Source organism: Gordonia sp. CPCC 205333, assembly GCF_048537885.1.
Lineage (GTDB): Bacteria > Actinomycetota > Actinomycetes > Mycobacteriales > Mycobacteriaceae > Gordonia.
The window spans coordinates 400,202-627,042 of record NZ_JBCLVI010000001.1; the positions used below are offsets into that span (position 1 = coordinate 400,202).

225 protein-coding genes and 3 riboswitches (2 of these 228 running past the window's edge) are annotated in these 226,841 nt (G+C 62.4%); of the genes, 133 read left to right on the forward strand and 92 right to left on the reverse strand.

Going from position 1 to position 226,841, the window contains the following annotated elements; genetic code table 11:
* A protein-coding gene (locus AAFP29_RS01865; protein WP_419215601.1) for an SDR family oxidoreductase crosses the window boundary here: on the forward strand, nt 1-758 show its 3' portion. 259 nt of this gene lie to the left of the window's left edge; the window shows 758 of its 1,017 coding nt (coding positions 260-1,017); its start codon lies beyond the left edge, outside the window; its stop codon occupies nt 756-758.
* On the opposite strand, the gene AAFP29_RS01870 is transcribed toward AAFP29_RS01865, so the two are convergent.
* Genes AAFP29_RS01870 through AAFP29_RS01880 form a run of 3 tightly spaced genes read right to left on the reverse strand, consistent with a single transcriptional unit; the run spans nt 755 to nt 2,013 of the window.
* Nucleotides 755-1,291 (reverse strand): SRPBCC family protein, encoded by a 537-nt coding sequence (locus tag AAFP29_RS01870; RefSeq protein WP_419215602.1) that lies wholly within the window; start codon nt 1,289-1,291, stop codon nt 755-757. The two genes, AAFP29_RS01865 and AAFP29_RS01870, sit on opposite strands and share 4 nt — an antisense overlap.
* Nucleotides 1,288-1,647: an ArsR/SmtB family transcription factor gene (locus tag AAFP29_RS01875; RefSeq protein WP_419215603.1), complete on the reverse strand. Its 360-nt coding sequence runs from the start codon at nt 1,645-1,647 to the stop codon at nt 1,288-1,290. The genes AAFP29_RS01870 and AAFP29_RS01875 overlap by 4 nt, the downstream gene beginning before the upstream one ends.
* A 51-nt stretch (nt 1,648-1,698) precedes the next feature.
* A complete protein-coding gene (locus tag AAFP29_RS01880; RefSeq protein WP_419215604.1) occupies nt 1,699-2,013 on the reverse strand; it encodes an EthD family reductase in 315 nt (104 codons plus the stop codon).
* 419 nt (nt 2,014-2,432) lie between these two features.
* Between AAFP29_RS01880 and dnaK the strand changes: the two genes are divergently transcribed.
* The 4 genes from dnaK to AAFP29_RS01900 are packed head-to-tail and all read left to right on the forward strand — an operon-like array spanning nt 2,433 to nt 6,507.
* Nucleotides 2,433-4,280, forward strand: a complete 1,848-nt coding sequence (gene dnaK, locus AAFP29_RS01885; protein WP_419215605.1) for a molecular chaperone DnaK — start codon at nt 2,433-2,435, stop codon at nt 4,278-4,280.
* The gene (gene grpE / locus AAFP29_RS01890) at nt 4,277-4,873 is read left to right on the forward strand and encodes a nucleotide exchange factor GrpE (RefSeq protein ID WP_419215606.1); all 597 of its coding nucleotides are present in this window, start codon (nt 4,277-4,279) and stop codon (nt 4,871-4,873) included. The genes dnaK and grpE overlap by 4 nt, the downstream gene beginning before the upstream one ends.
* Nucleotides 4,874-4,920: 47 nt before the next feature.
* Nucleotides 4,921-6,114 carry a molecular chaperone DnaJ gene (dnaJ, locus tag AAFP29_RS01895; RefSeq protein ID WP_419215607.1) on the forward strand — a complete coding sequence of 398 codons (1,194 nt, stop codon included), beginning with the start codon at nt 4,921-4,923 and terminating at the stop codon, nt 6,112-6,114.
* A 3-nt stretch (nt 6,115-6,117) separates the two neighbouring features.
* Entirely contained in the window at nt 6,118-6,507 is a 390-nt protein-coding gene (locus AAFP29_RS01900) for a heat shock protein transcriptional repressor HspR (RefSeq protein ID WP_419215608.1), read from the forward strand.
* Nucleotides 6,508-6,545: 38 nt separating this feature from the next.
* On the opposite strand, the gene AAFP29_RS01905 is transcribed toward AAFP29_RS01900, so the two are convergent.
* Complete coding sequence (locus AAFP29_RS01905) at nt 6,546-7,091, reverse strand: hypothetical protein (RefSeq protein WP_419215609.1); 546 nt, start codon at nt 7,089-7,091, stop codon at nt 6,546-6,548.
* Between the two features lie 241 nt (nt 7,092-7,332).
* Here AAFP29_RS01905 and AAFP29_RS01910 point away from each other — a divergent pair, with 241 nt between their 5' ends.
* On the forward strand, nt 7,333-8,061 hold the full coding sequence (locus AAFP29_RS01910) for a TetR/AcrR family transcriptional regulator (protein WP_419215610.1): 729 nt from the start codon (nt 7,333-7,335) through the stop codon (nt 8,059-8,061).
* 32 nt (nt 8,062-8,093) lie between these two features.
* Nucleotides 8,094-9,149: a hypothetical protein gene (locus tag AAFP29_RS01915; protein WP_419215611.1), complete on the forward strand. Its 1,056-nt coding sequence runs from the start codon at nt 8,094-8,096 to the stop codon at nt 9,147-9,149.
* Between the two features lie 2 nt (nt 9,150-9,151).
* Here the strand turns inward: AAFP29_RS01915 and AAFP29_RS01920 are convergent, their stop codons facing one another.
* Nucleotides 9,152-10,303 (reverse strand): FAD-binding oxidoreductase, encoded by a 1,152-nt coding sequence (locus AAFP29_RS01920; RefSeq protein ID WP_419215612.1) that lies wholly within the window; start codon nt 10,301-10,303, stop codon nt 9,152-9,154.
* A 131-nt stretch (nt 10,304-10,434) separates the two neighbouring features.
* Here AAFP29_RS01920 and AAFP29_RS01925 point away from each other — a divergent pair, with 131 nt between their 5' ends.
* A complete protein-coding gene (locus AAFP29_RS01925; protein WP_419215613.1) occupies nt 10,435-11,538 on the forward strand; it encodes an amidohydrolase family protein in 1,104 nt (367 codons plus the stop codon).
* Here AAFP29_RS01925 and AAFP29_RS01930 read toward each other — a convergent pair.
* Nucleotides 11,435-12,895, reverse strand: a complete 1,461-nt coding sequence (locus AAFP29_RS01930; protein WP_419215614.1) for a DHA2 family efflux MFS transporter permease subunit — start codon at nt 12,893-12,895, stop codon at nt 11,435-11,437. The two genes, AAFP29_RS01925 and AAFP29_RS01930, sit on opposite strands and share 104 nt — an antisense overlap.
* Before the next feature lie 65 nt (nt 12,896-12,960).
* On the opposite strand from AAFP29_RS01930, the gene soxR reads away from it, so the two are divergent.
* Entirely contained in the window at nt 12,961-13,413 is a 453-nt protein-coding gene (gene soxR, locus AAFP29_RS01935; protein ID WP_419215615.1) for a redox-sensitive transcriptional activator SoxR, read from the forward strand.
* Nucleotides 13,414-13,417: 4 nt separating this feature from the next.
* Here soxR and AAFP29_RS01940 read toward each other — a convergent pair whose 3' ends face one another.
* A complete protein-coding gene (locus AAFP29_RS01940) occupies nt 13,418-14,779 on the reverse strand; it encodes an aspartate aminotransferase family protein (RefSeq protein ID WP_419215616.1) in 1,362 nt (453 codons plus the stop codon).
* A gap of 126 nt (nt 14,780-14,905) precedes the next feature.
* Here AAFP29_RS01940 and AAFP29_RS01945 point away from each other — a divergent pair, with 126 nt between their 5' ends.
* Nucleotides 14,906-15,790 carry an SPFH domain-containing protein gene (locus AAFP29_RS01945; RefSeq protein WP_419215617.1) on the forward strand — a complete coding sequence of 295 codons (885 nt, stop codon included), beginning with the start codon at nt 14,906-14,908 and terminating at the stop codon, nt 15,788-15,790.
* Nucleotides 15,790-15,987, forward strand: coding sequence for a toxin-antitoxin system HicB family antitoxin (locus AAFP29_RS01950; RefSeq protein ID WP_419215618.1), 198 nt, complete (start codon nt 15,790-15,792; stop codon nt 15,985-15,987). The genes AAFP29_RS01945 and AAFP29_RS01950 overlap by 1 nt, the downstream gene beginning before the upstream one ends.
* Here the strand turns inward: AAFP29_RS01950 and AAFP29_RS01955 are convergent.
* From AAFP29_RS01955 to AAFP29_RS01965, 3 genes are read right to left on the reverse strand one after another with little or no spacing between them, the layout of a single operon-like run.
* The gene (locus AAFP29_RS01955; protein ID WP_419215619.1) at nt 15,977-16,792 is read right to left on the reverse strand and encodes a nuclear transport factor 2 family protein; all 816 of its coding nucleotides are present in this window, start codon (nt 16,790-16,792) and stop codon (nt 15,977-15,979) included. The two genes, AAFP29_RS01950 and AAFP29_RS01955, sit on opposite strands and share 11 nt — an antisense overlap.
* Before the next feature lie 21 nt (nt 16,793-16,813).
* Entirely contained in the window at nt 16,814-17,221 is a 408-nt protein-coding gene (locus AAFP29_RS01960) for a hypothetical protein (RefSeq protein WP_419215620.1), read from the reverse strand.
* The gene (locus AAFP29_RS01965; protein WP_419215621.1) at nt 17,218-18,828 is read right to left on the reverse strand and encodes a cytochrome b; all 1,611 of its coding nucleotides are present in this window, start codon (nt 18,826-18,828) and stop codon (nt 17,218-17,220) included. The genes AAFP29_RS01960 and AAFP29_RS01965 overlap by 4 nt, the downstream gene beginning before the upstream one ends.
* 133 nt (nt 18,829-18,961) lie before the next feature.
* Between AAFP29_RS01965 and AAFP29_RS01970 the strand changes: the two genes are divergently transcribed.
* Nucleotides 18,962-20,359, forward strand: a complete 1,398-nt coding sequence (locus AAFP29_RS01970) for a glycosyltransferase family 39 protein (protein ID WP_419215622.1) — start codon at nt 18,962-18,964, stop codon at nt 20,357-20,359.
* On the opposite strand, the gene AAFP29_RS01975 is transcribed toward AAFP29_RS01970, so the two are convergent.
* From AAFP29_RS01975 to AAFP29_RS01995, 5 genes are all read right to left on the reverse strand, one after another.
* A complete protein-coding gene (locus tag AAFP29_RS01975) occupies nt 20,351-20,731 on the reverse strand; it encodes a hypothetical protein (protein ID WP_419215623.1) in 381 nt (126 codons plus the stop codon). The genes AAFP29_RS01970 and AAFP29_RS01975 overlap by 9 nt on opposite strands.
* Before the next feature lie 5 nt (nt 20,732-20,736).
* Nucleotides 20,737-20,916, reverse strand: a complete 180-nt coding sequence (locus tag AAFP29_RS01980) for a sigma factor (RefSeq protein WP_419215624.1) — start codon at nt 20,914-20,916, stop codon at nt 20,737-20,739.
* Between the two features lie 23 nt (nt 20,917-20,939).
* Nucleotides 20,940-21,821 (reverse strand): oxygenase MpaB family protein, encoded by an 882-nt coding sequence (locus tag AAFP29_RS01985; protein WP_419215625.1) that lies wholly within the window; start codon nt 21,819-21,821, stop codon nt 20,940-20,942.
* A gap of 109 nt (nt 21,822-21,930) precedes the next feature.
* On the reverse strand, nt 21,931-22,182 hold the full coding sequence (locus AAFP29_RS01990; protein ID WP_419215626.1) for a hypothetical protein: 252 nt from the start codon (nt 22,180-22,182) through the stop codon (nt 21,931-21,933).
* A 174-nt stretch (nt 22,183-22,356) separates the two neighbouring features.
* The gene (locus tag AAFP29_RS01995) at nt 22,357-22,482 is read right to left on the reverse strand and encodes a hypothetical protein (RefSeq protein ID WP_419215627.1); all 126 of its coding nucleotides are present in this window, start codon (nt 22,480-22,482) and stop codon (nt 22,357-22,359) included.
* A 319-nt stretch (nt 22,483-22,801) separates the two neighbouring features.
* Between AAFP29_RS01995 and AAFP29_RS02000 the strand changes: the two genes are divergently transcribed.
* Nucleotides 22,802-23,215: a hypothetical protein gene (locus tag AAFP29_RS02000; protein WP_419215628.1), complete on the forward strand. Its 414-nt coding sequence runs from the start codon at nt 22,802-22,804 to the stop codon at nt 23,213-23,215.
* A 7-nt stretch (nt 23,216-23,222) separates the two neighbouring features.
* Here the strand turns inward: AAFP29_RS02000 and AAFP29_RS02005 are convergent, their stop codons facing one another.
* The 7 genes from AAFP29_RS02005 to AAFP29_RS02035 all read right to left on the reverse strand — a co-directional run bounded on the left by AAFP29_RS02005 (nt 23,223) and on the right by AAFP29_RS02035 (nt 31,722).
* A complete protein-coding gene (locus tag AAFP29_RS02005) occupies nt 23,223-24,092 on the reverse strand; it encodes an RNA polymerase sigma-70 factor (protein WP_419215629.1) in 870 nt (289 codons plus the stop codon).
* Nucleotides 24,089-24,694 carry a carboxymuconolactone decarboxylase family protein gene (locus tag AAFP29_RS02010; protein ID WP_419215630.1) on the reverse strand — a complete coding sequence of 202 codons (606 nt, stop codon included), beginning with the start codon at nt 24,692-24,694 and terminating at the stop codon, nt 24,089-24,091. Before AAFP29_RS02010 ends, AAFP29_RS02005 begins: the two co-directional genes overlap by 4 nt.
* A gap of 70 nt (nt 24,695-24,764) precedes the next feature.
* Nucleotides 24,765-26,081: a PucR family transcriptional regulator gene (locus tag AAFP29_RS02015; RefSeq protein ID WP_419215631.1), complete on the reverse strand. Its 1,317-nt coding sequence runs from the start codon at nt 26,079-26,081 to the stop codon at nt 24,765-24,767.
* The gene (locus AAFP29_RS02020; protein ID WP_419215632.1) at nt 26,078-27,505 is read right to left on the reverse strand and encodes a phytoene desaturase family protein; all 1,428 of its coding nucleotides are present in this window, start codon (nt 27,503-27,505) and stop codon (nt 26,078-26,080) included. Before AAFP29_RS02020 ends, AAFP29_RS02015 begins: the two co-directional genes overlap by 4 nt.
* Nucleotides 27,502-29,346 carry a DUF3556 domain-containing protein gene (locus tag AAFP29_RS02025; protein WP_419215633.1) on the reverse strand — a complete coding sequence of 615 codons (1,845 nt, stop codon included), beginning with the start codon at nt 29,344-29,346 and terminating at the stop codon, nt 27,502-27,504. The genes AAFP29_RS02020 and AAFP29_RS02025 overlap by 4 nt, the downstream gene beginning before the upstream one ends.
* A 114-nt stretch (nt 29,347-29,460) precedes the next feature.
* Complete coding sequence (locus AAFP29_RS02030; protein WP_419215634.1) at nt 29,461-30,930, reverse strand: class I adenylate-forming enzyme family protein; 1,470 nt, start codon at nt 30,928-30,930, stop codon at nt 29,461-29,463.
* Nucleotides 30,931-31,065: 135 nt separating this feature from the next.
* Nucleotides 31,066-31,722, reverse strand: coding sequence for a YoaK family protein (locus tag AAFP29_RS02035; RefSeq protein ID WP_419215635.1), 657 nt, complete (start codon nt 31,720-31,722; stop codon nt 31,066-31,068).
* 155 nt (nt 31,723-31,877) lie between these two features.
* On the opposite strand from AAFP29_RS02035, the gene AAFP29_RS02040 reads away from it, so the two are divergent.
* The 5 genes from AAFP29_RS02040 (at nt 31,878) to AAFP29_RS02060 (ending at nt 36,720) form a co-directional block, all read left to right on the forward strand.
* Nucleotides 31,878-32,894: a phosphotransferase family protein gene (locus AAFP29_RS02040; RefSeq protein WP_419215636.1), complete on the forward strand. Its 1,017-nt coding sequence runs from the start codon at nt 31,878-31,880 to the stop codon at nt 32,892-32,894.
* 73 nt (nt 32,895-32,967) lie between these two features.
* On the forward strand, nt 32,968-33,744 hold the full coding sequence (locus tag AAFP29_RS02045; RefSeq protein WP_419216321.1) for an acyl-CoA thioesterase: 777 nt from the start codon (nt 32,968-32,970) through the stop codon (nt 33,742-33,744).
* A gap of 286 nt (nt 33,745-34,030) precedes the next feature.
* Nucleotides 34,031-34,249 carry a hypothetical protein gene (locus AAFP29_RS02050; protein ID WP_419215637.1) on the forward strand — a complete coding sequence of 73 codons (219 nt, stop codon included), beginning with the start codon at nt 34,031-34,033 and terminating at the stop codon, nt 34,247-34,249.
* Between the two features lie 87 nt (nt 34,250-34,336).
* A complete protein-coding gene (locus AAFP29_RS02055) occupies nt 34,337-35,116 on the forward strand; it encodes an acyl-ACP thioesterase domain-containing protein (protein WP_419215638.1) in 780 nt (259 codons plus the stop codon).
* A 129-nt stretch (nt 35,117-35,245) separates the two neighbouring features.
* Nucleotides 35,246-35,359, forward strand: a riboswitch (SAM riboswitch).
* 41 nt (nt 35,360-35,400) lie between these two features.
* Entirely contained in the window at nt 35,401-36,720 is a 1,320-nt protein-coding gene (locus AAFP29_RS02060; protein WP_419215639.1) for an aminotransferase class V-fold PLP-dependent enzyme, read from the forward strand.
* A 6-nt stretch (nt 36,721-36,726) separates the two neighbouring features.
* Here the strand turns inward: AAFP29_RS02060 and AAFP29_RS02065 are convergent, their stop codons facing one another.
* Both AAFP29_RS02065 and AAFP29_RS02070 read right to left on the reverse strand, forming a co-directional pair.
* The gene (locus tag AAFP29_RS02065; protein WP_419215640.1) at nt 36,727-37,011 is read right to left on the reverse strand and encodes a GlsB/YeaQ/YmgE family stress response membrane protein; all 285 of its coding nucleotides are present in this window, start codon (nt 37,009-37,011) and stop codon (nt 36,727-36,729) included.
* Nucleotides 37,012-37,115: 104 nt separating this feature from the next.
* On the reverse strand, nt 37,116-37,877 hold the full coding sequence (locus tag AAFP29_RS02070) for a DUF2382 domain-containing protein (protein ID WP_419215641.1): 762 nt from the start codon (nt 37,875-37,877) through the stop codon (nt 37,116-37,118).
* Nucleotides 37,878-38,275: 398 nt separating this feature from the next.
* Here AAFP29_RS02070 and AAFP29_RS02075 point away from each other — a divergent pair, with 398 nt between their 5' ends.
* A complete protein-coding gene (locus AAFP29_RS02075; RefSeq protein ID WP_419215642.1) occupies nt 38,276-38,734 on the forward strand; it encodes a winged helix-turn-helix transcriptional regulator in 459 nt (152 codons plus the stop codon).
* 14 nt (nt 38,735-38,748) lie between these two features.
* Here AAFP29_RS02075 and AAFP29_RS02080 read toward each other — a convergent pair whose 3' ends face one another.
* From AAFP29_RS02080 to AAFP29_RS02125, 10 genes are read right to left on the reverse strand one after another with little or no spacing between them, the layout of a single operon-like run.
* A complete protein-coding gene (locus tag AAFP29_RS02080) occupies nt 38,749-39,996 on the reverse strand; it encodes an MCE family protein (RefSeq protein WP_419215643.1) in 1,248 nt (415 codons plus the stop codon).
* 44 nt (nt 39,997-40,040) lie between these two features.
* Nucleotides 40,041-40,811 (reverse strand): hypothetical protein, encoded by a 771-nt coding sequence (locus AAFP29_RS02085; protein WP_419215644.1) that lies wholly within the window; start codon nt 40,809-40,811, stop codon nt 40,041-40,043.
* Between the two features lie 23 nt (nt 40,812-40,834).
* Nucleotides 40,835-41,983 (reverse strand): MlaD family protein, encoded by a 1,149-nt coding sequence (locus AAFP29_RS02090; RefSeq protein WP_419215645.1) that lies wholly within the window; start codon nt 41,981-41,983, stop codon nt 40,835-40,837.
* Entirely contained in the window at nt 41,980-43,086 is a 1,107-nt protein-coding gene (locus AAFP29_RS02095) for an MCE family protein (RefSeq protein WP_419215646.1), read from the reverse strand. Before AAFP29_RS02095 ends, AAFP29_RS02090 begins: the two co-directional genes overlap by 4 nt.
* Nucleotides 43,083-44,183: an MCE family protein gene (locus AAFP29_RS02100; RefSeq protein WP_419215647.1), complete on the reverse strand. Its 1,101-nt coding sequence runs from the start codon at nt 44,181-44,183 to the stop codon at nt 43,083-43,085. The genes AAFP29_RS02095 and AAFP29_RS02100 overlap by 4 nt, the downstream gene beginning before the upstream one ends.
* The gene (locus tag AAFP29_RS02105; protein ID WP_419215648.1) at nt 44,180-45,187 is read right to left on the reverse strand and encodes an MCE family protein; all 1,008 of its coding nucleotides are present in this window, start codon (nt 45,185-45,187) and stop codon (nt 44,180-44,182) included. Before AAFP29_RS02105 ends, AAFP29_RS02100 begins: the two co-directional genes overlap by 4 nt.
* Nucleotides 45,184-46,230, reverse strand: coding sequence for an MCE family protein (locus AAFP29_RS02110; RefSeq protein ID WP_419215649.1), 1,047 nt, complete (start codon nt 46,228-46,230; stop codon nt 45,184-45,186). The genes AAFP29_RS02105 and AAFP29_RS02110 overlap by 4 nt, the downstream gene beginning before the upstream one ends.
* Nucleotides 46,227-47,465 (reverse strand): MlaD family protein, encoded by a 1,239-nt coding sequence (locus tag AAFP29_RS02115; RefSeq protein ID WP_419215650.1) that lies wholly within the window; start codon nt 47,463-47,465, stop codon nt 46,227-46,229. Before AAFP29_RS02115 ends, AAFP29_RS02110 begins: the two co-directional genes overlap by 4 nt.
* A 12-nt stretch (nt 47,466-47,477) precedes the next feature.
* Nucleotides 47,478-48,347, reverse strand: coding sequence for an ABC transporter permease (locus AAFP29_RS02120; RefSeq protein ID WP_419215651.1), 870 nt, complete (start codon nt 48,345-48,347; stop codon nt 47,478-47,480).
* On the reverse strand, nt 48,344-49,174 hold the full coding sequence (locus AAFP29_RS02125) for an MlaE family ABC transporter permease (protein WP_419215652.1): 831 nt from the start codon (nt 49,172-49,174) through the stop codon (nt 48,344-48,346). The genes AAFP29_RS02120 and AAFP29_RS02125 overlap by 4 nt, the downstream gene beginning before the upstream one ends.
* A 308-nt stretch (nt 49,175-49,482) precedes the next feature.
* Here AAFP29_RS02125 and AAFP29_RS02130 point away from each other — a divergent pair, with 308 nt between their 5' ends.
* Together AAFP29_RS02130 and AAFP29_RS02135 are read left to right on the forward strand one after the other, a co-directional pair.
* Nucleotides 49,483-49,995: an MmpS family transport accessory protein gene (locus AAFP29_RS02130; protein ID WP_419215653.1), complete on the forward strand. Its 513-nt coding sequence runs from the start codon at nt 49,483-49,485 to the stop codon at nt 49,993-49,995.
* A 69-nt stretch (nt 49,996-50,064) separates the two neighbouring features.
* A complete protein-coding gene (locus AAFP29_RS02135) occupies nt 50,065-52,941 on the forward strand; it encodes an RND family transporter (RefSeq protein WP_419216322.1) in 2,877 nt (958 codons plus the stop codon).
* Here the strand turns inward: AAFP29_RS02135 and AAFP29_RS02140 are convergent.
* Nucleotides 52,938-53,558, reverse strand: coding sequence for a TetR/AcrR family transcriptional regulator (locus AAFP29_RS02140; RefSeq protein ID WP_419215654.1), 621 nt, complete (start codon nt 53,556-53,558; stop codon nt 52,938-52,940). The two genes, AAFP29_RS02135 and AAFP29_RS02140, sit on opposite strands and share 4 nt — an antisense overlap.
* 248 nt (nt 53,559-53,806) lie before the next feature.
* Here AAFP29_RS02140 and clpB point away from each other — a divergent pair, with 248 nt between their 5' ends.
* Nucleotides 53,807-56,359, forward strand: coding sequence for an ATP-dependent chaperone ClpB (gene clpB, locus AAFP29_RS02145; protein WP_419215655.1), 2,553 nt, complete (start codon nt 53,807-53,809; stop codon nt 56,357-56,359).
* Nucleotides 56,360-56,429: 70 nt separating this feature from the next.
* On the opposite strand, the gene AAFP29_RS02150 is transcribed toward clpB, so the two are convergent.
* Complete coding sequence (locus AAFP29_RS02150) at nt 56,430-57,875, reverse strand: acyltransferase (protein ID WP_419216323.1); 1,446 nt, start codon at nt 57,873-57,875, stop codon at nt 56,430-56,432.
* Between the two features lie 315 nt (nt 57,876-58,190).
* Here AAFP29_RS02150 and AAFP29_RS02155 point away from each other — a divergent pair, with 315 nt between their 5' ends.
* The 4 genes from AAFP29_RS02155 to AAFP29_RS02170 all read left to right on the forward strand — a co-directional run bounded on the left by AAFP29_RS02155 (nt 58,191) and on the right by AAFP29_RS02170 (nt 62,276).
* A complete protein-coding gene (locus AAFP29_RS02155; RefSeq protein WP_419215656.1) occupies nt 58,191-59,540 on the forward strand; it encodes an MFS transporter in 1,350 nt (449 codons plus the stop codon).
* Between the two features lie 222 nt (nt 59,541-59,762).
* Entirely contained in the window at nt 59,763-61,166 is a 1,404-nt protein-coding gene (locus AAFP29_RS02160; protein ID WP_419215657.1) for an oxygenase MpaB family protein, read from the forward strand.
* Between the two features lie 80 nt (nt 61,167-61,246).
* Nucleotides 61,247-61,930 carry a TetR/AcrR family transcriptional regulator gene (locus AAFP29_RS02165; protein WP_419215658.1) on the forward strand — a complete coding sequence of 228 codons (684 nt, stop codon included), beginning with the start codon at nt 61,247-61,249 and terminating at the stop codon, nt 61,928-61,930.
* Nucleotides 61,931-62,036: 106 nt separating this feature from the next.
* On the forward strand, nt 62,037-62,276 hold the full coding sequence (locus AAFP29_RS02170) for a GMC oxidoreductase (RefSeq protein WP_419216324.1): 240 nt from the start codon (nt 62,037-62,039) through the stop codon (nt 62,274-62,276).
* Nucleotides 62,277-62,364: 88 nt separating this feature from the next.
* Here AAFP29_RS02170 and AAFP29_RS02175 read toward each other — a convergent pair whose 3' ends face one another.
* Nucleotides 62,365-63,660 (reverse strand): oxygenase MpaB family protein, encoded by a 1,296-nt coding sequence (locus AAFP29_RS02175; protein ID WP_419215659.1) that lies wholly within the window; start codon nt 63,658-63,660, stop codon nt 62,365-62,367.
* A 132-nt stretch (nt 63,661-63,792) separates the two neighbouring features.
* On the opposite strand from AAFP29_RS02175, the gene AAFP29_RS02180 reads away from it, so the two are divergent.
* From AAFP29_RS02180 to AAFP29_RS02190, 3 genes are all read left to right on the forward strand, one after another.
* Nucleotides 63,793-64,662, forward strand: a complete 870-nt coding sequence (locus AAFP29_RS02180) for an SDR family NAD(P)-dependent oxidoreductase (RefSeq protein WP_419215660.1) — start codon at nt 63,793-63,795, stop codon at nt 64,660-64,662.
* 122 nt (nt 64,663-64,784) lie between these two features.
* Nucleotides 64,785-66,416: an AMP-binding protein gene (locus AAFP29_RS02185; RefSeq protein ID WP_419215661.1), complete on the forward strand. Its 1,632-nt coding sequence runs from the start codon at nt 64,785-64,787 to the stop codon at nt 66,414-66,416.
* A gap of 21 nt (nt 66,417-66,437) precedes the next feature.
* Entirely contained in the window at nt 66,438-68,093 is a 1,656-nt protein-coding gene (locus AAFP29_RS02190) for an FAD-dependent oxidoreductase (protein ID WP_419215662.1), read from the forward strand.
* 61 nt (nt 68,094-68,154) lie between these two features.
* Here the strand turns inward: AAFP29_RS02190 and AAFP29_RS02195 are convergent, their stop codons facing one another.
* Nucleotides 68,155-71,163, reverse strand: a complete 3,009-nt coding sequence (locus tag AAFP29_RS02195; protein WP_419215663.1) for an MMPL family transporter — start codon at nt 71,161-71,163, stop codon at nt 68,155-68,157.
* Between the two features lie 36 nt (nt 71,164-71,199).
* Entirely contained in the window at nt 71,200-71,685 is a 486-nt protein-coding gene (locus AAFP29_RS02200; protein WP_419215664.1) for a hypothetical protein, read from the reverse strand.
* Nucleotides 71,686-71,816: 131 nt separating this feature from the next.
* On the opposite strand from AAFP29_RS02200, the gene AAFP29_RS02205 reads away from it, so the two are divergent.
* From AAFP29_RS02205 to AAFP29_RS02250, 10 genes are all read left to right on the forward strand, one after another.
* The gene (locus AAFP29_RS02205) at nt 71,817-73,286 is read left to right on the forward strand and encodes a cytochrome P450 (protein ID WP_419215665.1); all 1,470 of its coding nucleotides are present in this window, start codon (nt 71,817-71,819) and stop codon (nt 73,284-73,286) included.
* 108 nt (nt 73,287-73,394) lie between these two features.
* On the forward strand, nt 73,395-74,180 hold the full coding sequence (locus tag AAFP29_RS02210) for an MlaE family ABC transporter permease (RefSeq protein ID WP_419215666.1): 786 nt from the start codon (nt 73,395-73,397) through the stop codon (nt 74,178-74,180).
* A complete protein-coding gene (locus tag AAFP29_RS02215) occupies nt 74,180-75,058 on the forward strand; it encodes an ABC transporter permease (RefSeq protein ID WP_419215667.1) in 879 nt (292 codons plus the stop codon). The genes AAFP29_RS02210 and AAFP29_RS02215 overlap by 1 nt, the downstream gene beginning before the upstream one ends.
* Nucleotides 75,059-75,089: 31 nt before the next feature.
* Complete coding sequence (locus AAFP29_RS02220) at nt 75,090-76,100, forward strand: MlaD family protein (RefSeq protein ID WP_419215668.1); 1,011 nt, start codon at nt 75,090-75,092, stop codon at nt 76,098-76,100.
* Entirely contained in the window at nt 76,097-77,098 is a 1,002-nt protein-coding gene (locus AAFP29_RS02225; RefSeq protein ID WP_419215669.1) for an MlaD family protein, read from the forward strand. Before AAFP29_RS02220 ends, AAFP29_RS02225 begins: the two co-directional genes overlap by 4 nt.
* On the forward strand, nt 77,086-78,138 hold the full coding sequence (locus AAFP29_RS02230) for an MlaD family protein (protein WP_419215670.1): 1,053 nt from the start codon (nt 77,086-77,088) through the stop codon (nt 78,136-78,138). The genes AAFP29_RS02225 and AAFP29_RS02230 overlap by 13 nt, the downstream gene beginning before the upstream one ends.
* Nucleotides 78,108-79,238 carry an MlaD family protein gene (locus AAFP29_RS02235; RefSeq protein WP_419215671.1) on the forward strand — a complete coding sequence of 377 codons (1,131 nt, stop codon included), beginning with the start codon at nt 78,108-78,110 and terminating at the stop codon, nt 79,236-79,238. Before AAFP29_RS02230 ends, AAFP29_RS02235 begins: the two co-directional genes overlap by 31 nt.
* Complete coding sequence (locus tag AAFP29_RS02240) at nt 79,235-80,266, forward strand: MlaD family protein (protein ID WP_419215672.1); 1,032 nt, start codon at nt 79,235-79,237, stop codon at nt 80,264-80,266. Before AAFP29_RS02235 ends, AAFP29_RS02240 begins: the two co-directional genes overlap by 4 nt.
* The gene (locus tag AAFP29_RS02245; protein ID WP_419215673.1) at nt 80,263-81,216 is read left to right on the forward strand and encodes an MlaD family protein; all 954 of its coding nucleotides are present in this window, start codon (nt 80,263-80,265) and stop codon (nt 81,214-81,216) included. The genes AAFP29_RS02240 and AAFP29_RS02245 overlap by 4 nt, the downstream gene beginning before the upstream one ends.
* A 66-nt stretch (nt 81,217-81,282) precedes the next feature.
* Nucleotides 81,283-81,984 carry a hypothetical protein gene (locus tag AAFP29_RS02250; RefSeq protein ID WP_419215674.1) on the forward strand — a complete coding sequence of 234 codons (702 nt, stop codon included), beginning with the start codon at nt 81,283-81,285 and terminating at the stop codon, nt 81,982-81,984.
* A gap of 5 nt (nt 81,985-81,989) precedes the next feature.
* Here AAFP29_RS02250 and AAFP29_RS02255 read toward each other — a convergent pair whose 3' ends face one another.
* Both AAFP29_RS02255 and AAFP29_RS02260 read right to left on the reverse strand, forming a co-directional pair.
* Nucleotides 81,990-82,577: a TetR/AcrR family transcriptional regulator gene (locus AAFP29_RS02255; RefSeq protein ID WP_419215675.1), complete on the reverse strand. Its 588-nt coding sequence runs from the start codon at nt 82,575-82,577 to the stop codon at nt 81,990-81,992.
* Between the two features lie 72 nt (nt 82,578-82,649).
* Nucleotides 82,650-84,116: an aldehyde dehydrogenase family protein gene (locus AAFP29_RS02260; protein WP_419215676.1), complete on the reverse strand. Its 1,467-nt coding sequence runs from the start codon at nt 84,114-84,116 to the stop codon at nt 82,650-82,652.
* Between the two features lie 99 nt (nt 84,117-84,215).
* Between AAFP29_RS02260 and AAFP29_RS02265 the strand changes: the two genes are divergently transcribed.
* From AAFP29_RS02265 to AAFP29_RS02285, 5 genes are all read left to right on the forward strand, one after another.
* Nucleotides 84,216-85,058 carry an SDR family NAD(P)-dependent oxidoreductase gene (locus AAFP29_RS02265; protein WP_419215677.1) on the forward strand — a complete coding sequence of 281 codons (843 nt, stop codon included), beginning with the start codon at nt 84,216-84,218 and terminating at the stop codon, nt 85,056-85,058.
* A 2-nt stretch (nt 85,059-85,060) separates the two neighbouring features.
* Complete coding sequence (locus tag AAFP29_RS02270; protein WP_419215678.1) at nt 85,061-85,906, forward strand: alpha/beta fold hydrolase; 846 nt, start codon at nt 85,061-85,063, stop codon at nt 85,904-85,906.
* Between the two features lie 43 nt (nt 85,907-85,949).
* Nucleotides 85,950-86,513, forward strand: coding sequence for a TetR/AcrR family transcriptional regulator (locus AAFP29_RS02275; protein ID WP_419215679.1), 564 nt, complete (start codon nt 85,950-85,952; stop codon nt 86,511-86,513).
* A gap of 214 nt (nt 86,514-86,727) precedes the next feature.
* Entirely contained in the window at nt 86,728-88,023 is a 1,296-nt protein-coding gene (locus AAFP29_RS02280; RefSeq protein WP_419215680.1) for an oxygenase MpaB family protein, read from the forward strand.
* A gap of 169 nt (nt 88,024-88,192) precedes the next feature.
* Nucleotides 88,193-89,467, forward strand: coding sequence for a geranylgeranyl reductase family protein (locus tag AAFP29_RS02285; protein WP_419215681.1), 1,275 nt, complete (start codon nt 88,193-88,195; stop codon nt 89,465-89,467).
* Between the two features lie 7 nt (nt 89,468-89,474).
* On the opposite strand, the gene AAFP29_RS02290 is transcribed toward AAFP29_RS02285, so the two are convergent.
* Both AAFP29_RS02290 and AAFP29_RS02295 read right to left on the reverse strand, forming a co-directional pair.
* The gene (locus tag AAFP29_RS02290; RefSeq protein WP_419215682.1) at nt 89,475-90,635 is read right to left on the reverse strand and encodes a M20 family metallopeptidase; all 1,161 of its coding nucleotides are present in this window, start codon (nt 90,633-90,635) and stop codon (nt 89,475-89,477) included.
* A 238-nt stretch (nt 90,636-90,873) separates the two neighbouring features.
* Nucleotides 90,874-91,515, reverse strand: coding sequence for a TetR/AcrR family transcriptional regulator (locus AAFP29_RS02295; protein ID WP_419215683.1), 642 nt, complete (start codon nt 91,513-91,515; stop codon nt 90,874-90,876).
* Nucleotides 91,516-91,669: 154 nt separating this feature from the next.
* Here AAFP29_RS02295 and AAFP29_RS02300 point away from each other — a divergent pair, with 154 nt between their 5' ends.
* The 4 genes from AAFP29_RS02300 to AAFP29_RS02315 all read left to right on the forward strand — a co-directional run bounded on the left by AAFP29_RS02300 (nt 91,670) and on the right by AAFP29_RS02315 (nt 95,521).
* A complete protein-coding gene (locus tag AAFP29_RS02300) occupies nt 91,670-93,277 on the forward strand; it encodes a GMC oxidoreductase (RefSeq protein WP_419215684.1) in 1,608 nt (535 codons plus the stop codon).
* Nucleotides 93,278-93,343: 66 nt separating this feature from the next.
* Nucleotides 93,344-94,306 (forward strand): hypothetical protein, encoded by a 963-nt coding sequence (locus tag AAFP29_RS02305; RefSeq protein ID WP_419215685.1) that lies wholly within the window; start codon nt 93,344-93,346, stop codon nt 94,304-94,306.
* The gene (gene pyrE / locus AAFP29_RS02310) at nt 94,303-94,851 is read left to right on the forward strand and encodes an orotate phosphoribosyltransferase (protein ID WP_419215686.1); all 549 of its coding nucleotides are present in this window, start codon (nt 94,303-94,305) and stop codon (nt 94,849-94,851) included. The genes AAFP29_RS02305 and pyrE overlap by 4 nt, the downstream gene beginning before the upstream one ends.
* On the forward strand, nt 94,832-95,521 hold the full coding sequence (locus tag AAFP29_RS02315; protein WP_419215687.1) for a TrmH family RNA methyltransferase: 690 nt from the start codon (nt 94,832-94,834) through the stop codon (nt 95,519-95,521). Before pyrE ends, AAFP29_RS02315 begins: the two co-directional genes overlap by 20 nt.
* A 45-nt stretch (nt 95,522-95,566) precedes the next feature.
* On the opposite strand, the gene AAFP29_RS02320 is transcribed toward AAFP29_RS02315, so the two are convergent.
* Entirely contained in the window at nt 95,567-96,301 is a 735-nt protein-coding gene (locus AAFP29_RS02320; protein ID WP_419216325.1) for a DedA family protein, read from the reverse strand.
* A 273-nt stretch (nt 96,302-96,574) separates the two neighbouring features.
* Between AAFP29_RS02320 and fbaA the strand changes: the two genes are divergently transcribed.
* Entirely contained in the window at nt 96,575-97,609 is a 1,035-nt protein-coding gene (gene fbaA, locus AAFP29_RS02325) for a class II fructose-bisphosphate aldolase (RefSeq protein WP_419215688.1), read from the forward strand.
* A 59-nt stretch (nt 97,610-97,668) separates the two neighbouring features.
* On the opposite strand, the gene AAFP29_RS02330 is transcribed toward fbaA, so the two are convergent.
* Nucleotides 97,669-99,483, reverse strand: a complete 1,815-nt coding sequence (locus tag AAFP29_RS02330) for a hypothetical protein (protein ID WP_419215689.1) — start codon at nt 99,481-99,483, stop codon at nt 97,669-97,671.
* A gap of 161 nt (nt 99,484-99,644) precedes the next feature.
* On the opposite strand from AAFP29_RS02330, the gene AAFP29_RS02335 reads away from it, so the two are divergent.
* The 4 genes from AAFP29_RS02335 to AAFP29_RS02350 all read left to right on the forward strand — a co-directional run bounded on the left by AAFP29_RS02335 (nt 99,645) and on the right by AAFP29_RS02350 (nt 103,085).
* Nucleotides 99,645-100,094, forward strand: a complete 450-nt coding sequence (locus tag AAFP29_RS02335) for a DUF3151 domain-containing protein (RefSeq protein WP_419215690.1) — start codon at nt 99,645-99,647, stop codon at nt 100,092-100,094.
* Complete coding sequence (locus tag AAFP29_RS02340; protein ID WP_419215691.1) at nt 100,087-101,208, forward strand: FUSC family protein; 1,122 nt, start codon at nt 100,087-100,089, stop codon at nt 101,206-101,208. Before AAFP29_RS02335 ends, AAFP29_RS02340 begins: the two co-directional genes overlap by 8 nt.
* Nucleotides 101,209-101,273: 65 nt before the next feature.
* The gene (locus AAFP29_RS02345; RefSeq protein WP_419215692.1) at nt 101,274-102,098 is read left to right on the forward strand and encodes a GTP pyrophosphokinase; all 825 of its coding nucleotides are present in this window, start codon (nt 101,274-101,276) and stop codon (nt 102,096-102,098) included.
* A gap of 57 nt (nt 102,099-102,155) precedes the next feature.
* Nucleotides 102,156-103,085 (forward strand): cation diffusion facilitator family transporter, encoded by a 930-nt coding sequence (locus tag AAFP29_RS02350; RefSeq protein ID WP_419215693.1) that lies wholly within the window; start codon nt 102,156-102,158, stop codon nt 103,083-103,085.
* A gap of 8 nt (nt 103,086-103,093) precedes the next feature.
* Here the strand turns inward: AAFP29_RS02350 and AAFP29_RS02355 are convergent, their stop codons facing one another.
* From AAFP29_RS02355 to AAFP29_RS02380, 6 genes are all read right to left on the reverse strand, one after another.
* Complete coding sequence (locus tag AAFP29_RS02355; protein ID WP_419215694.1) at nt 103,094-103,696, reverse strand: energy-coupling factor transporter transmembrane component T family protein; 603 nt, start codon at nt 103,694-103,696, stop codon at nt 103,094-103,096.
* Entirely contained in the window at nt 103,693-104,394 is a 702-nt protein-coding gene (locus tag AAFP29_RS02360; RefSeq protein WP_419215695.1) for an energy-coupling factor ABC transporter ATP-binding protein, read from the reverse strand. The genes AAFP29_RS02355 and AAFP29_RS02360 overlap by 4 nt, the downstream gene beginning before the upstream one ends.
* A complete protein-coding gene (locus AAFP29_RS02365; protein ID WP_419215696.1) occupies nt 104,391-105,014 on the reverse strand; it encodes a biotin transporter BioY in 624 nt (207 codons plus the stop codon). Before AAFP29_RS02365 ends, AAFP29_RS02360 begins: the two co-directional genes overlap by 4 nt.
* A 32-nt stretch (nt 105,015-105,046) precedes the next feature.
* Nucleotides 105,047-105,733 carry a cation transporter gene (locus AAFP29_RS02370; RefSeq protein WP_419215697.1) on the reverse strand — a complete coding sequence of 229 codons (687 nt, stop codon included), beginning with the start codon at nt 105,731-105,733 and terminating at the stop codon, nt 105,047-105,049.
* Nucleotides 105,733-106,062 (reverse strand): ArsR/SmtB family transcription factor, encoded by a 330-nt coding sequence (locus tag AAFP29_RS02375; RefSeq protein ID WP_419215698.1) that lies wholly within the window; start codon nt 106,060-106,062, stop codon nt 105,733-105,735. Before AAFP29_RS02375 ends, AAFP29_RS02370 begins: the two co-directional genes overlap by 1 nt.
* A gap of 156 nt (nt 106,063-106,218) precedes the next feature.
* Entirely contained in the window at nt 106,219-106,860 is a 642-nt protein-coding gene (locus AAFP29_RS02380; RefSeq protein WP_419215699.1) for a hypothetical protein, read from the reverse strand.
* 109 nt (nt 106,861-106,969) lie between these two features.
* Between AAFP29_RS02380 and AAFP29_RS02385 the strand changes: the two genes are divergently transcribed.
* Nucleotides 106,970-108,256, forward strand: a complete 1,287-nt coding sequence (locus tag AAFP29_RS02385; RefSeq protein WP_419215700.1) for an adenylosuccinate synthase — start codon at nt 106,970-106,972, stop codon at nt 108,254-108,256.
* A gap of 2 nt (nt 108,257-108,258) precedes the next feature.
* Nucleotides 108,259-109,809, forward strand: a complete 1,551-nt coding sequence (locus tag AAFP29_RS02390; RefSeq protein WP_419215701.1) for an adenylate/guanylate cyclase domain-containing protein — start codon at nt 108,259-108,261, stop codon at nt 109,807-109,809.
* A gap of 73 nt (nt 109,810-109,882) precedes the next feature.
* On the opposite strand, the gene AAFP29_RS02395 is transcribed toward AAFP29_RS02390, so the two are convergent.
* Nucleotides 109,883-111,475, reverse strand: a complete 1,593-nt coding sequence (locus AAFP29_RS02395) for a Na+/H+ antiporter (protein ID WP_419215702.1) — start codon at nt 111,473-111,475, stop codon at nt 109,883-109,885.
* Between the two features lie 70 nt (nt 111,476-111,545).
* Between AAFP29_RS02395 and AAFP29_RS02400 the strand changes: the two genes are divergently transcribed.
* The 3 genes from AAFP29_RS02400 to AAFP29_RS02410 are packed head-to-tail and all read left to right on the forward strand — an operon-like array spanning nt 111,546 to nt 113,983.
* Nucleotides 111,546-111,872: a UBP-type zinc finger domain-containing protein gene (locus AAFP29_RS02400; RefSeq protein ID WP_419215703.1), complete on the forward strand. Its 327-nt coding sequence runs from the start codon at nt 111,546-111,548 to the stop codon at nt 111,870-111,872.
* A 56-nt stretch (nt 111,873-111,928) separates the two neighbouring features.
* Nucleotides 111,929-113,485 carry a formate-dependent phosphoribosylglycinamide formyltransferase gene (gene purT / locus AAFP29_RS02405; protein ID WP_419215704.1) on the forward strand — a complete coding sequence of 519 codons (1,557 nt, stop codon included), beginning with the start codon at nt 111,929-111,931 and terminating at the stop codon, nt 113,483-113,485.
* 18 nt (nt 113,486-113,503) lie between these two features.
* Nucleotides 113,504-113,983, forward strand: coding sequence for a DUF456 domain-containing protein (locus AAFP29_RS02410; RefSeq protein WP_419215705.1), 480 nt, complete (start codon nt 113,504-113,506; stop codon nt 113,981-113,983).
* On the opposite strand, the gene AAFP29_RS02415 is transcribed toward AAFP29_RS02410, so the two are convergent.
* The 3 genes from AAFP29_RS02415 to AAFP29_RS02425 are packed head-to-tail and all read right to left on the reverse strand — an operon-like array spanning nt 113,980 to nt 116,959.
* Nucleotides 113,980-114,822 (reverse strand): ABC transporter ATP-binding protein, encoded by an 843-nt coding sequence (locus AAFP29_RS02415; RefSeq protein WP_419215706.1) that lies wholly within the window; start codon nt 114,820-114,822, stop codon nt 113,980-113,982. The genes AAFP29_RS02410 and AAFP29_RS02415 overlap by 4 nt on opposite strands.
* Nucleotides 114,819-115,919, reverse strand: coding sequence for a FecCD family ABC transporter permease (locus AAFP29_RS02420; protein ID WP_419215707.1), 1,101 nt, complete (start codon nt 115,917-115,919; stop codon nt 114,819-114,821). The genes AAFP29_RS02415 and AAFP29_RS02420 overlap by 4 nt, the downstream gene beginning before the upstream one ends.
* Nucleotides 115,916-116,959 carry a FecCD family ABC transporter permease gene (locus AAFP29_RS02425; RefSeq protein WP_419215708.1) on the reverse strand — a complete coding sequence of 348 codons (1,044 nt, stop codon included), beginning with the start codon at nt 116,957-116,959 and terminating at the stop codon, nt 115,916-115,918. Before AAFP29_RS02425 ends, AAFP29_RS02420 begins: the two co-directional genes overlap by 4 nt.
* A 199-nt stretch (nt 116,960-117,158) precedes the next feature.
* On the opposite strand from AAFP29_RS02425, the gene AAFP29_RS02430 reads away from it, so the two are divergent.
* Nucleotides 117,159-117,617, forward strand: a complete 459-nt coding sequence (locus tag AAFP29_RS02430) for a hypothetical protein (RefSeq protein ID WP_419215709.1) — start codon at nt 117,159-117,161, stop codon at nt 117,615-117,617.
* A gap of 82 nt (nt 117,618-117,699) precedes the next feature.
* Here AAFP29_RS02430 and AAFP29_RS02435 read toward each other — a convergent pair whose 3' ends face one another.
* The gene (locus AAFP29_RS02435) at nt 117,700-119,091 is read right to left on the reverse strand and encodes an FAD-dependent oxidoreductase (RefSeq protein ID WP_419215710.1); all 1,392 of its coding nucleotides are present in this window, start codon (nt 119,089-119,091) and stop codon (nt 117,700-117,702) included.
* 169 nt (nt 119,092-119,260) lie between these two features.
* On the opposite strand from AAFP29_RS02435, the gene AAFP29_RS02440 reads away from it, so the two are divergent.
* From AAFP29_RS02440 to AAFP29_RS02450, 3 genes are read left to right on the forward strand one after another with little or no spacing between them, the layout of a single operon-like run.
* Complete coding sequence (locus AAFP29_RS02440; protein WP_419215711.1) at nt 119,261-119,722, forward strand: hypothetical protein; 462 nt, start codon at nt 119,261-119,263, stop codon at nt 119,720-119,722.
* Nucleotides 119,719-120,132, forward strand: a complete 414-nt coding sequence (locus AAFP29_RS02445; RefSeq protein WP_419215712.1) for a rhodanese-like domain-containing protein — start codon at nt 119,719-119,721, stop codon at nt 120,130-120,132. Before AAFP29_RS02440 ends, AAFP29_RS02445 begins: the two co-directional genes overlap by 4 nt.
* Before the next feature lie 43 nt (nt 120,133-120,175).
* The gene (locus AAFP29_RS02450; protein WP_419215713.1) at nt 120,176-121,381 is read left to right on the forward strand and encodes an O-succinylhomoserine sulfhydrylase; all 1,206 of its coding nucleotides are present in this window, start codon (nt 120,176-120,178) and stop codon (nt 121,379-121,381) included.
* On the opposite strand, the gene AAFP29_RS02455 is transcribed toward AAFP29_RS02450, so the two are convergent.
* A complete protein-coding gene (locus AAFP29_RS02455) occupies nt 121,366-122,481 on the reverse strand; it encodes an isochorismate synthase (protein WP_419215714.1) in 1,116 nt (371 codons plus the stop codon). The genes AAFP29_RS02450 and AAFP29_RS02455 overlap by 16 nt on opposite strands.
* A 94-nt stretch (nt 122,482-122,575) precedes the next feature.
* A riboswitch (SAM riboswitch) is annotated at nt 122,576-122,715 on the forward strand.
* A 46-nt stretch (nt 122,716-122,761) separates the two neighbouring features.
* Between AAFP29_RS02455 and AAFP29_RS02460 the strand changes: the two genes are divergently transcribed.
* Nucleotides 122,762-123,289, forward strand: a complete 528-nt coding sequence (locus tag AAFP29_RS02460) for a hypothetical protein (RefSeq protein WP_419215715.1) — start codon at nt 122,762-122,764, stop codon at nt 123,287-123,289.
* Nucleotides 123,286-123,723, forward strand: a complete 438-nt coding sequence (locus tag AAFP29_RS02465) for a hypothetical protein (RefSeq protein ID WP_419215716.1) — start codon at nt 123,286-123,288, stop codon at nt 123,721-123,723. Before AAFP29_RS02460 ends, AAFP29_RS02465 begins: the two co-directional genes overlap by 4 nt.
* A gap of 136 nt (nt 123,724-123,859) precedes the next feature.
* On the opposite strand, the gene AAFP29_RS02470 is transcribed toward AAFP29_RS02465, so the two are convergent.
* On the reverse strand, nt 123,860-124,510 hold the full coding sequence (locus AAFP29_RS02470; protein WP_419215717.1) for a hypothetical protein: 651 nt from the start codon (nt 124,508-124,510) through the stop codon (nt 123,860-123,862).
* A gap of 250 nt (nt 124,511-124,760) precedes the next feature.
* On the opposite strand from AAFP29_RS02470, the gene AAFP29_RS02475 reads away from it, so the two are divergent.
* Both AAFP29_RS02475 and AAFP29_RS02480 read left to right on the forward strand, forming a co-directional pair.
* Complete coding sequence (locus tag AAFP29_RS02475) at nt 124,761-125,234, forward strand: MarR family winged helix-turn-helix transcriptional regulator (RefSeq protein ID WP_419215718.1); 474 nt, start codon at nt 124,761-124,763, stop codon at nt 125,232-125,234.
* Entirely contained in the window at nt 125,231-126,916 is a 1,686-nt protein-coding gene (locus tag AAFP29_RS02480; RefSeq protein ID WP_419215719.1) for an MDR family MFS transporter, read from the forward strand. The genes AAFP29_RS02475 and AAFP29_RS02480 overlap by 4 nt, the downstream gene beginning before the upstream one ends.
* Before the next feature lie 15 nt (nt 126,917-126,931).
* Here AAFP29_RS02480 and AAFP29_RS02485 read toward each other — a convergent pair whose 3' ends face one another.
* Complete coding sequence (locus AAFP29_RS02485; protein ID WP_419215720.1) at nt 126,932-127,420, reverse strand: inorganic diphosphatase; 489 nt, start codon at nt 127,418-127,420, stop codon at nt 126,932-126,934.
* A gap of 95 nt (nt 127,421-127,515) precedes the next feature.
* Between AAFP29_RS02485 and dacB the strand changes: the two genes are divergently transcribed.
* Genes dacB through tilS form a run of 3 tightly spaced genes read left to right on the forward strand, consistent with a single transcriptional unit; the run spans nt 127,516 to nt 130,942 of the window.
* Nucleotides 127,516-128,919: a D-alanyl-D-alanine carboxypeptidase/D-alanyl-D-alanine-endopeptidase gene (gene dacB / locus AAFP29_RS02490; protein ID WP_419215721.1), complete on the forward strand. Its 1,404-nt coding sequence runs from the start codon at nt 127,516-127,518 to the stop codon at nt 128,917-128,919.
* Nucleotides 128,916-130,016 carry a zinc-dependent metalloprotease gene (locus tag AAFP29_RS02495; RefSeq protein WP_419215722.1) on the forward strand — a complete coding sequence of 367 codons (1,101 nt, stop codon included), beginning with the start codon at nt 128,916-128,918 and terminating at the stop codon, nt 130,014-130,016. The genes dacB and AAFP29_RS02495 overlap by 4 nt, the downstream gene beginning before the upstream one ends.
* Nucleotides 129,995-130,942, forward strand: a complete 948-nt coding sequence (gene tilS, locus AAFP29_RS02500; RefSeq protein ID WP_419215723.1) for a tRNA lysidine(34) synthetase TilS — start codon at nt 129,995-129,997, stop codon at nt 130,940-130,942. The genes AAFP29_RS02495 and tilS overlap by 22 nt, the downstream gene beginning before the upstream one ends.
* A 27-nt stretch (nt 130,943-130,969) precedes the next feature.
* On the opposite strand, the gene AAFP29_RS02505 is transcribed toward tilS, so the two are convergent.
* Nucleotides 130,970-131,623 (reverse strand): glycine zipper family protein, encoded by a 654-nt coding sequence (locus AAFP29_RS02505; protein ID WP_419215724.1) that lies wholly within the window; start codon nt 131,621-131,623, stop codon nt 130,970-130,972.
* A 163-nt stretch (nt 131,624-131,786) separates the two neighbouring features.
* Here AAFP29_RS02505 and hpt point away from each other — a divergent pair, with 163 nt between their 5' ends.
* From hpt to lysS, 14 genes are all read left to right on the forward strand, one after another.
* The gene (hpt, locus tag AAFP29_RS02510) at nt 131,787-132,353 is read left to right on the forward strand and encodes a hypoxanthine phosphoribosyltransferase (protein ID WP_419215725.1); all 567 of its coding nucleotides are present in this window, start codon (nt 131,787-131,789) and stop codon (nt 132,351-132,353) included.
* A gap of 184 nt (nt 132,354-132,537) precedes the next feature.
* Nucleotides 132,538-135,021 (forward strand): ATP-dependent zinc metalloprotease FtsH, encoded by a 2,484-nt coding sequence (gene ftsH / locus AAFP29_RS02515; protein WP_419215726.1) that lies wholly within the window; start codon nt 132,538-132,540, stop codon nt 135,019-135,021.
* Nucleotides 135,008-135,625, forward strand: coding sequence for a GTP cyclohydrolase I FolE (gene folE / locus AAFP29_RS02520; protein WP_419215727.1), 618 nt, complete (start codon nt 135,008-135,010; stop codon nt 135,623-135,625). The genes ftsH and folE overlap by 14 nt, the downstream gene beginning before the upstream one ends.
* A 2-nt stretch (nt 135,626-135,627) precedes the next feature.
* Nucleotides 135,628-136,485: a dihydropteroate synthase gene (folP, locus tag AAFP29_RS02525; protein WP_419215728.1), complete on the forward strand. Its 858-nt coding sequence runs from the start codon at nt 135,628-135,630 to the stop codon at nt 136,483-136,485.
* 12 nt (nt 136,486-136,497) lie between these two features.
* A complete protein-coding gene (folB, locus tag AAFP29_RS02530) occupies nt 136,498-136,884 on the forward strand; it encodes a dihydroneopterin aldolase (RefSeq protein ID WP_419215729.1) in 387 nt (128 codons plus the stop codon).
* On the forward strand, nt 136,881-137,399 hold the full coding sequence (gene folK / locus AAFP29_RS02535) for a 2-amino-4-hydroxy-6-hydroxymethyldihydropteridine diphosphokinase (protein WP_419215730.1): 519 nt from the start codon (nt 136,881-136,883) through the stop codon (nt 137,397-137,399). The genes folB and folK overlap by 4 nt, the downstream gene beginning before the upstream one ends.
* 38 nt (nt 137,400-137,437) lie before the next feature.
* Nucleotides 137,438-137,920, forward strand: a complete 483-nt coding sequence (locus AAFP29_RS02540) for a DUF3180 domain-containing protein (protein WP_419216326.1) — start codon at nt 137,438-137,440, stop codon at nt 137,918-137,920.
* A 64-nt stretch (nt 137,921-137,984) separates the two neighbouring features.
* The gene (locus tag AAFP29_RS02545; RefSeq protein ID WP_419215731.1) at nt 137,985-138,950 is read left to right on the forward strand and encodes a DUF6779 domain-containing protein; all 966 of its coding nucleotides are present in this window, start codon (nt 137,985-137,987) and stop codon (nt 138,948-138,950) included.
* A 686-nt stretch (nt 138,951-139,636) separates the two neighbouring features.
* Nucleotides 139,637-140,554, forward strand: coding sequence for a Rossmann-like and DUF2520 domain-containing protein (locus AAFP29_RS02550; protein WP_419216327.1), 918 nt, complete (start codon nt 139,637-139,639; stop codon nt 140,552-140,554).
* Nucleotides 140,551-141,459, forward strand: a complete 909-nt coding sequence (gene panC, locus AAFP29_RS02555) for a pantoate--beta-alanine ligase (protein WP_419215732.1) — start codon at nt 140,551-140,553, stop codon at nt 141,457-141,459. The genes AAFP29_RS02550 and panC overlap by 4 nt, the downstream gene beginning before the upstream one ends.
* Nucleotides 141,460-141,504: 45 nt before the next feature.
* The gene (gene panD / locus AAFP29_RS02560) at nt 141,505-141,924 is read left to right on the forward strand and encodes an aspartate 1-decarboxylase (protein WP_419215733.1); all 420 of its coding nucleotides are present in this window, start codon (nt 141,505-141,507) and stop codon (nt 141,922-141,924) included.
* Between the two features lie 8 nt (nt 141,925-141,932).
* Nucleotides 141,933-142,727 carry a type III pantothenate kinase gene (locus AAFP29_RS02565; protein WP_419215734.1) on the forward strand — a complete coding sequence of 265 codons (795 nt, stop codon included), beginning with the start codon at nt 141,933-141,935 and terminating at the stop codon, nt 142,725-142,727.
* Between the two features lie 167 nt (nt 142,728-142,894).
* Nucleotides 142,895-143,326, forward strand: a complete 432-nt coding sequence (locus tag AAFP29_RS02570) for a rhodanese-like domain-containing protein (RefSeq protein WP_419215735.1) — start codon at nt 142,895-142,897, stop codon at nt 143,324-143,326.
* 54 nt (nt 143,327-143,380) lie between these two features.
* Nucleotides 143,381-144,898: a lysine--tRNA ligase gene (lysS, locus tag AAFP29_RS02575; protein WP_419215736.1), complete on the forward strand. Its 1,518-nt coding sequence runs from the start codon at nt 143,381-143,383 to the stop codon at nt 144,896-144,898.
* 57 nt (nt 144,899-144,955) lie between these two features.
* Here the strand turns inward: lysS and AAFP29_RS02580 are convergent, their stop codons facing one another.
* From AAFP29_RS02580 to AAFP29_RS02590, 3 genes are all read right to left on the reverse strand, one after another.
* A complete protein-coding gene (locus tag AAFP29_RS02580; RefSeq protein WP_419215737.1) occupies nt 144,956-145,999 on the reverse strand; it encodes a 2Fe-2S iron-sulfur cluster-binding protein in 1,044 nt (347 codons plus the stop codon).
* A 126-nt stretch (nt 146,000-146,125) separates the two neighbouring features.
* Nucleotides 146,126-146,515, reverse strand: a complete 390-nt coding sequence (locus AAFP29_RS02585) for a DUF5313 domain-containing protein (protein ID WP_419215738.1) — start codon at nt 146,513-146,515, stop codon at nt 146,126-146,128.
* Between the two features lie 33 nt (nt 146,516-146,548).
* Nucleotides 146,549-148,087 carry a FadD3 family acyl-CoA ligase gene (locus AAFP29_RS02590; protein ID WP_419215739.1) on the reverse strand — a complete coding sequence of 513 codons (1,539 nt, stop codon included), beginning with the start codon at nt 148,085-148,087 and terminating at the stop codon, nt 146,549-146,551.
* 42 nt (nt 148,088-148,129) lie between these two features.
* On the opposite strand from AAFP29_RS02590, the gene AAFP29_RS02595 reads away from it, so the two are divergent.
* From AAFP29_RS02595 to AAFP29_RS02665, 15 genes are all read left to right on the forward strand, one after another.
* Nucleotides 148,130-149,392 carry an acyl-CoA dehydrogenase family protein gene (locus AAFP29_RS02595; protein ID WP_419215740.1) on the forward strand — a complete coding sequence of 421 codons (1,263 nt, stop codon included), beginning with the start codon at nt 148,130-148,132 and terminating at the stop codon, nt 149,390-149,392.
* Nucleotides 149,389-150,192, forward strand: a complete 804-nt coding sequence (locus tag AAFP29_RS02600) for an SDR family oxidoreductase (protein ID WP_419215741.1) — start codon at nt 149,389-149,391, stop codon at nt 150,190-150,192. The genes AAFP29_RS02595 and AAFP29_RS02600 overlap by 4 nt, the downstream gene beginning before the upstream one ends.
* Before the next feature lie 27 nt (nt 150,193-150,219).
* A complete protein-coding gene (locus AAFP29_RS02605) occupies nt 150,220-151,377 on the forward strand; it encodes an acetyl-CoA C-acetyltransferase (RefSeq protein ID WP_419215742.1) in 1,158 nt (385 codons plus the stop codon).
* Between the two features lie 122 nt (nt 151,378-151,499).
* Nucleotides 151,500-151,587: riboswitch (SAM riboswitch) on the forward strand.
* A 158-nt stretch (nt 151,588-151,745) separates the two neighbouring features.
* Nucleotides 151,746-152,606: a 2OG-Fe(II) oxygenase gene (locus AAFP29_RS02610; RefSeq protein ID WP_419215743.1), complete on the forward strand. Its 861-nt coding sequence runs from the start codon at nt 151,746-151,748 to the stop codon at nt 152,604-152,606.
* Complete coding sequence (locus AAFP29_RS02615; RefSeq protein WP_419215744.1) at nt 152,606-153,292, forward strand: tRNA-dependent cyclodipeptide synthase; 687 nt, start codon at nt 152,606-152,608, stop codon at nt 153,290-153,292. The genes AAFP29_RS02610 and AAFP29_RS02615 overlap by 1 nt, the downstream gene beginning before the upstream one ends.
* Nucleotides 153,289-154,653, forward strand: a complete 1,365-nt coding sequence (locus tag AAFP29_RS02620) for an MFS transporter (RefSeq protein WP_419215745.1) — start codon at nt 153,289-153,291, stop codon at nt 154,651-154,653. Before AAFP29_RS02615 ends, AAFP29_RS02620 begins: the two co-directional genes overlap by 4 nt.
* A complete protein-coding gene (locus AAFP29_RS02625) occupies nt 154,650-155,798 on the forward strand; it encodes an LLM class flavin-dependent oxidoreductase (RefSeq protein ID WP_419215746.1) in 1,149 nt (382 codons plus the stop codon). Before AAFP29_RS02620 ends, AAFP29_RS02625 begins: the two co-directional genes overlap by 4 nt.
* The gene (locus AAFP29_RS02630) at nt 155,795-157,378 is read left to right on the forward strand and encodes an ABC transporter substrate-binding protein (RefSeq protein ID WP_419215747.1); all 1,584 of its coding nucleotides are present in this window, start codon (nt 155,795-155,797) and stop codon (nt 157,376-157,378) included. Before AAFP29_RS02625 ends, AAFP29_RS02630 begins: the two co-directional genes overlap by 4 nt.
* Nucleotides 157,375-158,313, forward strand: coding sequence for an ABC transporter permease (locus AAFP29_RS02635; RefSeq protein ID WP_419215748.1), 939 nt, complete (start codon nt 157,375-157,377; stop codon nt 158,311-158,313). Before AAFP29_RS02630 ends, AAFP29_RS02635 begins: the two co-directional genes overlap by 4 nt.
* Nucleotides 158,310-159,167: an ABC transporter permease gene (locus AAFP29_RS02640; protein ID WP_419215749.1), complete on the forward strand. Its 858-nt coding sequence runs from the start codon at nt 158,310-158,312 to the stop codon at nt 159,165-159,167. Before AAFP29_RS02635 ends, AAFP29_RS02640 begins: the two co-directional genes overlap by 4 nt.
* The gene (locus tag AAFP29_RS02645; protein ID WP_419215750.1) at nt 159,160-160,569 is read left to right on the forward strand and encodes an ABC transporter ATP-binding protein; all 1,410 of its coding nucleotides are present in this window, start codon (nt 159,160-159,162) and stop codon (nt 160,567-160,569) included. Before AAFP29_RS02640 ends, AAFP29_RS02645 begins: the two co-directional genes overlap by 8 nt.
* Before the next feature lie 248 nt (nt 160,570-160,817).
* Nucleotides 160,818-162,326, forward strand: a complete 1,509-nt coding sequence (locus AAFP29_RS02650; protein WP_419215751.1) for an aldehyde dehydrogenase family protein — start codon at nt 160,818-160,820, stop codon at nt 162,324-162,326.
* 49 nt (nt 162,327-162,375) lie between these two features.
* Entirely contained in the window at nt 162,376-162,972 is a 597-nt protein-coding gene (locus AAFP29_RS02655; RefSeq protein ID WP_419215752.1) for a TetR/AcrR family transcriptional regulator, read from the forward strand.
* Nucleotides 162,973-163,292: 320 nt separating this feature from the next.
* Nucleotides 163,293-165,104 (forward strand): ABC transporter ATP-binding protein, encoded by a 1,812-nt coding sequence (locus AAFP29_RS02660; protein ID WP_419215753.1) that lies wholly within the window; start codon nt 163,293-163,295, stop codon nt 165,102-165,104.
* Entirely contained in the window at nt 165,101-166,846 is a 1,746-nt protein-coding gene (locus tag AAFP29_RS02665; protein WP_419215754.1) for an ABC transporter ATP-binding protein, read from the forward strand. Before AAFP29_RS02660 ends, AAFP29_RS02665 begins: the two co-directional genes overlap by 4 nt.
* On the opposite strand, the gene AAFP29_RS02670 is transcribed toward AAFP29_RS02665, so the two are convergent.
* The gene (locus AAFP29_RS02670; RefSeq protein WP_419215755.1) at nt 166,815-167,936 is read right to left on the reverse strand and encodes a class I SAM-dependent methyltransferase; all 1,122 of its coding nucleotides are present in this window, start codon (nt 167,934-167,936) and stop codon (nt 166,815-166,817) included. The two genes, AAFP29_RS02665 and AAFP29_RS02670, sit on opposite strands and share 32 nt — an antisense overlap.
* 44 nt (nt 167,937-167,980) lie before the next feature.
* Here AAFP29_RS02670 and AAFP29_RS02675 point away from each other — a divergent pair, with 44 nt between their 5' ends.
* Both AAFP29_RS02675 and AAFP29_RS02680 read left to right on the forward strand, forming a co-directional pair.
* On the forward strand, nt 167,981-168,514 hold the full coding sequence (locus AAFP29_RS02675; RefSeq protein WP_419215756.1) for a YcxB family protein: 534 nt from the start codon (nt 167,981-167,983) through the stop codon (nt 168,512-168,514).
* A gap of 50 nt (nt 168,515-168,564) precedes the next feature.
* On the forward strand, nt 168,565-169,524 hold the full coding sequence (locus tag AAFP29_RS02680) for an SGNH/GDSL hydrolase family protein (protein WP_419215757.1): 960 nt from the start codon (nt 168,565-168,567) through the stop codon (nt 169,522-169,524).
* On the opposite strand, the gene AAFP29_RS02685 is transcribed toward AAFP29_RS02680, so the two are convergent.
* The 4 genes from AAFP29_RS02685 to AAFP29_RS02700 are packed head-to-tail and all read right to left on the reverse strand — an operon-like array spanning nt 169,525 to nt 173,085.
* Nucleotides 169,525-170,634 (reverse strand): NAD(P)H-dependent flavin oxidoreductase, encoded by a 1,110-nt coding sequence (locus tag AAFP29_RS02685; protein WP_419215758.1) that lies wholly within the window; start codon nt 170,632-170,634, stop codon nt 169,525-169,527.
* A complete protein-coding gene (locus tag AAFP29_RS02690; protein ID WP_419215759.1) occupies nt 170,631-171,389 on the reverse strand; it encodes a CoA-transferase in 759 nt (252 codons plus the stop codon). The genes AAFP29_RS02685 and AAFP29_RS02690 overlap by 4 nt, the downstream gene beginning before the upstream one ends.
* Nucleotides 171,386-172,291, reverse strand: a complete 906-nt coding sequence (locus AAFP29_RS02695; protein ID WP_419215760.1) for a CoA transferase subunit A — start codon at nt 172,289-172,291, stop codon at nt 171,386-171,388. Before AAFP29_RS02695 ends, AAFP29_RS02690 begins: the two co-directional genes overlap by 4 nt.
* A complete protein-coding gene (locus tag AAFP29_RS02700; RefSeq protein ID WP_419215761.1) occupies nt 172,288-173,085 on the reverse strand; it encodes an enoyl-CoA hydratase family protein in 798 nt (265 codons plus the stop codon). Before AAFP29_RS02700 ends, AAFP29_RS02695 begins: the two co-directional genes overlap by 4 nt.
* A gap of 70 nt (nt 173,086-173,155) precedes the next feature.
* Here AAFP29_RS02700 and AAFP29_RS02705 point away from each other — a divergent pair, with 70 nt between their 5' ends.
* Genes AAFP29_RS02705 through AAFP29_RS02715 form a run of 3 tightly spaced genes read left to right on the forward strand, consistent with a single transcriptional unit; the run spans nt 173,156 to nt 175,266 of the window.
* Nucleotides 173,156-173,950 carry an SDR family oxidoreductase gene (locus AAFP29_RS02705; RefSeq protein ID WP_419215762.1) on the forward strand — a complete coding sequence of 265 codons (795 nt, stop codon included), beginning with the start codon at nt 173,156-173,158 and terminating at the stop codon, nt 173,948-173,950.
* A gap of 37 nt (nt 173,951-173,987) precedes the next feature.
* Entirely contained in the window at nt 173,988-174,884 is an 897-nt protein-coding gene (locus AAFP29_RS02710; protein ID WP_419215763.1) for an SDR family oxidoreductase, read from the forward strand.
* Nucleotide 174,885: 1 nt separating this feature from the next.
* Entirely contained in the window at nt 174,886-175,266 is a 381-nt protein-coding gene (locus AAFP29_RS02715) for a hypothetical protein (RefSeq protein WP_419215764.1), read from the forward strand.
* 121 nt (nt 175,267-175,387) lie between these two features.
* On the opposite strand, the gene AAFP29_RS02720 is transcribed toward AAFP29_RS02715, so the two are convergent.
* A complete protein-coding gene (locus AAFP29_RS02720; protein ID WP_419215765.1) occupies nt 175,388-176,044 on the reverse strand; it encodes a GNAT family N-acetyltransferase in 657 nt (218 codons plus the stop codon).
* Between the two features lie 148 nt (nt 176,045-176,192).
* Here AAFP29_RS02720 and fadD8 point away from each other — a divergent pair, with 148 nt between their 5' ends.
* Both fadD8 and AAFP29_RS02730 read left to right on the forward strand, forming a co-directional pair.
* Nucleotides 176,193-177,821, forward strand: a complete 1,629-nt coding sequence (fadD8, locus tag AAFP29_RS02725; RefSeq protein ID WP_419215766.1) for a fatty-acid--CoA ligase FadD8 — start codon at nt 176,193-176,195, stop codon at nt 177,819-177,821.
* Nucleotides 177,822-177,959: 138 nt separating this feature from the next.
* Complete coding sequence (locus tag AAFP29_RS02730; protein ID WP_419215767.1) at nt 177,960-178,907, forward strand: alpha/beta hydrolase; 948 nt, start codon at nt 177,960-177,962, stop codon at nt 178,905-178,907.
* 1 nt (nt 178,908) lies between these two features.
* Here the strand turns inward: AAFP29_RS02730 and AAFP29_RS02735 are convergent, their stop codons facing one another.
* Nucleotides 178,909-180,171: a cytochrome P450 gene (locus AAFP29_RS02735; protein WP_419215768.1), complete on the reverse strand. Its 1,263-nt coding sequence runs from the start codon at nt 180,169-180,171 to the stop codon at nt 178,909-178,911.
* A gap of 90 nt (nt 180,172-180,261) precedes the next feature.
* Here AAFP29_RS02735 and AAFP29_RS02740 point away from each other — a divergent pair, with 90 nt between their 5' ends.
* Nucleotides 180,262-180,864: a TetR/AcrR family transcriptional regulator gene (locus tag AAFP29_RS02740; RefSeq protein ID WP_419215769.1), complete on the forward strand. Its 603-nt coding sequence runs from the start codon at nt 180,262-180,264 to the stop codon at nt 180,862-180,864.
* Nucleotides 180,865-180,869: 5 nt separating this feature from the next.
* Here AAFP29_RS02740 and AAFP29_RS02745 read toward each other — a convergent pair whose 3' ends face one another.
* Together AAFP29_RS02745 and AAFP29_RS02750 are read right to left on the reverse strand one after the other, a co-directional pair.
* Nucleotides 180,870-181,343 carry a nitroreductase family deazaflavin-dependent oxidoreductase gene (locus AAFP29_RS02745; RefSeq protein ID WP_419215770.1) on the reverse strand — a complete coding sequence of 158 codons (474 nt, stop codon included), beginning with the start codon at nt 181,341-181,343 and terminating at the stop codon, nt 180,870-180,872.
* Between the two features lie 3 nt (nt 181,344-181,346).
* Nucleotides 181,347-182,510: a steroid 3-ketoacyl-CoA thiolase gene (locus AAFP29_RS02750; protein WP_419215771.1), complete on the reverse strand. Its 1,164-nt coding sequence runs from the start codon at nt 182,508-182,510 to the stop codon at nt 181,347-181,349.
* Nucleotides 182,511-182,723: 213 nt separating this feature from the next.
* Between AAFP29_RS02750 and AAFP29_RS02755 the strand changes: the two genes are divergently transcribed.
* The 4 genes from AAFP29_RS02755 to AAFP29_RS02770 all read left to right on the forward strand — a co-directional run bounded on the left by AAFP29_RS02755 (nt 182,724) and on the right by AAFP29_RS02770 (nt 186,037).
* Nucleotides 182,724-183,947 carry a cytochrome P450 gene (locus tag AAFP29_RS02755; protein ID WP_419216328.1) on the forward strand — a complete coding sequence of 408 codons (1,224 nt, stop codon included), beginning with the start codon at nt 182,724-182,726 and terminating at the stop codon, nt 183,945-183,947.
* Nucleotides 183,934-184,392: a nuclear transport factor 2 family protein gene (locus AAFP29_RS02760; protein WP_419215772.1), complete on the forward strand. Its 459-nt coding sequence runs from the start codon at nt 183,934-183,936 to the stop codon at nt 184,390-184,392. Before AAFP29_RS02755 ends, AAFP29_RS02760 begins: the two co-directional genes overlap by 14 nt.
* Before the next feature lie 63 nt (nt 184,393-184,455).
* Entirely contained in the window at nt 184,456-185,301 is an 846-nt protein-coding gene (locus AAFP29_RS02765; RefSeq protein ID WP_419215773.1) for a hypothetical protein, read from the forward strand.
* A 187-nt stretch (nt 185,302-185,488) separates the two neighbouring features.
* Nucleotides 185,489-186,037, forward strand: a complete 549-nt coding sequence (locus tag AAFP29_RS02770; protein WP_419215774.1) for a carboxymuconolactone decarboxylase family protein — start codon at nt 185,489-185,491, stop codon at nt 186,035-186,037.
* Between the two features lie 25 nt (nt 186,038-186,062).
* Here the strand turns inward: AAFP29_RS02770 and AAFP29_RS02775 are convergent, their stop codons facing one another.
* Genes AAFP29_RS02775 through AAFP29_RS02785 form a run of 3 tightly spaced genes read right to left on the reverse strand, consistent with a single transcriptional unit; the run spans nt 186,063 to nt 189,303 of the window.
* A complete protein-coding gene (locus AAFP29_RS02775; RefSeq protein WP_419215775.1) occupies nt 186,063-187,241 on the reverse strand; it encodes a thiolase domain-containing protein in 1,179 nt (392 codons plus the stop codon).
* Nucleotides 187,241-188,275, reverse strand: coding sequence for a thiolase domain-containing protein (locus AAFP29_RS02780; RefSeq protein WP_419215776.1), 1,035 nt, complete (start codon nt 188,273-188,275; stop codon nt 187,241-187,243). The genes AAFP29_RS02775 and AAFP29_RS02780 overlap by 1 nt, the downstream gene beginning before the upstream one ends.
* Entirely contained in the window at nt 188,275-189,303 is a 1,029-nt protein-coding gene (locus tag AAFP29_RS02785; protein WP_419215777.1) for a Zn-ribbon domain-containing OB-fold protein, read from the reverse strand. Before AAFP29_RS02785 ends, AAFP29_RS02780 begins: the two co-directional genes overlap by 1 nt.
* Nucleotides 189,304-189,370: 67 nt before the next feature.
* Here AAFP29_RS02785 and AAFP29_RS02790 point away from each other — a divergent pair, with 67 nt between their 5' ends.
* Nucleotides 189,371-190,417: an LLM class F420-dependent oxidoreductase gene (locus tag AAFP29_RS02790; protein WP_419215778.1), complete on the forward strand. Its 1,047-nt coding sequence runs from the start codon at nt 189,371-189,373 to the stop codon at nt 190,415-190,417.
* Between the two features lie 157 nt (nt 190,418-190,574).
* Here the strand turns inward: AAFP29_RS02790 and AAFP29_RS02795 are convergent, their stop codons facing one another.
* Nucleotides 190,575-191,183, reverse strand: coding sequence for an FMN-binding negative transcriptional regulator (locus AAFP29_RS02795; protein ID WP_419215779.1), 609 nt, complete (start codon nt 191,181-191,183; stop codon nt 190,575-190,577).
* Nucleotides 191,184-191,252: 69 nt separating this feature from the next.
* Entirely contained in the window at nt 191,253-192,077 is an 825-nt protein-coding gene (locus tag AAFP29_RS02800) for a crotonase/enoyl-CoA hydratase family protein (RefSeq protein ID WP_419215780.1), read from the reverse strand.
* Between the two features lie 61 nt (nt 192,078-192,138).
* Between AAFP29_RS02800 and AAFP29_RS02805 the strand changes: the two genes are divergently transcribed.
* Nucleotides 192,139-193,767, forward strand: a complete 1,629-nt coding sequence (locus AAFP29_RS02805) for an acyl-CoA synthetase (protein WP_419215781.1) — start codon at nt 192,139-192,141, stop codon at nt 193,765-193,767.
* A gap of 38 nt (nt 193,768-193,805) precedes the next feature.
* The gene (locus AAFP29_RS02810; RefSeq protein ID WP_419215782.1) at nt 193,806-194,933 is read left to right on the forward strand and encodes an NAD(P)H-dependent flavin oxidoreductase; all 1,128 of its coding nucleotides are present in this window, start codon (nt 193,806-193,808) and stop codon (nt 194,931-194,933) included.
* Nucleotides 194,934-195,035: 102 nt separating this feature from the next.
* On the opposite strand, the gene AAFP29_RS02815 is transcribed toward AAFP29_RS02810, so the two are convergent.
* From AAFP29_RS02815 to AAFP29_RS02825, 3 genes are all read right to left on the reverse strand, one after another.
* The gene (locus AAFP29_RS02815; protein WP_419215783.1) at nt 195,036-195,542 is read right to left on the reverse strand and encodes a hypothetical protein; all 507 of its coding nucleotides are present in this window, start codon (nt 195,540-195,542) and stop codon (nt 195,036-195,038) included.
* Nucleotides 195,543-195,649: 107 nt separating this feature from the next.
* Complete coding sequence (locus AAFP29_RS02820; RefSeq protein ID WP_419215784.1) at nt 195,650-196,270, reverse strand: maleylpyruvate isomerase family mycothiol-dependent enzyme; 621 nt, start codon at nt 196,268-196,270, stop codon at nt 195,650-195,652.
* Nucleotides 196,271-196,294: 24 nt separating this feature from the next.
* Nucleotides 196,295-196,843, reverse strand: coding sequence for a DUF4334 domain-containing protein (locus AAFP29_RS02825; RefSeq protein ID WP_419215785.1), 549 nt, complete (start codon nt 196,841-196,843; stop codon nt 196,295-196,297).
* Between the two features lie 128 nt (nt 196,844-196,971).
* On the opposite strand from AAFP29_RS02825, the gene AAFP29_RS02830 reads away from it, so the two are divergent.
* The gene (locus AAFP29_RS02830) at nt 196,972-197,817 is read left to right on the forward strand and encodes a DMT family transporter (protein WP_419215786.1); all 846 of its coding nucleotides are present in this window, start codon (nt 196,972-196,974) and stop codon (nt 197,815-197,817) included.
* A gap of 43 nt (nt 197,818-197,860) precedes the next feature.
* On the opposite strand, the gene AAFP29_RS02835 is transcribed toward AAFP29_RS02830, so the two are convergent.
* From AAFP29_RS02835 to AAFP29_RS02845, 3 genes are read right to left on the reverse strand one after another with little or no spacing between them, the layout of a single operon-like run.
* Nucleotides 197,861-199,417, reverse strand: a complete 1,557-nt coding sequence (locus AAFP29_RS02835; protein ID WP_419215787.1) for an AMP-binding protein — start codon at nt 199,415-199,417, stop codon at nt 197,861-197,863.
* A gap of 1 nt (nt 199,418) precedes the next feature.
* A complete protein-coding gene (locus AAFP29_RS02840) occupies nt 199,419-200,531 on the reverse strand; it encodes an acyl-CoA dehydrogenase family protein (RefSeq protein ID WP_419215788.1) in 1,113 nt (370 codons plus the stop codon).
* Between the two features lie 39 nt (nt 200,532-200,570).
* A complete protein-coding gene (locus AAFP29_RS02845; protein ID WP_419215789.1) occupies nt 200,571-201,773 on the reverse strand; it encodes an acyl-CoA dehydrogenase family protein in 1,203 nt (400 codons plus the stop codon).
* A gap of 105 nt (nt 201,774-201,878) precedes the next feature.
* Here AAFP29_RS02845 and AAFP29_RS02850 point away from each other — a divergent pair, with 105 nt between their 5' ends.
* From AAFP29_RS02850 to AAFP29_RS02905, 12 genes are all read left to right on the forward strand, one after another.
* On the forward strand, nt 201,879-202,070 hold the full coding sequence (locus AAFP29_RS02850; protein WP_419215790.1) for a ferredoxin: 192 nt from the start codon (nt 201,879-201,881) through the stop codon (nt 202,068-202,070).
* A 112-nt stretch (nt 202,071-202,182) separates the two neighbouring features.
* On the forward strand, nt 202,183-203,073 hold the full coding sequence (locus AAFP29_RS02855) for a 3-oxoacyl-ACP reductase (RefSeq protein ID WP_419215791.1): 891 nt from the start codon (nt 202,183-202,185) through the stop codon (nt 203,071-203,073).
* 57 nt (nt 203,074-203,130) lie between these two features.
* Nucleotides 203,131-203,895 carry an MlaE family ABC transporter permease gene (locus AAFP29_RS02860; protein ID WP_419215792.1) on the forward strand — a complete coding sequence of 255 codons (765 nt, stop codon included), beginning with the start codon at nt 203,131-203,133 and terminating at the stop codon, nt 203,893-203,895.
* A 1-nt stretch (nt 203,896) separates the two neighbouring features.
* Nucleotides 203,897-204,748: an MlaE family ABC transporter permease gene (locus AAFP29_RS02865; RefSeq protein WP_419215793.1), complete on the forward strand. Its 852-nt coding sequence runs from the start codon at nt 203,897-203,899 to the stop codon at nt 204,746-204,748.
* Between the two features lie 3 nt (nt 204,749-204,751).
* Nucleotides 204,752-205,930, forward strand: a complete 1,179-nt coding sequence (locus AAFP29_RS02870; RefSeq protein WP_419215794.1) for an MCE family protein — start codon at nt 204,752-204,754, stop codon at nt 205,928-205,930.
* Complete coding sequence (locus AAFP29_RS02875; protein WP_419215795.1) at nt 205,923-206,978, forward strand: MCE family protein; 1,056 nt, start codon at nt 205,923-205,925, stop codon at nt 206,976-206,978. Before AAFP29_RS02870 ends, AAFP29_RS02875 begins: the two co-directional genes overlap by 8 nt.
* The gene (locus tag AAFP29_RS02880) at nt 206,975-208,243 is read left to right on the forward strand and encodes an MCE family protein (protein WP_419215796.1); all 1,269 of its coding nucleotides are present in this window, start codon (nt 206,975-206,977) and stop codon (nt 208,241-208,243) included. The genes AAFP29_RS02875 and AAFP29_RS02880 overlap by 4 nt, the downstream gene beginning before the upstream one ends.
* Nucleotides 208,244-208,245: 2 nt before the next feature.
* A complete protein-coding gene (locus AAFP29_RS02885; RefSeq protein WP_419215797.1) occupies nt 208,246-209,505 on the forward strand; it encodes an MCE family protein in 1,260 nt (419 codons plus the stop codon).
* A complete protein-coding gene (locus AAFP29_RS02890) occupies nt 209,505-210,701 on the forward strand; it encodes an MlaD family protein (RefSeq protein ID WP_419215798.1) in 1,197 nt (398 codons plus the stop codon). Before AAFP29_RS02885 ends, AAFP29_RS02890 begins: the two co-directional genes overlap by 1 nt.
* Before the next feature lie 3 nt (nt 210,702-210,704).
* Nucleotides 210,705-212,198 carry an MCE family protein gene (locus AAFP29_RS02895; RefSeq protein ID WP_419215799.1) on the forward strand — a complete coding sequence of 498 codons (1,494 nt, stop codon included), beginning with the start codon at nt 210,705-210,707 and terminating at the stop codon, nt 212,196-212,198.
* Entirely contained in the window at nt 212,168-212,941 is a 774-nt protein-coding gene (locus AAFP29_RS02900; RefSeq protein WP_419215800.1) for a hypothetical protein, read from the forward strand. The genes AAFP29_RS02895 and AAFP29_RS02900 overlap by 31 nt, the downstream gene beginning before the upstream one ends.
* Nucleotides 212,941-213,561, forward strand: coding sequence for a hypothetical protein (locus AAFP29_RS02905; protein ID WP_419215801.1), 621 nt, complete (start codon nt 212,941-212,943; stop codon nt 213,559-213,561). Before AAFP29_RS02900 ends, AAFP29_RS02905 begins: the two co-directional genes overlap by 1 nt.
* A 4-nt stretch (nt 213,562-213,565) precedes the next feature.
* On the opposite strand, the gene AAFP29_RS02910 is transcribed toward AAFP29_RS02905, so the two are convergent.
* Complete coding sequence (locus AAFP29_RS02910) at nt 213,566-214,111, reverse strand: TetR/AcrR family transcriptional regulator (RefSeq protein WP_419215802.1); 546 nt, start codon at nt 214,109-214,111, stop codon at nt 213,566-213,568.
* 148 nt (nt 214,112-214,259) lie between these two features.
* On the opposite strand from AAFP29_RS02910, the gene AAFP29_RS02915 reads away from it, so the two are divergent.
* Entirely contained in the window at nt 214,260-214,829 is a 570-nt protein-coding gene (locus AAFP29_RS02915) for a hypothetical protein (RefSeq protein WP_419215803.1), read from the forward strand.
* 7 nt (nt 214,830-214,836) lie between these two features.
* Here AAFP29_RS02915 and AAFP29_RS02920 read toward each other — a convergent pair whose 3' ends face one another.
* Together AAFP29_RS02920 and AAFP29_RS02925 are read right to left on the reverse strand one after the other, a co-directional pair.
* Entirely contained in the window at nt 214,837-215,964 is a 1,128-nt protein-coding gene (locus AAFP29_RS02920; protein ID WP_419215804.1) for a hypothetical protein, read from the reverse strand.
* 385 nt (nt 215,965-216,349) lie between these two features.
* Complete coding sequence (locus AAFP29_RS02925) at nt 216,350-217,684, reverse strand: MFS transporter (protein WP_419215805.1); 1,335 nt, start codon at nt 217,682-217,684, stop codon at nt 216,350-216,352.
* Nucleotides 217,685-217,787: 103 nt separating this feature from the next.
* Here AAFP29_RS02925 and AAFP29_RS02930 point away from each other — a divergent pair, with 103 nt between their 5' ends.
* Nucleotides 217,788-218,159, forward strand: coding sequence for a winged helix-turn-helix transcriptional regulator (locus tag AAFP29_RS02930; RefSeq protein ID WP_419215806.1), 372 nt, complete (start codon nt 217,788-217,790; stop codon nt 218,157-218,159).
* A gap of 80 nt (nt 218,160-218,239) precedes the next feature.
* Here the strand turns inward: AAFP29_RS02930 and AAFP29_RS02935 are convergent, their stop codons facing one another.
* Together AAFP29_RS02935 and AAFP29_RS02940 are read right to left on the reverse strand one after the other, a co-directional pair.
* Entirely contained in the window at nt 218,240-219,718 is a 1,479-nt protein-coding gene (locus AAFP29_RS02935; RefSeq protein ID WP_419215807.1) for an aldehyde dehydrogenase, read from the reverse strand.
* Nucleotides 219,719-219,826: 108 nt separating this feature from the next.
* Nucleotides 219,827-220,132 carry an antibiotic biosynthesis monooxygenase family protein gene (locus AAFP29_RS02940; RefSeq protein WP_419215808.1) on the reverse strand — a complete coding sequence of 102 codons (306 nt, stop codon included), beginning with the start codon at nt 220,130-220,132 and terminating at the stop codon, nt 219,827-219,829.
* 54 nt (nt 220,133-220,186) lie between these two features.
* Here AAFP29_RS02940 and AAFP29_RS02945 point away from each other — a divergent pair, with 54 nt between their 5' ends.
* Nucleotides 220,187-220,987: an alpha/beta fold hydrolase gene (locus AAFP29_RS02945; RefSeq protein ID WP_419215809.1), complete on the forward strand. Its 801-nt coding sequence runs from the start codon at nt 220,187-220,189 to the stop codon at nt 220,985-220,987.
* A gap of 57 nt (nt 220,988-221,044) precedes the next feature.
* Here AAFP29_RS02945 and AAFP29_RS02950 read toward each other — a convergent pair whose 3' ends face one another.
* Nucleotides 221,045-221,932: an A/G-specific adenine glycosylase gene (locus tag AAFP29_RS02950; RefSeq protein WP_419215810.1), complete on the reverse strand. Its 888-nt coding sequence runs from the start codon at nt 221,930-221,932 to the stop codon at nt 221,045-221,047.
* Between AAFP29_RS02950 and AAFP29_RS02955 the strand changes: the two genes are divergently transcribed.
* From AAFP29_RS02955 to AAFP29_RS02965, 3 genes are all read left to right on the forward strand, one after another.
* Nucleotides 221,931-222,551, forward strand: coding sequence for a carbonic anhydrase (locus AAFP29_RS02955; protein WP_419215811.1), 621 nt, complete (start codon nt 221,931-221,933; stop codon nt 222,549-222,551). The two genes, AAFP29_RS02950 and AAFP29_RS02955, sit on opposite strands and share 2 nt — an antisense overlap.
* Before the next feature lie 61 nt (nt 222,552-222,612).
* On the forward strand, nt 222,613-223,368 hold the full coding sequence (locus tag AAFP29_RS02960; protein WP_419215812.1) for a hypothetical protein: 756 nt from the start codon (nt 222,613-222,615) through the stop codon (nt 223,366-223,368).
* Nucleotides 223,369-223,372: 4 nt separating this feature from the next.
* A complete protein-coding gene (locus tag AAFP29_RS02965) occupies nt 223,373-223,648 on the forward strand; it encodes a hypothetical protein (protein WP_419215813.1) in 276 nt (91 codons plus the stop codon).
* 15 nt (nt 223,649-223,663) lie between these two features.
* Here AAFP29_RS02965 and AAFP29_RS02970 read toward each other — a convergent pair whose 3' ends face one another.
* The gene (locus AAFP29_RS02970; protein WP_419216329.1) at nt 223,664-223,906 is read right to left on the reverse strand and encodes an excalibur calcium-binding domain-containing protein; all 243 of its coding nucleotides are present in this window, start codon (nt 223,904-223,906) and stop codon (nt 223,664-223,666) included.
* Between the two features lie 135 nt (nt 223,907-224,041).
* Nucleotides 224,042-225,148 carry a DNA integrity scanning diadenylate cyclase DisA gene (gene disA / locus AAFP29_RS02975; protein WP_419215814.1) on the reverse strand — a complete coding sequence of 369 codons (1,107 nt, stop codon included), beginning with the start codon at nt 225,146-225,148 and terminating at the stop codon, nt 224,042-224,044.
* On the opposite strand from disA, the gene AAFP29_RS02980 reads away from it, so the two are divergent.
* Complete coding sequence (locus AAFP29_RS02980) at nt 225,147-225,743, forward strand: PaaI family thioesterase (protein WP_419215815.1); 597 nt, start codon at nt 225,147-225,149, stop codon at nt 225,741-225,743. The two genes, disA and AAFP29_RS02980, sit on opposite strands and share 2 nt — an antisense overlap.
* A gap of 4 nt (nt 225,744-225,747) precedes the next feature.
* Here AAFP29_RS02980 and radA read toward each other — a convergent pair whose 3' ends face one another.
* Nucleotides 225,748-226,841, reverse strand: partial view of a DNA repair protein RadA gene (gene radA / locus AAFP29_RS02985; protein WP_419215816.1) — the 3' portion only. 337 nt of this gene lie beyond the right edge of the window; the window shows 1,094 of its 1,431 coding nt (coding positions 338-1,431); the start codon falls outside the window, past its right edge; the stop codon is at nt 225,748-225,750.

Sequence of the window (226,841 nt, forward strand, 5' to 3'; positions counted from 1 at the left end):
TTGCCACCCGCGACGAGGATGCCGTCATCCGGCCGGCTGTGGATGGAACGCTGCGGGTATTGACAGCGGCCCGCGATGGCGGCGTGCGTCGCGTGGTCTACACATCGAGCTGTGGCGCGGTGTATTACGGCCACCCGCAACGGGATTCGGTATTCGACGAGTCGGATTGGACCGTCGTCGGCGTCGGTCCGATGAGTGCCTACGTGAAGTCGAAGGCGCTGGCCGAGCGAGCCGCCTGGGACTGGCACTCGGCACAGGGCGGCGAACTGGAATTGGCGGTCGTGAATCCCGCGGGCATCTTCGGACCAGCCTTGAGTTCGGACGCGACGTCGTCGCTGGGGCTGATCCGCCAGTTGCTCGGTGGGATGCCCGGTATCCCAGATCTATGGATGGGCATCGTCGATGTCCGCGACGTCGCCGACTTACATATCCGGGCGATGGAGGCGCCAGAGGCGGCCGGGGAGCGGTTTATCGCGTGGTCGCGGGGGCCAGTGTCGATGGTGGATATCGCGGCTCTGTTCCGCGACCGGCTCGGTCCGCTCGCCGCGAATGTCCCGCACCGACGCCTGCCGAACTGGCTCGTTCGCATCGTGGGAAGGTTCAACACCGAAGTGGGAGACCTGGTACCACTGTTGGGTCAGCGTCGTGAAGCTACCGGAGATAAGGCGCGGCGCGTCCTTGGCTGGTCGCCGCGTCCGTGGGAGGACACGATGCTCGACTCAGCGCGGAGCCTTTCCGATCTGGGCCTGGTGGGCTAAGACTCAGCGCCGGTATCGGTGAACTCGGCAACGTAGTACCGGGTCATCGCGGGCGAATAGTCTTCGAACACAATGGCTTTCACATCGTCGCCGCGCTCGGCCGCGACCATCCGATCGAGGTAGTAATCCCAGCCGGGGCCGACGCCCTCGGCCATCTTTAGGTCGGGGACGTTCTGTGCGAACGTCAATGTGGTGATGCCCTCATGTTCTTCAAGGTGCAGGCGGAGTAGCCAATGTTCGGGGTTCTCGCCGTCGTACGGCATCGACGTCGTGATTCTCAGCCGGTGTGGCCGCTCGCATTCATCGATACGGAAATGCTCAGACGGGATGTCGTCACCCTCGAAGAGCATCTGGAATTTCACGTGGCCGTCGGCGGGATCGCCGGTCCACGTCCCGATCCAGCGGGCCAGTCGTTCAGGTTCGGTGACGGCGGACCAGACATCGTCGATCGCCGCCGCGAAAGTGCGCTTCCATTCGCAGTAGGTGCCGTCGGCGTGATCCCGTCGGTGGCCGGTGGGGGTTGGCTTGCTCATGCGGTGTCCTCCTGATGGTCGGTGCGTTCGGTGCGACGTTCCCTCGTGGTGCGTCGCACTTCGAGATCGAGACCGTCGAGCAAGTGCTCGGGAATCGGCGGTCCGCTGACGCGGAGGCCGTCGAGATACTCGTGAACCGGAGCCATGCCATCGCGGGCGAGTTCGTAGTGTCGCTCGCGGCCCCGCGCGGTTGCGATGACCAGGTCGGCTTCGGTGAGCAGCCGAAGATGTTTGCTGATCGCCGGTCGGCTAATCGGATACTCCGCCGCGAGGTCAACGACCCTCGCGGGGCTGGCCGCGAGTCGCCGCAACAAATCGCGGCGAACCGGATCTGCCAGAGCTTCGAACGCATCCATGTCACTATTGGTAACTGATAAGTTACCAATAGTCAAGTGGGGGACTGGGTATCAGGCGAAATTTTCGATGATGACCTCGGCGCCGAGCATCGTCACTCCGCCGGTGGCGAAGTTGGCGACATCGGCTGCCGTCGCCTTGCCCGCTTCCGAGCCCAGACCGGCGCCAAGTGCTTCCTTAGAGTCGAAATCCAACGTCGTGATGAGGTAGATATGCGGCTCCGATCCGTCTAGCGACTCACTTTTCGATATGGACACTCCGCGCAGGCCGGGGATGTCGCGGGCGAGCGGGATGTGGGTGTTGTGGTAGTAGTCGTCGAACGCGGCGGGGTCGGTCGGCTGGTTGTAGAGCACGGTCAGGCGGTACATATCTCTCCAATGTCGATGGGGGAGTGAGACTTTCGGGATGGGGGTCGTTATGGCACCGCGTGTCACGTTACGGCAGCCCGACGTCGGTCGCGGCCGGTTTTGTCGGTGAAAATCGGGAAATGGTTGGCCGAGCAAGGGCAATATGCCCTTGCTGGCACAATTATCGGACGATTTTCCCAAAGGGGCCGGGCGGACCTGAGTGAAGTCGGCTCAACTTTTTCCGGAGACTGGGAACAATCCCCGACGCCCGCTAGTTACACCTATCGAGAGACCTGAGCGTGGGGCACTCAAGTAAGCTTGACGACAGACAAACCGTCCGATAGAACTTGAGTCCGTTGCACTGAGGTTTCAGTCGTACCAAAGACCTACAGACACACCTGGCCGCCGCTTGTCGGTCGGCCACAACAAGGAGGAAACACATGTCACGTGCTGTCGGAATCGACCTCGGCACCACCAACTCGGTGGTCTCCGTTCTCGAAGGCGGCGAGGCCGTCGTCGTAGCGAACGCTGAAGGCTCCCGCACCACCCCATCCGTCGTCGCCTTCGCTCGTAACGGCGAAGTCCTCGTCGGACAGCCCGCCAAGAACCAGGCGGTCACCAACGTCGACCGCACCATCCGGTCCGTCAAGCGCCACATGGGCGACGGCGAATGGACCGTGGAGATCGACGATAAGAAGTACACCCCCCAGGAGATCAGCGCCCGCACGCTGATGAAGCTGAAGCGCGACGCCGAGTCCTACCTGGGCGAGGATGTCAGCGATGCGGTCATCACCGTGCCTGCCTACTTCAACGACTCGCAGCGTCAGGCCACCAAGGAAGCTGGCCAGATTGCCGGCCTCAACGTCCTGCGCATCGTGAACGAGCCAACTGCCGCAGCCCTGGCCTACGGCCTGGACAAGGGTGAGAAGGAACAGACCATTCTGGTCTTCGACCTCGGTGGCGGTACCTTCGACGTTTCGCTCCTGGAAATCGGCGACGGCGTCGTCGAGGTTCGGGCCACCTCGGGTGACAACGAACTCGGTGGCGACGACTGGGACCAGCGGGTCGTCGACTGGCTCGCCGATAAGTTCAAGGCGCAGAACGGCATCGACCTGACCAAGGACAAGATGGCCATGCAGCGTCTGCGTGAGGCGGCCGAGAAGGCCAAGATCGAGCTGTCGGCATCGCAGTCGACGTCGATCAACCTGCCGTACATCACCGTCGACGCCGACAAGAACCCGCTGTTCCTCGACGAGCAGCTCTCGCGCAGCGAATTCCAGAAGATCACCTCTGATCTACTCGAGCGCACTCGCGCACCGTTCCAGGCTGTCATCAAGGATGCGGGTATCGCGGTCGGCGACATCGACCACGTCGTGCTCGTCGGTGGCTCGACCCGTATGCCGGCAGTCACCGAATTGGTGAAGGAACTGACCGGTGGACAGGAGCCCAACAAGGGCGTCAACCCGGACGAGGTCGTGGCCGTCGGCGCCGCATTGCAGGCTGGCGTGTTGCGCGGCGAGGTCAAGGACGTGCTCCTGCTCGACGTCACTCCACTTTCCCTTGGCATCGAGACCAAGGGCGGCGTGATGCACAAGCTGATCGAGCGCAACACCACCATCCCGACCAAGCGGTCGGAGACCTACACCACCGCCGACGACAATCAGCCGTCCGTGCAGATCCAGGTGTTCCAGGGTGAGCGTGAGATCGCGTCGCATAACAAGCTGCTCGGTTCCTTCGAACTCGGTGGCATTGCGCCTGCGCCGCAAGGTGTTCCGCAGATCGAGGTGACCTTCGACATCGACGCCAACGGCATCGTGCATGTCACCGCGAAGGACAAGGGCACCGGCAAGGAGAACAGCATCCGCATCCAGGATGGTTCGGGCCTGAGCAAGGACGAGATCGACCGGATGATCAAGGACGCCGAAGCGCACGCTGAGGAAGACCGCACGCGTCGCGAAGAGGCCGAGACCCGCAACCAGGCCGAGTCGCTGGTGCACCAGACCGAAAAGTTCCTCGCCGACAACGAGGACAAGGTCTCGGCAGAGGTCAAGGGCAAGGTCGAAGCTGCTGTTGCCGACGCAAAGGAAGCGCTGAAGGGCACCGACACCGCTGCCATCAAGACCGCCATCGAGAAGTTGTCAACGGAGTCCCAGGCCCTCGGCCAGGAGATCTACGCCGCCAGCCAGGCTGAGGCCAATGCGGATGGCGCAGCCGACGCGGGAACAGCAGATGGCGCCGACGATGTCGTCGACGCCGAGGTGGTCGACGAGCCCGGAGACAACAAGTGACCTCCGAGGCCGGGAGCACAGCGAACGAGTCGACCCAATCGGTAGATCCGACGACACCTGACGAGACCGTCAGCGTGCCGGCCGATCCGCTGGCGGAGGCTCTGGCCGTCGATGCTGATGTATCGACGGCGGGGCCCGCTCCCGAGGACCAAGCCGACCCGGTCGTCGAACTGACCGCGGATCTGCAGCGGCTCCAGGCGGATTTCGCCAATTTCCGACGCCGTGCGGCGAAGGAGAAGGAAAGTGCGGCGGCGTTCGGCAAGCAGGTCTTGCTGGAGAAGCTGCTCCCGGTACTCGATGATCTCGATCGGGCCCGGGCCCACGGTGATCTCCAAGAAGGGTCCCCACTGCGCGGCGTGGCGGATAAGCTCGTGCAAACGCTTACTGGGCAAGGGCTCTCGTCCTTCGGTGCGCCGGGTGAACCGTTCGACGCCGATCTGCACGAGGCGGTGCAGCATGACGGAGACGGGGCTAACCCGGTGATCGGTGCGGTCTACCGTAACGGATACCGACTGGGCGACAAGGTGATTCGTACCGCGATGGTCACCGTCACCGACCCCGCTCCGGAAACCGGTGCCGGGCAAGGTGATTGATCCAACAAGAGTATGTGACAACAAGAAAGTGAAGGAGGTGACGTCTGATGGCACCACAGCGTGAATGGCTGGAGAAAGACTTCTACAAGGACCTGGGCGTCGCTTCTGACGCTTCGTCCGATGAGATCCGCAAGTCCTATCGCAAACTGGCGCGCGAATTGCATCCCGATGCCAACCCGAATGACAGCGCGGCAGAGGATCGTTTCAAACGCGTATCCGAAGCACACAGCGTGCTGTCCGATCCGGAAAAGCGCAAAGAGTACGACGAGACGCGCGCGGCATTTGCTGGCGGCCGATTCCGCGGAGGGAGCGGATTCGGCGGCGGTGGTACCACGTACACCTCCGGCGGCGGTGGCGATTTCAATATCGGCGACCTATTCGGCAATGCCGGGGCAGGCGACGCCGGTGGTGGCCTCGGCGATCTGTTCGGTGACCTCTTCGGCGGTGGCGGCGGGCGCGGTTCGCGTCCGTCGACGTCGACGAGCAGGCCGCGTCGCGGTAACGACCTGGAGAGCGAAACCACTCTCTCGTTCCGCGACGCCGCGTTGGGCACCACGGTCAGTCTTGCGCTGACAAGTCCGTCGCCGTGTACGAAATGTCATGGCAGTGGCGCGAAACCGGGTACCAGTCCACGGGTATGCCCTACCTGTAACGGCTCCGGATTCGTCAGTCGCAACCAAGGGGCCTTCGGGTTCAGTGAGCCGTGCCAGGACTGCCAGGGCACCGGATCGCGGATCGACGATCCGTGTGATGACTGCTCAGGCAGCGGTGTGCTGGTTCGTACCCGCACCATCAATGTGCGCGTACCCGCAGGCGTCGAGGACGGTCAGCGTATCCGCCTGGCCGGTCAGGGCGAGGCCGGTATGCGTGGCGCACCGTCGGGTGACCTCTATGTGGTCGTGCACGTGCGGCCGGACAAGATCTTCACTCGTACCGGCAATGACCTGAAAGTTCAGCTGCCGCTGACTATTTCAGAGATGGTGTTGGGCGCGACGATCTCAGTTCCGACACTCGACGGGACGGTCGGGGTGAAGATTCCGGCCAACACATCCGACGGTCGTACCCTGCGGGTGCGTGGTCGGGGCGTGCCGAAGAGGTCTGGTGGAGCGGGCGACCTATTGGTCACCGTCAAAGTGGCCGTGCCGCCTAAACTCGATGACGAAGCAGTCGAAGCAATGAAGAAGTATGCCGAGGCCGAGAAGGCCTCCGGCTTTGATCCACGAGCGGGATGGGGTGCGTGATAGATGGACTCGCAATCCCACGAGGCGGCCACCTTTCTGATTTCGGTGGCCGCCGAGCTCGCGGGCATGCACGCTCAGACGCTGCGGACCTATGACCGGCTAGGGTTGGTCACTCCGCAGCGTACGAGCGGAGGTGGCCGTCGCTACTCCTCGCGCGACGTCGAGCTCCTCCGCGAGATCCAGCGACTCTCGCAGGATGAAGGTGTCAACCTGGCGGGGATCAAACGCATTATCGACCTCAGTCATGAAGTCGAGCGACTGCGCATCCAGGTCGCTGAGTTGGCCGATGCGCTCGACACCGCGCGCAGCCGCCCCCGGGGCGATCTGGTCCCTGTGCCACGCACCAATGCGCTGGTGGTGTGGCAACCGCGCACCGGCAAGCGTCGCGGCTAGCACGAGCTGCGGTTCGCATCAGGTATTGACCGGGGTGCTCATCGTGAATCGCCGGGCGCCTTGACGGCGAACCATGCGAGCTGCCGACGACTGCCATCTCGCTTCCGCCAGGTCACCGGTCCGAGGAATACTCCTGGTGAGACTTCGCGCAGCTCGTTGTACAGTTTGCGCCCCAATGCCGAATTGCCGGAGTGGTCGTAGTCGAAAATAATGCTTTCGCGTTGATCGATGATCGATCGCTCAAAGCGAAGGTTGTATGGAAACCACTGTCGCCCGAATTGGACGCGATTTGTTCCGCTCCCGGTCTTCCCGTCGGCGTCCCAGGTAAGTGACTTCCCCACCCAAGGCGAGAATCTGCTCCCCGCGACCGCACGAATCGCGCGTGCGATTCGGCCACGATCCGCGCCGCGAACAGCGAGAGCTCTGCCGGCGGCCTCATTGCCCAGGGCTGCCAGCGAGGCCGGCGCCGAAGAGCTGCGGAATAGGGCGTCGAGCGCCGCATAGTTGAGCTGCGACAGCTGGTCGAGTGTTATGGCGCCAGTTGTCTCGCCTGAAGCTTCCGTTGAAATATCACGATCTGACATGACTGAGTCCTCCTGAGGTTGTTTGCGGTGCGAACGCGTCCGACCTGGGCGCTCGGGATTCGGTCATGCATCCCGGGCTGATACCGCAGTTCCAAGTTGATCGCTGTTCATAATTAGAACACTGTTCAAAAACCAGCAAAAGGGGGACGGTCTATGAGGTCTGCCACGTCGTGACTCAGTCGGCTGTATTCGCGCGGACAGGTAAGGTTAAGCAGCCACTTTCAAGGAGGGGCGGCAACCGATGACGGCCGATGAACAAGTTCCGAGTAGACGCGACGGGCGCCGAGCCGACACGATCGCCGAGATCAAAGAGCATGCGTGGAACCAGCTGGAAATCAAGGGGGCTGGTGGTCTATCGCTACGAGGAATCGCGCGCGACATGAAGATCTCGCCCGGTGCCCTGTTCCACTATTTCGACGGTCAGGCAGCGCTGATTACCGCGTTATGTGTGGATGCCTACGATGCGCAGGCCGACGCGCTGCAGGAAGCTATCGCAACCGCGCCAGGGCCTGTCGCGCAGTGGCGAGCGCTATGCCATGCAGTCCGTCAGTGGGCGTTGGACCAACCGGCCGCATTCACTCTTATTGCCGGAACCCCGATTCCCGGCTACTCAATGGACCCACAAGCTACCGAGACAGTCGGTCGGCGCATCTTGCTGATCGTCAGTTCGGCCTATCTCAACGCGGTGGAGACTGGCGACGCCGACCCCGCGACCACTGACGTTCCCCCGCTTACCGCGGGTCCTTTGCTGACGTATCTCGCCGGTGAATCCATACCGGAGACTGCTGTCACCGGCATCGTGCTCAATGCGTGGGCATCGATTCTGGGTTTCATTTCGGGTGAAGTGTTCGGCAGCCTGAGTCCGCTGGTGGCTGATACGGCCACCCTTTTCGAGGCTCATGTCACTACCGTGATGCGCGGTATGGGATTCCGGCATCCGATGGTCGCGCACTCGAAAGCCGACCAATAGCGCACTGATAACCTGGACAGCCGGAGGTGGGCATGGGCCACGTGTTGGGTATTGCAGTCGTCGATCGACAGATCGCGTCTGTTGTGCACGACGCGGACGGCGCGCTCCTCGCCAGCAATCTGGTAGAACTCGACGTCGAGTCACCGTCGGCGGTTGAGGCCGCCATCAATGATCTGGTGGAGTCGGTCCCTTACGAGGTCGAGTCGATCGGTCTGGCTTGTGCTGATCCACACCTGATGGAGACCCTGTCCCAGCGATTCGTCCTGAGTCCCGGTCGTCCGGGCTGGTACGACCTGGTGACGGTGACTGACGTCGCGCCGGCTCTGGCGCAAGTCGCCGTCGCCGAATCGCATCGCGCGGGGACGGTCGCCATCGTCAATCTCGACGAGAACAGCGCCCCTGCGCCCGGCCTGTCGATCGTGACCGTCGATACCGCTACTGGCGCGATCACCGCCCAGTCTGATTTCGACGCCGCGCATAAGGCGGATCAGCCGTCCGCCGTGATCGACCCGGTCGGAGCCAACACTGTCGCTGACGCCGTCGCATCGCTCCCTGGCGCCGAGGCGGTTACCTCGGTCATCTTCACCGGTCCGGGAGCGGCGCTGCCGGGTGTCGCGCCCGCGTTCGAGTACGCGATGCAGCGTCCTGTCCAGATCGCCAGTCAGCCGCTGTACTCCATCGCGTCGGGGGCGGCGGTGGTTTCCACTCAGTTGCCCGCGCAAACCTCCACTGCGCCAGACGATTACGAGCGCGCCAACCGTCGACGCTGGGTGATGATCATCGCCGCGGTCGCGGGCGCCTTCTTTGTTGCGGCGATCGCAGGAATCGCGGTTCTGTTTGGAACCGGCACCGCTCAGCGCGTTGTGGAGGGGCCGACGCTGTCGGTGACCACCGAGACGGTGACCGATACGCCGCCAGCTCGAACGGTCACGACAACCGAAGTGCAACAAGGGGATACAACGGTTCGCACGCGGACCGTCACGCCACCGCGCACCACAGTCACCCGGACTGTTCAGGGGGAGGCCGAGACGGTCACCGAGACGGAGACGGTCACTGAGACCGCACCGGCGGCTCCGAGCGTGCCCTGACGTTAGACCGGGTCGTGCTGGATGGAACTGGCGCGAACGCCGGCGATCAGCAATTGTCGGCGGGTGTTCTGGACCATATCCGGCGACCCGGCGACCAAGACCTGATGTTCGGTCCATCGACCGTCGGCGAGGGCGACCTCGACGGCTGTGCCGTACCGGTGCTCGATCGTCGAATCTTGTGGCAGCGCAGAAGCATTCAGCCACCACGGGTCGTCTTTCTCCTCCGACGCAACGACGACGCGCAGCCACGGATTGGTAGCGACCATTCGGCGCAGCACCCCGAGTTCGTATAGTTCGCCGGGATATCTAGTGCCGTAGTAGAGGGTAGTTCGCGGCGCGTCGACCCGTCGCGACATATCGGTCAGGATGGCGCGCAACGGCGCGAGGCCAGTGCCACCGGCGATCATCAATACCTCGGGGCCGTTGTACTCCACCTGCAATGTGCCGTGCGCCTGGGCGAGCGCCCAGACGTCGCCGACGCGGGTCTCCAGAATGATGGACTTACTCACCGTGCCACCTTCGACGCTGCGGATATGAAACTCTAACTCGCCCTGTGCATTCGGCGGGATGGCAGGCGAGAAGTTGCGCCAGACGCGTCGCCACTGGGGAATCTGAACCTCGAGGTACTGGCCGGATTTGTGTGGCAGCGGGGAATCGGCGAGCAGCCGGATCACCGCGACGCCCCGAGACACCCGGAATTTCTCCTCGACGCGCGCGGTCCACACCGCGGGGCCGTCGACGTATTCGGCCGCGCCGCGCATCACGCCGGTCGCCAGGTTCACTGCTTCGGTGATCGATGCTGCGGTGTCGGGGGTCCAGGCTTCGCCCAGGATGTCCGCGAATTCATCGACGACGACTTTGGCCGCGAGCGGGTAGTACTCGGGCAGGACGTCGAACTTGCGGTGATCGCGGCCGAGCTGGCCGAGGACCTCAATCAGGTCGGCGTGCCCGGCGGGCTGTGGCACCACCGCGAGAATGTGATTGATCATCTTGTGGAAGGACGCGCGCTGATGTGTCATCGACGCCGGGTAGAGCTCCCGGAGATCTGGACGTATCGCGAAGAGGCGGGCGAAGAAGTGGCGCGTGAAAGTCGCGGGGTCATCAGCAATGCGCTGGCGTAGATATTCAATGGGATTGCCTTCAGGATTCGACATTTCCAAAAGCCCTCCTTCCAGTTCGTGGCGTGCATGCCGTCTCGACTTTAGTCTGCCTTGCCGAGCCACGTCCAAAGCCGCGTAATGACCGATATGAGGCGGTCCGATGGCAGATGTGGCACGCTCAAACAATGCAGGTGTTGGAGGGGGTTGTGTCGGGAGTGGTCGACGCACATGCCCATTTCTGGAATCCGGCGCGCACCCCGTGGGCCGCAAACCGCCTGTCCCGCGCCTATCGGTTCATGCCGAGTGCGGTGGGTGATCTGGTCTTCGCCGCGGCGGTGCCGCAAGCCGATCGAGAGTTCGCGCTCACCCCGCGCAACGTCGCTCGCACGTATGAGCCGACACAATACGAACACGATGCGCATTCGGTGCGGCAAGCTGTCGGAGTGCCGGTGGAGTCGGTGGTGTTCGTGGAATCCCATTGGCGCGCAGGCGATCACAGTGGCGTTGACGAAGCGCGCTATGTCGCGCAATTGCCTTTTGGTCGCGACGGTGCGCCAAAACTGGGAGCCTTTGTCGCTCACGTGGACCCGCGACACCACAACGTCACCGCACAACTGGATCTGATCGGCGCTGCCGTTCCGCAACTGCGCGGAGTGCGGCTGATGGGCGCGCGACATTCCGACCCCAAGGTGCGTGATTGGATCGACGCCGACGCTGTGCTGATCTCACCGGACTTCCTCGACGGTTTTCAGCGGATCGCGGAGCGGGACTTGGTATTTGAGACCTTCGTGTATTCGCATCAGCTCTACGACGTGGTCAGTCTTGCCCGAGAATTTCCGGACACGCCGATCGTGGTTGATCATCTTGGGGTCCCGGTCGGCGTGTTCGGTCCAGTCGGCTCTCGAACTGGAGTGACCGCCGCCGCGCGGGCGGATGTGCTGCGACTGTGGCGGGAGCGGACCGCGACACTGGCACAGAATCGCAACGTGGTGATGAAGTTGTCCGGGTTGGCTTTTCCCCTCCTCGGCTACGGCCGAATGCCGTCGGGGAATATCGGCAGTCAGGCGACATTGCAGGAGATGATCACTCCGATCGTCGACCATCTTCTACTGCATTTTGGTGCCGAGCGGCTCATATTCGGTAGCAACTTTCCGATCGACAAGCCAAACGCGTCACTGGCGAATATCATCGCCGGGCTGGCCGAGATACTTGCTCCACATGGAGATGCTCTGTTGCGCAGGGTTTTTCGGGACAATGCGCGCCGCATTTATCAGATCGATTCGCCCTAGGTTCGCGAGGCAATGTGCTGACCGCGACGACGAGCGCGATGCTCACCAGCGATATCGGCACCAAATAGGCCAGCGCGACCCATTGGCCGGTCGATGCGCCGCCGGTCGTGGTGATCGACAGTGTCGTCGCGAGCGCTGCTGCGCCCACCGCTGAGAAGAGCTGACTGTTGGTATTGAGAAGCGTCGAGCCCGACGGCACGTCGGCGTCGGGAAGCTTCCGGGTGGAAGCCGTCATCAGCGGCATCATCGTTGCTCCGGCGCCGAGGCCGATCAACACGCTCACCGTCGCCAGAACGGGATACGGTGCGTCGGTGGCGATGCACAGGGCAACGGCGACGTACCCGGCGAGTGCTGCCGTTATCCCCAGCAGGGCGATACGGCGCGGATCGATGCGATCGACGAGTCGGGTTGCGATCTGCAGGGTGATGGCTGAGACGAGGGCCTGCGCGATGGTCAACGTGCCAGCAACCGTCGCGGTGTCGCCGCGCACCTGTTGTACGTAAATCGGCAAAGCGATCATCGATCCGAAGTATGCCGCGGTGAACGGAGCCAGCGTCGCCAAAGCGGACCACATCGGCCGACGGCGCAACAGTCGGGTATTCAGCAGTGGAGTTGAGATACGTTGTGCGCGTTGAACAAATCTGAGGATCAGGGCGATGCCGCCGGCGGCTGCGGCCAGCCCGATCGGGTCGGTGATATCACCGGTTTCGCCGAGGCGAGAAACTCCGGCGACGACGAGAACCGCGCCAGGTGGCAGGGTTAGAAGGCCCCGCCAATCGATGACGGTGACCTCGGCGGTTTGTCCGCTGGGAAACAGTCGCGCGGCGCACAGGATGGCGACCAGCCCGATCGGCAGGTTGATCAGGAATAGCGCCCGCCAGCCGACCGAATCGACGATGACGCCACCAAGTGTTGGTCCCAGGACAGGGCCGACGAAGAGCGGTAAGCCGAGGATTGCCATCACTTTGCCACGGTTGGCTATCTCGACCGAGCGGATGACGATGGTCATGCCAACCGGTGCGAGCAGACCGCCGCCGAAGCCCTGCACCGCGCGGAATGCGATGAGACTGCCGATATTCCACGCCAATCCGGCGAGCACCGATCCCCCGACGAAGAACACCAGCGCGGTCAAGTAGGTGCGCTTATCGCCGAACCGGCCGACTAGCCAGGCAGAGGTGGGCATTACCGCGACCAGCGCGAGCGTATAGCCGGTCATCACCCACTGAACCGTGCTCAACGTTGTGCCGAATGTGGTTGTCAGGGTTGGGATGGCAATGGCGGTCACCGTGACGTCGAACATCACCATGAGTGACCCGAGGGCGACGACGAATGCCATTTTGCGTGCGGTGGTGGTCATGGGAACGATCATTCAAGTTAAAGTTCACTTGAAGTCAAGCGTTGATTTGGCGGTACAGTGATCGGGTGACCGCGCAGCATTTGGAACTGACGGTCGGTGAACTCGCCGACCGCTCCGGTGTTGCGACGTCGGCGATCCGCTACTACGACGATTTGGGGCTCATCTTCAGCCGCCGCACGTCGGGCAATCAGCGTCGGTACCACCGCGCGATGCTGCGTCGCGTCGCGTTCATCAAAGCCTCGCAAGCCGCTGGCATCCCACTGTCGGAGATTTCAGAAGTGTTGAGTGCATTGGGATCTCGCGAATCCCCCACGCCAAAGATGTGGGAGCAGGCCTCGCGACGATGGGTAGCCGATCTCAACCGGCGGATCGAATTGCTTGAGCGAATGCGCGACCTGATGGGCTCGTGCGTCGGCTGCGGCTGTCTGTCGATGACCGACTGCCGACTACTCAACCCACATGACGAGATGGCGAAACAGGGCCCCGGGCCGCACCGGCTGATGGATGGGTTGGCGTAGTCGTTCAGACGACGTAGCCATCGGCTACGTCGAGTGCTCGGTCCAGGATTGAAAGTCCTTCGCGCACTTCGTCTTCGGATACGTTGCAGGGTGGCACCGCATGAATCCGATTGTAGTTGGCGAAGGGCAGCAGCCCATTGTCCTTACACGCGCCGACCACGGCAGTCATCGCCGGACTCGATGCCCCGTAGGGTGCGAGCGGCGTTTTGGTTACTCGGTCGGTCACGAGTTCGATCGCCCAGAACACGCCTATCCCGCGGATATCGCCGACGCTGCGATGTCGCTGCGCGAGTTCGCGTAATCCAGGACCGAGTACGTCGCGACCGATACGCGCGGCGTTCTCGACGATGCCTTCGGACGCCATCGCCTCGATGGTGGCCACGGCGGCTGCGGTCGCCAGGGGATGACCGGAGTAGGTCAACCCGCCCGGATATGCGGTATCGGCGAACGTCGCCGCGATGGCGTCGCTGATGGCGACACCGCCGAGCGGAACGTAACCCGAGTTCACTCCCTTGGCGAAGGTGATGAGGTCGGGTATCACCGGGCCGTCTGCCGTATCAAAGTTGTTGATGGCAAACCACTTTCCGGTCCGCCCGAATCCGGCCATTACTTCGTCGGCGATGAAGACGATGCCGTAGCGGTCGCAGATCCGGCGAACGCCGGCCAGATACCCCGGTGGCGGAACCATGATGCCCGCAGTGCCGGGGACCGACTCGAGGATTATCGCCGCGATGGTGTCGGGTCCCTCCATCGCGACTGTTCGCTCGAGGTGCTCAAGTGCTCGCTCGCACTCCTGTGCCTCGTTCTCGGCATGAAAGACGCTGCGGTACAAGAACGGTCCGTCGAAGCGGACCACGCCGCTATTTCCGTAGTCGTTGCGCCAGCGTCGAGGATCGCCGGTCAGATTGATCGCGGTGTCGGTGCCTCCGTGATACGAGCGGTAACGCGCCATCACCTTGTATCGGCCGGTATGCAGCCGGGCCATCCGCACCGCGTGCTCGACGGCATCGGCGCCGGCGTTGGTGAAGAACACCCGATTGAGGTCGCCGGGGGTGCGCTCGCTGATCAAACGCGCGGCCTCCGAACGCGCGTCGTTGACATACTGCGGCGCGATGGTTGCCAACTTCGCGGCCTGGGCGGCGATGGCCGCGGTCACCGTGGGGTGCTGATGTCCGATGTTGGTGTTGACAAGTTGTGAGGAGAAGTCGAGCAGTTTGCGTCCTTCGCCGTCCCACACGTATGAGCCGGCGGCGGCGATGATTGTCATCGGCTCGATCTGCTTCTGCGCGGACCACGAGTGAAAGACGTGCTTGCGGTCCAGCTCATATGCTCGGCGCCCGGCGGCGATGGCGTCATCGAGGTTCATACCCAGCGTCCCTTCAAGTGCGGTGAAGGTGAAATCTACACCGGCCGATCAACTTGGCGTCGAAACTATCAATGTGATATCACTTTGATAGGTCGCCAAACGGCGGCCGAAACTTGGGAGGTACACATGGAACTCCGTCAGGCCGTTCGCTGGAACGGATTCGCGGTGCTGTTGCCAGGGTTTGTGGTGCTGGTGGCAGCGGTTGCCGGATTAGTGCTGGGCATTGTCGACTTCGCCAACAATGACGCGGTCGGTTCGTTGGTCGGCGCCATCGTCGCTGGCATCGTCGCGCTTGTCATCCTCGCCGTGGCGACTGGACTCACGATCGTCAACCCCAACGAAGCCAAAGTGATCCAGTTCTTCGGTCGCTACGTCGGATCGGTAAGCGAGCCAGGCTTCTTCGCGGTTCTCCCGCTAACCGATCGGCGCAGTATCTCGCTGCGTGTGCGCAACTTCGAGACGCAGAAACTCAAAGTTAACGATGCCGACGGGAACCCGGTGGAGATCGCCGCAGTGGTGGTCTACCGCGTGACCGATAGCTTCAAGGCCGCGTTCAGCGTCGACGATTACGAGGAGTTCGTCGAGACCCAGTCCGAGGCTGCGGTGCGGCATCTGGCGACCACCCGTCCCTACGACTCGCATAACGAAGAGCGAATGAGTCTGCGCGACGGCGCTCAGGTTGCCGAGGAAATGACCGACGAACTTCGCGAACGTACCCAATCCGCCGGTATCGAGGTCATTGAAGCGCGTATCACGCATCTCGCGTACGCCCCCGAGATCGCACAGGCAATGCTGGTTCGCCAGCAGGCCGCCCAGGTGGTGGCCGCGCGCGCACAGATTGTCGAGGGCGCGGTCGGAATGGTCGGGTTGGCGCTGGACCGGCTGTCCGAGCAGGGAGTCGTCGAACTCGACGAGGAGCGGCGTGCCGCGATGGTCTCGAACCTACTGGTGGTGCTCTGCGGTGACCGTGCCACTCAACCGGTGGTCAACGCGGGTACGCTCTACGCCTGATGACGCCCGAGCGCACAGCGCAGCCACCGCCGCGCCGTCGAAAACGAGAGCCGAAAAAGGTTTTGCTGCGGCTTGATCCGGCCGTCCATGAAGCACTCGCCAAATGGGCGGCCGACGATCTGCGCAGCGTCAATGCGCAGATCGAATACGCGCTCCGTCGAGCGCTCGATGAGGCTGGCCGGGCGCCTAAGAAGTAGGTGTTCGGCGTGGCTCGGTGACGACCGCCAGCGAGGTTGGCGTTGACCGATTGAATTCGGCGAAGATGAATCCCGTCCACTGGTCGTGGTCGAGTACCGCAGCGACTGTGGTGCCGGCGGCGATGTATTTTCGGCCGCGCGCATTATCAAGGGCGGCAACGAGTTCCGTCGCTGAGTCGAGTAGACGGCCGTTGACTGTGGTGGGGACGGATGACTCGACGGTGCGGCCGGCGATTTGGTGTTCGGACGTTGACGCGCCCTCGATTAGTTCGCGAAGTGTGTCGACGGCGTGATGTCCGGGACGTCGGAACGCGGTGAGGAAGCCTCCGGTGCCAGCGACACCCTGGTTACGCAGCATCGCCGCGGAGAGTGCGACGGCGACCGGAACCGCCGCGAGGCCATTGCGGACAAGTGCTCCGATCATTGGCGACAACTCCCAGTAGGCGCGGAGTTGCGACACTCGCAGGGCATCTTGGTCGACGGCGATGTCGTAGCGCAGGATCGCCGGGACGTCGATCGTCACCGACGTAGCTAGTCGCACCGCGAGCGTGACGTCGCGGTACACCGACTGGCCGGATACGACGTCTGCGTCAGAGGAGAAGGCGATTTCGCGAGGGGCGATGAACGTGTCGTAGAACTTGCCGAGTGCGTCTCGGCCCCGGTGCGGACGCGACCCGACCGGGTCGATCACGGTGCCGTCGTCGGTGAACAGGTTCAGCCATGCGGTGCGATCGTGGGCCGCGGTCGCGTCGGGTGATCGGAGCGCCGTGGCCAATAGAGCGGATCTATCCGCCGGTCTTGTCATGGGTCGATATTAGAACTTGTTCTAGCGTGCGTGGCGATAGAGCTGAGACTGGCTGGCGGCACGCCGGCCGGTGCGAGCCGCGCAGGAGGTGGCTACTACCGCGGACACGAGTGAGATTGCCACCAATTCACAAGCGATCCAACGGATCTCGACGATATCCTTTGCGTAGAAATTGCCGAGAACCAGAAATAATGCGCCGACGGCGGATAGGACGCCGACAATCGCGGCGGGCCACATCGCCCGAGTCTCCAGGTGATGCTTCTCGTCGATCAATTCAGCCTCGGCTATCGACGGCCGGCGGATTCCGGCGTCGAGGTGTGAGACCGCGATGAAGAAATGTGGATCGCGCACGGGCGCGGTGGATCGACGATAGGACACGGCCCACGCCGTTACGGCTATCGCCGCGACGATCCACCCTAGCGTAGTCATGGTGCATCCTGTCGCTCGGAAAGTTCTTGCAGCACAGCCTTTTCAGATCGAGTATGCTCGCGTTGCTGAATTTCTGCCAGCCGTTGTTCGGCTGGTGGGTCGGCCAGCAGCAATGTCCCGGCTCCCGGAGAACCAGCCGATCCGAGTTTGTTCATTCGTTTGGGTAGAGCCGTCCCCTGATAGGGGAGTGGGATCGGGTGGCCGCGGTCGTCGACCGGGCCGAGGGGTTGATGGATCTCGACGTACTCACCTTGCGGCAGACGTTTGATGATGCCGGTCTCGATGCCGTGTTCGAGCACCGCGCGGTCCGCGCGTTGCAGTGCCAGTGCCCAGCGATACGCGACGAAGTAGGCAAGCGGCGGAACAACGATCAGCCCGATCCGGCCGGCCCAGGTAGTCGCGTTCAGGGATACGTGGAACTTCAGTGCGATGACGTCGTTCATACAAGCAAGGGTGAGGATGAGATAGAACGACACCGCCATCGCGCCGATGCCGGTCCGCACCGGCACATCCCGTGGCCGCTGCAACAGATTGTGATGAGCGCGGTCGCCGGATAATCGTTTCTCGATCCACGGGTAGGTCAGCATCGAGGTGAAGATCAGGCCGATCACCAGGACGCCCCAATTCGATGCCGGCACAGTGTAATCGCCCAGGTACACCTCCCATGCGGGCATCAATCTGAGCAGCCCGTCAGTCCACATCATGTAGATATCGGGCTGAGATCCGGCCGAGACGTGAGCCGGGTTGTACGGCCCTAGCACCCAGACCGGATTGATCTGGAAGATGCCGGCCATAATGGCCACCACTCCGAAGGCGATGGCGAACAGAGCGCCGGCCTTGGCGGCGAAGATCGGCATAATCCGCACTCCCACAACGTTTTTCTCGGTGCGGCCCGGCCCGGGGAATTGGGTGTGCTTCTGGTACCAGACCAGGGCGAGGTGCGCGCCGATCAGTGCGAGGATGATGGCGGGGAACAACAGGACGTGGATGACGTACATGCGCGGGATGATGATGTCGCCGGGGAAATCGCCGCCGAATAGTGCCCAGTGAACCCAGGTGCCCACCACCGGCAGTCCTAGCGCGCCTGCGGTGAGGGCGCGAACTCCGGTGCCGGACAACAGATCATCGGGCAGTGAGTATCCGAAGAAGCCCTCGAAAAGGGCGAGGATGAGCAGTATGCAACCGATGACCCAGTTCGCCTCACGCGGTCTACGGAATGCTCCGGTGAAGAAGATGCGAAGCATGTGGGTGACGATCGCCGCCGCGAATAGCAACGCGGCCCAATGATGTACCTGACGTACGAACAGCCCACCGCGTACCTCGAAGGAGATGTTCAAGGTGGTCTCGTATGCCTTGGTCATCATCACGCCGTTGAGCGGCTGGTATGAGCCACGATAAACGACCTCGGCCATCGATGGATCGAAGAACAGGGTCAGATAGACGCCGGAGATCAACAGGATGACGAACGCGTAGAGGGCGATTTCACCGAGTAGGAATGACCAATGGGTCGGAAAGACCTTGTTGATCTGGCGCCGTAGCCCGGCCGCCAGGTGATACCGCGAATCGACTTCGCCAGCCTGTCTGGAAATGTGGGTAGAGATGGCCATGGCCTGCTCCCAACGTGCAGATTGCGGCTTCTACTACAGCCGATAGTAGAACGCCGGGGTGCGTTTGGGAAGGGGCAATGACCCCACAGTCCGCTCCCACTGACTTCACAGTCTCGATCGCCATAGTGGCGTCATGGCCACAATGCTGCTCGACTCCCCAACGGCCGGGGTCGACGAAGACTCGCGCGGATCGGTACCGCATATGCCACCGCGGTGGGTCCGGTGGGGCGCACTGTCCCTGATCGTTCTGGTCGCACTGATGATCCGCTACCAGTTCGTCGACTTCGAGACGATGGACTATCGCGCGTTCCTCAGTCGCTGGTACCAGCAGATCGCCGACGCGGGTGGCTTCTCCGCCTTCAAGGAGAAATTCGCCGACTACAACTATCCCTATCTGTATCTGCTGGCGATCCTGACCTACCTGCACATCCCGGCATTACTTGGCGTGAAGCTGATTTCAGTCATCTTCGAGGTGGTGCTGGCAGTCTTCGCCTATCGGATCGTCGCGCTGAAAACCGAGCGATTCTGGTTGCGCGCCTTAGCCTTCGGACTCATGCTTCTTCTGCCCTCGGTGGTCGCGAACGGCTCGATCTGGGGTCAGGCCGATGCCGTCTACTCCGCCTGCGCGGTCGGCGGAGTCTATTTCCTAATGCGAGCTCACGCGCGTGACGAGTGGCGCCGGAACCCATTCTGGGCGTGCGTATTCTTCGGTCTCGCACTGGCCTTCAAACTTCAGGCAATCTTCGTGCTGCCGGTCCTGGCATTCCTGCTGCTGCGTCGAAAGCTGCCGTGGTACTCATTGCTCGCCATTCCGGCCGTGTATCTGCTGCTCGACGTTCCCGCTCTGGTCGTCGGAGCGCCCTGGCGAACCGTGTTGTCGGTATACCTGGATCAGACCGACTCGTACAAACAGCTCACCCTTGGTGCGGCGAATCTCTACCAACTGATACCGATCAGCGGTGATGCCACCTGGCTCGCTCACGCTGGAATAGCCTGTGCGGCAGCGATGATCGTGGCCTTCCTCGGATGGTCGGTGTGGAGCAAGCCCCCCGTGACAGCCATGACGATTCTGTTGGTGTCCACGGCCAGCGCGGTGATTGTGCCCTTTCTGCTGCCCGCTATGCACGATCGATACTTCTACATCGCCGAGATCCTTACCGTGCTGCTCGCGTTCTTCTTGCCAGTGCGGTACATGATTGTTCCGATCCTGGTGCAGGCCAGCGCGATCGGCGTCTACCACTCGTCGCTGAGTGGCGATCAGGGGCACGCGATGGGAGGGTTCGGTGGCGGGCAAGGCCATCGCGGCGGCCAAACGCCTGGCGGACATCCGGGATCGGGCGGTGGACACGGTCCCGGCAGCCGTCCCGGTGGTGGCCTGGGCGGTCCCGGCGGCGGAAGCGGTGGCTACACCTCGGGTCGCGGTGATACCGCACTGACCGTCTACGGCTCAATGATGGCCCTTGCCGTGATCAGCGTGATTTATGCCGTCGTCGACACCTTCCGTAGCTTGACGAAATCCGAATCACACTGAAGTACTCCATTTTTCGTAGGCAAATTGGCCCAATTCCGCATTCGGTCCGGGCACGAGGCTGTCATCGGTCAGCTCGGTTCCGAAGTAGGTCGCGTGTTCGTCGACGATGATCGGCCGTTGGTCGTCGTGCTGTGCCAGCACCGCCGGGATGAACTCGTGCATCGGTAGCTTCTCCGGCCCGCCGATCTCAATCGTGCCGCCGATCGGGTTCTCGAGAAGTAGTAGAACCGCTTGATCGAGAGCTTCTGTTGTCTCGGCGCCGAGCGTCGGATCCGCGCTAGTGTCAACGGGTTCCGGTAGCCAAGGGCCGAGATACGATTCGCGCGTGAGTCGGGCGGATTCCAGTGCGTTGGTGGCCAGCCGGGTAGTCACCGTGGTCAGAGCGGATTACGAATCCCGGCGCGGTCGGCCTGTTGCCAGCGCAGCCAGGTGTCGGAGACTACATCTTCGGCTTCAACAATGCTGCCGAGCATCCGGTAGGCAATGCCGAACAATCGTGGCCGCTCCTCGGTGAATACCGCGAGGGCATCGGCGAGGTGATCTGACTGGCGATTCATGTTGCCCGAGTTTACAAGTGAACTCAGGCGGCGGGGCGGACCTTAAGTTTGCCGAGCGTCGGCAATCCGAAGGCCTGGCGGACCCGGAGGTCGACGATGTAGACCCGGAGCGATGCCGGACTTAACCAGGGGGCGAGGAAGTCGACGGCCCGGTGTAGCGCGACTATACGCTCGAACTTCCGTTGATCACGTTCGGACCACGTCCATCCCATCATCGCGCGAAACTCTGTTGGCAGCGTTGCTCGTGTCATGAACTTGAGCTGCGGTCCCAGTGCCCGCGATACGATGCGTCCGGCCAGGCCCCATTGCGAGTGCAGGAAGGAAAGATCGGCGAGGGAAGTGAGGTGGCCGCGCACGTCGTCGTCGATAGATAGTTTGGGAAGGGTTGCTGCCCAACGTCGTTCGAACTCTTCGTACGTGGCCGGCCAGTCATGTCCGCGCATCTCCAAGGTGGTGCCGAGTGACTTGCCTTGCGCGAGAAGATGATTGCGCGCGGTTGCGTCGAGGACGCCGTAGGTGAGTTCCCAAGAATCGAGGAAACCCTTGAAAAGGCACATGGCGACCCATTGTTGAAGGGCCGGGTCGTTGGCGCTGTAGCGAACCGGAGAATCGGCCGTCGAATGCACGTGACGGTGCACTTCACGCACCGCGGTGTGATACGCGAGTTTGTCGGAGGTGGAACCGACGATCGCAACGGCGAGATACTGGCCGGTGGTGCGCTGACGCTTGATCACGCGTCGATACGCACTGCCTGAGTCGACGCGGCTTTCGAATACTCCGCGTCCCACGGCAGGCATCGACAACTGCATGATGATGTTGGCCACCCCCATCCCGAAGAACAGCGCTGTGGTTGCTTGCGGAATGGTCGTCGGCGGTACGTCCCGCTGGCGAAACGGTGTCCTCATGAACTGACGGTAAATCTGAAAACGCTTGTTGTCAATTGTCGGTTTGAGTGACTGCAGAACGCAAACAAGCCGCCCCACTCAGGTGGGACGGCCCGTTTTGGTGGAATTTCTACTTGGCGCCCAGTGCGCCCTTGGCGAGTTCGATCGCGGGGGCCAGGCTCGGGTTGTCTTCCGCGAGTTTGTCCAGTGCCAGCCGAATGTTGTCGGTGGTCGGTGAGTTCTGGATGTCGGACTTTGACGGCGGCTTGGTCGGCGCGGCGCTGGCCGGTGCGGCGGCCAAGCCGAGTGCACCGGCGAGGCCGAGGCCCGCGATGCCCGCAACCAGGGCGCGTTTGGTGAAACGTGAGGTTAGCCGGCTCATGTCATCTGCCTTTCCAGCGCCTGCGGCGCGGTGTTGTTTGCTGTCGTCCCGGCCAGTGTAGGGGAATCTGTGCGTCTGGCGACAAATCGGTGAGCGAACTCCGCATGAACTGGGCCGATGCGGCCAGATGTCGGTGATGCTGAATCGCCCATTCAGCACTATGATTGGCCGTCATCAAATCTTCTGGCCCGTCGGTCGCGCGACCGACAGCGCGCCGATCAGGCCACCTAAGAAGGCGGGCGGCAGTATTCGCGCGACCGCCAGCTTCCGCTGTAACGCGCCGCTCAAAATGGTCAGCATCAACGTGATGCTCTACAACGGCTCCGTCCCGATCGGGTACGCCGCGCCGGCCACCCGGCCCGGCCGAGCCTTTCGGTATCGGTGAATCTCGGCGTATGTATTCCGGGCACCTATACGGCGATCTCGGGCCTCTCGGCCAACCCGCCCGCCGGATATCGCCCGCAGTCCTTTACTCGCGGTTTGCGTTCTCGGCCGGTCAATATTCGGTGCTGAGCATTCGGTGATGTGGGGGATTGGCGATCTATCGTGTCCGATCTCGAATTGTGGGTACGCTGAGGCGCGAACAGCTGTTCGTAATTTGGGGGGGAGGACCCACATCATGCGTAAGGCAATCACCGCGACGACGTTGGCGCTCAGCTTGGTTCTCGGCGGAATCATCACGGCGGGACCAGCCGAAGCAGCCAAGACGATCACCTGCAAACACACGGTTACCACGCCGAAGAAGGTTGGCGACAGGGTCTATTCCACTGTCAGCTATCGGTGTAACGCGCCGCTCAAGGCGGCTGCCATCAGTGTGGTGCTCTACAACGGCATCATCCCGCTGGGCTACGCGGCCCCAGTCAACAGCACCGGCCGAAACTTTCGCACGACCGTAAGCGGCATCTGCCTCAAGGGTGACTACCCGGGGATTTATCGGACCTATGTCGCGGTTTCCGCTGATGCGCTCGCTGGATACCGGCCTCGAATTATCGAAGAGCCGCTACGTTCGCGGACTGGCTATATCCGCTGTTGAGACCCGCTCACCGATCGAGTGATACCGCGTCATTGAAGCGAATTAGCTTCTCTGGGTTGCGAATCGCATAGATATGGGTAATCACGCCGCCTTCGATGGTCACGCTGACCACTGTGTCAAGCTGACCGCCGACGATGACTCGTCCGCCCGGTGCTCCGTTGACCGGACCCGCTTCGACGACGGCATCGGGCGCGACGGTGGCCAAACCGCCGAGCAGTTTTGCGACGGCGCCCGCGCCCGTGATTGGGCGTCGCGCGGCGTTGACGACCCCGCCGCCATCGGCGACCAGCACCACGTCCGGCGCCAATACCGCCAGCAACGCTTGCATGTCGCCGCCGGAAACAGCCGCCAGAAATTGCTCGGTGACCTGCCGCTGCTCGGCCGGGTCGACCCGCACTCGAGGTCGTCTGGCTGTCACGTGGTTGCGTGCGCGATGCGCGATCTGCCGTACAGCGGCTGTCGACTTACCAATCGCGGTGGCAATTTCGTCATAGGGGAGGTCGAAGACCTCACGCAGTACGAAGACCGCTCGCTCGGTTGGCGTGAGCGTCTCGAGCACTGTGAGCATCGCGATCGACACGCTTTCGGCGAGTTCCACATCTTCGGCGACGTCGGGTGTGGTCAATAGTGGCTCGGGCAGCCATTCGCCGACGTAGTCTTCGCGGCGTCGCGCCAGGCTGCGTAGTCGATTGAGTGACTGCCGGGTAGCGATGGAGACCAGATAGGCTCTCGGTTCGCTGATAGTCGCCTGATCGACGGCGGACCACCGCAGCCAAGCCTCCTGCACGATGTCTTCAGCGTCGGCCGCCGAGCCAAGCATTTCGTAGGCGACCGTGAAGAGCAGGCTGCGATGGTCCACAAAGGGATCGACACTCACGCTTTCGAGGCTAACGGTTGTGCGCTGGCACCGGGCCGGGACGGCTGGGCGAGCGTGAATTCACAAGCGGCAGAGAACCCTTGGGACTCGATGCCGAGAGCATTGTTTCCCCGCGTGGTCGCGTTTGCGAAGCCGATCGCCGCCGTCAATTCGACGACAGCGGCCGGGCCGAGCTGTGTGGTCAACCCATCGACCATCTGGTCAGTTACCGTTGGGGGCGTCTGCGTCATCGCTTCGGCGTACTCCAATACGTCGCGTTCGAGCGGCGTGAAGACATCGGAGTCGCGCCAACGCGGGACCTGACTCGCCTTGCGCTCGTCGAGTCCTTCGGTGTGGGCCAGAAAGTAGTTTAGGTCGAGACACCACGAGCAGCCAACCAGTGAGGCGACCGCCATGTGCGCAAAGGTCTTCAGGGCTTCGTCACAGTCGTTCCACTTGCGGACCTTGCCGCCAAAAGCATTGAGTGACTTGACAACTCGGGGGCTGTGCCACATGACTTCGGCTGGTTCGGGAACCGCGCCGACCATCTTGGTGCCGATGATTTTCACCAGCTTGCCGTAGACGCCGGTGAGCTCTTTCTTAGGGAGACGAGTGGTGGTCATTGTTCCTCCTAGTTCGGTGGGTCGTACATGAGACACCGCTCGGGGAGAATGTGTGACAGGTCGGCGAGAATTAGTTTCGATCCGAACCGATAACCGTCGATCCCAGAAACTCGCAGACCGCGAGTGCCAACGCCAGATCTAGCCGGTCACCGTTGGCGGACGTTTCGCCCATCGCCTTGTCGACGCGGTATTTCACCGTGTTTCGGTGCAGGTTCAGTTGCTCAGCGGTGCGGAGATGACTGTCACGGTTGGCGAAGAAGACCGACAGGGTCTGACGCAGGTCGCCGGCCGTAGGAGTGTCGTCGGCCAAATCTCCAAGAACTTCGCGAACCCAGGCGCGCGTGGAGTCGAGGTCGCGGGCAAGCAATGAGACCACCGCAATGCCACGGTCGCCGAAGCCGATGACAGCGCCGGTTGGCGAGTTCGGGGCCGTGGCAACCGAGAATGCGGCCTGAGCCTGCGCATGCGATCGCCGAAACCCTCGCGTGCCGTCGGCTGGGAGTCCAAGGGCTATCCGAGTTCTCGCGTCGGTGCTCATCAGCCCGGCGACAGCCGAGGTATCGACGACGCGGTTGCGAGCACCCAGCGGGATCCAGCCCCAGACGGTCCTCCGATCGATCGCGGTGACGATTGGCGGTCCATCGGAATTGAGTTTCGCGGCCAGGGTCCGTACCGAACGATCGAGGTCGGTGAGGTCGGACGCCTCGTCGGCGGACCATGCGATCACAGCCAGGTGAAACTGGTCGACCGGGTAACCGGTCTCACGCTCAAATAGGGCAGTGTCGGCGTCGGCGGCGGAAAGTAGTTGGTGGACAGTGGAAGACAGCACATTTCCCTCCGCCCCGAGCCAACGTCGACGTTCGTCCTCGTAGGCCTGGAACACATAAAGCGTGATCCAGTCGATGTAGGAGAAGATGACGTCGGAGATGTGCAGGGTCACCGCCATCGCGGCGGGCGCGGGCAGCATGAGCTCGTCGACGAGTCGGTAGCAGCGTCGCATCACCACGCTTTGCCCCATATGGTAGGCCCGCACAAGGGAATTCGACGGGACGTCGCGTTGGGCGAGACGCAAAGCGTATTCGACCGCTGCGGTGGTCGGCTGGAGATGGTCTACCGGGATATCGTTGGCTAGCACGTGAATGATCGTCGAGATATTGCCCTGCACACTGGCATCGAGTAATTCGTGGATTATCGGATCGGCATCTAGATAGTCGATTTCGCGGGCCAGGGTGGTGGTCACGTCACTCACAACCTCGGGATAGTCCGTGCGGAGTTGTCGCGCCACGGTGGCGGCACAGGCGAGGACTTCTTGATCGGCCATCGCCGGGACGCGCGCAAGGCGACGTCGGGCGGCATCGCCCTCGTCGCCTACCCGTGCCGATGTCATCGGCGGTCGCGGTGGCTCAGATACCGCAGCGCCGACTGTGCGGCGTTGTAGCCACACAGCCCGTGAATGCCTGCGCCGGGCGGCGCTGATTGTGAGCAAAGGAAGACGCCGTCGACACCGATCGCATAGGGATTTAACGCGATTCGCGGTCGAAGGACAATCTGAAGGCCATCGTTGGAGCCGCCGATGATGTCACCGCCGGCGAAATTCGGGTTATGCGTGTGTAGTTGGCGGGTGCTTGTGGAATGAGTCGCGACTATCCGGTCGCGGAATCCGGGTGCGAACCGTTCGATCTGAGCGGTGACCGCTTCGGTTGCGTCGCCGTCGAAACCGCGCGGTACATGAGCGTAGGCGTATATCGGGTTGATCGATCCGTTGCTCCGAGTTCGATCGGCGAGGTACTGCTGTCCGAGTAGCACGAAGGGACGGTCGGCCATGATCCCTTGGGCGCGTTGTCGTTCGGAAGCTGCGACCTCGGCGAAGTCTCCGCCGAGGTGAACGGTGCCGGCATGGCCGCAGGCGGGATTAGTCCAGGGGATGTCGCCCTCGATCGCGTAATCGACCTTGTAGGCCGACGATCCGATCCGGTAGTTGCGGTAGGAGCGCGAAATGCGAGCGGGCATGTCGCCTTCATAGATCGAAAGTGCCTGTGCTGGCGTGAGATCCAACAGGACCAGATCGGCGGGAGGAATATCGGCCCGGCTGCTGACCCGAATACCCGTTGCTATTTTCACGCCTGCGTCGTCGAGCGCTGCGACCAAAGCCGAAGTGATAGAACCTGATCCGCCCCGAGCGACGGGCCAGCCGAACCGATGCCCGCTCGCGCCGATCATCAATCCAAGTGATGCGGTGAGCGGGCGGTCGAGCCGGGTAAACGCGTGCGCTGCGATGCCGCCGTAGAGTGCGCGAGCTGGTTCGGTTCGAAACCATTTGGCGAGGGCGGTTGCTGGTAGCAGGGCGCGCGGGCCAAATGCCGCCAGCCGCAGGGGATGCGATGGCACGTTGACGATTGGACGAAGTAGGTCGTGCGCGAGGTCGTCGAATCCGCGGGCCAGGTCGCCAAATGCCATCCGCCATCGCTTGGCGTCGGCGCCCAGGCCGTCAGCGGTCCGATCGATCGACTGGTAGAGCAAACCGGCATCACCTGAGTCGAGCGGATGCGCGCAGTCTATTTCCGGCCACTTCCATTCCAGGCCGTAGCGTTCGAGTCCGACGGCGGCCCAGAACGGCGAGCCGACACCGAGCGGATGGAAAGCCGAACAGTAGTCGTGGATGACGCCCGGGACGGTCAGTTCACCTGAGCGGGCACCGCCGCCGACTTCGTCGGAAGCTTCCAGGACTTGCACGTCGACACCGTTTCGGGCGAGGTGCAGTGCGGCGGCGAGCCCGTTGGGCCCGCCGCCGACAACGACGGCAGTGGTCACCGCCTGACCTCATTCTGCTCGCGGTCAGTGGTCCGCAACTGTGGTTCGTGCACCACACCAGGGTCCGTCACGGCGCGGCCAGCGTCAACGGGGAGAGTCCAGTCCACCTCGAACGGAATCGGCCCATTGGGCAACCACGGCTGTTCAGCTACGGCGTCGGCCACCCGATAGGTGCCGGTCTCGATCACCCCCAGCGCGGCGTCGATGACTTTGTATGCCTGGGTTGACTTATGGATCGGCTGGGACTCGATCCAGGCGACGATGAACTCGCCGGGAGCGAAGCCACATCGGCGCTGGAGGGCCGCGATGAACTTCGCGTCGTGGAAGTGGCCGTCACCGAAGTTGAACGCTGCCAACGAGTTGAAGGCGAACTCTGCCTCGCGCAGCGTGTACGTGTTGATGTCATCGCCGAGGTGGCGGCTCATCAGTGAGTACAGCGCACGGCCCTGACTGTGTAGCGAACGCCACGCAAGCATCTGATGCATGACAACGTCGGCGACCTCGGGCGGATACGAAGCCAGCAGTTGAGTTCGAGTATTCGGCGAGGAGCGCACCACGAAATCGTTGAGCTTCTCCTCGGCACCCGGTGCGAAAGCCCAAGTGGCAGAGGCCCAGTTGCCCGCGTACTGACGCATCGACGGCAAGAAGGACACCAGATCCGGACGCAGGTTGCCGAGTATCGGGAAGAAGACGAGCGCTGCGCCGATCGCGCCGATCGCCCACGGCATCGAGGTGTCGGTTAGCGCGTAACCGCCCCACGCGGGGAAACCCCAAAATAGGAAGACAGCGGCCCACGCGAACAGGATGTTCCATTCAAGCGGCACGGCGAGCGGGAAGGTGGAGAAGATGAAGATGTGGAAGGCGACCATCAGTATCACCGCGGCGAGCGTCAGCCATTTGTTGGTGGAGAACAGCAATACCAGCGGGGTGATCACCTCTACGAGGGTGCCGAGCACATGACCAACAGTGCCGGCCAGCTTCGACGGCCGCATGTCGTTGGGGAATGACCGGTAGTGCATTCTCTTGATCGCCTTGTTGGCGAGCCACGGTGTATTCGAGATCATCGGTGGAATAACCATCGAAAAATGCTTGCCCAGCTTGGAGATTCCCGCTCCGACCCACACTGTCACGATGAGCAGCTTGAGCGCGATGATCATGTCGACGAATGGCAGCACACTGAAGAAGAACACCGCTGGAAGATACTGCTCGGAGCGCGCGGCGATGAACATGATTTTGTCGCGCAGGCCGATGACCGCGAATAGCACCAGCAACGGGATCAATAGAAGTGGGTTCACTAGGCCGTGGTTGTCGGCGACGACAGCATTGAGCGATGACGTGTCTTTGCCCGGAAGTGCCAGCGCAACAATGAGATTGGACAAGATTGCCAGATAGACGACAACATCGAAGATAGTGCGCGAGTCACCGGCGGTGAAGGGCACTTTGCCCGGCCACGGTGGGCAGCGAAGCGTTCTGGGGCGAGCCCAGAAGGTAACTCCGCCGGTCATCGGCTTGAAGTGCCCGGCCAGCGGTCCCCAGGATCCGCCAAGTCCGATGGACTCGAGGAGGATCGTCCACAGCACGGCCTTCTGGTAGACAATCGGCTCATTCCACCAGTCGGTCACCTGCAGGACGTTGAGCCCGGAAGTAAAAGTGGCAATGGACAATCCGATGCCGATATAGAGTACGAACACCTTCAGCAAGTATATGACATGCACCATCTTCGGTGTGCCGAAACCATATTCGGCCCAATGCGTGCCAAGGATGCGAATGCGCTCGAAGAACGGCTTCTCAAGGAAGGTTTCCGGCTCCACCGGCGGGAAGTCGGGCTGGGTGAATCCCATGGTTTTCTCCAATCACGGATATGCGGAGGATGGTGCGCCCGCCGGGTGACTGGCGCATGAGGTATCTGCTCGCCGACCGCTTCTCGATCGCGAGGTCGCTCAGCGTGCGAGGGACTAAATCGTTTGGGGGGTAGGTGATTTCAACCGCAAGGTGGGCTTGTCGATTTTGCCGACCGGGTTGCGGGGGAGGTCGGGCCGTAGGTGGATGGCGACCGGACGTTTGATCCGGGCAAGCCGTGCGTCGAGGTGTGCGATCAGTTCGGCAACGGTGACTTCGTGGTTGGGATAGGCCACGGCGTACGCGACAGGAACTTCACCATGAAGGTCATCGGGCACACCGACGACGGCGCATTCGAGGATTGCCGGGTGGGTGGCGAGAGCGTTCTCGATTTCCTTGGGATAAACGTTCTCGCCGCCCCGGATGATCATGTCCTTGATGCGGTCGACGATGGACAGGTAGCCGTCGTCGTCGAGCAGCCCGATATCGCCGGTGTGGAGCCAGCCGTCGATGACAGTATCGGCCGTGGCCTTGGGGCGATTGAGATAGCCGCGCATGACATTTGGGCCCCCGATGATGACTTCGCCGGTCTGCCCGACGGGAACATCGCGCCCCTCGGCGTCGACGATGCGTATCACCTGGCCGGGCAGGGCGGGCCCGACGGTACCCAATTTGCGAACGCCCGCAACAGGATTGCAGGCCGACGCACACGTTCCCTCGGTCAATCCGTATCCCTCGACGATGGGAAAACCGAAGAATGACTCTGCCCTGTCGAGAAGTTCCCGGGAGATCGGGGCGGCACCGCAGATCGCGAAGCGAATTGATTCGAGCGGAGCCGGCGGAGCGTCGTGTTGGGAGGACAGTAGTGCGTAAATGGTTGGGACAGCGGAGAAATACGTAGGTCGAAGGCGGCTCACATCATCGAAGAATCTACTGACCGAGAACTTTCCGGTCACTGACAGTTGGGCGCCGGCGAGCATCGGCGCGAGGAAACTCACGCAGATGGCATTGACGTGAAACAGAGGCAGGATGAGTAGTGCGTGATCCTGTGCGGTGAGGCGGCAATGAGTCACCATCGACGCCGCCATGAAATGCAAGTTCGAATGAGTGAGGCGAACTCCTTTGGGACGTCCGGTGGATCCCGACGTATAGATGAGTAGTGCGTCTTCGTCGGGGTGCGGCGCTCGCGGTGCCCGCCATTTGGCGCTCGGCAGTTGGGAAATGTCGTTGGTCTGCAGAATGATTCGATCTGGGTCGGGTGTTCCGGCGGTATCGCCGACGACGACGCGCACCTGCGCATCGGCCAGTTGATACTCGGCCTCGTCGGCGGTGAACGCCGGATTGACCGGTGTGCCAATCGCCCCCAATCGCCAGGCTGCCATCAGGACGACCAGTAGTTCGACTCTATTGGCGAGGAAGGTGGCAACGACGTCGCCGCGTTCTACGCCCAGTACGCCCAGCTGTTCCGCGCACGCCTCGACGCGGTCGGCGAAGTCGGCGTAGCTCAGAGCTTCGGAATCGTCGCGGACGCAGGGTGCATCGGGATTGTCGACGGCATCCCAGGCGAAGTAAGAAGATCGGGTCACGGTGCGGAGCCTTCCAACAGGAACTGATTGTGAGGAACTGGTTGTGAGCTACGACACTATGGCCCAGAAATGTGATGGGAAACGGTCTGTGAGGCCAGACTTTGTTCGGTCCGTTGTGCTCCGCGCACAATGGAGCTAGTCAGCGTCGCTGATGGCTGATTGTGTGCGGATTCGCCAGGTGACCACCGTGATCAGTCCCAGCGCGGCGAATACGAACCACAGGACGTCGAGTCCGATCTGGGTATATGCCCATGCTCCCAGCAGTGCGCCTAAAGCGAGGGCGAGCCAGAGGCCGAAATAGCGCAGCCATAACCAACGTGGGCCGCCGTAGAAGGCGTCGACGAGGCGCTGACTTGCCTTGACCAGGGTGCCTGTCATGTAGGTGAGGCCGACGGAGACTTCGCCATTCGACAGGAAGGTGGCGTTGAGTATCCCCATTGCGACTGCGACGATCAAAATCGGCGGCACCGGAAACCAGTGCGCCGCAGTTGCGAGCGCGGACAGCCCGACGACGCCGGTCGTGCTGGCCAGAACAGTCACTCGGCCATCGCCGAATCGTGCGAGCACCGAGCCGAGCACGGCGCCGGCGATGAATAGCCCGATGATGCCGAAGGCCTTGCCGACTGAAGTCCACGAACCGTGGACGAACTCGGCAGACATGCGAGTGGTATTGCCGCTCATAAATGAAACGAAATAGCCGCCGAGATTCAAGAATCCCACCGCGTCGAGAAAGCCGGCGGTGCCGGTCAATATGACAGCCAAGACCAGTTCGCGGGGACGGATCGTTTGCATGTGGTTACGGTAGCCGCGTCGGTCATCGAAGCAAACGCAACGATCGCAGTAACGCAGATATCGACCGGCTGATGTGACAGGGTGACCTTTGCGGCAGAGCGCTTTTCGTGACCTCGTCGCCAGGAGAGGCAAAACTAGGATTTGTCGAGGTTTGTATGTCAACGCACTCGCCAGCTGGAATTGACGTCGAGGCGGTCTCGGACTGGTTCGCTGTTAACGTGCCTGATTCGGTTCTGCCGCTGGACTTTACCCAGCTGGCTGGCGGTCGATCGAATCTGACCTACCTTGTCGATGATGCGCGCGGCGGACGCTGGGTGCTGCGGCGGCCGCCCCTCACGTCGACCGCGCCGACAGCACACAACATGACGCGGGAGTGGTCGATTCTGAGCTTGTTGCAGCCATCGGTGGCTCCCACTCCCACACCGATCGCGTTCTGTAGCGAGCCCGCGGTCACCGGCGCGCAGTTCTACGTGATGGAGTACCTGCCCGGCATTGTTGTGGAATGCGACGACGACGCGGAGCAATTCAGCGCCGCGATGCAGCGCAAATTGTCCGAAGGGGCCATCGATGCCCTAGCCGCACTCCACCTCATCCCTTGTGAGACAACCGAGTTCGATGAATTCAGACGCTCGGGTACGTATCTCGAACGTCAATTGCGGCGTTGGTCGGTACAGATCGAAGGCTCCCGCGGCGCCACAGCCGAATGGTCGCAGGCGTACCAGCTACTGGTGGATCGCCGGCCAGCGGAGAGGTATGTGGGCGTGGTGCACGGTGACTATCGACTCGGGAATCTGCTGATCGACGACGCGGGAGCAGTCCGCGGAATCCTCGACTGGGAGCTCTGGTCCGTCGGTGATGTACTCGCCGATGTCGGGTGGATGGTCTCGACGTGGTCGTCGCCGGATGTCGTCGGGTGGGCACCAAGTGCCGGGTCAGGTTTCCTCGCCCCTGATGAGCTGGTTAGCCGATACGAATACGCGACCGGATACGATGCGTCCGATATCGACTACTACCACGCGTTTGCCCTGTGGCGCTTGGCCTGTATTGCGGAGGGGGTGCTGGTTCGGTATCGCGCTGGTGCGATGGGTGAGGCAGTGGACGTCGACTTTGACCTGCTGACCCGTCGGCCGGGTCTGCTGGCCGAGCGGGCGTTGACGATCTTGTCGGGTTGATTCACGGGGAAACATCACCATCTGCCAAGCTCAATTGGTGACCGATAAAGAACCAGTGGCCGAAGACGCCCGAATGGCCGCGCTGCTGAGTTTCACGCGCGACGGAGACACGTTTGTCGGGCGCAGCCCCGGCGGGAGTGAGGACGGCCGACTGTTCGGCGGATTCATCGCCGCACGCGCCCTCGCCGCAGCAGGGGCGACCGTCGATGGCAACAAACTGCCGCACTCACTGCACGCGTATTTCATTCGCGGCGGGCAGTATGGGGTGGATATCGTATTGCGGGTCGAGCGAGTTCGCGATGGCCGATCATTCGCGACCCGTCGGGTAACCGTAGAACAGAATGACGTCGCCATCTTCGAGATGATCACGTCCTTCCATCGTCCTGAGCCGGGAACAGATGGCTACACCCCGCCGGTTCCCGCTCTCGCGCTTGAGGATTCGGTAGAGGTGGGTACCACGATGGCCCTATCGAAGGACTTTGAAATGCGCGGTCGTGCCGGCGACCCGGAACCATTTGTTCTGGCGCCGTTCTGGATCCGGACCCGCCGACCCGTAGCCGACAACCCACTGCTGCGGGCCTGCGTGTTAACGCTGCTATCCGACATCGGGCCGGTACCGGCCGCCCGGCCGCCCGGTGCATCGCTCAAGGCGCTGATGACGCCGAATCTCGCTGCCAGCCTTGATCATTCGATATGGTTTCATCGCACATTCGACCCGCACGAGTGGCATTGCTACGACATCACTCCGGTGACCACCGCCGGTGCGCGGGGGTTGGTACGCGGCGCGATTGTCGCCAATGATGGCGAGTTGATCGCATCGACGAGCCAGGAAGCCTTGTGGCGTGGGTAGTTTCGGTTCGCGGTTGATTGTTGTGGCCCCACCGTCCGGGATCGGGTTATCTGTCAATGGGGGTGGCAGGGCGGTATCTGGGGGAATATCGATCGAAATAGCGGGGTTCGGTCAGTCCTCGCGAGTCCGCGTGGTTGCCATCAGCTAACGGCCGCGTTGCGATAGCGAATTATCAGGTAGCCGTCGACGACGAGGGCCTACGTTGGAGCGGCCGATGTTTGATCGACGCCTAACCGGGGAATACGTATGACATCGATTGGATGTGTACCCGAGACGGAGGCATGAGATGCGGCGTGGTGGCGGAATACTAAGCTTCCTCATTGTGGTCTGGTTGCTGATCGGTCTGCTGGCCGCATTTCAGCGGGACTACTTCAGTAACGCTCAAACCAACTGCGCCACTGCGGGAACGATCGCGCTCACCGTTGTCGCAGGCCCGCTGAACTACTTCGGAGTCAATCCGAAGGTCACCGATTGCGACGTCAAACTGCCCGAACCGAGTCAGTAACGGCGGCGGGCCGACGCGCCCGGCAGGATTGTTCACAGACCAGATTCCGGCGTCGCCGTAGACACATCGGTGTGGAAGACTCTTGACGTGATTGGTGAGCCTTTACCCCGACGCATCAGCGATCCGCAACGACGTCGAGAGTTGCTGGACAGCGGCGCGATCTTTACCGCACAGCGGACCGTGCGAGGGGACGCCGTCAGCCAGGATCATCGGCTCAAATTCGACGGTGTCGCCCGTTATCTGCAAGACGCGGGTCAAGACCACCTGCTTCATATCCGACATGACGAGATCCATCCGCACTGGGTTGTGCGCCGAACGGTGATCGAGATCCTTGCCGGTGGCGAACAGCCGGACGTGCTCGACATCGAGCGGTGGGGGTCGAAGATCGGTTCGCGGTGGTGCAATGTGCGGATCGACCTCGACGGGCATCGCGGGACACGGGTCGAGACCGAGGCGTTCTGGATCAACTTCAACGTCGAGACCGTCACGCCGTCGGCGTTGAGTGACAGTTTCGTCAACACCGTCGGCTCCGCAGCGGAGCCGGGAGTGCTCCGATGGAAGAAGTGGCTCGATCCCGCCCCGCATGTCGATGCGTTCGAGGTGCCGTTCCTGCTGCGCGCTGCCGACCTCGACATCATTCAGCACGTCAACAACGCCGTGTACTGGACCGCGTTGGAAGAGGTGCTCGCGACACAACCCGATCTCCGCGAACGACTTCCGATGCGCGGCGTCGTCGAACATAACTCACCGTTGCAGATCGAAGACGCGCCTCAGTTGCTCGCTTACCGCGCCGGGCAGACGCTCTACGCTTGGCTGGTGGCAGGTGACCGCACGGCCGCCGCGATGAGCGTGGAATCCCTTCCTTGACCAGGTCCGTATAAAAGCGTGCCACTGATCGGGCCGGCTCCGTCCTTCGCATGACATTCGGCGGCGATCTGTTTCGTTCGTCAGACACGGGGTTGACAAGTGGGCACGCGGTCTGCCAACCTCGGCAAAGGTCATGAGTACCAGCGTCAAGCCCCGGCTTGCTGGTCGGCAACCCTCCACCGCGGCGGGGTGCTCCGGGTGACGACCGGGCTGTCGTCCGATTGGGCGCGGCAAGCGCGGACTTCGACTGTCGTACCCGAGGTCCCTGACCGAAGGGTTACTTGATGACCGCTACTCTCGATCGCCCATGTGCCCCCATTGCTCGGGTCTCCGGGTGTGATCTCTCAGTTCCGCTGGTACAAGGCGGATCTCGCGTCTACGCCAATTTCGACTACGCGGCCAGCGCCCCGGCGCTGGCGCAGGTGACCGATCGGGTGGCCGAACTGCTGCCCTTCTACGCGAGTGTGCATCGCGGGGCTGGCTACGCCTCGAGGGTGTCGACTGACTGCTATGAGTCGGCCCGAGGCTCGGTTGCCCGATTCGTGAACTGCGCCGACGATCAGACTGTCGTATTCACCCGGAACACAACCGATTCCCTGAATCTCTTGGCCGCCTGCGTGCCGGGCGACACGGTGGTGCTCGACGTGGAGCACCACGCAAACTTCTTGCCGTGGCGTCACCGAGGGCGGCGCGTGGTAACTACCGCGGAGTCAATCGAGACGACGATAGATCGTCTCGCCGACGAGTTGAGGGCCAAACCTGCTGCGCTGCTAGCCATTACCGGGGCATCGAATGTGACTGGCGAAGTGTTGCCACTGAAAAGGCTGGCAACGCTGGCGCATCGCTTCGGCGCCCGGATCTTGGTCGACGCCGCGCAGCTGGCGCCTCATCGACGAATTGATCTGTGCGCCAGCGGAATCGACTACCTGGCCTTCTCCGGTCACAAGCTCTACGCACCATTCGGTGCGGGGGTGCTGATCGGGCGACGGGACTGGCTCGACGCCGCCGAACCTTACCTCGCCGGCGGCGGTGCCGTACGAGAAGTGACTGTCGCCAACGTCGAATGGGCACCTTCTCCGCAGCGGCACGAGGCCGGCTCGCCGAATGTGCTTGGCGCGGTGGCACTTGCGGCCGCCTGCGATGCAATCGGATCGCTCGACGAGGCCACAGTCCGGGAGCAGGAGTCGTATCTCACCGAGCGACTTCGAGCCGGCCTTGAAGGCATTGCCGGGGTGCGGTTTCTGCGTATCTGGTCAGACAGCGCCGACGGCGTCGGGATCGTGGCGTTCACCCTCGCGGGTTTCGAACCTGGCCACGTCGCGGCATACTTGTCGGCCGAATACGGCATCGGCGTACGGGACGGACGATTCTGTGCACATCCGCTTCTCGCGCGTCTCGGTGTCGACGACGGCGCGCTTCGGGCCAGCGTCGGACTGGGAACTTCGGTGGTCGATGTCGATCGATTGATCGCCGCAGTGGCGGCTCTAGTCGAGTCGGGGCCCGGTTGGGACTATCGATCCGACGAAGGGCAGTGGAATCCGGTTCCGGAGACGCGCGAGCGACTGACGGGCCACGGAGCCGCCGGCTCGCCCTGTGGCTGGTAAGCGGACCTACCGGCCCGCTCGCTTGAGCTGCCGACCACCCGATATGCGCACATAGATGCCGATGAGGATGATCGCGATGACTATCCCGACGATGAACGGGATGACCTCCCAGCCACCGTTCGAGTTCTTATAGCCAAGCTGGTAGGTGAGCCAAGATCCAAGAAATGATCCGGCCGCCCCCAATACGATCGTCATGATGAGCCCGATTTTCTGATCACCTGGCATTATCAACCGGGCTAGCCCGCCGATAATGAGGCCGATAACAATCGCGCTGATTATGGTCCAGATCATGGCTATTCCATTCTATATTAGGTAATAGTTATGGGGATTGGTTGGCATCAACGCGGGGTATGCCCGCGGCATCGATTCTGATACCGCGGGCAATCCAGCGTCGGCTACTTGGTGTCGACGCCTTCGGTTTCGATACGTTCCTTGCGGACCGTGCCGGAAACTGATTCCTTGTCGGTTACCTCGTCGACCGCCAGGCCGACACGTTCGACGGGCACGGTCTTCTTTTCGGCGACGACCTGTTCTTCGTGGAGGGTGACTTCGGTCTCGGCTTCGCCGATCTCACCAACCGGCACGTCGGAGTTGACCGGTTCGCGGACTACGCGAACCTCTTCATGGGTCACCGGCACGGTCACGGACTGTTCCTCGGTAACTACATACTTATGCAGGCGGGCCTTGCCCGTTGCGACCTTCTCGGTGCCCACATTCAACTGTTCTTCGGACCGCACTAGACTTTCACCCGCAGCATCTTCGCTGGTGACGCCCGTTCTGGTAGGTGTCGGCCGCTCGTCTTGCGAGCGGCCGTTGTGCTCGCCGTAGTTATCCCAACCCGACGACTTTTCGGTCAATCCGTAGTGATCGAGCAACTCTTTGCCCTGCTGGGTCGAAATTCCGTCGGCTGCGTCCAGATGTGGGGCGCTCTTGATTTTATCCTTGGTCGTGACGACGTCAACGCGATCACCTTGGTGCTTCGCACCGGCAAGCGGGACCAGCGAGGATGATCCGAACCACCCGGTTTTGACTGCGATCCAGGTGGGAAGGCTATTGCGGTCGTCAATATATACCTGCTCGACCTTGCCGACCTTTTCGCCAGCATTGTCATAAACGGTCGAGTGGGCAACGGCGTCTAGTTCGGGTGTACGAGTCATAATCAGTCTTCACCTTTCGACGCGAATATTTGGCTTCTGGGAAGTGCGGATTCGCTATCCGCACTCATTAGCGAGTAAACGCACGACGTCATGGACATGCAACCCTGCGATATCGGACACAGTGGACATAGCGGACGCCGTATAACGTGCAGGCTAAGCGCCCCAATATGGATCTACCGACGAAATGCGATCTGGTGTCGCGCAGAGATATTCAGACTTATCCGAGTCGATATTGGCCTAATGCTCACGACGATGCGAACGTCTATGGGGGTGAATTATTACGATCGAATAACGATGGGGCCGGAGGTTGTCGACGCCCTGACCTCGCGATGGCCGTCAACGGCGGTTTCATCCGGTTGCGACCGAATGAAGCAGGTCACAGGCGTACGCTCGCGAACGTGCCACGGACCTCATTTACCGAGATGAACTGCTCGGTCGCGCAGTGTGCTCACATCATCGGTGAGCGGTGGAGCGTCCTGCTGATCCGTGACGCCATGATGGGCATCACGCGCTTCGAGGACTTTCGATCCAGGACAGGGATCGCCCGCAATATCCTGAGCAAACGGCTCGATGACCTGGTCGCCAATGGAATTCTCACTCGTGTGCAGTACGCCGACAAGCCCATCCGGCGTGAATATGTGCTGACCGAAAAAGGGATGGACCTGTGGCATGTGCTTGGCGCGATGGCGCAATGGGGCGACAAATGGTCGGCGCCTAATGGTCCGCCAGTCGTGCTGGAGCACAGCGCTTGTGACCATCAAGCGACGATCACGCCGACGTGCAGTCATTGCGGCGAGGTCCTGCACCTTGGCGCACTCGCACTACGTCCGGGTCCGGGCGCCGCGCGTTCGGCCTGAAAGTATGTGACGTTCTATTTGGCGTGTACACCCATCAGTGTGGCGATCTGCTGTGCCAGCGGGTTTAGATTGAGGCGGTCAGGATCTTTCTTGGGTTTGTTGTCCCAGGGTTGTGGGTAGGCGGGATTGGCTAGCGCGGCGCGGTTCGCGCCGCGCACGCTCGTTGGACTCCCTTGCGGCACAGTGCATCTGGCATCTGTGTTGAAAGGGAAGTCATCGTAGTTGATGTCAAAGCGTGGGTTGGTGCGTTTGATCTTCGCGATCATCGCTGTCGTACTCTCGTAGCCTTGCGTACACGCTGCGGGATTATTTGTCTCCAGCACGATGCCGAAGTGAATCTGGCCGTCGTTGTGGGTGTAGCCGTAACCCTTAACAGACAATGCCGAGAGCATCGCCAACGCGGAATTCGTTGCCCAGCCAGCAGGTTCGATGGTTTTCGCGGTGCTGCCCAGGTCGTGGACGACTTTGGTGATGTCGGCACCTTGTTGCTGCAACAGCGTCGACAACTGCGTCGCGGTAGCCGTGCCGGTGGTAAGGAGGCGGCGCACGTCGGGATCGGCCGACGCCAGCGTGGCCGTGATTAGATCGAGATTGCGGGCCCAGTCCATAATGGCATCGGATTGGTCGGCCTGCGTCGCGAGGGCAATATTCGAGTTGCGCAGCAGCGCAATGGTTTCCGGAAGACTCTCGACCCCCGCCTTGGATAGGTTGCCCAATGAGGTGACCAGCCGGGCGAGGTTCTCGCCCTGTCCGTTGAACGCTTTGCCCAGTTCGACGATGACGGTATGTAAGTCCTCGACTGGCACCGACTCGGCCAAGTCGAGCGCACTGTTCACTACGTCGTCGAGTGGCGGCGGCACCGATCCCTTTGTGATGCGCGACCCTTCGACGAGATATGGACCAGCCGGTGACGTCGGCTGCAAATCCAGAAACTGCTCGCCGATAGCTGATCGATTGGCAACTACCGCAACAGCATTCGCTGGAATTCGCCCTTCGCCACCGTCGAGTGTCAATGCGACGTCGACGCCGTCGCGCACCAGACGTACATCCTTGACGCGACCGGCGGGCACGCCCTGATAGGTCACTTCGGCGTTGGTGAATATGCCACCCGAATCGGGCAGATGCGCCGTCACATTGTAGGAATTCGCCCCGAGCATTCGGTCCACGTGTACGTACCGCACGCCAGCGAACACCGTCGCGGCAATACCGAGCACAATCAGCATGACTATCTGCACACGCTTAAGAGCACCAAGTGGTGGCATCGGTTGTCGCCCCTTTCATAGATGACTTCGCTTGTCGCAGAGGCTCAGCGAGGTGCGGGGGAGGTACTGGGCGTCGGATTCGGTGACGAGGTCGAACAACCGGAATTGGTGGTTCCGGGAACGTTGGTCCCAAGACCGGGAGCGAGGGGGGAGGCGATGTCGGCGACCTTCCAGCTATCGCCGACTTTCTGCATCGACAATGTCAGCACATTGGCCGCGTTATTCTCGGTTCCGTTTCCGCCCGGCGCAGCCGCGTCAGTCCACCGAGACGTCTGCTCGATCACGACGAGCACCTTGGCGGCATCACCGGAATTCTCGATGACGCCGCTGCTGACGACTTTGCCGCGGGACGAGAGCTGCAGGGTGGTGATCGCTTGTTTCATCGTGCCGACTGAGCAACTTATTTGACGCTCTGCGTTGCCGGTCGCGGACCGGCGCATGTCGTCGAGATAGTTGTCGACATTGTTCGCGTCGTAGTTGGCGACCATCGCGCCGTAGGCGCCGGCAGCTTCGATGATCGGCGCGGTGTCTGCGCGCGATTGCGGCGCGGTTGATCGACCTATTGCAAACATCGCAGCGCCCAGAGCGATGACGAGAATGACGGCGCCAGCGATCACCACGGCCGGGCGTTGCCGCAACGTCGTGCGGGTCGCTTCCGACGAGTCCTCGTCGGAGGCCTTATCCGCGGCGGCCGCGTCTGTCGAGGTTTCGGGCTCGGTCCCGGCACCTACGTCAGTGACTTCGGCACTTAGTTCGCTCGCCGCGGCGTCGGCGCTGGTGGGTTTTTCGGAGGGGGAAGGTCGAGAATCGGACATCGTTATTCCTTTCGAGCGGGGAGTTAACCGCTGACTCGTTCACGTAGGTTCGCCCCGGGAGGTGGGCCCGCTGTGTCGTCGCCGGGTGGGCGAGGCGCATTCTGAGCGCCACGCTGACCGACGAGCGGGTTGCGGGAAGTGCAGTACATGTACTTCAGGGGCAGCGGGTTGGTCGACGTAGCCGGGGCGGTCGCCGGATTGTCGTATTCGCAGGTGGGTCGAGGTAGAAGATCCGCTGCGACGTTGAATGCTCCGTGATGGGAGACCAGGGCCCAGGCGCCGAGTCCTCGCACCAGATTGGGGGCGAGTAGCCGCAGTGCGGGGGTGCGTAATTGGGCTTGGATCGCGATGATGTCCAGGGTCTTGAGGAGGTCACCGAGTTCGTCGCGATTCTCGCCGATGACTTGTCGCGTGTCGGACAGGCCGGTCGGAGTGATTGCGAACAGCTTCTTCAATTCGGCGTTGGAGCGCGCTAGGCGGGTAAACAGTGCCGTGGCGGCGTCGCTGAAACGGTTGGTCGCCGGCTCAATCGACGAGATGAGCTCCAGGGTTCGACGTCCAGATGTGACGAGGGCGCGGGTTTCGGGCAGGACGTCATAGAGCGCGGCGACCAGGGTGTCGATCGAATCGATGATGGTGGAGATCTCGCGAGCACCGCCGGCGAACGCGCCGTCCAGTTCGGCGAGAACACGGTTGAGTTTGGCGGGGTCGAGTTGTTCCATCGTCTGCGATACCCGCGACAAGACATCGGCGAAGTTTCGCGGTGTGGCCGTTCGTTCGGCACCGATAATGGCACCATCCGGCAACAGGCTCGGCGAACCGTCGGTTGGGATGAGATTCAGGTACTGCTCACCCGCCGCGGATAGGTTCGCCACCTGCGCACGTACCGACGCGGGTGGGCGATTGTCGGCATCAAGGGTGGCTTCGGCGATGACGCCGTCGGCGGAAAGTCGAATCGCATCGACGGTGCCGATGCGTGCTCCCCGGTAGGTCACGTCGCTCGACTCGTGCAAACCACCGGTCAGCGGCAACTCGATGTTCACCCGGAAGGTCCGCTGCAATGGGTTGAGCCCGAGGGACCCGAAAGCCAGATTCGCGATACCGAGACAGAGCAATGCCAGCAGCGCGACCGTGGATAGGGCGTTTCGATGGGCCCGGAGAAAGCTGCTCATCGCGTACCCCTGCGCGGGATGGCCGTGTTGGGTCCGCGCAATCGAGTCCAGACCCGATTCAAGGTGTCGACCAGTGAGGCGCCGATGAGCCCGAGATCGGATAACTGCCACCAGTGGCTGTTCGGATCGTAGGTGGCCGGAATGGCGATCGAGCTGACGCGGATATGGGAGGCGACGTAGTCGCCCCGAATACTGGGCGCGAGCAAGCTGCCGAACCGGGATAGCGCACTCAGAGCGGGTTCGAGTCGAGTGTCGAGTGCACCGATGCGCTTGGTCAGCAGATTCACCCCTGCCAATAGTTGGGTCAGTTCGGCGCGCGAGCCGTTGACCAGTTTGCTGATCTGGTCGGAGGTTCGGCGGGCACTGTCCAGGGTCGTGACGAGTTGATCGGTTGTGTCGGTCAGGACAGTCAATGCCGGTGTCGCCGAAGCGATTACGTCGTTGATGGCATTCGCGCGGACTGCCGAACGCTGCGAGAGTGCGTTGAGCGAACCGAGGACCGAGGTGATCTCGTCAGAATTCGCGGCCAGGCGGCTCGTGACCGCGGTCAGCTGGCTCAGCATCGAGGCCACATCCGAGGGTTGACCGTCGAGCATGGTGTTGAGTTCGCTGAGTATCGAACCCACTCGCGCCAGCCCGCCGCCGTTGATGACCGTCGATGCGGCTGCCATGATCTGCTCGACGCTTGGTGCCGCTGCGGTGTCATCGATTTCGATGACCGAGCCGTCGACCAATCGTTGTGGTGACGGATTGCTCGCCGGTCGCTGGAGGGCGACGAAGACATCGCCAAGGGGCGTTGCCTGGCGCAGTTCCGCTGTGCTGTTGGCCGGAACGTCGATCGCGTCGCTGAGCTCGAATGTCACCCGCGCGCGGTAGTTGGCGGTGGCGATATCGGTCACTTCACCGACCTTGACCCCGTTGAGTTTGACGGGTGCTTTGATCGGCAAGTTCAACGCATCGGCGAATTCGGCCCGCACGCTGATGTGATCGCCGCCGACGCCTTTACGCGGGAGCGGCAATTCTTCGACGGTCACCGCGCAGCCGGCTATGACGCTGGCGCAGAGCAGCACGACCGGTACGGCGATGAATCGACGGCCATTCATAGGTTGCCCAATCCGAGCAGTAGGGTCGCCAAGCCCATATCGGGGCCCATATCCGCGACTTTGCCGGTCCGGCAGCCTTGACTGCGCATCTGCAGACGCTGGCAGACGGTATTAAGCAGATCGGTGTCCACCAACGACTTATCGGTGAGGAAATGCACCCGAAGGCGTCGCGTCTTCCTATCGACTGAGCGATCCAAATTGTCGAACAGCAGCGGCGCGACGTCGACGAATTCCGTGATGTCGCGGCTATGCGCCTTGAGCGTCGACAACGTCTTGTTGAGCTGTGTCGCGGTGTGGTTCAACGGGTTTCGATTGTTCTTCAGCAACTTGCTCAACTCGCTGACCGTGCTGTTGATACCAGCGAGGGAGTCGGTGATCGCCGGACCGTTTGCGGCCAAGATCTGTGACGCGTCTGCGAGCTGATCGCTGAAGGTGGTGATCGCGCTCGAATTCTTCGCGGCAGCACCGGAAAGTGAATTGAGGCTGCTGACCAGAGATTTGAGGTCGGCGGCACTGGTCGATCCGGTTTGGAGGGCGTTGGACAAGGCATGCAGCGTCGTGCTGATCCGATTGCCGTTCCCAGCGAGATTGCGTTCGGCGGTGGTCAGGTAGTCATTGATCGGGGTGTCACCCGGCGCTGTCGCGAACGCGGTGGCCAAATCGTCTATCGAGTTCACCAGACTGTCGATGGACACCGGTGTTCGAGTCCGGGCGATCGGAATGGTGCCGTCATCGTCGAATTGCGGCCCGGTCGTGTAGGCGGGCGTCAGTTCGATATGGCGGTCGGCGATCACCGATGGTGCGAGCGCAACTGCGGAGACGTCGGCGGGCAGGGCAGTGCCAGTTGGCAGCGACAAGGTGACTGTCACGGTGCCGGGACCGGGGGAGATTTCGTCGATCCGGCCGATCGGCGCTCCGAGGATGGTGACCTCGTTCCCGACGTAGAGGCCCGCGGCGTCGGTGAACTGCGCATGGATCGTGAGCCGGTTGTCGGCCTTGGCATTGATCGTCGCCACGACGGCGATCGCGATGATGACCAGCACAAGGGCGGTTACCAACCAGCGCATGGGAATTCGCGGGATCCGCCGGGTAGTCATCGGCAGCCCCCGACGAGTCCGAGCAAGCAGAGGAGATTGTCGCTGACGATTGAAGCACCCAGGAAACCGTCCATATACGGTCCATTGCCGGTCGCGGTGCCCAGATGCCGCGCAAATACCGGTATCGCCTCAAGCGTATTGCCGATATCGCGATCGGAGCGGTTCAAGCCGGCCGAGAGTCGGTCAAGTTGCCTGAGCAGCCGGCCGATGTCGCCGGCGTTGTCGGTGACCACTCCGGTCATTTGTCGGGTCACCGCGCGTATGTCGGCCAGAACCGAAGCGATCAATTGACGTTGTCGTACGACGGTGTTCGCGACGTCGGTTCCGGTCGTCACCAATTGTCGTAGTGAGTGGGTGTTGCGCTGAAATAGTGCCGCAACACCTGCCGACCGCTTCACCAACTCCGTCACCTGGCTATTGCGGGAGTTGACGACGTCGGACAGTCGCGTGATCTGATCGAGAGCCTGCGGCAGCAGTGTGGGTGTCCGCGCGAATTGGCTGTCCAAGGTATCCAAGGACAGTCGCAACTTTTCCTCGTCGATGGCGGCGAGTTTCGGCGTGCCGGTATCGATCAACGCGGCCAGATCAAAGGGCACCGACGTGCGATTTTGCTCGATGACATTGTCGCGGAGTTCGCCGGTTCCCTGCGGCTTCAGGGAGATGTATCGAGTGCCGAGAATGGTAGCCAGTCGGATCGATGCCGTGGTGGTCGCTCCGAGTGGAACGGGGTTGTCGATCCGCAGCGTGACATCGACGTGATCGCCCCGCAGCCGCACGCTATCGACTGAGCCGACCGGAACGCCGGCCACCCGTACCGCGTCGCCGGAACGAACCCCGGCGGCTTGGGCGAATTCGGCGCGAATAGTCTCGGTGCCGATACCTACCCGGGGAATCAGCAGCGCGGCACTTACCATCACCGCAAGACAAATCGTGGCGATCAGGCCAATCTTGAAATGCCGATAGGATTGGGTTACTCGCGCGCGGAAATGTGTGGTTCGAGTCATCGTCGGCATGTCTCCGAATGTTGGCTGCCGCCAATGCTGGATATCACATTGGGCGGAAAAAGAACTCCGTAAAGGCTGATATCAAGGTTGCACGAGTAGATATTCCAATAGCTGCCATTACCCGTCGATTTGCTCCAAATATTCGCCATTCGCCCGATTCCCGGGATCGCCAGCGAGAGTTTCGCGCCGTCGCGATTGAGGAAGCTGGTAATCGCGACGGTGTTTTGGGCGGAACCCGTGACGTCGGAACGCAGTTGGGCCAGCGTGGCGCTGAGATCGCCGGCCATCTTCGATACCGAACGCACCGAGGTGCCGATCTCGCCGCGGTGCCGATTCACCGCGTCGAGGAAGCGGGGCATTTCATCGACGAGGCGGTCGGTGTTCGTGAGTTGTCGATCGACTGTCGCCACCACGGCATTGAGATTGGTGACGATCGAGCCGATGACGGCGTCATCGTCGGCGACGGTTCGCGCGAGTGCGGTGGTCTGGGCGAGGAGCGTCGAGATCGATACGTCATTGCCCTGCAGCGCATCGACGATATTGGCGCTGAGCGTGTTGACCGCCGCCGGGTCCAATTCGCCGAATAGCGGTGCGAAACCGTTGAGCAAGCTGGTGACATCGAAGCTGGGAATGGTGCGTTCGACGCCGATTGTGTTCTGGGACAACGTCTTTTTCCCAGTTGCGACGGCGTGGCTAGCGCCTGGAAGGGAGAGGCCCAGATATCGGCGGCCGGTGAGATCTTGATATCGGACGCTGGCGGTGGTTTCGGGATATACCGCTTGCTCGGACGAGAGGTCGAACTCCACCAATGCCAGTCCGTTGTCCACCTTTAGCTGCGATACCCGGCCGACGCGTACCCCGGCGATTCGCACATCGTCGCCCGCGCGCAACCCAGTGGCATCGACGAAATAGGCGCGCATCGAGATCGTGCGTCCATTGACGGGCTTGGCCAGCGTCGACCAGATTGACATCGTCGCGAGCAATGAAATGACCACGAATATGCCGAATCCCAGCAGTGGCCGGACGAGACTGCCGCCCCTCATCGCCCGACCTCGGCGACGGTGAAGGTATGGCCGCGCAATGCCGGCCCGATCTGTAGACGTTCGATCGGAGTCAGTGGGCGACCGAATAGTGCCTGCAATATCTCAGCTTCCCGGCGGCTCCCCACTCCGCCGAGATTTCCGCCCTGGCCGCTGCTCATTGCCGGCGCGACACCGGCGGGACAGTTGGGCCCCGCCATCGCGCCATATCGAGGGCAGTCGGCTGCGGTATAGGGCGTGTACGGCGTTGCGTTGATGGCGGCGTCGAGCACGACTTTCCCATCTGGTGAGGTGAAAATCCCCGACGTCGCAATGGCGAAACGGCGAATCGTGTCGACCGCTGGTCCGATGGACGAGCCCGTCGACTCCAGCGCTCCGACGGTTGCGTTGAGGTTGGTGATCAGGCGGATCGCGCCGCTCATATTGGGGCGCAACGCCCCGGTGGTGGCGTCGAGCGCACCGCCGGCGGTCGTGTAGAGACTGATTAGGCCAACGCGGTTCGCGCTGATCGTGCGCAGAGTCGGAAGTGCCGCAGCAACGGCGTCGACCAGACGCGGAGCGCTCACCGCGAGACTCTTGGTCGAACGATCGAGTCGGGACAGGTCTGAGCGGAGATCGGGCACCGCCTCGCGCAGCTGCGACAGCATCGTCGTCAACCGCTCGATGGTGGTCGCGGCCTTGCCAGACCGACCGGAAACACCGTCATCGACCGCGGCGAGAACGCGACTGAGCGCGCCGATGTCGATCCTGGCCAGCACCCGATGCAGAGCCGACATCGCCTCTTGGAGTTGGCGCGTCTGCGGCGAGGTGTCGGGACGGATCTGGTCGCCGTCGGACAGTCCTATTCCCGCAGTCGTCGAGCCGCCGCGCAACTCGATGGCGGTGACGCCGAACAGGTTCGTCGGTACGACGCGGGCGACGACGTCGCGGGGTATCCGGGTCGCGACGCTCGGGTCGAGTTTCAAGGTCAACGTCGAGGTTGTGCCGGCCTGCTGGAGCGTGGTCGAGGCGGTGTCAGCGGTCCCGATCAACATTCCGCGATACTTGACGTCGGCGTCGGGACCAAGGCCGTCGCCGAGGCTGGTCACCGTCGCACCGACTTCGGTGGTCGCGGTGTATTCGCCGGTGTAGCGGCCCCAGAGCAGCGTCGCGACCACCGCGACTATGACGACGCTAATGCAACCGCGCACCAATAGGGCGGTCGGACTTGCGCTGCGTCCGGATAGATCGTGAACCATGGCTGTCCCGCCCTATCCCGATATCCGTACACCGGGGTCGGTGCCCCACATCGCCATCGTCAGCAGAGTGTTGACGATGACCACGACGACGATCGATGCGCGTATCGCGCGGCCGGCGGCGACGCCGACGCCCTGAGGTCCGCCGCTGGCGTAGAAGCCGTAATAACACTGGAGCAAGGTGGCGATTATGACGAATACCAGTGCTTTGACCACGCTATACACAACATCCATCGGGGAGAGGAACATGGTGAAGTAATGGTCGAATGTTCCAACGGATACGCCGCCGCCCTGCAATAGATACACGGCGCGGGAGCTGAGATAACACAATCCCAGACCGACGCAATAGAGCGGAATGATCGCCACTATGGCGGCGAATAGTCGAGTCGACACTAGATAGGGAATGGGCGGTACTGCCTGGACTTCCAGGGCGTCGATTTCTTCCGAGACGCGCATCGCGCCGAGCTGGGCGGTGAATCGGCAGCCCGCTTGCGCCGCAAAGGCGATCGCGGCGATCAGCGGCGCCAGTTCACGGGTGGAGCCGAATGCGGAGACGATGCCGGTGAGAGGGCTCATCCCAAGCAGTCGAAGGGCCGAAAGTCCTTCGATACCCAGGGTGATGCCGGCGAACGCGCTGAGCAGCAATACCACCCCGACGGTGCCGCCGCCGGTCACCAGTGACCCGTTTCCCCAGGTCACGTCGCGGACGAGCCGGGCAGTCTCAGCCGGGTACCGCCGCACCGCGCGAGGCATCCAGCGGAGTGCATTGATGACGAAAGTGGCTTGGTGGCCCAGGTTTTGGCCGAGTGCGCCACTCGCTGACAGTCCGAGTCGCATGCGGTAGAGCGCCGTCGAATACGACGGCTGGCTGGTTTTCAACGTCATAACGGCTGAGCCGGTATCAGAACTTGGGCGAGCTGAGTAAACAACACGTTCACGCCGAATAGGAGAATCACTGAACTCACGACGGCCGAATTCACCGAGTTGGCCACACCCGCGGGTCCGCCGCGGGTGTTGAGTCCTTTGTCGCATGCGACGATCGCGACAATGGCTCCGTAGGTGACCGCTTTGATCAACGCCAGGACTAGATCGCTGACCGAAGTGAAGGCCGCGAATGAAGCCAAATAGCTTCCGGCGGTGCCGTTTTGGACGTAGACATTGAAGACATAGCCGGTGAGAAATCCGACGAAGCAGACGAATCCGCAGAGTAATCCGCTGACCACCAATGCCGCGACGAACCGAGGGACGACGAGTCGGTCGACCGGCGAGAGGCCGAGCACTTTAAGTGCGTCGATTTCTTCGCGGACGGTCCGAGTGCCGAGGTCGGCGCAGACCGCAGATCCGACCGCACCGGCGATCAACATCGCCGTAACCAGGGGTGCGCCCTGGCGGACGATGCCGAGACCATTCGCCGCGCCGGTAAAGGCATTGGCGCCAACCTGATTGGCGATTGTTCCGACCTGAATCGACACGATGACGCCGATCGGGATGGCGACGAGAACCGTGGGTATCGCGACCGCGCTCGCCATGAACGCGCATTGCCGGATGAACTCCGACGCCGAGAAATCGCGCCGGATGACACTTCGAACGAGCGCACGCAGCGTTCGGGTCAGCAGCACCAATTGTCGGCCGAAGGTATTGATCGAGACGACCGGATGGTTGAGGGCGTAATCCTCGACGCGGCTGGAGTTGGTGGGTGGAGCTGATGTCATCGCGGGCACCGCCACGCCCTATCTCTGTTGCCTGATCGAATCACTCGCAGCGCCTGTCTTTACGCGCACGCCAAGCGTGCTGTCCGGTCGAGGTCGGGGTGCGCGTGCTGCCGGGGCGGCGGCGGAACCAACAATGCCATTGCGTAGTGGCACAGTTCACATTGTCGTATGCGCGGTAGATATGTTGACATACATAGCGCCCTGAGGTCAAGAGTTGCGTTTCGCAACCCAAGTCCCGTAGATCTTGTCAATGACTGATGTCACGTATAACCTACCTGCCACTGGCAGTTTAGGGAAGTGTTGTTCCGATGGGAAGAGTTGACTCGATGGTTGGTGGTAGCGGGAGCGGCGACACCGGGCGCGCGATTTCTCGGCGCTCGAGCGCGCGATCCGGTCGGGGGCACTCATGGTGGATCGCAGGAGTGGTCATCGTCGTGATGGTCGTTTCGGCGGTATACGTCGGTCGACTGCGGCTCAGTGAAATACCGGATCGCGCCATCGGTCACGCTCCTGCGGCTCCCCAGGCGGGCGTTCCGGGCGAGAAGTCGATCGAGTATGCGGTCACCGGCCCGTCCGGTTCGACGGCACGGGTGTCGTATCTCGTGCCGGGCGGCCGCACGGTAGACGAGACGGTCCGAGTTCCGTGGCGAATGATCCTGCGATCGCGGGAATTGACGACGGCTGCCGGGGTGTTGACGCAGGCGCGAGGTCAGCGTTCGGTGTCATGTTCGGTGCGGGTCAACGGATTTGAGCGGTCTCGTCAGGTTGGGGCAGGCGCCGATGGCAGTTCGGTCGCCAATTGTCTGGTTCCGGTGGCGTAGGAAACGATGGCGATGAGGAAGAGATTCGTGGAAAACGCACGGGCACAGTCGGTTCGGCTGATGCGAGGGATGGCAGACGAGATTCGGCGACCGGTGCGTCTTGGGATCCTGCGTGATCGTAGCGCTGGCCGTCCTCGCCTGGCTCGGTTCCTGTACGCATGCTCGTTGCCCGTCATCGGGCTATGGCTACTCATCGCGGGAGGAATGAATCTTGTTGTCCCGCAATTAGAATCGACGGTCACATCGCACGCTCAATCATTCCTGCCCGACGAGGCCTCCTCGGTGCAGGCGTTGGTGAAGATGGGCAAATACTTCGGCGGTGGCGGCAGTAACAACTTCGTCTACGTGCTATTGGAGGGCGATAAGCCGCTGGGATCCGAGGCGCACGCCTACTACAAACAACTGCTCGGCACGTTGACCGCGGACACCACACATGTCCATTCCGCGATGGATCTGTGGTCGAATCCCGATCTTGCCTCCGCGGCGCAGAGTCACGACGGAAACGTCGCTTACGTGTTGGTGAATCTCGCCGGCAACATGGGCACCGCATTGGCGATGGACTCGACACAGTCCGCTCGTGACACCATCGCCGCGTCGAAGCCTCCCGCCGGCGTCACTGTGCACCTCACCGGTCCGTCAGCGGTGGTCAACGACGAGATGGTGGCGATCAACGATTCGATCGTGTTGCTCGTGGTGATCAGCGCCTTGTTGGTGTCGGTGGTGTTGCTACTGGTCTACCGATCGCTGATCACCGCGCTGGTTCCACTGCTGGGAGTCGGCCTGGCACTCGCGGTGGCTCGCGCGACGATCTCACTGCTGGCCGACAACGGCGTCATCAAGGTGTCGATCTTCGCCGCCGCGCTATCGGCGGTGGTTGTACTCGGCGCCGGTACCAATTACGGGATATTCCTACTAGGGCGATATCAAGAATCGCGGCGCGCGGGTCTGAGCCGTGAGGATGCGTATTACGCCGCACTGGCCGGGGTACAACATATCGTGATCGCGTCCGCGCTGACCGTCGCCGGGGCGATGGCATGTTTGGCGGCCACCCGGTTGGCCATGTTCAGTACATCGGGTCTGCCCTGTACGATCGCCATCTTGATCACATTGGCCGCCGCGCTGACGCTCGGACCGGCCGTGCTCGCGGTCATCACTCGGATGGGGTTCGCCGAACCCCGTGAGTCGTCGTCCCCTCGGCGCTGGCGGCGGATTGGAACCACCGTTGCGCGGTGGCCCGGCCCGGTTCTGGCCGCAGCACTGGCCGTATTGGCCGTGATGATCGCGCCGCTCGCCTTCTACGCGCCCAGCTTCAACGAACGCAAAGCGCAACCGTCGGATTCGCCAGCCAATATCGGGTTCGCGGCTGCTGATCGGCATCTGCCGCCGAACATCATGGCTCCGAGCGTGTTGATCGTCGAATCCGACCACGATATGCGCAACTCGGCTGATCTGATCGCTCTGGCCAAACTTACCGACGCGGTCGCGGGGATCGATGGGGTCAACGCGGTACAAGGCATCACCCGCCCATTGGGGCAGACCTTGAACCAAGGCACCCTTACCAGCCAGGCCGGCTACATAGGCAATCGATTCAGTCAGATGACGACCCTGCTGCAAGATCGAATCGACGACGTCGACTCGGTCTCGAAGACCATCGATGATCTCGATACCGCCATCAACGGAGTTGATGCCGCCCTTCGGCAAGGAGCAGCGGGGGCGAAGTCGCTCGCCGACGCGACGTCGACCTTGGAGGCCACCAGCAATTCCACCCTGAAGAAGGTTCAACAGCTTTCGACGGCGATGGCCCCGGTTCGTGGCTTGGTGAGTTCGATCCCGCAATGTTCGACGGTTAACGCGTGTAAGACTGCCCTGACCGGGTTGTCGGTACTCGATGATCTACCCGGTCTCCAGCAATCGGTTCGTTCGCTCGCCGCGGGAACCACGACACTCGGCACAGCGCTGCCGATGGCGGCGAACCAGATCCCCGCGCTGCGGTCGACGATCACACAGATACGTCAGTTGATCGGCCCGCTAAAAACCACCTTGGGCGCGCTGATACCGCAAACCGGTGAAATCACCGACTTCCTCGACGAAGTCAGCACGGCGTACGCGGCGGGTAATCCCGCTGCCGGCGCGTTCTTCTTGCCCAGCCAGGCTTTGGAGAGTCCGCTGTTTCAGAGCGGGATGCCCTACTATTTCTCGCCCGACGGCAAAGCCACCCGAATGGTCGTGACCCCCGAACGTGAGGGGTTCAGCCGCGACGCCATGGATGTCAGCGCCCACATCATCCCGACCGCGACATCGGCGATGAAGAATACTTCCCTTGCCGGCTCCACCGTGAGTATCGGCGGACCGGGCGGAACATTGCTGAATATCGAGTCCTTCGCACATGAGGACTTCATCGCGATAATCGTCGCGGCTTTCGCTTTCGTGTTCTGCGTTGTACTCGTGTTGCTGCGCAGCCTCGTCGCGGCGATAGCGGTCATCGGCACCGTCGGGTTGTCATATCTGTCCGCGATGGGTGTTGCCGTATTCCTTTGGCAAGACGTCATCGGCAACCCACTGCACTGGTCGGTCGCGCCCATCGCGTTCACCTTCCTCGTCGCAGTCGGTGCCGACTACAACATGCTGCTGGTTAGCAGATTCCGGGAGGAATACGGGGCGGGACCCGGAGTTGGCCTGATCCGCGCGATGGTTGGCACCGGCAGCGTCGTGACCCAGGCCGGCCTTACCTTCGGCATAACGATGTTCGCCATGCTCGCCAGTTATGCGCACAACGTCGCGCAGATCGGTACGACGGTGGCACTCGGCCTTCTCATCGATACCCTCATCGTCCGCACCCTCGTCATGCCCGCGATCGCTCGGCTATCTGGACGGTGGTTCTGGTGGCCGACGGCATTCGTGCGGATGCCCGCCAAGCGTGCCGTCGAATCGGAGAGTGTGTCTTAGCTCCTCGGTGGAGTGACGATCGCGGCGTTGACCAGGTGGATCAGTTCTTCGAACTGCATCTCGGCCGAGAAGACGTCGGGGAGGTCGGCGTCGAGGGTTGCCATGCCGTGGGCCATCGCAAAAGTCGCGACGGCGATTGACTCGGCGGGTACCGTTCCGCCCCAACCGTTCTCGACGTCGGCGGCCACGGTACCCGCGTGCTGATTCCAGCTCCGCGCGCGCGCTTCGGAGAGACCGGGGTCGTCGTTGTCTACCAGCCGGGAGCCGAACATCAACGCGATCTTGGAGCGGTTGGCTCGCGCGAAGCGCACGAAAACCTGGCCAAGCGTCGCAACGGATTCGCCGAGTGCGATGGCGTCGGGCAGTTCGTCGAGGGCGGCCACGGATTCGGCGTAAAGATCATCGAATCCCCGGACCGCGACCGCGGTGAACAGTGCGCGGCGATCGGCGAAATGATGGGCGACCGATTGGTGGGTGATGCCCACGCGGCGAGCGATGGCTCGCAGACTCGCCCTGTCGGGACCGGCGTCGTCGAGTTCGGCTACGGCGGCCGCTAGGAGCTTTTCGCGGACTTCCTGCGCGGAGCGCCGCCTGCGAGGTGTAGTCGATTTAGGCATCCGGGCAATTATCGCTTATCGGGGTCTGGGGGCCGGGGATAACCGGCAGACGGGGTAGGTGCCCGCTGAAATTCACCTCGCCCCAGTTGGCGTGACCTATGAGTCACCTCAAACTTGAGCGGAACAAACTCAACTCTTCTCGCGTTACACCACTCGAAGGTTCAAACATGAGCCTAGAACACTTAACTCTGGCATCCTGGACTCAGACACTTCTGTGCCCAGGCCCAGTTCTACGAGAGGTAGCGAGAGTGGACAGTTTCACCCCAACCACCAAGACGCAGGCTGCGTTGCAGGCTGCCGTACAAAGCGCGGCGTCGAATGGTAACCCCGACGTTCGGCCCGCACATATCCTGGTCGCCCTACTCGACCAGACCGACGGAATCGCATCGCCGCTGCTCAAGGCAGTCGGCACCGATCCCGCCGACATCAGGCGTCAGGCCCACGGTCTGGTCGACCGGATGCCGACGGTGGCTTCCACGAGTGCTCAGCCGCAACTGTCCCGCGAGTCGATCGCCGCGGTCACCGCAGCTCAGCAATTGGCGACCGAACTCGGTGACGACTACGTCTCGACCGAACACCTGACCGTCGGCTTGGCGACCGGAGACACCGACATAGCCAAACTCCTGGGCAACAGCGGTGCGTCGCCGCAGGCACTGCGGGAGGCGTTCGTATCGGTCCGCGGAGCCGCGCGGGTCACCAGCCCGGACCCGGAATCGTCGTATCAGGCCCTGGAGAAGTACTCGACCGATCTGACGGCGCGGGCACGTGAAGGCAAGCTCGATCCGGTCATCGGTCGCGATACCGAGATCCGTCGTGTCGTGCAGGTGCTCAGTCGACGGACCAAGAACAACCCGGTCTTGATCGGCGAGCCCGGCGTCGGCAAGACTGCCATCGTCGAAGGACTCGCTCAGCGTGTCGTCGAAGGCGATGTCCCAGAGTCGTTGCGCGGTAAGACTGTTGTCTCCCTCGACCTCGGTTCGATGGTCGCCGGTGCCAAGTATCGCGGTGAATTCGAAGAGCGGCTCAAGGCCGTACTGGATGAGATAAAGGCCGCCGACGGCCAGATCATTACCTTCATCGACGAGTTGCACACCATCGTCGGTGCCGGTGCGACCGGCGATTCCGCGATGGACGCCGGCAATATGATCAAGCCGCTACTCGCTCGCGGTGAGCTGCGGCTGGTCGGTGCGACGACCCTCGAGGAGTACCGCAAGTACATCGAGAAAGACGCCGCGCTAGAACGTCGCTTCCAGCAGGTCTACGTCGGTGAGCCGTCGGTGGAAGACACCATCGGCATCCTGCGTGGCCTTAAAGATCGCTACGAGGTGCACCACGGCGTCCGCATCACCGACTCCGCATTGGTCGCTGCCGCAACACTTTCCGACCGATACATCACTTCGCGCTTCCTGCCTGACAAGGCAATCGACCTGGTCGACGAGGCAGCTTCACGGCTGCGGATGGAGATCGACTCCCGACCGGTGGAGATCGATGAGGTGGAGCGCATCGTCCGTCGTCTCGAAGTGGAAGAACTTGCGCTGCAAAAGGAAACGGACACGGCTTCGAAGGATCGCCTGGAGAAGTTGCGCGTTGAACTCGCCGACAACAAGGAGAAGCTCAGTGAGCTGTCGGCTCGCTGGCAGTCCGAGAAGTCGGCCATTGATGCTGTCCGCGAACTCAAGGAACAGCTCGAAACACTGCGCGGCGCAGCGGATCGCGCCGAGCGCGACGGTGATCTCGGCAGGGCGGCCGAACTTCGTTACGGCCAGATCCCGACAGTGGAGAAGCAGCTGACCGCGGCCCTGGAAAAGACCGGGGCCGATCCCAGCGAGGATGTCATGCTGCAGGAAGAGGTCGGACCGAACGATGTCGCCGACGTCGTCTCGGCGTGGACTGGAGTTCCCGCCGGCCGGATGCTGGAAGGCGAGACCGCCAAATTGCTGCGGATGGAAGATGAAATCGGTGCACGCGTCATCGGGCAATCCGAAGCGGTGCAAGCTGTTTCCGACGCCGTGCGTCGGGCCCGGGCCGGCGTCGCCGATCCGAACCGTCCGCTTGGCTCGTTCCTATTCCTCGGGCCCACCGGTGTCGGCAAGACCGAGCTGGCGAAAGCGTTGGCAGAGTTCATGTTCGACGACGAACGGGCGATGGTTCGGATCGATATGAGTGAGTACGGCGAAAAGCACAGTGTGGCAAGGCTTGTCGGGGCGCCACCCGGCTATGTCGGTTACGACGCCGGCGGTCAGCTGACTGAAGCCGTTCGACGCCGTCCGTATTCGGTGATCCTGTTCGACGAGGTTGAGAAGGCTCACCCGGATGTCTTCGACGTGCTCCTGCAGGTGCTCGATGAGGGGCGGTTGACCGACGGTCAGGGCCGCACGGTGGACTTTCGCAACACCATCCTGATCCTGACGTCCAATTTGGGCGCGGGCGGCAACGCCGAGCAGGTGATGTCGGCGGTACGGGCGCGGTTCAAGCCCGAGTTCATCAACCGACTCGACGATGTGATCATCTTCCACGTATTGACGCCCGAACAGCTGACGTCGATCGTCGACATTCAGCTCAAGGCGCTGAATAAGCGTCTGGCACAACGACGGTTGACCCTCGACGTCTCGCCGAAGGCTAAACAATGGCTCGGCGAGCGCGGATTCGACCCGCTCTACGGCGCTCGTCCGCTGCGGCGGCTGGTACAGCAGGCTATCGGTGACCAGCTCGCCAAAGCATTGCTCGCCGGGGAGGTCCGCGACGGTGACACGGTGCCGGTCGATGTCGGTGCCGACGGTGAGTCGCTGAGCGTCGGTTAGCGGTAGGCCGCAGAAAGATCGGGGTTCACGTCAACTATTGACGTGAACCCCGATTTCCGTGTGGGGTGAGTCAGCTTTCCGCGACAACTTTCTCGGCGACTGTCAGCTCACTGTCGGCCGCACCGGCGCCGTCTATCGACGCTGCCGTGCGCTGCCGCACCGCGACCCACGCCGCGGTCGCGATCAACACCGCACCGACGAGTGCGGTCAGATCACCGACGCGAAGGTCGAAAACCAGTCGGATGGCCGACCCGACGACCATCCCGGTAAGGCCGACGCCGACCAAGCGCCACGGTCGCTGACCCGCGGCGGGGAGGGCGTCTCGCCCGGTCGTCATCAGGCTGATTGGACTGCGCCGCAACACTTCTACGATGAACACCGTCAGTACCGCGGTACCCAGATAGGTGAGGAGCATAGTTGGCCAGACCGCCCAGGTCGGGTGGGCGTGCACGATATCCATCAGCTCTTCGAGAGCGAGGCCGTGTGCCAGATAGATGCCAAACGAACGGTCGGCTGCGGTCTTCAGGAAGCGATCAGCGACCGACCCCGGATTACGACGCTCCTGCCAGATTGAGCCCAGGCCGTACAGGATCACGATGATCGCGACATAGGCAAATGCGTTGTGCAACACGAACACATTGGTCGCACGGAACATTTCTTCGCCCGAGTCGATCCGGTACAGGTAGTAGCCGAGGGTCGCCGCCATCACCGCGATGCCGATGGCGAAACTCGCGACCCGGTAGCGCTTGAGGAACGCGTGAAATGCCTCGAAGTGAAGTGCCGCAATGCATCCCGACAAGACGAAGAACTGGTAGGGGAGGATCGTCACCAGCAGGTGCGACCAGACTTCGCCCTGCGGTCCGTGCTGTAAGACGCCGAGCGGTGGCCGCAGCATGCCGAACAGTAGTACCGCGTGGAACGCTCCGCTGGCGAGCAGCAAGTAGCGGTGGTATCCCCAGGTTCGCTTGAGGACCCACAGCACCGCCGGGAACACGAGATAGATCTGCATGCTCACGAAAAGGAAATAGAGGTGGTACCAGGCGTTGCCGGTGACCAGATCGTAGGCAAGCGACTTGGCGGTGACCAGTAGGTGTTCGCCGGAATCGATTGTGTTCCAGACGTCGTCCCAGCCGCCGACTCGGTAGCGCGAATAGACCCAGTAGAAGAGCGTCCATGCGACATAGGGGATGCCGATCAATTTGAACCGACGGCGCCAGAAGGCCAGGGTGTCGAGGTCGCGGTTTCGGTACTGGTAGCCAAGCACGAAACCGGTGAGAGCGAAGAACGAGTATCGCGAATACCGTAGGAAGATCTCAATACCGCCGGCCGCCACGTTAGTCAGCGGAATGACGCCGAGCATCACATGGTCGAGAATGACCGCGGCGAAGGTAACCAGCCGCACCAGGTCTAGTTGGTAGAGGTGCCTATCGCGCCTTTTGGGCGGACTGTCGGATTTAGGCGGAGCTGGCGCGGGGGGCGATTCGGTGTCCTTTTCGACTAACCCGGACAAGCGCATCTCCGATCTCACAACAACGTTAGTTGTGCATGCACAACCTTTTGCATCGTAATAGCCATTCGTGGGAATGGCCTAACCGAAACCTGTGGATTGGCTGGCAGTGTCCGTTGCCTCATCGTGACCTATTGATAACACCGCAGGTCAACGGGGTGAGTTGTGGTGTTCCCGCCCGCGTCGCGGCTGGCCTTGCCCGAGTTGATCGGGTAGACACCTAAGAGCAGCTACTTAATTTGCCTAATTGAACGCACATAACTCGAGACGACACGCAACCTGGGCCGATGGAGATTCGCCGAGTCCGGGATTCGGAAGGCGCAGATGACTGACCAGGCAACAAAGACTGTCACGCCCGATCAGCGGGTACTACGCCGCGCGATCGGAGCATCGGCGATCGGCAACGCGACAGAGTGGTACGACTACGGCGTTTACGCCGCGACAACCACCTATCTGACGCACACATTCTTCCCCGGTTCCTGGGGCGGAGTCGGCACCATGATCGGCTTCGCGATCTCTTTCGTGCTTCGACCGTTGGGCGGCATGGTGTGGGGGCCGCTGGGTGATCGACTAGGCCGCAAACGCGTACTGGCGATGACGATTCTTCTCATTTCAGGTGCGACCGCGCTGATCGGTGTATTGCCATCGCACGCCGTCGCCGGTGTCTGGGCGCCGGTCTTACTGATCTTGCTCCGCGTCGTGCAAGGTTTCTCCACCGGCGGTGAATACGGCGGAGCGGCAACGTTCATGGCTGAATATGCCCCGGATAAACAACGAGGTCGGTTCGGAAGCTTCCTGGAATTCGGCACGCTGGCGGGTTTCGCCGGCGGCACCGCTCTCGTACTGCTGTTCAATCTGATGCTCAACGACGATCAAATGAACTCGTGGGGCTGGCGTATCCCGTTCCTGCTTGCCTTGCCGCTCGGCGCGGTCGGTCTGTATCTGCGTAGTCAACTCGAAGACCCGCCGGTGTTCACCGAGTTGGAGCAAGCCGACGTCATCGAAGGCTCCGCGTGGTCGCGGCTGACCGACCTCGTCCGCAATTACTGGCAACCGATTCTCATCATGTTCGGCATGGTGGTCGCGCTGAATGTCGCCAACTACACACTGCTCGCTTATCAGCCCGACTACTTGAAGAACACCATCGGACTCGATGAGGACAGCGGGTCGATCGTCGTATTGATCGGGCAAGTCGTGATGATGTTGCTGATCCCATTCTTCGGTCGCTGGTCCGATTCCACCGGGCGAAAACCGATGTGGTGGTCGTCGCTGATCGGGTTGTTTGTACTAGCGTTGCCGATGTATTGGCTTATGGGACAAGGGTTTGGCTGGGCCATCGTCGGATTCGTCGTCCTGGGCGTGCTCTATATCCCGCAGCTCGCAACCATTTCGGCGACCTTCCCCGCGATGTTCCCGACACAGGTTCGCTACGCGGGTTTCGCCATCTCGTACAACGTCGCGACCGCCGCGTTCGGTGGTACCGCTCCGTTGGTGAACGAGGCCGTTGTCGACAACACCGGCTGGAATCTCTTTCCAGCCGCCTACATGATGGCCGCGTGTGTGGTCGGCATGATCGCGTTGGCATTTTTGAAGGAGACGGTCGGCGCGTCGTTGCGCGGCACCGGAATTCCGGAGCAGGGCGTTGAACCGGAATTGGCGGCACTGCAGAAGTGATGCGGGACTGGGATTCCCAGTCGCTCGGAGTACTCGACGACATCGGGATGCTCGTCGATCGCGCGGTCCACCTCAATCGACGCGCGGAGGCGTTCAGACGCCACTAGCCATATTGGGTCCATGTGGGGCAATAACTTGGATGATTTATTGACCCAGGTGGGTCCATTCCAATACCGTCGGGGATGCCAGGCACGGATCGTCCGTGCGGGCCGGGAGGTTGGAATGACTGCGACGGATTCAGTCGGGACCGAAGTGGCGGCGGCTTCGACCGCCCAGATAGCGGCCGGGGATGCGACGTGCGCAATCGAGGAATCGAGTTCCGTGCATGCGTATGACTACTACTATCGGCCTGGTCAGACGCTGCGTGAAATTCCTTCTGACAAAGATGAATTCGCCGACGAGTGGCTGCAGTGCCGGCGGTTCGTATTCGGTCCGTGGTTCGAGGTCGGCAATGAGGTCGTGGCTACCGCGCAGACGCGAATGTTCGACGACCATATGTGGCAGGGCGACGAATTGGCCGATGCGGTGGTCGATATGTTCGTGCGGGTCGGGGCCGAAAAGGGGCGGGCCCTATTCGAGCAGGCCGTCGCCGAAGGTATCGATTCCGTGTCGGACGCACCCTCGGAACTCGTCGAATTCTTCGTCACTGTCGAAGCCATCCCGCACTGGTACGACCGTGGCCAGGGCACTCGGGGACTCGACCGCATTCAGGCATCGACGATCCCTAGTCTGCTGATCACCGGGACCTTCGCGGTCATCGATACCGTCATGAACGGTGATGTCTCGACGGCGACCGGCGCGACGGGACGTTTCCGTCACGACGGAAACCGGCGCTTGGTGGAGACCGCATTATTCTTCACCGAAATCCTTACGACCTCCCGGCCAGGTCCGGGCTCGCACGCGTACAGTGCCGCGCTGCGAGTAAGACTAATGCATGCACAGGCGCGTCGTGGCCTGCGATTCGCATGGGGGCCAGAGCATTTCGCGACGAATGGCAACCCGATATCCAATGCGTCGCTGTGTGGATTCTTCGAGTCGATCCTGCTGACCCTGCTCGTCGACCATTCCCTTGGCAGACCGTGCTCAACAGGCGATCTCGACGACGCCTGGCATTTTCTGTCCTACTGGTCGTGGTTGATGGGTGTCTCCGACGAGATCCTGCCACGAACAGGTATCGATGCTCTGAAGAATCTGGACTATTTGTTGGCGCGTAACGGCAAACCGTCGAAATGGCGCGCCGAATTGCTCGACGCGCTGATCGGCACGCCAGTTTCTGGTTGCGCCAGTCCCGCAACACTTTTCGTAGCACGCGTCTACGCCGCGTGCGCAGCAGTACTTCTCGGCGACGCACTCGCCGGTCAGATGTTCGCCGATACTTATTGGGAGCGGCGACTCCGAATCAAGGCCGGTGCCGTGACTCTGCGGGTCGCGGCGTGGCCACTCACACGAACAGCGGGCCTCCGCGATCGGATACCTGGTATTGGCTCGGTTCGACAGCGTCGACTGGCTATCGGCGCCATCTTGAGTGCCGCGACTCGAGTACTCCGGCAGCGATTGGCTGCCGGTAACCGAAGCGACTACGTCGCCCACGACGGGAGTCTGTCGGGTGCAGGCATAGCGCGCTGAGACGCGACCGATCGGCGATGTGTCCCGTGACTTCGGTACACGGTGAAAGAGGGGTTTCACCGATGGTGAAGGATGGACCCATGGCTGTTGACGAACCGCGGACCCGGTGGGCCGGATTGTCATTGGAGCAGCGCACTGGCGAACGGCGCCGGTTGATTCTCGATGCGGCTTTCGCTCTGCTGGACGCTGGCGGTGATATCGGTGATGTGACTATCCGGGCGGTGTCTCGTGATGCCGGTGTCCATCGGCGCTACTTCCATGAGAGTTTCTCCTCGCGTGACTCGCTGCTCTCGGCGATGTTCGATGAAGCGGCGGTCGGGTTGGTGTCGGAAGTGCTGGACGCTATCCGAGCCGCCCGGCCCGACTCCACGCAAGCAACTTTGCGCGTGTTCATCAGAGCGGGACTGACCCACCTGCGGCAGCGCAACGCGCATGCCGCATTGATGGTCGGCAGGGATACCGAGCCCGCATTGCAGGAAAAGCGGGTTGACGCATTGGCTGCGTTTCGGAGTCTGGTTTCGGCACCTGAGGATCAGGTCAGTTCAGAAGTGAAGTCGCGCAACGAGGTTCTCGCGACGATGATCGAAGGCGCGGTAGTGGAGTTCGGCCGACGTTGGGCCGACGGTGAGCTGGGCGTCGATGTCGACACCGCGGCCGATGCCGCGGCGGACGCTGTGCTGTCGCTGATGGCGCTCAACGGGTCAGTTGCCGGCGCCGATGAGCGTGCCGGCGCACTGTGGCGGGCCACCATCGATTCCCGTTGATGGCGATGGTTAAGAAGTAGCGCCTAGTACAGACCGGCCGGACGTGAGGCCGCTCGACTCTTCAAACTTTGACGCCAAAACATTGCTGTGCGTCATCATGACAGTGATGATCGAGGTCATAGTGACGGCGCATTGTCTTGGTGGAGTGGCGATTTCAGCCGATCCTGACAGCGGCGTGTTGGACCCCTATCAACGAGTCTGGGGCTATCCCATTCTCCACTTCGCAGATGGCAGTGCAGATAATGCCAACCTCGGCGTCAATCCCTCGCTGACATACGCGCGCAAGCCGAACGTGCGAGGTAATTGTGGCGCAGCGAGGGTGAGTCGATCGCCGGCCCCAGCGTAGGGTGCTCCGTACCAGCATCTCGACGCGGTTCCGCCGCGCGCCGACGGCGAGTGGCGCGCTGCGTCACTCACCGTCGACTCGGCCTTGACTAGATGACAGCGGCTTCGCGCCAGTCGGCATGGTGGACCGGACAGCCTCGCTGGGCGCCGTTGCAGACATCGCAAGGCTCCCCCTCGACGGTTCCGGCCGCATCGCATTCTTCGCAATTCTCAAGTGTACGTTCGCATTTGGCGCAGGACGCGCCAGTGGGCGCCACCTGCGATCCGGTAATCGCGATCTGGTCGGCTGCTATCCCATCGGCGTAGGTCCGGCGCGCTTTCGCGAGCGCGGCACGTGCCGAGTCGAGGGTGATGTCGTCTGGATTGATCCCTTCGCGACGGAATGCCGTGACAGCGAACGGCGCGTAGCGAAGTGAGATGGGGAGGTGTAACCGCGCTGCGGTGGTCCGATAGAACCGGAGCATCGTAAGCAGGCGCCGGTAACGTTTGCGGTCCCTGAGGGTCCAATAGTCGGTCAGTCGAAGTCGTTCCAGCAGTTCGGGTTCGAGATGTCCCATGGTGGTGATTCGAAGTATCGCTGCCAGGGCGGGCGCGGTCAGCTTGGCCGCCCGGCGATATCTTGCGGGGACCGCGCGGAACATGTAGTCCGGTGTCTTGGCGGAACCCGCGGTGTACTGGGCGATCCCCATGTCGATCAGCTGATTCGCTTTGACGTCGGCGAGATAGGTTTCGAACTCCGCGTAGGTCTCCGGTTGTGCTCGGTCGTCCACTCCGTACATGGAGAACCAAAACTTGCTCTCCTCGAAGATCTGTTCCTTCTCGTCGCGTGATAGGTCGTATACACCGAGTTCTGCTGTGCGATAGATCAATTCGAAGAAGGTGACGTGGGCCCAATAGAAGGTTTCGGAATCGATGGCATGGTATTTGCGGCCGTTGGGCATATCGCCCTTGATCGATTTGTGGAAATTGCGGATCTGGACACCGTATTTCGACGCGGCATCCGGTGGGCCGTAGAGCACCCCTCCGATGGTCTTCATGGTGTTCGCCGCCCTCTCGCGCAGAGACTTCAAGTCACCCCGGGAAACTAGGACTGAGTGATCAGAAACGCCTTGGCCGAGTTGCGGCCACATATTCTCGGTTATCGCCGCGCGTTGGCCGGTTGCGCCCAGCGTGCCGAGGTCGCCCATGTACTTCCACAACAATGAGTCCGGCGGGACGGGCCGCTGCTGGCGTTGTTTGGGGCGCAGGCTGTCGTCGTTGGGGCGGTTGGGAATTCGGGTCCCGGCATGGAACTTGTTGTTGCCGATCTTCACCGTGCTGGTGACGAGATCCGGATCGTCAGGGGTGGCGCCCGATGCGGCGTCGTTATCGGCTACTTCAGTCATCGGTTCTCCTCGGCGTGGGGCGGGTCGTGGTTGGCATGCTATTCATTCACTGTGCCATTTGTGGCACAATACAGTCAATGGTGTGCCAATTGATGGACTGGCGGCGCCTGATGTCGTTGCGGAGGAGAAGGTATGCAAGGTGTGGAGCCGATTGCGGATCTGAATGGCCAGACGGTAATCGTCACGGGTGCCAACGGGGGCCTAGGGGCGGAAGTCGCGCGAATGTTGGGAGCGGGTGGAGCGCGGGTGGTACTCGCTTGCCGGAACCTCGTGACTGCGAAAGAAGTTGCGGCGTCTCTTGACTGCGAGACGGTTGTCGAAGAGCTTGACCTGTCGAGTCTCGAATCGGTGCGTGACTTCGCGGCTCGATGGCGTGACCCGGTCGACGTCCTCGTGAATAACGCGGGGATCATGTTCGTGCCGGAGGGGACGACTGAGGATGGATTCGAGCGAGCCTTCGGGACCAACCATCTCGGTCATTTTGCTTTGACGGGTCTGTTACTCGACAAGGTGCGACGCCGCGTCGTCACGGTAAGCAGCGTCGCACATTGGCGGGGTCGGGCGGCGGGTCTGCGTGACCCGAACTTCGAGCACCGACCCTTCAATCGTACTGCGGCATACGGGAATTCAAAACTCGCGAATCTGGTGTTCGCGCGTGAACTGGATCGGCGGCTGCGTACGAGCGGCAGTCCGGTGCGGTCATATGCCGCCCATCCCGGGGTGGTGGCCACGGGGCTGTACGACCACTCTGAGTCGACGACGTTCGGGATCTTTGGGCAGGCCGCGAGACTCGGCGGCTCGGTGTCCGATGGCGCGGCACCGATCACCCACGCGGCGGTGGATCCGCACGCGAAATCGGGGGCGTTCTACGGCCCGGGCCTGATGGTCCGTGGCCGACGAGTGCGTTCGAATCCGTCTAGTGGCCTTTCGCGAAACCGCCAAGTCGCAGAACAGCTTTGGGTGGATTCGGAACAGTTGACCAAATTGCGCTACGCATTCTGATCTTCGTGCGGCCGGATCGGGAAGCCGGTCGCCGCACTGAAATGCGGATCTAGAACGAAATCCGGGGAAGGTGCTCCGGATGAACTATCGGGCCCGACGGCCCTCGAATAGAAAGTAGGCGAATGGACGTAACTCAGTTGAGGGCTGTCTGGAAACAGGAATCGGAGTCGCTGAAGATTTTGCGAGGCGCCGGAGCAATCCCGTCGGTGCGTGCGATTCCCGCGCTCGGCTGGGCCGGAATTCGGGGCGGGGTAGCGGCGGCCGGCGAATTGCTCGGGATACGTCACGGGGACGCGGTCGCGTTGATCGATCCGCGTGGCGCGTTGACCTACCGTCAACTTGGCGCGGCGTCGAATTCTCTGATAAACGGGCTGCGAACACATCTGGCGCCGGCGCCGCGTCCGACCGTCGGCCTGATGTGCCGCAACAGCAGGTATAGCCTGCTGTGTCTGTTCGCGGTCTTGGGAGTCGGCGCGAAACTGGTGCTGCTCAATACCGATATGGGCCCTAAGCAGATGGCCGAGGTCTGTCGCCGGGAGAAGATCGACATCGTCATCTACGATGCCGAGTTCGCTCCAGCCTTCGCTGGTCTGCCGGAAGCTGTGGACAGATTGATCGCGTGGCCCGCCGACGGCGAAACCAGCGACATCGATCGGCTCATCGACAGCAACCCGAGCCGACTGCCGCCGCGTCCGGCGGGCTCACCCAGCATCGTGATGCTGACCAGTGGCAGTTCGGGCACCCCGAAGGGGGCGAGCCGCGACTCGAACAGTGCTTCCGAACGTCCATCGCTGGCGATGGTCGCCGGATTCTTGCAGAAGATCCCGCTACGCGGGGAGGACCGAATCTTCCTGGCGCCGCCGGTCTTCCACGGCTGGGGTGCGATCGTGGCTGGCTCGGCGCTGATGCTCGGCGCGACGATCGTGTTCGATCGCCGATTCGATCCGCAACAAGCCCTGGAACTCATTGTGCGCCATCGATGTTCGGCTGTCATCACGGTGCCGACGATGCTACGTCGACTGATGTCGTTGCCGAGCGAACAGCTTGCGCGGATCGATCGATCCGCGTTGCGGATCGTAGGTTCGGGAGGCGCCAAACTTGATACCGCCTTGGTGCGCAACGTCCTCGATGAGTTCGGCCCGGTGATGTACAACCTCTACGGTGCGACCGAAGCGTCGTTCATTACCATCGCAACACCGCAGGATCTTCTCGCCGAACCGGCCTGTTCGGGAAGTGCGCCGATCGGTGTTCGGGTGAAGATCCTGGCCAACGGTCAGTCGGTCGCCGCGGGCGAACGCGGGGACATTTATGTTGGAAGCGCCGGAACCATTGCGACGTATACGGATTCGACGTCCAAGGAATCAGTTGACGGGATGATCAAGACCGGTGACGTCGGGCGACTGGACGCCGCGGGGCGGCTTTTCATCGAAGGTAGATCCGACGGAATGATCGTCTCCGGTGGCGAGAATGTGTTTCCCGAGGAACTCGAACTCGTGCTCGCCGCGCATCCCGATGTCGCCGATGCGAAGGTGGTAGCCGTGCCCGATGCCGATTTCGGCCAGCGTTTACGCGTATTCGTGGTTGCCGCCAGTGGAGCCACCATCTCGGCGGAGGTCTTGAAAGATTATGTCTCACAGGAGCTTTCTCGGTCCCGCGTGCCGCGAGATGTCATCGAGGTTCCCGAACTTCCACGTACGGCCACCGGCAAGGTCACCAAAGCGACGCTGGAGACTCTGGCCGAGATCTACGCCTGACGTGCGGAAGGAGAACCGTCAATGACTTTCGTCATCACCGCACCATGTTGCAATGACGCGTCGTGTGCCACGGTCTGCCCGGTGAACTGCATTCATCCCACACCGGGCGAACCCGAGTTCGCGACCGCCGACATGCTCTATATCGATCCGGACAGTTGTGTCGACTGCGGATTGTGTCTGGTCGCCTGCCCGGTGTCGGCGATCGTTCCCGAACATCAACTCGCAGAGCGCGATCGACGATTCCTTGAAGTCAGCGTTGACTACTACCGGGATCATCGAGTGGACGGTCCCGCGGCGTTTACCGACGACCTGGTCCCGCTGCCTCCCGATCACCAACTGCGGGTGGCGATCGTCGGTGCCGGGCCCGCGGGTTTCTACGCGGCCGAGGAACTGTTGCGGCACGGACGTATTCGCGTGGACATGTTCGATCGCCTGCCGACGCCGTATGGACTCGTCCGCGGTGGCATCGCGCCGGATCATCCGCAGACAAAAGCGGTGGAACAGACGCTCGCCGAGATCGCTACTCACTCGAACTTCAACTATTTGCTCAACGTCACCGTCGGACGTGACGTGACCCATCAGGAACTCGCCGACAACTACCATGCGGTGATTTACGCGGTTGGAGCCGCTACGGAGAAGAGTCTGGGAATCCCCGGTGAGGAACTGCCCGGATCGGTGTCGGGAGTCAATTTCGTCGGTTGGTACAACGGCCACCCTGACCGCGCGAGTGACAACTATCGTTTCGACCACGAGCGCGCAGTGGTGATCGGCAACGGCAATGTCGCTATCGATATCGCCCGCGTGATGTTGCGATCCCCGGATGACCTGGCGCTGACAGATGCCGCCGACCATGCGGTCGAGGCATTGCGAAACAGTCAGATCCGGGAGGTCGTGTTGTTGGGACGCAGGGGGGTTGCGCAGGCGGCGTACACTTTGCCCGAACTGGTCGCGCTGGCCGCGATGCCGGGAATTGACGTGATTATCGACCCCGCGGAGCTGATTCTCGATGAACAGACGCGGACCGCCCGGGAAGCCGGCACGCTCGATAGTGTTATCGCGGCGAAAATATCTCTGGCGGAAGAACTTTCGGCTCGCCCGCCGGTGGCGGGCAACAAGCGGCTGGTACTGCGATTCATGCGAACACCCACCGAGATCGTCGGAGATGCTGGTGTTCGCGCCGTTCGCACTATTCGCACCGCCTATCTCCCCGACGCTGGGCAGGTCAGAGTAGCGTCGACCGGTGACGCAACGGAATTGCCTGCCGGACTGGTTATTTCGGCGATCGGCTACCGTGGGCAACCGGTGCCCGGGCTGCCATTTGATTCGGTACGGGGAGTGGTGCCCAATGACAGCGGGCGGGTCCAGACGGGCGTCTATGTGACCGGGTGGATAAAGCGAGGCGCAACCGGCGGAGTCGGTGTCAATCGTCGGTGCGGTCAGGAGACGGCGCGTGCGGTGCTCTCCGACTATGCGGCAGGGGATCTGGGCGAACCGCGTCAACGCGGATCCTCGATCAGCTCCCTTCTGCGGTCGCGAAATGTGCAGGTGGTGGACAAGGCGGGCTGGGCTCAAATCGACGCCGGGGAGCAGGCCGCTGGCCGGGCGAGTGGACGGCGTCGTGCAAAGCTCGTGTCGATCCCTGACATGCTCGAGGTCGCCGAGGGAGTTACCCGGTAAGCGGTTCGATCCGAAACATTCAGGGTGCCCGGCCTACCCCGCTACAGGCCGGGCACCTTTCTCATTCGGTGAGCTTCGAGGGCCACCAACTCCTGGTGCCTACGAGTACCGCGATCGCCGGCACGACGAGCGAGCGAACGATCAGCGTGTCGATGAGGACGCCGACGCCGATGATCAGGCCCATCTGGTACATCGTCGACACACCACTGGCGAGCATGCCGAACATCGCCGCCGCGAAGATCATGCCCGCCGAGGTGATGATGGAGCCGGTAGACCGAACCGCGCGCATCACTCCGAGCCGGAAACCGGTATGCGCCTCCTCCCTGAGCCTGGACATGAACAGCATGTTGTAGTCGGCGCCGACCGCGACGACTAACACGAAGGTCATCGCGGGCACCGCCCAGTACAGGTCCTGTCCCAGGATTACTTGGAAGACAAGGACTCCCACCCCGAGCGCGGACAGATAGGTCAGCAGCACCGTTGCGAGGAGGTAGAGCGGCGCCACGAGGGATCTCAGCAGCAGACACATCACGGCCAGGATGATGAGCAGTGTCACGACGATGATCTCGATGAAGTCGAGGCGGAAAACATGCTGCAGGTCGGACAGGATCGCTGGGAGGCCACCGATCCCGACGGTATCGGCGGCCAGCGAAGTATTAGGTGTCGCCTGTTGCGCCACCTCCCTCATCCGGTCGGCGAGTGTCATCGCTTCCTCGCTGTACGGATCCGTCGATGTCTGTACGAGATATCGGACCATCTTTCCGTCTCCGGATACGAATAGCGCAGCGGCAGAGGCGAAGTCGCCCATCGTAAGTAGACCCGAGGGCAGGTAGAAGCCCGACGCCGCGGGGGCACCGGCGTCTTTGCCTACGGTTTGCAGGAAAGCTGATAATTCAGTGACGGTACCCATGGCGTCGGTTGCCTGTTGCCGCAACTGGCGGACGCGGTCCCCCATCGCCGCGGCGTCTGAGGTACTGATGCCCAGAGCACGGACCCGGTCGAGGGTGTCGGTCATCTTGTCGTACTGGGCTTTGAAGGTGTCGAGTTGACTGAGATAGGTCCGAGCTTGCGACAGTTGGGAACGCACCGTGCCGATCAGCGTGGACGGTCTGGTGCCCTCGGCCGATAGCTGATTGATCGTGGCCGCCGCAGCGGTGAGGGTCGCCAGCGCACCATCGTTTTTGGCGGAGACCAGTGTCGCAAGCTGTGTGCGCAGTTCGACGCAAGTAGTGTTGGCGTCGCACGGCTTCCAGTTCAGCAACGCCTGCTGCGCCGGCTCGATCACTCCGATGGCACGGTTGAGGGCATCGACGGTGGTGGTCAAGGTCGGCGCGAGAGTAATAAGCCGGTCCAGCATCGGTCCCGATTGGGCCGCTTGATCCACCAGCTGCTGAAACTGTGCTATTTGCGCGGACGCAGTGCTGGCTTGCCGGAAACCGTCGGCGATGGTGCGTTGCAGTTGAGCCAACTCCGCTGGGCTGACGTCTTTGGCCATCCCCGAGATGAGGTCGGCGAGTTGTTGCATCTTGTCCATCTGCGGCGCGTAGCCGTCCACAATTCCTTTGGTACGGCCCAACTCTCGGCCCATGGCGGCTATCTGCCAGGCCAGAGTCGCCTGGGTCAGTTTTTGTCCGTCGGGCCGGGTGATCCCGACCACGCGGGTGACACCCGGTATCTGGGAGATCCGTTGCGCCATCTGGTCGAGATCGGCAAGTCCCTGCGGGGTTCGCAGATCCCTACTCGAACGAACCGTAAGATATTGCGGCATAAGCGAATCCGGTGGAAAGTGGGCATCGAGCAAGCGATAGCCGGCTGAACTCTCGGTATCCGCGGGCTGTGCGGCCCGGTCGTCGTAGCTGAAACGCATGAACGGAGCCAGAGCGGCGAAGGCGGCGAGTATCGCAACGCTCACCGCTAGTGTCGTCTTCGGTCGCCGGACTACCATTACGGCCATTCGCCGCCAGTGTTTGACGCCGGCCTCCTTGCGCGGCAATCCGATTCCCCGCCGCGCCGCGAGATGCAAGATCGCCGGCAACATGGTTGCGGTGACTAGGAATCCGATCGCGATTGCCACTGCGACCGCTGGCCCGGAGGCGGCTAACGCCTTGAGGCGCAACGTCAGCTGCGCGAGGTTGGCGATGGCGACGGTGGCCGCTGTCGCCAGGATGACGCGCGTCATGGAGCCGCTGGCCTGGGCGATTGCGACGTCGGGTGATGATCCGGCCCGGATGTTCTCGTGATATCGGCTGATGAAGAATACGGTGTAGTTCACGCAGGCACCCGCGACGATGACGACCATCAGGGCAGAGGAACTGCTGGAGATCGGCATGCCGAGCGAACTGAGGCCCGCAACGGTACCGCGAGCCACGACGATACTTATCCCCATTACCAACAAGGGTAAAGCCGCTGTGAACACCGATCGGTAGATCAACAGCAGTAGCACCGTGATGAGGATGAAGGTGATCACGCCGATCACCTTGGTATCCGAGATGGCCTGTAGCGCAAGGTCACCCAGAGTTGCGCTACTGCCGGTCACCAGTGCGGTGGTGGGCGATCCGGCGAACGTCTGCGAGACGACATTCTTGACCACTTTGAGTGCCTGCATCGATTCGGGGGATCCGAGCGAGCCGGTCAGGCCCACCAGCAGGAACCACGCTTTACCGTCGGGGCTCAACGCCTGCTTTTGAATCGCTGGGTTGTCACGGGCTTGCGGGCTGGTCAGGGTGTCCTGCACAAAAGTGACCGCCTCGTTGGATTCGAGCCGCTCAACCAGCGCGGTATAGCGCGCCCGCGCTTCAAGCGTGAATCCGCCGGGGTTGCTCATCGCGATGATGAGCGAATTGTCGGCACCCGCCTGCTTGAAGGCTTTGGCCATTTCGTGCATATCGGTGATCGATGGTGCGTCCTGTGGAAAAGGGGAGACCGAGTGCTCATTGGCCACCGATTCCAATTGCGGCCAGAGGAGGTTGGTCGCCGCCGCGATGCCTACCCAGATGAGTATCGCCAGGACGGAGTGGCGGGTGACCGTTCGGCCGAGACGTTCGAAACCCGGGCTGTATTGATGTGCCACAGAAGGCCTTTCATCCGCGGTGAGGTAGTCGGTAGATCATCCGAAGGTGGGCAGCGTGGTGTTCGGCAGCGATGGCATACCCGCAATGCTGGGCAGTGGGCTCACTCGGTAGATCAGCGTGTAGCCGTAGCCGATGTCGGTGCCGCTCACCGTCACCGTGTGAGCGGCGTTGAAGTACATGTCCTGTCCCAACACCGATTCATGGCGGTATCCGGCGTCCGATAGCGCTTTCCGCGCTCTGGTGAGGTCGGACTCAGTCACCTCCGCGACCTCTAGCCGTGTGGTGTCGGCATTTCGTGAGAGCCGATAACTTCCCGCGACGACCGGTATGTCTGTCGGGAAATCTGCTGGGAGAGTGGATGATCCGATCGCCGGAGTGGGCAGCGCGGCGACCGGCGGGTATGAGCTGGCGCTTACCGCACCACCGGTGAGTGCGTCCACGCTGCACCCCGCTGTCGCGATGGCGACGGCGCCGAGCAACGTCGCCGCTGCGAGGTGTCGTGACAACGATCCAGTGTTCATGTCGTCAGCTCCGTTCTCCTGCGAAAACCCGCAGCTAAGTGGCACTCAAGCAAGCAAGTGTGCCATCTGTCTGCAAAATGCCTGCACAAGAGGGTGGCACAATTGATAGCAAGTGTGCCACACTGTGTTGCATGACACATCCTGCGCAGCAAACTGGCGTCGACACCACCGACCGAGCGTTCGCAATGGAGCGCGGATTAGTGCCTCGGGTAAGCGTGCGTGACATCGCCCAGATGACCGTCGGCATGGTGCGCGGACAGGGGCCCGGCGAGGCGATCGGTGAGATGCAGCGTCGGCGTGGCACCAAGATGGTCCGTGTTCCACTCGTGCTGATGGATATAGTTCTGGCCGCTGACCCGGAGGTCGCCCAGGCGATCGCGCTGAATTCCGGCGAATCGTTCTCCGCGGAACGCGCGTGGGGTTTGACTCTGACTGGAATGTTTCGAAAAGCATTGCTGCAGAAGGAATTCGCCGAACACCGGCATGACCGCCTGATTATCCAGAGATCGCTGACCCCGGAGAAGATCGCGGGCTATATGGACGGTATGGCGGCCACCGTCACCACCCATGTGGATTCACTCGCGGTTGGGCGCGGCGTTCAGCTTCGGAAACTGTTCAAGCGGGTGGCGATGGAGGCCGCGCTGGCGAACTTCGTCGGCCTGGAGTTCACCGAGGATGACATCTACCGCATCGGCAAGGCGTTCGACGACCTCGTCTCGGCGAATCCATTGGCGCAGGCGCGGGCGCGGCGTTATCTGCACCGCACCATCCGCTCGTGGATTCCGACCAGGCGGGCGGCCCTCACCCCCGACCTAATGTCCCAGCTCTGTCATGCGTCCGCGGTGAACGGCGATCGATTCACCGACGACGATGTGATGCGACATATGATGTTCTTTCTCTTCGCCGCACACGACACGACGACCATCACGATGACCAACATGGCCTACTACATCGGGCTCAATCGCAAATGGCAGTCGAAGGCGAGGCGGGAGTCGCTGGCACTCGGCGACACATTGTCGTACGCGGATCTGAAGCGACTGCCCGAACTCGACAAGATTCTGCGCGAGACGTTACGTTTTCGCACGCCGGTACCGATGATGCAGCGTACGGCGGTGCGCAGAACGAGTCTGGTCGGCTATCAGATCAGACGCAACACACTGATCGCCACCCTGACCTGGGGGCACCACACGAACCCCGATGTCTGGGAAAATCCCACTCGGTTCGATCCGGATCGGTTCGCCGTTGAGCGCGCTGAAGACAAGCGCCACCCCGGACTGTGGATGCCATTCGGCGGAGGAGCACATAAATGTGTGGGAATGCATTTCGCGCGGATGGAAGTGTTCTCCCTCTTCCATCAGCTGCTACGGAAATACGAATGGTCGGTCGAGGACGATTTCGTGCTCCCAACGTTGGCCAACTCACTAGTATTCTCGAATGGTTTTCCGGCCGAGGTTAGACGCTATTCGCCAACCGCGAGCGATGGTGATTTATCCGGTCCGAATGTGGATATCCAATGGGGAATCCGGCCAAAACTAGTCAAGCGGCTGAATCTCGGAGTGAATAGGGAACGACCGAGTAGTTCCTGCCCGGTCGACCACTGAGTATATGTACGGGAGCTGATTCCTCGATTCCCGCCGGGATTCTCCGCTCTATTTCGGATATTCGTACCAGTTTAGGATCGTTAGGATAACTGTCTTGGTAGGACCACTATGTCGTCTATAGCTGTAGATGGATTACATACCTTTGGCCGGACCGTGCGACTCGGTTTTCGGACGATAGGGCTCGTCGCAGCGGGAGCGATTAGCGGCCGTTTCCCAGTTCGAGAAGGCCTCACTCAGGGATGGTTTTTCGTCTCAGTCTGCGTATGGCCGGCGATCCTCCTGTCAGTCCCGTTCGGTGTGGTCATCGCGGTGCAGGTCGGCAGTATCACTAAAGATCTCGGCGCGACCTCGCTGGTCGGAGCGGTCGGTGGGATGGGCGTGATGCAACAGGCGGCGCCGATGGCCGCCGCGCTCTTGGTCGGCGGTGCCGGGGCATCGGCGATCGCATCTGATCTCGCAGCGCGCACCGTTCGCGAAGAGATCGACGCGATGCGGATCATGGGCGTCGACCCTGGACTTCGTCTCATCGCGCCTCGAGTGGTCGCGATGACCATAGTCGCGCCGATGCTGGCCGTCGTCGTCATCCTGATGAGTGTATTGGCCAGCTTCCTGGTGGCGATCATGGGACAGGGCGTGGCTTCGGGATCGTATTGGTCGGCGTTCGGCAGTTTCGCGAGCGTGACTGACCTGGCCATCTGCATCGCCAAGGCAGCTCTGTTCGGATTTCTCGTCGCGGTGATAGCGGGACAGCGCGGGCTAGATGCCCGTGGCGGGCCGAAAGGTGTTGCCACCAGCGTTAACGCCGCCGTGGTCATCGGTGTTCTGACCTGCATGATCGCCAATCTGATCATCACCCAACTGATCACGATGTTCATCCCCCCGAGGTTCTTCTGATGACAGTGATCAGAAGTGCGCAACCGGCCGCTTATCGGCCGAAAGGGGTCCGGCTGCCGGCGCGGCTGGCCGTGCGGCTGGATAACTTCCTGCAGAATCTTGGCCGCCAACTCCATTTCACGTTGATGGCAGCAGCGGGCATCGCACGCGCGGTGCGGGCATACCGCTCGCAGACGATGATCGCATTCACCGATCTCACGTGGGGGAATGGACGTGCGGTGATCATCGGAGGTGGTGTTGCTCCGGTGATCGTGATCATGGGAGTCGCGGCCGGCGGCATGATCGGGATCGTCGGCTATTCGACGCTCAGCATGCTGGGCATGGGGCCGCTCACCGGAATGATGTCCGCGCTCGCCAACACCCGAGAACTTGCACCGATGATCGCCGCAATCGGCTTCGCGGCGCAGGCCGGCTGCCGGATCACGGCGGAGATCGGCGCGATGCGGGTTTCCGAGGAAATCGACGCGCTCGAAGCGCAGGCGATCCGTCCTATTCCGTTTGTGGTCTCCACCCGTATTGTCGCGGCGATCATATCGATAGCGCCGGTCTATGTGATCGCCCTCGCGCTAAGCTACCTGACCACCTGGGCGACGGTCACCTTGATTCACGGTGAGGCGTCGGGTGGTTATGAGCACTACTTCGATCAATTCGTCAGTGCGCGCGATGTTGTCTTTTCGTTGATCAAAGTGGTCATATTCGTAGTCGCGGTGACCATTGCGCATTCGTATCAGGGCTTTTACGCGTCGGGCGGACCGGAGGGTGTCGGAGTCGCCTCCGGTCGCGCGGTGCGCGCCAGTCTGGTTCTAGTGATTTTTCTCGACATGCTGCTCACCATCGTGATGTGGGGACTGCGCTCAGAAATCAGCTTCGCGGGGTGACCGTGCGGCGACGAGTCAAGGCGGTATTGCGATGAGGCGTGACGTGACGCCCGCACAATTGCGGGTGTTGGGAATAGGTGTGATCCTGGCGCTGGTCGTCAGCGGGCTCGCATTTTGGGGAGTTCCGAAAGTACGCGGCTGCGGGTGTGCGGAATTCGAATTGGTGGCTACTTCTTTTGGTGACGGTCTCGAGGTGGGTTCGAATGTACGTCTGCGAGGGGTAGCCGTGGGTGAGGTAACCCGACTGGTCAGCGAAGGGCGCGATCGTCAGATCGCTACTCTCAGCGTGGACAGCGATCGAATGCACGAATTGTCTTCTACCATGCGCACCCGGTTCATTTCCGACAATCTTTTCGGCTCTACTGCCATCGAACTGATTCCGCGGGCCGGGGCGGTCGGACTGCGAGCAGGGCAGACCATCCAACTCGACTCGATCGATAATTACACGGTTACCAAACTATTCCGGGATGCGGGGCGAACAGTTCTAGGAGTTGTGACCGACCGGCTGTCGTCGGCTATCGATGATTCCGCCGGCCTGATGTCGGCGATAACGCCATTCGTCACATCCGCGCTGGTGGCGATGGAGTCGGTGCGACGTACTCAGAATATGACGATGGAGCAGATTCTGCCTCGGCTGGGTGAATTGATCGAAGGCGTATCCGTATTAGCGCCGAGCGCACTCAAATCCGTGAACTCATTCGCTCGGGTGGAATTACTCGATTCGGCGGAACTCGCCGTCAAATCGGCGGACCTGCTCACCGAAATCAGTAACTTGGTTTTCGCCTTCGCCGGTAAGGCGATTGGGGAACTCCGTCCTACGGTGCCGATGCTGGAGGGGCTCACAGCGATGCTTTCGCCGATCAATACGAGCCTGGCGAAAGTGTCTCAACATGATGTCCGGCGCTTGATCGCCGGTATGAACGGGGCGCTGCATCGCCGCGGAAATCGGGTCGAACTCGATGTCGACGTGGCAATCAAGACGATGCCGGCGGTGACCGCGGCACTGTCCGTGCTATCGGTGCAGTCGGGAGGTGGCCGATGAAGACGCCGGTCGCCTCTGCTTGGCGGTTAGCCGTGTTTCTGCTGGTGGTATTGATGATCGTGATCCTCATAGTCCAGGCGATCAATCGTCCGGTCGTCGGTGGTACGACCGCGTATCGCGCCGAATTCACCGATGTGTTCGGCTTGCGGGTCAACTCCGATGTCCGGTTGCGCGGTGTCCAGGTGGGAAAAGTCACCGATATTGCGATTGTCGACAGCCGTCGCGCACTGGTGACTTTCGACGTTCAGAATGCCAATCGACCGCGGGTCGACGACGAGATCGCGATCAAATTCCAGAATCTCACTGGGCAGCGATATCTGGCGATCAATCCCGGTAAGGATTCGGCTCCCTATGCCGCACCCGACATTCAGTTCGCGAAGACGGTCGGCTCATTCGATATCACGTCCCTATTCAATGGACTCGCGCCGATAATGAAAGAAGCCGATCCGGCGATCTATAATCGGTTGGCACGCAGCATGATCGATTTCATCGAAGGCGGTGGAAACGACGGCGACTTCAGCGCGGTGCTCAAAGATGTAGATACCCTGGCCGGTTACGCATCCAGTCGGACTGAATTACTCGACGTCATCCTGCGCAATATGCAGGGGGTGGCGAATATCGTACGCGGGCGGGCGTCGAAGCTCTCCGATATGTTGTCGATTTTTCATGCCGCGTTCACTTCGGTATCGGACCGGATAGATCAGGCCACCAAACTCGTCGATCTGGGGCAGCGGGAATTCCGCGAGATCGCGCGGGCGGTGAATGCGTTGTCGCTGGTGACTCTTGGCGGCACCGACAAATTCACCCAACGCGTCTATGAAGTCATTCCGGATACCCAAGAAGCGGTGCGAACCCTGCGGGCACTGCCCGCGGCCTTACATGGTCTCGCCGCGATGATCCCGGAGACCGATGCGAAATGTGCGCGGGGGAGTGCGGCGTTGCCGGCTCCGGTCGCTGTGCTGCTAAGCGGGAGGCATCTGACGATATGCAAGCGATAGGAAGTTTTGCGCCGGCGCAGAGGTGGCGTCGATTACGGTCGCGCGGACTTGGACTGGGTGCTGAACTGCCGACTCGGCGCGGCGAGTTGATCTGGGGCGTCGTCGGCGTCGCGATGGTGATCGTCGTCGCGATTGGAGCCGGTGCGCTCTATATGCGACCACCGGGCGAATCCAGTTTCTCAGCACTGATGACTGAAAGCGGTGGCGTGAAGAGTGGCGATGAGGTGCGAATCGCTGGCGTGCCGGTGGGAAAAGTGTTGCGCGTGGGCATCGCAGGCGATCGAGTACGCCTGGATTTCTCGGTGAAAGATACGTATTCCATTGGCGCGCAGACGAGTATCGCGGTCCGAATGCTGACCCCCGTCGGCGGGCTCTATCTCGCACTACTCCCCGACGGCGCAGCGCCGCTGCGAGAACCGATTCCGGCGCAGCGGGTCGCCCTGCCGTACACGATCGGGGCATTGATCGAGTCCGGTCACCGCGTGTCCTCCGGCTTGGACGCCGCCGCACTGCGTCAGAGCACCACCGAACTGGCGCAGACTATGGCGGGCAGTCCCGGTGCTATCCGTTCCATCTTGACGCATACCCGCGGCGTCATCGATCTATTCGCCGCGCAGAAGAAGTCGATCGAGGACATGGTCTCGCTATCCAACGAGTACGTCACCGAGATCAACGGAAACAAAGAGGTGCTGTTGGAACTGTTGCGCGGATACGCCGCGATGGGGCCGGCCTTGATGAGCCGGCGAGTGATGTCCCAGCAATTCGCCGATGACCTGTTGACCGTTCTGGGAAAGGTCTTCGAATTCCTCGGCGGGCCATGGCAAACCACGCTCGAACCGATGATCCTGCCCCTCGAAGACAGTATCGAGCAACTCAACCTCACCAGGGATAAGTTGACCGCGCTGTTTGGCCAGGTGCGCACCGCGACGCGAGCCCTGGCGGCGATGGTCGGGCCGGAAGGCCAGGCGGTAGTCAACCAGCAGGACGCCCTCGTCGACCTTTCGGCGGTATGTCTGCCGGTGCCGGGAAGGTCGTGCTGATGGTTCGGATGCGTGGCAAAAAGGCCTTTGCGGTGGGTGCGGCGGCCGTCGGGGTCGTCGTCCTCGCCAGCGCGGGGACCGTGGTGCATATGCGCAGTTCAGCGGACGCACACGACGTATGCGCGCTGATGAGCAACACCATCGGTCTGTACGACGGCGCCGACGTGACGGTGCTGGGAGTCAAGGTCGGGTCGGTGTCTTCCATCGTTCCTCAGGGGGGCAACACCCGGGTCGACATGCGTGTCGGGGGGCGTAGGCTTCCCGCGAACACTCAGGCCGCGGTCGTGAGCAATTCAGTGGTGGCCGATCGCCGCGTTGAACTGGTCGACGCGACCAACCCAGGTGGGCCACAGCTCGGCGCCGGTTCCTGCATACCCGAGCAGCGGACCCACGTGCCCGTCAGCGTCGATGAGTCGATCAAATCCTTCACCCAACTTGTCTCGCAGCTGTCGGTTCCCGACGCCGCCGGCAAACGCCCGATCGAAAGCCTGCTCACCAGTGCCTCTGACGAACTTGCCGGGCTCGGTCCAACCGTCCGCGGCGAATTGGAATCCCTGGCGCGACTGATGGCCAATCCCGACAATTTCATGGATCAGTTCGGCAAACTGCTCGACAACACGGCAGAGGTGACCAAGCCGTTCGCCGATGAGTGGGGCATGGTCAAGTCGGTACTTCTATCGATGCCGGGGATGGACTTCATCTCGAATCTGCTGAAAGTGGCCGACATCGTGGGGCTCGTGGTCGGCGCGATCGAACCGCTCGACCGAATCTTCATGAAACATCTGCCGGCGGTGTTACCGCTTCTGGAGAAATCTGTGCCGTTGTTGTCGGTGATCAACAGCGAACTTCGCGACTCCCGCGAACTACTCGCCAAAGTCCCCAGTATCGTTCTCATGCTCGGCAGCACTTTGTCGACGAACACCGGCACTGTGTCGATCCAATACCGCTCGCCCCGAGCCAGGGTGTCCACCGCGAATTCGGCGACGACATGCGCCGCGCTTAACCGGCTGCGACGCGGAAGTTGTATCGCCGATGGCGATCAGCACGCCACCGTTCCGCTCGCCGAGGTGCTGCTCGGCGCGATTGGGGGACGGCCATGAACCCGATCACGCGTATCCTGCGACAGCTGAGCCCGATGGTGTCGATGCTGATCGCAATCGCCGCATTGGGCGGATGTACGTTCAACCCCGCCAATCACGCCATGCCCGGCTCCGGGGTCGATGGCCCGACGTACCGCGTGCATATCGAATTCGAGTCGGTTCTCAACCTGCCGATCGGGGCAGCGGTCATGGTGAACGGCAACAAGGTGGGGACCGTTCAGTCAGTCGAGTTGGGGCGCGATGCGGTGGTCGCGGAAACCGATATCACCGACTCGGTGCGACTGCCCCGCGCAACCCGCGCGGAACTGCGGCAAACGACGATGCTCGGCGATGTATACCTTGCGCTCGTACCCGTTGGTGGTGGCGCCGAACTCGCCGACGGGGCGAAAATCCCACTGGCACAGACCGATCCGGGAGTGCAGGTCGAAGAGATGCTCGAACGGATCGCGACCTTTGCCAGCGGCGGATCCATCCTGCGATTGCAGCGGTCGCTCGATCAGCTTGGCCGCGCGGTGGCGATGAACCCTACGACAACTCGTGCGTTGGCATCCTCGGTCGCGCGGAATCTCGACGGTGCAGCGCGGCGCACTGGAGACATCGGACGCATGCTCGGCGGAATGGATCACCTGACGCAAACCATGCTCGCGATGCGTCCGACCATCGAATTCGTCTTCTCCGACACAGCCGGTCTACGCCTGTCGCGGATGCCGATATTCATCAAATCGGTACTGAATCTGATCATCGACCTCGAGACACTCACCTCGGGCATCGAGTGGCTACTGCCGTCCCTGCCCACAATCAACATGTTTCTGGAGAAGACGTCGTCGGTGCTGCGCAACAAGTCGGCTCACGCCTACCAATACAACGGGCCGGTCAATGACATGATCTCGCTGGTGCGAAACAAGGTCATCCCCTATCTCACCGGAGGCCCGTCGGTGAATATCTCCATGCTTCACATCCAAGGAAATGGTGGTGACTCCACCAAGGATGCGTTGGTGATATTGCGAATGGCGGGGTTGTTGAAATGACGAAGATTCCCACGTGGCTGTCGGTATCCCTGTTTCTGGTGGTAACCGTGTTGGGTGCCTCCTATCTGATCGTCGGAATCCTGCATATTGATCCACGGGTTCGTGAGAACACGATCTCCATTGACCTGAGCGCCTCCGGCGGGTTGCGTAGCGGTTCGGAGGTCAGTTACCGGGGCAAGCGGATCGGACGGGTGACATCGGTCGCCGGGATCGACGGAGCAGTTCGCGTCCAACTGTCCTATGACGCCGGCTACCGGATTCCCCAGGCCACTGGAATCCAAGTGCGGAATGTGTCGGTTCTTGGCGAACCGATCGTCGATTTCGCACCGCGGAATTCGGTGGGGCCCTATCTTGCCGACGGTGCCCACCTGACCACGAAGAATGTGCAGATTCCGACCACGGTGGCGGAGTTATTGCAGGCGACGTCGGGCGCGTTAGATCAACTCGATCCCACAGTGCTCAACCGGCTCGTCGACACGGTGACCGAGGCAGTTACAGGTTTGGATACCGCGACGCCGGTGATTGGACGCGGTGCCGATCTGCTGGCTACCACTTTGATGAATAGACGAGGAGTTCTCGAGGAATCCCTCCGCAATGTGATGACGATGCTCAATGATTCGGACTGGGCCAAGTCTGCGATGGTGACCGGTGCACCCGCGCTGGAGTTAATAGGGGTGCGCGGTGGCGCGGGATTCCGGGCGCTATTCGAAGCTGCCCGAAAGATTGATGGCGGAACGAAACTCAAGCGCTGGCGGCCGATCGAACAGCGACTGGTGAAACTCGTCCAGCAGGTGGGCCCGGAACTCGGGCCCATCGCCACCACAATCAAGCCGTTAATGCTGGCGACCGCCCCCGCTTTGGGGTCGCTCAATATCGGGGATCTCTTGGAACAGGCGTTGCTGGCGTTACCCGGTGACAGTGTTCGGGTTTCTGTGACGGTGCCGCGATGAATGGCCCACCCCCCAGGCTTTCCAATAATCGAATCCGCGACCCCGGCTCGCTGAAGGAGAATAACTATGTCGCTCACCGACAATGAGGAGACCGCCGACGCGGTACCGACCCGCACCGGGCTGCGCGCGCGACGTCGGATCGCGCGGGGCGGTGGTGACAAACCTTCGCGCAAAACGCACCGGGTGGTTTCCGCCGTGGCGATCGTCGCGACGGTAGCGGTGATTGCTCTTGGCGTGGCCTGGGTATTGGTCGCGGGACTGAACGACGACGGCGACCGGTTGGCGCAACTCCGGGCCGAACAGACCGACAGCACGAATGCAGAGCGGGTGGCCCTCGACTACGCGGTAGGTACCGCGCGAGTCAACTACGAAGATATCGACGCGTGGCGAACCGCCCTGAAATCAGGAGTCAGCGATCAACTCAAAACTCGCTTCGACGGTGCGGTGACGGTGGTGCAGCCCCTCTTCGCGCAGCTTCGTTACGTGACGACGGTGAAACCGTTGGCTGCCAAGGTGCGTAGTCGCGAAGGTGATCAGTTCGTCGTCGACGCATTTGTGGAGATGACCTCCAAGAGCACCCAATCACCCAGCGGCACAATCACTACCGGCAGTTTCACGATCACCCTCGACAAAGCCAGCGGCTGGACGATCACCGATGTCGGCGGCACTGGCACGGCGTTGTCGGAAGGGAAGACGCCCGCCGCGCCCGGCCAGACACAACCACCCGGCCAGCCCTCACCGTCGCCGTCAGCAGGCACCGGCGGGTAGCAGCGTCACCACACCAATTGGGTGAGATATCGCTTGGCGTACTCGCGAACTGAGTCCGCATTGCGAATATCCACTTGCGAGGAATCCGGCCGCTCGGCAAAAGACACCACCAGACGGGTCAGGATTTCCGAGACCGCCATGAGATCGGCTTCAGGCATCTTCGCCCCCGACTTGCGCAACGCGGCGGCGACCCACTCGGTGACCTCCGCTTCCATATGCGTGACCATATTTGAGATCACGTGTTGCCGGCGCAGGATCATCTCGGCCTTGATCGGCGAAAGCTCGGCCCACCGCGCCGCGATTGTGAAGGCTTCGACGACTGTCTCCTGCGGATCCAATCCTGCGGTGGCGTGGTCGATCTGCTTCATCGCCTGTTTCGCCACCCGTTCGAAAAGAGCGATCAGCAGGTCATCTTTACTGGGGAACCGACGATAAAAAGTCCGGCGGCTGATGCCAGCGGATTCGGCCACCCGGTCCACATTCAAATTGCTGAAACCGAGCTGTTCGATCATCGATTCCGCAACATCGAGAAGGGACTGTTGCTGATGGTCAGGTGCCGCAGACGTGCGGGTTTTGCGCTTGCGGACGGTCACGATATCGCTTTCCGGGGCATCCAACGGTGATGCGTAATCCTAGCTCAGGAGCTTGGACGAGACGCCGGGGCGTCATCGGAACAGATGTCTACTCGCGTATACGCCGCGCGTTGCCGCGGTGGTTGCCGCCCGCGAATACGGAGGCCCGATCGTCCGCGCGCTCGACAGTGGCATCGCCGAACCAGCGACTGTCCTGGCGTTGCTGAATGTGCGGTAGGAGTACTCGCCGTGATAGCTGCCGTATCCGCTAGCGCCGACACCTCCGAAGGGCGTGCCCGGTGCCATATTCAACAAGAAGTCGTTGACGTTGACCGAACCTGACCGAGTGCGATCCACTGCGTGTACGAAGCGCGTGTTCTTGGGGCCGAACCAATAGAGCGTCAACGCGTGGTCGTGTGCGTTGACATGGTCGACCGCTTCGTCCAATTGGTTGTAGCCGTAGACCGAGAGGACGGGCCCGAAGACCTCCTGTCGTTCGAGCTCCATCGCCGCCGTCAGCCGGGTGACGACTGTCGGCGGGATCTTTCTGCTCGCTGGGTCGGGGAGCAGTTCGCGCGCCGGAATCAGTTGTTCGATATGCGCGCCGTGATCCCGCGCGTCGGATATCAAACCGAGTATGCGCCGATAGGCGTCGTCGTCGATGATCGAGGTGTAATCATCATTCGCGGCGATGGCCGGAAACATCGACCGCCATGTTGCGAGGACGTCGGCGACGAATTCATCCAGATTCTCCTGCGGCACGAATACATAGTCGGGGCACAGACATACTTGCCCACTGTTGGTGAGCCGGGAGCGAGCGATGCGGTCAGCCGCCGTGCGCAGATCGGCGTCGCGATCGACGATCGCGGGGTTCTTTCCGCCGAGCTCCAAGGTCACCGGCGTGAGATTCGCGGCGCAGTCCCTCGCCACCTCACGGCCGATCTCGGGTGAACCGGTGAAGAAGAAGCCATCGAAATCGAGTTTCGAGAATGCAGATCCCGGGCCGTCGGCGCGAGTGGCGATCGTGAATTCCTCCGGCTCAAAGTAGTGCGGAACGTGTCGGGCAAGGACCGCTGAGGTCCGTTGAGTCATCGACGACGGTCGCAGCATCACTCGGTTACCAGCAGCGAGCGCACCGGCCGTCGGTGTCAGCGAGAGCTGGATAGGAAAATTCCACGGCGCTGCGATGCCGATGACCCCGAGTGGGTCGTATCGGACGGACTGGTCCAATCCAACGATCCGCCGCCAGCGGTGCGGGCGTTCGGTTTTCATCCACTTGGGCAACTGCTGGCGGAGTTCTGCGATCTCAAGTAACACGGCCCCGATGTCGCCGGTCATCGTGAGATATCGCGGCCGCGTGCCGAAGTCATGGGCGATGGCGATGGCGAGCTCGTCACAACAGTCGGTGACCATCGCGCCCAACCTGGTGAGGCGATCAAGGCGGGTGTTCACGTCCGGGATGCCGTCGCGGATGAATGCCGCGCGTGCGGATTCCAGTATCTCGTCGAGCGCCGAGGTGCGCGGCGGTACGGCGGCGGATTCTAGAACGGATTGGGCCATGTGGTCAGCTCGCTTGTCTTGAGGTCGGAGGATGACTGGGCACAGTATGGCACATGTGATATATCTATGTGCCAAGTTGCTCCGAGAGAGGTAGACGACGTGGCATTGACGAGAAGATCACGCAGGCAGGCCCGATATCCGCTGGTGGGGCGCGTCATTGCGATAACCGGCGGTGCCCGCGGCCTCGGACTTGCCACGGCGCTCGAGCTCCGTGATGCCGGTGCGCATGTCGCCATCGGCGATATCGACGAGGCCCAAGTCAACGAATCAGCGGCGAGCGCCAAAGTGCTCGGTGCCCAAGTCGACGTGACCAGTCGGGACTCGGTTGGTGACTTCATGGACCTCGTAGAAGCCGAACTGGGGCCGATTGACGTCTACGTGAACAATGCGGGTGTGATGCCGGTCGGGTCGCTGCTGGGTTATCAACCCGGGTTGATTTCCAGGACCGTGGATATCGATTTGCTCGGGGTAATTCACGGTACTCAACTGGCCGCGCAGCGAATGGTTGAACGTGGTGACGGCCATATCGTCAATGTCGCCTCCATAGCCGGTCGTCTTGCCGCTCCGGGGCTGAGTATCTATAACGCGGCCAAGTTCGGCGTCATCGGTTTCAGCGAAGCGGCCAGCGGCGAACTCGGGCCGTTGGGAGTCGCGGTCTCGACGGTTCAGCCGTCCTTCGCCCGCACCGCACTGATCGACGGAATCGACTTCCCCGGACCGACAGTCACGCCGGAGAACGTTGCCCGCGGGGTGCGATATGCGATCGAGACGCGTCGCCTGCACACGGTGGTGCCCGGCTACATCGCCGGTGTGGCTGGCATGGGTCTCATGCCCGGCACTCTGAAACGCCGGCTGCTCTCGCAGCGTAGGTACTACCGGCTGTTTATGAGTCCTGATACCGAACGTCGCGGTGATTACGACGCTCGCGTGGCGCAGAGCTGATCATGGTGAACGATAAGTTGCTGCAGAAGCCCGAATCCGACGCGATCCAGCTTCCCGACGGCACTCAGACGCCGGTCCGGATCTGGCGGGCGGATGCGCGCCGCCCGGTGGTGGCTGTCTGGCCGGGAATCGGTGTCGGCGCGCAGTATTACGATCCATTCGCCCGACGGCTCACCGAGTTCGGACTCAACGTTGTGTGTGCGGAACTGCGCGGACAGGGGGAAAGTCGCCCACAGGCAGGTCCGGAGAGTCGATTCGGTCTGCATCTGCAAGCCGCGCAGGATTACGTTGCGGTGGAAGCGTTGGCGCGCAGGCATTTTCCGATCAGTCCGCAATATGTACTCGGGCACAGTCTTGGCGGGCAGATCGCGGCGCTCTACGCCAGCCGACCGTATACGCTGGCGACGGGGCTAATATTGGTGGCCTCGGGGACAAGTCATTTTCGGCGAACTCGTGGCGGCACTCATCGCGTCATGCGAGTGGCGGCGGCTCGGGTTGCGCCAGAAGTGGTGCAGCGCACGGGTTATGCCCGAGCGCCACGGATCGGCCGCCAGAGTGCGCCGATGGTGACCGATATGTCCCGGGTCATCATGACTGGCCGTTACGAGCCAGTCGGCGCCGATATCGATTATGAGATGGCAATCGCGCGGTGCCACCTACCCGTGCTGGCGATCAGGGTCGCCGGCGACACGGTTCTCAGTCCTGCTGAAAGTGATTGCCTCACAACGAAATTCAAGTCCGCGCCAGTGACTCGGGTGCGTACACAGGGACGACTTGGACATAATCGATGGGCTCGCCAGCCCGACGAGGTCGCGTCGATCGTTGACGGCTGGATCAGTGAGCGATAGGTCGACCGCGGATGTCGTAGCCACGGCCACAGCGGATGTAGCTATGAATGCCGACATCGTGTCAGCCATTCTGACGTCGGCGCAGGCGGTCTTCGAGGCCGACGGAATGCGGCGCGCGAATGTCGACAATGTCGCCACGAGTGCGGGGGTGAGCCGAAGTACCGTTTACCGCAGGTTTCCCACTAAGACCAGCCTGCTCCTGGGCGTCGCCGAGAAGGTGCTGGGGGATATGACCCGCGAACTCGATCGGTCGACGCGTGGCTTCCCGCCCCAGGCCGCCGTCGTCGAAGCGTTCTGCACTACCGCGCGATTGGCCCACGAGGTCCCGTTCTTCACCGCTGTATTGCGATTGAACGAGGCGGGAAAACTGTTCTCGGTCCTGCGGTCGGTACGTGAAGAGGCGATGGCGGTATTCGCCGGCCGGGTCGCGACGACGTTGCGTCGTGCGGGTGCGACTATGCCCGACGCCACGCTGGCCGAGGCCAGTCATCTCCTAGTCCGAATCGCGTGGTCGATGAATGAGGTTCCGATCCCCGGTGTCGCCGTCGACGACGAGCGTGCCGTACGTCGTTTCGCGACAGTTCATTTGGCGCAGCTCGTTCACTAACGTGCTGAAAGGCCGAGAGACCCCAGAGGCATTGTGACACCCGATCGGGGGTTTGTGTCGCACGGGTCTCAGTCGCAAAATAACCCCCTGGCCAGGGGGTTATCTACTGTCCACCGACCAGGTGCAGGCATCTGCGGGGAATGCATGGCACAAATATTGAAATATGTGCCGCGCTCGCTTACATTGAATGGCACACATACACCTAAGGAGTGCCATGACGAGAATCATGCCCGGGCTGGAGAACCCATCCGCTGCCGAAACCTCCGATCCCGACGTGCTGGTCAACGACGAGATAGTCGGAAAGAACGTCTACTACGCGGGTACGCGGGTACCGGAGCGGGCAGGGGACGACAGTCTGCGTCCCAAGGAACGCGCTCAGTATCCGGTGCCGCCGAATTCGCTGTTATGGAAATATATGGGCGATCCCTTCTTGCAGGCGGCGACGGGACAGCGCACCGCCATCGTCGAGAACATGTGGCCCCAACTCGGTCAGGGCGTATCCGACCATTCGGTTGTTGTGTCGTCGAAAGACTTTGATGTGCTCACCCAACGGGCCCGCAGTAGTCAGATGACCATCAATGGGATACTCTTCGCGCCGCCCGACGAGGCCGTGAAATACGGCATTCAGGTGCGCAATTTCCACAAATCCATCAAAGGTGACATGCCGAACGGCCGGAAATATCACGCCATCAACGCCGAGACCTTCTACTGGGCGCATGTGACCTTCTTCGAGGGGATTCTCCGCGCCAGTGATCTCGGAGTTCTGGAGAGACCGTTGACCTGCGCGGAGCGCGAGCAGATTTTCGAGGAATCGAAGGAATGGTTCTCGATGTTCGGTGTCGATGATCGGGCCCAGCCGCAGACCTATGACGAATTTGAAAAGTACCTCGACAATGTCCTGCGTAACGAACTCACCGACTCGAAGCTGGCTCAGTACACGGTTGGATTGGCGCGGCGCGGCGCGGATCCCAGCAAACTCATCCCACCGAAGGCGCGTTCGGCCGCGAAGGTCATCAGACCGGCGCTGAGTGGATTTCTACGGATGATCACTGTCGGGCCGTTGGAGAAGAACCTGCGCGACGAACTGAAGTTGGATTTTAGCCGCGCCGAGGAGGTCAGATTCCGGCTCTACGTTCACTTTCTGCGGCTCACGCGAATCGCACTTCGGCGGTCCGGGGCGCCGTTGAAATATCGGTTGACCCCTGCGGCTGCGGCTGCTTTCGAGCGTGAGGGATTGCGGCCGGAAGACATCACGCTGGAGTCGGCGCGCGAAGCGCTGGCTATCGCTCGGGCATGCCGGGTCGACGCTGCGGTGGGGCCGCTCGGGGAATCGCCAATGCGGGTCGAGGTGGCACCGGTGGGGGAGGCCTGCCGCAAATGCCAGCGCGAGCTGACTGAATGTGCCGAATGCGGTGGTGTCGGGGCTGTCGGTGCCGAGATATGTGATGTGTGCAGCGGCGCCCAGCGAGGCTGCCCAGTGCATCACGCTGACTGGGCTTCGGCGCACTGAGGGCACCTCGTCCGGGGTATGTCGTCTCGGTTGAGTGGCGCCGATTTGAACTGAGTGCCAAGCCTTTTCGGAAGACGTGGCACCGCTTGTCTAAAGGCACAATATGTGCGTTACTGTGTCATAGTCTGGCTGACGACGCGGCCGACTGACGATAGAGGGAGAACCCGACATGCCCGCACCGCTGGCAGATCCGATAACGCCGACTCGCGCAGACGTTCTCGTAGTCGGTGCCGGCCCGGCAGGAGCGTCGGCGGCGACGTGGGCCGCTCGTGCCGGACACGACGTGGTGCTCATCGACATGGCGGAGTTCCCGCGGGATAAGACGTGTGGTGATGGACTGACGCCACGTGCGGTGCTGGAACTTGAGAAGTTGGGCCTGGTCGACTGGCTCGACGAACATCCGCGCACGGTCGGGGTGCATGTGCATGGCTGGGGCCGCGATCACAAAGTTGAGTGGTCGCGCAAAGGGGCGTTTCCGACCTACGGCAGCGCTATTGTGCGAAAGGAGTTCGACGAGAAGATCAGAGGACTCGCGCTGGATGCCGGCGTCGCGATGGTGTGTGGGGCGAAGGCGGTTGATGCAGTGGTCGAAGACGGTCGCGTGATCTCGGTGACGCTGCAACGGGGCGAAACCACCTGGGACGTCGCGGTCGGAGTCCTCATTGTCGCCGACGGAGTGCGGTCGGCTCTGGGAAAGGTGCTTGGACGCGTATGGCATCGCGACACGGTATACGGCACCGCGGTCCGCTCCTATGTCCGAGTTGATGCCCAATGGGATTGGCTCGTAACACATTTCGATATGAAAGACGACGCGGGAGTAACGTTGCCCGGCTACGGCTGGATGTTCCCGCTCGGTCCGGGGACAGATGGCGACGCGCTGATCAATATGGGTGTTGCTGCCTTTTCGACAGCGCGTCGTCCAGCCCGCGTACAACTGCGTTCTCTTCTCGACAAGTATGTGTCGGATATGCGTGACCAATGGGGGCTGATCGGCCAGCCGATGGAAGCGAAGTCTGCGCTCCTTCCATTGGGCGGCGCAGTGTCCAACGTTGCCGGCCGTAACTGGATGCTGGTCGGCGATGCCGCGGGATGCGTCAACCCGATGACCGGTGAAGGTATTGACTACGCACTTGAGACGGGCCGGCTCGCCGTTGATCTGCTCCGATTGCCAGACTTCACCGAGATTTGGCCCGACCTGCTCGATGAGCACTACGGTCAGGCATTCTCGGGACTGCGTCGATTGGCGACGATCTTCTTCTATCCCAGGGCTACCGCAACAGTTGCGAGTCGATTCATGGCCTGGGACAAGGGAATGCGCGGTGGCGTGCGCCTGATGAATAACTTGGTCGGTGAGGATGAGAATGATGATGCGGCGTTTGTCGCGCGCGCCATCGGAAAGGCAAGTTTGTTCGCGGATCGGCGCGGACAACGCCCGTTCCGCTGAGTGAGTCCTAGCCGAGCATTCGCAGCGCGATCCGCGCGTAAGCCCTTGCGGCATCGACTAATTCGCTGATCGCTACCGACTCGTCGGCCTGGTGTGCCTGGCCGTTGATGTCTCCCGGACCCAAAACTATTGCGGGAACACCCAATTCGCGATTGATGAAGCCGCCGTCGCAGGCTGCGCTCCATGTGCTGACCTCCGACGGCAGACTCAGCTCGGCCAATACGGCAGCGCTGTCGGCAACCAAGGGGTCGTCGGGCGCGGTCACGAATGCCGGCGTATCCAAGGTGGGACGTAACGTCACGTCGATCCCATTGCCGGAAATTCCGGCCGCATCGATGCGCGCGCGCAGCCGGTCGACGATGTCAGTCATCTGCTCGCCGGGGATGAGGCGGCGGTCGACCCCGAGGTAGCACATCGGTGCCACCGTCGAAATCGTTTGTCCCCCTTCAATCAATCCGACATTCCAACTGCCCGGACCGAGGATGGGATCAGGGTGCGCGGCCAGATCGTCCATGGTGATCACATCGATGATGGCGGCTGCCGCGTTGATCGCGCTACGGCCGTCGCTTGGTCGGCCGGAGTGAGCCGCGCGACCGGTGATGTCGATGTGGACGTACGCAGCGCCGCGGCAGCCGTGCACGATGCGGAGCTTGGTGGGTTCGGCCACGACGCAGCCTCGGTAAGTCGAATTAAATTGTTGCGCAACATAATCACGCGCACCCAGGCCGGAGTCCTCTTCGTCGACCGTGCACACGAGTTCCACCGGACCGGTGAGTTTAACGCCCGCCGACGCGAGTGCGCCCATCGCGATCACGATGGCGGCCAGACCGCCTTTCATATCTGCCGAACCTCGTCCGACGATGCGTCCGGCGGCAATTCGTGGCCGGAAGGCATCGCCGGTCCAGCCAGGACCGGCTGGTACGACGTCGGAGTGTCCGAGAAACATCAGACCCGGACCGGGGCCGCCGGGTAATGTCGCGGTCAGGTTGGGTCGTCCAGGCTCTACCTCTTGGGTCGATACGGTCAGGCCGACTCGGCGGCAGGCATCAGCCAGTACCGCTACGGCGGCCTCTTCGGTGCCGCCGGGATTCTCGCTGGGTGCCTCGATCAGGGCGATCGTCAGATCGGTGAGCGCCTTGGCAGCTATGAACTGGTCGATATCTGGCATTTCACACCCCTTCGGCTCGCGACATATCCACCATCCTGTCAGTCGCGGGCAGTCGGCGCCTATCCGGACCCCGGCCGGTTCGCGGCCCAGCGAACACCAACTATCGGGTGACATGGATCACAAAATGCGAGACCGCTGATTGGAAATAAGGCAGGTGACTGACTATTGAAGCATTCTCGCCGACCGATAGGTCGGGAAAATGACGTAGGAGGTGCAGTATGCGCGGTTGATCAAGCGGCTAAGTCGATGGTGCGAGCCATAACCCGACCAGCGCATCGGTCACACCGTCGGAGAATGCGGACCAGCCAGGTTGATCGGTCCCGCCACTGGCTAGGGCGCTCTCGAAGTCGGCGAGCGAGTGCACGATCGCGTGACGCGTCATCGTGTTGCGGATGTCAATCGCGGTTGCCGGCAGGTTCGGCAACGTTCGGTACATTCCCTCGAGCGTTCTGAGCATCGGCGGCGAAGCTGCGGCCGAGTCGTAGAACAGTTGCAGAGTCGTCGGCTCGATCGACGCGTGGGCGCAAAAACGGCCGAAATATGAGTCCTTGCCCCGCTCGTAGATATATTCGAACTGTGGTCTGACCAGGCAATTTAACCATTGTCGGAATTCTGCGATGTAGCCGAGTTGCTCCACCATGCGCCCGCGGATCAGGTCGATCGCTTCCTGATGCTGGGTCAGGAGGGCGCGCACCAAATCGGCCTTGGAGCCGAAGTGGTATCCGACCGCGAAATTGTTCCCCTGCCCGGCCGCCTCGCTGATCTGTCTATTCGATACTGCCGCGATCCCCTGTTTCGCGAATAGAGCCTCTGCGGCGCGTAACAGTCGCTGCCGAGTCTCCGCTGTTTGTTCGCTCCGTGCGCCTCCCACGAGGTACATATTCCACCATCGCGCGATCCGTCGAGGTGATTGGGGCAGATCGGTCGGCATCGACAACTGCGAACGTGGACATCTGACGCCAGATCCCGAATCAAACATGTACATCAAATCAGTCAAATGACTGAGATCTATGTTGAGAATGGAGATACTCACGGTGAAGGTTTCGCGCAGATCGTTTCTCGGCGGCGTCGCGACGGTGGGTGCCGCGACGGTGGGTGCCGCGACGGCGACTCCGGGGGGTCTCGGCCAGACCGGCACGGCCCGTGCTGCCCCGGCGCGAGTCCGGCTGCGGCGCGAAGAGCATCGCGTTGTGGTCGTCGGATCCGGGTTCGGCGGCGGCGTCACGGCGCTCCGACTTACCCGGGCGGGTGTGCCGGTCACCCTACTTGAGCGTGGAAAGCGTTGGCGCACAGGCCCAAACGCGCGAACATTCCCGCATGCGGCAGCACCCGATCGGCGGGCGCTATGGCACCGTTCCGCCCCGCAGCTATTCGGCGAGCCAATTACGCTCGACCCCTATGTCGGACTCTTCGACGCGGTGCCGGGCGAGAATATGACGCCCATCTGCGCGGCTGGACTCGGCGGCGGATCACTTGTCTACCAAGGTATGACCCTGCAACCCGCAGAGTCGGTATTCAACGAGTATCTGCCGAACGCGCTGGACTGGCGGCGGATGAATCGGATCCACTATCCGCGAGTGGCCCGCATGCTCGGGGTGCAGACCGCACCCGATGCACTGATCCGCAGCCGGAGTTATCAGGCGCCGCGAACCTTCGCACGCAACGTGCGGCGGGCGGGTATGCCGTTGTCGAAGATCCCGATGCCGATCGACTGGCAATACGCCACGGCTGAATTGAGCGGAAAGATGGCGCCGTCCTATACCAATGGTGATTGCTCGATCGGAGTCAACAACGGAGGCAAGCACAGCGTCGACGTCACCTATCTGGCCCAGGCGCAGGCGACCGGCAACCTCGACATCCGAACCATGCACGAGGTAACCGGCGTCGAACGCGCCGCCGACGGCCGCTGGGTGGTGCGCGTGGACCGCACCGACGAAACGGGCCGGTGTCTCGAGCGGATCGTGATGACCGCATCGACGCTGGTCATGGCCGCCGGAGCGGTACATACCAACCGATTGCTGGTGCGTGCCCATGCACTCGGGCATATCGCCGATCTACCTGACGGCCTCGGCGGTGGATGGGGGACCAACGCCGACCGCATCTACACCTGGACTGATCCGCGGAACAGGTTCGGTGTCGAACAGGGTGGCCCGGTTGTTTATGGCAGCTTGAACTGGACGGACCCGACGTCGGCGTTCACGGTGATCCAAGCGTCGATCCCGCCGATGGGCCTCGATGCCCATACGACGATGCTCGTCGGATATGGCGTCAGTCGCAGTCGGGGGCGCTATGTCTACGATTCTGGCCGCGACGAGGCAATTCTGTCCTGGCCCAAGAATGGTGACTCGGCGATCCAGAACGGGCATATCGACCCGGCGGTGCGCCGTATCGCTGGTCCCGGCGCAACTCTCGTCGACTCGAACGCGCTGCTTCCGACGACCTGGCATCCCCTCGGCGGTGCCGCGATGGGAGTCGTCTGTGACCTTGACGGGAGAGTGAAAGGCCAGCGTGGACTCTATATTCTCGACGGTTCGTTGATCCCCGGTACAGCGGCGGCATGTAATCCGTCGATGACCATCGCCGCCGTCGTCGAACGTGCGCTGGACACTATCGTCGCCCGTGATGTCGGCACGATCATCTAGGTCGGCGCGAGCAGATGTCGGGTGTTGGACGAGCAGTTCGCGGCGCCGATAGTAAGCTGTAATGCGATGGCTATCGTGTATTTCGTGATCGCAGCCCTGGCTCTGGCCGGCGCTGGGGCTCTACTGTGGCTCGATCGGCAACGGTCGACCGAGAAACGACACCACCGCGCAGTCTGGGGTGACCGCCACGGTTTTGCTTACCGTGAGTCAGATACCAAGTTGCGCAAAGTGTTTCGTCGGGCAGCAATGGATGTCCCCGACCATGTCGCGGTCCGCGACGTCGCTTATGGCAGCTACGAGGACGCCGAGGCGGTCATCTTCGATCTAGTCGAAACGGCCACGGTGGTCGCGGTGCGGCGCACCGCGCCGTCGTCGGTGATCGTCGATCTGCGACATGAAGACGTACTGGCGCCCGCCGAAGAAGACGTCGAACTCCTTGGGGCGATGGGTCCGCGCGTGATGTTCGCCAACGATCTCGAGGTCGCCCGCAGGGTCTGCGATCGGCGGATGATCGCGCTTGCCACTAATGCGCCGGCGTTCATCGAGATCTTGTGGACCGAGGGCAAATGGGCAATCGGTTCAATGCCGCTGACCGCCGATGATGCCAAACTGGATACTGCCCTCGACGTGGTCCGGCGCTTCGCGGACCTGTTGCGAGTGCTGCCTCCGGTGCGCGACCCGCAGGGATCGCCTGATCCCCGCGACCCGCACGGTCCCGCACGAGCCGAACTCGCAGACGAGAAAACCGAGAACATGCGTGACAAGCAGCGCGGTGCCGCGTTGCGGAAGTCGGCACACGAGCAGGCCGAGACCACCGAGGGTGAGCCAGCCCCTTCGGAAGAGAAGACGACGGTCTGGGCGGCAGTTCCGCCAGCCACTTCGCGGCCAGCGCCTCGTACTCCGGGCGAACACGGCGATGCCGCACCGCGCACTCGCGTTCCCGGACCAAATACCAATACCGCTGGACGTCGAATCGGGCCGATGCCGGTGCAGCGTCCGACCGACCATTCACGACGGGATGATCGTTGACCACAAGTACCGACACTGACCGCGCCCGCCTCGCCGAGCTGGTCACCGAACTCGCGGTCGTACACGGAAAAGTCACTCTGTCGTCGGGTAAAGAAGCCGACTATTACGTCGACCTGCGGCGCGCCACCTTGCATAACGAGGCGTCTAGGCTGATCGGCAAGCTCATGCGTGAACTGACCGCGGACTGGTCGTACGACTCCGTCGGTGGGCTGACCCTGGGCGCCGATCCGGTCGCGACGTCGATCATGCATGCCGACGGGCGCCCGATCAATGCGTTCGTGGTGCGTAAAGCGGCGAAAGCCCATGGGATGCAACGGCAAATCGAAGGTCCCGACATCGTCGGGCGCGACGTTCTAATCGTCGAAGACACCTCGACCACCGGGGCGTCGCCCAGTACCGCGGTCGAAGCGGCTCGTGCCATCGGTGCGAATGTCGTCGGCGTGGCGACCGTTGTGGACCGGGCGACCGGCGCCGATGCGGTGATCGGCAAGTTGGGCGTGCCCTACCGGTCATTGCTGGGGTTGAGTGACCTCGGACTTGCCTGACCGTTCCGAATCTGACGCGGGACCTACCGAGTGGCAGGCGCGGTCGGCGCCGGTTGGGTTGGGGCCGTGGGCAATTGAACGCGACGGACCGCTGCCGACCGATGAGCGATACGACATCGAGCTGCTTGCCGAGGGCGATTCCCGCAACGTTGTGGACGCGTATCGATACTGGACGCGAGCAGCAATCATCGCGGATATCGACTCTCGGCGACATCCAGTTCATATCGCCATCGAGAACTTCGCGCACGATGCCAACATCGGCACCGTGGTCCGCACCGCGAACGCCTTCGCGGCAGCCGCGGTACACATCGTTGGCCGACGACGCTGGAATCGTCGGGGCGCTATGGTTACCGACCGTTATCAGCACATCGAACATCATGAGACCGTCGCGGATCTCGTCGCGTGGGCGCGGTCGGCGGGGTTAGCCGTTGTCGCCGTGGACAATACGCCTGGGTCCGAGCGTTTGGAGACGGCGAAGCTACCGCGTGACTGTGTCCTGCTTTTCGGTCAGGAGGGACCAGGCGTGAGTGACGATGCCCAAGCCGCAGCGGACATGACGGTATCGATCGCCCAGTTCGGTTCAACTCGGTCGATCAACGCCGGTGTGGCCGCGGGAATTGCCATGCACGCCTGGATAAGTCAGCACGCCGATCTCGATGAGGCCTGGTAGCACACCTGGTTCGCCGGTGTATCGAGACGCCGTAACCCGTCCGGCCTACGCGACGTCGGAAACCGGCTCGTCCGTTGTCTTCTTGCGGCGCTTGTACCACTCCCAGACCATCGGTAGCACCGACACCAACACGATCAGGATGAAGATCGGCTCGATGAGTTTCTGGATGATCTCGAAGCTACCCAGCCAGTATCCGAGCAGGACGATTCCCGCACCCCAGACGATCGCTCCGACGATGTTGTACAGACTGAAGATCGCGTACTTCATCTGCGCGGCACCAGCGACGATCGGTGCCAGGGTGCGAACGATAGGTACGAAACGTGCGATGAAAATGGTGAACGGTCCGCGCTTCTCGAAGAATTCGTGTGCCTCGACGAGGTACTTCTCTTTGAGGAAGCGGGCGTCGGGTTTGAACATCGACGTCCCGACGTACCGGCCGATCCAATACCCGACTTGTCCGCCTAGTATGCCGGCGATCGGTACGCCGATGACCAGCGCCCACAATTTTAGACCGGAGTCCTCGACCTGCTGAGCGTGTTCGGCGCTCGCGCTACCAGCGGCGATGAGACCGGCAACGAATAGCAGGGAGTCGCCCGGCAGGACCGGAAACAGCACGCCCGATTCGATGAAGATGACGATCAGCAGTCCCCAGAACGCGAAGGCGCCGAAGTAGCCGATCAGGTTGAACGGGTCCATGAACCCGGGCATCAGGGCCACGTTGGTCACGGTGCCCGCCGCTTCGGTTGCCCAGGCGGTGGTGGAATCGGTCAACACAGTCATCACGGGGATACAGGTTACCCGGCGGGACCTGAAGCCTGGCTGAGTGCGCGCTGGCAAGTGTGATCGGCCTCATCGAATCCCCATCGCTGCGGACCCGAACCCCACTTGCCATACTTATGTGATGCTCGCGACGACCGAGGCGATTGTCACCCGACATGACCGCGGTCGCGTTCCTCGTAAGAGTTTCCGACTCGCCACGAGCGAGTTGTGACCGAATAGAGTGCCGCGGCCTGTAACGCTGCCGGGGCCCGAAATGTATGGAGGATTGACCCGATGCCCATCGCAACTCCCGAGAAGTACGCCGAGATGCTAGCCAAGGCCAAGGAGGGCGGCTACGCCTTCCCGGCGATTAACTGCACGTCGTCGGAAACCATCAACGCGGCGATCAAGGGTTTCGCCGACGCCGGCAGCGACGGCATCATTCAGTTCTCCACCGGTGGCGCCGAGTTCGGTTCGGGCCTCGGAGTGAAAGACATGGTCACCGGTGCGGTCGCACTCGCCGAGTTCGCGCATGTGATAGCGGCGAAATACGACGTCACGATCGCGCTGCACACCGATCACTGCCCCAAGGACAAGCTCGACGGCTTTGTCCGGCCCCTCATCGAGATCTCCGCCGAGCGCGTTCGCAACGGTCAGAATCCTCTCTTCCAGTCGCATATGTGGGATGGCTCGGCCGTGCCGATCGATGAGAATCTGGAGATCGCGCAGGAACTGCTCGCCAAGACCGCTGCGGCGAATATCATTCTCGAGGTTGAGATCGGCGTTGTCGGCGGCGAGGAAGACGGCGTCGAGGCCGAGATCAACGACAAGCTCTACACCTCGGTCGAGGACTTCGAGAAGACAGTCGACGCACTCGGCGCGGGCGAAAAGGGCAAATACCTGCTGGCCGCCACCTTCGGCAACGTCCACGGCGTTTACAAGCCGGGCAACGTGAAGCTCAAGCCGTCGGTGCTCGACGACGGTCAGAAGGCCGCGGCGTCGAAACTCGGCGTCGATGCCGCGACGAAGCCGTTCGACTTCGTCTTCCACGGTGGGTCCGGCTCGCTCAAGAGTGAGATCGAGGAGTCGCTGAGCTACGGAGTGGTGAAGATGAATGTCGACACCGATACCCAATACGCTTTCACCCGCCCAATCGCCGGACATATGTTCGCCAACTACGACGGTGTGCTCAAGATTGATGGCGAGGTCGGAAACAAGAAGTTCTACGACCCGCGCGGCTACTTGAAGAAGGCCGAGGCGTCGATGACCGAGCGTGTCATCGAGGCCTGTAACGACCTCAAATCAGCGGGTCGTTCGATCGGCAAGTAAGCCGCGAAACAACAAGCGCCCCTTGGGAAACCAAGGGGCGCTTTATTGTCGAGTCTGCGCTACGCGGGGTCGCAAACCTTCCAGTCGTCGCCCTGCTTCTGCAGGTTGATCGAGACCGGCGACGTGGTCTGCGGGGTGCTCGTCCGGTAGGCGTTGACCTCCACCACGGCACTATTGCCGCCGGTCACCTTCGCGGCCTTCACCCCGGAGATGTTGACGAGTTCGTTGCGAGTTTTCTGCGACTCGTAGAACTTCGCGAAATCGGCGTCGGATACGCGGGTGTAGTAGTCGTGGCGTTCTCCGCAGGTAACCGACCGCAGGGTCGCGATATCACCATTGTTCTGTGCTTTGACGTAGCTCACGGCGACGTCGGCCGCCTGGTCCGCATCGGCGGGGGAGCGTCCGAAGATGAATCCGAGGACAGCGGCGGCGGCCACGACGACCACGACTGCGGCGGCTACCAACAGCGGCCACTTCCGCTTGGTCTTCTTGGGTGTATCCGGGGTGATGACCTGCGGTTCATGCCCGGTCGCCGGCCAACCGGGACTCGCTGGCGGCTGGCTCGCGGTTGCCGCACCGGCGGCAGCTGCCGGCTTCTTGATGACAGTCGTCGAGGGTTCCAACTTGCGGATCTCCGGCTTGCGGATCGCCGTCGTCGGGGCTTCACTGCCGGCCTCGTCCTTGGCCGAATCGTCCTTCGCGGCCTCGTCACCGTCGGAGTCCTCGTCGTCCTCGTCGGAGGTGGTGTCGGGCTTCTTGATGGCGACGGTCTTGGCTTCGGAGTCGACCGCGTCGGTGTCTGCCGCGTCGTCTGTCGAGTTGGTTTCCGTCTCGGTCTCGGCAGAATCCTCGGAATCGGCCCCAGCATCGTTCGACTCGGTGTCCTCCGGCTCGGCGTCCTCCGACTCAGCGTCCTTCGACTCAACCTCGTCTGCCGCAGTGTCCTCCGACTCAGCCTGGTCCGTCTCGCCGTCTTCGGATTCGGCGGCGTCGGACTCAGTGGAGTCGGACTCGGCGGCGTCGGAACCAGTCTCGTCGGATTCAGCGGCGTCGGACTCGGCGGCGTCGGATTCAGCGGCGTCCTTCTCGCCCACAGGCTCGTCGGTATTATCAGTGTCTGCCGGGGTGTCCTGCGACTCGACGTCGTCGTCGGACTTGGCCTTGGCGGCGGCAGTCGCTACAACTGCGGCAGCTCCCGCGGCGGCGGTTGCCGCGGCGACTTTGCCGGCCTTGCCATCGGAATCGTCAGTGTCCGCGCCGTCATTGTCCGCGGCGTCAGTGTCTGCGGCGTCTACCCCGGTGTCTACGTCTGTATCGGCGTCAGAATCTTCCGCCGAGGAGTCAGGTGCCTCATCCGTTTCTGGGGATGCGGTCTCGTCCGACGTAACCTCTTCCGACACAACCTCTTTCGGATCGGCTGCCGCGTCCGCGACGTCGTCGCTCTCGACAGATTCGGTCGGGGTGTCATCGGAGTCGTTGCCGAGTGCGTTGATCTTGTCGAGGTCTTCGAGATCTTCGGCCTTGGGCAGTTTCGACTTGTCGATGACCATGGTTGCCGAGTCGATGCCGCGGCCACCGCGGGGTTTCAAGGCCGGCTTGGTCTTCTCGGCCTGAGTCTTCTCAGTCTGGGGCTGTTCAGCCGGGGTCGTCTCGGTGTCAGGCTTCTGTGCGGGGGCTGTTGGCTCCGACGGCGCGGTCGCGTCCGACGTCGATTCAACCGGGCCGGACGATGACGGTTCCGCAGGCGGCGCGGCGCGCGTGATATTCGGGGAACCCGGAGTATCGTTTTCGCCGCGGTTGCGGAACGCGGCGATTGCTCGTCCGACCGCTTTTTTGGGTGCGGGGAATCGCTTGGTCTCGTCCGATGGCGCCATACGGCACGTCCTGCCTTCTGTTGAAATCCCGCCGTGCAGCGGTGCGGTCACGCTGAGACGGGGTGGCGCGTGCGCTCACCCCGGGTCGTACCAGCCTATCTAATGATCCGCGGTCCCGACATCGCGGTGGCTTACAGGTCGATCGGTGAGAGTATATGTGGGTGACTTCCTTCGGAGATCTTCTCGGGCCCAACCCAACCCTGCTTACCGGCGATGACGAAGCCGAATCGGACCTGCTTAACAAGGCGGACCCGGCCGATGTCGCCGCAGCGCATCCGACGGCGTCGATCGCGTGGGCATATCTGGCTGAAGCGGCGTTCGCCGGTGTCGATGATTCGACCGACTCCGCTTCATCGAACCAGGGCTACGTCACCGCGTACGCCTTCGCGCGGACCGGTTATCACCGCGGCCTGGACCAGTTGCGCCGCCACGGCTGGAAGGGATTCGGTCCCGTGCCGTGGAGCCACGAGCCCAATCGGGGGTTCCTGAGGTGCGTCGGAGTGCTGGCCCGCGCCGCGCAGGCCATCGGCGAGGAAGACGAGTACCTGCGCTGCCTTGACCTCCTTAACGAGAGTGATCCGGCCGCGATCGGTCATCTCGGGATTGATTAGTCCCATCCGGCCCAGGCTGCATGCCTGGTTTCTGACCTTCCCGGACTCGTTACAGGGACGGTTGCGCCGACTATGGCTATCGGCAGTTCCGATCCTGCAGTGCGCGTTGGCGGCGGGGCTGGCCTGGTGGGTGGCCGGTCTGGTCACCGGCAGCACCGGCCAGCCACCGTTCTTCGCGCCGATCGCCGCCGTGGTCTCGCTTGGCTTATCCCTCGGTAAACGCTGGCGACGTTCATTCGAGCTGGTCGGTGGTGTGGTTATCGGTATCCTGATCGGCGACCTGCTCGTCGCACGGGTGGGTTCGGGTACGTGGCAGATCGTCGTCGTGGTGATTCTGGCGATGTCGATCGCGGTATTCCTCGACGACGGTCCACTAGTTCCGATGCAGGCCGCGTCGTCGGCGACGCTGGTTGCGACCCTGCTACCGCCCGGTGGCGTCGGCGGCTTTACCCGAGCCATCGATGCGCTGATCGGCGGCATCATCGGGATTGTCGTGGTCGCCCTGCTGCCGGTGAATCCCTCGCACCGCGCTCGTCGGGATGCCGCTGGCGTGTTGGCGACCATGCGCGACGCGTCGTGGAAACTCGCTGAGGGATTACGCGACGCCGACGAAGCCAAGGTCTTCGACGCCCTGGAAGACGCGCGCGGTACGCAGACCGCGATCAACCTGATGCGCGCCGATATGGGCGGTGGCCAGGAGGTATCGCGAATGTCGCCGCTGTATTGGGGCTCGCGCGAACGGGTGGAGCGGATATCGGAAACCGCCGATCCCATCGACAACGCGGTCCGCAATTTCCGGGTGCTGTCGCGTCGGGCATTGTCGATGGTCGAGCGTGGTGAAACCCTGTCCGACGACATCGTGTCCATCATCTCCGACTTCGGCTACGCCTTCGACATCCTGCGGGCGATGATGATGGCCGATCCGGGCGAATTTCCCGACCAGAGTGACTCCGCGAAAGTGGTGCGTCGAATCGGCCGCAAGGCCAACCGTGACCTGGTGGTGGAGTCGTCGATGGCCGAGGCCGCGACGCTCGCGCAGGTCCGCTCGATTGTCGTCGACATGTTCATGATCTGCGGGCTCAAGCGAACCTCAGCCATAGCGCAACTGCGGTGAGACGCCGGTTACCTCTAAGCAATCGGTACCGTCGAAGCCAGTGACCGCAAGTGCGAGGACGATAGATGAGTGATACGTCGGTGAACGACGACGAAGTTGAGCAAACCCCACGAGAGTTGGTCGCCGCTCATGCGTCGGCTTTGTTCGAGGGTCCGCCAAATCCAGAAATGCTGGCGTTCGCCCGCCGGATGCGTGACGATTTCGCGAAATTCCTCATGGAGTATCAGTTCGCAGTCGATGAGGTGCTCACCAAGGTGTCTATCTTGCGGCAGGAGTTCATGCATCTGCACTCCTACAATCCGATCGAACATGTGACGTCGCGGATAAAGAAGCCGGCGAGCATCCTGGAGAAAGTCGTTCGGCGTGGCTGTGATCCGTCGCTGCAGACGGTGCGTGAGCAGATCACTGATATCGCCGGGATTCGCATTACCTGTAGTTTCATCGCCGACACGTACCGTGTTCTTGAGGCGATCACTGCCCAGAATGATGTTCGGGTGCTCGCCGTGAAGGACTATATCGAGAATCCAAAACCCAACGGCTACAAGAGTTTACACGCGATCATCGAGATCCCGGTGTTCCTCTCCACCGGTCCGGTGCCAGTGCCAGTAGAATTGCAGATCCGCACCATCGCGATGGACTTCTGGGCAAGTCTGGAACACAAGATCTATTACAAATACGATCGCGCGGTGCCCAGTCATCTCGCGGGGGAGCTGGCCGACGCCGCGGCGATCGCCGAACAGCTCGATCGGCGGATGGAAGAACTGCATACCGAGATCCACGGCGACCGCCTCCTCGACGGCGGCGGCGCGGCACCCGACGATCTCCTGGACGACACCCTGTTGCGAAGGCTCTGGGAACTCTCGCGGGGGCCGGACACCGAGGCTGGTTAGCGCGTTAGGTAAGCCTCACACTTGTCATATATGCGGAAGTACGCATATATTGACCGGGTGGGACATTCACATGAAGGGCATTCGCACGGGCCAAGCGCCGCGGACCTCGCCTCGGGCGGTGCACAGCGTCGAATCTGGCCGATGGCACTGTCGGTGGTACTTATCGGCGGGTTCTTCGTCGTCGAGCTGATCTTCGGCATCATCGCCAATTCCCTCGCACTCATTGCAGACGCCGGGCATATGCTCACCGACGTGGTCGCGCTGGTCATGGGCCTGATCGCGCTCTTGCTGGCCAGACACGGCAAAGCTACCGACGAACGGACCTTCGGCTGGCATCGTGCCGAAGTCTTCACCGCCGTCGCGAACGCGGTATTACTGATCGGCGTCGCGGCATTCGTGTTGTACGAAGCGATCCGACGCATCGGCACCGACCCGGAGGTTCCCGGACTCACCTTGATCGTCGTCGCGCTGATTGGTTTGGCGATCAACGTCGTCGTGATGCTGCTGTTGAAAGCGGATTCGAAAGGGTCGATCGCCGTCCGCGGTGCCTATATGGAGGTGCTGGCCGATGCGTTGGGCAGCGTCGGGGTATTGATTGCCGGCATCGTCACGATGACAACCAACTGGGGTTACGCCGACATCGTCGTCGCGGTTCTGATAGCCGTGTGGGTGGTGCCGCGGGCGGTGCGTCTCGCGCTCGACGCCCTGCGGATTCTCAACCAGCAGGCACCAGCGCATATCGACGTCGACGTCGTGCGCGGCGAATTGGCCGCGATCCCCGAGGTACAGGACGTCCACGACTTACACGTGTGGTCGTTGACCACCGGGATGGACGTTGCGACCGTGCATGTTTCGAGTGATGCCGACAACGACGTCGTGCTGGCAGCGGCAAAGCAGGTCCTGCATCGACATGGCTTGGATCACGCGACCATTCAGGTCGACAGTTGCCGGGCCGGCGCGCGCTGTCATGACGAGCTGACCTGGTAGGCGGCCAGCTAGTCCAGCCCCCGCGCGATCAGCGTCTCACCAAACCCATCTGCCGTGCGCAACGCCGAAATAACAAGTGGCGTAACCATCGTCGACGCCCGAAGTGGCAGGTTTCTTGCGTGCCTTGCCTCCTCGACCTGACGTACTAGTTCGACCATTAGCGGGATCGCGCGGATCGCCAAGGCGAAACCCAATGCCAGCTGCTCGGTGCGGACGCCGACTAGGCGCAGCGGGCTCAATACCCAATTGATCCAGGCGAGCATATCGACCGTTCGAGTGGTGAGGGTTACCGCGATCGCCAACGCGACTGACGAGAGCAGTACGCCGCAGACAACCAGTGCGCGTTGCCAATTCGTGAAAATGAGCTGCAACACAAAGATGAATCCGACTGTCCACAACAAGGGAAGTAGCTGTGCGATCGCGACTTTCGGTTTGATCCAGCCGAGTATGAATACCGCCACTACAATGCCGGCTGCGACGCCGAGGCGAGCTGCAGTGTTCACCCATACGCTGAGGAAAATGATCAGTGCGGCCAAACCGAGCAACTTCGCCCCAACCGGAAGCCGGTGCAGCACAGAATGTCCCGGTTGGTAGATGCCCATCGCGGTCATGTCATGAGCGTCCGGTAATAATCGAGGGCGGGAGCGGGGGCATCGTCGCAGACCAGCTGTCCCTCATCGAGAACCAGGACGCGATCGAAGTCGACGAGGATGTCGAGGTCATGCGATATGACGATCAGTTGTTCGTCGAGACCGGCGAACACCTCACCGAGCATGCGGGTATTGCGCAGGTCGAGTAGCGTCGTCGGTTCGTCGGCGACGATGATCCGCGGCCTGGTCACCAACACCGACGCCAGCGCGAGTAGCTGCTTCTGTCCGCCGGACAGTAGGTGCGACGGGTGGTCGGCGTGACCGGCTAGTCCGAAGCGTGCCAATACATTCGCGACGGTCGCGGCCCGCTCGTCCTTGGTCAGATCCGAGCGCGACAGGGACAGTTCCACATCTTCGATGACGGTAGGCATGATGACCTGACGGTCGGGGTCGGAGAAGATGAAGCCGACATCGCGCCGCACCCGGCGTCGTTGCCGCCCAGTCACATTCACGCCATTGACGCGCACAGTGCCGACGTCGGGCGCGACGAGGCCGTTGATCATCCGGGCCAGCGTCGACTTGCCGCTGCCGTTCGCCCCGACGATACCGATCCGCCGCTCGCTCAGCGTCGCGCTGATATCGCGCAGCACCCGGCGATCGCCGTAACCGTGTGAGACGCCTTCGAATTCGACGGTCGGCGCGGACTCGTCGTCAGTCACTCGGCGGCGACTTCTGAGCTGCCTGCGTCGAAAGTCCTGCGGCGCAACCGAATCGGTGCGATCAGTCCGGGATATCCACGATGTACCTGCTGTGCGACGATCGCTGTGACCGCCGCCTTGATCAGGTCGCCGATGACGTAGGTGCCATTGATCGCAAGTGCCGCACCGAATGTCGCGTCGGTCCGGACCATCAGACCGATCGCGCCGCACAGATACGCAATGCCCATCCCGCCGACCACATTGATAGCGAAACCCCAGATGATGCGATAACGCGGCATCATCGCCGCGGTCGCCAATCCGATGAATAGCACTGCGGGCAGGAAACCGATGAAATAGCCCGCGGTGGCGGAGCTAAGTGCCATCTGACCGTTGCGTCCGCCCGCGAGGATCGGCAGACCAACTATCGCCAGAACCATGAAGATGACAACCGCGAGAGTGCCTTTGCGCGGCCCGAGGATGGCGCCCGCCAGCATCACGCCCATAGTTTGCAGAGTGATTGGGACTCCCGACGATCCGATGTTGATGGTGCCGGGTAAGCCGAGCACTGCGATCAGCGCGGCGAATACTGCGGCCTGCGTAACGTCGGTGACCGAGATCCCTGGCCGGATTCGCGCCGTCATCTCACCTCGAGCTTTCCTCGTCCTGATGTCAGTCAGTCACCATACTGCTGGTCGTCGCAGCAGTCGCAATCAGCCGAATCGGTGGCTGCCGGTGCGGGGCAACAGGTGTCGCCCCGCCACGCGTTGATTCCTTCCCGGACGGCGATGGCGGCGATAACGAGTCCGGCCAGCGGGTCGGCCCAGCCCCATCCGAGCAGGCTGTTCAACAGCAGTCCGGCGAGTAGTACGGCTGACAGATATGTGCACAACAGAGTCTGTTTGGAGTCTGCGACCGCGGTGGCCGAACCTAGCTCGCGGCCAGCCCTGCGTTGCGCATAGGAGAGGATCGGCATGATGGCCAGACTCGCGGTCGCCAGCGCGATGCCAATCGTCGAGTGGTTGGCGGCGAGCCCGACGCCGGCGAGCGACGTGATCGAATCGATTGCGACGTATGCGGCGAGCGCGAAGAAGGAGAACGCGATGAATCGGAGGGCGGCCTTCTCGCGAGTCTCCGGATCCCGCGCCGAGAACTGCCACGCGAGCGCTGCGGCCGAGGACACCTCGATAATCGAATCCAGCCCGAACCCGACCAACGCCGTCGAGGAGACTCGATGTCCTTCGACCAGTGCGATCGCCGCCTCGACGACGTTGTAGGAGATCGTCGCGGCCACGAACCAGCGAATGCGCCGTTTTAACAGGCCACGGCGGCTGGTCGGGGATATGTCGAGATCGTGCGACATCAGCAGCAGCCGTTGGACTCGGCGTCGGGGCAACAGCCAGGATCGATCGCCAACACCAGGCCGAGCAGATCTTCGAGGGCATGGCCAATCCGCTGGTCGGCGAGCTCGTAGCGTGCACGTCGCCCCTCGGGAACTGACACTACGAGTCCGCATCCGCGTAAGCAGGCCAAATGATTCGACAGGATCTGACGGCTGACGCCGAGGTGTTCGGCAAGTTCAGCGGGGTATGCGCCGCCCGCTCGGAGGTGGAGCAGGATTCGGGTCCGTGTCGTGTCCGAGAGAGCGTGGCCGAACCGGGTCAAGGCTGAGGTTGACGTCGCGGCTGTCATGACTGAAGAAAGTACAGATTTGGATGTATTCAGTCAAACGTGAACTATTTGCGGGCGGTGGTCTCGATACACCCGCCTCGGCTAACGCCTCGTCGGGCACTCGACCAGCGGTGGGTGGCTCGCGCCTCGTCGGGCACTCGACCAGCGGTGGGTGGCCTAACCTCTTATCAACTTCCACGGTTCGTGATGTTTGTAGAACGTGCTTCGCTTCACTGGCCGTGTCGCCGCGATGCCTTCTCGTTCGACGATGATCGCGGGCCCGCCCGTCTGTACTGCGCGCCCATTGCGCCAGCCGCCGGGCAACCGCCGCGCGACACGCCCCCGGACATCGCGAAAATCCGGCGCCACCTCGATCTCCACCGCACCCACTTCACCATCGAAGAGTCGCTCGTCGTCGACGATGCCCTCCCCGTAGAGCGGAGCGCCGTCGACTCCGAGGTGGCGGGCCCGGCCGACCAGGACCATGGCCGCATCGTCTCGGATGAGCGTAAGTGATTGTGCTGCAGCGGTTTCGGCGATCGTCCGGCCAGCCGGTCCAGTTTTGAGTCGATAGCGGTGCGTGGCCGGCGTACTGATCGGTGAGGCGTAACCCACCTCGACGTCGAGCCGTTCGGCGATCATCAGTCGCGCGACGACAGCGCCAAAGAATAAGTCTCCGCAGGTATCGCCCAGCGTCGTGACGACAACCCGCGACAGTCCCGGATCGGCGAGCGGCCCGCGCATCAACGCCTTCGCGGCAGCGGTTACCGCGGCCAGATCCGGCTGGGTTTGCGGCTGCTCGATCAGCGCGAATGACACCGGATAAGCCTATAAGAAGCCGCGAACAGCCCAGCGCCGCGTTAGGGTGTCGGCCTTACCAAGTAAGGTTATGCAGGTTGACCACCGACCGAACAGGAGCATGGACAACATGGCTGCGATCGTGCTGATCGGCGCGCAGTGGGGCGACGAAGGAAAAGGTAAGGCGACAGATCTGCTTGGCGGCAGGCTGCAATGGGTCGTCCGCTACCAGGGCGGCAACAATGCTGGCCACACCGTCGTCCTCCCCAATGGCGAGACCTTTGCGCTGCACCTGATTCCGTCGGGAATTCTCACCCCTGGCGTGAACAACGTCATCGGCAACGGCGTCGTCGTCGATCCCGGAGTTCTGCTCACCGAACTGTCCGGTCTCGAAGACCGCGACGTCGACACCACTGGCTTGCTGATTTCCGCCGACGCGCATCTGCTGATGCCGTATCACGTGGCGATCGACAAGGTCACCGAGCGTTTCCTGGGCAATAAGAAGATCGGCACGACCGGCCGCGGCATCGGCCCCTGTTATCAGGACAAAATCGCCCGGGTCGGCGTCCGTGTCGCCGATGTTCTCGACGAGAAGATCCTTGCCCAGAAGGTCGAGGCGGCTCTCGAAGTCAAGAACCAGATCCTCACCAAGATCTACAATCGCCGCGCGCTCGACCCCGAAGCCGTCGTCGAAGAGGTGTTAGCGCAGGCCGAAGGCTTCAAGCATCGGATCGCCGACACCCGGCTTCTGCTCAATCAGGCGTTGGAGCGCGGCGACACCGTGTTACTCGAAGGCTCGCAGGGCACCCTGCTCGACGTCGATCACGGCACCTACCCGTATGTCACGTCGTCGAATCCGACGGCCGGCGGCGCATCGGTCGGGTCCGGCATCGGTCCGACGCAGATCACCACCGTCCTCGGCATTCTCAAGGCGTACACCACTCGCGTCGGCTCGGGTCCGTTCCCGACCGAACTGTTCGACGAGTCGGGCGAATACCTCGCCAAGACTGGCGGAGAGGTCGGTGTGACTACCGGCCGCGCACGTCGAACTGGCTGGTTCGACGCCGTGATCGCGCGCTATGCCACTCGGGTCAACGGCATCACCGACTACTTCCTGACCAAACTCGACGTTCTGTCGAGCCTGGACACGGTACCGATCTGCGTCGCCTACGAGGTCGACGGCGAGCGGGTCGAAGACATGCCGATGACGCAGACCGGATTCCACCACGCCAAGCCGATCTACGAAGAGATGCCCGGCTGGTGGGAGGACATCTCCGGAGCGCGGACCTTCGACGATCTGCCGAAGACCGCGCAAGATTATGTGCTTCGGCTAGAAGAATTATCGGGCGCGCATATCTCCTGCATCGGCGTCGGGCCGGGCCGCGATCAGACGATTGTGCGTAGAGACATCCTCTGATCATGGGCCGGATGAGTCGGGATTACGGATCCATCCTGCTGGGCTCCGCATCTGAACGCGGTGTGAAGCAGCGTGTTCGCATTCAGATCCTGATCACCGGATCGATCGTCGTCGCGAACTCGATCGGCGCTGTCATCGCCGTGGTGCTGGCGTCGGTCGGCATACCCGAACCCAATGTCTTCCAGACCAGAATGTGGTGGATCAACTTCATCGCGGTCCCGGTGTACGTGACCTTCGCGCTGCTGTTCGGCGTGCTGTGGGGCACGATCGTCGTCGTACGCGATCTGCGTTGGTCGATCCGCGATGAGAAGCCAACCGCCCGCGATGCTCGCAAGACCCGTCGGGCGCCGTGGAAACTTGTGATGGTCCAGGCTGTCCTCTGGTTGCTGGCGGCCGCGCTGGCCACCATCGCCTATGGCATCTACGACCCACGGCTCATACCCAAGGTCCTGTTCATCGTGACCTTCAGCGGTGCCGTTGTTGTCGGCATCTCCTACTTGCTCGTCGACTTCGCGATGCGGCCGGTATTGGCCGAGGTGATCAACGCGGGATTCTCCGGACGCAAACGCGCCGGTATGCGGACGCGGGCGTTGATTTCGTGGCTCGTCGGGTCGGGTATTCCGTTGACTGGAATTCTGCTCGTCGGATTGTTCAAGCTGATCTTCGATTCGTTGGACGGCACGAGTTACCTGATCGCGGTGACGGTGCTCGCTTGCATAGCCATCGCGACCGGTCTGCTGCTGACTTTCCTGAACACGGTAAGCATCCTTGGACCGATCCGGAGTGTGCAAACCGGTATGAACCGCGTGCGCGCTGGAAAGACCGACGCCGACGTCGTGGTGTACGACGGTACCGAACTGGGTGACCTGCAGGTCGGCTTCAACACGATGGTGCATGGCCTGCGGGAACGCGAACGTATCCGCGACCTGTTCGGGCGCCACGTCGGGCACGACGTCGCCGAAGCGGCGCTGGCCTCCGACCCAGAGTTGGGCGGTGTGGAACGCACTGTCGCGGTCGTCTTCGTCGACGTCATCGGGTCGACGGCGCTGGCGGCCGAACATCCACCGACCGAAGTGGTGACCATTCTCAACCGGTTCTTCGCGGTGATCGTGCACGAGGTGGAGGAGCAACGCGGACTGGTCAACAAATTCGAGGGCGACGCCGTCCTCGCGATCTTCGGCGCACCTATCGACCTCGACGATCCGGCAGGCGGCGCGTTGGCCGCTTCGCGGCAGATCGCTAAACGACTCGCAGCGGAGGTGCCGGAAATTTCTGCCGGTATCGGCGTTGGGTACGGCCCCGTGGTCGCCGGGAATGTCGGAGCGATCGAACGTTTCGAATTCACTGTGATCGGTGATCCGGTCAATGAAGCAGCCCGACTGTCGGAGCTGGCCAAACGCGACCCGTCGCGGCCAGTCGCTTCGGCGCGGGCCATCGACGCGGCATCGCCGGGCGAGGCGGAGAATTGGGAACGTCAGGAGACGGTCACTCTACGTGGCCGGAGCGAGGGAACGTTGGTATACGCGGCGTTACCTGAAACGCTCGTCGGGTAGCGGTGAAATCTCGTCCCCCTCAGGGGGATTGAAGGGCATATTGCCCTCGGGCACCCTTCACGGGGACGAAAAATCATTCACCCTCGCGATCCACCGAACCCTCGGCGAAGTCCAGGCGCCGCAATGCCATCCGCAACACCTCGTCATCGATCCGACCAGCGTCGCGTTCCTCGATAAACACCGTGCGTTGTACCCGCAGGATCTCGCCACGCATCCGATCGACTGCGGCGGTTGGCGATTCGCCGATCTCATCGACGCCGCGACCGAGCGATTCCCATGCGGTATTGCGTTGGGTCGCAACCCATTTGCGCAAGATCATGATCTTGTGCTGATACGGATCGTCCGGGGCGAGGGTGGCTGCGCGCTTGTCGAGTAGTTCTTCGGCGGCACGTGATGCCTTGTCCTGAGCGCCGGCGAAGGCGAGCCGATCTTGTGCGGCTTCGTCGGCCACGACGCCGAGTTTGCGGGCAAACCAGCCCAATGTCGTGCCCTGGATGAGCAGTGTGCCGACCACAACCACGAAAGTTAGGAACAGGATCTCGCCACGGGCCGGGAACGCCGCGCCGCCGTCGATCGTCAATGGAATGGTGAACGCTGCGGCAAGACTGACGACACCGCGCATACCGGCCCAGCTGACGATGAACATGGACTTGGTGTCGGGCGGCGGCTCGTTCTGCCGGACGCGCCGGAAAATCCGGGGCAGATACGTGACCGGATACACCCAGACAAACCTGGTGACGATCACGACTACAAGCACAACCGTTGCGTCGATCGCGATCCGTACGGGCGACTCGCCGGCGAGGCCGTCGATGAGCGTCGGCAATTGCAGACCGATCAACAGGAATACAAAGGACTCAAGCCCGACGTCGACAGATTTGCGAATCCCGTTGTCTTGCAAGCGGGTCGCGTAGCTGTCGCGGGCCGACCGCTGACCGAGGAACAGCCCGGCCACCACCACCGCGATCACGCCGGACGAATGCAGTTCCTCGGCGACGAAATAGGTCGCGAACGGAACAGCAAAGCCGACTGCGGACTCAAGTGGCGGGTCGACGAGCCGGCTACGGACCCAACTGATGAAATACCCGACGATCAAACCGAGTGCGGTACCGCCGATGGCGGCGACCAGAAACATGAGGACGCCGCGGCCGGCCGATGTCGTCTCGCCGATCGCCGCGGCCAACGCTACCCGCAGCAAGGTGAGGGCGGTGGCGTCGTTGAGCAGGCTTTCCCCGCCCAGCAAGGTCATAATGCGCCGCGGCAAGCCGACCTGTCGACCGATCGCCTGCGCCGACACCGCATCGGGTGGCGCGACGACGGCGCCGAGAACGAATGCCGCCGCCAACGGCAGTTGGGGCAGGAGTAGATGCGCCACATATCCGACGGCGAGGGTGGTGAACACGGGCAGACCGAGCGCGAGCATCAGGATTCCGCGGCGACTGTCGCGGATGGCGTGGTAGCTGCTGTCGATCGCCGCCGAGTAGAGCAGCGGCGGCAGGATGAGGAACAGCACGGCTTCGGGATGCAGATCTATCTCCGGCATACGGGGGATCCAGCCGATGGCCAGACCGACCCCGACCAGGATCAGGGGCGCGGGCCAGTCATATCGTCGTGCCACCGCCGCGACCGACAATGCGACGACGACGGCGATCAAAATCCCGAATTCCACCGGGCAACCCTATGGCATCGGCGGGGCCCGCGGGTCGCGGTATGCCATCGGCAGATGACAAAATGGGGCGGTGGCCTTCTTCAAACGTTCATCGACAGACAATTCTTCGACGCCGCAGGAGCCGGCCGCGCCATGTGATCACCTTGGAACCATCGGTACCGACGTCGCCGAGGACCCGATAGCGGGTGCCCTGGAATGCGCAGGCTGCGTCGCCATCGGCGAACATCACTGGGCGCACCTGCGCCGTTGTCTGAGTTGCGGGTATACCGGCTGCTGCGATTCCAGCCCACGCCGCCACGCCACCGCCCATTTCGAGCAGACCGGCCATCCGGTCATGCGATCAGCCGAACCCGGTGAGAACTGGCGCTGGTGTTATGTCGACGCGCTGACGGGATAATCCCGCCGACGACGGACCTGGGTATCGGTCGTGAAAGCGGCCAGTAGGATCGAGGAATGACCGCACCCCGCCGCGACGCTACGCCGCCCGCCGTGCTCGGAACGCCCCTGACTCCCGCTGCCACCAAAGTGCTGCTGCTCGGCTCCGGAGAACTCGGCAAGGAAGTTGCTATTGCCTTCCAGCGACTCGGCGTCGAAGTGATCGCCGTCGATCGCTATGCCGATGCGCCGGCTCAACAGGTGGCCCATCACAGCGCTGTCATCGACATGACCGATCCGGCAGCCGTCATCGAGGTCATCGAGAAATTCGCGCCCGATTTCGTGGTGCCGGAGATCGAGGCCATCGCCACCGAGGCACTTGTCGACGTCGAACGACGTGGCTTGGCCGAGGTTATTCCGACCGCGCATGCGGTGGTCACGACGATGAACCGGGAAGGAATTCGACGCCTGGCCGACGAGGAACTCGGGCTACCGGTGTCGCCCTATCTGTTCGTCGACTCTCTCGAAGAACTTGCCGAGGCGGCGACGGAGATCGGTTTCCCCTGCGTGGTGAAGCCGGTGATGTCGTCATCGGGTAAGGGGCAGAGCGTCGTTCGGAGCGCCGACGAGGTGACCGCGGCCTGGGAGACGGCTACGACCGGTGCGCGAGTCGCCAATACCAGGCTGATCGTCGAGGGCTATATCGAATTCGACTACGAGATCACGCTGCTCACCGTGCGCGCGGTGGATCCGCAGACCGGCGAGCTCGCGACCCATTTCTGCGCACCCATCGGGCATTTCCAGGTCGGCGGTGATTATGTCGAGAGCTGGCAGCCGCACGAGATGAGTTCGTTTGCACTGGGTGCCGCGACGTCGATCGCGGCGCGCATCGCAACCGCGTTGGGCGACGGGAAACTCGGTGGCCGGGGTATTTTCGGCGTTGAGCTATTCGTCAAGGGTGACGACGTCTACTTCTCCGAAGTCAGCCCCCGCCCGCATGACACCGGCCTGGTCACCCTTGCCACCCAACGACTTTCCGAGTTCGAGATGCACGCCCGGGCAATCCTCGGGCTACCGGTCGACGTCACGCTGGCCTCGCCGGGCGCTTCGGCGGTGATCTACGGCCAGCTGGACGAGAAGGGGATTGGGTTCACCAATGTCGCAGCGGCACTGGCGATTCCGGAGACTGATATCAGACTGTTCGGAAAGCCGGAGAGCTTTCACCGACGCCGGATGGGGGTGGTGACAGCAACCGCCGACGACGTCGCGGCCGCACGCAAGCGAGCCGTCGCGGCCGCCTCGCTGGTGAATCCGGTGAGTACGGCCGCTCCGAAGACGCACACGACGGAGCCGTCGGTTGCGCCGGTGCAGCGACCAGCCGTTCAGCGTCGGCCTCCGCAGGGCGGTCAACAGCCGAATCCGCCGCGCCAGGCGGGCCCCCCGCCGAATATGCCCCAGCCCAATATGCCACCGCCCAATATGCCACCGCCGAACGGCCGTACTCCGATGGTGCAGCCGCATCGCCCCGGACCACCGGCGGGTCCGGCGGGACGTGGACCCAACGGCGGTGCGCAGGCCGCTCCGGGGCCGTCAGGTCCACGACGGCCGGTGCCGCCCAACGCCGGCCCGCGCTAGCGAAACCCGTACCGACAGATGCCTTTCTACGGTGAGTTGGTGGTCGCACTGGCCATCTGTGTCGGACTTGTCGGCATCGTGCTGCCGATCTTGCCGGGGACGCTGCTCGTCGCGGCGTCAATCCTGGTGTGGGCCATCATTATCGGCGGCTGGGCGTGGGCGGTCTTTGCGGTGGCTGCCGCGATTATGGTGGCCGGGGAAGTCGTGAAGTATTTGGTTGCCGGACGCGGTTTGAAATCCGCGGGTGTGCCGAATATGACGATCGTCGTGGGCGGTATCGCCGGAATCGTCGGCTTCTTCGTGGTGCCTGTCGTCGGCCTGTTTCTGGGATTCGTACTGGGCGCGTACGTGTCTGAGTTGGTGCGGAACCGAACTTTCTCGCATGCCTGGCAGGGGGCGGTTGCGGCATTGAAGGCCGTGGGGACCAGTATGTTGATTGAGTTGCTCGGGGCGTTGGTGGCGTCGGGGATCTGGCTCGGCGCGGCGTTCTACTTCTAGCGTCGCGACCCGACCGGGACTATCAGCGGACCGCCCGACACCGGATCTTCGATGATCTGTGAGCGCAGGCCGAAGGCGTCGTTCAGCAGTTGGGTGGTCAAGACTTCGGCCGGTGAGCCGTGTGCGACGATCTCGCCCGAGCGCATCACGAATAGCGAATCACTGTATCGTGCTGCGAGATTCAGGTCATGCAGGACCATGATGACAGTTTTGCCGTGTTCGGTGCGCAGTGTTTGTACAAGGTCGAGGACCTCTATCGAGTGGGCGAGGTCGAGGAAGGTGGTCGGTTCGTCGAGCAACAGAAGATCGGTCTCCTGCGCGAGGGTCAGTGCGATCCATACGCGTTGGCGCTGCCCGCCGGAGAGTGCGCCGACGTGGCGGTCGGCGAGGTCGAGGGTATCGGTCAGTTGCAGTGCGTTGACAATCGCTCGCTCATCTTGAACCGAAGCCTGCTGATACCAGTGCTGATGTGGATGGCGACCGCGTGCGACGAGGTCGAATACCGTAAGTCCATCTGGCGCAATGGGATTCTGGGGTAGTAGGCCCAGGGTGCGGGCAACCGTGCGCGGTTTGATGGTGGTGATATCGGCGCCGTCGAGCCATACCGTGCCTGCCGATGGCCGCAGTAGCCGGGCCATCGTGCGCAATAGCGTCGACTTTCCGCAGCCGTTGGGGCCGATGACGGTAGTGATCGCTTTGTCGGCGATAGCGATGTCGAGGTCGGAGATGATTGGGGGCCCGTCGTATCCGACGGTGAGACCGGTTGCGGCCAAGCGGTTTTGGTGCGCTCCTGACTTGGCGGCCAGATCGGTGGGAGTCGATTTGTCAGTGGTGGTCACGCGATCGTCCTCCTGGACATACGGATCATCAGATAGACGAGGAAGGGGCCGCCGATGGCTGCGGTGACGATGCCTACCGGCAGGCCGTTGGGAAGTACGGTGCGGCACAGCAGATCCGAGGCGAGCACCAGTACCGCTCCGGTCAGTCCGGAGATGATCGGTCCCGGTGTCGGAGTTCGGGCCAACCGCATCGTCACCTGTGGTGCGAGCAAGGCGACGAAGGCGATCGGTCCGGCGGCCGAAACACTCAGTGCCGCAACGACGACGGCCGTCAGCAGGATGATCGCGGTCGTCCGGCTTGTTGACACCCCAAGCCCCCGAGCGACGTCGGTGCCCAGGCTGTACACGCCGATGATGCGCGACAGACAGGCGACAACGCCGATACCGACTACCACCGCGATCAGCGCTGGCCAGACGTCGGCCCAGACCGCTTGCGACACCGAACCGACCAACCAGTGCTGTGCCTGGGCGACGTCGGTGACATCGGCGCGGGTCAGCAAATAGCTGGTCAGTGCCTGCAAGAGCCAGGTGATGCCGACGCCGACGAGCACGATCCGAAACGGATCAAGACCACTGTTGTGGGAACGCCCGGGCCACGCCAGGACATACATCACGGCCGCAGTTGTCAGACCGCCAATGAGTGCGGCGATCGGCGTTCCGACGTCGGCGAGCCACGCACCCCAACTGGTGCTGAAGGCAATCGCGAGTACGGCGGCGGCGCCTGCTCCTGCGGTGATGCCGAGAATGTCGGGTGTAGCCAATGGATTTCGGGTCAGGGTCTGGGTGAGCGCTCCAGATAGGGCCAGTCCGAATCCGACCAGGAGCGCGACTAACTCACGCGGCAACGCAGCGTCGAAGACGACGAAATTCTCGGCGCGACGGCCACCACCGAACAGAATCCGTCCGACGTCGGCGAAACTGAGCGGGTAGTCGTTGACCTTGATCCCGATGATGAACAGCACGATGCAGACCACCACCAGAATCAGACCGGTGACGACCGCGCGCGGGCGAATAACCCACGATGTGCCGCGGAATCGCCGGATCTGGCGCGTCGCGTGAATCGACTTGGGCAGGCGTGGGGGAAGTGTTTGGGTCATACTGTGGCCAGTTTCTGTCGACGCACCATCGCGATGAGGAAGGGCGCGCCGATCATCGCGAGCACGACGGCGACTTGAACGTCCTCCGGCCGTGCGATGATCCGCCCGATGACGTCGGCGACCAACATCAAGATGGCGCCGAGCAGGGCTGAATAGGGGATTACCCATCGATAGTCGGGTCCGGTGAAGGCTCTCGCGATATGCGGGACGACCAGGCCGAGGAAGACGATCGGCCCGCAAGCCGCGGTGGCCGCACCGATCAACAGCGTGATGGCAACGACGCCCGCGATGCGGATCAACACAACTCGTCCGCCCAACGACTTCGACATATCGTCGCCGAGGCTGAGCAGGTTGAGGAAGAATCCGCTTGCCAGAGCCAGTACCAGGCCGATCACGATGAATGGCACACTGGCCCGGAAGACGTCGAAGCTCCGCCCGGCCGTCGAGCCGACATTCCAGAACCGCCAGGTGTCGAGACTTGCGCCGTCCGATAATACGATGCCCGACGAGATCGCCATCAGCAGTGCCGAGACGCCTGTGCCGGCGAGGACGAGGGTCAACGGACTGGCGCCGGACAACGACGCCAGCCCGAACACGACCGCGGCGGCGATGACCGCTCCGAGCATTCCGAAACCCATGAACGCCAGCGGGGTGGAGATGCCGAGCCAGAAAACGCCCAGCACCACAGCGCATGCGGCTCCGGCATTGACGCCGAGGATCCCCGGGTCGGCGAGCGGATTGCGAGTGTGGCCCTGAGTCAAGGCGCCTGCGGCTCCGATTGCCAGGCCAACGACCAGCCCAAGCAGAGTACGAGGCAGCCGAATCCCGATGACGATGCCTTCGGTCTCGGAATAGCCCCTCGGTAGCGGATTGCCGACAATCGAATCCCACACCAGGCCTGGGTGATCGATCAGTGTGTGCCAGACGAATCCGGGGGCCAGGAATCTGTTTCCGATGGCGACCGACGCCACCATGGCCAGCGCGAGGACCAGCAGTAATACGCCGATCCCCGCTATTCGGCGTACGCCACGGTTAGACACAAAGGATTACCTTACCTGAGGCGTGATGGGTCTCTTTCGCACAACAAATTCCCAGACTCGTGTAACGAACAGGTTAGGTTCCGCCGATAATGCAACCAGGAATACCCAGATGTACCAATAGCAACAAAGACTACTCGGTCGGGGACCGCAGATAGCTCTACCTGGGCTTAACGGAAGTTCTACCGGAAGGAATTTCGACATGGTCGCAACAACTAAGAGAATGGTCGTCGCAGTATTGGCGGCAGTCGCACTCGCCGTCGGTATGCTGGCGGGCACCGGCCAGGCCGCCGCCGCCACACCCGGCGAACTGCAGATTCGGGGCGGAGTGGAATGTCACTTTGGACAGCCCGGTCAGCCTTGGAACAACTTCTGGTACCAGTACCGCTGGATGACCGTCGTCAACGTCGGCGGCTCGACGATGTACAACGTGACCCTGCAGGAAGTCGGCGGTGCGACACGATTCGCCAAGTCGATCAAGCCCGGTCAGTCGATGTCGACCTACAACACGAAGACCAAGCGTTGGCAGCGCCCGATCGAGACACGCTGGTTCGGCTGCATCCCGACGTCGATCAGTGGTTACACCTGGGGTGCGACCATCGATAACGTCCTGGACAACTTCGGTTACTGGCGCAGCGACATTCAGCGTCCGGGCAAGTAGGAGTCACCCTCCGCACCCCCTGCATAACAATCATCCCCGACAGCGAATCGCTGTCGGGGATGATTGTTATGCAGGGGGTGCGTTAGCCCTTGTGAACCTTGTCAGGTTCGGAAGCGGCCAGCATCTCTTCGCGCTCAACGACTTTCACACGCTCGCGGCCCTCGGCAGCACCGAGCTTGCGCTCATGCTCGTCGAGTCGGTACCAACCGTCCCAGGTGGTGAACGGAACGCCCTTGCCCTCGAGTAGCGCGATGACAGCGTCCTCGGTGGGGTTCGCCGGTTCCGGAAGTGCACCGTTGGTCAAGTCCTCGACCACACACTGGACGGTCTCGTTGGCATCGCCCTTGGTGTGGCCGATGAGTCCGACCGGTCCGCGCTTGATCCAACCCGTGGCATACATTCCGGGCAGGTGCTTGCCCTCATCGAAGATGCGTCCGGCCTCATTTGGGATCACGCCGGCCTGCTGGTCGAACGGAATCCGCGGCAAGTTGTCCGACAGGTAGCCGACGGCCCGGTAGACCGCACCCAACTCCCAATCGGTGGTCTTGCCGGTCGCGCGCACATTGCCGGTGCCGTCGAGTTCGGTCCGCTCGGTACGCAAGCCAACGACCTTGCCGTCTTCACCCAGAATCTCGGTCGGGTTCTCGAAGAAGTGCAGGAACAGTTTGTGGATCGCGCCCTGCTTGGGCTCGCGGATCGCGTAGTTCTCGATGATCGTGGCGACCTGGTCGGTGATCTTCGAGCTGCGTCGTGCGACGGCTGAACCCTCGTCGTATTCGATGTCCTCGGGGCTGACGATGACCTCGATGGTCGGCGAGTGGTCGAGTTCTTTGAGTTCGAGCGGCGTGAACTTGGCCTGAGCGGGTCCGCGGCGTCCGAATACGTGCACTTCGACGGCCTTGTTGGCCTTAAGGCCCTCGTAGACATTGGCCGGGATCTCGGTCGGCAGCAGCTCATCGCCGGTCTTGGCCAGCACACGCGCGACGTCGAGCGCGACGTTTCCGACGCCGATAACTGCGACCTTCTCCTGCTCGAGGGGCCAGGTTCGCGGGAAGTCCGGGTGGCCGTCGTACCAGGCGACGAATTGTGCGGCGCCATAGCTGCCGTCAAGTTCGACACCGGGGATATCGAGCCCACGGTCGTCGGTGGCGCCGGTGGAGAAGATCACGGCGTCGTAGTGATCGTGCAGTTCTTCCAGGGTGATGTCGGTGCCGTAGTCGACATTGCCGAGCAGACGGACTTGTGGCTTGTCCAGAACCTTATGCAGGGCGGTGATGATGCCCTTGATGCGGGGATGATCAGGTGCGACGCCGTAGCGGATCAATCCGAACGGGGCAGGCATGCGCTCGTAGAGATCGATGCTGACACCGCGATCGGTCAATGAATCGTGTTTCATCAACGCGTCGGCGGCGTAGATTCCGGCGGGGCCGGCACCGACGATGGCCACGCGTAATGGACGGCTGGAGTCGCTCATAGGAGTGGGTGTACTTTCGGCTCGTTATCCTGCGATTTGTTTCGCGAACATCTCTACGTTAAGGCTTCGAGTCGCCTAGAGAAAATTCGGTGTGAGGCTTACCTCACCTAATCATGCTCGACGGTTGCCGCGTGTCGGCGGCTCGCCGTAGCTCGTTAAACTTGGGCGCATGGCGCAAACCGCTGATGACCAGTCTCCACGCAAGACCAACATCTGGCCGTTCGCTGCCGCCGTCATCGTGATCGTGCTGGCCGTCGGCGGGGTGTTGCTGTCCAATGTATTGCGGCCAAGTGATGACCGAGTGTCCGACTCGGCTCAGATCCAGTACGCGATCAACGACAGCTATACCGCGCGCAACAGCCTCGACTATTCCAAATATCGCTCGGTGATGTGCGCAGAAGTCGTTCGCTCCACAGATTTCCCGACTGAGCAGATATTCGTCGACGAGAATCAACGATCGCGAGATACATTCGGCAAAATCTTGATACCGGAGATCGCCGACGTGATGATCGACGGAAACCGGGCAACAGCCCAAGTTCACTGGCATTTCGAAAACAAGGGTTCCGACGCCAAGACGGTGACACCGACGACGGTGATCCGCGAAGGCGATGAGTGGAAGGTATGCAAATGACCTACGCAGGTGATGTGTCCCCCGAGCAGGCGTGGAAGCAGCTCGAGACCAACCCCGACGCCGTACTGGTCGACTGTCGTACCCAGGCGGAGTGGAATTTCGTCGGCGTACCCGACCTCGAAATCCTCGGTAAGGCAACGGTATTCGTCGAGTGGGTGAATTTTCCCGATGGTCAGCCCAATGCGGGTTTCGTTGAGCAGTTACGTGAGGCAGGCATCACCGAGAACAACGAGGTGTTGTTCATCTGCCGGTCCGGTCATCGTTCGATCGGTGCCGCCCATGCGGCCTCCGCCGCCGGAATCGCCAAGGCCTACAACATCGTTGACGGATTTGAAGGCGGCCTCGACGACAGTGATCACCGTGGGTCGGTCGGCTGGCGCGCCGCCAATCTGCCCTGGAGGCAGTCGTGACTTCTTGGCGGTCCCATATCGAGACTTCGCAAGGTAGGCAGTGGTGAGCATCTTCAACCAATTGCCCGACGGCGTGTCACCGGAAACCATCGGAGTCCGGGGTGGCCTGGCCCGCTCGAACTTCCACGAGACTTCCGAGGCGCTTTACCTCAACAGCGGCTATGTCTACGAGTCGGCCGAGGCGGCAGAACGCGCCTTCACCGGCGAAGACGAGCGGTTCGTCTACTCGCGGTACGGCAATCCGACCGTAGCGATGTTCCAGGAACGGTTACGCCTGCTCGACGGCGCTGAAGCATGTTTCGCCACCGCGAGTGGCATGGCAGCGGTCTTCGTAGCCTTGGGGGCGTTACTCAAGGCGGGCGATCGCCTCGTCGCCGCGCGCAGTCTCTTCGGCTCATGTTTCGTGGTGTGCAACGAGATCTTGCCGCGCTGGGGTGTCGAGACCGTCTTCGTCGACGGTGAGGATCTAGGGCAGTGGGAGCAGGCGCTTTCGGTGCCGACCACGGCGGTGTTCTTCGAGACACCGTCGAATCCGATGCAGACTCTCGTCGACGTAACCGCCGTCACCGATCTGGCTCATGCCGCCGGTGCGAAAGTGGTGTTGGACAACGTATTTGCCACCCCGTTGCTCCAACGCGGGCTGGACTTGGGCGCCGATGTCATCGTGTATTCGGGCACCAAACATATCGACGGCCAGGGTCGGGTGATGGGTGGCGCCATACTCGGTGAGCAGGAGTACATCGAGGGTCCGGTGCAGCAGCTGATGCGGCATACCGGTCCCGCGCTCAGTCCGTTCAACGCGTGGACCCTGGTCAAGGGATTGGAGACGATGCGGCTGCGAGTTGACGCCTCGGTGGCCTCCGCGCTGCGCGTCGCCGAATTCCTGGAGAATGATTCGCGGGTCCGTTGGGTGAAATACCCCTTCCTGCAATCACATCCGCAGTATGAATTGGCCAAGCGGCAGATGGCCGGCGGTGGCACCGTGATCACCTTTGAGCTCAATGATCGCGCCGGCGTACACGGTAAGGAGCGTGCGTTCGAAGTCCTCAACGGATTGCAGATCGTCGATATCTCCAATAATCTCGGCGACTCTAAATCGTTGATCACCCATCCGGCCACCACCACGCACCGCGCGATGGGTCCGGACGGTCGCGCGTCGATCGGTCTGACCGACGCCGCGGTCCGGTTGTCCGTTGGCCTCGAAGGCGTGGACGACCTATTGGGCGACCTCGATCACGCGTTGGGCTGAACGGCCCCTGCCGCGGGCGGCGCGCCCAGTGCCCGCAGGACAGTCCGTAGTTTCGCGCTGGTCTCATCGAGTTCGGCCTGTGGGTCGGATGCCGCCACGATGCCGCCACCGGCCCAGGTTCGGACGGTGACGCGGTCGGCTTCGAGTTGAAGGCATCGAATCGAAACCATCCACTCGCCGTCGCCATTCTCGTCGCACCAACCGACGGCGCCGGCGTAGAAGCCCCGTGGCTCTTCAAGTTTGGCGATGATCGCGGCGGCGATGTCCTTCGGGGTGCCGCCGACCGCTGGTGTCGGGGTTAACGCGAGCGCGAGATCCAGTGCCGTTGTATCTTCGTCCCGAAGTGTGCCGGAGATCGGTGTCGCCAAATGCCAGATCTCCTTAGTGGACAACAAGTCTGGCGTATAGGGTGCGTCGAGTTCGGAGCAGAATTCGGCGAGTGCGTCGCGTAGATAGTCGACGACGAACGCGTGTTCGGCTAGGTCTTTCGCTGACTTGAGCAGGGCCTGGCCTGCTGCCCGATCTACGGCCGGATCCTGTTGGCGCGGAGTCGATCCGGCGTACGGGTGGCAAGTTATCGTGCGGCCTTGCTTGCGTATCAACAACTCTGGTGATGAGCCGATAAACCAATGATCGGCGAACTCAGCGTCACCGCAGGCCGACAGGTCGACACCGAATGCGTTGCCATCGGGATTTCCGGCTGCGAAATTGGCGACCAGCTCGGTCGGGTCGAGTGGAGTTTCCGAGCGCAGGGTCACCGACCTGGCCAGAACGACTTTCTGTGCGTCGCCCGCGTCGATCATGTCGACGACGGCGGCGACTCGGTCGCGATGCACCTTCGGTTCCGGTGTCGCCGCGACGGTCGTGAACCTCCGGTCGACCGGCGCGATCGCGGATATCGAAGCATTGGTCCGCCGTACCGATCGCGGCGAGAACAGCGCCGCCGGCGCGGTGGGGTCGAAGCCGATGGCTCCGACGACGAGAACTCCGTCGCGCGCGGCCCTCGCGGCGTCGGCGGAATCGGGGAAGGCGCGGTCGATGCCGGCGGCGGTAATGCTGTGGTGAGGGCGAGATAATACAAAAGTGGAGATGTCGGACACGAGACAACCGTACAGAAGAAGTTTGGGTGCCCTTACATTCACGGTGATCGCAAATCTCGCGCACGAGGGAACAAGTGGGCATAGTGGCCAGCAAGGTCACGAGTACCAGCGATTCACCTTCGGGTGGAAATAGCCCCGGCTTGCTGGTCGGCAACCCTCCATGGCGAACAGCGCGACGATAAGTCGCAGCGGCGGGGTGCTCCGGGTGACGACCCGGCCAGGCGAATGCCACTAGGGGGCCGATCCCCTTCATTCGCACGGCAACCCTGGAGGAATATCGATGAGCACCGCAGTTCTGAACCGACCGACTATCGCGATCCCGGCCACGCGCACGCTGACCGGCGTGTACCGGGAATCGATTCGCACCGCCGTGCGGGGGCGTATCAACGATGTGGTGTTGGCGACCGCGAGTCGAGACGAAGCGCGTGCGGCCCTGGCCTTGATCGCCGCGGAGTTCGGACGTGTCGTGCACTGTGCGGCCGACAATCTCGGCAGCGTGGACGAGTTGACGTCGGAGCTGCGGGCCGGCGGAGTTTCCGCGGTGGTTATCACCGGTGCCGCTGACGTCGCCTCGATCATCGCGCTGACCAATCACGTCCACCGGTATGGTGCGCGGGTCGCAGTCGACGCGACTGAAATCATTGCGCGCCAACCATTTTCGACAGTTTCGCATGGTGTCGACTATGTGATCTGTGGCGCCGAAGCGCTACCCGTTGGACCGACGGGCGCAGTACTCATCGGCCGTGCCGACTGGCTGACCGATTCCGACTATGTGCGAACCGACGACGTGAAAGGACCACTCGCATGACCGCCACACTTACCGCCCCGGGCTCGAATGCGATCACCGTCGGGCGGCCACTATTACAGGTCGCATTGGCAGGCGACGATCTCGCGAACACCTTCGGCATTGTCGTGCGGCAGGCGAATTTGCGCGATGCCCAGCGTTCCCGTTCGGTGCTGCGCGCGGGTGTGCGCGACCAGGCCAATTACGTTGTCGCGCTGGAGGTGCAGGCTGCGATCGCGCCGCTCGCCGATTCGGCTCGTGCGTCGGTGGGGGTTGCTACCGGTGAGGAAGAGACTGTTCGTTACGTCGGGACTGTGCACGGTCTGTACACACTTATTCGAGATATCTACGCGGCAGAGGTCGCGGATGCGGTCATCATCACTCCGATCGACGGTTCGCCGACCGCCGCACGGGTGCGTGAGCAGGTCTTACCACTGTTCGCGAAGGCCGCGGCCTAGCAACGTATCGCCACAGAGTCGCCTCGGAGTCCACTCCGGGGCGGCTTTGGTGTGTTCTGCATCTCGTGCGGCCAGCAACCCTAATACGCCAGCGGGTTACGACCTCGTTGCAACAATAGGACTTTCGCCGCGCCGTTCAGTCGGTGATCCGCATGTTGGTTCGGAAGTGGTAACTGCTCTTCCTCATTGGAGTAGCTGAGATCCCGATACGCACGGGGTCGGCCGCGCCATTCCGTCGAAGAGTGTTGACATCCTCCCAGATCGGCCAGAAGAATGTCTTCTTCTCGGCGGGCTGGATCTGGACCGGAAACCGGTAGCACCGCACGTCGGTGCTGCCGTCCTTGCAGTCTGGAGTGGCGAAGCTCCGGCTGTAGATCCACAGCCCAACTTCATTCGTGTGGGGGCTCGACATTATTCCGATGTCGTTCAAGATCAGTGGGACGTTCGACGTATTGATGACCTGAATGCCAAGCCAGAAGTACCAACTCCTGATCTGCGACTGTCGCCAAACCGCGGGCGCACGGTTCTTCGGGTTCAAATGCAGCCGCGTCGTCTTCGATGACAACCCTTGCGAAGGGTAGTTGTCCTTCACGAACGCGCTAATCGTGAAGTTGGTGTATCGCTGATCCTCGGCCACCCTCAGCGCCGAAGACGCGATCCGATTCGCCTCGTCCGCTCGCTCCTTGCCCATGTACAACGAGACCCCCGACACGACCAACGCCGCGACTGCCACGACTGTCGCAATAACGATTGCGGTCACCTCGACCTTGCGATGCGTATCCGCCATTTCGCCTCCCGAATAGAAAGTCAGACTAACCCGGACACAAGGCCTGCCGCATACAGCACACTATCGTTACCCAAGCGAACCAAAAGCCAACGCGCCCAACGGGATCGATACGGCGATCGCGACCCGCTATCGCCGCTTTGGTGTGTTCTGGGCGCATTGTCGCAGTTGTATACATCACAATCTCGGCGCATACTTGCGGTCGCCAACTAGTTGGGGGCCGCAAGTAACTACGCGCCGAGGAGAATGTCGGGTGGAAGACCTGGACGATGCGACCATCGACGACCTCTTCGGCGTTCTCTCCAAATACGTGCGCCTACGCGAACGCGCGGCACATCTGACCGTCCGCACCGCCGACGACGGCGCCTTGGAAACCGCAGCGTACAAGTGCCTATTTCATCTGGCCGGGGAACCGATGCGAACCAGTCGTCTCGCCGAAATCATGGTGGCCGATCCGTCGACGGTCAGTCGCCACGTCGGCTCGCTCGTCGACCTGGGATACGTCCGCCGGGAGGCCGACCCCGACGACGGTCGGGCCACCCTACTTGTCGCGACCGACGCCGGAGTTGCTCGTGCGGGGGAGATCCGCGCACATCGTCGGGCGCGACTGCACAAGCTTCTCGACGGTTGGTCCGACGTCGAGTTGGACACCCTCGTCGCTCTACTCACCCGGTTCGTTGACGCGGCCGAGGAACTTATCAGCTTTGAAAAGGGAAGTGCCACATGACAACTGATCCGTCGACTACTACCGACCAGGCGGGAGCGGGTCTGACTCATCGTCAAATCCTGACCATCCTGGGCGGACTCATGATGGGTATGTTCCTGGCCGCGCTGGATCAGACGATCGTATCGACCGCAATCCGCACCATCGCCGATGATCTGCAGGGCTATTCGATGCAGGCCTGGGTCACCACCGCGTACCTGGTGACCTCGACCATTGTCACCCCGCTCTACGGCAAACTCTCCGACATCTACGGACGCAAGCCGTTCTTCATGGTCGCCATCTCGATCTTCATCGTTGGGTCGTTGTTGTGCAGCCTGGCCACGTCGATGTACGAGCTCGCGGCGTTCCGCGCCCTGCAGGGGCTTGGTGCTGGTGGGCTATTCACCTTGGCGCTCACCACGATTGGCGACATCGTGCCGCCGCGTGAGCGGGCCAAGTACCAGGGCTACTTCCTCGCGGTATTCGGCACTTCGAGTGTGCTCGGACCGGTACTCGGTGGACTATTCGCCGGCCAGGCTTCGATCCTGTGGGTGTCGGGCTGGCGTTGGGTGTTCCTGGTGAACGTGCCGATCGGCATCGTCGCGCTATTCGTCGTGTACCGGGTACTGAATTACAACCAGGAGAAGAACAAGGGGCAGCGCACCGATTACTGGGGTGCGGCGGCACTTGCCGTCGCGGTCGCACCGCTGCTAATCGTCGCCGAACAGGGCTATAAGTGGGGGTGGACATCGGTCAACTCGTGGCTTTGTTATGTCATCGGTGCGGTCGGCGTCGCAGCCTTCGTGCTCATCGAACATCGAATGGGTGACAATGCGCTGATCCCGTTGCGGGTATTCCAGAATCGCGTCTTCGCGCAGGGCATTGTCGTTTCGGTGATCGTCGGCATGGTGATGTTCGGCGGGATCTCGATGCTGCCCCAGTACTTTCAGGTGCTTCGCGGGTCGTCGCCGATGGTGGCTGGATTGCAGATGCTGCCGATGGTGTTGGGCCTGATGATCGGTTCGGTGGCGTCGGGACAGATGATTTCCCGGACCGGCCGCTACAAGATATTCACGATCCTCGGCTCGATCATGATCACCGCGATGACCTTCCTGCTGCATCTGGTCAGCAACTCGACGTCGACGGGGCTGGTAATGCTGGCGGCTTTCGGTCTTGGCTTCGGTCTCGGCAATCTGATGCAGCCCATCACTCTTGCCATGCAGAACATTCTGCCGCCGCGCGACATGGGAATGTCGACGGGAACGGCGACCTTCTTCCGGCAGATGGGCGGCACACTCGGCGTCGCGGTGTTCTTCTCGCTGCTGTTCTCGACGATGGGGCCCAATATCGCGACGTCGACCGAAGAGGCGGCGTCGACACCGGAATTCCAGACCGCAGTGGTGCAAGCGGCGCAGAGCCCGGATCCGCAGGTGCAGGCATTCGGTAAGGCGCTCATCGCGAAGAGCCAGGGTCAGGGCGGCGGCGACGACACCGGCAGCGTTCTGGATGACACCTCGATTATCGAAAAACTGCCCGACGCCATCGCCAACCCGATCAAGGATGGCTTTGCCGACTCGATGGACTATGTGTTCCTGATCGTGTCGATCACATCGTTGCTGGCGGTGCTGGCAACCGTGACGTGGAAGGAGTTGCCCTTGCGGCAGGCGAAGGAGACCGAGCAGGAGTCCGAGGAGATGCTGGACTAGCCTCGAGGTTTGCGGCTAGTGGCCCTGCGTCTTCAGGCGCTCGATGGCCTCGGCCAGCACCTTCTCGGCCTGCTCTTTGCCGACCCAGCCGCCCGGGGTAACCTCTTTACCGGGCTCGAGATCCTTGTAGTGCTCGAAGAAGTGGCTGATCGCCTGCAACTCGAACTCGCTGACGTCGGCGAGGTCCTGAATGTGGTCCCAGCGAACGTCCTTGGCTGGCACGCAGAGCAACTTGTCGTCGCCGCCGGCTTCGTCGGTCATCGTGTACATGCCGACCGCACGCGCCTTGACGGTGACGCCCGGGTAGACCGACTCGGGCAGCAGGACCAACGCGTCGAGCGGGTCGCCATCCTCACCGAGGGTGTTATCGATAAAGCCGTAGTCGGCGGGATATCCGAAGGCGGTGTAGAGGTAACGGTCGAGAAATACCCGACCCGTTTCGTGGTCGACCTCGTACTTGTTACGTGCGCCTTTGGGGATTTCGATGATGACGTCGAATGCCACGGTCGTTCTCCTACTTACTCTGCCGATGTGTGGGCGGGGCGTATGAATCGCCTCAACGATACTGTTGGACTCATGTGCGAGATTGCGGAGGTTGTGTGAGCGCTCGAAAAGGCACTCGGATCGCGTTGTGGGTCCTCACGTCCGTGGTCATCGTCGCGGTGATCGCGGCGGCGTCGATTGTCATCGTGCGACAGCTCAACGCAGGCCCCGACGTTCCGCCGGGTACCCCCGCCCGACCCGCGCTCGTCGCGGCATCGCCGACGATCAACCCGGTATCGGCCGACGCTCCGGAGCCGACGCGGGCCGGGGTCCGCAAAGCGCTCGCCAAGGTCATCGCCGACCCCGCTCTGGGCAAACTGACCGGTGAAGTCACCGATCCGCTTACCGGCGCAACCTTGTGGTCGCGTAATCCCGACCAGCCGCTGATCCCGGCGTCGAATACGAAGGTTCTCACCGCCGCCGCGGTGCTGCTGGGGGCGCCCCAGGACAAGCGGCTCACAACCAAGGTGGTTGCCGGGGCTGGCGGTCAGGTGATTCTGGTGGGTGCCGGTGACCCGACGCTGTCGGCCCAACCGATCGGCGCGGAGACCTTCTTCACCGACGCGCCGCGGATCGCCGCACTCGCCGCGCAGATTCGCAAGGCCGGGATCAACGTGACGTCGGTCGCGGTCGACACCGACGCGTATACCGGCCCGACGATGGACTCCACCTGGGACCGCCGCGATATCGCGGGCGGCGACATCACGCCGATCGAACCGCTGATGGCCGACGCCGGGCGGATCAAACCGCTCGATGAATTCTCACCCCGCGTCGACGACCCCGCGATAACCGCGGGGCAAGCGCTCGCCGAGGCGCTTGGTGTCGATTCGAAGGTCACCAAGGAGTCCGCCGACGCCGGGGCGAAGGTCGTCGCGAAGGTCACCTCCGCTCCGCTGGTCACCCGCGTCAACGACATGATGCGTTACAGCGACAATGTCCTCGCCGAGGCGTTGTCGATTGAATTGTCTCAGGTCATCGGCGGTGAGGCATCGCTGGAAGGTGGTGCGCGAGCTGTCCAGCAGACACTTGAGACCAAGGGTTTTGACCTCACCGGAGTAACCCTGCACGACACCTCGGGTCTCTCCTACGCGAACCGGGTTCCGGCGGCATTGCTCGACAAAATAATGGCGGGGACAGCGGCGCCGGGAGCGGAGCGAGCGGGCCAATCGAACACCGGAACTGCGCAGCCCAAGCTCCGGCCGATGCTCGACGGACTGCCGATCGCGGGCGGAACCGGCACTCTCGCCGACCGCTTCGATCCGAAACTCACCGCGGGCGCCGGCTGGGTTCGCGCCAAGACCGGAACCTTGACCGGTGTCAGTTCGTTGACAGGCACAGTGCTGACCGTCGATGGCCGCGTGCTGTCGTTCGCGTTGATGTCCAACGGCACCTCACCAGCCGACGCCCGCCCGGCGCTCGACGCGGTGGCCGGTGCCCTCCGAGAATGTGGATGCCGATGACCGAAGTGAATAGCCCAGAAGTCGATACGCGCGAGGTGAGTATCGGCGACCGTATCGACTGGAAACTCGCGGCGGCTACCGGCCGACGGCTGGCGCGCCCCGGTCCGCGGGTCACCGCATACACGCTCGATCAAGCGCGAGCCGAGCTCGCAGACGCCGCGGTACGTGCGGAAGGCCCGGTTCGCGAAGTAACCGGCCTGGCCGACGGGCTCCGCGTGCCGACTGCGCGGATCTTCGAACGCGGCGAGTGGATCGCCGCCGCGGCTCAGTCCATGCGGTCGATGCTGGGGCCGGTCGACGTGCCGGAGTCAACCGATAAGCGACTTGGTCTGTCCGGGATCAGTGGGACGGTCGCGGGCAAAGTGAGTGGCGTACAGGCGGGGGGATTGCTGGCCTTCTTGTCGGGCGCGATCCTCGGTCAGTACGACCCGTTCACACCCGACCCGGAGACTGGCGACGCGGGTGTACTGATGTTGGTGACTCCCAACATCATCGCCGTTGAACGCGCGCTCAAAGTGGTGCCGTCGGACTTCCGCCTCTGGGTATGTCTGCACGAGGTCACCCACCGTGTGCAGTTCTCGGCTAACCCGTGGCTGCGGCAATACATGGTCGACAACGTATCCACCCTGACAAGCGAAAGTAGTGAATCCGCAAGCGAATTGATCACCAGGATTACGTCGGCGCTACGGTCGGACAAGCCTCGGGAGAAGGGCGTGATCGGTGCGATGCAATTACTGCAGAGCCCCGAACAGTACGAGGCGTTCAGCCGCATGATGATGCTCGGCACGCTGCTCGAAGGTCACGCCGATCATGTGATGGATGCGGTGGGTCCGGCGCAGGTTCCGACCGTCGCGTCGATCCGCGCCGCCTTCGACGCTCGCCGGACCGGACCTCGAAATCCCGTGCAGCGCATCATTCGTGCGCTGATCGGGATGGATGCCAAGATGGCGCAATACATTCGCGGCAAGGCGTTTGTCGATGAGGTCGTCGGGACAGTCGGGATGGAGCCGTTCAACGCCATCTGGACCAATGAGTCGACGATGCCGTTGCCCGAAGAGATCGACGAACCGGCTAAATGGATCAAACGCGTGCTGTGACTAGGGCGGTCGCCGATTTCGCGACAAAGTATGTGCCCGATGGGCGGGCGTGCGTCGCGTTGTCGGGTGGACCGGACTCGCTTGCGCTGACGGCGGGTGCGGTGGCTGCGGGATTGGAAGTGCACGCCCTCGTCGTCGATCATGGACTACAGTCAGACTCCGCCCAAACCGCTTCGGCGGCAGCGAGTTTGGCCCGAGATCTCGGGGCGTCGGCTCAGGTGCTGACGGTGACCGTTGGGGGCGATGGTGGCCTGGAAGCCGCAGCCCGCGTCGCGCGCTACCAAGCGCTGAACGCTGCCCGCTCGGACCGGCCGGTGTTGATCGGTCACACTGTCGACGACCAGGCAGAGACCGTAATACTCGGTCTCGCACGAGGATCCGGCCCGCGTTCGATCGCGGGAATGGCGTCGTGGCGAGCGCCGTGGGGGCGCCCCCTCCTCGGTGTCACTCGGGCCACCACACACGCCGCCTGCGAGCAGTGGGGGCTGACGCCATACCGTGATCGGCATAACGACGACCCGAGGTTCACCCGGGTGCGGGTACGCAACGAGGTACTACCCCTGCTCGACGATGTGCTCTCCGGTGGGGTGACCGCGGCGTTGGCCCGGACCGCTGACGTCTTGCGAGACGATGTCGACCTGCTCGAGCGGTTGGCGGCTGACGCATTTGTCGACAGTGTGACCGGCGGTGGACTGAACACGAAAACCCTTGCTGCGCAACACCCCGCGCTTCGTCGCCGAGTCTTGCATCGCTGGCTTATGGACATTGGAGCGACCGAGCCGACGGCCCGGGTGGTGGATGCTGCCGACGCCCTGGTGGTGCGGTGGCGGGGCCAGGGGCCGGTCGCGATCGGTGGCGATGCGGAGTACCGGCTGGTTGTCGTGCGCCGCGCCGGGGTGTTGACGACCGATCGGCTCGCGCGCTAGCCGATCGGTCAAAACCCCGGCCCGGCGCTACTTTGCCCCGTTGGGTGGGGTAAATGGCGAGTTGATGGTTCGCCAATACTCCAGACCGAAGACGATGAGGCCGCCTCCGCCGCCGGCCAGACCGCCGAGGATTGAGCCTACTGACGTACCGCCGATGAATCCGGGAATACAGCCGACGCCGAAGATCGGCAGGCCGAGTACGCAACCGGTGACGCCCCCGACGACGGCGCCGAGCGCCATGCCGAGAATGGTGGAAACCGTCATCGCCGCGCTGACCTGCTCGTTGAATAGCGCCAACGCCATCCGATCGCGTTCCTGTCTGGTCCGCGGTGTGCCGAGTCGTTCGCCGTTCGACGCGGCAGGTTTGCGAACCTGGCCGATCATCGGTGTGAGTGTCGCCGACGTCCGGTTGGCCACGGCGGTGAGGCGATATCGAATACCGTTGAGCCGGAACGCAAGTGGGATGCGCAGCCGCTCCGCGCCTGCCCGGCTGCGCAGTGATACCGACTGCCCAGACGTGGTTATCGAGCCATTGCTCACCGAGATCCGCATGCTGTGCCCAACTGCGGAAATTCGATAGTTGACGGGTCCGTCGACTGTGGGTGCCGCGCTCGCGACGCCGAGATGTGTTCCAGTGGAGACGATTGCAAGAGTGCATATGATGATGACGAGAAGCTTCATAGAGTTCCATTCCCCGAGAATTGTGACCACACCTAATTAGCAACTCAATAGGTAGTCGAAGAGTGGTTGACGCCTAGCCATTTTCGGGCCATTTTCTAAGCTGAACGGCCTATTGCAGAAGCCGCGTTTCGCGCCGTGGCGCCGACATGACAAGCTAAGGGTCGTGAGCAGCCACGAGAACCCGTACGGCGATGACATCGAAGCGGTTCTGATCACCGAAGAGCAGATCCGTACGCGCACTAAGGAACTGGCCGAGTCGGTAGCGGCGCGCTATCGCGACGCCCCCGATGACCTGGTCCTCATCGGCGTGCTCAAGGGCGCGATCATGTTTATGACCGACTTCGCCCGTGCCCTTCCGATCCCCTCGCAACTGGAGTTTATGGCGGTGTCGAGTTATGGCTCGTCGACGTCGTCGTCGGGGGTGGTGCGCATCCTCAAAGACCTCGACCGCGACATCGCCGACCGCGACGTGCTGATCGTCGAGGACATCATCGACTCCGGCCTGACGTTGAGCTGGCTGCTGAAGAATCTGGCGACCCGCTCACCGCGGTCGCTCAACATTTGCACGCTATTGCGTAAACCCGACGCCGTGCGGGCCACGCTGGACGTGAACGACATCGGTTTCGACATCCCCAACGAATTCGTCGTCGGCTACGGCCTCGACTACGCGGAGCGCTATCGTGATCTCCCTTACATCGGCCGTCTCAATCCGTCGGTGTACAGCGACTGACTCGAGGGAACGATTGGTCCGCACTCGGCGTTATACGACTGATTGTGCGATCTCGGCTCTGCGGCGATGCCGCGGACTCGCTGGCCTCAGGGAATTCCCAGCGACGTTACGAGTAGCCTAAAGAGCAAGTAAATGGGAAGGACGATGGCGTCTCGCGAACCTCGTGGGCGCCGCACCAGCGCGAATGAATCGAAAGACCGTCTTCCGCAATCTGGCGATTGTGCTGCTGATCATCTTGGCCATCTGGGGCTGGAGCGCGATGCGCGACTCCAACCGCGAATACAAGACAGTCGACACCTACGTCGCGCTCACGCAGCTCAACACCAAGAGCAATGTCGAATTCGTGCAGATCGACGATCGAGAGCAGCGGCTGCGCATCAGCCTCAAGAAGGCGGTCGTCGTCAACAACAAGGGCGAGAAGTCCGACAAGATCACCACGCAGTACCCCGCTGCCAGCGCACGCGAAGTCTTCGACCGGGTCGACGCGACCGGGGCCGGCTACCAGACCAATGTGAGTCAGAATTCGATCCTCGGGCAGTTGCTCATCTTCCTACTCCCGATGCTGATTCTGTTCGGCCTGTTCCTATTCGTGATGAGCCGCATGCAAGGTGGCGGCAAGGGCGGCGTGATGGGCTTTGGCAAGTCCCGCGCCAAGCAGCTCACCAAAGACATGCCGAAGACTACGTTCGCCGACGTGGCCGGCGCCGACGAGGCTGTCGAAGAGCTGTACGAGATCAAGGATTTCCTACAGAACCCTGCGCGGTACCAAGCGCTCGGCGCCAATATTCCAAAGGGTGTGCTGCTCTACGGTCCACCCGGAACGGGTAAGACGCTGCTGGCACGAGCGGTCGCCGGTGAGGCCGGAGTGCCGTTTTTCACCATCTCCGGTTCGGATTTCGTCGAGATGTTTGTCGGCGTCGGCGCCTCACGTGTCCGCGACCTGTTCGAGCAGGCCAAGGCCAACAGTCCCTGCATCATCTTCGTCGACGAGATCGACGCCGTCGGCCGCCAGCGTGGCGCGGGACTCGGTGGCGGTCACGACGAACGCGAACAAACCCTCAACCAGTTGCTCGTCGAGATGGACGGTTTCGGTGAACGGTCCGGCGTGATCCTCATCGCCGCGACCAACCGTCCGGACATCCTTGACCCCGCGCTGCTGCGTCCGGGCCGGTTCGACCGGCAGATTCCGGTTGGCAATCCGGATATGGCCGGCCGCAAGGCGATCCTCAAGGTCCATGCGCAGGGCAAGCCGATCGCCCCCGACGCCGATCTCGACGGATTGGCCAAGCGCACTCCGGGTATGTCCGGTGCCGATCTGGAGAACGTCCTCAACGAGGCGGCGCTGCTCACCGCGCGCGAGAATAAGAACGTGATCACTGGCGAAGCCCTCGAAGAGGCAGTCGACCGGGTGATCGGCGGTCCGCGCCGTAAGAGTCGGGTCATCAGCGAACATGAACGAAAAGTGGTGGCCTATCACGAGGGTGGCCACACACTCGCGGCCTGGGCGATGCCCGACCTCGACCCGATCTACAAGGTCACCATCCTTGCTCGCGGTCGCACCGGTGGCCACGCGCTGGCCGTTCCCGAGCAGGACAAAGATGTGATGACTCGCTCGGAGATGATCGCTCGGTTGGTGATGGCCATGGGTGGCCGCGCCGCCGAGGAATTGGTCTTCAGCGAGCCGACGACGGGTGCGTCGTCCGATATCGACCAGGCAACCAAGATCGCACGCGCGATGGTCACCGAATACGGCATGAGCGCCAAACTCGGTGCGGTGCGCTACGGGCAGGAGCAGGGTGATCCGTTCCTGGGCCGATCGATGGGCACTCAGTCGGACTATTCCGCCGACATCGCCCGGGAAATCGACGACGAGGTGCGTCGTCTCATCGAGGCAGCTCACACCGAGGCGTGGGCGATCCTCAACGAGTACCGCGACACGCTCGATGTGCTGGCAACCGAACTGCTAGAACGGGAGACACTGACTCGCAAGGATCTGCAGAAGATCTTCTCCGAGGTCGAAAAGCGGCCGCGGATAACCGAATTCAACGAATTCGGCGCACGTATCCCAAGTAATAAGCCACCGGTGAAGACGCCGGGTGAATTGGCGATCGAGCGCGGCGAGCCGTGGCCGCCCGAGCCCGAACAGAAGGCCGAGCCGGTGCCCGCGCAGGCTCCGAGTTACGCCCCGGGCTATGCGCCGCAGCAGGGTTATCCGGGCCAGCAACACGGCCAGCCATATCCCGGCCAGCCGTACCCGCCTCAGCCGTATCCGACGCAACCTTTCCCCGGCCAGCCACACCCGGGTCAGCAGCAGCATCCAGGTCAGCCGTATCCGCCCCAGCCGTATCCGACCCAGCCGTATCCGACTCAGCCGTATCCCGGCGCGAGCGGGCCGGGTTATCCCGGCACCGGAAGCGGGCCGAGTTATCCAGCGCAGAATGGGCAACAGCCGTACCCAACGGCACCATCGCCAGGTCAGGCCGGTTCACGCCCCGACTACGGCGCACCCGCGGACTGGTCGGCACCTGGCTGGCCGCCGAAAGGTGCCGTCAATGGCGATGGTGCGGCCACCGGCGGCGTGAATGGTAACGCCAATGGTGCCGCGCCGCAGGAGAATTCGGGTGTCGATACGTCCGGTGAGGCGAAGCGGCACGATGACGATCAGTGAGGAGACGGTCGTGGGGGAGCCTGAGCGCACTGAGCGCGGTGAATTCGACCAGGCGCGTGCCGAGGCCGCAGTTCGCGAACTGCTGATCGCGGTCGGCGAAGACCCCGACCGAGAAGGCTTGCAGCGCACGCCAACTCGCGTCGCCAACGCCTATCGCGAGGTTTTCGCCGGGCTCTACACCGATCCCGACGACGTGCTCGCGACCACCTTCGACGAGAACCACGACGAACTCGTCCTCGTTAAAGACATACCGCTGTACTCCACCTGCGAACATCACCTGGTGTCCTTCCACGGCGTGGCTCACGTCGGCTACATACCGGGTACCTCGGGTCGAGTGACCGGTTTGTCGAAGCTGGCCCGACTGGTCGATCTCTATGCCAAACGACCGCAGGTCCAGGAACGACTCACCTCACAGATCGCCGATGCGATCGTGCGCCGACTGGATCCACGCGGTGTGATCGTCGTGATCGAGGCCGAGCATCTGTGCATGGCGATGCGCGGAATTCGCAAGCCGGGAGCCCGGACCACCACCTCGGCGGTGCGCGGCCTCTTCAAGACCAGCGCGGTGTCTCGCGGCGAGGCGCTCGACCTGATCACCCGCTAGCGATGACCCGCTTGCTCGGAGTGCTCAATGTGACTGCCGACTCGTTCTCCGACGGCGGCCGTTTTCTCGCTGTCGATGCCGCGGTCGAACACGGCCGCCTGCTGGCCGCTGACGGTGCCGATATCGTCGACGTCGGTGGCGAATCGACACGTCCGGGCGCGCATCGCATCGACGCCGCAGTCGAAGCATCGAGGGTGGTGCCGGTAATCGAGCAACTCTCCGCCGAGGGAGTCACGATCTCGGTGGACACGATGCGCGCATCGGTCGCGCAGGCAGCGATAGCCGCCGGCGCGCAACTCGTCAACGACGTATCCGGCGGACGCGCCGACACGCGGATGGCCAACGTGGTCGCCGATGCCGGGGTGCCGTGGATCCTGATGCACTGGCGTCCACTTTCCGATGCGGGCCGAGGTGGCCCGTTCTCGCCAGCCGACTTCACCCATCGCGTCGCGGTCTCCGACGGATACCGCGACGTCGTCGCCGAGGTGAGCGGCGAATTGCTCGCGCAAGTCGATACCGCGGTTTCCGCGGGCGTCGACCCCGACAACATCATCCTCGATCCGGGGCTGGGTTTCGCGAAAGACGCCGACCACAACTGGGCACTATTGCATGCGTTGCCAACCTTGGTTGGGCTGGGATTCCCGATTCTGGTCGGCGCCTCGCGGAAGCGATTCCTCGGTTCGCTGTTGGCCGCTGACGCCGCCGACCGACCACCGGCCGGACGCGAGGTCGCCACGGCCGCGATCTCGGCGTTGGCCGCCGCAGCCGGGGCCTGGGGCGTTCGCGTACACGACGTCGCGTCGAGCCGCGATGCAATCGCCGTTGCCGATGCTTGGCAGCAGGGCCGGGTCCGCAGATGAGGAGAATCACCAGTGGCTGATCGAATTGAGTTGCGTGGCTTACAAGTCCGTGGATTTCATGGTGTCTTCGAGCATGAGCGAATTGATGGCCAAGACTTTCTCATCGACGTGACATTGTGGCTGGATCTGGCGCGAGCCGCCGAGTCCGATGATCTCGCTGACACCGTCGATTATGGGGTGCTGGCGCAGCAGGTGCACGACATCGTCTCCGGCGAACCGCGCAATCTCATCGAGACCGTCGGCGCCGAAATCGCCGAGTCATTGATGGTGGACGAACGGCTCGCAGCGGTCGAGGTGACGGTTCACAAACCGTCCGCGCCGATTCCACTGACCTTCGCCGACGTACTGGTAGTGACTCGGCGGTCCCGAAAGTCGATGGCGGCCAAGGTCGACCGATGAGTCGAGCAGTCCTGTCGGCCGGTAGTAATGTCGGCGATCGGCGCGCGCATCTCCGCAGCGTCGTGGCAGGTTTCGCCGATGAAGTGATCGCGGTGTCGCGAGTCTTCTCGACGGCGCCGTGGGGCGGTGTCGAACAGGACGACTTCTTCAATATCACCCTGATCGTCGACGGACCCCGATCCCCGGAGTCATGGTTGCGTGCCGGTGCGGAACTTGAGCAAGCCGCCGACCGGACGCGGGAAATACGTTGGGGGCCAAGAACTCTCGATGTCGATGTGATCAGCGTCGAAGATTTGGGCGGCGTCGTGGTGCGGGACGGTGACCCGAATTTGATCCTTCCGCATCCGCGGGCAGCGCAGCGTGCATTCGTCCTGGTGCCTTGGCTTGACGTTGAGCCGGACGCGGTGCTGCATACGAGTTCCGGCGTCGAACGTGTGGATGCGCTTGTCGCGCAAATCGATTCCGCCGAACTCGCCGGGGTTCGGTGCCTCGGAGAACTGGACGGGAACTGGTGACGCAGCAACACGGGCAGCCCGATGACGACGAGCGGGGCATGGGGCCCACCAGAATTCGAGATCTGACCCTCGTCGCGGTGATCGTTGGCGTGGCCAGTTGGGTATTGGTTGGATACAACTACGGCGACCTCCCGTCGATCCCGCTACTCGCCGGAATCGCACTGTATGTCCTTGCCGCCGTTGAGGTTGTCGTCGCGTTGATCGTGCGGTCGCGGGTCGGCGCCCGACAGGTCGGTCGGGCCCGCGGACAATTACATCCGTTGACTGCCGCGCGGATAGTGGCTCTAGCCAAGGCATCTGCCATTCTCGGCGCCATCATGGTCGGGGTGTGGGCCGGGATGCTGGTGTTCTTGCTTGAACAGAATGATCTGGCACAGGCCGATCACGACAAACCATCGGTGATCGTCGCAGTTATCGGCGCGGTCGTCCTGGCCGCTGCGGCACTGTGGTTGGAGTATTGTTGTCGCGCCCCCGACGATCCAACTCCCGATCTGCTCGGCGAACACCCCGGATCTGCCTGACGAATTCGCAACTCTCCGGTCACCTTCGCCCATATTTACTTCGCGGAAAGGTATCTTCTCGATCATGGCGTCATCGAGCGGCCGTGCCGCAGAAACTCGCCGGTCCTCCCGATCGGTCTCCCAGTGGTTGCTGGGCTTGCTGATCCTGCTCGCGTTGGTGGCGAGCGTTCTCATGGTCTTTGTCGACACTGTGTCGATCCCGGGATCGATCGCGGTCATCGCAGCCCTGTGGGCGGCGGTCATCGGAGCGATCCTGGTAACGAAGTTCCGTCGACAGGCAGATTCAGCCGAAGCCAAGAGCCGCGATCTGCGGTTGGTCTACGAGTTGCAGCTCGAGCGAGAGATCACCGCTCGCCGTCAGTACGAGCTCGACGTCGAAACGACCATCCGCAAGGAAGTCGCAGCCGAGTCCGGCCACGAATTGCTCGAATTGCAGGCACAGGTCGCTGCTTTGCGGGCAAGTCTGGAAGTGCTGATCGGCGAGCCGCTACCGGAAGATCGCGTCGCGTTGCCGAATGAGAAGTTGCGCGAGCTGGCCTCGGGGATCGGTACGAACCTTTACGAGCCGGACGATCGGGTGATGGCGGCGCACGACTTCGCGTCGACCGCACCAGCGGCAGCAGACGGCCGACACCAACCGTCGGGCGGTCCGCGCTACGATATTCCGCGTTCCGACGCCAATGACATGACTGAAATCATCCCGGTGGTCACCGACGATGACGAGATCATCAGCACCCAGTTCGAGCAGGTCCCGGCCGAATCGGAGTCGCATCCGTTTGCTCAGGCGTATTCGGCGTACGAGCAGGCTGATCCCAATCAGCCGCAGTTCACCGAAGATGCCCCGACCGACGCATGGCAGACCGAACCGGAACCCGAGGTCGTCGCTGAGGCAGAGGCCGAGGAGCCCACTGAGGCCGAACTCGAGGACTCGGTCGGGCGACACGACGATGGTGCGGGAGTTCCGTTCTCGCAGCTGTTGAGCCAACTGCAACAGACAACACCAGGCGGTCGTCGCCGTCGCGAAGACTAGTTGTAGCTAGTTCACGAGGGCCGGGTTGGTCTCTCGTCTTGCGTGGTCTCGATACACCATTCGTCTCGCCAGCTCGCCGACTGGCACTCGACCATCGCGTGGGGCGTGCGTGGTCTCGATACACCATTCGTCTCGCCAGCTCGCCGACTGGCACTCGACCATCGCGTGGGGCGTGCGTGGTCTCGATACACCATTCGTCTCGCCAGCTCGCCGACTGGCACTCGACCATCGCGTGGGGCGTGCGTGGTCTCGATACACCATTCGTCTCGCCAGCTCGCCGACTGGCACTCGACCATCGCGTGGGGCGTGCGTGGTCTCGATACACCATTCGTCTCGCAGGCTCGCCGACTGGCACTCGACCATCGTGTGGGGCGTGCGTGGTCTCGATACACCCGACCATCGGAGATGACCGCTCGACCAACGCGTTCCCGCTGGTCGAGTGCCAGGTACCGAGCTTGCGAGGTGCCTGGTGTATCGAGACCCCGGTGAGTTGCCGTACGTGGTCTCGATACACCCGACCTTCGAGCGTCCTCGGGACCCGGTGGCACGTGAAGCCGATCACACCGTTGGCCACGGGCCGCTCCCACCGCCTATCCTCGTCGTGGACGTCTGGTACCCGCAGCGCGGGACTGGAACGCGAATACGAAGGGATCACGGTGACTTCGCCGGACCAATTTTCTGTTGGCATGCGGGCCGAAGGACTGGCGCCTGCGCGCTTAGCCGTCGGTGTCGTCTCCGCCGGCCGGGTCGGTACGGCTATCGCCGAGGCTCTTGAACGGGCTGGACATGTCGTTGGCTCGGTAGTCGCCGGTTCGAGCGCGTCCCGCGCCCGCGCGCAACAGCGATTGGCCGAATCGCAGATCCTGCCGACTGACCAAGTCGTCGCTCGTTCTGAACTCCTGATCATCGCCGTGCCCGACGCCGCGCTATCGACGGTGATCGACGAGATCGCCGCTACCGGCCGGCTGCGTCGCGGTACCGTCGTATTGCATACGGCGGGAGCGCATGGGGTGGCGATCATGGCGCCACTGACCGAACTCGGGGCGTTGACCCTGGCGGTTCACCCCGCGATGACTTTCGTCGGCGGGGCCGAGGACACCAATCGGCTGTCTTCGACCTGTTTCGGTATCACCGCGGCCGACGAGGTGGGCTACACCATCGCGCAATCACTGGTCTACGAGATGGGTGGTCAGCCGGTCCGCATCGCCGAGGCGGACCGAACGCTTTACCACGCTGCTCTCGCGCATGGTTCGAATCACCTTGTGGCACTTATCAGCGATGCCATCGCCACGCTCGACGTCGCCGTCCGTCGCGGTGTCGCCGATGGCGACGAACCGCCGATCCGCGTGGCGCAGAGCATTCTCGGTCCGCTCGTTACGGCGGCGCTGGGCAATGTGTTGGATCTGGGCCCCGAAGCACTGACCGGGCCGGTCGCGCGTGGCGATACCGCGGCGGTTGCCGCGCATCTGGACGCACTGCGCGGCCTGCCCGACACCGGCATCACCGCCGGCATCCCGGCCGCGTATGTTGCGCTCGCCGAGCGAGCTGCCGTCTATGCCGATGCGCCGGAGGAACTGCGAAACCTGTTGACGGAGAAGCCATGACGAATACCGCACCCGAACGCGCCTTCACACCGGGACAACTCACCGTCCATCGCGATCCCGCACAGCTGAACAAGGTGAGCCGGGCGCTACGGGCGACCGGCAAACGTGTCGTCCTGGTGCCGACGATGGGTGCGCTGCATAGCGGGCACCTCGAGCTGGTTCGGGCCGCGAAGGCTCAGGGCAACACCGTGGTCATCGTGTCGATCTTCGTGAACCCCCTGCAATTCGGCGCCAACGAAGACCTTGAAGCCTATCCCCGAACCTTCGACGACGACTTGGCGATGTTGCGTCCGCTCGGCGTCGAGTTGGTATTCGCGCCGACAGCCACGGCCATGTATCCCAACGGCCCGCGTACCACGGTGCATGCCGGACCGGCCGGGACCTTTCTCGAAGCAGCTTCGCGCCCAACACATTTCGCGGGCATGCTTACCGTGGTCCTCAAACTGCTCAACATCACCGCACCCGACGCCGCGTATTTCGGTGAGAAGGATTACCAGCAGTTGGTGCTGGTTCGGCAGATGGTGACCGACCTCGACCTCACCGTCGATATCGTGGGCGTGCCGACCGTTCGTGAGTCCGACGGGCTCGCGATGTCTTCGCGTAACCGCAATCTCGATGCCGAGCAGCGAGAGCTAGCAACAGTCCTGTCGGCAGCACTCGTCGCGGGCGCCTATGCCGCCCAAGGCGGTGAAGCGGCGATTATCGCTGCAGCGCAACAGGTTTTAGACACTCATCCGCAGGTCGAGGTCGAGTATCTCGTCGTTCGCGGCCGCCAACTTGAAGATCCACCCAAGCAGGGCGACGGTCGCCTGCTGATCGCGGCACGGTTCGGTGCCACCCGCTTGCTCGACAATGTCGGCGTCGCAATCGGGATCTCACTTCGCGACGAACAGCGCACACCATAGCGCCGATCTCGCTGGGACCGCCGACCAAAACGAAAGGGATAGAAGATGTTTCGCACCATGATGACGTCGAAGATTCACCGCGCAACGGTCACCCAGGCCGACCTGCACTACGTGGGCTCGGTGACCATCGACGCCGATCTGCTCGACGCTGCCGACCTCCGCGAAGGTGAGCAGGTGACCATCGTCGACATCGACAACGGTGCACGTCTGGAAACCTATGCGATTGCTGGCGAGCGGGGTACCGGTGTCATCGGAATCAACGGCGCCGCAGCGCATCTCGTGCATCCCGGCGACCTGGTGATCATCATCGCCTACGGCGTCATGAATGAGCAGGAGGTGCGCGATTACGCGCCGCATGTTGTTTTCGTCGATGCCGAGAACAAGGTACTCACCGAGGGGACCGACCCGGCCGACGTTCCCGACGGATCGGGTCTGCTTGATCCGCGCTCACCGATTAGCGTCTAGTTGCCGCCATGCTGCTCACCGTCGATATCGGCAACACCAACATCCATCTCGGTATATTCGCCGGGACGGGTGACCATGCGAAGTTAGTGCGGGACTGGCGAATTCACACCGACCCGCATTACACCGCGGACGAGTTGGCGTTGACTGTCCGTGGGCTGCTCGGTGCCGACATCGAGCAGGTAACCGCGGTCGCGGGACTGTCGACGGTGCCTTCGCTGATGCGTGAGATGCGAGTGATGGTCGGCAAGTACTTCGGCAACGGGCCGCATGCCCTGCTGGAGCCGGGAGTGCGTACCGGAGTTCCGCTGCTCGTCGACAATCCCAAGGAGGTCGGTGGGGACCGTGTCGCGAATGCCCTTGCGGCTTATGGCAGATTCGGCGGGCCGTGTATCACCGTCGCCTTTGGTACCGCGACGCTCGTCGATGCGGTATCGGCAAAAGGAGAATTCCTCGGCGGTGCGATCGCTCCGGGGGTGAATCTCGCTGTCGACGCCCTGGCCGAGCATACGGTGACGTTGCGTCGCACTGAGTTACGCGCACCGCGCAGCGTGATCGGGAAGAACACCACCGAGGCCTTGCAGTCGGGCATCGTCTACGGCTTTGCCGGGCAGGTCGACGCCCTGGTTGATCGAGTGCGCGACGAGATCGCGGGCTTCGACGGCGACGATGTGCATGTGGTCGCGACGGGCTTTTTGGCACCGCTGATGTATGACGAGTGCGAAACGCTCACCGACCACGTACCCGAGCTGACCCTCGACGGCCTGCGCCGGGTGCATGAGCGCAGCAAGGAACGCAAACGATGACGGGGTTTTCGCTCGCGTCTGCGCTTAACTCTGGCGCGACGAGAATTGATATGGCAAACTCCAGACCGTGATCAAGAGCTGTCAGGAGTGTTGTCAGGGCTAGTCCGCTTATGCGGCGGCCCTCTTCGACGCCCCCAGTTTCTTCGATCTTCCCCGAGGTATCTCCCATGACCGCCACTTTTGCGGCTCCCTTGCAAACCTTCCGCCCCGCCGAGACGACGGGTGCGCTGGCACCTCTTTCAGTTCCGGCCGGCGACTACCACCGGCATATCGCTGCCGGTGCCGTCGCCGTCGACATTCGTAGCCAACAGACGCGCGACCGCGACGGTGTCCTGTTCGGCGCGATCGCTATTTCCGCCGACGTCGTGCTCGACCGGCTGACTCCGGGCGGCGTCGAAGCTCTGCGTGGCGCTGGACCTGACGGCCGTTGGCTGTTGATCAGCGAAGACGGTCACGACGCCGAATGGCTGGCCTGGCACCTGCAGGCCCGTGGCGTTGTCGGGACGCGGTTCGTCGTTGGCGGTTACCGTCGAATGCGCGGCGAAGGAATCAACGGCCCGGTCTCGTCGGCTGAACTGGCGATGATCTCCGCGCACTGATGACGGGATGCTCCGCGCGCGTGGCGTGCGGAGCCACCGGTATTGTGGCAAGTCGTGAGTAACCAGACTGACCCGACTCGTGACACCGCGGACGACACCCCAGAGCAGTTACGCATCCGCCGGGAGAAGCGGGAACGAATCCTTGCCGACGGCCGTCAGGCATACCCGGTCGCGATCGAGCGCACCCATAGTCTCGCGGAGATCCGCGCTGAGTATCCCGATCTGGAAGCAGGCACCGAGACGGGCGTACAGGTCGGCGTCGCGGGCCGCATCATCTTCTTACGCAATAAGGGAAAACTGTGTTTCGCGACCCTGCAAGACGGTGACGGCACCCAATTGCAGGCGATGGTCAGCTTCAACGGTGTCGGCGAGGGCGCTCTTGCGCAGTGGAAGGCCGACGTCGATCTGGGCGACATCGTATTTGTGCACGGACAGGTGATCAGCTCCCGCACCGGTGAGCTGTCGGTATTGGCCGACCGCTGGGAGATGGCGTCGAAGGCGTTGCGCCCGTTGCCCGTTGCACATAAGGAGATGAATGAGGAGTCGCGCGTTCGGCAGCGTTACGTCGACCTCATCGTGCGCCCCGAAGCTCGTTCGATCGCGCGCACTCGCATCGCGGTGATGAGTGAGCTGCGAAAGTCGTTGTCGGACAGAGGTTTCCTGGAAATCGAGACGCCTATGCTGCAGACACTGCATGGTGGCGCTGCCGCGCGGCCATTCGTCACGCATTCCAACGCCTTCGACATCGACCTCTATCTGCGTATTGCGCCGGAGTTGTTCCTCAAGCGGGCGGTTGTCGGTGGCATCGACAAGGTCTTCGAGGTCAACCGCAACTTCCGCAACGAGGGTGCGGACTCAACGCATTCGCCGGAATTCGCGATGCTGGAGACCTACCAGGCCTACGGCACCTACGACGATGCCGCCGTAATGATTCGCGAACTGGTGCAAGAGGTTTCACAGGGGGCACTAGGTACGCAGACCCCGATCATGCCGGACGGCAGTGAATACGATCTGTCCGGTGAGTGGTTGTCGGTATCGATGTACCCGTCATTGTCCGAGGCTGTCGGCGAGGAGATCACGCCGCAGACCGGCATCGAGGAGTTGTTGGCCCTGGCCGCGAAGGTCGGCCTGGAAGTGCCGAAAGACAAGGGTTACGGGCACGGCAAGCTGGTCGAAGAATTGTGGGAGCACACCGTCGGGCACGGGCTGACACAGCCGGTGTTCGTACGTGACTTCCCGGTCGAGACTTCGCCGTTGGTGCGGTCGCATCGGTCGGTGCCGGGCGTCGTCGAGAAGTGGGATCTTTATGTCCGTGGGTTCGAATTAGCCACCGGCTACTCGGAATTGGTTGACCCGATCATCCAGCGTGAGCGTTTTGTCGACCAGGCACGGCTTGCCGCGGCCGGCGACGACGAGGCGATGGCGCTCGATGAGGAATTCCTGGCCGCGATGGAGTACGGCATGCCGCCGACCGCGGGCACCGGGATGGGGATCGACCGGCTGCTGATGGCGCTCACCGGGTTGGGTATCCGTGAGACGATTCTGTTCCCACTGGTCAAGCCGCAGGTTTAACCCGGCCGGCGCTGGTGCGCCGCGGTGCTCCAGCGAGGGAGGCTGAGCGCGTTGCGCTCAGTCGAATTCGACGGTGATCTCGTCTACGCAGGGGACGGATTGACAGGCCAATCGGACTCCGCTGCCAATCTCGTAGTCGTCGAGAGCGTCGTTGATCAACATACGCACCTCGCCGTCCAGCAGTTTGAAGGCGCAGCCGCCGCAATTGCCCTCGCGACAGACATAGGGCGCATCCAGACCTGCGGCGAGCAATGTATCTAACAACACTTGCTCCGTTGGCCAAGGCAGCGTTGCTGTCGTGCCGTCGAGAGTCACGGTTACCGTCGCCACATCGTTCGACGAATCCGGCGCGAGTGAGGGTTCGTCGAATGGGTCAGTGGTGAGCGACGCGAATGCCTCTCGGTGGATTCGGGCCCGGTCTATCCCAGCGGCTACGGCGGCCGCAACTGCTGCGTCCATGAAACCTGTTGGCCCACAAAGGTATGCGGAGGTCGTGATCGTCGATGCGGGGAAGGCTGAACGCAATCCTGCGGCGTCGGGTAGGCCACGCTCGGATTCGAGCCAATGTGTCACTCGTAGGCGATTGGGGTAGGTGGCCTCGAGCTGTGCGAGCGCGGAATCGAAGATGATGGAATTGCGGTCCCTGTTTGCGTAGATGAGCGTGATTGATGCGGACGACCCGGTGAGTTCCGAGCGGAGTATCGACAGCACGGGGGTGATTCCGCTGCCAGCGGCAAGCAAGACCAGCTCGTCGGGGTCGTCGCTGACGATGAATCGGCCACCGGGCGTGAGTGATTCGAGTACCAACCCGGGTTTTGCGTTGTCGCACAGCCAGTTTGACGCGTAGCCTCCGGCAGTGCGCTTGATGGTGACTTGCAGGTGGGGGTCCACGGCGGGCGTGCTGGACAACGAGTAGCACCGAGGTGCCCACGACGTGCCGTCCTCGGGTGTTCCGGGCACGCGCAGGGTGAGGAATTGTCCGGGGAGGTAGGCGAAGGTCTCGCCCTCGGGGCGCGAGAAGACTACCGACACGGCCTCTGCGGTCTCCTCGATCACGTCGATGACTTCGAGCGAATGCGACCGAGTCGACGGTGATTCCACGTGCTAACCCCTTTCGTTGGCGTGCCGGAAACGCTACAGTCGAAACTGTGCCATTGGCAAATGGCACAGTGACTGGAAGTGCGTACCGGGATTGGGGTAGCTGATTCCGATCGGGCGTGGTGAGCCCTACTTGTTCAGCCGCCGACCGTGCCGCGCCTCATATTCCGCTCGGGCGTCGGCCGTCTTCGCAAGTTCTATCTCGTGGACCAATTCGGTGTCCAGGCCGTGTTTCTTGAGCCGCGACTTGCGATAGAACTTGTTGAGCACTACCGCGAAGTAGATGAACGGCAGCAGGATTGGCAGGGTCATACTTGCCCGTACCAAGGCGTCGGCCGGAAACAGTAGCAACGGGGCGAGAATGATCAGCACCGGGATCGTTACCCGGATCACCGTGCGTCGGGCGGCGCCCGGTCCGGCGAGATCGTTCCGAACCCAGTCGTGCATCGACGCCGGCAGCGTGCGGCCGTAGCAGTAGGTTACGTACTGCCAGAAGTTGGGACGGGTCGGATCGCTCATGACTATCAACGGTACCGACCCGTATCGTCGGCGCTACTTCAGGTCGCGTTTGAGAATCTTGCCTGATGCGTTACGTGGCAGCGTGTCGACGACAACAACCGAACGCGGCACCTTGAAATTCGCCAACCGCTCCTTGGCGTAGTCGATGACACTGTCCTCGGTGACGTCGGCGCCGTCGAGTACGGTGAGAAACGCCCGCCCGACCTCGCCGAGCCGTGCGTCATCGACGCCGATCACCGCGACCTCGGTTACGCCGGGGATACGGCTCAGGGCTTGTTCCACCTCGGCGGGATAGACGTTGAATCCGCCGCAGATATACATGTCTTTGAGACGGTCGGTGATCTTGAGGTTGCCGCGCTCATCGAGGTTGCCGACGTCGCCGGTGTGCAGCCAGCCCTCGGGATCGATGGTTGCCGCGGTGGCTTCTGGGTCGTCGAGATAGCCGCGCATCACCATCGCACCGCGCGCGAGTACCTCGCCTTGTTCGCCGATCCGTACTTCCATCCCCGGATACGCGCGCCCGCAGGTGGTCGCGACGGTCTCGTTGTCGTCGTCGGGACGGCAGGTGGTGATGAATCCGCTTGTCTCGGTTTGGCCGTAGGCGGTGACGACTGTCTCGACGCCGAGGTCGCCCTGCAACCGTTCCACCAAGACCACTGGCACGATGGTGGCGCCGGTGACGACCAGTCGGAGTGACGATAGGTCGTGGTGCGCGCGGGCGGGATCGTCGAGGATGGTCTGAAAAATGGTCGGTGCGCCGGGAAAGATAGTCGCGCGTTGTGCCGCAACGAGTTTCATCGCCTCGGTGGGGGAGTAGACCGCCAGGGGCAGCATCGTCGACCCGAATAGGACACACGGCAGAATACCGGCCTTGTAGCCGAAGGTGTGGAAATACGGGTTCACCATCAGGTAGCGATCGGCGGGGGTCATCTGTCCGTTCGATGCCCAGCCGAATGAACCCGCCATGGTCTGCTGATGTTCGGCGAGAACACCTTTCGCGCGGCCGGTGGTGCCGGACGTGAACAGGATGTCCGATAGATCGGTTGGCGCGACGGCCAGCGCTCGCTCGTCGGCGATAGCCAGTTGAGCCGCTGATGCCGAACCGGCGAATGTCGACCAGTCGATCACCGGTGGTCCGGCCGGAGCGTCGTCGAGTGGGACGCGGATCAGTGTGCGACCGGTATCCGCCGCGACCAGATCTGCCAGGTGATCGCCGCCGAGGAAGGCGCCGGACACCACGACCGTCCGCGCGTCGGAACGGTCGAGGATATCGAGCGCCTCGGTGACGGTATATCGCGAATTGAGTGGGACGAGGACACCGCCCGCATAGTGCGTGCCCAGTGCCGCGATGGGCCAGTGGTAGCTATTGGGTGCCCAGATGGCCACCCGATCACCGTGTTCGACGCCGTGGTCGATCAGTGCGGCGGCGAACCCGCGTACCCGTTCGAGTAGGTCGGCCCAGGTCAGCGTGACCCGCTCGCCCCATTGGTCATCGACGATGGCTTCGGTGTCGGGCCAGCGGCTCGCCGCGCGGATTAGCGCGGCAGGCGTCGTGGTCGGGTACTCCTCCATCACACTAACCTAGCAAGCGCTTGGTAGTTTATGCTAGCTGTCATGACCCTGATCAATCTCGCCGATCGCGCCGTCGATCTCGGCGAATGGGCCGCACAGACTCCGAATGCGTCCGGCCTGTTCGCCGAGGCGGTTCGGGCCTGGCTCGTCGAGCATCTCGCCGGCGAGTTCACCGAGCTCAAAGGTCGCGGCGGGCCGGGTAGTGAACACGAGTTCTTCGAACAGCGGCTGAGGTGGGACCGGCATCTCGCGGCGTCGGGCTGGACGTGTCTGGGGTGGCCGGCGAAGTACGGCGGACGCGGCGCGACCCTGGAACAGCGCATCATCTTCCACGAGGAATACGCCAGGGCGAACGCGCCCGCGCGCGTCAATCATTTGGGCGAAGAACTTCTCGGTCCGACGCTCATTGAGTACGGGACCGAGGAGCAGAAGCGCCGCTTCCTGCCGGGCATTGTCAACGTGACAGAGCTTTGGGCACAAGGTTATTCAGAGCCGGGCGCCGGCTCCGATCTCGCTGCCGTCGCAACGACGGCGGCGCTCGACGGCGGCAAGTGGATTGTCAACGGTCAGAAGGTGTGGACGTCGCTCGCGCATGTGGCGCAGTGGGTCTTCGTCGTGGCGCGTACCGAGAAGGGGTCATCGCGACATACGGGGCTCAGCTTCCTATTGGTGCCGATCGACCAATCGGGCGTCACCGTGCGGCCAATCCAACAGCTCACCGGCACTTCGGAATTCAACGAAGTCTTCTTCGACGATGCGGTCACCGACGCCGACCTCATCGTCGGATCGCCGGGTGCTGGCTGGAAAGTCGCGATGGGGTTGCTTCAGTTCGAGCGCGGCGTGTCGACGCTCGGGCAGCAGGTAGGTTTCGCCCGTGAACTCGACGCCGTCAACGCCGAGGCGAAAGCCAATGGCTCGGTGCGGAATCCGGAGATCGCCTCGCGCCTGATTCGCGCCCGCATTGGCCTACGGGTCATGCGTGCCCACGCACAGCGAACTCTGTCCGGCGAAATCGTCAACGAGACGGGCGCAGCTTCGGTGGCAAAACTGTTGTGGGCCAACTGGCATCGCGACCTTGGACAGTTGGCGATCGACGTTGTCGGAGCGCCGTCGCTGATCGGCCCGAGCGAAACCACCGAGGGACAGCCGAACGATATCTACGCGCCGGGCACCGTCGAACTGGACGAATGGCAGCGCCTTCTGCTGTTCACCCGTGCCGACACCATCTACGGCGGCTCAAACGAGGTGCAGCGCAACATTATCGCCGAGCGAGTGCTCGGCTTACCGAGAGAGGCTCGTGCATGACCCCCGTTTCGCCGCTCGCGCGGATTCCTGACGAAGTCGCCGGACACAACCTGCTCGCGGGCAAGAAAGTTGTGGTCACCGCTGCCGCGGGCACCGGGATCGGGTTCGCCTCGGCCCGCCGCGTGCTCCTGGAGGGTGGCGAGGTGGTGGTCTCGGACTTCCACGAACGTCGCCTGAACGAGACCGTCGAGAAACTGACCGTCGAGTTCCCGGAGCAGAAGGTGTCGGCGATCGTGTGTGATGTCTCGAGTACGGCGCAGGTGGATGCGCTGATCGACGGTGCCGCAAGCGAACTCGGTCGGATCGACGTGTTGGTCAACAACGCCGGGCTTGGCGGTGAGACACCAGTCGTCGACATGACCGACGAGCAGTGGGATCGCGTCATCGACATCACCCTCAACAGCACATTCCGCGCCACCCGCGCCGCGCTGCGATATTTCCGCGATGCGGGGCACGGCGGTGTGCTGGTGAACAACGCCTCGGTCCTGGGCTGGCGGGCGCAGCACAGCCAATCCCATTACGCCGCAGCGAAAGCCGGTGTGATGGCACTTACACGATGTTCGGCGATCGAAGCCGCCGAGTTCGGCGTCCGAATCAACGCCGTCGCACCGTCTATCGCCCGGCATCCGTTTCTGGCGAAAGTCACCAGCGACGAACTTCTCGACGAACTCGCGTCGCGCGAAGCATACGGTCGTGCGGCGGAGGTCTGGGAGATCGCCGCCACCATCGCGATGCTCGCCAGCGACTACACAACCTACCTCACCGGCGAGATCGTCTCGATCTCTTCCCAGCGCGCCTGACCGCCGAAATATCAAGGGAGTCAACATATGTCCACCCCACAGGCCTATATCGTCGATGCCGTGCGCACCCCGGTCGGCAAACGTAACGGCTCGCTGGCCAAAGTTCACTCAGCCGATCTCGGCGCGCATGTCATCAACGCGATCCTGGACCGCACCGGCATTGACCCCAACGTGGTCGATGACGTGGTCTTCGGGTGTGTGGACACCGTCGGGCCGCAGGCGGGAAATATCGCCCGCACGGCGTGGTTGACCGCCGGGCAGCCGCTCGGCGTACCCGGCACGACGGTGGACCGGCAATGCGGATCATCGCAGCAGGCAATACATTTCGCAGCGCAGGGCGTGATGAGTGGAACGCAGGACGTCGTGTTGGCCGGTGGTGTGCAGAATATGAGCGCAATCCCCATCTCGCAGGCCATGATTGCCGGGCAAGAGCTCGGATTTACCACTCCCACAGCCGAATCCCCAGGCTGGCGCGCGCGCTTCGGCGATACCGAGATCTCTCAGTTCGTCGGCGCCGACATGATGGCGAAGCGGTGGGATATTTCCCGGCCGGATATGGAAGCGTGGGCGCTGCAGTCGCATCAGCGAGCCAAGGCCGCCATCGCGGCCGGGCGTTTCGACAAAGAGTATGTGCCGCTTGGTGATTGCGTCGTCGACGAATGCCCGCGGGAGACCTCGCTGGAGAAGATGGCGTCGTTAAATGTGCTCGCCGAAGGATCGTCGCTGACCGCCGCAGTGGCATCGCAGATCTGTGACGGAGCGTCGGCGACGCTGGTCGTGTCCGAGCGCGCGCTCAAGGAATACGGGTTGACTCCTCGGGCGCGGATCCACCACCTCTCGGTGCGCGGAGATGATCCGGTGATGATGCTTTCGGCTCCTATTCCGGCGACCAAGTACGCGCTAGAGAAGACCGGCCTGAGCATCCACGACATCGACGTCGTGGAGATCAACGAGGCATTCGCGCCGGTTGTTCTCGCGTGGCTCAAGGAGACCGGCGCCGATCCGGCCACAGTCAACCCGAATGGCGGCGGTATCGCATTGGGCCACCCGCTGGGTGCAACCGGCGCAAAACTGTTCGCGACCCTGCTCAACGAATTGGAGCGCACCGAAGGCCGCTACGGCCTGCAGACGATGTGCGAGGGCGGCGGCACCGCGAATGTGACGATTGTCGAACGGCTTGGGTAGTCGGGGTACCACTCGATAGTTTTGGGCGCTAAGAGTTTTACTTCTGACCGGCAGCGATGCGGTGACAGTCCCGTTCGCGGGATTGTGCGCTTTGCGGGACCGGCTTATCTTTCGTTTCGTACAGATCATCACGAGCGGCCGAGAGACTGGCTCTTTGACGCCGCAGCAACCGTGGGCAACCACAAGGTGCTAATGCCAGACCGATGAACGAATCGCGAACTTCGACCATGTCTTGGGGGAGATCGGCGGCTCGACGTCTGTTTGTCGTGTCTTGCTGGGCGTTCGTGATCGTTTCCTGTGCGACCCGCGTCACCGCGCGGGGTCCATTGCCATTTGAAGCGGCCCAGCCCGGCCGCGGGAGGAAGACGATGACAACGACCTTGACCGAGACCACGTCCACCGCTTCGCCAGCTGATTACCTTGCGTCTGATTCCCCGGCGTCGAGAAGTGCGAGCGGACTGATCGTCGGCACGACCGTCGACGAATTCTCGGCGGACCATCTGCTCCAGCTACTGAAAGGCGACGTATTCGCGGTCCGTGTCGCAGGTGCGGCAACCGGGGTCGCTCTGCAAGGGCTTCGCGACCGGTTCGTCGGACGTGACGATCACGGTCCGCTCGCGACGGACCCACAATTCCGGCGGATCGGCCAGGCCTTCTCCGAGGTCGGGGTCGATGGGCAGGAAAACTACTTCGACGAGGCCGCGCATCATCGCGGCCGACTACGGGAACTCGCCGCTCCGTACCAGTACCCGGCCGACACTCTGCGCATCCTGCTCGACGAAGCCTGGCCGACCGGTGCCACCCTGCTGACCTCGGAGAGTCGGAAATTCTTCGCTGGCGTCGTGCGATACCAGCAGGCCGGTGTTGACCTGGAGCCGCATACCGACAATGTGAGGCGAAACCTCCCCGAAAACGACCTCGATATCCGCAGGCAGTTGTCGGTGAATGTCTACCTCGACGTTCCCGACAGCGGCGGCGAACTCGAGATCTGGGATGTCTACCCAACCGAGGACGAGTACCAAGAATTGTCCGGCGAACGAGTTTGGGGAGTGAACCGCGACGCGGTTGGCGATCCCGTACTCACCATTCGCCCCGAGGTGGGCGAGGCGATCTTCATCGACCCGCGCCGCGTACATGCGGTCGCGCCGTCGCATGATCGACCGCGCGTGACCATCGGCCTGTTCATCGGCGTCCGAAACCAGGATCAGGCACTGGCGGTGTGGAGCTGATGACACTCACACTTGCCGCACCCGTCGGCTCGGTCTCCCACAAGGCAGCCTTCGACCTCAAGGGCTTTCAATACGACTACACCGATCGCTCGACGATCCTGCTGGTCAGCGTCGGTGCCGACTATCACGAGGGCGAGAAACTGGGTGCGACCATCGACCTGCTGAACCGCAGTGGATTCGCCCGCGTGACCGTCGCCGTCGCCGACACCCTGCAACGGCACAACGTTGACGCGACACCCGCGCGGGCCTATCAGCAGACTCGACGTCGGGGTGACCAATGGCTTGCGCGAAATCAACCGCTACTGGACCTGTTGACCGCCGACGTCGACGTTCTCCGGTGGGATGACGCGCTAAGCGACCCGAATTATCCGCGTGCACTCGACGAAATCCGCACGGTGTACCGGACCAACCGGGAGTACGCGGGGGCGATCGAATCCACCATCGATCGCTTCGTAGCCCGTCGCGGCGAGAACCTGCCCGATGTCGACCGGATTCGGAACGGTTGCCGCACTTACCTTCTCGAGGAAGTGCCGATCATCCAGCCGCTGTGGGCGCGGCAGGGTTACGACTTCGTCGTCTACCCACAGCAGATCTCGAACGCGATGCAGGCCACCCGCGATCTGTTTGTCACTGACGGCGCCGCGTGGCTCCCGCTGCGTTTCAAGAAACGGAAGTCGGCGAAGTGACCACGGTGGCTCCGACGAAGCGTCGGACCGCTGGTTTCATCGGCCTGGCGACAGCGTCCTTCCTCGGCTGTATCGACCTGACTATCGTCTCGACCGCGTTGCCGACCATCACGCGAGAACTGCACACCTCGATCGGGGTCTCCCAACTCGTACTCAGCGGCTTCCTCACCGCGCTCGCGATGTTCATGGTCACCGCCGGCCGGCTCGGCGATCAGAAGGGGCGGCGTCCGGTACTGCTCGCCGGTCTCGGATTGTTCGTCGTCGCGTCGATCGGAGCTGGTCTCGCGCCGACCATCGGCGCTCTGATCGCCGCCCGATTCGTCCAGGGAGCGGCGTGTGCCGTTCTCTATACCGGAACTTCGACGCTGGTGGAGCAGCTATTTCCGGAGGGAGAGCGGGGTCGGGCGGTCGGCTGGCTGTACGCCGTCAACGGCGTCGGCCTGGCCATCGGCCCAGTCCTCGGCGGACTGCTGGTCCCGACCTTCGGCTGGCCGTCAGTGTTCTGGATCAACGTGCCGTTCGGTCTCATCGCGCTCGCCTTGATCATCGCGGCCGTCCCGTCGCCGCCACCCAGCCCGAAGGTCGGCCTAGACATACCCGGCCAGGTGTTCTTGGCCCTTGCCGTCGCAGCGACCGTCGCGGTCCTGTCCCTCCCGGCAAGTACCGGATGGGTCAGTGCACCGGTAATCGTGTCGGCGGTGATCGCACTCGCCGCAGCGGTGGCTTTGGTCGCGGTCGAACGTCGCGCCAACGATCCGCTGCTGCGCGTCGAACTGCTCAGCCATCCCAGATTCCGCGCGGCACTGTCGTCGGATTTCTTCCTGGCGGCGTTCTACGCATCGGCGCTGTTGATCCTCCCGCAGTACCTATCGGAATGGCACAACCTCAGTGAGCGGATAATCGGACTGTCGTTATTGCTGGTCAGCGGCACGATGGCGATCACCTCGCCGCGCGTTGGCCGGTGGGTCGACCGTAGCGGTCCGAACACTCCGCTGCGGTACGGGTTCGCGGCTTTCGCGGTGACCGCGGGAACCATCCTGATCGGAGCGATCACCGACTCCGTCGTGGCGCTTCTCATCGGGTTCGTGTTCTTCGGTGTCGGGTGGGCGTTGATTCTGGCTCCCGCGACGCTCGCCGCGTTGTCGGCGGTGCCGTCGTCAGAGTCGGGTTTCGCGATCGGAGCGTCGTGGACCGCCCACAACTTCGGCGGCGCGCTGGGAGCTGCCGTGGCGGCCGCGCTCTACGCGTCGAGTAGCGCCGACGACGGCCTGCTCTCCGTGGGTGTTTTCCTGCTCGCTGCCGCGCTCGTGGCATTGGCCGCGAACCTGCTGATCTCCGACGACGTCGAGGCCGTCGAATGACCGAACTCGGCATTCTCGACCTGGTGCCGATCCGCGCGGGTGGCACCGCCCGGGAGGCGTTGGAGAATGCGGCGGACCTCGCGCGATCCGCGGAGCAGTCCGGCTACCGCCGGTATTGGCTGGCCGAACATCACTTCGCGTCTCTCGCGTCGTCGGCGCCGGCCGTGGTCGCGGCACATGTACTGTCCGCGACGTCGACCATCCGCGTCGGCGCGGGTGCTGTTCAACTGAGCCAGCGAGTCGCGGCCCGTGTCGCCGAAGAATGGGGCACGCTCGCCACGTTGCATCCTGGCCGGGTTGACCTTGGCCTCGGGCGCAGCTCCGGGCGAGCCGATCAGTATCGCGAAGCATTGACGCGCACCCCGACGCCAGCCGTGGTGCCAGTCGCCGACCATCCCGTCGTCGACGGCGTGGTCCTTCCGAAACCTCGTGACCTGCGTGAATTGGTTGACTCCGCGCGGATAAAGACCGGGCTCGCGGTGATCACACCGCCCGGCGATGTGCCCGACTACGCGACTCAGGTGCGGGAGATTCTCGCGCTGCTCGCGGGGCGATTCACCCCCGAGGGGCTGGATTCACCACTGCATCTGACACCGGGTGAAGGATCGGACCTGTTGCCGTGGATTCTCGGCAATTCGCCGGGGGCCAGCGCCCAGCTCGCCGGTCGGCTCGGACTGCCGTTCGTCGCGAATTATCATCTCGCGCCGGGGCATACGGTGCAGACTGTGGCGGCCTATCGCGAGGCTTTCGAGCCCGGTGTCCTCGACACGCCGTATCTTGTGGTCTCGGCCGACGTCTTAGCGGCCGAGTCCAGCGGTGACGCACACCGCCTGGCCCGATCGTTTCTCCCCTGGCTCGACTCGGTATCGCGTGGCGTTGGTGCCATCGAGATACCCGATGCCGACGACGTCGCGGCATCGGAAGTCGAGCGGCTGACCGCACGACATTCGGCACGCGTCGCGACCCGGTTCGTCGGAGACCCCGACGACGTCGTCGGCAGGCTGGCAGCGCTCGCCGCGTTGACCGAGGCCGACGAACTGATCCTCACCACCCTCACCCATCGGCACGACGACCGTGTCCGATCCCATCGACTGATAGCGGACGCCTGGCGTGACCGCACCCCGAAAGCAGAGAAGATCCGATGAAGACCACCACCCGCGTGGCCGTCGCGGCCATCGCCGTGTCCGCAGTCATCCCGTTAGCGGCCTGCGGCTCCGACGCTAGCGCGCCCGATGTACTCCGTTATGGATTGTCGTCGGCGCCGACCTGCGCCGATCCCGCGCAGTCGAGTACCAACCAGACCGTAAACGTCTCCCGACAGGTTGTCGACTCACTCCTCGACCAGAATCGAAAGACCGGCGAACTGACCGGATGGCTCGCGCAGAAGTATCAGGTCTCTCCCGACGGCCGTAGCTTCACCTTCATTCTGCGCGACGACGTCACGTTCAGCGACGGTACTCCGCTCACCGCCGACGTCGTGAAGAAGAATTTCGACGCACTCACCTCTGACAAGAAGACGTCGACGCGCACTCTGCAAGCGTCGGGTTTTCTGCTCGGCTATCAGCGGACCGATACCCCCGACAAGCGCACGGTGATCGTCCGATTCGCCGAACCCAATGTGCAGTTCCTGCAGGCGACGGCCACAACCCAACTCGGCATCCTCGCACCCTCGACCGTCGCCCGGACCTTCGACGAGCGCTGCACCGCCGCCAATGTGGTCGGCAGCGGGCCGTACACCTATTCCGGCTGGGAGCAGAACCGGTCGGCCAGCCTGACTCGACGCGACGACTACACCTGGGCGGCCGACGTCGGGTTCGCGCCCAAGGCGCGCTATCGCACCGTCGAATTCAGCGTCGTCCCCGAATCCGGGGTCCGGGCCGGCAGTGTCGGATCGGGTCAACTCGATGCCATCGCTGATCCCCAGCCCCAGGACCGAGAGGATCTGACGGCCGCGGGCGCATCGATCACGTCGAGGTCCAATCCGGGGCTGCCATATGTTTTCCAGTCGAATGTCTCGCGCGGTGTCCTCGCCGACCGAACCGTCCGCAACGCGGTTACCTGGGCACTTGATCGGCCAGAGCTGGTTCAAACCGTTCTCGGCGATGCCTTCAAGCCGGCAACAAGCGTGCTGGCGTCGACGACGCCGGGCTACCGAACCGACCCACTGATCAAATACGACCCCGATGCCGCGAAGAAGGCGCTCGATGCCGCTGGGTGGCGGGCCGAGGGGGCCGGGACGCGTAGCAAGAACGGCACCAAGTTGTCATTCGACGTCATCTATTCACCGGAGTTCTACGGCAATAAGCCGATCCTGGAGCTGGTTCAGCGGCAACTGGCCCAAGTCGGCATCGACCTGAAAATCAGCGCGCTCGCCAACGACGATTTCCTGTCACGCCGGTCATCGGGTGATTTCGACGCCGTGTATTACAACGTGACGCGTGCAGATCCCGACATCCTGCGCTCACGACTCGGCTTCGACGGAACGAACTATTCGCGGCGCGGATTCGACGCCAACGTCGATCCGCTGCTCACCGAACAGGCCGGCGTCGGCGATCAGGGGCAGCGTCTCCGGATTGTCGACACCTTGCAAACACGCATCATCGAAGCGGGATACGCGATTCCGGTGGTGGAATTGTCGCAGGTGGCCGCCGTCGCGGGCGGCTTCGGCGGGATTGGCTTCGACGCCTCGGGCGTCCTGCGGTTGCAGTATCCCGACGAGTCATGATTCGTCGGATATCGCTCCGGCTGACGTCCGGCGTCGGTGTGGTGGTCGCGGTGTTCACCCTTGTTTTCGCGGTGTTGCGGGTGCTGCCGGGGGACCCGGTGTCCCTCGCCGCCAACGCCGATGCGGGCGGCGGCGCGCCGTCACAGGCGACGATCGCGGCACTGCGGGCCCAGTACGGACTCGACCGCCCGCTGTGGCAGCAGTACTTTTCCGCACTCGGCGACTTCGTCCGCGGTGACTGGGGAACGTCGGTGGTAACCGGCCAGCCGGTCACGACAACGCTGTTCGATGCTCTGCCATCGACCGCGGAACTGGCGTTATCGGCACTGGTGCTCGGAGCGGTTACCGCCTTCGTTCTCGCCTTCGTCGCGACATACCGCCCAGCGGGCGCCGTCGCCCGCGCGATCAGCCAGATCCCGTCAGTCCTGGTCTCGTTGCCGACCTTCGCGGTTGGGCTGGTCTTGATTCAGGTATTCGCCTTCGGGTTTCATCTTGTGCCGGCCTTCGGCGACAACGGATCGGCATCTCTGGTGCTGCCCGCGGTCACCTTGGCGGTGCCGGTCGCGGGTTATCTGGCGCAGATCATGATGTCGGGGATGCGGGAGGCGGCGGCCGAGCCGTATGTCGACGTGGCCCGCGCCAAAGGGGCGTCCGAAGTCCTGGTGCATCTGCGCCACGTGGCACCCGCCGCGGTGCTGCCCGCTCTCTCCGCGTTGGGAGTCCTCGTCGGCTCCGCGCTCGCCGGAGCGGTCGTCGTGGAAACAGTGTTTTCGCGCGCCGGGTTGGGGCGTCTCACCCAACAGGCGGTGGCAGCGCATGACGGTCCGGTGATGCTCGCGACCGTTGTCGTATCGGCGGCGGTCTTCGTCGTCGTGACACTCGCCGTCGACCTGATCAGTCCGCTTGTCGATCCACGCTCGCGGGTGGCCGCATGACCGGGATCGCGGTGGGCCAGTTATCAGGCGCACGACGACTATGGGTACATATCGGACGACCGCGGAATGCGGGAACGATCCTCGCCGCCGTGGTCTTGGCGTTGGTGGTCATCGCCGCGCTGGCCCCGGGGCTGCTGGTCAGTGGTGATCCGCTCGACGTCACGCCGCGTAACCGTTTGCGTGCACCCAGTCTGTCGCACCTGTTCGGGACTGATCAGCTCGGACGTGACGTTCTGACTCGCGTCGTTCACGGGACCGGGGCGTCGTTGTCGGCCGCGTTGGTCGCGGTGACGATCGCGGTGGTCGGCGGAGCGTTGATCGGTGTTGGCGCCGGGTACCTCGGCGGGTGGACCGATCGGATTGGGATGCGATTCGTCGACGTTCTGCTCGCGGTCCCGGCGTTGCTGATTTCGATGACGGTCATCGCGGCGACTGGCGGCGGGACCGTCGAGTTGGGAGTGGCCGTCGGGGTTGCCGGGATTGCCGGGGCGTCTCGCGTAATCCGTTCTCGGACAATGCAACTCCGCGCGATGCCGTTCGTCGAGGCCGCTCTCGTCAGTGGCTGGAGTCGGCCGACGGTGGTGCGCAGGCATGTACTTCCGCACCTGTGGCCGACGACGGCGGCGGTCGCGTCGGTGGAATTCGGCCAGGCCGTCTTGGCGGTTGCCGCCCTCGGCTTCCTCGGTTTCGGGCCGCCGCCGCCAGCACCGGAATGGGGTGCGATGGTGGCCGATGGCCGGGCCTTCGTCGCCGGTGCGTGGTGGCTCACCGCGGCTCCTGCCCTGGTTATCACCGTGGTCGTATTGGCCGCATATCGACTGTCCCGTGTGATCGGAGAGAACCATCGTGCTTGAGATCGAGGCGTTGAACTTGTCGATCGGCGACGCCGCGATCCTGCACGAGGTGAGTCTGTCGGTCGGGGCGGGGGAGAAAGTTGCGGTGGTCGGGGCGTCGGGCAGTGGGAAGTCGACGCTGGCGCGCACGATTCTCGGCCTGCATAACGGCAGAGTTCGAGTAGATGCAAAGGTGCTGCGCATCGACGGAACTGATCTGCCCGCTCCCCGAGCACGCGGCTGGCGATCGGTGCGGGGTCGGCGAGTCGGCTATGTTCCGCAGGACCCGGGCAGCTCGCTCAATCCGGTCCGACGCATCAAAAGCCAAGTGCGCGAGGCGCTTCGGCTGACCGGACAACCGTTCTCCGACCACGAGGTTGGCGTTCGCCTCGCCGAGGCCGGCCTAGCCGATTCGTCGATCTCCGCCCGCTACCCACACGAACTGTCCGGCGGGCAACGACAGCGGGTGCTCGTCGCCATCGCTCTTGCCGGACGCCCGGGATTGGTAGTGGCCGACGAGCCGACGAGCGCCCTGGACGCCGACGTTGCTCACCAGGTCCTCGACGTACTGACCGGCGCGGGCACCGGCCTGCTGCTGATCACCCACGACCTCGCGTTGGTCGCCGATCGCGCCGATCGGGTGGTGGTGCTCGACGGCGGGCGGGTGGTGGAGGAGGCTCCATCGGCTCGTTTGCTTAGTTCTCCCTCCAGCTCGGCGGCCAAGGCGCTGAAGTCCGCGATGCCGGGACACCGTGTGCCGCAACCGGTTCCGGATCCGCGCGAGCTGGTTCTCTCGGCGTCGACGGTGTCGGTGCGCCTTGGCGGCATTGACATTCTCGCCGACGTCGACGTTGCGGTTCACCGCGGCGAGACGCTGGCCGTCGTCGGACCGTCTGGATCGGGTAAGTCAACATTGGCGCGAGTTCTTACCGGTCTCACCGAGCCGACGACGGGAACGGTGCGGCGAACCGGCCGCGTGCAATTGGTGTCGCAGAATCCGTTCTCCGCCCTCGACCCCAGGTGGACCGTCGAGCGGATTGTCGCGGAGTCGCTGCATCCCTCGCTCGGTTTGTCTGGTTCGGATCGGCGCGCGCGCGTGTTCGAGACACTCGACGAGGTTGGTCTCGGTCCGGCATTCGCTCAGCGTCGACCGCATGAATTGTCCGGCGGGCAGAGTCAGCGAGTGGCGATCGCGCGTGCCTTGGCCGCGCGGCCTGCTGTCGTCGTACTCGACGAGGCTGTCTCGGCACTCGACGTCGTATCGCAGGCGCGGGTACTCGACATTCTCGAACAACTGCAGGCGACCCACGGCACGTCATATGTATTCATCACCCACAATCTGACAGTGGCGGCCGACGTCGCGCACCGATTCGTGCAGGTGCATTCCGGGCGGGTGATCGAGTCGGTGTCGGCGGAGGTGTAACCGACTGGTCGAATGCCGCCCCTCCGCCGCTCGAGTGTCCCCCGCGCTGGTCGAGTGCAGTCGGCGGGTATCGAGACCCGGCGACCCGACCTTCGGTCGCTACCACCGACTTCAGCCGACGACCTGGTCAACCCGACGTCAACGTCCTAAACTGACAACAGCTGTCACCACATCGACGTGACTTAGCGCATACTATGATGAGACATCTGTAGAAAACTGTTCCAAATCGTCGAGCAAGGGGAACGCCCATGACCAAACCAGCCGAAGTTGGCACCGCAACGACAGGGCGGGTGTCCTCGGAAGACCGCACGCTGAACGAACTGCTGGAGATCCAGCAGGCCGCGTTCCTGCGCGACGGCATCCCCGACGTTCGTACCCGAATCGATCGCATCAACCGGCTGCAGGCGCTGTTGCTCGACAATGCCGACGAGATCACCGAAGCGCTCAACGCCGACTTCGGCACTCGGCCCGCTGACCTGTCGATCGCCGCCGACATCGCGGGCTGCATGATTGACCTCACTCACCAGCGTCGTTCAGTGGAGAAGTGGGTCAAGGAGACCAACGTCGCCAAGATCCAGGGTCTGCTCGGGTTCAAGCAGCGGTTGCGTCACGACCCGCTCGGCGTCGTCGGCATCGTTGGGCCGTGGAATTTCCCATTGCAGTTGACCATCGTGCCGGCCGGATCGGCCTTTGCCGCCGGTAACCGGGTACTCATGCGTCCGTCGTCGGTCACGGCCAAGACCACCGCGGTCATCGCGAAACACGCACCCGACTACTTCTCCATCGAGGAACTCGCGGTTGTCACCAGTAAGCACGGCGGTGGCTCGGATTTCGCGAAACTCAAGGTCGATCATTTGTTCTTCACCGGTTCGCCAGAGGTCGGGTCGTCGGTCGCGCAGGAAGCGGCAAAGAACCTGGTCCCGGTCACACTCGAACTCGGCGGTAAGAATCCGGCCATCGTCGACCCCGATACCGACATCTCTAAAGCAGCGAAATTCCTCGCCGACGCACGCATGGTCAACGGTGGTCAGGTTTGTCTCTGCCCGGACTATGTCTTCGTTCCGGAGTCGAAGGTCGGAGAGTTCTCCGACAAGGTCATCGAGCGTTGGCGCACAAGTTTCCCGACGGTCGCGCGCAATCCCGAGTACACCTCGACGGTCAACGAGAAGAACTACACCCGCATTGTCGGTCTGATCGACGACGCGGTTGAACTCGGCGCCACCAAGCGACAGGTAATCCCGGCGGGAGAATCGCTGCCCGATGCGCAGGCGCGCAAAATTCCGCCGACGCTGCTCACCGGCGTCAAAGCCGGTATGAAGATCGAGGAAGACGAGGTATTCGGTCCGGTCCTCACCGTGTACCCGTACCGCGATATCTCCGAAGCGATCGACCAGATCAATGCCCACCCGCACCCGTTGACGCTGTACTGGGTCGGCGACGACAACGATAATCTGGCCCGCGTCGCCGACAACACGCGCAGTGGCTCGATCAGCGGCAACGACTTCGCGTTGCACCTGGTCAGCGGCCATCTGCCGTTCGGTGGAGTCGGCCGCAGCGGCATGGGTAATTACCACGGCGAATTCGGTTTCGAAACCTTCAGCCACGCCCGCGCGGTCACCGTATCGTCGATGCCGCTGAGCTTCGCCGAGTTGATGGCGCCGCCGTACACCTCGCGTGACAAGAAGATGACCGAGGTCCAGATGAAGTTGTGGCGGCGCTGGAACGCGAAGTCGTTCAAGCGCAACGCCAAGCGCTGACACCTGCGTGCCGGCAGTCCACCAAGCAAGTGCTTGGTAGACTGCCGGCATGGTTAGCAAGACATCGGCTGGATCGAGCCGTCGCGACGAGCTGTTGGTGATGGCCGGCAAGATGTTTGCCGAACAAGGCCTCCGCTCGACGACGGTACGCGATATCGCCGACTCCGCGGGAATCCTGTCCGGCAGTCTGTATCACCATTTCGATTCCAAGGAAGCGATCGTCGACGAATTACTCCGACGTTTCCTCGATTCGTTATTCGCGCGCTATCAGGAGATCGCCGCTGCCGGGGCTTCGGCGGCGGATACGTTGCGCCAGTTGGTGATCGCCTCGTTCGAGTCGATCGACGTCGATCACCACGCCGTCGCGATCTACCAAGACGAAGCGAAACGTCTTGCCGGACAAGAACGTTTCGCCTATATCGACGAACGCAACCGTGAGTTCCGACGGCTATGGCATTCGGTTCTCGAGCGTGGGGTCGCCGACGGCGAGTTCCGATCGGATCTGAATATCGAATTGGTCTATCGCTTCATGCGCGACACCGTGTGGGTTGCGGTGCGCTGGTATCGGCCGGGCGGTGCGATGTCGGTCGAACAGATAGCCGATCAGTACCTGTCGGTGGTGCTAGACGGCATCCTGCCCAGATAGCCCACCCGCCGCTGGTCGAGTGCCCGGCGAGGCGCTGCGGCAGCCCCCCACCGCTGGTCGAGTGCCCGGCGAGGCGCTAGCCGAGGCGGGTGTATCGAGATCACCTGCCGGACAATGGCTTTCATCTTGCGGAGGTCTCGATACGGGCGCGTCTCGCTGGCGCTCGTCGTGCCCACTCGACCAGCGCAATGGCCCCGCCGCTGGTCGAGTGCCCGGCGAGGCGCTAGCCGAGGCGGGTGTATCGAGACCACCCAACTCCCGCGCCCGGTCGAACTTAGGGTGCCCTTGCCAACTATCCGAGAGACAGTTATCGTACGCGTATGACAACGCCCGATGAGGATGCCCGAGCCGAGGCCAAAGCGCAGTCGCTGGCTCTCGCGCACATGTTGCAGCCGGTTCGCACTCGCACCCGAGTCGCGATGCTGTTGCAGATAGCAGCATCGGCGGCGACCGTTGTTCCGTTCGTTGGCGTCGTCGAGCTCGGCCGTACCCTCCTCGCCGACGGGCCACTGAACACCGACCGTGTCTGGGCGATCGTATTGATTGTCGCCGCCGGACTGATCGCGCGCGCAGTCTTCAGTGGCGCGGCCCTGACTGTCACCCACTACGCCGACGTCGACCTTCAATCGATACTTCGATGCCGCATCGTCGAAAAGCTCGGACGACTGCCGCTCGGCTGGTTCACCCGGACCACCTCGGGCGAGGTGCGTAAGGCCGCCCAACATGACGTCGGAGAGTTGCACTATCTCGTCGCGCATGCGGACGTGGAGACCACTGCGGCTATTACGACGCCAATCTTCGCTCTGGTCTACTGTTTCGCGCTCGACTGGCGACTCGGTCTACTGGCCATCGCGACGCTTCCCTTCTATGCGTTGGCATATGCGTGGATGATGCGCGGCGCGATGGCGCAAATGGCGAAGATGAACGCGGGGATCGCGAAAATCTCGGCCACTATCGTCGAGTTCGTTTCCGGTGTGGCAGTGGTCAAAACCTTCGGCCAGGCGGGCCGGTCACATCGCCAATTCGCCGACGCCGCAGATCAATTCAACGATGACTTCTCCGGCTATGTCGGTCCGATGCTCCGGCTGGAAGCCATCTCCGCGATGATCCTCTCGGCACCTCTCGTCCTGTTGGTCAACCTGTCCGGCGGCTACTGGTTTGTGCGCAGCGGATGGGTCACCCCGATCGAGTCGATCGGCGCGACACTGATCGCAATGGTCCTGCCGGCAGCGCTGATCACCGTCAGTATGTCGATGCACAGCCGTAAGGAGGCTGCCGCTGCGGCGCAACGATTACTCGCCCTGTTCGACGAGCGGGAACTTCCGGTTGCCGACAATCCACAAGTGCCACAAGGCAATCAGGTGGAGTTCGATGCCGTCTCCTTCTCCTACCGTTCCGAAGTGCTTGCCTTGCAGGATATCTCACTATCCCTGCCGTCCGGTTCGCTCACCGCCCTCGTCGGTCCGTCGGGCAGTGGCAAGTCGACCCTCGCGACGATGGTGCCGCGTTTTCACGACGTGGACGAAGGTTCCGTGCGAATCGGTGGCGTCGATGTCCGCGATATCGCGCCCGACGAGCTCTATCACCACGTCGGCTTTGTGCTGCAGGACGTTTCACTTCTGGGGATCAGTGTTGGCGATAATATTCGGCTCGGCGATCCCACCGCCACCGACGCCGACGTAGTGCGGGCCGCGACGGCCGCGCGTATTCACGAGCGGATCGAACAACTGCCCGACGGGTATGACACGGTTGTCGGCGAACAGGCGCAGTTCTCCGGTGGGGAGGCGCAACGCGTCAGTATTGCGCGGGCGATCCTCGCCGACACCCCGATTCTCATCCTCGACGAGGCAACGGCTTTCGCCGACCCGGAGTCCGAGTCGGAGATTCAGCAGGCGTTGGCGACGCTGATCACTGGACGTACGGTCCTTGTCATCGCGCATCGGTTGGGCACAATCACCCACGCGGACAACATTGTGGTGCTCGACGCCGGGAGCGTCGCCGAACAGGGAACACATGACGCGTTGGTCGCTTCGGGCGGGGTTTACGCCGGAATGTGGCGCGCATACCAAAACTCTGATGCCGCAGAGTATTCCGACGCTGTGGCAGTCCCTATCGAAGGAGTACTCCGATGATCCGCGGATATCTGACGATTCTCGACGCTGAGCGTCGCCGGTTGATCGTGTTCATCATCTGGGCTGCGATATTCGGTGTGGCGCAGGGCATCGCGATGCTTCTGCTCGTTCCGTTCGCGCAGGCGCTATTCGACGGTGACCTCAACGCGGCGGGCAAGTGGTTGCTGATACTGCTGCCGATCACTCTCATCGCCTGCGGCACGTACTATGTCCAGGCGATGAAAGCCATGCATATGGCGGTGTACACCATGCGCGCCCTGCATCACCGGCTCGGCGATCATCTGGTCACCTTGCCGCTCGGTTGGTTCACCCGTGAACGTGTCGGTCAGGTTTCGCAGATTGCGGTAAAAGGCACCATGTTCGTCGGGTCGGCTGGCGCACATCTGATGACGCCGGTGGTCACGAATTTCGTCGGATCGGTTACCGTCGCGCTCGGTATGTTCATCTTCGATTGGCGACTCGGCTGTGCCACCGTCGTCGGTGGGTTAATCCTCTATGCCGTCGGCATCGGTGCGAGTCGTCTGATCGCCGAATCTGAGGACCGAAATCACGGCGCCGCAGTAGAAGTCAACAATCGAGTGCTTGAGTTCGCGCGATGCCAGCCGACCCTGCGCGCATTCGGGCAGTCGGGAACGGAATACCAACCCCTGACTCGATCCTTGCGGGACCAGCACCGGATCGGCCGTACCGTCCTGTCTCGTTCGGTTGTCGGCATAATGGGTAATGGCCTTGCTGTACAGGCGGTCTTCACCGGCATCTTGATCTTCGGTGCCTGGCTCGCGGTTTCCGATCGAATCGAGCCGGCTCTGCTCATCGCGGTCATCGCGTTGGCCGCACGTTTCACCGATCCGATTGCCGAACTGGCCACGCTAGGTTCTGCGTTGCGTGGTGCGACAAACGAGATCGGCCGAATAACCGATATTCTCAACACCGCGTCGATGCCGGAGCCGGCAGAGTCGAAAGGGCTCGCCCGGCAAGGGGATTTGGAGCTGGCCGAGGTGACCTTCGGATACGACGACCGCGAGGTGCTCTCGCGGGTGTCATTCACCGCGCGCAGCGGCACGATGACCGCGCTCGTCGGCCCGTCTGGTTCGGGCAAGACGACGGTGACCCGACTCATCGCCCGGTTCTACGACGTCGATGGCGGAACGGTTCGGGTGGGCGGCGTCGATGTGCGCGATCAGGATACGGCGACGCTGATGAGCCAGTTGTCGCTGGTATTCCAGGATGTGTACCTGTTCAACGACACGTTGTGGGAGAACATCAGAATCGGACGGCTCGACGCCACCGACGAGGAAATCCGCGCGGCAGCGGCGACTGCCGGTGTCGACAGTGTTGTACGAAGGTTGCCCGATGGCTGGGACAGCCAGGTCGGCGAGGCGGGAGCAGCTTTGTCTGGCGGTGAGCGGCAACGGGTTTCGATTGCCCGGGCATTGTTGAAGAACGCTCCGATCGTGTTGCTCGACGAGGCGACCAGCGCTCTCGATCCGGAGAACGAAGCGCACGTCGCCGCTTCGATTCGGCAGTTGGCCGAATGCAGCACCGTCGTGGTTATCGCGCATAAGCTCTCCACGGTGGTGGCGGCCGATCAGATTGTGGTTCTTACCGGCGAAGGCCGAGTGGAAGACGTTGGTACACATGACGAACTGCTGGCCCGGGGCGGTCAATACGCCGATTTCTGGGATCGACGTCGGGCCAGCGCGGGGTGGACTATCCAGTCGGCAGCCGCCGCGACGCGGTAACGGTGAATTTGGAATTGCGGGCGATCTGGCGCGTCGGCCCGACGATGCGTTTTAACGTCCCGCGATAGCGCAGGTGCGAATTCCAGACACACCACAGTTCGCCGCCGGGTGCCAAAACCCGTGCGGCGTCGGTGAATAGATGTGTCGCGATTCCGGTCGACAAGGTGGCATCGCTGTGGAACGGTGGGTTGAGTACCACCAGCTCCACGCTCGCGTCGGCGAGATGTTCGACACCGTCTGCCTGTGTCGTAGTCATCCGATCCTCGATGTCATTCGCCCGTGCGGACTGCCGAGCCGATGCGACAGCCGCTGCTGAGCGGTCGCATGCGGTTACCCGGACCGCCGGACGCCTTGTCGCGAGCCAGGATCCGACAATCCCACTGCCGCAAGCCAGGTCGACCACGCGGGTGGCGTTGGGCATCGCCGCGGCAAGATTGTCGAGTAGGAATCGCGTGCCGACGTCTACTTTGGTACCGGCGAAGACGCCACCGTGCGCGACGACGGAAATACCCAGATCGTCATGGATCTGTTGACGCGGCCACGTGGACCCGGCTGACAGCAATGGTCCCGACGCAATGAGTACCCGCGACTTTTGCCGGGCATGGCTGATATCGACGCGCGAAAAGTGTCGGCGCAGAACATCATTCATCGTCGAAGACATATGTTTGATCCGTCCGCCAGCGACCAGGGTGACCTCCGAATCGGCGTGCCGCGCGACGAGTTCGGCGACCTCGTCGAGTCGGTCGAGTGACCGGGGGAGGCGCATCACCACGAGCCGTGCTCCCGCGAGGAGTTCGGATGACAACGGTCGCGAGGACAGCGACGCAGACATTCCGACCCGATCAGCATTCTCAGCAAGCGCGCGCTCGCCGGTCACTAGATCTTGATGAACTCGAATCCCCGAAATGCCATCGGTTGCCACGCTTAGGCTCAGTGCCCCGTAGTTATCGTCGATCACCACCAGGTCACCCGAACCGGCAGCCGCCAACAACTCGCTGGCCTCGTCAAGTATCAATCGATCGGCGGCATCAGACGCAGACAGGTCGGGCCCCTCGACGTCGGGGTGCCGCCGCAACACACTGAGATCCACCGCGACGACGTTACCGGGTGGACGGCCTCGCCCGGCGATTCACTATGCTTGATCCACTGTTGCTGGACGAGAAGAGGGGGATCGCCGTGGCCGAGTTCGACGAAGTCTCGCGACCCGAGATTACTCATGTGTGGGTGACGGCTCCGGGGGATGCGCGGAAGGTGACGACAGCGGCCGTTGCCGATTCCGTGACCCGTCCGCGGTTTGTCATCTACCAAGTGGTTGTCGTCCTCGCGGGACTGGCCCTCACCGTGGCGTACCGCGAGTTGTGGTGGCTTATCGCGGCTGTCGGGTATATCGCGCTCTTGATTGCGTTGATTTTCTGGTCGACGTCGCGGCGCTTGCGAGATCCATATCGTCCCGGCGCGAAATGGGGAATGGGTGCCGACGAGCAGTGCTTCCGTATCGCGGAAGGTCGAACCGAAGGTCTCTACCGCTACTCGTCGGTCGCCAGCGTCGAAGAGAGCAGAGGATTGGTGATCGTGAAAATCGTTCGCGGCCAACGTGTTGCGTGGCCACGTGAAGTATTCGGCGATGAGCTCTTGGCACAGATTCGCCGCCGAGTCGACCCTCGCTGAGCACTGGCTCGCTCAGGGCGTTCACGGGCCGAACTGATAGATTTGGCTCCGTGTCACGGACTACGCGAATCGTTCTCGCCTGCGTATTCCTCGCCATCGTGGCGGTCACTACGGCATTTGTCGGACAAGTTCGACCTTCGACGCCTTTGGGCCTCGCACCGGGCGACACCTATGTCGCGATGGGAAGCTCGTACGCCGCAGGCCCCGGGATCGCCCCGGTCGTCGACCGAGCGTGCCTCCGCTCGGGCCGCAACTATCCTCATCAGGTAGCCAGTGCGCTGGAGCTGCACCTGATCGACGTCACCTGTTCGGGCGCGACAACCGCCGACATCATCTCGCGACACCAGCGAGTACGACATGGGCAGCATTCACTGCCCCGTCAGATCGACGCGGTCACCTCGCGCACACGGCTGGTGACAATCACTATCGGTGGCAACGATATCGACTACATCGGCCGGATGACGGCCGACAGTTGCCGTAACGCGGTCACCGCGCCGATCCCCGGCGGCGAAGCAGTCGGGCAAGTCGCCGGCCGCGCCTGTCATACCGCGCTCGAACCCGAGCGTCCGGCACGTCGATCATCGACCCTGCGTCAGGTGCAAAAGGCATTGGTGAGAATCGTCGATGCTGTTCATGATCGTGCGCCCGATGCGAAAGTCTTCCTGGTGCAATACCTTCCAGTGCTCAATTCTGATGGCGTGATCTGCCCGACGGTGCCGCTGCAGCCGCAGCGGGTGGCCGAGCTGGCCGATGAGTATCGGCGCCTGGTGGCGGCGACATCGGCGGCGGCCGCTCGTTCGGGTGCGACGGTTGTCAGCGCGCCGACCGGTCACCTTGGCTGCGACGCGATGCCCTGGGTAACCGGCTTTCAGCTTGGCAATCCGTTCGCCGGCGGCGCGATTCCGTATCACCCGAATCTCGACGGTGCTACCGGGCAGGCGAGTGAGGTACTCGATGCCGTGCGATCGGTACTGCCGACAGGGGATGCGATTCCCGGCCGCGCGGAGTGATCAGACTGCGAAGCGAGATCCCAACGCGGCCAGTCGTTCATGTGCTCCGGCCATAATCGACTGAATTAGTTCGTCGCAACTCGGGAGAGTGTCGATCATGCCGACGACCTGCCCGGAGGCGAGCACTCCAGCATCGGTATTTCCCTCCACCAGACCGGCTTTGAGCAACATCGGGGTATTGCCGGCCATAATGATCTGTTGCCAGGTGCGCTCGCCCGACTTCTTCATCGACGCACCGTCGCGAAGCATGGTGGTCCAGCGCATCCCGGTCATCTGCTTGAACTCGTTGGCATTTCGGGCAGCGGCAACCAAAGCCTTTGCCTTGCTGCCACTTTCAAGTGCATCGACGAGTTGCGTCCGCAATACACGGTGCGGCATCCCGTCGACTTTGGTAGATACCACGGTGTCGGTCAGCGTGCGCTTCAAATACTCCTGCTTGACACTCTCGGGCACGGCGCTATCGGCGGTGAGTAGGAAACGGGTACCCATCGCGACTCCCTCCGCGCCATAGGCCAGCGCTGCGACGAGACCACGACCGTCGAAGAATCCGCCGGCCGCGACGACCGGAATCGTGGTGCTGCCGTTACCGTCGGAGATAGCGTCGATCACCGACGGCAACAGCAAGGTTGTCGCCACCTGACCGGTATGGCCGCCGCCTTCGCCGCCTTGGACGATGACTGCGTCGGCACCCCAGCTAGCCACCTTGACCGCGTGTTTGGCTGCTCCGATCGATGGGATAACCACCACGCCATTGTCTTTCAGCTTGGCGATCAAATCTGGTTTCGGAGCCAACGCGAATGACGCGACCTTCACCTTCTCCCGGATCACCAGGTCGATCCGGTCCGTGGCATCGGTCGCATCGGCGCGCATATTCACGCCGAACGGCTTGTCGGTTAACGATTTCGTCTTCTTGATCGCCGCTTCCAGCTCGGCGAAAGTCATCGTCGCCGATGCCAGAATGCCCAAGCCGCCGGCATTAGCGGTCGCCGCGGTGAGCGAGGGTCCCGACACCCAGCCCATGCCGGTCTGCACGATCGGGTATTCGACGCCGACGAGGTCGGTGAATCGGGTGGCGAGAGTCGCCGCGCGGACCGTTGTATCCTCGCTCATTTCACTTCTCGATTTCGAATTCCCTTGGGATCCAGTACTTCCCGTATCAACTGAAGTTCGTGATCGCTCGGGGTGCGAGTCGTGGGGGCCGAATCCAGTTCGGCCACTTCATAACCCGTATTCTCCCTGACTTCGGCCGCGTCGACGCCGGGGTGCAGAGAAAGCGCCCGGAACGTGTGGCTTGGCCCGCCGAAGTCGAAGACGCCAAGGTTGGTCACCACCCGGTGAATATTGAGGTCGTCGAAGGCCGGGTTGTCGGCGTCGACCTTGTCGAAACCGACCCCCGCGACGATATCGACATCCCCGAAGACGCGTGCGGAGTGGCGTGCGACCCAGTAGCTCGTCGGATGGTTGATGGTATTGCCCGGCGCGCCGCGCACACCGAACATCTGTCGCGTCGGATGTTGCAGCGGACCGAAGGCCGACAGATTCTGATTGCCGTGACGGTCAATCTGATTGGCGCCCATGACGACATGGCGGCGGCCCGACGCCACGACGTCGAATACCTTGCGAAAAGGCATCCATCCCTCGATGGGGCCGCCCTTACCGATCGCGGGTGTATCGGCGAAGATCAACGCCTCGCCGTCAGTGATCAGCAGATCCGGTTCGGTGGTCAGCCGCGCCAGGCGGGCGCCGAGCAGTGGGGTCGGTGCCATTGGCGATGCCATGATCTCACCCGCCCCGGCAAAAATGTCAGCACAGGAGATGACGCAGTATTCGGCTCGGGTGATCTCGGTCGAGGTGGCGGTGCTCACTTGGACTCCTCCTGCTCGCTCGCCCACGAGGCGATCTCGGTCTGATAGGTGGCCTCATCGACGTCGAGGAACCGGCTCTTGAAGGCTTCCCAGGTAGCCGGATCTTTCGCGGATTCGACGTAGAACTGCTGGAACCGCTCGTCGCGACCGTAGGCACCCGCAAAAGTGAAATGTGCGCCGTTAGGTGTTTCGACCACTCGGTCGACATTCATACGATTCAGCAGAAGGCGTTGCGTGGGTAGGGTTTCCACGAGTTCTTCGGTGGATACCAGCTTGTCGGTCTCCAGATAGCGGCGCTGAGCCGCGGCCAGATACAGGTCGTCCATATAGGGGTCGACGCCGGTGTAGCCCGCATTGCCGTGCTGATCGGCGACGTCGAGGTGTACGAATGCGGCGTCGAGGTTGAGCGCTGGCATTGCGACCAGCGTCTGGGTGCGACCATCGGCATCGGCATAGGGCGATTCGACGGTTTTGAGTTCACCCTCCCAAAAATTCAGGACATCGGAGCCCAGTCCGGCGCGGATTGGCAGGAATGGGAGCCGTGAGGCTGCCGCCTCCAGGCCGCATTTGACCATGCCCTCGTCCATTTCACGGGCCTCGATACTGCCGGAGGTCCGTGCCTGCGCGAACCACGGGTCATAGAACGGGGCTGAGTCGAGTGATACGAAACCGTAGTAGGCGCGCTTCACTTTCCCTGCGGCGCAGAGCAATCCGAGGTCGGGCCCGCCGTAGGTAACCACCGTCAAATCCTTGACGGTAGAGCGGGCGATGGCCCGGACCAGGGCCATCGGCTTGCGGCGTGAGCCCCAGCCGCCGATGCCGATGGTCATACCGTCGGACAGTTCGGCGACGATCTGGTCCAGAGTGGACGTCTTGTCTGTTTTGACAGCCGTCGAAGTCATTTGTCTCCTCCTGCCGACTGGCCCCGCTCGCTCGTGCTCCCGGTGGCCGTCTTTCCGGTCTTCACAAAGGCATCCCGATGTTCGTCAGCTACGCCTGCGAGATTCAGTTCGTAGGTATAGCGCTGCTCGAGTAGATAACTGGTCTTCACATCGACCGGGTCGATGTTGTTGATGGCGGCCTTGGCAGCACGGATCACGCGGGTGTCCTTCGCGGCGATGTTGCGCGCGACTTCCAGTGCGGTATCAAGTAGATCCGCGCGCGAGACCACGCGGTATACGGAACCGAAGTGGTGCAATTGCTGCGCGGTCGCGTTCTGCGCCGTGTAGTACAACGTGCGCATCAGATGTTGCGGGACCAGCCGGGCCAAATGCGTCGCGGCACCGAGTGCACCGCGGTCGACCTCGGGCAGGCCAAACACAGCATCATCGGAGGCGACGATGACGTCGGCATTGCCGACCAGGCCAATGCCGCCGCCGACGCAGAAGCCGTTCACCGCGACGACCACGGGCACCGCGCAGTCGTAGACGGCGGAGAAGGCGGCGGCACACCCTTGGTTGGCTCCGATGAGGGCATCGAATCCCTCGGTCGCCTGCATTTCTTTGATATCCACACCCGCGTTGAAACCGCGTCCCTCGGCGCGAAGGATGACGACCGACGTGGTCAGGTCTTTGCCCGCAGCGGTGATGGTGTCGGCCAACTCGAACCATGCCGCACTGGGCAGGGCGTTGACCGGCGGAAAGTCCATCGTGACGACGGCGATGCCGGGCTCGTCACGAGTTATGGTGATCGGCACTCAAGGCTCCCTTGCGAACAGGCGGTGGAACAACCAAGCAAGTGCTTGGTTGTTTGGTAGGGTAGCACCCATGTCGAACCGAGCAACCTCCGGAGCAGCGCAGATCGAAGCCGATCTGGGGCTGGCGGGGCAGGTGGTCCTGGTCACCGGCGGCGTACGCGGCGTCGGGGCTGGAATCAGTGGCGTGTTGGCAGCCTTCGGGGCGACGCCGATCGTGTGCGCCCGCAACGTCGCGGACACTCCATTCGAGTTCCACAACTGTGACGTCCGGGATGCCAATTCGGTTACCGCGATGATCGAGTCGATCGTGCGCGAGCACGGCCGGCTCGACGGCGTCGTGAATAACGCGGGTGGTTCGCCGTTCGCGCTGGCCGCCGATGCCTCCGACCGATTCTCCTCGAAGATCTTCGACCTCAATCTTCTCGCGCCACTGATTGTGGCCCGCGCCGCGAATATGGTTATGCGACAACAGGAGTCCGGCGGTGCGATCGTCAATATCTCCAGTGTCAGCGGGCATCGTCCGTCGCCGGGGACTGCGGCCTACGGGGCGGCCAAGGCTGGGCTGGACAATCTGACCGCGACCCTGGCAATCGAGTGGGCGCCCAAGGTTCGGCTCAACTCGGTGGTGTGCGGACCTGTGGAAACCGAACTGTCCCAACTACATTACGGTAACGAAGCGGGCATCGCTGCCGTCGGCGAGACAATTCCATTGGGGCGTTTGGCATCTCCTCAAGACGTCGGTAACGCGACAGCCTTCCTGCTGTCACCGCTCGCCGGCTATATCAGCGGTTCAACGCTAACCGTCCACGGTGGCGGGGAGCGGCCCGCCTTTCTCGATGCCGGAAATGCCGGCAACAAGATCTGACTGAAGTTCCCAACCCCGAGAGGATTTCCGAAACACCATGAGCACCAAGCTGAATGAGGGACGCGCGGTCGTCGTCACCGGCGCCGGCCAGGGGATAGGCAGAGCCCACGCGCTTGCGTTCGCCGACGATGGCGCGAGTGTCGTTGTGAACGACTTCAATGCCGACGCCGCGCAAGCCGTCGTCAATGAGATCGTCGCGTCGGGTGGTGCCGCCGTCGCGAACGGAGCCGACGTTGCCGATTGGGAGAGCGCGGCAGACCTCATCGATACTGCTGTTCGCGAATTCGGTCGTCTGGACACGTTGGTGAACAACGCGGGTTTCGTACGCGACAAGATGCTGGTGTCTCTTTCCGAAGAGGAATGGGATTCGGTGATACGTGTTCATCTCAAAGGTCATTTCGCCACCCTGCGTCATGCGGCAGCGTATTGGCGAAGCAAAGCCAAGGCGGGGCAGGCCCCGCAGGCCCGAATTATCAATACCTCTTCTGGTGCAGGGATTTTCGGCTCTGTCGGGCAAGGCAACTACGCGGCCGCGAAGGCAGCTATCGCCGAACTGACGATCCAGGCGGCGGCGGAACTCGGCGGCTACGGCATCACTGTCAACGCCATCGCGCCTGCCGCACGGACCCAAATGACCTTGGGTGCGGGCGAAGCGATGGCCGCGCAGATGGCCGCTCCGGCAGATGGTTCCTTCGACGCGATGGATCCCGCGAATATCTCCCCGTTAGTGGTGTGGCTCGGCTCCCCGGAATCGGGTGACGTTACCGGCCGGGTCTTCGAGGTGGAAGGCGGCACCATCACGGTGCTCGACGCGTGGCAGCGCGCGGCCTCGCATGACAAGGGATCACGTTGGGAACCAAGTGAACTCGGCGACGTCGTGTCGGAATTGCTGACCAAGTCACCGGAGCCGGTAAAAGCCTACGGGGCGCGCTGAGATGGCTGTCGACGATGCTCGGATCGAAGCGGCGCGTGCCTACGTCAACGCGTTAGTCAGTCATGACCCGTCGTCGGTGCCGCTACATCCCGACTGCATCCGAACTGAACTGGGCGTGCGGACCGGCCGCAACGGCGACCACATCGCGCGAAGTCTGGCAAAAGGGCCGCAGTTCAAGCTGATTCACGCGATCACCGATTTCGAGGCGTCTGTTGACGACGTCGGCGTAGTCCACACAACATTTTGGGTCAACGTACAACCCAAACCGCTGAAGTTGGCTGCCAAGGTAATTGAGTCATTCGAGTTCGACGAGCAGGGACGAATCCGCGCGATCGTGGCAAAGTTCGGAGTGCCGCGCAGGCGGTCGCCCGCCGCTGGTTGAGTGCGCTCGCCGAGCGCAGCGAGACGCGCCCCGCCGCTGGTTGAGTGCGCTCGCCGAGCGCAGCGAGGCGCGCGTGTATCGAAACCTCGCAGTCGAATCGCCAATCCGACCAACGCCCCAACTAGCTGCTCGGCGCCCGCACGACCATCGGTACGCCCGGGAAATATGCCGCCATCTCCGACCTCGCCTTACGCAATGAGGCTGTGCCGTATCCCTTCTTGCGGTGATCGGGGTGAACCCAGATCCGCACATCGACCTCGCCGGAGGTGAGTTCGCCGAAGACGAACCCGACCTTCTCGCTACCTTCAAGAGCGACGAGCCAGATGGCTTCTTCGTTGTCGACGCGCCTGACGGCCTTCGCCAGTTCGTCGGCGACGTCACCGGCCGGTGATCCCGAACCGTCGCCGGCCACTCCCTGATCAGAGGTCCGCGCGGTGAACAGATCGGCGTCGACGTCGGCTGCGAACGGGCGTAATAGCAGGCTGTCCCCGCTGGCGGCGGGACGCTCGGTGAGGGTGAAGGTCAGTTCGGAATTGAGGTCGTCGAGCTCGGCCTGATTGCGTCGACGTTGATCTTTGGTGAGCTGATAGAAGGACATGCCCAGCACTGCTTCGGCGCCGAGGCGTGATTTGCCGAGTAGGGCGGCGACGGACTCGATGGCGCTGTCCCGATTTTCGGCCTCGACGATCGCGTCGAGGATGTCGTGGCGTCGTTCTAATGCGGTGAGCAGGGCATCGGCGATGTCGCGGCGGGCGGTTGTCTGATCCAGATCAGTCATGACGATGATCGTAATCGAGCATTGCCGCGTTGGCTTGCTACCCGTCAGTACTCTCCGAAACCAAAAATAGAACACGTTTCATCAGAATCTTTATGCTGCGGCGTCGTACTACTTCCGCAAAACTAGAACACGTCCTAGTCTGGAAGTCATGAGTGAACTACTGCAGTCCGATGATGCCGGTTTCGACGCTCTCCGGGGAGGAACGCATCTGGGCGATCTGATGGTCGCCGCTCTTAAACGTCACGCGCGGCGCAATGTGCTGACTATCGGCGACGTCGAGCTGACTGGCCGCGAGATGGCCGAGGCGATCAGCCGGTATGTGCAGGCATTCGAATCCCTTGGCGCGGGGAGTGGCACGGCGGTCGGCTTGCTCGCGTTGAATCGGCCCGAGGTTCTGCTTGTCATCGGAGCCGGACAGACGCAGGGGTGGCGGCGAACCGCGCTGCATCCCCTCGGCTCAGCCGACGACCACGCCTACGTGCTCTCCGATGCCGGTGTGGAAACACTTGTCATCGACCCCGTTCCGATGTTCGTCGAACGTGCGAAAGTTCTGCTGGACAAGGTCGACTCACTCAAACAGGTCCTGACGCTCGGGCCGGTTCCACCGGAACTTTCCGACGTCGGAGTTGACGTCATCGCCGAAGCCGAAAAATTCAATGCCCGGCCGTTGGTTGCTGCCCGGCTTGCCCCCGATCACGTCGTATCCATCACCTACACGGGCGGCACGACCGGAAAACCCAAGGGGGTCATCGGAACTGCGCGGGCGATGTCGACCATGACGCAGATTCAGCTCGCCGAGTGGGAGTGGCCGCAGGAGCCGCGATTCCTCATGTGTACACCGCTTTCTCATGCCGGTGCGGCGTTCTTTGTGCCGACTCTGATGAAGGGCGGTTCGATGGTGGTGCTCGCCAAATTCGATCCGGCCGAGGTATTGCGAACCATCGAAGAAGAGAAGATCACCGCGACGATGCTGGTGCCGTCGATGCTCTACGCACTGCTCGACCATCCGGATTCGCGGACCCGCGATCTGTCGTCGTTGGAAACTGTCTACTACGGCGCATCGCCGATCAATCCGGTTCGGTTGGCCGAGGCGATCGAGCGATTCGGTCCGATCTTCGCGCAGTATTACGGCCAGTCCGAAGCTCCGATGGTGATCAGCTACCTCGGTAAACACGACCATGACCCGGCGCGCCTGTCGAGTTGTGGCCGACCGTCGGCCTTTCTGCGCACGGCATTGCTCGGACCCGATGATCAGCCGGTCGCGCAGGGCGAACCGGGCGAGGTCTGCGTTGCCGGCCCGCTACTGGCCGGCGGCTATCGCGGTTTGCCCGAGCAGACGTCGGAGACCTTCCGTGATGGCTGGCTGCGTACCGGCGATGTCGCGCGTGAAGACGAGGATGGCTTCTGGTTCATCGTCGACCGGACCAAAGACATGATTGTCACCGGCGGTTTCAACGTGTTTCCGCGCGAAGTGGAAGATGTTGTGGCAGAACATGGTTCGGTGGGACAGGTTGGTGTGATCGGGGTGCCCGACGAAAAGTGGGGCGAAGCTGTGACGGCAGTGGTGGTGCTCCGTCCCGACGCCGATGCGTCCGACGTCGCCAAGGAGCGCATCACCATCGAGATTCAGGCCGCAGTCAAGGAGCGCAAAGGTGGTGTCCAATCGCCCAAACAGGTGATTTTCGCCCAATCGCTCCCGTTGACTGCCTTGGGCAAGCCGGATAAGAAGGCGTTGCGTGCTCAGTACTGGGAGTCGTCAGCGCGGTCGGTGGGATGATCGCCTGAGTTTGCCGTCCCTACTGCTGCTATGTCGAAAGTAATTCGATTAGGTAACGATACCGGGCCAGCCTCTGTGCAGTTGCCGTGAGGCCGGGCACTCTTGTGACTCATGGGAAGAATGAGGCCGGTGGGGCGCATGAGATTCGTCGGTGTGTTGACGATTCTGTTTGGGCTGTTGATGTCTGCCGCGCTTTTCGGTCGAACAGTGGATGTGTCGGTACCGCTCGCTCACACCGAACATGAGGCCGCGACTCCCAAAGCTACTCTGCTACAGGTGTATTCACAGTCAATGGGCAAGGTGATCACCAATCAGGTGCTTCGTGCGCGTCCGGGTTCGCCGACGCTGGTGCTACTGAATGGCAAAGGTGGTGGCGTCGAAGGTGACAGCTGGCGGAATTTCACTTCCTATCAGCGCTTCTTCGCCGACAAGAATGTCAACGTGGTCTCTCCCGTCGGTGGGGCGTATTCGATGTCGACCGATTGGCGCTCGCCAGATCCGATGCGCGGGATGAACAAGTGGCAGACATATTTGATCCGGGAGCTTCCGGCGGCTGCTCACAAGTACTTGAAAGCCAACGGCCGCAATGCGATAGCCGGACTGTCGTTGACCGGTGGATCAGCCCTCGACGCCGCCGCGCACGGGGGCTCGGTTTATCGCGCCGCTGCGTCGTTCAGCGGCTGCCCGAACATCTCCAATCCGGTGGCCGCAGCCGGGTTGATGGCGTCGGTGCTGTCCGGTGGCGCCAATCCGCTCAATATGTACACGCCCGCCGATTGGGTGGATCACGATGTGGCCGCCAACCCGAATCGATTGCGTGGCAAGGCGATCTATCTTGGATCGGCGACAGGTGCGCCAGGGGTGGTGGACAGAGCCGGTCTGATGACCGGTACGCTCCTCCTCGGTCCGGCGCAGGTGGAGGCGTTCACGGATTGGTGTACGCGCAAAACCTCGGCCGCGTTCGATCAGGCCGGCATCGGGCACTATCACGCGCGATTTATAGGTGGTGCTCATACGTGGTCACTGTTCTACGCCGAGCTGCGCGACAGCTGGTTCCGGGTGCTTGGACCAGCACTGGGCAGGTAAGTCAGCGATACCGAACGTCGAATTCCTTGACGCCGTTGAGCCATCCGGCCCGCAGACGCCCTGGATCGGCGACTTTCGAGATATCGGGCAGCATGTCGGCGATGGCGTCGAAGATGAGTCCCACTTCGAGGCGGGCGAGATTCGCACCTACACAGAAATGTGCCCCGCTCCCGCCGAAACTCAAGTGCGGGTTGGGATCTCGAAGTACATCGAAGTTGAACGGTTCGTCAAAGACTTCCTCGTCGAAATTCGCCGAGCTGTAGAACAGGCCGACGCGTTGCCCGGTGACGATTTCAACGCCGCCGACCTCGGTGTCGTGTAACGCGGTGCGTTGAAAACAGTGCACGGGAGTTGCCCACCGAATGACCTCGTCGATGGCTGTGGCCGGCCGTTGAGCTTTGTACAATTCCCACTGGGCGGGATTCTCCAGGAAGGCGTTCATGCCGTGTGTAATCGCGTTGCGAGTCGTTTCGTTGCCGGCGATCACCAAAAGCACTATGAAGAAACCGAATTCGGCTTCGCTGAGCGCCTCTCCGTCGATGTCCGCCTGGACCAGCGTGGTGAGAATATCGTCGGTGGGGCATTTGCGTCGTTCCTCAGCGAGGGTGTATGCGTAGCCGAGAAGTTCGGCATTGGCCATCTCGGGGGTGAGGTCGGGCGTCTGATCATGGGTGTTGATCATCGCGTTGGCGAGTTCGAAGATGCGCCGGTGATCTTCGGTTGGAAAGCCGACTAGGTCGAGAATCGCCTGCAGCGGAAGGTGAATCGCGATGTCGGCGACAAAGTCGCCGCCGGGTTTGGCGGCCGCGGTCTCGACGATGCGCCTTGCTGATTCACGCAACCCCTCGGTCAGAGCGCTGATCGCGCGCGGAGTGAACAGGCGCGAGATGATCTTGCGTAGTCGAGTGTGATCCGGCGGGTCATGGTTGATCAGCAGGGCTCGCGTGAGGTCGAGTTGTTCGACGGTGATGCCGTCAGGGAGGCGCATCACCGCACCCTTCTGATACGTCGACCACGCCTGGTTGTTCTTGGAGATCTCGCGGATATGGGCGTGTTTGGTGATGGCCCAGTAGCCGTGGTCGGAGAAGATGTTTCCTTCCATCGGCTGTGGGTTCCACCAGACCGGCATCGTCGACCGCAGTTCGGCGAATTCCCGGTGGGGTACTCCCTGGACGAGGACGTCTGGATCGGTGAAATCGAATCCGACGCCGAACCTATCTGCGCTGGTCGGGACCGTCGATTTCGCCTGTAGTGTGGGCTGCATCACCACACTATACATCGCATGTTGAGTTGTATTGTCTGGCAATGGGCTGGCGAGCTACTGAATCGCCAGCGCCCGGTAGGGTAGTCACCCATGCGCACGCATGGCTGGGGTGGAGATGTCCCTATTGACGACGACGAGGCAATTGCCCGGATACTCGCCGCCACCCGGGCGTGTATCGACCGCAAGGGAACATCGACGAGTCTCGCTGACGTAGCACGCGAATTGCAGGTCACCCGGCCGACGGTCTACCGCTATTTCAAGGGCACCGAGGAACTGTTGCAGGCCACCGCGATGAATGCGGTCGGTGATCTGCTGACCCGGGTCAGCGTGAAGCTGGCGGGCATCACCCAACCCGACGTCGCCGTGGTGCACGGGCTATTGGTGGTCTTCGAAGAACTGACCACGGAATCGTATGTCGGCCTGGTGCTCAATGTCGACCACCTCAACATGAGCCGGCTGGGCGAATTGACCTCCGAGGTTGCCTACGGCTTCGCTCGATCGGTCGTCACGCAGATGGATGTCGATTGGGATGCAAGGGGTTTCGACGAGCGCGACGTTGACGACGTCATCGAAATTCTGTTGCGGACGCTGCAGTCGTTGATCGTGGACCGTGCGCGGGAACGACCCGAGGACGAGCTGCGCCGGTTCCTGGACAGATGGGTCGGCGCGTCGATTCGGGCGATCGGCAACTAGCAGGTCTACTCGCAGATCACCACCGGAATCGTCCGTTCGGTCCAGGCTGCGTAGGTGTCGAAGTCGGCGTAGACCTCGGTTAGCCTGGGCCACAACTCATCTCGTTCGATGTCGGACGCGGTCCGCGCGACCAGATCATGATGTCGAGTGCCGATTTGGATATGCACCTGTGGATCCGCTGAAAGGTTCAGGTACCACGCGGGATTGGTGGCCATGCCGCCTTGTGATGCGACGACGACGAAACGGTCGCCGTCGCGCAGGAACAGCAGTGGCACAGTACGTTCTTTGCCGCTCTTGCGGCCGCGGGTGGTCAACAGGCATACCGGAGCCGGCTTGCGTAACGCGGCGCCGACCCGCCACGTGCCGCCGATCCTCCCGCCAGAAGCCTTGTACACCTTGGTGTTCAGGCGTGAACCCCAGCGAATGACAGTGCTCACCGCCGGGGAGTCCAGTTGATCAGGCCGCGAACTGGGATCCATCGGCTAGATGCGTTCGAGGATGGTGCCGGTTGACAACGCGCCGCCCGCGCACATGGTGATCAGTGCGGTCGACGAATCGCTACGCTCCAGTTCGTGTAGCGCGGTAGTAATTAGTCGAGATCCGGTGCTGCCCACCGGATGTCCTAGCGCGATCGCGCCGCCATTCACGTTGACCCGCTCCATATCAGGGCCATGTACGCTGGCCCAGCTGAGCAGAACGGAGGCAAATGCCTCGTTGACCTCGAAGAGGTCGATGTCGTTGATGCTCATGCCGGACTTCGCGAGCACACGCTCGGTCGCCTGAACCGGGCCGTCGAGGTGGTAGTACGGCTCCGCGCCGACGAGGGCCTGAGCTTTGATCCGCGCGCGTGGAGTGAGGCCGAGGGCTTTCGCCTTTGCCTCATCCATGATCAACACGGCTGCCGCGCCGTCGGAAATCTGCGACGATGTCCCCGCGGTGTGGATGCCGCCCTCGATGACCGGCTTAAGTGCGCCAAGGGATTCCAGTGTCGTTTCGCGCAGTCCCTGATCCTTGTTCACCTCAAGAATTTCGCCGGTCAGGGTGCCGTCCTTGAGTCGTTCGGGCGCTTTTACGGTGAGTACCTCACGATCGAATCGGCCTTCGTCCCACGCCTGCTTGGCTAGTCGTTGGCTGCGCTCACCCAGCGCGTCGACGTCGGCGCGAGTAATGCCGCGCCGCTTGGCGATTCGCTCGGCGGCTTCGAACTGGTTGGGCATGTCGATATCCCAGGATTCCGGGCGACGTGCGCCCGCGCCCTCAACGACGTTGGCGCCCAATGGAACTTGAGTCATTGCTTCGATGCCGCAAGCGATGCCGACGTCGATGGTGTCGGTTGCGATGAGCCCGGCGATCAGGTGGTTGGCCTGTTGGGCCGATCCGCACTGGCAGTCGATGGTGGTGGCGCCGGTCTGCCACGGCAGTCCGGCGTGCAGCCACGAGGTGCGAGTGATGTTGTTGCCCTGCGCGCCGACCTGCATTACGCAGCCGCCGATGACCTGCTCCACGAGTTCGGGATCTATCCCCGAGCGTTCGATGACGCCACGCTGCGCGGCTCCGAGGATCTCGGCCGCGTGCAGTCCCGACAGCCATCCGGCTCGTTTGCCGATCGGGGTTCGCACTGCTTCGACGATTACCGGCACACCCATGAGTTCTTCTTTCCACGTCTAGTACCTCCGGAGCGAAGTACTCTTCATCAAAACTAGAACAGGTTATTGTTCATGTCCATCCTGTGTGGCACTCTGGGATACAACAAATTTAGAACAAGTTCTCATCAACCGTCGGTGGTATGAGATCAACGGATTCAAGAACGAGGTGATCACGTGACCCAGGCTCAAGACGCCCCGGTCGATGGTTCGTTCATGCAGCAGGAGGGCTGGGATTTCACCAGCCCTGATCTGCTCGTGGAGGGCATTCCGGTGAGGGAGTTCGCCGAACTCCGCAAGACCGCGCCGGTCTGGTGGAACGCGCAGGCCCCGGGAAAGGGCGGCGGATTCCACGACGGCGGCTATTGGGTGATCTCCAAACACGCTCACATCAAAGAGATTTCCAAGAATAACGACGACTGGGCCACCAACACCAACGGCGTGATCATGCGCTTCGAGGACGACATGACCTCGGAGCAGATCGACATCACCAAAGCTCTGCTCATCAACCACGATCCGCCAGAGCACACCCGCCTGCGCAAACTCGTGTCGAAGGCATTCACCCCGCGCGCCGTACATGGCCTGGAGGAGAAGCTGGACGACGCCGCACGCAAGATCGTCAGTGACGCTGCGGCCACCGGCAAGGGCGACTTCGTTCATCAGATCTCCGTCGACCTGCCATTGCTGGCGATCGCCGACTTGCTGGGTGTACCCGAAGAGGACCGCACCAAACTGTTTGACTGGTCGAATTCAATGATGAACGCCGACGATCCGGAGTTCACCGAGGACCCGCAGATGGCGTCGGCCGAGATCCTGGGTTACGGCTACAACATGGCCGAGCAGCGTCGTAAGAATCCGGCCGAAGACATCGTCACGGCCTTGGTGAATGCCGACATCGACGGACAGAGTCTTGACGAAATCGAGTTCGGCTATTTCTTCATCCTGCTGACGGTTGCCGGGAATGAGACCACGCGTAACGCCATCAGCCTCGGCATGAATGCCTTCCTGGACAACCCCGACCAATGGGAGCTGTTCAAGAAGGAGCGGCCGGCAACCGCTGTCGACGAAATCGTCCGATTCGCGACGCCGGTGAACTGCTTCCAGCGAACTGCCAAGCGCGACACCGAGGTTGGTGGCGTCGCGATCAAGGAGGGGCAGCGCGTCGGGATGTTCTACGGCTCGGCCAACTACGACGACGAAGTCTTCGACGATCCATACAGCTTCAACATCTTGCGCGATCCCAATCCGCACGTCGGGTTCGGCGGCAATGGTGCGCACTTCTGCGTCGGCGCCAATCTGGCTCGGATGGAGATCAACCTGATGTTCAACGCATTGGCCGATCTGGTTCCCGACATCTCTAAGATCGAGGCGCCGCGGCGTCTCCGGCACGGCTGGATCAACGGCGTCAAGGAGTTGCAGGTGGACTATGGCGTCAAGTGAGGTAACCGAGCAGACTCCCGCCTACCTCAACATCGATCGGGAGAATCATCCGGCGATATTGGCCGGCCGTAGGTCGCGGGACACCGTTGCCGCTCGCGACAAGCAGGCGTGGTTGGACAATTTCGCCATCGACGGCAGCGTTGAGGATCCGGTCGGACCGTCGATGTTCGACCCCGAGGGCAAGGGACATCACGGACGCGAGGAGATCTCGGCATTCTGGGATAAGTCGATCGCCACCACCGAGAGTATCGAGTTCGTGTTCGACGACGAGATCATCTGCGGCAACGAGGTCGCCTACGTCGGCAAGATCGTGACGCATATAGCGGGTCATGTTTCCGAAGCGCACGGGGTATTCACTTATCGCGCTGACGCCGATGGGAAGTTGTCCGCGCTGCGCGCGTTCTGGGAAGTGGAGAAGACGATCAACTCGGTGCGTAAGGCCTGACTCGGAACCTTCCCCTCGGCGATCGTTCGCCGTCCGGGCGCTCGCCGATGGTTTCATGAACATATGGACATCGACGAGGTTGCCGACGAACTGTACGGGTTAGATCCAGCCGATTTTGTCGCAGTTCGCAAGGAACGCGCGGCGCAAGCGAAGGCCGACGGATCTCGGGAACTGGCTCGCGAGATCGGTCTGCTGCGCAAACCGACACTCGTCGGCTGGGCGGTGAATGTTCTGGCCCGTGAGTCGGCGGATGATGTGGCCTCGCTCCTCGAGGTCGGCGACGCGCTACGTGAGGCACAAAACGCGTTGTCGGCCGATCAATTGCGCGCCTTGGATAAACAGCGGCAACAGGTACTCCGAGGGTTGACCAAGCGAACTGCATCGCTTGCCGCTGATCGGGGACAAGTGTTGAGCGAGAATGCTTCTCGGGAGGTAGGCCAGACGCTTGGCGCGGCGATGGCTGATCCGGACTTCGGTGAGCAAGTGCGGCTCGGCCGGGTGGTGGCGGCAGTCCATCACGCCGGTTTCGGCAGTGGCGGCGAAGAAGTCTTCGGACGCGGCAGCCTGCGAGTCATCGAGGGCGGGGCGTCGAAGAAGGCCAAACCCGACGTCGAAGAGTTGCGCGGCTTGCTACGAAAAGCCTTGGCGGAGGCCCAGACTGCACTCGACGAAGCGGTTGATGACGTCGAGCAAGCCGACGAAGCTCTCGACGATGTCATACGTCGTCGAGTTGAATGTGAAGAGCGGATCGACGAATTGCGCAGTGAACTATCCGAGACCGAAGCCGAACTCCAATCCGCCAAGCGGGGCGAAGAGTCAGCGAAAAAGGCACGGACACAGGCGGATCGGGACAGGTCGTCGGCGCGGGCGGCGGTCGAGAAGGTGCGGGCGCAGTTGGACGCGCTATGACGGATGGTCGGCTGGTTTCTGCGCGACGACGTCGGGCGGGGGAACAAACCCCTTCGACGTCGTGGCGAGGCAGAGTTCAGCCAATCCGCACACTCCCCCCGACGTGAGGAAGGTCGCCCCATCCGCTTCGCCTAAGCGCGTAGCGTAACCAGCAAGCCCCCACCCGTTTCGACGAAGGAGCACACACATGAGGGCACTGCATCGCCTGTCGGCTTATCTCAAAGTCTTCTCGCAGGCCAAGCGAAATCGCGTCGACCTCTACAGCTGGCTGATCCGACGGCCACTCCTGTTGTTGGCCACCATGTTCTACGAAGTGGCGATCATGTTCAGCAACCGCCTCGACCCCCGGCTCAAGGAACTCGCCGAACTTAAGACGGCAGGCCTGATCAACTGCGAGTTCTGCCTCGACATCGGATCAGCACTCGCGCGCACGGCCGGCATCAACGAACAGCAATTGCGCGACCTGCCGGTCTACGCCGACAGTGACGCCTACACCGATCAGGAGAAGTTAGTGATCTCCTTCGCCGAGGCGATGACGGTCACGCCAGCCATCGACATCGAGCCGATCCGACAGAAGTTGTTGCAGCAGTTCACCAAAGGCCAGGTTGCCGAACTCGCTGCCACTATCGCGTGGGAGAACCAACGAGCCCGGCACAACCAGGGATTGGGCGTACGACCGACGGGTATGTCCGACGGCGCGGCCTGCGCGTTGCCGGAGCCGCGGAAGTCGAGTTAGCGTAGTCCGGGAAATCCAGACGACACTACGACGTCGGCTTGTCCGCGCCAACCAGCCACATTGAAAAGTATTGCGACCCACCGCCATACGCGTGGCCGAGTGCTTTTCGGGCGTCGGGCACCTGATGGTTGCCGCCTTTGCCCATCACCTGGATCGCGGCCTCCGCGAACCGGATCATGCCTGAGGCGCCAATGGGATTCGACGACAGGACGCCGCCGGATGCGTTCAACGGAATACGTCCGCCGATTTCGGTCTCGCCTGCCTCGGTCAGCTTCCAGCCTTCGTTCTCCGGCGCGAAACCGAGATTCTCCAGCCACATCGGTTCGAACCATGAGAACGGCACGTAGATCTCCGCTGCGTCGATCTCCTCGATCGGATTGGTGATACCGCCGGCTTTCCACAACGCGGCGGCGGCGTCGCGACCGGCCTGCGGACTGACCATATTGCGATGAGCGAAGTTGAGCGGCTCGGTTCGCATCGCGGTGGCATGGATCCAGGCAACCGGATCGCCTGCCGCGACGGCTGCGTCGGCGACTTGCTCGTCGCCGATGACGACGGCGCAGGCACCATCCGACGACGGACATGTCTCGTCGTAACGGATTGGGTCCCAGAGCATTTGCGATGCCATGATCTTCTCGACGCTCTGATCGGGCTGGTGTAGATGTGCGAGCGGGTTCAGTGAACCGTTGCGGCGATCCTTCGCCGCGACCATCGCGCCGATATGTTCGGGAGCACCGGAACGGCGGATGTACGAGCGCACGTGCGGCGCGAAGAAGCCGCCAGCACCAGCGCCGACCGGCTTAGTGAACGGAACCGGAATCGACAACGCCCACATGGCATTCGACTCCGACTGCTTCTCCCACGCGACTGCGAGCACCCGTTTGTGGATTCCACCGAATACCAGCGAGGCTCCGACGTTGGCGGTCGAACCGCCAACCGAGCCCGCGGTATGAACGCGGATCAGTCTCTTACCGACGGCACCCACGGCCTCGGCCATCGCGAATTCGGGGATCATGGTGCCCTCGAACAGATCTGGGGCCTTGCCGATCACCACCGCGTCGATCTCGTCCATCGACACTTTCGCGTCGAGTAGCGCGGCGTCGATGGCCTCGCGGACCATGCCGGCCATCGTCACGTCATGACGTTTGGCGACGTATTTCGTCTGTCCGGTGCCCAGGACGGCAGCGCGGTTCTTGTATCCCATCAGGCTTCGTCTCCCGCCATCGTGACAATCATGTTCTGCTGCAGCAGCGGTCCGCCCGACGCATGCGCCACCGCGGTGCCGGCATTGCCGGTGAGGATTTCATGTGCCGCGTACCCGATACGTTGCAAACCGGCCGAGAAGAGTGAGTTTCCGGCGAGTGATCCGCCAGATGGGTTGATACGCACCGATTCCGGCAACTCCAGCGCATTGCGGACGATCAGTTCCTGATGCGAGAAGGAGGCATGGATCTCGGCGACGTCGACCGCCCGACTGCGGTCGCCGAATGCGGTGTCGCCGGCTAGTTTCGTCGACGGCGATATGGTGAGATCGCGTGCGCCGAAGTTGGGACTGTCGATGCGATGGTCCCATCCGGTGACGAATGCGGGGTTGGCGACCAGCTCGCGGGCGCGGCCCTCGCTTGCGATGATCACTGCGGCACCGGCGTCGGTATATGGAGCGATGTCGTGGCGGCGCAACGGGTTTGCGACGTAGTCGGTGGTCAAGAGGTCGGCTGGATCACCACCGAAGGTCCGCGCTCCGACCGCGGCCATGTCGGCCTCGGTCCACACGCCGGCATCAATGCCCGCGCGCGCCTGCAATGCGCCCAGGGCGCTTGCACCGGGCCACAGTGGAGCAACGTTATATGGGTCGGTTTGCAATGCGAGCGTCAGATCGGCGTCACCCGCACTGGATTTGCCGAAGCCGTAGGCTAATGCCAGATCCACTTCGCCGGTTGCGATCTTCACGAACGCCTCATACAACGCCCAGGCGCCGTCCATCTCCACATGCGACTCGTTGATCGGTGGCATCGCACCGATCGAGTCGATCGCGGAAATGAATGAAAAGGCGCGGCCGGCAAGGTAATCCGACGATCCGCTACACCAGAAGCCGATATCGGTCCGGCTGATGCCGAGTTCGGCGTAGAGCTTGTCGAAGCAGGGTATGAGCATTTCGACACCATTGGTGGTGCCATGTGAGGCGGTGACGTTCGGACTGTGCGCGAAGCCGACGATCGCGATGCGTGGAAGTGTCATCACACGTATTCCTTGTAGGTCTCGTAATCGGCATCTGCCTCGCCGGTTGGCCGGAAATGACTCACATTGCCCATCGAGTACTGCCATTCGTCTTTGGGGAGCCACACTGCTTCGACTCGCATACCCATCCGAACGTCGTCGGCGGCACAGTCGAGGATGAGGTGCAGGAAGGGAATATCGGTTCCATCGAGTAATACGTATGCGGCGACATACGGCGGTTTGATCTTCTGTCCCTGGAACGGGACGTTGACGATGCAAAAGGTCGTCACAATGCCGGTATGCGGGAGTTCCAGGAACTCTGCGGGTGGTGCGCCGTCGGCCGGACTTACATCGCGCGGCGGGAAGTACACGCGGCCTTCGTCGACGCCCGATGCCATCCGATTGCCGATCAGCTTGCCTGCCTTGAGGCCATAGAGGAACTCCGATTCCGCCGGGCTCGCCGAGTGGGTGTTGGAGGTCGCGATCGGCGTGACGATGACAACGCGGTCGCCCTCGGGGACGTCGGTGGTGTTCGGTGTGGCCGGCTCGGTGTTCTCACCCGGTGCGAAGTAGGCGATGTCGTCGATCCGGCCGGTTCGGGCGGCGGCGAATACCGCATGGACCCGTTGTCCGGTGTGGATGTCGTCAGGCGATTCGACGGCAACGACGTGCAGTAATGCGGTGTCGGCCCCGTCGAGCGTGATCAATGCCCACGCAAATGGCTTGTCGAGCGGTTGTGCCGGCGCGGGGTCGGCCTGCCAGGACCAGGATGTCACGGTGCCGATGCTGGCGACGTCGACGAGTTCGCCGATCTGGGTGCCGGTGATCGGGTCGAATTCCACCGGCGGCACCGATACGGTGCCGTCGGAGTTCTTGGAGCCGACGATCCGGCCGTCTCGGAGGCCGAGCGCGAACTGGCTGAGAACGGGGCCGAGCGAGCGCGTGTAGTCGAAGGAATTGGTCAGCGGCGCGCTGAGAATCTCCGTCGATGGCTCGGGTACGTGTGCCACGGGACAGGTGGCACCGCTGGAAACAGTGGTGGTGGTCACTTTCCTACTAGAACACGTTCTAGTATTACGTGCAAGAAGCAAGTACCCACGACGAACCGGAGAACCTATGCGATTGGCACTTCAACTCGGCTATTGGGGCGCCGGACCGATCCCAGACGCACCGGAATTGGTTGCCGCAGCGGAAGATTCGGGATTCGATGCGGTTTTCACCGCTGAGTCCTGGGGTTCGGACGCGTACACACCACTGGCTTGGTGGGGTGCGCAGACACGCCGAGTTCGATTGGGCACAGCGGTCGCGCAGGTCTCCGCTCGACCCCCTACATCGTTGGCGATGGCCGCGCTGACTCTCGATCACCTCTCGGGCGGGCGGCATATTATCGGCCTAGGCGTCTCCGGGCCGCAGGTGGTCGAGGGGTGGTACGGCCAGCCATTCGGCAAGCCGCTGGCCCGGACTCGGGAGTATGTGCGGGTAGTGCGGGAGGTGCTGGCACGCGAGGGCAGGGTCACCAGCGACGGTGAGCATTACCCGCTGCCGTACCCCGGCAATCGTCCCGGAGCCACCGGACTCGGCAAACCGCTCAAGTCGATAACCCATCCGCTGCGGGCCGATATCCCGATCTGGCTCGGTGCCGAAGGCCCGCGAAACGTCGCGCAGACAGCGGAAATCGCCGACGGCTGGCTCGCGGTTTTCTTTAGTCTCGGTCTGGCCGAGCAGTACAACGCCTGGCTCGACGAGGGCTTTGCCCGACCGGGCGCGCGCCGCTCGCGTGCTGACTTCGAGATTGCCGCGAACGCTCAAGTGGTGATCACCGACGACGTCGGCGCCGCCGTTGAACGCTACCGTCCGTCGACCGCGCTGTACGTCGGGGGGATGGGTGCCAAAGAGAAGAACTTCCACGCGGATCTGTACCGCCGCATGGGATATGGCGATGCGGTCGATGAGATCGGCCGGCTGTTCCAGGCTGGCCGCAAAGCCGAGGCGCTGGCAGCGGTGCCCGACGAGATGGTTCGCGAGACGATGATCGTCGGCACGCTGGACGAGGTGAAAGATCAAGTGGCGCAGTGGGAAGCGGCAGGCGTCACGATGTTGATGGTCACCGCCCGCGACGTCGGGACCATTCGGCAGCTTGGCGAGTTGGCTCTGGCACAGTGAAAACTGCGGCTGGGTGCCCGTCGAGGGGCAACTGCCCCCGATAAAAGCCTGGCCGCAGTTTTCGCCGATCGTGAGTGAACTTGCGCAGTCATGGTCGTTCGGTCCGCGGTCGATGATACTGATCCGCGACGACTCGGGGGTGACTCACCGGATAGGGTCATTCTCGCCGCGTACGGCTGCCGCGCATCTCCGCGGCTGCCTCGACGTCGCGTCTGTCGAGGGCCGCCAGCACGGCGGCTTGATCAGCCGCACTCCGCCCGCGGCTCCATTTAGCCTTGGCCTCGACCCCGGCCACACTGATCTCGATCCCGACGATTGCCTTGAGCTGTTGTGTCACAAAGGAATCCGGTGCGTCGGAAACTTGCCAAGGTTCTGCGAACTGGGCTTCGTGAGTGTTGGTCAACTGCTCGACGAAGTTCAGTACGCGATCAGTATCGGTGACGATCCGCGCAGTCCCGCGCAAGTGGACCGAACTGTAGTTCCAGGTAGGGACGGCGCGGCCATGTTCGGCTTTGGAGGGATACCAGTTCGGTGAGATGTAAGCGTCGGGTGCCGTTGCGACGATGAGGACTTCGGCGCCATCGAGGTCACGCCAATGTGCGTTCGCCCGGGCGATGTGGGCGATCACGGTGTCCTCGCTCCAGAGAATGGGTAGCGTAGTCGCGGCTAGTGTGCCCGCCGCTGAGAACACGGTTGCCACACCCGCGGCGGACACAAGTTCGCGGGCGTGTTCGTCGGAACTGCGGTCGGGACGGGCGATGTACATACGACGACCGTATGCGCTGTCCGTGACGCCGCCAAGCTAATTTGAAGAGCCGGCGGTACCGGGCGAGCGTTACTCGCCAGTGAAAGCGGGAGTCTCCTTCTGGGCGAACGCCTTTGGTCCAATCTTCGCATCCTTGGACTGAAAGACTTTCGAGCCGAGTTCGGCGTCGATCTTGAACGCCTCTTCCTCGTGCATACCTTCGGTGTCGCGGATTGTCTTGAGGATCGCCTGGACCGCGAGCGGACCGTTGGCGGCGATCTTGTCGGCGAGCTCGAGGGCTTTGTCCAGCGCGGTGCCGTCGGGCACCACGTAGCCGACCAGTCCGTATTCCTTCGCCTCGTCGGCCGAGATATGCCGACCGGTCAGCAGGATATCGGCGGCGACGGTGTACGGGATTTGGCGGACCAAGCGCACGGCACTGCCGCCGAGTGGGAACAGGCCCCAACGCGCTTCGGACACACCGAATTTGGCTGATCGCGCGGCAACTCGAATATCGGTGCCCTGCAGGATCTCAGTTCCGCCGGCGATGGCCGGCCCCTCGACCGCGGCGATCAATGGCTTGGTAAGGCGGCGACCCTTGAGCAATGCGGGCAGTCTGGTGAGGTCCCAGCCGCCTTCGGCGAATTTGTCGCCGGGCGCCTTCTGATTCATCGACTTGAGGTCTGCTCCGGCGCAGAAGTAGCCACCGGCCCCGGTAAGGATTGCCACGCGGATCTCCGGATCGGCATCGACCTGATCCCACGCCTGCTCCATGATGGCCATCATCTCGCTCGAAAGCGCGTTGCGTGCCTGCGGTCGATTCATCGTCACGATAAGCGTGTGACCACGCTTCTCGACGAGGCATTCGGGGGTATGCCCCTTGGTCTGGGTGCCGGTTTGGGTTGGTGTGGACATGAAGGCCTCCGGGTTTATACAAACGCTTGCCGAAAACAGTAACACGTTCTAATTTTGTAGCATGGCTTACACGATTGCCGATCTGATCGAGCATGCGGTCGACCTGATGCCGGACCGCGTCGCGCTCGAATCGGGGGACCGGAACCGTACATACGCACAACTCGACGCACGCAGCAACGCCCTCGCTCACGCACTCATCGATCGGGGCGTGCGCCCTGGAGACTCGGTGGGTCTCTACAGCAGGAACACCATCGAGGCGGTTGAGGCCATGGTCGCGATCTTCAAGGCCCGCGCCGTGATGGTTAACGTCAATTTCCGGTACGTCGAGAACGAGCTGGAACATATCTTCACCGACTCGGGTATGAAGGTGCTGATCCATGAGCGGCGATACACGCAGCGGGTATGCAACGTATTGCCGTCCACACCTGGGCTGTCGTACCGGATCGTCATCGACGATGAGACTCAAGTCCCGATCGATTGTGACGGGGTGACCGACGGCGTCGTCGAATTTGAGGCGGCCATCGCCGCGCAGTCGGGGGAGCGGGATTTCGCCGCGCGTTCCGACGATGATTTGTACATGATCTACACCGGGGGAACCACGGGAAAGCCGAAGGGTGTTGTGTGGCGGCAGGAGGATGTTTTCCGCGTTCTCGGCGGCGGGATTGATTGGTACACAGGAGAACCGGTTGCCGATGAGTGGCAACTGGCCAAAGGCGGCGCGGCGGGCGGACAGCTCGTGCGATTCCCCATTCCGCCGTTTATCCACGGCGGGTCTCAATGGGCGATCTTCCAGTCCTTGTTCGCCGGCGGTAAGGCTGTGGTCTACCCCGACTTCAGTGGTCCGCATAGCTGGGAGGCAATTGCTCGTCACGGCGTCAACGTCGTGTTCATCACCGGAGATGCGATGGGGCGCCCCATGATTGACGCGCTCGACGTGAACGATGACTACGACACCTCGACAGTGGTGTCGATCGCCTCGTCGGCAGCACTGTTTTCACCTGCGGTGAAAGAGAAGTTCCTGGCACGCTTCCCGAATGCCATCGTGATCGATGCGATTGGCTCGTCGGAGACGGGTTTCGGTGGGATGGGTGTGGTGGCCAAGGGGCAGAGTCATATGGGTGCGCCGCGGGTGAAGGCCGACCCGTCGACCCACGTGATTCGGGACGACGGCAGTCATATCGAACCGGGTACCGGCGAAGTCGGCATGCTGGCCCGCACCGGCAATATCCCATTGCGCTACCACAACGATCCGGCCAAGTCCGCCAAGACATTCGTCAAGTACAACGGGGTGCGGCATTCAATGCCGGGCGACTACGCGATCCTCGAGGCTGACGGCACCATTACCATGCTCGGCCGCGGGTCGGTATCCATCAACTCCGGCGGCGAGAAAGTGTTCCCGGAAGAGGTGGAGGCCGCGCTCAAGGCGCATCCGGACGTCTTCGACACCGTCGTCGTTGGGGTGCCCGACGAGCGATTCGGGCAGCGGGTCGCCGCGGTGATCGAAGTGCGCGATGACGCTCGGCCTTCGCTGGCCGATTTGAATTCAGTTGTGCGACAAGGACTCGCCGGTTACAAATGCCCTCGCAGTGTGTGGTTCGTCGATGAGCTCAAGAGATCGCCCGCTGGCAAGCCCGATTACCGATGGGGCAGCTCGATCACCGAGTCGCGACCCGCAGATGAAACCAGCTGACCCACACCTCTGAAACCGATTGCTAGTAAAGGATTTTCATGCGTACCGAGTTAACCGAACGTTTCGGCATCGAATACCCCATCTTCGGATTCACTCCGAGTGAAGACGTCGCGGCGGCGATCAGCCGAGCCGGCGGACTCGGCGTGCTCGGGTGCGTGCGTTTCAACGAAGCCGAAGAACTCGACAAGGTACTCGAGTGGATGCACGAGAACACCGATGGGAAGCCATTCGGCGTCGATATCGTGATGCCCGCCAAGATACCCACCGAGGGATCCAAGGTGGATCTGGACACCATGATTCCGCCCGAGCACCGGGCATTCGTCGAGCGGACCCTCGATGAGTTGGGCGTACCGAAGCTCGAAGGCGAGAATCGGGTCAACACCGGGGTGCTGGGCTGGCTGCATTCAGTCGCTCGGTCGCATGTCGACGTCGCGATGGAACACGCTCGCAAATACGGGCAGATCAAGCTGATCGCCAATGCTCTCGGTTCGCCGCCGGCCGACGTCATCGATATCTCGCACCAAAACGGTGTGGCCGTTGCCGCATTGGCGGGCGCGAAAGAGCATGCGCTGCACCATGTCGAGGCAGGCGTCGACATCGTTATCGCGCAGGGCTACGAAGGCGGTGGGCACACCGGCGAGGTGACTTCGATGATTCTGTGGCCCGAACTCGTCGACGCCGTCGGCGACACGGCCCCGGTACTCGCCGCGGGCGGGGTCGGCAGCGGTCGGCAGATGGCAGCGGCTATCGCGTTGGGTGCGCAGGGTGTGTGGATGGGTACCTATTGGCTGACTGCCGCCGAATACAAGCTTGGTGCGCACGGCGATGGGCCGTCCACAATTCAGCAGGCGCTGCTGGCCGCGACGTCACGCGACACCGTCCGACGCCGGATCTACTCGGGTAAGCCCGCCCGCCTGCTCAAGACCAAGTGGACTGACGCCTGGGATGCTCCCAACGCGCCGGAGCCGCTGCCGATGCCTTTGCAGAATCTGCTTGTGGGACAAGCGCATGCGCGAATCTCACAAGCCGACGACCCCGAGGTGGTCGCGATGCCGGCCGGTCAGATCGTCGGTCGCCTCAACGCGATCACGCCAGTGGAAGAGCTGATCGCCGACCTGGTGAACGAGTACAAGGAGGCCGCATCGCGGCTCGACAAGACGCTGTGACGGTGCCCGGCCGCCCCACTTCGCGCCGTGTGGTGACCTGGTGAATTCTCGTCCCTCGAACCATCTCAGCGGGACGAGAATTCGGGTTGAGCTCCAGCGTGGTCAGTGCCGTTTGCGATAGTCGATCTTCGGCGGGCCCGGCGGCTGCTGCGGATCAGGTTGCGGCGGTGGTTGATTTGTGACCGGCTGCTGCGGCGGGTAGATCGGTTGATATGAGGCCGGGCGGGGATATGTCGGCTGCGGAGGTACCGGTGGAGTGATCACCGGCCATGGATTCTGCTGCGGGGGCGCGGGGTTGGCTCGCCGACTCGCGCCTCTCGCGTCCGAGAAGAAGGCGAGACTTCCGCCCGCCAGCACAACGCCGATACCCAAGAGAATCCAGCCGCCCTTATGTGAGCTGCTCTCATTCTCGGCGGCTTGCTCGGCACCCGTACGCTCGACGCCATCGGTAACGCAGACGTAGTCTTCGGTGATCGTCCGACCGTTGCATTCGGGCTTTCCTTTGGCCGAGATCGAGACGATACCGCCGATGATCATGCCGACACCCATTAGGCCGACGAACAGACCCCACAGTATGTTCTTAACGCGGTTTCCCGTCTGTCCTGCCATTGCGCCTCCACGATCACACTGCCGACGTTCAGATGCCTCCGTCAGTTCAGCGTTACCGGGATGATTCTGTCCAACTCGTGTCTGTTGATTGGACGACACTCCGCCGGCTAGACGACGCTGAATCCGGCTGGCAACGGCTCGCGGCCGGTTAGTGCAAGTAGCACTCGTTCGGCCTGATCGGATGACGCCGCGATCGCGGCGGCCAATCGAGTCATGTCGGCGATGGCGTCCGGCGGGAGAGCGTGCGAGGTGCCAATGGCGCTGCTCAGGTCGAGTGTATGTACGACCAGTTCGAAGACACGCGTACGCAGGTATTCCGGCAGCGGCATCGTCAGTCCGAAGATCACCTCGACCCGACGTTGCGCCGGCTGGGCAGCCAAGACTGTCGTGACTTCGCTGATCTTGGCCGCGATCGCCGAGGTCGGATCGCCGCCGAGAGCGACGCCGGCCGCGATCGCGCGGGCATCGATGGCTGACGTATCGCTGCCTGGTCCTAGCGGGCCGTCGTCGGCGGTCAGCGTCAGGTAGTAGTCCTGCGCCGTCGGGGTATTGATGTCTTCTGGCTCAGGGTGGGCGGCATAGGCGATCACGGTGTCGAATGACCGGCCGGTATGTCCGACGAGCGTGCGAATCGACCAGGTGCCCAGTGCGGGATCGTCCCAGCGGTCGGCCCCGACGGCGGCCACCAACTCGGCGAAGGCGTATGCGCAGCGTAGATAGGTGGACATGTCTCCGATGCTAGGACCCGACGGTCAGTCGCGTTCGAGATAGAAGAAGTATGGGTGCGCCGAGCCGCGCAGATCCATCGCGCCGAGCAGGATGTCGGTGTCAAGCCAGCGGAAATGATCGATGATTGGCAGATCGTCGTAAACCATTGCGGCGCTTGGTTTTGCGGGGCCGTCGCCAGCCTGGAATTCGACGACGCGCAAGCGTGCGCGGTGCCGGCGGGTTTTGGCGGCCTTGATGCCGGTGGACAACCCGGGGACCTTCCGCTTGGGAAGTTTCGGGCCGAGTGTGTTCAGCAACCCGATCGGCACCAGTTTGGGATTCACCGGGAATAGTGAGCCGCGCTCGCCGAAGAGCAGGGGATGAACGCGATCGGCGTCGTCAAAACGCTTGCCGTACCACCCGGAGATCGTCAGCAGGCCGTCCATCGGGTGGTCGGTGGGCACTTCGCCGCCATGCCACGTGGCCCCGACGACGTCGGGAACGGCTACCGCGGGCAGTGAGTCGAAAAGCGTCGCGGCGTCCGTGGTGGACACGCCGGATGTGAGTTGGTGCAGGGTCACTACGGAGTTCATTGTCGCCCTCGTCTGGAATCGAAATGGTTGGTAGTGCGTCGGCGTCGGCCCTTTGACACAAAAATAGCGATGCGTTTCAGCGGTTGCAACTTGGGCGATGCTCAGCATTAAGTGGCTAACCTGGCACAGTGCATCTGTTTCTGCCCGCGGCACTGGCCGTCGCCTCGGCTTTGCTGGTGGCGATCGGCACGCTGGTGCGCCAGCGGGCGTCGACCGCGCGTGGCGGAATCACTCGGCGCTGGTGGCTCGGTGTACTGATTGCGGCGTTCGGTTTCGGGCTCCAAGCTGCGGCTCTGGGGCTCGGATCGCTGATGTTGGTACAACCATTGATCGTCTTATCGGTGCTGTTCGCGCTGCCGATGGAGGCGCATCTGGACCATCGGCGTCTTACGGTGCACGAGTGGAAGTGGGGTCTGACGCTTACGCTGTGCATCGCGGCCTTCGTGCTCATCACGCGGCCAAGTCCCGGTCAGCACCAGGCAAGTGCGGGTGTCCTCGCGACCGTCATCGCACTGCTGGTGGTGCTCTTGGGTGCGCTGGTGATCACCACCCGATTCGTATCGCTGCATTACCGAGCGCTGCTGTTCGGTGCCGCGTCGGGTGTGTTGACCGGTGTGCAGTCGTTCCTCGTCAAAGGGCTGATGGAGCAGTTGGGTGAAGGTTTCTTCACCATTTTCACGCACCCGGAGATCTACCTAATTGTTTTGGTTGCCACCGGATCGGTGGTGGCTCAGCAGATGGCGTTCGCCGCGCATGACTTGCAGACCTCGTTCCCGGCGATGACGGTGATGGAGCCGGCGGTCGCGATGATCCTGGGCGTGCTGCTGCTGGGCGAGCGTGCGCAAGTCGGTGTGGTCGAAGGGATCTTCGTCGTGCTGGTCTTGTTGCTGATGTTCTACGCGACGGTAGTGCTGGCGAAACACGCGGCCGAACGCGAGGTGGAATACGAAGTGGAGCACGCGGTTTCACAGTAAGACCGGCGAAGAATCCCTCGACCTTGCGGAATGCTGCGCCGACTCAACCAGTCGCCGACGCCGCCTCGAATCGTCCGCCAACGCGCACCCAATCCGGTGGCGCCGGGTCGGTCCGCAATAACCTTTTGACCGTCTTGAACGTGGCGGTCTGCGGCAACTCACTGACCACCCGCACCCGCGTTGGCCACTGTTTGGGGCCTAGATCGCTTTGCCGGGAAAGGAATTCGTCCAGCTCGCCCGGCGTCAGATGTGGCGCTACCAGTACAGCCCACAGGTCATCGCCGATGTCGGTCGGCACACCGTACACCGCGGCGAGTGCGATCCCAGGGTGCCGCAACAGAATTTGCTCGACGAGCGCGGTGCCGATGTTCTCGCCGTCGATACGCGCCCAGTCGCCGACGCGGCCCGCGAAATGGATATAGCCATCGTCGTCGACCCAGCCGAGGTCGCCAGTGCGATAGATCCCGCCGCGCAGTCGTTCGTCGGTCGCGTCAGCGTCGCCGTAATAGCCGTCGAAAAGTCCGGCACCCGAGGTGTTGACGATCTCGCCGATCTGGCCGATCGGCACCGGCACTGAGGTATCGGGTTCCACTACAACGACGTTGGCTGGTAGTGGCCCGAGTGCATCGGGTGGGGTGTCGACGGTTCGGGTGATCGACACACCCCCCTCGGTGGAGCCGAATCCGTCGACGACGACGCAGCCGAAGCGCTCGGCGAACGCGGCGCGATCAGTTGCCGCTGCCTCATTGCCGTAGACCACCCGCAACGACGTCGCGGCGTCATCGGGACGTGGTGGCACGGCGAGGATGTAGTGCAGCGGTTTGCCGACGTAGTTCGCGTAGGAGATTCGGTACCGATGGAGATCCGAGATGAAACCTCGAGCCGAAAAGCTGCGGCGCAGCGTAATTGACGCGCTGCCGGCGACCGCGACCGACCAGCCGGCGATCGTCGCGTTTGAGTGGAACAGGGGCATCGACAGATAGACGACGTCATCGGCGCCGATGCCAAAACGCTCGGCCAGCATCAGGCCGGCGCCGGCGAATTTGCGTTGACTGCAGCGCACTGCCTTGGGGTCGCCGCTGGTGCCCGATGTGAAGATCAGCATCAATAGATCGTCTGGCTGATGGTCGATGATGCTGACCGGGGAGCCGGTGTGTGGCGCCAGCAGTGTCGCCCACTGCGGGTTGTCTATATTGAGGATCGTTGCTGGACAACCGATCCCATCTATCAGCGGCGCGGTGTCATTGCAGACTACGACGATCTGACAGTCGGCGACGGCGATATCGCGTGCCAGTGCCGCTCCGCGGCGTGTTGTGTTCAGGCCCACCAGCACGACGTGGGAGATCGCCGCCGCCGACAGTAAGTAGCTGAATTCCGGCACATTGCCCAGCAGCACGCCGACATGCGGTGGTCGCTCGCGGTCGAGCAACCCGTCCAACGCTCGCGCACGCTGCATGCCGAGCGCCAAATGTGAACGCCACGAGACGAATTCGTCTTCGAAGTAGAGTCCGCGGTCGTCGATGTCGACGAGCGCGGCGAGTAGCCCGCTGAGCGTGCGCGCGTCGGTGACCGACGAGGTGCCGCGCTCGTTGTCTGTCATGTCAGGCCGGTTCGGCCGCGAGCGCCGCCCCGATACTCGCCAGCGTCGCAGGCAATGAGCCCAGACTGAATTCATTGTGCTTGGCGCGCAGGAAGTATCGATGTACCGGATGGCTGGTGTCCAGTCCGACGCCGCCGTGTACGTGTACCGCGGTGTGTGAGACGCGGTGTCCCGACTGCGCGGCCCAGTACTTCGCCGTTGATACCGCGAGCGAGGATAGATCGCCGTTAGCCAGCAGCCAGCCGGCCTGCGTGGTGGTCAACTTGAGCCCCTGAACGTCGATATAGCCATCGGCAAGACGCTGTGCGACAGCCTGATTGGCTCCGATCGGCTTGCCGAACTGCTCTCGTTCGGCGGCATAGGCCGCAGTCAGTTCCAGCGCGCGTTCCAAGATGCCGGACTGTTCGGCGCATGCGGCGAGGGCGGCGCGGTCGAGGAGTGCCGAAACGGCGGTGCTCCCGCCGGACAGCACGGCGTCGTCGGCGATTGTTACCGAGTCGAAGTCGACCTGCTCAGTCGGGATCAGTCCGGTCGATGGGGTGGCGGCGATTCGCACCCCGTCAGCATCGGCCGGAACCAGTACGACGACCGAGCCGTCAGGGCCGGCCGCGGTGACCAGCAATGCATCGGCCGCCGTCGCGAATGCGACGATCACCTTGGTGCCGTTAAGTTTCCACAACTTTCCGTCCCGGTGCAGGGTGGTCGCCGGTGCCGTTGGGTCATACCCCAAGTCCTCGTCGATCGCGACGGTGAGGACGCCGAGCCCGGCGGCGCCGCGTTCGAGCCATTCGCCACGCAGCGACTTGGAGCCGAAGGCGGCGAGCGTCGGAAGAGCGGCGATCGAGTGCTGGCCGTATGGCACCAGTGCCAACGCGCGGCCCAACTGTTCAGCCACGGCGATCGTGTCCAGGACGGTCAGCCCGCCGCCGGTAGCCTTCTCCGGGAGTTCGAGGCCGAGTAATCCGGCCTGGGAGAGTTCGCGCCAGAGGTCGACGTCGAGCCGTGCGCCAGCGGCTTCCAGCTCCGCCACCTTGTCCGGTGCGGATAGTTTCGCGGCGATGTCGGCGGCCAGGCCGGCGACCTCGGCAGTTGTTTCATCAGGAGTGAAATCCATTGGTATCGATGGCCTTTCGGGCTTGCGGGAGGTGGCGGGTCAGCGTCGCTGATGCGGCTGACCGAGGGCGAGCATCGCGATGATGTCGCGCTGCACCTCGTTGGTTCCGCCGCCGAAAGTGAGGATCAGGGAGGAGCGCTGGAATCGCTCGAGGCGCCCGAGCAGATGTGCGCCACTGCTGCCCTGGCGGAGAGTGGCCGCTGGGCCGAGGATCTGCATTAGCAATCGGTATGCCTCCGGCGCGAATTCGGTGCCGTAGACCTTGGTGGCCGAAGCGTCGGCCGGACTCGGTGCACCGCCCGACGAGGCGGCCGAGGCGATCTTCCAGTTGACCAACTTCAAGAACTCGACGCCGGCGTGCACCTGTGCGAGATTCGACTGCACCCAGGGCGCGTCGATCACCGGAGAACCAGCGGAAGTCTTTGTGTTCTGCGCCCATTCGATGGTCTCACGCAACGCGTGTTGAATCGGTGCGGCGCTGCACAATGCGACCCGCTCGTTGTTGAGCTGATTGGTGACCAGCGGCCAACCTTTGCCCAGCTCGCCGACTAAGGCCGACGTCGGTACCCGGACGTCGGAGTAGTAGGTTGCGCTGGTGTCGACGCCGGCCATCGTGTGCACCGGGGTGTAGCTGAACCCCTCGGCGGTGGTCGGCACGATGAGCATCGAAATGCCTTTGTGCTTGCGGCCGTTGGGTTCAAGACCGCTGGGGTCGGTGCGGCACGCGAGCCATATGTAGTCGGCGTACGGGATCAGTGACGTCCACATTTTTTGGCCGTTGATGACGAAGTCGTCGCCGTCGCGGACCGCGCTCGTACGCAGCGACGCCAGGTCGGTACCCGCGCCCGGCTCGGAGTAGCCGATGGAGAAGTGCAGGTCACCCGACGCGATCTTCGGCAGGAAGAATGCCTTCTGCTCGTCGGTGCCGTAATGCATGATGGTCGGCGCAACGGAGTTGATCGTCAGGAAGGGTACCGGCGCGCCCGCGATCGCCGCTTCGTCGGTGAAGATCAGCTGATCCATCATCGACCGGTTCTGGCCGCCGAATTCTTCGGGCCAGCCGAGTGCGAGCCAGCCGTCGGTGCCCATCTGCTTGACGACGTCGCGGTATGCGGTGCCTTCGCCGATCTCACCGGATGTCGAGGTGAGGGCGGCGCGGCGTTCGGGCGTCATGAGTTTCGCGAAATACGCACGGAGCTCGCGCCGCAACTCGGCTTGTTGGTCGGTGTAGGCGATGCGCATCAGAACTCCATAACGGGCGGTGTGTGTCCTATAATCTGTAACACGTTCTAACCCGAAAGCGGCGGCTGCGTCAACAGGCGCCGACGATCAGTAGGAGTGTGTGAGATGCGAATCAAGGCCGACTTCGATCTATGCGAGTCGAATGCCATCTGCGTGGGGATGGCGCCCGACGTTTTCGATCTGGATGACGACGACTACCTGGTCATTTTGCAAGAGGACGTGCCCGCCGAACGAGTCGAAGAACTGCGTCAGGTGGTGGCGAGCTGCCCCAAGTCGGCGCTCAGTCTGGACGAATGAACCATTTACTCGGAAATGATTGCCGATTCGGCCGTTCCCTGTATGGTACTGCAACAGGTTCTAGTTTTGGGGGAACGCAAAACTTGTCAGCAGTGCTTGGAAGGTTGAATCAGTGGTTGCTTCACTTGAAGGCCGCATCGCGGTAGTCACCGGCGCGGGTGCCGGACTCGGTCGAGCGGAGGCGATCGGCTTGGCGTCGCAGGGTGCCAAGGTCGTCGTCAACGATCTTGCCGACGCGCTGGACGCCACTGACGTCTTCGACGTTATCGAGGCAGCCGGGGGCACCGCGATTCCATTGGCCGGCGACATCTCCGCGTCGCAGACCGCGACTGAAATCATGCGAGCAGCGACCGAGACGCTCGGCGGACTCGACATCGTCGTGAACAACGCCGGAGTCATCCGCGACAAAATCCTCTTCAATATGTCCGACGATGACTGGGATCTGGTGATCCGAGTTCATCTGCGCGGCCATTTTCTGCTCAACCGCAATGCCGGTGCCTACTGGCGGGCGAAGTCCAAGGAGGCAGGCGCGCCGGTGTACGGGCGTCTGATCAACACCTCGTCAGAGGCGGGGCTACTCGGTGGAGCCGGCCAGCCCAACTATGCGGCAGCCAAAGCCGGTATTACCGCACTCACGCTGTCGGCGTCACGCGCACTGGACCGGTTTGGGGTGCGGTCCAATGCGATCTGCCCACGCGCTCGCACCGCGATGACCGAGAATGTTTTCGCCGACGCCCCGATCGACGGCGTCGATCCACTCTCGCCTGAACACGTCGTTGAGCTTGTCAAATACCTGGCCGGCCCCGATTCGGACCGGATCAACGGTCAGGTGTTCATCGTGTACGGTCCGAAGGTCACTTTGATGGCGGCACCGCAAGCAGCCCATGTGTTCAATGCCGACTGTGACTCCTGGCGTACTGGAGAACTCAGCGGATCGCTCACCAGCTATTTTGCTGATCGTGATCCGTCGATGTCGTTCTCCGCAAGTGCGCTCATGAACTAAGACATATGACTGTTTCGGGCATGGTAGGTTCGCCACAGCCGCGCGTTAGGAGTGCAGGTGATTCGCAAGCTCGCGACGCCGTTTTCGGCGGTCGGTGACTTTGTGTCACTTGGGGTTGAGTCTTCCCGTGAGCTGTTCCGGCCCCCGTTTCAATGGCGGGAAACCGTTGAACAGTCGTGGGCGATTGCCCGCGTCTCGATGGTGCCGACGCTCCTCGTCGCCATTCCGTTCACCGTCCTGGTGAGCTTTACGCTCAATATCCTGCTGCGCGAGATCGGCGCACAGGATCTGTCCGGAGCAGGCGCCGCGCTGGGCACGATCACCCAGATCGGCCCGATTGTGACGGTGTTGATCGTCGCCGGTGCAGGTGCGACGGCAATCTGCGCGGACCTTGGCGCGCGCACGATTCGCGAAGAGATCGACGCACTGAAAGTGCTCGGCATCAACCCGATTCATCGCTTGGTGGTGCCGCGCATAATCGCCTCGACCGGGGTGGCTCTGCTGCTCAATAGCCTCGTCTGCACGATCGGCATCGGTGGCGGCTTCGTGTTCTCGGTCTATCTGCAGGATGTGAACCCCGGTGCGTTTCTGGCAAACCTGACCCTACTGACCGGTCTCGGCGAGTTGATGATCTCAATGGTCAAGGCAGCGTTGTTCGGATTGTTCGCCGGCATGGTCGGCTGTTACCAGGGCTTGAATGTCTCCGGTGGCGCGAAGGGTGTCGGCGACGCCGTCAACGAGACTGTCGTCTACTCATTCATGGCGCTATTCGTCGTCAACGTCGTGGTGACCGCAGTCGGTCTGAAAGCGACGGCGGGCTAATATGGTTCTTCCATTCACCACCCGTTTGCGAGGCGCCCGCGTAGCTGTGAAGAACGTCGGCGAAGACTGGAATCATATCGGGGACCAGGCGCTGTTCTATTGGGACAGCATTGTGTCGATCCCCAAGGCGTTGCGGCTGTACAAGAAAGAAACACTGCGCCTGATCGCCGAAATCTCGATGGGTACCGGCGCACTCGCGATGATCGGTGGCACGGTCGTCGTGGTTGGCTTTTTGACGCTGTTCACCGGCGGCACGATCGCGGTACAGGGCTACAACTCATTGGCCAATATCGGCGTCGAGGCACTGACCGGATTCTTCTCGGCATTCATCAACGTGCGTATCGCCGTTCCCGTGATCGCCGGTATCGCCCTCGCGGCGACGATCGGAGCCGGGGCGACGGCACAGTTGGGTGCGATGCGAGTCAGTGAGGAGATCGACGCCCTCGAAGTCATGGCCATCTCGTCGATTCCCTACCTCGTCAGCACTCGAATCATCGCCGGACTCGTCGCGATCATCCCGCTCTACGCACTGGCATCATTGGCGTCGTTCGTCGCCAGCCGATTTGCCACCGTCTTTCTCTACGGACAGTCGCCTGGCGTCTACGACCATTACTTCAACACCTTCCTGATCCCCTCCGACATCATGTGGTCGTTCGTGCAGGCCATCTGCATGGCTGTGGCCGTGATGCTCATTCACACCTACTACGGCTTCAACACCTCCGGCGGACCGGTCGGCGTCGGCATTGCGGTGGGCAACGCGGTGCGGGCATCGCTGGTCGTGGTCGTTGTCATCACCCTGTTGACCTCGCTCGCCATCTATGGCGCAGACGGCAAATTCAACCTGGCGGGCTGAGCGATGTCACGTAAACAGGAGCGCAGCAACGGCGTTCGCAAACTCGCCGCGGCCGGCATGGTGATCGGACTCGTCGCGTTGATCGCCGCAGCCAGTATCCAGTTCCTCGGTGGATTCAAATCGACCAAACCGGTGACCGTCGTCGCGCCGCGCGCCGGCCTGGTGATGAACCCCGATGCGAAAGTGAAGCTGCGCGGAGTGGAGGTCGGGCGCGTCAACTCCATCGAACAACGCGACGGACATGCCGTTCTGACGCTCGATATCGCGTCGGACCAATTGCATATGATTCCCGCGAACGTCACCGCAGATATCAAGTCCAACACCATCTTTGGTGCCAAAGCGGTCAACTTCGACGTCCCTGCGAGCGGCCCGGTTGGAACGCTGAGCGCTGGCGCGGTCATCGACGCCGACCACGTGGTGGTGGAACTCAACACCGTCTATCAGAAACTCGTGTCGGTGCTGGCGAAGCTGCAGCCGGAGAAACTCAACGCCACCATCGGAGCGCTGAATACCGCGCTCGATGGCAACGGTGACAATATCGGTCAAGGTCTGGCCGGCCTGTCGACATTGCTGGCGAAGACCAACCCGCATCTGACCGAACTCAACGAGTTGTTCGAGCAGGCGGCGTCGGCGACCAATGTCTACGCCGATGTGATGCCCGATCTGTTGCGCACCGTCGACAATACGATCTTCCTCGGCAATACGCTGGTGGACAACACCTCGAATCTCGATGCGCTGCTGGTGAATACGACCGGCATGGCGAATACGATCGACGGCATCCTCGCGCCGCGCCGCACGCAGATCATCAGGATGCTGAGCAATCTGAATCCGACGGCGACGCTGCTGGGTTACCAGGCTCCGGGGTTGCGATGTTTCATTACCGCGACCGCGGCTGCCGGGCAGATGGCTGCGCCGATCTTCGGCCTCAACGACGGACAGCTCAAACTCAATGCCGGCCTGCTACCTGGCAAGGAACCGTATCGGTATCCGTACAACCTTCCCGAGAACAATGCCGATGGACCGCCGACTTGTGAAGGGGGACTGAGTAATCCGCGGCCGAAAAAGAAGGCCGACTTCTACGTGAGCGATAACGCGCCGCAGCCCTATCAGCCGCGTACCACGCCAAAGTTCAATTCCAAGAAGGTCTTTCAGTTGTTGTTTGGAGCACCGCCCCGTGGATAGTAGAGCCCGCGCGTTCCGCGCGACCCTGATCAAACTGGGCATCTTCGCAATCACGATGGTCCTGGTATTCGTGGCGCTGGTCGTGGTCTTCAGTCGGTACCGTCCGGGCAGTTCCAACGACTACTCGGCGATGTTCACCAGTGCGTCGTCGATGAAGACCGGCGCCAAGGTGAAGATCGCGGGCGTCGAGGTCGGTGCGGTATCGGGGATCGAACTCACCCGGTCCTCGGAGGCCAAAGTCGACTTCAGCGTGGATGAGGACTACCCGCTGCCGTCGAGCGTGCGGGCGCTGATCCGGTATGAGAACCTCACCGGAGACCGGTACGTCGAGCTGCAACGCGGTGTCGGCGAGGTTAATTCGACGATCAGTCCGGGCAGCCAGATCCCGATCTCACAGACCGAGCCGGCCCTCGACCTCGACAAGCTGCTCGGCGGGTTCAAACCGCTGTTTCGCACTCTCAACCCGGCTGAGGTCAACGAGCTCTCCGAATCCCTGATCCAAGTGTTCCAGGGGCAGGGTCCCGCGCTGACTCAACTATTGAAGTCGACCTCGCAGTTCACCAACAGTCTCGCCGACCGGGATCAACTGATCGGCCAGGTGATCGACAATCTGAACAAGACCCTCGGCACCCTCGACGCCGACCAACAGGGCTTCTCCACCGATCTCGACCGGCTGCATCAACTCGTCGACGGACTCGCGGCGGATCGAATGACGATTGGGCAATCGCTCTCGTCGACGTCGGCGCTCACCAACGACTTGGCGGGCTTGCTCACTGACACGCGTCCGCAGTTGCAGTCGTTGGTTACCGATACCGGCAGACTCGCCGACGAGATGAACAAGGGTGAGGGTTACGTTCGGGAAGTGTTGCCGCGCTTGCCAAATGACTTCAAGATGCTGTCGAATCTCGGTTCCTACGGAGCGTGGCTGCAAATCTGGCTGTGCAAGCAACGCCTGCTTTTCACCGGACCGGGCAACACGCAGATCTCGGTGGTGACTCTCGACGCGACGAAGAACTCTCGACCGGGAAACAGGTGTGACAACACATGAGTGTCCCTTTCGGTGGTGTGTTCAAGAATCGGCGGAGTACGTCCGGTGATGCTGATGCGGCACGTGACGACAAGCGCGGCGTGCGCAGTCGCGCGGCGGCCGGTGTTATCGGTTTCGTGGTGACCGCGATGGTGGTGGTCGTCGCATTGCAAATGGACAAGTTGCCCTATCTGTCGCCGATCAGTACCTACAGCGCGTATTTCGATGACGCCGGCGGCCTGGTCCCCGGCGACGTCGTGGTGGTGTCCGGTGTCAATGTCGGTTCGGTAGAGAAGATCTCGCTCGCGTCGACCGACAAGGGCACCAAAGCACGGGTCAATTTCCGTACCGCCGACAACGTGCTATTCGGCATCGATACGCAGGCTGCGATCAAGACCGAAACGGTTCTGGGACGACGCAACCTGACGCTGATCTCGCATGGCCCCGACCGGATCAAGCCGGGCGGCGAGATCCCCAACGAGAACACGGTGTCGCCGTATTCGCTGTCCGATGCCCTCGAAGGCGCGACCGATACCTTGTCGGAAACCAACGTCGATCAGCTCAACGAGGCGCTGCGAACGATGACTAACGCCTTCTCGCAGACGCCGTCGTCGGTGCGTGGTGCCGTTGACGGCGTCTCCAGGGTGTCCAAGGCCATCGCCGATCGAGACAACTCGCTGCGCGAACTGCTCGCCAAGGCCAATCGGGTGTCGAAAATCCTCGGTGATCGCAGCGAAAAGATCAATGATCTTCTGCTCGATGCCAATTCCCTGTTCGGCGAGTTGCAGATGCGCCAGCAAGCGATCGGCTTGCTAATCACCGGAACGCGCGACGTCGCCGCACAGATCAGTGGGTTCATCAAGGATAACAACGCGCAACTCAAACCGGTGCTGCTGAAGTTGAACCGAGTGCTCAACGTACTCAACGACAATCAGAAAGTGCTCGGCGAGGCCATCGACCAACTCGGGCCGTATGCGAATACCCTGGGCGAGGCCGTTGCCTCGGGGCCATACTTCTCCTCGCTGGTCGGCATCCCAACCTTCGGCGACTACACCGCGGTCTTCATGAAGATTCTGCGGCAGAAGTACCCCGAGATTTGGCAGGCCTACAGCTACACCAACATTCTCAATCCGGAGAACTATTCGCTGGTCCCCGGATACGACGAGAACAAACCCAAACCGAAGCCGACCGTGCCGTACCCGACCGCCGGTCCGCCACAGACGACTAAGCCGCGAACGTCCTACCCGCCGCTGACGACGACGACCAAGCCGAGAGCAGGAGGGTGACGATGGCTATCAGTAAGAAGACGTGGTTGGTGATCGTCGCCGTCGTGGTGATTGTCGCCCTCCTATTCGCCGGCTACTTCGGATACAAGGCGGCGACCAAGAACAAGGTCACCGCGTATTTTGCCAGCGTCACAGGCCTCTACAACGGCGATCCGGTCCGCGTCGTCGGAGTCAACGTCGGGCGGGTCACGTCCATCTCGCCGCAACCTAGCGCGGTCAAGGTGACGATGGAACTCGACAAGGACGTCAAGATTCCGGCGGACGCGAAAGCGGTCATCGTCGCGCAGAGTTTGGTGTCCGGAAGGTTCATTCAGCTCACCCCGGTTTACACCGAGGGCGCGACATTGGTTGGCGGCGCGGACATTCCGATGGAACGCACTGCCGTGCCGATGGAGTGGGACGACGTCAAGAAGCAATTGACCCGGCTCACCGACGCCGTCGGTCCCAAGGGGACCGACCCAGGCACACTGTCGGACGCCGTCGATATTGGCTACCAGAACCTGGCGGGCAACGGCAAGGCCATCAATTCGTCGATCAAAGAACTCTCCGACGTGATGGGAACGCTGTCGTCGGGTCGCGGTGATCTGTTCGCCACCATCCGAAGTCTGCAGAAACTCACCGATTCGCTGTCCACGAGCCACGAACAGTTGATGCAATTCAACGGTCGGATAGCTTCTGTCAGTTCGGTATTGGCGAATAACACGACCGCACTCAACGGCGCCCTGCACAACTTGGACAGTGCGCTGACCGACATCAAGTCGTTCATCGACACCAACGGCTCTACGCTCTCGGATTCGATCCGTCGTCTGTCGACTGCGACGACCGTTCTGCGCACGAAAGATGAACAGGTACAAGGACTCCTGCACTCCGGGCCGACGCAGTTGGCGAACTTCTACAACATCTACAACCCACTGTTCGGCTCGCTCTCGGGAATCTTCGGTCTTGGCATGGGATCGAATTTGGTCACACTGCTCTGCGGCACCATGCAGGCCAACGATCGTCCCGGTCAAGATCAGAAGGATGTCGAGAAGTGTGTCGACACGATCGCACCGCTGTTCGCGTCATTCACCATGAACTACCCGCCGTTCCTGACCAACCCGGTCACCGGAGTCAACGCGCGACCTAACCAGATCAAGTATCAGAATCCGAGTGTCAAGGCGCGCGCGCAGGCTGACATCCGCCAACTCGACGCGCAGACCCGCAAAGACAACGGCAGCACTCCACTCGGCAATCTCTTGGTGCCCTACGGCGGTGAGAAGTGATGCGCGTATCCCCGAGGTGGCGGCGAACGATTGCCGCGGTTGTGACCGTTGGTGCATTGGCGGTTGGGGCGAGCGCCTGCGGATTTGAAGGACCACAATCGGTTTCGGTCCCAGGTGCCCCAGGTACCGGCGACGGTGCGTACGAGATCTCGGCAATGATCCCCTCAGCGGCGGGACTGGTGACCAACGCGCCGGTCATGCTCGATGACGCAACCGTCGGATCGATCGGTTCAATCAAGGTGAAGGACTGGAACGCCGACGTCGTACTGCGGCTCAACCAGGGCACCCGTATCCCGCGCGGCTCGCAGGTGATGGTCGGCATGACAAGTGTCCTCGGGTCATCCCATCTGGCGATCTTGCAGCCGGAGAATCCGGCGCAGGGCATGATGCGACCCGGCGACGAGATCCCGCTCACCAAATGTCCGGAACAGGAGAATCTGGCGACGCCGGCGAATCCGATCCCGGATATCACTGCGGCACAACAGGTTCAAGCGTGTACTTTCCCGACGACCGAGCAGGTGCTCAGTTCGTTGTCGGTAGTGCTCAACGGAGGCGGCCTGTCCCAGTTCGGCGATGTGGTGCATGAACTGAACGCGGTCTTTGCGGGGCGACAGGACGTGATCGCCAAACTCATTCCTCGCCTCAACACCTTGGTTGGCGATTTAAATGCGCAGCGCGACAACATCATTCGTGCGATGGAAGGGATTGATCGACTCTCGGCCACAATCAACGCGCAGACCCCGACAGTGGAGCGAGCGCTGACCGACGGTCCGCAGATCCTGCAATTGCTGATCGACCAGCGGGTGCAGTTCACCAATACACTTGCGGCAGTGGGCAGATTGTCCAGCACCACCGATTCCATCTTGACAGCCAACGACACCGATCTGCGGGTCATCATCAAGAATCTGGTGCCGGTTGTCGATGAACTGTCGAAGACCGGACCGGCGCTGACTCAGTCCCTTGGCCTGCTGCTGACCTTCCCGTTCTACGAGGCGGCCATCCCCAAGATCGTCAAGGGCGACTACGTGAATTCGGATCTGACCCTGGATTTGACCTTCAAGCGGCTCGGCGGCGGTTTGTTCTCCTCGGTCTTGGCGAGCCGGGTCGTCGGCCCCGAAGGTTTGACCAGCAAGCCGGCCGGCGCGGCCAAACGTGGCTTGAATCCGTTTACTTCGCCCGGACAAGGCGGTCGGTAGCCAATGAAGATAACCAGGTTTGTCCGCTTGCAGCTGACTATTTTCGCGATTGTGACCGTGATTTCGCTGATCGCGATAGCGGTCTTCTATCTTCGGGTCCCGCAGATGGCGGGAATCGGCAAATACGTTGTGACACTTGAATTGCCGAGTTCGGGCGGCCTCTACCAGAACGCAAACGTCAGCTATCGCGGTGTAAATGTCGGCAAGGTTTCGTCGGTAGTGCTCACCGATGGCGGCGTGGCGGCCACGCTGGATATCGAGTCGTCGGCGAAGATTCCGGTTGACTCGCAGGCATCGGTACGCAGTGTGTCGGCGGTCGGTGAGCAATACGTGGAGTTCAGTCCCAGGAATGGCGATGGTGACGGCGCTAAGTTGTACGACGGCTCGGTGGTGAGTTCGCAAGATGTGCCCGTTGAGATTTCGGCGATGCTCGATCAGGCGACCAAGCTGCTGAACCAGGTCGGCGACACCAAACTGCGCGACTTGATGGACGAAGCGTTTACCGCGTTCAACGGGACCGGGGAACAGCTCCAGCGCCTTCTCGACTCGATGGTGCTGCTGGTCGACGACGCCAATAAGAACTCCGATGTGACCATCGATCTGGTTCGTCAGGCCGGCGACATCCTGGCGACGCAAACCGCGACGTCGGACGAGATCCGGTCATGGACGTCGAATGTCACCAAGGTGACCGATCAGTTGCGTGCCAACAAGCCGGAGATCACCGACATCCTCGCCAAGGGGCCCGCGGTCGCGAGTCAGACGCAGCAGCTGTTCGATTCGATGAATCAGTCGGTGCCGTTGCTCGTCAACAATTTGTCGACCGCCGCGCGCACGCTGGCGATCTATCACCCAAACCTGCAGCAGATCGTGGTGATCTACCCGCGACTCATCAATGCGCTGACGACCGTGGTGAACACCGGCGACAGTGATCGGTACGGCGCCAACGTCGATTTTGCCCTGGGCTTCCAAGATCCGGGGACATGTACCGTAGGCTTCCTGCCGTTTACGCAATGGCGTGGTGGCGGCGCACAGACCCCTCGTGACCTGCCGCCCGGTATGCTGTGCCGAGTACCGCAAGACTCCCAGCTCGCGGTGCGCGGTGCACGCAATTTCCCGTGTATGGAATACCCCGGACGACGTGCTCCGTCGCCTGCGGAATGCCGTACCGGATACAAGTCCAAGGGCGAGAACGTCGCCCTGCCGAACGGTCTGCCCTTCGGTCTGAAACTCCCCGGCAATGTGCAGCCGCAGACGACCACGCCGACCCCGGCCAATCGGCCGAGCTCGGCCAACAAACCCACGACAGTGCCGCAGGGCGCGATCGTGCCAGCCAACCCGTCGAGCTACAGCTCAGCGCCGGCGGTGTACGGCACGTCGTACGATCCAAAGACGGGCGACTACATCGGCCCCGACGGCAAGAAATACAACGCGGGTCTTGGCGCCGACTCGCAAGGGAAAGACACCACATGGCAGAGCCTAGTAACAGCGACACCGTAACCGAGACCGGCGACGGGGCAGCGCAGATCACAACGACCTCCGACGAAACCGGAACCGCCGCAACGGAAAAGAGTGTGCCGACAAAGAAGCGCGAAGTGCCGGTGAAAGCATCGCCGTTGCAGAAGTCATTTCTGGAGCGCCGCAAATCGCGCACACAAGCCAAGTCGAACCAGGCCGCTGATAACGACGACCACGGCGATCTGTGGAAAACGCCGACTCATTCGGGTGAGGTGCGACGCTCTGCGGCCAACCGCGACAAGGTAATTCAGATCGGCTCGCGGGTGCTCGCAGGAGTCGTGTTGATCGCGGTCCTCGCGCTGGGCACTCTATTCGGCATTGGCAAGTATCGGGCCGATCAACGTGACGAGTTGCGCGCCGAATACTCGGCCTTCGCCGAGCAAGTGACAGTCAACCTCACCACCTTGACGCCGTCGAATGCCGGCCAGTTGCAGAAGACGCTGCTTGAACAGACCAGCGGGTACGCCAAACAGCAGATGGAACAGGCCGCGGGCCAGACCGTCGAACTGGTCAAACAGGGGAAATTGAACACCAAGACAACGGTTTTGAGTACCGCTGTTACGCGTGCCGAGCCGGACCGAGGGTCGGCGATCATGGTATTCGGCTGGACCTCCAAGCCGGAGAATCCGAATGACGAGTTAGTGGTCGAAACATATCGGTGGCGCGTTGACATGACTCGGATCAATGGCCAGCTCAAGATGACCAACTTCGAGTGGGTGACGTAATGGCGGATCGAAATACGTTGCACCGCGGGAAGATAGCGTGGGCGATCTACGGTGCGGTGCTAGTTGCGGCGATCGCCGTAGCAACAGTTCTCGGTGTCGCGTACTTCTCGGCTCACAGCACCGAGAAGTCGCGAGAGTCGGCGGTGTCGTCGGCAAAGGATTATGCGACAACGATGTTCGGCTACACGCCTAAGAATATCGATGACCATATTCGGCGATCGCAATCGTTCGTGACCGGGGAGGCCGCGAAACAATACAAGCAGTGGACGGTCGATCCCAACTACGGTGACACGGTGCGTAAGGACAACATCGTGTCCTCGGCGGTAGTGCAAGACGCCGGCGTCATCGAGAACACCCGCGATACCGCGAAAGTGCTGATCTTCGTCAATCAGTCTGTGTCGCGCGGCAATAAAGAAGATGTACGGGTCGATCCGAGCCGGGTCACCTTCGATATGGTTCGCACCGACGGGGCCTGGAAGATTCAGAATATCGATGTGCTGACCGATACCACTCTGCGCCAATTGATTTCGAAGGAGACGACGGCGCCGTCGGGCGCAAAACCATTGCCGCCCGCGTCGAGTTCAGTGCCGGCGCCGTCAGTGCCGGTGCCGACCGGTTAGGGGTTCAGTCGAGCAGTCGCTCGATGCCGTCTCGGAACGTAGCGCATACCGGCACCGGGTCAGTTAGGCAGCCGGCGGCCATCGCTCCGTCGCGGAGCATGACGAAATGTCGAGCGGCCGAGTCAGGGGCGGTCGCCCCGGCGTCGATGAACAACTCGGTGACCGTCGCTAGAAACCACCCACGGTGACTGAGCACCACCTGATGTACCGGATGGTCCGGATCAGGGTATTCGGCGGCGGCGTTGAGGAACGCGCAGCCGCGAAATCCGGGTGATTCGATGCCGTCGGCGATGGTGCGCCCGACGGCTCGAATGGTGTCCGCTGGCGATAATCGCCGCTCGCGAACCTGCTGAATCTGGGCTCGGATGGCATCGTCGGCCGCAGTCAGGTAGCCGACGATGAGGTCGTCTTTGCTAGGGAAGTGGCGGTACATCGTCGCGCGGGTGACCTTGGCGTCGGCAACGATCCGATCGACTCCCACCGAGTGAAGTCCCTGTGAATAGAACAACTCGCTGGCCTTGCTGACCAGGCGTGTTCGCGCTTCTGACATGTCGCCTCGCTCCGATTTCGATGCCATTCGAGGCTATCAGATAGAACGTTCGTTCTTGACAACGGTGATGGTGGTAGACGATAGTCGGAAGAACGAACGTTCTATCTCAGGCTCTCGTGAGCCCACCGTCCCGCTGAAAGAAGGATCAATGTCTACCACCGTCCCCGCCGCCGCCGTTCCCAACGTCACAGGCACCGCCAACCTATCGCTGCGAAACCTCTACTACGCCCGCTTCGGCTTCGCAGTCGTATGGGCGGCGCTGCTCGCGCTGACAGCTTCGACGCTGAATCCGGCCAGTGTCGCTCTGCTGGTGATTTATCCGCTGTTCGATGTCGCTGCAGCGGTGATCGACGTGCGGACGTCGAAGGGTATGCGGGCGACCGGACCGCTCTACATCAACATGGCGTTGAGCGTGCTGACCGGAATCGGGTTGGCAATCGCGGTCAGCGTGGATATTCCTGCCGTTCTGCGAATCTGGGGCGGCTGGGCCGTCACGGCTGGACTCGTACAGCTAGTCGTCGCCGTCCTGCGTCGTCGGCTTGGCGGTCAATGGGCGATGATCCTCAGTGGTGCGATTTCAGTCTTGGCTGGCGGCGGCTTCATCGCCCAGGCCGGTGGATCGGAACCTTCGCTTGCGATTCTCGCCGGATACGCGACACTGGGCGGAATCTTCTTCCTGGTCTCGGCGATCACTCTGCATCGGCGGGGAGTTCGGTAGCGGGAAGTCAGCGTTCGAGGTCGTTCCAATAGCCGGCGGCTTGTGATGTCTGTTTGATGAGTTCGTCGGGTTGAATGGGACTGGGCCAGATAGTGATCTGGTATTCGTCGATAAGTTCGCCGACATCCGCTTCGCGCGCCGCGTCCATATTGTTGGCGCAGTAGCGCAGACGGTAGGTGCCTTTGGAAATAGGAAGTCGCACGCCAGGGTCACCAGTACCCCACCCGGTCAATATTAGGGGCGCGTCGACGGTCAGCGGCACTTCGCCGACCTCTTCCCAATCATTAAGCGCCAGTTCTGGGCGAATGTCGGCGATTTCGAGTGTTACACCGACATCGCCGGTATGAAGTCCAGTCGTGAACAAGACTTGACCGGGGGTGTCTCCGCCGATTAGCCCGAAGTTTTGGGGCGTGCCTACTGAAACCTCGCCGTCGTTGTAGGCGTGTAGATAGAACTGCATATAGCTCACATTCACCGGCCCGGAGTAGATGATGCCGGTCGTTTCCGCGGTGCCGGGAGTGCGCAGGGCAAGTTCATGCGCTGCTTCGGCAGCTTGTTGCTCGGCGATGATTTCCGCCGCTGGACGCGGCGGATCGACTGGCGGAATCGATTCCAGAATGCGGCGCGCATCGATTTCCGCGAGCGGAGAATGCGAAGTCAACTCGTAGGTCCAGATGTTTCCTACGGTCCTTACCGCGTCGTCGAACGAGCTGTATGGCGACGGTTCGGGCGGCGTCGTGCCCGTGAGCCAGCGCCGCACACTAAGTGATGGCCCGGAAATGTTGAGTGACATGTCGAGTGCGCCGGTTGATGTATCACCGTCGGTCGCATTGACCGAGATTGAGAAGGGATACCAGGCCGGTGCCGGCTTGGGCAGGGCGTCAAGGGCTCGTTGTTTTTCCTCGTGCTCGGCTTGAAGGGCGATGCGTTCATCTGCTTCTTCGACTACCGGGCCGGTGTAGGTGAAAAGTGCCGGATCCAACTGTTCATCAAGCGTGTAGGAGATTAGCTCAATGTGCTCGGTTCCAGATGACCAAGCGAGCACAAGGCCAGTCTCGGCGTCGAAGACAAAAGCCTGAGCTGGCAGCTGGCTGTTTTCGGCGAATTCGACCCGCCACCCAGGGCGGTCATGCAACGTAGCTTTTTGAATTCGAATCGGGTCGCCCGCGCCGGCGAAGCCTAGTTGGTGGCGGCTGGGCAGCGGCCAGAATATATGGGAGCCGACGATTATCTTGCAATGGGCGCCCGTGGTCATCGTCGTTCGATAAGTGTTCCCGCCTAGCGATGTATGGACCATTGCTTCCGGGGACCGGCGCCATTCGTCGGTTAAAGTAGTAATCCATTTCGGGGCGCCGTCATGGTCTACTCGCCACAGCGACGGCGGATCGAACCAGAATTCCTCAGTGGAGTCGTCGTTGATCTGTGCGACGCCGTGCACAGTCCGCCCGATCGTTCCGTAATTCAGAGCCCGTATTTCACGCCAAGAGGGAACCATGTGCCAAAGGTATCGCGCGATCGCGCTAGCGGTCGGTTTCGGGGGCGTCGCCGGGCGTATCAGTCCGAGACATCCGGCAGTCGACGCTCTCTTTCGATCCGACTGTTCCGCCGAGCGCAGCGGCGACAATACAAAGTGTGGCACCAGCTATCCAGACGAGAGTGTACGAACCGTCGCTCTGCCGAATCAGTCCTCCAATCAGGGACATCGCGCCCGCACCCAGTTGGTGGAATACATTGATCCAACCGAATGCGAGCGCACTGTCGGCACCGAAATAGTGTCGGCACATTGAGATGGTAGGTGGCACGGTCGCGACGTCGAGGATTCCGAATGCGACCGCGAAGGCGATCAACGGCGGATCGATATGAGTGGTCAGGATCGCCGGCAAAGTGCCGAGTGTCAGTCCTCGGATCAGAAAGAAGACGGCAAGCAATATCCGGGGTTCGATTCGATCCGTGAACCAGCCGGCGGCGACTGTTCCGATTACGTTTGCGAAACCGACTAGCGCGAGCAGGGTCGATGCCGCCGTTGGCGCCATTCCGTGGTCATGAGCCGCGGGCGTGAAATGCGACCACATGAGCCCGTTTGTCGTTGCGCCGCAAAGGAAGAACATGCCAGCGAGTAGCCAGAACCGTCGATTGTGCAGGCAAGTGAGGAGCACGCGCAATGTGCGTGCCGCCGCGTTGTCGGGTGAGCCGGAAACGCTCCTCGGCGGGGCGGTCTCACCCAGTCTCGATGAGCCGACGTCGGAGGGGCTGTCGCGTAGGCCGATCGCGACGAGAACGGCAGCACCGATGGCCAAAACGCCGCAAGCGGCGATTGGTGCGTGCCAGTCGGTCTGCGACATTAGTTCGGACAGAAGGGGGAGTATTGCGAACTGGCCGACGACGCTCGCCGCCGTCAGTATGCCGGTGGCAAGGCCGATACGTTCGACGAACCATCGGTTCGCGACGGCTGCACCGAAGACCATCGTCAAGCAGCCGGTGCCGGTCCCCACGAGAACACCCCACCAGAGGACGAACCACCCAGCCGTGGGGGTGGCCGTGATTATGAGTGTCGAGCTGATGGCTAGCAGGCCCAGTGCGGCGGTGGTGACGATACGTAGTCCGTAGCGGTCCATCATCGCAGCGCCGAAAGGTGCGATCGCGCCGTAGAGGAACATATTGACGGCTATCGCGATGCCGATATCTGCTCGGCCCCAGCCCTCATTCATGACGAGGGGGTCGGTGATGAGTCCGGCGATAGTCGTATACGAACCGGCGGCGAGCAGGGCGGCGGCAGCGAGCGCGGTCATCCGCCACGCCGGATGAGTTCGCTGTCGGGAGTCGGCAACCGTTTGGTCGTTGTTGAGTTCACCCATACCTACTGAGTAGCCGGTTATAGGCCGAACCGATAGTATGTACATTATCGTCCATAAGGACGGTACGGTCCATATGAGCCACGGGAAGGTGAGGCTTAGGGCGATGACCAGTGACGATGTGCGCGAACTTCGTGAACCAGTGCGACGGGCCTATGAAGTGTGTCCGGTCGAGGTGAGTATCGCCGTGTTGGGTGGCTCGTGGAAGATGACGATCGTCAAGAACCTTCTAACCGGCACCCTGCGATATGGGGAGCTGTGCCGCGCGGTCGGTCCGGTGACTCCTCGGGTACTCACGCGTCAGCTGCGTGAACTCGAGTGCGATGGCATCGTTCGCCGCACCGCATACCCGGAGGTGCCGCCGAAGGTGGAGTATTCGTTGACCGAGCAAGGTAGAGCGTTGGAGCCATTCGTGACAGCACTCAATGAGTGGGGTACGCGGTATGCCGACGAGGCCATTGCCCCAAGACTTCGATAGCGACTGACCACGTCCTCCGCAGCCAGCACAGCAAACAGCCCCAACCGAATCGGTTGGGGCTGTTAGGTTCTCGCATTGAACTAACCCTGCGACGAGTATCCCATCGGCATCAGGATCGACTTGTGCTCCAGGTACGACTCGAGTCCTTCCCGGCCGTTTTCGCGGCCGATGCCGGAGTTCTTATAGCCGCCGAACGGAGATGCGGGATCGATTGCGTACCAGTTGATTCCGTAGGTTCCGGTGCGGACCTGCTTGGCGATCTCGACACCTCGCGCGATGTCGGTTGTCCAGACCGAGCCGGCCAGTCCGTAGTCGGAGTCATTGGCGATGGCAATGGCTTCTTCGACGGTGTCGTAGGCGATGACGCCGAGGACGGGGCCGAAGATCTCTTCACGGGCGATAGTCATATCGTTGGTCACTCCGGTGAAAACCGTTGGGGTGACGAAGTATCCGTTGTCATGCCCCTCTGGCCGGCCGCCTTCCAGTACTGCCGTCGCGCCTTCGTTCTTACCCGTGGCGACATAACCTTCGACTTTGCCGCGCTGCTTCTCGGTGATCAGTGGGCCGAGGTTGGTGCCAGCTTCAAAGGTTTTGGCTACGGTGACAATCGCTTCGACGATCTCGTCATGGCGTGATCGCGGCACCAGGATCCTGGTCTGCGCGACGCAGGCCTGGCCGGCGTTGAGTAGGCCGGAGAACGCGAGCATTGGTGCGGCAGAAGCGATGTCAACGTCCTCGAGGACGATGGCAGCCGACTTGCCACCCAGTTCCAACGAGCATCGTTTGAGTAGTTCGCCACAACGAGCCGCGATGATGCGTCCGGCGGCGGTCGATCCGGTAAAAGTGATCTTGTCAACCTCGGGATGCTCGACAAGTGCCTTTCCAGTCTCGGCTCCACCCGGAACTACCGAGATAACGCCTTGTGGCACACCGGCTTCGGCGAAGATCTCGGCGATGAAGTTGGCGTCGAGCGGCGTTTCCGGAGCCGGCTTGAGAACTACCGAACAGCCGGCGGCAAGGGATGGGCCGAGCTTGTTACAGAGCAGGAATAGCGGCACGTTCCAGGCGGTGATGGCACCGACGACGCCAACCGCCTCGCGAACGACGATGCTCTCCCCGAATAATCCGGTGCGCTTTTCCTCCCACGGATAGTCCAGCGCGGCTGCGGCATAGCCGTTGAGCACACCGGTTCCCGGTAGTTGTTGCAATGTCGCGACGTCCGTGGCCGAAGCACCCATCTCGGCCGAGACGAGGTTCTGGATATCGGCCCCGCGTTCGTTAATCAATTCGGCTGCGCGGTTGATCACCGCCGCGCGCTCAGCTGGCGTCTTGTCGCGCCAGATGCCCGAGTCGAAGGACGCGCGTGCGGCGCGAACCGCTGCGTCGACGTCGACCGAGTCTGCTTCCGGTACCGAACCGACGCGAACGCCGGTGGCTGGGGAGAAGACCTCAAGTACCGACGTCGAATGAGGTGCGACCCATTCGCCACCGATGTAGAGATTCGCCTGGTCGCCACCCCCGACGAGGTCGGTGGTGGCGCTTTCGACGGTGTCAGTCATGTGTGCTCCAGTTACTTGTCGCGTTCGATCCCGCTGTGAATTCGCTCACGCGGGGCTACCGACAAATAGTAGAACACGTTCTATTTCGAGGCTAGGGGTCGTCCGAAGTCAGCTGGGACGGGCGTCGAGCACGACTTCGAATTCCAGCAGGTCGGCGCCGCTGGCAACCGGCTTGGCGCGTTCACCCGAATGGGCCTCGCGGGCTGGCCCGCTGGCCCATGCCTGGAAATCCTCTTCGGTTTCCCACTGGGTTACAACGAAGTAGCGGTCGTCGCCTTTGACGGGACGCAGCAGTTGGAAGCCGAGGAAACCCTTGGATCCATCGACGGAATGGGCGCGATTGGCGAATCGCTTCTCCAACTCGGGGCCGGCGCCGTCGGGTACGGAAATAGCGTTGATCTTCACAACAGTCATGACATCGACACTAGCGGCACACCGAGCGCGTCGGCCAGACGCTAGATTCGTCTCGTGAGTGAGACCGGGTTGCGTGACTACGGCGGGCGCGATGACGGCGTCGGCCCAATTGTGTTGCTGCATGGTCTGATGGGCCGCGGGCGGACCTGGCGGCGGCAAATTTCTTGGCTACGGAACTATGGTCGGGTTTTCACACTCGACGCCGCGTGGCATACCGGATCGGACGGCGTGCCGGCCGATCCGACGCTGATTCCGCCGACCGATATCGCCACTGAACGATTCGTCGCCGACGTCGCCGAAGTCCTCACCTGGATCGACCAGGGGCCAGCGGTCTTGATCGGGCATTCGATGGGCGGCCTGCACGCGTGGTGCACCGCCGCTCGGTACCCGGAGATGGTGTCAGCGGTCATCGTCGAAGATATGGCTCCCGACTTTCGCGGTCAGACCACCAAAACGTGGACCCCGTGGTTCGATTCCTGGCCGGATCGGTTCGAATCGCTTGCGCATGCGCAAGCGATGTTCGGCGACATCGCCGGCCAGTACTTCTACGAGGCCTTCGACGACGGGCGCCTGCATGGCACCTTGCCGGTATGGGCGGCGATCGCCGAAGAATGGGGTCAGCGCGACTTCTGGGTACAGTGGCGAGCGGTGTCGGCGCCGACCTTGTTGATCGAGGCGGAGTTCAGTGTGACGCCGACCGGTCAAATGCGAAATATGTTGGCCGCCAACGAGAATGCTCGCTACATTCGTGCTACTGGCGCCGGTCACCTTGTGCACGACGACGCGCCCGACTTCTATCGGGGCGCAGTTGAGGCATTTCTTTCCGGCTTGACCTTGCGGAGATATGTCCCGTGAGCGAGTCAGCTGTCATATAGACATCTGATCGAGGGTCGGGACATATCTCCGCGCGTATCAGCGCGGCAACGCGTACAACTGATCCTCGGAAACCTCCACCAGCCCGTCCACGAGTAGCGAATCCAGTGCACGATTTCGTTGCCCGGCGTCTGGCCACACGATATCCAAACGTTCCCGCGGCACTGGAGAGGTGTTGTCGCGCAATACATCCAACAGGAGGCCGCGGACTTGGCGATCGGTGCCTTTGAATTGTTGGCGCCGTGGTGGCGGACCATCGTGCGCCGGGCTCCCCGCGGCGACCCACGCGCACGTCGCGGTGATGGGACAGCGATCACAACCCGGGTTCCGCGCCGTGCAGACAAGCGCGCCAAGTTCCATCAACGCGGCAGAAAAGCGTGGCGCCGACGACGCGTACCGTCCCGACGGTGTGCGCGGTGCCAGTGCATCGGCGTCATCGAGATCGATGCGCGAGGGGTTGCCGGGGATCGCCCGACCATGCACCGCACGGGCGATGACGCGCCGCACGTTGGTGTCGACCACCGGCACCGACTGTCCATATGCGAAACAGGCAACCGCCCGCGCGGTGTAGTCGCCGATTCCAGGTAAGCCCAGCATGGTTTCGACGTCGGCGGGGACGGTGTCGCCGTAGTCGGTTGCCAATCGCGACGCGCATTCGCGTAGTCGTAGCGCCCGGCGCGGATAGCCAAGTTTGCCCCAGGCGCGCACGACATCCGCGGTAGGTGCGGCGGCCAACGCCGACGGTGTCGGCCAGCGCTCGATCCACGCCGCCCACGGCTCCAGGACACGCGCGACTGGAGTTTGCTGCAACATGATTTCGCTGACGAGAATTTGCCACGGTGTGACTCCCGGTGAGCGCCACGGCAAGTCGCGCTCGACGCGGTCGAACCAGCCGAGCAACCGTCGAGATGGCACACTGCTAGTCATGGCAAGAATCACCCCAGCCCAGGCATGGCAGCAACTCCGCGACGGCAACGACCGCTTCTACGCGGGCCAGTCCATACACCCGAGCCAGGGTATCGAAGACCGCTCCCGGCTCGCCGACGGACAGTCGCCAAGCGTCGTCATGTTCGGCTGCTCGGATTCGCGCGTCGCCGCAGAAATCATCTTCGACCAGGGGCTTGGCGACATGTTCGTGGTCCGAACCGCAGGACATGTGGTCGACTCGTCGGTCATCGGGTCCATCGAATACGCGACCGAGGTTCTCGGCGTGCCGCTTATCGCCGTGATGGGGCACGACTCATGTGGCGCGGTTACCGCGACGGTGAATGCGATCGACGATCTGGAGATTCCCGGCGGCCATATCCGAACCGTCGTCGAGAAGATCGCCCCGAGCGTGCTGGAAGGAAAGAGTGAGGGGCTCAAGACCGTCGACGAATTCGTCGCGCGTCACGTTAAGGAGACCGGCACCCTGATCACTCAGCGCAGCAACCTGATCCGCGATCGCATCGACAGCGGTGAGGTCGCCATCGTCGGACTCACCTATCGCCTGAGCGACGGGCATGTGGAACTCGGTGGTGTTGTGGGTGACATCGGCGAGTCATAAAGTCCCGACACGCCGCATTAGGTAAAGTACCCGGCCCGCTACGACCACTAGCGTGGGCAATGTGATTGAACCGCAAGGACCATTGCCGCCGGAGATCTATTGGCGACGACGCGTTGTGGCTGGCGTCGGTGCATTGGCCATCGTCGGTTTGGTGATAGCGCTGATCGTCTGGACGACGTCGGGTTCCGACGATCCGAAGCAGACGGCCGCGACACCGTCGAGCAGTGAACAGGCCCAGCCGACGCAGGCGGATCCGTCTGAATCGGCGACCCCCGACGGCCAGGGTGGCGATCAAGGCGGCACCGGGCAAGGTAATAATGCCAGCGGTGCACCGCCGACGTCGGCGTCCACGACGCCAGGTCAGAGTTCGGCTGCGGCATCGGCGCCCGCTCCGGTTCCCGCATCGGGGCTATGCCCGGATCAGAACATCTCGGTGGTGCTCTACACCGACAAGCCGACCTACAAGACCGGTGATCAGCCGCAGTTCACCATCGTCACGACCAACGCGGGACTCACCGCCTGCACTCGCGACGTCGGGAAGGCCGCTCAGAACGTGGTGGTTCGCACGCTCGACGGCACTCGCACGCTGTGGTCGGCGCGGGACTGCTCGCCGCTGCAGACGGTGAATAATCAGCTTCTCCAGCCTGCTCAGCAGGTTCGGGACAACATCACCTGGTCGGGAACCACCTCAAGCCCCGGGTGCAACAAGCCTCGCGTGCAGATCCCGGTGGGCGCTTATCAGGCGGTCGGCAAGATCGGTGAACGCGAGTCGGCGCCGATCACTTTCAACGTCGTAGCGCCCGCGCAGGAACCATAGGCCGATGGCCACGGTCCACCCCGAAGCAGTCATCACCGCGACGATCCTTGAACGCGGTCGCGAAGCCGATCAGGTGATCGCAGGCGGTGATCAGCACGGTGTTGCGGTGCCTTCGGGAGTGCAGGTACGCGGTAGTGGCTCGCTGGCTGAATCGGTCGCCGACGTCGAAGTGGTTGTTCCGCACCTGATTCCGGCGTCACTACCCCGCGAGGTGGTCGCGAAACTCGAAGGCTATTGGACGGACGGGAGCGGCCCGGTCGCCTGGTTGGCCAGCGCCTAGGTCCGCCCGATCGCGCTAGTGTTTCTCGCAGGCGATGCCATCATCGTCGCGGTCCCGCGCGGTATTCGCACTGTAGAGATCGTTGTCGACGGTGAAGTCGGTTACCGGCGTGCCTGATGTGGAATCGGTCGCTCCAGCTTTGCCGACACCATGAGGATAGTCACCGTTCAGGGCGGCGCAGTTTGAGTAGGACTTCGCGGCAAACGCCGGTGCCGGGGCGATCAAGACTCCGCCGATCGAAACAGCGGTGGCGACCATTGAGGTGCTGATGAAGATCCGTGACTTGTGCATTTCTTCCTCCGGAGTTCGCTTCTCACGTTAGGTTCGAACGTAGAACGCGGAGGTCGGAGGAATCGGCGAATTCGGAAAAATGGACTGAACGGACTACCGGGGCTAGTACCGCTCGATACTTGTCTCAGCAAGTCTCGACAGCCCTTCGCGGATGTGTCGGGCCCAGATGCTGCCGATACCCTCCACGGCCTGCAAATCTGCTGCGCTGCTTGCCAATAGCGCCTGCAGGGTGGTGAAGTGCCGCACCAACCGATCGATATGTGCGAATTGCAGTCGGGAAATGCGCGCAAGGAGCCGATAGCCGCGGGGGCTCATCGAATTATCCTGCGCTTCAACGGTTGTCGGGTAGCCGAACGCCCCGGCGACCAACGTCAGGTCGAGGAGATCGGCGTCGGAGAGCTCCTCGAGTGCTTCGAGTGCGACGCGCACTTCCTCGGTGCTCGCGGGCTCCGGCGTCGAATAATAGTCGCGCACAAGGAGTTCGCGCATGGTGTCGTTATCGCTGATGAGCTCTTCCAGTTGCAGGCTCACCTGCCGACCATTGACCCCCAATTCGAGGACATACTCCTCAATCTCCACTGAAACTCGCCGGACCATCTCCATCCGCTGCGCCGCACTCATCGCATCGCGCAGCAGCACGTAGTCCTCGATCTCCGCGCGGGAGAGTTGCGCGTTCACTTCATCCAGGCGCGTCTTGTAGCGCTCCAGGGTGGCCAGCGCGACGTTGGCGCGGGAGAGGATGGGGTCGGGGGATTCGACAACGCGGCGAATGCCGTCGACGTAGGCGCTGACGATCGACATTGACGCGCTCACCGAGATCACCGGGAAGCCGGTCTGGATTGCGGTTCGCTCCGCCGCCCGATGCCGTGTGCCGGACTCTTCGGTGGGGATCGACGGATCTGGGACAAGCTGGACATTGGCTCGCACAATGCGCTTGCCGTCGGTGGACAGCACGACCGCACCGTCCATCTTGCATAGCTCACGTAGTCGGGTCGGGGCGAACTCGACGTCGAGATGGAATCCGCCGTCGCAGATCTTTTCGACGTCGGAATTGTGGCCGAGGACGATCAGGGCGCCGGTGCCGCCGCGGAGGATTCGTTCCAGTCCATCGCGTAGGCCGCTGCCCGGTGCGACACGTGCCAGGGTCTCCCGAGTCAGATCGGACATGGTCTTCTCCAGATTGAGACCGGATTTCACGACGTCAGGCATGCAGATAGGGTATCTGGGCGTGAGTAGTGCATTTGTAGTACCCGAGGATTCAGAAGTGCTGACCCGCCACCCGAAGGCGCGCCGCCCAGGCGAACTGATCGACCTTCACCACAGCATGTGCCACGGTTGCGGCGATGACGCGATCGAGGGATTGCGTATCAAGGTGTACGCGGCGCAGGGTTTCACCGTGCGCGCGAAGATGGACGTGCAGCGGCGGATGGAGGGTGGTCCGGGGACCATTCACGGTGGGGTGCTTTCGGCGGCATTCGACGAGGTGATGGGCCATTTGCCGCTGCTGATCGGTCCGGGCGCGGTTACCGCGCACCTGGAGATCGATTTCTCCGCGCCGATCCCGCTGGGGTCGACGCTGTACTTCGTCGGCCGGATTCTGGCGAAGGAGCGTCGCAAGATCTATACCGAAGTTGTTGCGTACCTTCAGGATCCGGAGGTCAACTCAGAATCGCCGATAGTCGCGACTGGCCGCGCACTGTTCATCCAGGTCAATGGGGCCGCGCACTACGGCAAGTTTGTGGCCAACTCTCAAGTGGCAGAGCATTATTCGAAAATCGCGCCGACTGTGGGCGGGCCGGAGTAACCGTCTAGAACGGCGCTTCGCCGATATCGTCGATGGCCGGCTTGCGCTTCTCACGCCGGTTCGCGCTGCCAAGCGCGGCCTCGGTGGCGTCGGCGAGATGGCTTACCCGGCGGATCGAAATCCCTTTGGGCACTTCCTCATCGGGAGTTCCGGCGGGGATGATCGCGTGCCGAAAACCCAGTCGCTTGGCTTCGGAAAGTCGTTTTCCGACGCCGGAAACGCGCCGGATTTCCGCTGCCAGTCCGAGCTCGCCGATGATCACGGTGTGCGGCTTGATCATTCGTTTGCTGAAGTCGGACATGACCGCCAGTGCGATGGACAGGTCGGCTGCCGGTTCGGTTACTCGCATACCGCCGACGGTCGAAGTGTAGACCTCGCATTTGCCCAGTTCGGTGAAGTTCATCCGTCCCTGGATGACCGCGAGAACCATTGCGACCCTTGCTGAATCGAGTCCGGATACCGCGCGGCGGGGGTTGTTCATCTCGCTCTTGTTGACCAACGCCTGGACTTCGCCGACCAGTGCGCGTTTGCCATCCATGTGGACCAGCGTGGCCGACCCCTCGGCTGATTCATCGCGGTGCTGCACGAAGATTCCGGATGGATCGGGTACCTCGTGGATGCCGTCGTCGCGCTGTTCGAAACAACCGACTTCGTCGGCGGCGCCGAAGCGATTCTTGATACCGCGCACCATCCGCAGGCTGGAATGTTTGTCGCCCTCGAAGGACAGCACCACGTCGACCAGATGCTCAAGCGAACGCGGCCCGGCGACGTTGCCGTCCTTGGTGACATGGCCGACGAGGATCACCGCGATGCCGTTGTTCTTGGCCAACGACACCAACGCGGTGGTGACCGCTCGAATCTGGGTGACACCGCCGGTGACCCCGTCGACGTCGGCGGCCACCATCGTTTGCACCGAGTCGACGATGAGCAGCGTCGGCGACACTTCGACGACGTGACCGAGCACCGTGGACAAATCGGATTCTGCTGCGAGATAGACATTTTCGTGGACGGCGTCGGTTCGTTCGGCACGCAGTCGGACCTGACCGGCGGACTCCTCACCGGTCACATACAGCGCCGTCTTGCCTTGGCGTGCCCACT

Coding starts and splice junctions, on each gene's coding strand:
- AAFP29_RS01870 (WP_419215602.1), bottom strand. CDS start 1,291: ATGAGCAAGCCAACCCCCACCGGCCACCGACGGGATCACGCCGACGGC.
- AAFP29_RS01875 (WP_419215603.1), bottom strand. CDS start 1,647: ATGGATGCGTTCGAAGCTCTGGCAGATCCGGTTCGCCGCGATTTGTTG.
- AAFP29_RS01880 (WP_419215604.1), bottom strand. CDS start 2,013: ATGTACCGCCTGACCGTGCTCTACAACCAGCCGACCGACCCCGCCGCG.
- dnaK (WP_419215605.1), top strand. CDS start 2,433: ATGTCACGTGCTGTCGGAATCGACCTCGGCACCACCAACTCGGTGGTC.
- dnaJ (WP_419215607.1), top strand. CDS start 4,921: ATGGCACCACAGCGTGAATGGCTGGAGAAAGACTTCTACAAGGACCTG.
- AAFP29_RS01900 (WP_419215608.1), top strand. CDS start 6,118: ATGGACTCGCAATCCCACGAGGCGGCCACCTTTCTGATTTCGGTGGCC.
- AAFP29_RS01905 (WP_419215609.1), bottom strand. CDS start 7,091: ATGTCAGATCGTGATATTTCAACGGAAGCTTCAGGCGAGACAACTGGC.
- AAFP29_RS01910 (WP_419215610.1), top strand. CDS start 7,333: ATGACGGCCGATGAACAAGTTCCGAGTAGACGCGACGGGCGCCGAGCC.
- AAFP29_RS01915 (WP_419215611.1), top strand. CDS start 8,094: ATGGGCCACGTGTTGGGTATTGCAGTCGTCGATCGACAGATCGCGTCT.
- AAFP29_RS01920 (WP_419215612.1), bottom strand. CDS start 10,303: ATGTCGAATCCTGAAGGCAATCCCATTGAATATCTACGCCAGCGCATT.
- AAFP29_RS01925 (WP_419215613.1), top strand. CDS start 10,435: ATGCAGGTGTTGGAGGGGGTTGTGTCGGGAGTGGTCGACGCACATGCC.
- AAFP29_RS01930 (WP_419215614.1), bottom strand. CDS start 12,895: ATGACCACCACCGCACGCAAAATGGCATTCGTCGTCGCCCTCGGGTCA.
- AAFP29_RS01940 (WP_419215616.1), bottom strand. CDS start 14,779: ATGAACCTCGATGACGCCATCGCCGCCGGGCGCCGAGCATATGAGCTG.
- AAFP29_RS01945 (WP_419215617.1), top strand. CDS start 14,906: ATGGAACTCCGTCAGGCCGTTCGCTGGAACGGATTCGCGGTGCTGTTG.
- AAFP29_RS01950 (WP_419215618.1), top strand. CDS start 15,790: ATGACGCCCGAGCGCACAGCGCAGCCACCGCCGCGCCGTCGAAAACGA.
- AAFP29_RS01955 (WP_419215619.1), bottom strand. CDS start 16,792: ATGACAAGACCGGCGGATAGATCCGCTCTATTGGCCACGGCGCTCCGA.
- AAFP29_RS01960 (WP_419215620.1), bottom strand. CDS start 17,221: ATGACTACGCTAGGGTGGATCGTCGCGGCGATAGCCGTAACGGCGTGG.
- AAFP29_RS01965 (WP_419215621.1), bottom strand. CDS start 18,828: ATGGCCATCTCTACCCACATTTCCAGACAGGCTGGCGAAGTCGATTCG.
- AAFP29_RS01970 (WP_419215622.1), top strand. CDS start 18,962: ATGGCCACAATGCTGCTCGACTCCCCAACGGCCGGGGTCGACGAAGAC.
- AAFP29_RS01980 (WP_419215624.1), bottom strand. CDS start 20,916: ATGAATCGCCAGTCAGATCACCTCGCCGATGCCCTCGCGGTATTCACC.
- AAFP29_RS01985 (WP_419215625.1), bottom strand. CDS start 21,821: ATGAGGACACCGTTTCGCCAGCGGGACGTACCGCCGACGACCATTCCG.
- AAFP29_RS01990 (WP_419215626.1), bottom strand. CDS start 22,182: ATGAGCCGGCTAACCTCACGTTTCACCAAACGCGCCCTGGTTGCGGGC.
- AAFP29_RS01995 (WP_419215627.1), bottom strand. CDS start 22,482: ATGCTGACCATTTTGAGCGGCGCGTTACAGCGGAAGCTGGCGGTCGCG.
- AAFP29_RS02000 (WP_419215628.1), top strand. CDS start 22,802: ATGCGTAAGGCAATCACCGCGACGACGTTGGCGCTCAGCTTGGTTCTC.
- AAFP29_RS02010 (WP_419215630.1), bottom strand. CDS start 24,694: ATGACCACCACTCGTCTCCCTAAGAAAGAGCTCACCGGCGTCTACGGC.
- AAFP29_RS02015 (WP_419215631.1), bottom strand. CDS start 26,081: ATGACATCGGCACGGGTAGGCGACGAGGGCGATGCCGCCCGACGTCGC.
- AAFP29_RS02025 (WP_419215633.1), bottom strand. CDS start 29,346: ATGGGATTCACCCAGCCCGACTTCCCGCCGGTGGAGCCGGAAACCTTC.
- AAFP29_RS02035 (WP_419215635.1), bottom strand. CDS start 31,722: ATGCAAACGATCCGTCCCCGCGAACTGGTCTTGGCTGTCATATTGACC.
- AAFP29_RS02040 (WP_419215636.1), top strand. CDS start 31,878: ATGTCAACGCACTCGCCAGCTGGAATTGACGTCGAGGCGGTCTCGGAC.
- AAFP29_RS02045 (WP_419216321.1), top strand. CDS start 32,968: ATGGCCGCGCTGCTGAGTTTCACGCGCGACGGAGACACGTTTGTCGGG.
- AAFP29_RS02050 (WP_419215637.1), top strand. CDS start 34,031: ATGCGGCGTGGTGGCGGAATACTAAGCTTCCTCATTGTGGTCTGGTTG.
- AAFP29_RS02060 (WP_419215639.1), top strand. CDS start 35,401: ATGACCGCTACTCTCGATCGCCCATGTGCCCCCATTGCTCGGGTCTCC.
- AAFP29_RS02065 (WP_419215640.1), bottom strand. CDS start 37,011: ATGATCTGGACCATAATCAGCGCGATTGTTATCGGCCTCATTATCGGC.
- AAFP29_RS02070 (WP_419215641.1), bottom strand. CDS start 37,877: ATGACTCGTACACCCGAACTAGACGCCGTTGCCCACTCGACCGTTTAT.
- AAFP29_RS02080 (WP_419215643.1), bottom strand. CDS start 39,996: ATGCCACCACTTGGTGCTCTTAAGCGTGTGCAGATAGTCATGCTGATT.
- AAFP29_RS02085 (WP_419215644.1), bottom strand. CDS start 40,811: ATGTCCGATTCTCGACCTTCCCCCTCCGAAAAACCCACCAGCGCCGAC.
- AAFP29_RS02090 (WP_419215645.1), bottom strand. CDS start 41,983: ATGAGCAGCTTTCTCCGGGCCCATCGAAACGCCCTATCCACGGTCGCG.
- AAFP29_RS02095 (WP_419215646.1), bottom strand. CDS start 43,086: ATGAATGGCCGTCGATTCATCGCCGTACCGGTCGTGCTGCTCTGCGCC.
- AAFP29_RS02100 (WP_419215647.1), bottom strand. CDS start 44,183: ATGACTACCCGGCGGATCCCGCGAATTCCCATGCGCTGGTTGGTAACC.
- AAFP29_RS02105 (WP_419215648.1), bottom strand. CDS start 45,187: ATGACTCGAACCACACATTTCCGCGCGCGAGTAACCCAATCCTATCGG.
- AAFP29_RS02110 (WP_419215649.1), bottom strand. CDS start 46,230: ATGAGGGGCGGCAGTCTCGTCCGGCCACTGCTGGGATTCGGCATATTC.
- AAFP29_RS02115 (WP_419215650.1), bottom strand. CDS start 47,465: ATGGTTCACGATCTATCCGGACGCAGCGCAAGTCCGACCGCCCTATTG.
- AAFP29_RS02120 (WP_419215651.1), bottom strand. CDS start 48,347: ATGACGTTGAAAACCAGCCAGCCGTCGTATTCGACGGCGCTCTACCGC.
- AAFP29_RS02125 (WP_419215652.1), bottom strand. CDS start 49,174: ATGACATCAGCTCCACCCACCAACTCCAGCCGCGTCGAGGATTACGCC.
- AAFP29_RS02130 (WP_419215653.1), top strand. CDS start 49,483: ATGGGAAGAGTTGACTCGATGGTTGGTGGTAGCGGGAGCGGCGACACC.
- AAFP29_RS02135 (WP_419216322.1), top strand. CDS start 50,065: ATGGCAGACGAGATTCGGCGACCGGTGCGTCTTGGGATCCTGCGTGAT.
- AAFP29_RS02140 (WP_419215654.1), bottom strand. CDS start 53,558: ATGCCTAAATCGACTACACCTCGCAGGCGGCGCTCCGCGCAGGAAGTC.
- AAFP29_RS02150 (WP_419216323.1), bottom strand. CDS start 57,875: ATGCGCTTGTCCGGGTTAGTCGAAAAGGACACCGAATCGCCCCCCGCG.
- AAFP29_RS02155 (WP_419215656.1), top strand. CDS start 58,191: ATGACTGACCAGGCAACAAAGACTGTCACGCCCGATCAGCGGGTACTA.
- AAFP29_RS02160 (WP_419215657.1), top strand. CDS start 59,763: ATGACTGCGACGGATTCAGTCGGGACCGAAGTGGCGGCGGCTTCGACC.
- AAFP29_RS02165 (WP_419215658.1), top strand. CDS start 61,247: ATGGCTGTTGACGAACCGCGGACCCGGTGGGCCGGATTGTCATTGGAG.
- AAFP29_RS02170 (WP_419216324.1), top strand. CDS start 62,037: ATGATCGAGGTCATAGTGACGGCGCATTGTCTTGGTGGAGTGGCGATT.
- AAFP29_RS02175 (WP_419215659.1), bottom strand. CDS start 63,660: ATGACTGAAGTAGCCGATAACGACGCCGCATCGGGCGCCACCCCTGAC.
- AAFP29_RS02180 (WP_419215660.1), top strand. CDS start 63,793: ATGCAAGGTGTGGAGCCGATTGCGGATCTGAATGGCCAGACGGTAATC.
- AAFP29_RS02185 (WP_419215661.1), top strand. CDS start 64,785: ATGGACGTAACTCAGTTGAGGGCTGTCTGGAAACAGGAATCGGAGTCG.
- AAFP29_RS02190 (WP_419215662.1), top strand. CDS start 66,438: ATGACTTTCGTCATCACCGCACCATGTTGCAATGACGCGTCGTGTGCC.
- AAFP29_RS02200 (WP_419215664.1), bottom strand. CDS start 71,685: ATGAACACTGGATCGTTGTCACGACACCTCGCAGCGGCGACGTTGCTC.
- AAFP29_RS02205 (WP_419215665.1), top strand. CDS start 71,817: ATGACACATCCTGCGCAGCAAACTGGCGTCGACACCACCGACCGAGCG.
- AAFP29_RS02210 (WP_419215666.1), top strand. CDS start 73,395: ATGTCGTCTATAGCTGTAGATGGATTACATACCTTTGGCCGGACCGTG.
- AAFP29_RS02215 (WP_419215667.1), top strand. CDS start 74,180: ATGACAGTGATCAGAAGTGCGCAACCGGCCGCTTATCGGCCGAAAGGG.
- AAFP29_RS02220 (WP_419215668.1), top strand. CDS start 75,090: ATGAGGCGTGACGTGACGCCCGCACAATTGCGGGTGTTGGGAATAGGT.
- AAFP29_RS02225 (WP_419215669.1), top strand. CDS start 76,097: ATGAAGACGCCGGTCGCCTCTGCTTGGCGGTTAGCCGTGTTTCTGCTG.
- AAFP29_RS02230 (WP_419215670.1), top strand. CDS start 77,086: ATGCAAGCGATAGGAAGTTTTGCGCCGGCGCAGAGGTGGCGTCGATTA.
- AAFP29_RS02235 (WP_419215671.1), top strand. CDS start 78,108: ATGTCTGCCGGTGCCGGGAAGGTCGTGCTGATGGTTCGGATGCGTGGC.
- AAFP29_RS02240 (WP_419215672.1), top strand. CDS start 79,235: ATGAACCCGATCACGCGTATCCTGCGACAGCTGAGCCCGATGGTGTCG.
- AAFP29_RS02245 (WP_419215673.1), top strand. CDS start 80,263: ATGACGAAGATTCCCACGTGGCTGTCGGTATCCCTGTTTCTGGTGGTA.
- AAFP29_RS02250 (WP_419215674.1), top strand. CDS start 81,283: ATGTCGCTCACCGACAATGAGGAGACCGCCGACGCGGTACCGACCCGC.
- AAFP29_RS02260 (WP_419215676.1), bottom strand. CDS start 84,116: ATGGCCCAATCCGTTCTAGAATCCGCCGCCGTACCGCCGCGCACCTCG.
- AAFP29_RS02270 (WP_419215678.1), top strand. CDS start 85,061: ATGGTGAACGATAAGTTGCTGCAGAAGCCCGAATCCGACGCGATCCAG.
- AAFP29_RS02275 (WP_419215679.1), top strand. CDS start 85,950: ATGAATGCCGACATCGTGTCAGCCATTCTGACGTCGGCGCAGGCGGTC.
- AAFP29_RS02280 (WP_419215680.1), top strand. CDS start 86,728: ATGACGAGAATCATGCCCGGGCTGGAGAACCCATCCGCTGCCGAAACC.
- AAFP29_RS02285 (WP_419215681.1), top strand. CDS start 88,193: ATGCCCGCACCGCTGGCAGATCCGATAACGCCGACTCGCGCAGACGTT.
- AAFP29_RS02290 (WP_419215682.1), bottom strand. CDS start 90,635: ATGCCAGATATCGACCAGTTCATAGCTGCCAAGGCGCTCACCGATCTG.
- AAFP29_RS02295 (WP_419215683.1), bottom strand. CDS start 91,515: ATGTACCTCGTGGGAGGCGCACGGAGCGAACAAACAGCGGAGACTCGG.
- AAFP29_RS02305 (WP_419215685.1), top strand. CDS start 93,344: ATGGCTATCGTGTATTTCGTGATCGCAGCCCTGGCTCTGGCCGGCGCT.
- AAFP29_RS02320 (WP_419216325.1), bottom strand. CDS start 96,301: ATGACTGTGTTGACCGATTCCACCACCGCCTGGGCAACCGAAGCGGCG.
- fbaA (WP_419215688.1), top strand. CDS start 96,575: ATGCCCATCGCAACTCCCGAGAAGTACGCCGAGATGCTAGCCAAGGCC.
- AAFP29_RS02330 (WP_419215689.1), bottom strand. CDS start 99,483: ATGGCGCCATCGGACGAGACCAAGCGATTCCCCGCACCCAAAAAAGCG.
- AAFP29_RS02345 (WP_419215692.1), top strand. CDS start 101,274: ATGAGTGATACGTCGGTGAACGACGACGAAGTTGAGCAAACCCCACGA.
- AAFP29_RS02355 (WP_419215694.1), bottom strand. CDS start 103,696: ATGACCGCGATGGGCATCTACCAACCGGGACATTCTGTGCTGCACCGG.
- AAFP29_RS02365 (WP_419215696.1), bottom strand. CDS start 105,014: ATGACGGCGCGAATCCGGCCAGGGATCTCGGTCACCGACGTTACGCAG.
- AAFP29_RS02370 (WP_419215697.1), bottom strand. CDS start 105,733: ATGTCGCACGATCTCGACATATCCCCGACCAGCCGCCGTGGCCTGTTA.
- AAFP29_RS02375 (WP_419215698.1), bottom strand. CDS start 106,062: ATGACAGCCGCGACGTCAACCTCAGCCTTGACCCGGTTCGGCCACGCT.
- AAFP29_RS02385 (WP_419215700.1), top strand. CDS start 106,970: ATGGCTGCGATCGTGCTGATCGGCGCGCAGTGGGGCGACGAAGGAAAA.
- AAFP29_RS02390 (WP_419215701.1), top strand. CDS start 108,259: ATGGGCCGGATGAGTCGGGATTACGGATCCATCCTGCTGGGCTCCGCA.
- purT (WP_419215704.1), top strand. CDS start 111,929: ATGACCGCACCCCGCCGCGACGCTACGCCGCCCGCCGTGCTCGGAACG.
- AAFP29_RS02410 (WP_419215705.1), top strand. CDS start 113,504: ATGCCTTTCTACGGTGAGTTGGTGGTCGCACTGGCCATCTGTGTCGGA.
- AAFP29_RS02420 (WP_419215707.1), bottom strand. CDS start 115,919: ATGACCCAAACACTTCCCCCACGCCTGCCCAAGTCGATTCACGCGACG.
- AAFP29_RS02430 (WP_419215709.1), top strand. CDS start 117,159: ATGGTCGCAACAACTAAGAGAATGGTCGTCGCAGTATTGGCGGCAGTC.
- AAFP29_RS02435 (WP_419215710.1), bottom strand. CDS start 119,091: ATGAGCGACTCCAGCCGTCCATTACGCGTGGCCATCGTCGGTGCCGGC.
- AAFP29_RS02440 (WP_419215711.1), top strand. CDS start 119,261: ATGGCGCAAACCGCTGATGACCAGTCTCCACGCAAGACCAACATCTGG.
- AAFP29_RS02445 (WP_419215712.1), top strand. CDS start 119,719: ATGACCTACGCAGGTGATGTGTCCCCCGAGCAGGCGTGGAAGCAGCTC.
- AAFP29_RS02460 (WP_419215715.1), top strand. CDS start 122,762: ATGAGCACCGCAGTTCTGAACCGACCGACTATCGCGATCCCGGCCACG.
- AAFP29_RS02465 (WP_419215716.1), top strand. CDS start 123,286: ATGACCGCCACACTTACCGCCCCGGGCTCGAATGCGATCACCGTCGGG.
- AAFP29_RS02470 (WP_419215717.1), bottom strand. CDS start 124,510: ATGGCGGATACGCATCGCAAGGTCGAGGTGACCGCAATCGTTATTGCG.
- AAFP29_RS02480 (WP_419215719.1), top strand. CDS start 125,231: ATGACAACTGATCCGTCGACTACTACCGACCAGGCGGGAGCGGGTCTG.
- AAFP29_RS02495 (WP_419215722.1), top strand. CDS start 128,916: ATGACCGAAGTGAATAGCCCAGAAGTCGATACGCGCGAGGTGAGTATC.
- tilS (WP_419215723.1), top strand. CDS start 129,995: ATGGATCAAACGCGTGCTGTGACTAGGGCGGTCGCCGATTTCGCGACA.
- AAFP29_RS02505 (WP_419215724.1), bottom strand. CDS start 131,623: ATGAAGCTTCTCGTCATCATCATATGCACTCTTGCAATCGTCTCCACT.
- ftsH (WP_419215726.1), top strand. CDS start 132,538: ATGAATCGAAAGACCGTCTTCCGCAATCTGGCGATTGTGCTGCTGATC.
- folE (WP_419215727.1), top strand. CDS start 135,008: ATGACGATCAGTGAGGAGACGGTCGTGGGGGAGCCTGAGCGCACTGAG.
- folP (WP_419215728.1), top strand. CDS start 135,628: ATGACCCGCTTGCTCGGAGTGCTCAATGTGACTGCCGACTCGTTCTCC.
- folK (WP_419215730.1), top strand. CDS start 136,881: ATGAGTCGAGCAGTCCTGTCGGCCGGTAGTAATGTCGGCGATCGGCGC.
- AAFP29_RS02540 (WP_419216326.1), top strand. CDS start 137,438: ATGGGGCCCACCAGAATTCGAGATCTGACCCTCGTCGCGGTGATCGTT.
- AAFP29_RS02545 (WP_419215731.1), top strand. CDS start 137,985: ATGGCGTCATCGAGCGGCCGTGCCGCAGAAACTCGCCGGTCCTCCCGA.
- AAFP29_RS02550 (WP_419216327.1), top strand. CDS start 139,637: ATGCGGGCCGAAGGACTGGCGCCTGCGCGCTTAGCCGTCGGTGTCGTC.
- panC (WP_419215732.1), top strand. CDS start 140,551: ATGACGAATACCGCACCCGAACGCGCCTTCACACCGGGACAACTCACC.
- panD (WP_419215733.1), top strand. CDS start 141,505: ATGTTTCGCACCATGATGACGTCGAAGATTCACCGCGCAACGGTCACC.
- AAFP29_RS02565 (WP_419215734.1), top strand. CDS start 141,933: ATGCTGCTCACCGTCGATATCGGCAACACCAACATCCATCTCGGTATA.
- AAFP29_RS02570 (WP_419215735.1), top strand. CDS start 142,895: ATGACCGCCACTTTTGCGGCTCCCTTGCAAACCTTCCGCCCCGCCGAG.
- AAFP29_RS02585 (WP_419215738.1), bottom strand. CDS start 146,515: ATGAGCGATCCGACCCGTCCCAACTTCTGGCAGTACGTAACCTACTGC.
- AAFP29_RS02590 (WP_419215739.1), bottom strand. CDS start 148,087: ATGGAGGAGTACCCGACCACGACGCCTGCCGCGCTAATCCGCGCGGCG.
- AAFP29_RS02595 (WP_419215740.1), top strand. CDS start 148,130: ATGACCCTGATCAATCTCGCCGATCGCGCCGTCGATCTCGGCGAATGG.
- AAFP29_RS02600 (WP_419215741.1), top strand. CDS start 149,389: ATGACCCCCGTTTCGCCGCTCGCGCGGATTCCTGACGAAGTCGCCGGA.
- AAFP29_RS02605 (WP_419215742.1), top strand. CDS start 150,220: ATGTCCACCCCACAGGCCTATATCGTCGATGCCGTGCGCACCCCGGTC.
- AAFP29_RS02610 (WP_419215743.1), top strand. CDS start 151,746: ATGACAACGACCTTGACCGAGACCACGTCCACCGCTTCGCCAGCTGAT.
- AAFP29_RS02615 (WP_419215744.1), top strand. CDS start 152,606: ATGACACTCACACTTGCCGCACCCGTCGGCTCGGTCTCCCACAAGGCA.
- AAFP29_RS02625 (WP_419215746.1), top strand. CDS start 154,650: ATGACCGAACTCGGCATTCTCGACCTGGTGCCGATCCGCGCGGGTGGC.
- AAFP29_RS02630 (WP_419215747.1), top strand. CDS start 155,795: ATGAAGACCACCACCCGCGTGGCCGTCGCGGCCATCGCCGTGTCCGCA.
- AAFP29_RS02635 (WP_419215748.1), top strand. CDS start 157,375: ATGATTCGTCGGATATCGCTCCGGCTGACGTCCGGCGTCGGTGTGGTG.
- AAFP29_RS02640 (WP_419215749.1), top strand. CDS start 158,310: ATGACCGGGATCGCGGTGGGCCAGTTATCAGGCGCACGACGACTATGG.
- AAFP29_RS02650 (WP_419215751.1), top strand. CDS start 160,818: ATGACCAAACCAGCCGAAGTTGGCACCGCAACGACAGGGCGGGTGTCC.
- AAFP29_RS02655 (WP_419215752.1), top strand. CDS start 162,376: ATGGTTAGCAAGACATCGGCTGGATCGAGCCGTCGCGACGAGCTGTTG.
- AAFP29_RS02660 (WP_419215753.1), top strand. CDS start 163,293: ATGACAACGCCCGATGAGGATGCCCGAGCCGAGGCCAAAGCGCAGTCG.
- AAFP29_RS02665 (WP_419215754.1), top strand. CDS start 165,101: ATGATCCGCGGATATCTGACGATTCTCGACGCTGAGCGTCGCCGGTTG.
- AAFP29_RS02675 (WP_419215756.1), top strand. CDS start 167,981: ATGCTTGATCCACTGTTGCTGGACGAGAAGAGGGGGATCGCCGTGGCC.
- AAFP29_RS02685 (WP_419215758.1), bottom strand. CDS start 170,634: ATGAGCGAGGATACAACGGTCCGCGCGGCGACTCTCGCCACCCGATTC.
- AAFP29_RS02695 (WP_419215760.1), bottom strand. CDS start 172,291: ATGACTTCGACGGCTGTCAAAACAGACAAGACGTCCACTCTGGACCAG.
- AAFP29_RS02705 (WP_419215762.1), top strand. CDS start 173,156: ATGTCGAACCGAGCAACCTCCGGAGCAGCGCAGATCGAAGCCGATCTG.
- AAFP29_RS02710 (WP_419215763.1), top strand. CDS start 173,988: ATGAGCACCAAGCTGAATGAGGGACGCGCGGTCGTCGTCACCGGCGCC.
- AAFP29_RS02715 (WP_419215764.1), top strand. CDS start 174,886: ATGGCTGTCGACGATGCTCGGATCGAAGCGGCGCGTGCCTACGTCAAC.
- AAFP29_RS02720 (WP_419215765.1), bottom strand. CDS start 176,044: ATGACTGATCTGGATCAGACAACCGCCCGCCGCGACATCGCCGATGCC.
- fadD8 (WP_419215766.1), top strand. CDS start 176,193: ATGAGTGAACTACTGCAGTCCGATGATGCCGGTTTCGACGCTCTCCGG.
- AAFP29_RS02730 (WP_419215767.1), top strand. CDS start 177,960: ATGAGATTCGTCGGTGTGTTGACGATTCTGTTTGGGCTGTTGATGTCT.
- AAFP29_RS02735 (WP_419215768.1), bottom strand. CDS start 180,171: ATGCAGCCCACACTACAGGCGAAATCGACGGTCCCGACCAGCGCAGAT.
- AAFP29_RS02740 (WP_419215769.1), top strand. CDS start 180,262: ATGCGCACGCATGGCTGGGGTGGAGATGTCCCTATTGACGACGACGAG.
- AAFP29_RS02745 (WP_419215770.1), bottom strand. CDS start 181,343: ATGGATCCCAGTTCGCGGCCTGATCAACTGGACTCCCCGGCGGTGAGC.
- AAFP29_RS02750 (WP_419215771.1), bottom strand. CDS start 182,510: ATGGGTGTGCCGGTAATCGTCGAAGCAGTGCGAACCCCGATCGGCAAA.
- AAFP29_RS02755 (WP_419216328.1), top strand. CDS start 182,724: ATGCAGCAGGAGGGCTGGGATTTCACCAGCCCTGATCTGCTCGTGGAG.
- AAFP29_RS02760 (WP_419215772.1), top strand. CDS start 183,934: ATGGCGTCAAGTGAGGTAACCGAGCAGACTCCCGCCTACCTCAACATC.
- AAFP29_RS02765 (WP_419215773.1), top strand. CDS start 184,456: ATGGACATCGACGAGGTTGCCGACGAACTGTACGGGTTAGATCCAGCC.
- AAFP29_RS02770 (WP_419215774.1), top strand. CDS start 185,489: ATGAGGGCACTGCATCGCCTGTCGGCTTATCTCAAAGTCTTCTCGCAG.
- AAFP29_RS02775 (WP_419215775.1), bottom strand. CDS start 187,241: ATGGGATACAAGAACCGCGCTGCCGTCCTGGGCACCGGACAGACGAAA.
- AAFP29_RS02780 (WP_419215776.1), bottom strand. CDS start 188,275: ATGACACTTCCACGCATCGCGATCGTCGGCTTCGCGCACAGTCCGAAC.
- AAFP29_RS02790 (WP_419215778.1), top strand. CDS start 189,371: ATGCGATTGGCACTTCAACTCGGCTATTGGGGCGCCGGACCGATCCCA.
- AAFP29_RS02795 (WP_419215779.1), bottom strand. CDS start 191,183: ATGTACATCGCCCGTCCCGACCGCAGTTCCGACGAACACGCCCGCGAA.
- AAFP29_RS02800 (WP_419215780.1), bottom strand. CDS start 192,077: ATGTCCACACCAACCCAAACCGGCACCCAGACCAAGGGGCATACCCCC.
- AAFP29_RS02805 (WP_419215781.1), top strand. CDS start 192,139: ATGGCTTACACGATTGCCGATCTGATCGAGCATGCGGTCGACCTGATG.
- AAFP29_RS02810 (WP_419215782.1), top strand. CDS start 193,806: ATGCGTACCGAGTTAACCGAACGTTTCGGCATCGAATACCCCATCTTC.
- AAFP29_RS02815 (WP_419215783.1), bottom strand. CDS start 195,542: ATGGCAGGACAGACGGGAAACCGCGTTAAGAACATACTGTGGGGTCTG.
- AAFP29_RS02820 (WP_419215784.1), bottom strand. CDS start 196,270: ATGTCCACCTATCTACGCTGCGCATACGCCTTCGCCGAGTTGGTGGCC.
- AAFP29_RS02825 (WP_419215785.1), bottom strand. CDS start 196,843: ATGAACTCCGTAGTGACCCTGCACCAACTCACATCCGGCGTGTCCACC.
- AAFP29_RS02835 (WP_419215787.1), bottom strand. CDS start 199,417: ATGACAGACAACGAGCGCGGCACCTCGTCGGTCACCGACGCGCGCACG.
- AAFP29_RS02840 (WP_419215788.1), bottom strand. CDS start 200,531: ATGGATTTCACTCCTGATGAAACAACTGCCGAGGTCGCCGGCCTGGCC.
- AAFP29_RS02845 (WP_419215789.1), bottom strand. CDS start 201,773: ATGCGCATCGCCTACACCGACCAACAAGCCGAGTTGCGGCGCGAGCTC.
- AAFP29_RS02850 (WP_419215790.1), top strand. CDS start 201,879: ATGCGAATCAAGGCCGACTTCGATCTATGCGAGTCGAATGCCATCTGC.
- AAFP29_RS02865 (WP_419215793.1), top strand. CDS start 203,897: ATGGTTCTTCCATTCACCACCCGTTTGCGAGGCGCCCGCGTAGCTGTG.
- AAFP29_RS02870 (WP_419215794.1), top strand. CDS start 204,752: ATGTCACGTAAACAGGAGCGCAGCAACGGCGTTCGCAAACTCGCCGCG.
- AAFP29_RS02880 (WP_419215796.1), top strand. CDS start 206,975: ATGAGTGTCCCTTTCGGTGGTGTGTTCAAGAATCGGCGGAGTACGTCC.
- AAFP29_RS02885 (WP_419215797.1), top strand. CDS start 208,246: ATGGCTATCAGTAAGAAGACGTGGTTGGTGATCGTCGCCGTCGTGGTG.
- AAFP29_RS02890 (WP_419215798.1), top strand. CDS start 209,505: ATGCGCGTATCCCCGAGGTGGCGGCGAACGATTGCCGCGGTTGTGACC.
- AAFP29_RS02895 (WP_419215799.1), top strand. CDS start 210,705: ATGAAGATAACCAGGTTTGTCCGCTTGCAGCTGACTATTTTCGCGATT.
- AAFP29_RS02900 (WP_419215800.1), top strand. CDS start 212,168: ATGGCAGAGCCTAGTAACAGCGACACCGTAACCGAGACCGGCGACGGG.
- AAFP29_RS02905 (WP_419215801.1), top strand. CDS start 212,941: ATGGCGGATCGAAATACGTTGCACCGCGGGAAGATAGCGTGGGCGATC.
- AAFP29_RS02910 (WP_419215802.1), bottom strand. CDS start 214,111: ATGTCAGAAGCGCGAACACGCCTGGTCAGCAAGGCCAGCGAGTTGTTC.
- AAFP29_RS02915 (WP_419215803.1), top strand. CDS start 214,260: ATGTCTACCACCGTCCCCGCCGCCGCCGTTCCCAACGTCACAGGCACC.
- AAFP29_RS02925 (WP_419215805.1), bottom strand. CDS start 217,684: ATGGGTGAACTCAACAACGACCAAACGGTTGCCGACTCCCGACAGCGA.
- AAFP29_RS02930 (WP_419215806.1), top strand. CDS start 217,788: ATGACCAGTGACGATGTGCGCGAACTTCGTGAACCAGTGCGACGGGCC.
- AAFP29_RS02935 (WP_419215807.1), bottom strand. CDS start 219,718: ATGACTGACACCGTCGAAAGCGCCACCACCGACCTCGTCGGGGGTGGC.
- AAFP29_RS02940 (WP_419215808.1), bottom strand. CDS start 220,132: ATGACTGTTGTGAAGATCAACGCTATTTCCGTACCCGACGGCGCCGGC.
- AAFP29_RS02955 (WP_419215811.1), top strand. CDS start 221,931: ATGGCAAGAATCACCCCAGCCCAGGCATGGCAGCAACTCCGCGACGGC.
- AAFP29_RS02950 (WP_419215810.1), bottom strand. CDS start 221,932: ATGACTAGCAGTGTGCCATCTCGACGGTTGCTCGGCTGGTTCGACCGC.
- AAFP29_RS02965 (WP_419215813.1), top strand. CDS start 223,373: ATGGCCACGGTCCACCCCGAAGCAGTCATCACCGCGACGATCCTTGAA.
- AAFP29_RS02970 (WP_419216329.1), bottom strand. CDS start 223,906: ATGGTCGCCACCGCTGTTTCGATCGGCGGAGTCTTGATCGCCCCGGCA.
- AAFP29_RS02980 (WP_419215815.1), top strand. CDS start 225,147: ATGCAGATAGGGTATCTGGGCGTGAGTAGTGCATTTGTAGTACCCGAG.
- disA (WP_419215814.1), bottom strand. CDS start 225,148: ATGCCTGACGTCGTGAAATCCGGTCTCAATCTGGAGAAGACCATGTCC.